Origin of the sequence: Rhizobium sp. BK376 (genome assembly GCF_004341625.1) — a bacterium.
In the GTDB taxonomy this organism is placed as follows: Bacteria; Pseudomonadota; Alphaproteobacteria; order Rhizobiales; family Rhizobiaceae; genus Rhizobium.
On sequence record NZ_SLZG01000013.1, the window covers coordinates 1 to 188,900 of the forward strand.

Below are 188,900 nucleotides of genomic sequence, written 5' to 3' on the forward strand. Positions count from 1 at the left end.
ACGGCAAAGCGCAGATGGTCTTCCATCCGCTTGCCCATGACGACTTCGTCCTTGTTGTAGTGACGGAAGGCCAGCGGATTGGTGCTGTCAGGGCCCTCATACTTGATCTTCTGGATGTCGCCGAAAAATCCGGTGCTCATGTGATTCCTTTTCCTTCGGTCTGGGCGCAAAATTGAGGTACGTACCTCACGATATGTGATCTTGCGGTCCAGCGAAATGTTTTCGTTCGCACGCAGATACCTGCCCCGCGCGAACGACGTGCTTGGAGGGTGGTCAGCCGTTAGGAATTCTCAAGTCGCAGCAGTTACTTGACGGCTGCCGGATCGATCACCGAAACCTTACCATCGACGATATCCTTGCGAAGCTGCTCGACCTTCGCCATGACGTCCTTATCGGTCGCCGCCAAGCACTGGCTCGGCTTGATTGCTTCGGAGGTCGTCGTGAGCGCGACACCGCCCTCTTTCAAGCCCAGAACCGTGTCAGGTTTCAGCTCCCTCTTCTCAGCAGCGCGAACGCTGATTTCAATTGCGACGTCAGCGCGCTTTTCGACATTATCGAGAATTGCGGCGGGAGCGGACGGGCAATGATTGATATCGGGCATGACAACCGTTTTGCCAGGCATCGATTTGGCGGCATCGACCACGCCCTCACCTGAGGCACCGGCGGCAGCGATAATGGTATCCACGCCGTCGAAATAAAGCGACTGCGCGATCTGCGACGCGCGGGCTGGGTCAGAAAATGGATTGGAGCCGCCGACCCACTGAACCGGGCGAACCACGGCATCTGGGCTAGCATGCTTGACGCCCGCCAGGAACGCGTCAGTGTACCGGTGTATCAGGGGAATATCCACGCCGCCGATTGCCGCAAAGCCGCCTCCAGCCTTCATCCATCCCGCCTCTGCACCGGCCAAAAAGCTTACCTCATACTCTCTGAAGGTCACGCAATAGACGTTGTCGCCGCGATCCTTCGGGCAATAGTCGATGGCGATGAAGGTAGTCTTTGGATTGCTCTTGGCGATCGGTCCGAGTAAGTCCGAGAATTCGAAGCCGATGGAGACAACATACTTCGCCCCTTCCCTTGCCGCAGCGTCAAGATCGCGCTTGCGGGTAATCGGATCGACGCTTTCGAAGACCTTCGCGGTTCCGCCGATTTCCTTTGCAATTACCATGGCGCCGGTAGCGCCGCCCTTGAGGTACTCGTTCACGCCGAGCGGGTTCGGCGAAACGTAAACGACTGCGGGTGCTTCAGCGTGCGCCGAGGCCAACGCAATCGAGGACAGCCCAGCCGCCAGCGAAAGCATTTTAGAAGAAAGCATCATCATTCCCTCTTTTGTTATGCGCTTCCAGAATGTCCGGATGTTCAGCGCGTTCCCATTGCGATTATTATTACTTGACTGGATTGTTAGTCAATTTTTCGCTACTGATAGCCATAAAGAAGAATTTTGGCAAGCGAAAATGAGATATTTCCATTTCATCGTTACTGTGCCACAACGTGAAATTGACATTCGCAAGGGAATTCTAATGGGTTATCGCTCTGACGAAGTGGCCAGCATTATCCGCGACGCCATTACCAGCCATCGGCTGCTGCCAGGCGACAAGCTGGTTGAACGCGAGATCGTGGAGTCCCTGGGTGTCAGCCGCGTTGTGGCGCGCCAATCCCTAATACGGCTGTCTGAAGAGGGATTGGTCAAATGGCAGACCAATAAAGGCGCCTCAGTGGCTTTACCCGAGCTCGGCGAAGTGGTCGCACTGTTCGATGCACTCATCATGATAGAGCGCGCGATCATCGAGAAAGCTGCCGACTACGTGCATACCGAAGCGTGGGCGGATCTTCGCAGGCACGCCGACAACGAGCTCTGCCTCAAGCACGATCATCCGGTCAGCGCGGCAGATTTCCACCTGAAGCTCGCGGCCATGGTTCAAAACCAGTTCATCAGCGACTTTTACGACCGTCTCAACAAGAAGGCGGTGCTCCTTGCAGCGGTCTACGGCCAGGCAAAATCCGGGCGCCTGTTGATGCACGACCATGCACGAATTCTTGATCTCATTGAAGCCGGAAGGATCGATGAGGCAAAAAACCTTGCCGAGCGGCATCAGGGTGAGATTCTACGTGGCTATACTTTGAAGGAAGTGCGAGAGCACTCCGGCTTAAGGTCGCTCGGAGATATCCTTCGAGATACGACTCCCACACACCAGGATGCACCTGCCTCAGACAGCTAATGCCACCACCAGATAGAAAGGGCGGGTCGAATTGATTCTGCAAGCTCCCTCAGAGTGGCACGCAAATGTCAGTCTGATCCTAGTCGAGCTCCCGAAGATCGCGGGACGCCCACCATCGCCGAGAAGACCAGCGGTACCAGCTGCCCCGAGGCTCGGAACAGCCAGTTACAAGGAACCCTCCCACACCTTCGCAAAAAGCGCGACCGTCCTGCGTTGCTGGCTATTTGATCTAGCCCCGCGCTAAAACGATGCTGCCGTATGCGATGGTAGACCGATTGCGGTCACGATCGCGTTGTGATCTCAGTTTTTCCCATCAGTGCCCAAGCGTTTCCATCATGGCGGGAGAATATCGGTCGCCGGTCGCTGCACCGATTGGGGCCGCCTCGTCGAGTGCCGCCAATTCGTCCGGTCTTAGGATCAGGTCGGCGGCAGCAATATTTTCCTCCAGATATTTCGATCGTTTTGTTCCTGGGATTGGGACCGTCCCAACGTTCATCGTCCAGGCGATGGCCAACTGAGACGGTGTCACGTTTCTTGCCACGGCGATCTCCTTTATTTTTTCTACCAAACGGAGGTTTGCCTGCAAGTTGCCGCCTTGAAAACGCGGATCAAATCGCCGGAAGTCGTCTGGCGCAAGTTGGTTAAGATCTGTCAGGACGCCGGAAAGGAAGCCGCGGCCGAGCGGCGAGTAGGCGACGAAGCCGATCCCCAATTCGCGGATTGTATTCAGGACTTGATCGCGTTCAACGCCGCGCTCGAACAGCGAGTATTCGGTTTGGACGGCGGTGAGCGGATGGATGCTATGCGCCTTTCGGACGGTTATGGCGGATGCTTCTGAGACGCCAATCGTGCGCACCTTGCCCTCTCCGACAAGGATCGCCAGCGCACCTATCGTCTCCTCGATAGGCGTTTGCGGATCGATGCGGTGTAGATAGACTAGATCGACGAAATCCGTTCTGAGCCGGCGAAGCGACCCTTCAACGGCATTGCGAATATCGGACGGTTTGCCGGTGACAATCGGTTTGCCATTCATCATAGCGAGATCACCGTTGGCGGTGAATTGAAAACCAACTTTAGTTGCTAGGACAACGGCATCTCTCTTCCCCGTGAACGCGGTTGCCAGCAACTCTTCATTGGTAAAAGGGCCATAGACCTCGGCGGTGTCGAATAGCGTTACGCCATGATCAAGCGCTTGCGCCAGCGTCCTCAAGCTTTCGTGTTCATCGCCCGCCCCATAAGCGGCGCTCATTCCCATGCAACCCAACCCCTGGGCACTGACAACTAGTCCCTGACTCCCGAGTGGAATTTGTCTCATGAAATTCTTCTCCCTTGAATTGGATTGGCATCGATTGGGCCATTCGGGCGGATGCGACGTGAAGCGCCGTTACGCGGGCTGTGGTGCGCCATAAAGCCAGCCCGCGAAGGTGACGCGGTAGACCGATACTTGCAAAGTCTTGCACGATCCTGTCATTGATACTGCATGGGCGCATTTGCCTTGCCCAGCCGTTTGATTGCTGCTCGAATGCTGACCATGGATCCTCTCATCGAACTTCGAAAACGCATCATGCACCATTCCGGCTCAACAGATCTGGCAACCATCCAGACTGCTATCACCGGCGTCAAACTCTCTATCTGCAGCATCACGACCGAACCAATCGGCCACATATATGAGCCGGTGGTAGTATTGGTCGTCCAAGGGCGAAAGCGGACGGTGCTTGGCGAGCGCATCTTCGACTATGGGGTCGGTCAATACCTTGTCGTCCCAATCGAGCTGCCCATTATCAGTCGTATCGCGTCGGCGAAAGCGGACGAGCCGTTCCTGGCTATTGCTTTGACATTGCGATCGACATCAATTGTGTCACTTCTCCTCGATGCGGCTATACCGCAACGCAACCCCGCCGAGTTTTCGGGCCTGGGGGTCGGCACTGCATCGCCTGAGCTTGTCGATGCCATGCTGCGAATGATTCGTTTGCTCGATTCGCCAACGGATATTCCAATTTTGATGCCTGGGTTGGAACGAGAAATTCTTTGGCGCTTACTCAGCGCTGAACATGGCGGTCTCGTTCGTCAGATCGGATCGGTCGGCGGCCGATTGGCACAGATCGGCCATGCCCTCCGCTGGCTACGAAGCCGTTATGCTGACATCATCCGTATCGAGGATATGGCCGAACAAGCTGGGATGAGCGTGTCGACGTTTCACCGCCATTTTCGAGCCATTACCGCGATGACGCCGATTCAGTATCAAAAGCAAGTCCGCCTGCAAGAAGCTCGCATGCGCCTTCTGGCGGGGGCTGGCGATGTCGCGTCGGTCGGGTTCGCCGTCGGATACGATAGTCCTTCGCACTTTAGTAGAGAATATACTCGTCTCTTTGGGTTCCCGCCGGGCCGAGACGCGACGCGTCTCAAGGAGCTTCCATCAAAAGCTTGAGTTGTATTGCTGACCTTAGGAGGGACTTCTATGAAAGGTTCGACGCCCGATTTGCGGATGTCGTCAACATGATTGTCTATTCATCAAATAGAGCCATAGAACAACGCCGCACTCCATGCGAATGCAATGCATTCTATCGACTGAAGCAGGACAGGACGGACGTTGAAGCCGGCGACTTCATTTCGCTTCGAGCTTTTTGCTTACGATGAGGGCCTCCCAGGGCATTACCAATATCTCCTCCATAAGAACATGAACCGCCATATGGGGCTACTGCTTAGCGTGGAAAAGGCGCAGAGCTCGGCCCACTAACCTCGATCTGAGATACTCGATCACACTTTATCCAACGCTCCTGCCGTTCGGTTCTTCACCGCGGAACGTTTAGCTGCAATCCACGTCCTCGGAGCCCTTCGACAAACGCGGCACATCTTCGACTAGCATGCGCACGGACGCAATGGCCCTGTGCGGAGCACTAGAGGCACCGACGCTTCGGCATTGGATATCATAGCCACCTGAAAGATCACTGTTTCGAAGACCGGGCCTGTCGCTAACGCAGCCGGTCACTCTCGTAATTGACGGTAAAGTCAGCCGGCGGAGTCGGTCCCCAAATATAGAACGCATCCTCCGGGGCGTGATCCGCCGCAGGCCAATCGTAGTCGGCCGAGACGAAATCGATGTCTGCGGAATATTCCGCGTAACTGCCCCATGGATCGCGGACATAGTGAAAGTAGTTGGATCCCAGCACGTGGCGACCAAGGCCCCAGCCTCTGGCAAACCCTTTGTCGGCCATCTGCATGGCGCCGAGGCCGATATCGTTGATCGATCCGACATCCCAGCTGAGATGGTGCAGGCCCGGTGCGTCGGATTTGGCAAAGGCGACGAGATGATGATCGCTGCCGTGTACACCATGAAGAAAAGCGATCCCGTCCGCCGACCTGTCTGAGAGCCGAAGGCCTAGAACCCTGCAGTAGAATGTTACCGCCTTGTCGACGTCTCGCGTGAAGATCAGGACATGAGCAAGCCTGCGCGGCTGAACAGCAGGCGCACGCGAACGCAAGGGAGCGGCCGCTTGATTGGCCGGCACCGAAACATTTCGGAAGTCGGATTTCTCGCTCGGCGAGCTTTTCCCCGCCACCTGGATTTCGACGATATTGCCGTCATGGTCGCGGAACCAGATTCCGTTGGATTGAAACCCTGCGGGCGGATCGATCAAAGCCACGCCGCTCAATTCAACATGCTTGCGGAACATATCGAAATCGTCTTCGAATACGCCGAAGGATAGGAAGCTGAGCCGCTTGTGCGGCCCTTCCGACAGGCTTCCCCAGCGGTGCGCGTGGCCATGGGTGTAGAGACCAAGCGAATTGCCCTCTTCGCGCACGTCCAGACCGAAAGCGGAATAAAAATCGTTCGCAATCCGAAGGTCGGGAACCTGGATGTTGAAACTGTCCATCGAATGGATACCGAGCACGCCCGGCCTGCGGCTCGCATTAACGAAGCGTTTGATCGCCGTCATTGAAGCTCCTCCTCTTCCCTGCTTTGCCTGGCGTTCAGGCTGCCTCCCTGCCGAGGGTAACTTCATCGCGGATAGAATTGACGAGAAGGCCGATCCGTTCAATCTCCACTTCGCATAAGTCGCCTTCCTTCATGTAGAGCGGCGGCTTGCGGCCGGCACCCACGCCAGCGGGTGTACCAGTGACGATCACGTCACCGGGCTCAAGCGTCATCGTCTGGCTGAGGATCGATACGAGGGAGGCAACACTGAAAACCATATCGTCGATATTGGCGCGCTGTACTGACTGACCATTCAGGCGGGTTTCGAGGACGAGCCCCGCACAGCCCGGCGGAAGTTCGTCGGCCGTCACGAAGACGGGGCCGAAAGCGCCGGTCGAATCGAAGTTCTTGCCGATAGTCCATTGCGGTGTTGCGTGCTGATATTCGCGGATCGAGCCGTCATTGAAAATGGAATAGCCGATGACGTGCCGAAGGGCATCCTCTTCGGAAATCTTGGAACCGCCCTGCCCGATGACGGCAACGAGTTCGCCCTCGAAATCGAGTGTATCGGAAACTTTCGGCCGGACGATCTCGTCTCGGTGCCCGATCAGGCTGGAGCCGAAACGCGCAAAGACGGTCGGATATTTCGGCTGTGCATAACCAGACTCTGCCGAGTGATCCCGATAGTTCAAGCCAACGCAGAGGATCTTCGGCGAACGTGACAGAAGCGGCATGTAGCGGATCTCTTCTCGCGCTATCGTCTTTCCGTTCCGCAGGGCTTCGCCAGCAGCAGTCAGACCCTGCCCGCCGGCTGCTACCAACGCATCCAGCGTCCCCGGAAATTCCGGATCGGTTACGAAAAGCCCGCGCAGCGTGCCATTCTCTTCAATGGCCAATCCTTCATCGCCACCCAGTCCAAATCTTACAAATCTCATGATGTGTCCTCCATCTGATGTGATAGATATCTGTTACAATAAAATATTTGTCAAATAAAAATATATTTTCTTTTCGAAGGACGTATGTTATCGATCGTGACATGTCGACCGCCGGGGGTGCGGCCAAGGAGGAGCAATCATGAAAAACTATGATCTTGCCATTATCGGGCGCGGACCAGTCGGTCTTGCCCTGGCTGCGCTTGCAGCGCAGCTGAAGCTGAAGGCGGTCGTCATAGAAAAACACAGGGACCTCTATGCCTTGCCGCGCGCCGGGCATGTCGATCACGAGATCGTTCGGCTCTTCCAGTCTCTCGGCGTCGCAGATGCCATGCTGGCCGACAGCTATCCCACGACCGAATATGTCTGGGTCAACGCGCAGCGTGAACTATTGCTTGAATTCGACTGGGGTGCCAAGGGTATCTCCGGCTACAATTCCGACTACATGCAGTTCCAGCCGGTTTTCGAGGCTGCTCTCAGCGACAAGCTTTCTTCCGCCGAAACAGTGGATCAGCTGCTCAGCTGGGAAGCGCGGTCCATGACCGAGGATGCAGACGGCGTGGAGTTGCAGCTCGCGCGTACGAAAATGGTGCCGGGCCAGATACGCCCCGTCGCAACGGACGAAATGCAGACGATCCGCGCCCGCTACGTCGTTGCTGCCGATGGCGCCAACAGCAGTGTCCGACGCATGCTGAAGATCGAACGCGACGATTTCGGCTTCAACGAGAAATGGCTCGTCGTAGACGCTCGCAAGAAGCGCGACTTCTCGCTGGATTTCGATTGCGGCCAGATCTGCGATCCGAGGCGTCCGGTCACCGTGCTGCCGCTCGGCAAGCGTCATCGCCGGTGGGAATGGGCAATGATGCCCGGCGAAACCGCCGCAGATCTCGAAAAACCCGAGGCGGCGTGGAGACTGCTGGCCGAACAGAATGTCTTTCCGGACGATGTCGAAATCATTCGCCAGCTCGTCTACACATTCGAGGCGCGCCATGCTCAGCAATGGAGCAAGGGACGAATTTTCCTCGCCGGCGATGCAGCTCACACCACACCTCCCTTCATGGGACAAGGTATGTGCTCCGGCCTGAGAGACGCGAAGAACCTTTCCTGGAAGCTGGATCTGATCGCCCGCGGCATTTCCGAACCTTCTCTGCTCGACACCTATGAGCGGGAGCGCTCCCCCCATACGCGCGACTGGACGATCATATCGCTCGAAGCCGGCAAGGTGCCCTGCACGCTCGATCCGGAAGAAGCGCGCCTTCGCGATGAGAAATTCCGCGAGGGCTGGATGCCGCCGATGCCGGACTTCCCGAAGCTTGTCGACGGTATTCTGGCTTCACCGGAAATCGGCTCGCCAGCCTATCTCAATGGTACGCTCAGTCTGCAGGCTGCGGTGAAAAGGGACGGCAGCGTTACGCTATTCGATGAGTTTTTCCCCAGCACACGTTTCGTCCTCGTCAGCTCCGTTGCCAATCCGGCCTCCGTCCTGTCACAGAGCCAGATCGACAGGCTTGAGGCTATCGGGGTCTGGTTCGTCCATGTCGGCACCGGTCCAGATGCCGACGTAGAGGATATCGACGGTGCTTACGCCGCCTATTTCCGCGACAACCATATCGAGGCCGTCGTCCACCGCCCTGATTTCTACGTCTTTGGCGCCAGCGAGAAACTCGCGAATCTTGGCGCGCTCGTCGACGACCTGCTGAACCAGTTGCATCTTAGTACCAATGTCGACGCCCCGCGGACGGAAACAACACATCAGGATCGCGCCGATGCCCACTGAAACCCGACTCCATGCCGAGGGCCTTGCGTGGCCGGAATCGCCGCGTTGGCGTGACGATGTGCTCTATATCTCCGATGTGCACAATTTCCGTATCGCCAAAGTATCCGCCAACGGCGAGGCGGAAACCTTGTGCAACGTGGAGGGACGTCCCGCCGGCATGGACTTCACCGCGGATGGCAGCCTGTTGCTGGCAACAGGAATCGGCCGCCAGCTTTTCAGCGTCGATCCCGCAACCGGAGCTATGCAACTCAAGGCATCGCTTCCGCCAGCTGACAATTCCTATCTGAATGACCTCGTCGTGCATTCAAATGGATGGGCGTGGTTTGGAGATACCGGATTTCGATTCGGTGTGGACGAGCCGCAGGAAAGTGGCTGCCTTTGGGCCTATCATCCGCAGAAGGGGTTGAGGCAGGTTGCCACGGACATCTTCTTTCCGAACGGCCTCGTCATCAGCCCTGATGGAGCGACCCTTTACGTCGCCGAAACCTTCGGCAAGCGGATTTCCGCCTTCGACATAGGCGCTGATGGCGGCCTGACCAACAGGCGCATTCACGCCGAACTGCGCGGCGAACCCGATGGACTTTCCCTGGATGGTGAAGGCTGCCTCTGGGTGCCGCTCCTGTTTCTGGGCGAGTTCGTGCGTATCACCCCAGAAGGACAGGAAATCGAAGCAATTGGTTTTCCTGGCATGAATGCCATTGCTTGCATTGGCAGCGGTGAGGATCGCAAGACGTTGTTTCTCTGTGTCTGCAACGCAGACCGCAGCAATCCGCAGAAGCCGGTTCTGAGCGGTGCAGTTCATGTCGCCCTGCCTGTCTCGCACGGAGTCGGAAGGCCGCAGTAAAATATCTTCTCAACAATAAAATATATTTTCTTTGACATAATGTTTTTAATGTTATAGAAAATATCAATGAGCGAAGCTTTCGAATCCACGACCCAGGCCGATCAGGTTCATAGCGAATTGCGATCGGCCATATTGAGCGGAGCACTCGCTCCCGGGGAGCGGATTCGAATGAACTTTGTTGCCTCGGATATGTCGGTCAGCCTGGGCGCTGTGAGGGAGGCACTCTCCCGACTCGCGGCAGAGGAGATCGTCATCGCAACGGCGCAACGCGGCTATCGGGTCGCATCGCTCTCGGCGGAAGAACTGAATGACCTGACCGAAACGCGCATCGCTCTGGAGCAGATCTGCCTCCGCGCCTCGATCGCCGAGGGGGGCGTGGAATGGGAAGCCTTATTGGCTGGCGCACTGCATCGTCTGCTGCGGCTACCGGAATTCGAGAACGGTGACTGCCTGCAGTTGAGCATGGCCTGGTCGCGTGCCCACGACAGCTTCCATACGGCCCTGGTTTCCGGGGCTCGGAGCGTGTGGATGAGCAAGTTTCGCAGCTCGCTCTATCGGCAGGCGGAGCGCTACCGGCGTCTCTCGGTGCCTCTGCGAACAGGGGATCGCGACGTGGCGGGCGAGCATCGCCAGCTTTGCGAGGCGGCCCTTGCCCGCGATGCGGAAAGTGCCTGTGCGCTCATGCGTTCGCACCTAGTGCGAACAAGCGAAATCCTGTTGCGATCGCCATTGCTGATGACGACGGACCAGTTGAAGGCAACAGGCAACTGAATGGAATTGCCGGAGGGAGCCGGCCATTGGATCAAGTGGAGGAGAAAACCATGATCGTCAGAACGATAATTTATACTGCGATGCTTGCATCCAGCGTCGTAGCGCTTGCCCATGCTGAGGCAGCGGGCAAGAAACTCACCTTGTTGACCGGTCCGACCGAGGATCGCCTGATCAGCGCCTTTTCGCATGAGTTCGATAATAAGGCGAAAGCGGCGGGAATGACGGTCACCCAGTTGACCAGCCCGTTCGACCCGGCCCTACAAGCCCAGCAGCTTGACGACGCCATCGGCCAGAAGCCCGACATGATCGTCCTGCAGCCGCTAAGCTCCGGTGCCGTTACGCCGGGCTTGCAGCGGGCCAAGGCCGCGGGAATTCCGGTCTTTCTCGTCATTTCTCAGGTCGATAAGGGCGATGGATTGTCCGTCGGCACGATGGCGCTCGATGATTTTAAATCGGGCGAGCTGGCCGCGGAGGCCATGATTGCCGGGTTGAAGGCCGGTGGCCGCCAAACCGCCAAGGTGGCCGCAATCACCGGATCGCTCGCTGAGGGTATTGCCCCGAGGCGTCTCGAGGGCTTCAAGGCACGTCTCGCCAAAGAGCCGTGGATCACGCTTGCTCAGGTCGAAGATGCGCAATGGATCCCGCCGGTGACCGAGCAGATTGCCGGTCAGATGTTCACCAAATATGCAGCCGATGGCGGCCTGGATGCCATTTACGGCATGAATGACGCGATGGCGAATGCCATTATCCAAGCTGCGGACAGTGCCGGCATCGACTTGGGAACAGCTCCCGGTCAGTTGCTTGTCATCGGTGGGGGCTGCCAGGAGTCGGGAATCCGTAACATGCAGGCGGGCAAGCAATATGCAACGCTAAGCGGCCCTCTTCCGTCCTATGACGGCCCGAAGGCGGCCGAGCTGATCGCCGACTATTTCTCCGGCAAGGACATCCCGAAACTCAGCGTCACCACGCCGCTGGAAGTCGTTTCCCGCGGCAATCTGGACAGCTACGCGAAGTCCTGCAGCTTCTGACCAATGTAACCTCATACCGTCGACAGGAGGACACAATGACGAACGAGCACGGTTCGGCCGAATCCGTACGCCTATCGGTACGGGGCCTAGCGAAGCGTTTCGGCAGTATCGCGGCGATCGAGGATGTGTCACTCGATCTGCATCAAGGTGAAGTTCGTGCATTGTGCGGTGGAAACGGTGCAGGAAAGAGCACACTCGTCAAGATATTGACGGGTGTGCTGGCTCCGAGCGAAGGCACACTTGATGTCGACGGCCGGCGATGCAACTTCCGCAATCCTATCGATGCCCAACGCGCCGGCCTGACGCTCGTCGCACAGGAACTGAGCCTTGCGCCAGACCTCTCCGTGCACGACAACCTTTGGCTCGGCCACGCCAGTGCGCCGTTCGTGCGGCGCACCGCTAAAAGTGCCGTCATGGCAAGGGAAGCACTCGATGCCGTCGGGCTGGAATCGACCGGTCTCGATGTCAAGGCACGCGACCTCGCCCTAGCAGAGCGACAATTGCTGGAGATCGCGCGCGGACTGGTGCGCAACGCGTCCGTTCTGATCCTCGACGAGCCGACCGCGACCCTATCCGAGCGGGAAATCGACAAGGTCTTCGATGCGGTCCGCCAACTGAAGGCACGGAAGTGCTCCGTCATCTACATCACCCATCGCATGGGCGAAGTCTACGATCTCTGTGATTCCGTGACGGTGATGCGCAATGGACGCGTCGTTGCGACACAGCCAGTCGCGGAAATGCCGCGGGATCGTCTCCTGGAACTGATGATCGGCAGGGAGCTGACGGATGTCTATCCGCCGGCCACCCGCCAGCCCGGCGAGGTGATGCTGGATGTCTCGGATCTGCACGTGCCGAAAACGATCGAGGGCTTCGATATCCAACTGCGCGCTGGCGAGATTGTCGGCGTCGTCGGGCAGATCGGCTCGGGCGCAACAGAAAGCATCCGCGCTCTCGCCGGCCTCGTTCACAATGCCCGCGGCGACGTGACAGTGGGCGGGCGAAAACTGCGCCTTGGCATGCCGGCGGCCGTGCTGAAATCGGGCGTGCGTTTCGTATCCGAAGATCGCGCGAGCGAAGGCGTGTTCCTCGACATGTCGGCACGCACGAACCTCGTGGCAGCACGTCTTGACGAGGTGTCAAGCAAGGGGCTGCTGCCAGCGGGCCGCCTCGGCCGCATCGCCAGCTTGCTTGCACAGCAGGTCGGTTTCGATCCTTCGCGCCTGCATTTGGCGGCCGGTCGGCTCAGCGGCGGCAATCAGCAAAAGCTTGCCATTGGGCGATGCTCCGATCGTCAGATACCCGGCGTGATTCTGATGAATGAACCCACGCGCGGGGTCGATATGGGCGCGCGCGCCGAAATCTATCAGACGCTCAGGCGGCTATGTGATGATGGCAACGCCGTTCTTCTTGCTTCAACCGACCTCGAAGAGGTTGTCGGCCTCGTCGACCGGGTCGTCACGATGTTCCGAGGCCGGATCGTCGGTGTACATGAACGTGGCGAATTCACAGAAACGGCCATTCTATCTGAAATCACCAACGCGCAGGAGGCGGCATGAGCGTAGTTAGCGAAATCTCACCATCACCGGCGAAGCGGACCAGAAGCAGGCGCATGATGACCCCGTCTCTGGCAAACCTTGCAAAGCTGCTTGCAATTGGACTTCTGGTCGGTCTGGCATTGTCCACGCCCGGGTTCTTCACCCGCCCCAGCCTTATCGCGCTTGCCAACGCCATGTCGCTTGTTGGCTGTGTTGCCCTTGCTATGACGTTCGTGACACTCGGCGGCTATATCATGTCCTTCAGCCTCGGGGCGACGGCGTCGGTCACCGGCATCGTGTTCATGGCCGTGCTCGGCCACGGCTTCGTCCTTGCCGCCTTCACCGCAGTTCTTTTGGGTATTGTCATCACAGCGCTTCAGGGCGGGATCATAGGCGCCCTGCGTGCAAATCCCATCATCGTCTCATTGGCGGCTTATGCACTGCTGATCGGCCTGACACAGATCATTGTCGGTCCGAAAATGGACGCGCCGAACCTCGATTATCAGTTTCTGAAGGGACGTCTTGCCGACATCCCCATCTCCTTTCTCGTTTTAGCGGCATTGGCGATACTGGCTCAGGTGATCATGACGTTCACGCGTTTCGGCCATGAACTCATGCTCGTGGGAAGCAATGCACGTGCGGCTGAGGCGGCGGGGATCCACGTCACGCGCGTGACAATCATTGCCTATGCCCTGGCAGGCGCGCTGGCTGCCATTGGCGGTATTCTGATCGCTTCCCGTTTCGGTACCGCGGACATGCAGACGGCGCGCGGCTTTGAATACACAGCCATCGCCGCCGTCTTGATCGGCGGGACGGCGATCGGCGGCGGCCGTGGGTCCATGCTCCAGACTTTTCTCGGCATGGCAGCGATCGCAGTCATCAACGCGCTGGCCTTGCTTCAGGGATTCAGCATGGAATTTCAGCGGCTGACGATCGGTCTTGCGGTGCTGGCCGTCGTCATTCTCCAAGGCGTTGGACGGAGGAACTAACGATGCGAAATTGGTTTAGCGAAGAAAGGGGCGCAGGCGCGATTTTCGTCCTCGTGGCTTGCGCGCTTGCTGCGGCGCTCGCCGTACAGGGCACCGCGTCAACCCAACTCGTGCTGTTCAGCATCTTGCAGTATTTCGCGACCATAGCGCCGGTGGCGCTCGGGCTCGGGCTGACGATGGTCGCCCGCGAATTCGACCTGTCGGTCGGCGGCGTCATGAGCCTTTCGGGCTGTATCGCAGTCACGATCGGAGCGGGTGATCCGATAGCAGGGGCGGCTGCCGGCATCGTCGCGGGCCTTGCGATCGGACTGCTGCAGGGCCTTACCATCACCGGGCTTGGCCTCAGTTCCATCTCCGTGTCATTAGGAACGCTGATGACGACGGCAGGGCTTGCCTATATCGTGACCGGCAACCTGACCGTATCGCTCGGACGGCCGGATCTGTCTGCCGCGATCAATGAACCGATCCTCGTCATCTTTTCCTGGCGCAGTTTGTTTGCCGTCGGTTGCATTGTCATCGCTGGCTTGGTCTTCCGCTGGACCCGCATCGGCGTGGATCTCGTGGCAACCGGCTCGGAACGAGTCGCGGCCAGAACGGCTGGCGTGAAAACAGGGCCGATGGTCGCAGCAGTATTCACCGTCTCCAGCGGGCTTGCCGCAGCAAGTGGCGTACTGCTCAGCTACGGGCTATCGGTCGCATCGCCCTCGGGTCTCACCGATGTCTTGGTGCCCGCGATTTCGGCTGCCATCATCGGCGGAGTTTCGTTGGCAGGTGGTCGCGGGAGCCCAGTCGGAATAGCTTTCGGCGCGCTCGTTCTATGCCTGCTCAACGCTGGCCTGAATGCACTTGGTGTGTCGCCTACCGCCCAGCAGGTCATTCTGTCGGCAGTGCTTTTTGCAGTGGCGATTTCGTCTGCACCCCGGTTCTATCAGCTTCTCGATCGATAAGATGCGTTTCGTCGCTAAGGTGGTAATCCAGGTCAGAAACCTATATCTGCATTTGAAATAGATTCTGGGATCAAATGCGAGAAGATCATGGCAACGCAGCCGGCACTTACACAGGCCGACAATGTTTATGAGCGACTCAAGGCCGACATATTGAGTTGCCGTTTGCGGCCCGGTGCGAAGATACGCATCAATGAGGTCGCCCGCGACTTTGAAGTCAGCATGGGCGCGGTGCGCGAAGCGCTCTCGCGGCTTGCTGCCGAGGACATGGCGGTGGCGACCGCGCAGAAGGGCTTCAGTGTACCAGATGTCTCAATTGCCGACCTCGTGGACCTGACCGAAACGCGGATCAAGATCGAAGACCTGTGTATCCGGGCGGCGATAAAAACCGGCGATATCGAGTGGGAGACGGCTCTAGTAGCAGCTTTCCACCGGATACAGCGCCTTCCCGAGACTGAGACCGATGGCGACAAACTCATCCTCAGTGAACGCTGGGCGGCAGCACATCAACAGTTTCATCAAGCGATCGTCGCAGCCTGCAAGAGCCCGTCGTTGATGAAAATCCGAGCCGTGCTCTATGCTCAGACGGAGCGCTATCGAAGGCTCTCAGTGCCGATGCGAACGATCGATCGCGACGTTGCGGGAGAACACAAAGCGATCTTCGACGCCGTCATTGCTCGCGATGCAAATCGCGCTGTTGCACTGATGGAAAGCCATTTGCAATTAACAACGGATATTCTCATACAATCTCTGACCGGTGTCGCGGCCATCTAGCCAAAAAAACAGTGGTTGGTCTTCGCTGAACAGCTGATCAATGAAGTTTTGGGCACCGATTATTTCAACTTCGATATTGCCATGTCCCGGCTTTATGGAACTCGTTTCGGGGCGCTATTGCGACCAGCACGCCGGTTGACCGTTTTCTCGGCGATGCTGGGTGGGTGTGGGTTGCCCTCTATGAGGCCGACCACATCCCTTTGGGTAGAAAATTTACATTCCGAGGCAGGTCTCAGCGCGGGAAAAGTGCGGATGTGTATAGGCGGCGCACGCACTAAGGATCGTTACCGCGGAGCGCTTCTCGATGTGCGAGTGGTTAGTTTCGACCATCCTGAACAGTCCATCTGGCGAAAAAGTCTCGGCGCGATGGAGTTTTCGACAGTAGCTTATGGAGACACGGACACAACCGAATTAACGCTCTCGTTCGAGAGCATCCGCTCTTCCTTATGACGCTCGAGCGTGATCAGGCACGCATTTCACCCCCGTTTATGTCTGTCTCACGTAAAATGATGCTCGTACAGGCAGATATTTGAACTCACGGCCTTCGATTTAGTGTGATTGCAGGCGGGGATGAGTGCCGTCTGTTACGATTGCGAACTATCTAAGGTAGCGAGAAAAGAAGACGCCGCACATTCAGAGAGATGCGCGGCGCGAGGAACAGCGGTACTCGCCGCCAGCTTCCATCTCCGTCAAGCAAGAATTACTAGATCAATGCTGATCGCATACGATGCTGGGGGGCCGCACAGCAAAAGATCACCGGATGCCGCAAAAAGAGATGTGGGATCGGTCAGCACTCCCTGCGCATGCTCTCTGAAAGGCCCGATCCAAGAATATGTCCCTGCATCGACAATTGCCCCTGCGGATTGATAGGGGCATTCCCTATGCCCAGTCGTGCCACTCAAAAAGATCCAAGGGCGATCTAGCGGCGATCGATCAGCTGCTAGAGCAAATCCCAATGCCAGCTGTTTGTTGCACGGACCTCTTTTCGTGCGGCCGCGTACGATTGCGATGGACCCCTTAATAGGTGAGGCGTTTTCGGCGAGCTCCAGCAACTCGGTCGCTGCGATCGATGCATCACCCATAGCAGGCAGGTCAGGCGCCAATACAGTCTGGCAGTTTCGATATGCTGCGTCCCGGACTGCGTTTAAGCAAATCAGCTGTACTATTCGAGGGTGAAGAAGCACGCTGTTCGATCCCGTGGGCGGCAATGCTTTGAAGGCCTCTTTGAAAAGCTCCTTGGCCAGCGATCGCATTTCGATAATCAATTGCGCTGAATGGTGATGCGTCATCATTATTGTTCCTCTGGATCTCGGATGGCGCAGTGTTATTTGCTTGCGACTATCGAATAAGGATCGCCCTGAAGTCGTTGACGTTGGTGCCTGTCGGTCCTGGGACGAAGAGAGCGCCTATCGCGTTGAAGGCGGACCAGCTGTCGTTGCTGGCCAGGAGATCGCCGGCATCCATCTGGCGGCTGAGAAGACGGTCGTTGGTTGTCCCATCGGCGAAGGCACCGGCATTGTCCTCGGAGCCATCGATGCCGTCGGTATCGGCGGCGAGTGCGGAAATGCCTCTGAAACCTGCAATGCCGCGGGCGAAGGAGAGCAGAAACTCGCCGTTGCGCCCGCCCCTGCCCTTTCCCGTGATCGTGACCGTCGTCTCACCGCCCGAAAGCAGAACCACGGGCTTGGAAAACGGCTGGTCGCGGCGGGCGACCTCGGTGGCGATCGCCGCATGCATGCGGCCGATCTCGGAAGCCTCTCCTTCGATTGCGTCGGAAAGGATGACCGCATCGACGCTGGCATCGCGGGCAGCTTTTGCCGCCGCCTCCAGAGAGACCAAGGCCGATGCCACCAGTCGGACTTGGTCTCTGGAAAAGCAGGCATTGTCAGGCTGCGGAGCCGGATCCCTCGCTTCGCGGATATGACGGACCACGGCGTCGGGGAGATCGAGCCGGTACCGATCGATCAGCCGTAAGGCATCGGCGGCGGTGCTTGTGTCCGGAATGGTCGGTCCCGAGGCCACGAGGGCGAGATTGTCGCCTGGAATATCGGAAACGACCAGCGAGACGACACGGGCCGGATGGGCGAGCGCCGCCAGTCTGCCGCCCTTGATCCGCGAGATTTGCTTGCGCAGGGCATTCATCGCATCGATCGGAGCGCCTGACGACAACAGCGCCCTGTTGACGGCGATCTCGTCGGCGAGCGTCAGGTCGCCGGCGGGTGCCGGAAGGAGTGCCGAGCCGCCGCCGCAGATCAGGGCGACCACGAGGTCGTCCCCGGTCAAGCCGGTGACTGCAGCCATAAGCCTGGCGGAAGCCGTAAGCCCGTTTTCGTCAGGCACCGGATGGGCGGCTTCGAGGATATCGATGCGGTCACAGGGCACGGCATAGCCGTAGCGGGTAACGACGGTGCCAGACAGCGGACCATGCCACAGCCGTTCGAAGGCGCGGGCCATCTGGGCTGCGCCTTTGCCGGCACCGATGACAACCGTGCGGCCTTTCGGCTTCTCAGGCAGGCAGCCGGCCAGCACCTTCTCCGGATCGGCCGCAGCGACGGCAGCATGGAAAAGGCCTTCCAGAAAAGCGCGCGGGTTTGTTATCGGCGGCATGGGCTGCTCCTGATCTTGGGACGGCTGGCCAAAAGCGACTTCCGGCTAGCCGGGTTTTCACCCGACGGCATGGTTCGCCATCCTCTCCAGCGCCTTGACGAGACCGGAATGGTCAAGCCCGCTGTCACCATTGGCGGCGCATTGGTTGAAGAGTTCCTGCGTCGCGGCCGTGTTCGGCAGCGAGACGCCGAGCGCCTTGGCGCCCTGGAGGGCGAGATTGAGATCCTTCTGGTGCAGCGAGATGCGGAAGCCCGGATCAAAGCTGCGCTTGATCATGCGCTCGCCATGTACTTCGAGGATGCGCGAGGAAGCAAAGCCGCCCATCAGCGCTTCGCGCACCCGCGCCGGATCGGCGCCTGCCTTGGAGGCAAAGACCAGTGCTTCCGAGACCGCCTCGATCGTCAATGCGACGATGATCTGGTTGGCGACCTTGGTGACCTGGCCATCGCCGCAATCACCGACCAGCGTAATGTTCTTGCCCATCAGTTGGAGCAACGGCAGAGCCCGGTCGAAGCTTTCCTGCGAGCCGCCGGCCATGATCGAGAGCGAAGCATTTTTTGCACCGACCTCACCACCGGAGACGGGCGCATCGATATATTCGGAACCGGTTTCGCGCACCCTCCTGGCGAATTCCCTGGTCTCGATCGGCGAGATCGAACTCATGTCGATGACGAGCTTGCCTTTGGAAAGACCGTAGGCGACGCCGTTCTCACCGAAGAGCACATCCTTCACCTCCGGCGTACCCGGCAGCATGAGGATGATGGTATCGACGGCCTCGGCAAGCGCTTTCGGCGTGTCGACGAATGTCAGGCCATTGTCGATGAGTTCCTGGCGCGGCGGGATGAAGAATTTCGAGGTGACGATGGTGTGGCCGGCATCCTGGAGATGGCGCGCCATGGGCGTGCCCATGATGCCGAGGCCGATGAATCCGATGGTTGCCATGATCTAGCTCCTGATCTTGAGAATGTCTGCGCTTCTGGTCTGCCGGCCGGCCGAGGTGAACCAGCCGAGCCCGGCCTCCGTCGTGGTGCGCGGCTTGTATTCGCAGCCGATCCAGCCGTCGTAACCGAGCGCATCGAGGGTATCGAAGACGAAGGGATAGGCGATTTCGCCGGTGCCCGGCTCGCCCCGGCCGGGATTATCGGCCAGCTGGACATGGGCGATTTTCGCCTGATGCTTTTTGAACGTGCCGATCAGTTCGCCCTTGGTGCGCTGCTGGTGGTAGAGGTCGTACTGGATGAAGAGATTGTCGCTGCCGACCTCCGCTATGATCGAGGCGGCTTGATCCGGCGTATTGAGGTAAAAGCCCGGAATATCGAAGCGATTGACGGGCTCGATCAGCAACCGGATGCCAGACTTGCCGAGCTCGTTTGCTGCATGCTTCAGGTTGGTGACGAAGGTGGTGCGCAGCACCTCGTCCGACAGGTCAGCCGGCGCAATGCCCGACAGGCAATTGACCTTTGTGCAGCCGAGCGCCGTCGCATAATCGATGGCCGAGGCGACGCCGCGGCGGAACTCGTCGATACGGTCCGGCAGGATGGCGATGCCGCGCTCCCCACCGGCCCAGTTACCGGCCGGCAGATTGTGCAGCACTTGCGTCAGGCCATTGAGATCAAGGGCGGCGCGCAGCGCCTCCTTGTCGAAATCATAGGGGAAGAGATATTCGACGCCCTCGAAGCCGGCCTTGGCGGCCAGCGCGAAGCGCTCGAGAAACGGCACCTCATTGAAGAGCATGGTCAGATTGGCCGCGAATTTCGGCATGATTGTCTCCCTGAAACGGCCCGTTCTCAGTCCAGCAAGGCCAGCGTGGCGGTCGGGGCGTCCTGTCCGTGTTCGGCAAGCTCTTCGAACTCGACCACGGCGTTGATGTCGGCGCCCATGGCGATGTTGGTGACGCGCTCGAGGATGAATTCGATGACGACGGGAACCTGGTGCTCCTGCATCAGTTGCTTTGCCGTTACAAAAGCCTCCTGGATTTCGTTGGGGCTGCGCACGCGGATCGCCTTGCAGCCGAGGCCTTCGGCCACCGCGACATGATCGACGCCGTAGCCCGGCTCGGCATCGTCGGAAGCATTGATGTTCTCGAAAGCGAGGCTGACCTCGAAATCCATGTTGAAGCCGCGTTGGGCCTGGCGAATGAGGCCGAGATAGGAATTGTTCACGACCACATGCACGTAAGGCAGCTTATGCTGCGCGCCGACCGCAAGCTCCTCGATGAGAAACTGAAAATCATAATCGCCGGAGAGCGCGACGATCGAGCGGTCCGGATCGGCGGCGCGCACCCCGAGCGCGGCCGGCAGCGTCCAGCCGAGCGGGCCGGCTTGGCCGCAATTGATCCAGTTGCGCGGCTTGTAGACATGCAGGAACTGCGCGCCGGCGATCTGGCTGAGGCCGATGGTCGAGACATAACAGGTGTCGCGGTCCAGTGCCTTGTTCATTTCCTCATAGACACGCTGGGGCTTCAAGGGCACTTGGACGAAATGGGTCTTGCGCAGCATCGTGCGCTTGCGATCACGGCACTCGCCGGCCCAGGCGGACCAGTCCCGCAATTTGCCGGCCGTCTTCCACTCCGTAGCAACGTCGAGGAACAGCTTCAGCGCAGCACCGGCATCGGAGACGATGCCGAAATCGGGCGCGAAGACCCGGCCGATCTGGGTCGGTTCGATGTCTATATGGACGAATTTACGGCCTTCCGTATAGGTCGGGACGTTGCCGGTATGGCGGTTGGCCCAGCGATTGCCGATGCCAAAGACGAAATCGGAGGCAAGCAGCGTGGCATTGCCGTAGCGGTGCGAGGTCTGCAGGCCGCACATGCCGGCCATCAGCGGATGATCGTCGGGGATCGCGCCCCAGCCCATCAGTGTCGGAATGACGGGAACGCCGGTGATTTCTGCAAATTCGACGAGCAGGTCCGAAGCATCGGCATTGATGATGCCGCCGCCGGCGACAATCAGCGGGCGCTCGGCCTCGTTCAGCATAGCCAGAGCTTTTTCGGCCTGGGCGCGGGTGGCCGTCGGCTTATAGGCTCCGAGCGATGCGTAGGTCTCGATGTCGAACTCGATCTCGGCAAGCTGGACGTCGATCGGCAGATCGATCAGGACCGGCCCTGGACGACCGGACCGCATGGTGTGGAATGCCTTCTGGAAGACGAAGGGAACCAGCCCCGGCTCCATGACGGTTACCGCCCATTTGGTAACGGGGGCTGCGATCTTGGCAATATCGACTGCCTGGAAATCCTCCTTGTCGAGGCGCGCGCGCAGCGCCTGGCCGGTGATGCACAGGATCGGGATGGAATCGGCGGCAGCCGAGTAGAGGCCGGTGATCATATCCGTGCCGGCCGGGCCTGACGTGCCGATGCAGACGCCGATATTGCCGGCCCGAGCGCGGGTATAGCCCTCAGCCATATGGCTTGCGCCCTCGACATGGCGGGCGAGGATATGGCGAACCGAGCCGCCCGCCTTCAACGCCGAATAGAATGGATTGATCGCAGCGCCGGGAACGCCGAAGGCGCAATTGACGCCTTCTCGCTCCAGAACCAGCACAGCGGCATCGACAGCACGCATTTTTGCCATGGGGGTATCCTCCGTATCTCTGAAAAGAAGGTACCGGATCTAGGGGCACGCGCAATCATAAAATGGAAATCAATACCACTCTGTGGAAATAAACATTTTCAACGAATCTGGAACAATCGAGCTATGCCGTTTATGTCATGAACATAGAGAGCAGGAGTAAGCGGCATGGCGGAGCGTCAGGAGAAGACAAAGGGAAGACCGGGCAGGAAGCCTGCGGAGAATGCCGTGCCGTCATCGGTGCAGGTGCTCGACCGCAGCCTGAAACTGCTGGAACTGGTGGCCGAAGCCGATGGCGCCGTTCTGACCGAACTTGCCGACCAGTCCGGCATGGCGCCCTCGACGGTACACCGGTTGCTGACGTCGCTGGCCCATCACGGCATGGTGACGCATGACGGCGAGACCGGCGCCTGGACGATCGGTGTGAAAGCCTTCGAGATCGGCACGGCCTATCTGCGCTTCCGCAAGCTCGGCACCATCAGCCGGCCGTTCCTGAAACAGCTGATGGAAGGCTGTGGCGAAACGGCCAATATCGCCATCGAGGACGACGGCGACGTGGTGTTCATCTCCCAGGTGGAAAGCCATGCGCCGATGCGCGCCTTCTTCCGCCCCGGCCGGCGCGGGCCGATCCATGCGTCGGGCATCGGCAAGGCAATCCTGTCGACCTGGCCGGACGCGCGCATCGAGGCGGTGCTTTCCGGCCGGTCGCTACAGCATTTTACCGACAGGACCCGCGATACGATCCCAATGCTGCTGAAAGACATCGAAACGATCCGCACCCGCGGCTGGTCGATCGACGACGAAGAGCACACGCTCGGCATGCGCTGCGTGGCAGCCCCGATCTTCGATGAATATGGCGAAGCGGTTGCGGGGATTTCGGTCTCCGGCCCGGCGGTACGACTACCCGACAGCAAGATCGATGCCTTCGGGCCGCTTGTGAAAGCCGCCGCAGAAGGGCTGACAAAAGCGATGGGTGGAAGGCTGCGAAAAGCCTGACCGACGGCGAAAGCCGCCGCACCCCTCGGGATGCGGCGGCGCGAATGGCAGGCGCACGATTAAATCATCAGGCGTTTTCGAGTTGTCGATCGAGGGCCATCTTGCGCCTGGTGCCCTTGCCCTTCATCGGCTTGCCGGCGACATAGACTTCCGTCACGCATCGATCGTCGCCCATGGTCTGGAGGATGAAGAGTTCCTCCAGCAGCGATTTCGCTGTCCGCATGCGATATTCCATTGCCGACTTGGCACTGGAATCCAGCACGACGATATCCGCATCCGCCCCGGCGTGCAGAGAACCGATCTGCTTTTCCAGTCCGAGCGCGCGGGCATTGCCGAGCGTCATCCGGTAGAAGGAGTTGAAAGGTGTCAGCCGCTGGCCCTGCAGGTGCAGAACCTTATAGGCCTCGTCCATCGTCTCCAGCATGGAGAAGCTGGTGCCGGCGCCGACATCGGTCGCCACGGACCAGCGGGCACTGAGCCTGTCGAAACCGGCGGCGTCGAAAAGCCCCGAGCCGAGGAAGAGGTTCGACGTCGGGCAGAAGACGCCGACTGCGCCGGTTTCCGCCAGCACGGAAATTTCCCGCTCGCTCATATGGATGCAATGGCCGAGCAGCGTGCGATCGTTGAGCAAGCCGTAGCGGGCGTAAATATCCGTGTAGTCTTTCGCCTCGGGATAGAGTGAGGTGGCAAAGGCAATCTCGTCGCGGTTTTCCGAGAGATGGGTCTGCACATAACAGGAAGGATGTTCGGCGACGAGCGTCTTGCTCATCTCCATCTGCTCGGGCGTCGAGGTAATGGCGAAGCGCGGGCTGATCGCATAATGGCTGCGGCCGCGGCCATGCCACTTTTCGATAAGCCGCTTGGTCTCGTCATAACCGCGCTCAGGCGTGTCGCGCAACGCTTCCGGCGCATTGCGATCCATCATCACCTTGCCGCCGATCATGCACATACCGCGCGCCTCGGCCGCAGCAAAATAGGCATCGACGCTTTCGGGATGCACCGAGCAATAGGCAACGGCCGTGGTCGTGCCATTGGACAGCAATTCGTCCATGAAACGGTCGGCAACTTCGGCCGCATGGGCCGCGCCGGCAAACTTCTGTTCCTCGACGAAAATATAGGTGTTCAGCCATTCAAGCAGCTGGGCGCCATAGGAGGCGATCGCCTGCGTCTGCGGGAAATGCAGATGCGTGTCGATCAGCCCGGGCAGGATGAGGTTCGGCCGGTGATCCGCGACATCCGCATCGGCGCCCGCGAGTTTGCGCATGTCGCCATAGAACCCGATCTCGACGATCTTGCCGTTGCTCACGAACACGGCGCCATCTTCGATATAGCGATAGGAGGCGGTGTCATCGATGCCCTGCGGCTCGGCAACGAAGGTCAGCACGCGGCCGCGGATCAGTAATTTACTCATTGGGTCTTCTCTCCACTCGTTGCGCTTTCATACCAGGAGACGAGCAGGCGGCGCTCCTCGTCGGAAATCTGGGTGACATTGGCCGGCGGCATGGCATGGGACCGACCGGCCTGCAGGTAAATCTCACGGGCATGGGCCGCGATATCGCCATCCGTTTCGAAGACGACACCCTTGGGCGGCCGGACGATGCCCTCCCATCCCGGCTCCTTGGCATGGCACATGGAACAGCGCCCGAGTATGGTATCGCGCACCTTTGGAAAGGCCTGAGCCGAGATAAAGGGCTGCTGGAGCGCCGAAATCCGCGCATTTTCCGTTTCGCGCGTCAGCACTTTCGGCACGGTCGAAAGCCACATGATGATGATGAACAGCACGACGGTGACGAGCCAGGTCCAGGTCGGGTTCCCTGCATTGGCGTGGCGGGTGTTGAAATAGTGACGGATGGTGACGCCCATCAGGAAAACCAGCGAGGCAATGATCCAGTTGAACTGGGTGCCGAAGGCCAACGGATAGTGGTTCGACAGCATCAGGAACAACACCGGTAGCGTCAGATAGTTGTTATGCGTCGAGCGCTGCTTGGCGATCCGGCCATATTTCGGATCGGGCTTGCGGCCGGCAATCAGGTCGGCAACGACGATCCGCTGGTTTGGCATGATGATGAAGAAGACATTGGCCGACATGATCGTCGCCGTGAACGCGCCGAGATGCAGGAAGGCGGCGCGGCCGGTAAACAGGTGGGTATAGCCCCAGGCGACGGCGACCAGGATGAAATAGAGCGCCACCATCAGCCGCGTGTTGTCATTGCCGAAGGGCGATTTGCACAGAAGATCGTACATGATCCAGCCGAGCGCGATCGAGCCCAGCGAAATGCCGATCGCCACCGGCTTGGAAACATTGAGCACGGCCGGATCGATCAGGTAGAGATCCGCCCCGGCATAATAGACGAGACAGAGCATGGCGAAACCCGACAGCCAGGTGGCGTAGCTTTCCCATTTGAACCAGACGAGATGGTCCGGCATGTTGGCGGGCGCCACGAGGTATTTCTGGATGTGGTAGAAGCCCCCGCCATGAACCTGCCATTCTTCCCCATAGGCGCCGGGCGGAAGATCGGGACGCTTCTTCAGGCCGAGATCGAGCGCGACGAAATAGAAGGACGACCCGATCCAGGCGATCGCCGTGATCACATGCAGCCAGCGGACGGCAAAGGTCAGCCAATCCCAGGCAATGGCAAATTCGTACATAGTGACCTCCCGGTTCTCGGATACGGTTCTGCCATCGCGCGACTTCTCCGGAAATCCCGTGAAATCCTCGAACACTTTCAAAAAAATCTATAAGATCGCACTCGATGCTCATTGCTCAACCATGTGATAGAAAGCGCTATGTCTTATCTCGATAATGTGCGCGTCTTCGTTCGCGTGATGGAACTCGGTACGCTTTCAGCCGCGGGACGCGATCAGCGCGTGACCCCCGCCGTCGCCAGCAATCGTATCAAGGAGCTGGAGCGCCATCTCGGCGTGCGGCTCTTCAACCGCACGACACGCAAGCTGTCGCCGACCGAGCATGGACGCGTCTTCTACGAGGGCGCGGCCAAGATCATCGAAGCGGTGAACGAAGCGGAGGCGGCGGTCGCGGACCTGTCGCACAATCCGAAAGGCGCCCTCAGGATTACCGCGCCGCTCGGCATCGGCCGGCGACTGATCGCCTCGGGCATCCCTGAATTTCACGACAAGTATCCGGATATCGAAGTGCGTGTCCGCCTGTCGGACCATAACGTCGACATTCTCGCCGAAGGCGTCGATGTCGCCTTCAAGCTCGGCGTTCTCGAGGATTCGAACCTGCGCATGCGCGGCATCCTTAATTGCCAGCGCTTGCTCTGTGCCTCGCCGGATTATCTTTCTCACCGCGGCATGCCTGCCAATGCCGATGCGCTGATCGCCGACAAGCACGATTGCCTGCTGCTACGCTACCCCGGCTCCAAGGAATATTTCTGGACGCTGGTGACAGCCGAGGGTCCGCGCAAATTCGAGGTCGCCGGTCCCTATGACAGCGACGACGGCGACGTGCTGACCCAATGGGCGCTGGAGGGGCGCGGCATCATCAACAAGCCGCTCTTCGAGGTGAAGGCCTATCTCAACGAGGGCCGGCTGGTGGAAATCCTGAAGGACAGCCCGCCCGCCTCCGTGCAACTGGCCGCGATCTATCCGCACAAGCGCTTTCAGGACCCGAAGGTGCGGCTGATGATCGATTTCATGGCCGATCGCTGTCAGCGGCTGATCGGTGCGCTGTTGGACGACGAGCCGGCCGGCGCGCTAATAGATAGTTGATTGGCCTTTGCCGACCAGCTCAGGGCCGCAGTCATGATTTCCGCCGCAGCAAGGGTCGCGATCACCGCTGGGCGTTTGTCCTTGACTGCCGTCCCACCGATCGGGCAAACGAGCCGTCCAAAAAGTTCCGGTTGGCCGATTTCACGCGACAGCCAGTTGCGGAAGGTCGCCCGCTTGGTCTTCGAACCGATCATACCGACATAGGCGGGATCCGGGTGACGAAGCGCTTCGGCGGTGATCAGAAAATCAAGAGCGTGGTCGTGAGTCAGCACGACAAAGCTGCTTCCGGCTGGCGCATCGCGCACCACCGCTTCCGGCATTGCCGTCAGACAGGTCTCGATTCGCGGCACCGACGAGGCGGCCAGCTCATCCTCACGGGTATCGACCAGAACGACGCGCAGTGGTGCCAGTGACAGCGCCATCGCGAGCGCGTCGCCGACGTGGCCCGCCCCGAAGACGTAGACATGCGGGCGTGCAGCCATTTCCCGGTCGCTGCGGTCGATCAGCTCACAGGCGAGCTGTGGATCGAGCGCGGTGAGGTCGAGGCTGACATAGCCGCCGCAGCACTGACCAATTTGCGGACCAAGCGGCACATTCATCCGCGTTGGGGGCGTCTGGAGCCTGAGCGCCCGCCGCGCCTGGTCGATCGCCATATGCTCGAGCTGCCCGCCGCCTATGGTCGCATAGATCGCCCGCTCCGACACCAGCATCCAGGCGTCGGTATCTCGTGGGGTCGATCCTTCGGCGCCGACCACCTCGATCAGGATCGAGACCGGTTCGCGGCGCAGATAATCGCGGATGTCTTCGCGCGCCGGCATGACCCTACTCCTTCATCGCCGCCTTCAGACGCTCGATCGCCATCAGCACGCGCTCGGGCGTTGCCGGTGCATCGAGGCGCGGACAGATCCGGTGGTCGGCAACGCTCGCCACCGCATCCGAGAGCGCGTGCAGGACAGAAAGACCAAGCGGCAGTGGCGGCTCACCAACCGCCTTGGAGCGGTGGATCGTCGGCTCATAGGCCTCTGACCAGTTGGTGAGCGAAACGTTGAAGATCTTCGGCCGATCGGAAGCGAGCGGGATCTTGTAGGTCGATGGCGCATGCGTTCTGAGCCGGCCTTTACCATCCCACCAAAGTTCCTCGGTGGTGAGCCAACCCATGCCTTGGATGAAACCACCCTCGATCTGCCCGATGTCGATCACTGGGTTCAGCGAGCGGCCGGTATCGTGCAGGATGTCGGTGCGCTCGACAACATATTCGCCGGTCAGCGTGTCGACCGACACCTCCGAACAGGCCGCACCATAGGCATAGTAATAGAAGGCATGACCGCGGCCCTTGGAACGATCCCAATGGATTTTCGGTGTCTTGTAAAAGCCTGCAGCGGACAGTTGAACACGTGCCAGATACGCTTTCTTGACAAGATCGGAAAAAGAGATCTCCTCGTGACCTATCCGCACCCGGTTGGGCAGGAACACCACCTGATCGGGGGGCACGCCGTGGCTTTCCGCCGCGAAAGCGATCAGCCGGTCCTTGATCTGGCGGGCGGCATTCTGCGCCGCCATGCCGTTTAGATCGGCCCCCGAGGAGGCGGCAGTCGGCGCGGTGTTCGGCACCTTGGCGGTCGTCGTTGCTGTAATCTTCACCCGATCGAGATCAATCTGGAATTCTTCCGCCACCACCTGCGCGACCTTCAGATGCAGCCCCTGCCCCATCTCCGTGCCGCCATGGTTCATGTGCACGGAGCCATCCGTATAGACATGCACCAGTGCACCCGCCTGGTTCGATTCCGTCTTGGTGAAGGAGATGCCGAATTTTACCGGCGTGAGCGCCACCCCACGTTTGACGAAGCGGCTCTCGGCGTTGAATGCCGCGACGGCGCGGCGGCGGCCGGCATAGTCCGCGCTTTCCTCGAGCTCGGCAACGATGCGCTGGATGATGCAGTCCTCGACCTTCTGGTGATAGGGCGTGAGGTTGCGTTCCCCATCGACGCCCATCGCGTCGTAGAAATTCAGTTTGCGGATTTCCAGCGGATCCTTGCCTACGGCGAAGGCCACCTCATCGATGACTCGCTCGGCCCCCACCATGCCCTGCGGGCCGCCAAAGCCGCGGAAAGCGGTGTTGGAAACGGTGTTGGTATAGAGCGGCGCCGACTTGGCATGCACATGCGGGAAGAAATAGGCATTGTCGCAATGGAACAGCGCACGGTCGCCGACCGCGCCGGATAGGTCGGCGGAAAATCCGGCCCGAAGCGCAAAGAGGTAGTCGATCGCAAGAATGCGACCATCGTCGTCGAAGCCGACGTCGTAGTCGATGGCGAAGTCATGCCGCTTGCCGGTGGCGACCATGTCCTCGTCGCGATCGAGCCGGATCTTGACGGCGCGCTTCAGCTTCTTGGCCGCGATCGCCGCGAGCGCAGCACACTGGTTCGCCTGTGTTTCCTTTCCGCCGAAGCCGCCGCCCATGCGGCGAACTTCGATCGTGACGGCGTGACTCGACACGCCGAGCGCATGAGCGACCATATGCTGCGTTTCGCTCGGCGCTTGGGTCGAGCAATAGACGATAACGTCCTCATCCTCTCCCGGAATGGCCAGCGAGACTTGGCCTTCGAGATAGAAATGGTCCTGACCGCCGAGTTGCATGCGGCCCTTGATCCGGCGCGGCGCAGTCGCAAGCGCGCTGGCCGCATCGCCGCGTTTCAATGTCAGCGGTGTAAAGACCTGTCGGTGCTTGGCAACATCAAGATCCCAGATGTCTATGTCGGCCGGCAGTTCCTCGTATTCGATTTTGGCAAGACGCGCGGCACGGCGCGCAAGATCGCGTGTTTCCGCGATCACGCAGAAGATCGGCTGCCCGTGAAACTCGACCTTGTCGACCGCTAGCACGGGGTCATCATGCATGCCTGAGGGCGAAATATCATTGACGCCGGGGACATCCTCATAGGTGAGGACGGAGACCACACCAGGCGCATCACGCACCGCCGACAGATCGACCGATTTCAGGATACCATGCGACACGCTCGACAGGCCAAGACCGGCATGCAGCGTGCCTGCGGGTTCGGTGATGTCGTCGATATAGACGGCCGTTCCGGAGACATGTTTGTGGGCCGAGTCGTGACGCGGGCTGGAATGGACGCCGCCTACGATGCTTGTGGCCTTTAGGTCGGATGTGTGCTTGTTCATAGCTTACGCGGCCTCGTATCTGGACACCTGCGCCGCGACGGCGCTGTCGGTGATTTCCATGTAGAAACGCAGCAGGAGATTGCGCGCCACCAGTGCCCGATAGTCGGCGGTGGCGCGCATGTCGGTCAAGGGCGCATAGTCCTCGGCATATCTCTCCATGGCTGCCTCCACGGTGTTCTCGTTCCAGGGCTGGCCGAGCAGCGCCTTTTCCACGGCAGTGGCGCGCTTCGGCGTCGCCGCCATCCCACCATAGGCGATGCAGATCGATGCCACCGTTCCGTCCGCCGCCAAGGCCAGACAGAAGGCGGCTAGCGTTGCCGTAATATCCTCGTCGCGGCGCTTGGTCACCTTGTAGACGGCGAATTTTTCGCCCGGAGCCGGGACCGGAATATGCAAGGCCTCGACGAATTCTCCGGGCTGACGATCCTGCTTGCCATAGGCAATGAAGAAATTTTCGAGCAGAATGGTGCGCCGCTCTGCGCCCTTGCGCAAGGTCAGCGTCGCGCCGAGCGCGATCAGCGCCGGTGGCGTATCGCCGATCGGCGAGCCGTTGGCGATGTTGCCGCCGATCGTGCCCATATTGCGCACCTGCTGGCCGCCGATGCGGGTGATGAGCGGGCCAATCGCCGGAATATGCTGCGAGAGCAGCGAAATCGCCTCGCTATAAGTCACGCCGGCGCCAATGGAGATCACGCCATCCTTCATCGCGATGGATTTCAGCTCATCGAGCCCGGCGATGAAGACCGCAGGCGCGATGTCGCGCATATGCTTGGTGACCCAGAGGCCGACATCGGTGGAACCGGCAACGATCGTGGCGGTTGGCGATGCCTCCAGCACGGCGGCGAAATCGTCGAGATTGGCCGGCACGACCAGACGGTGCCTGCCTTCACCGATCTCGACGCGAGCGCCATCGCGCAATGCCTTCAGGCGCGCAATCATCGCTTTTCGTTCGGCCAGCAGCGGATCCTTCTCGGTTCCGCCATAACTCGAGATCGCCCGGGCAGCCCGCAGGATCGGCTCATAACCTGTGCAACGACAGAGATTGCCCTGCAGCGCCGTCTCGATCTGCTGGTCCGTCGGGTTCGGCGTCTGCATCCAGAGCGCATAGAGCGACATGACGAAACCCGGCGTGCAGAAGCCGCATTGCGAGCCGTGAAAATCGACCATGGCCTGCTGCACCGGATGCAACCGCTCGCCGTCGCCGGCAACATGTTCGACGGTGACCACATGACAACCGTCCAGCGAGCCGAGGAAGCGGATGCAGGCATTGACGCCCTCATAGACGAGACCGCCCACCGGCGTCAGCCGGCCGACGAGTACCGTGCAGGCGCCGCAATCGCCTTCGCCGCAGCCCTCCTTCGTGCCTTTCAGCGAGCGCGAGAGACGCAACCAGTCGAGCAACGTCTGATCGGGCGCAACATTCGCGAGGACGACGTCCTGACCGTTCAGGATAAAGCGCAGTTCGGAGCGAATTGGCGTAGCGGTCATCGTTCAGCTCCCGCGATAGGTGGAATAGCTGTAGGGCGAGAGGAGCAGCGGCACGTGATAATGCGCATTCCTCTCGCTCATGCCGAAGCGAATCGGGATGAGATCGAGAAACTCGGCTCGCTCGCCCAGGCCGCGGAAATAATCGCCGGCATGGAAGCGGAGTTCGTAGGTCCCGGCCTCCATGGCTTCATCAGACAGGAGCGGCGCGTCGCAGCGGCCATCATCATTGGTCTCGACGGATTTCAGATGATGCAGCGTATCGCCCTCAACCCGGTAAAGATCGATGCGCAAACCGTGGGCCGGCTTGCCGCGGGCCGTATCCAGCACATGGGTCGTTAGCCGGCCGGTTCGTTGCGAATGAGACTGCATATTTTCTCCAGAACGTCGTTCTCCTATCTCCACTATCCGACAGGCAGATTGCTCTGAAAAGCATCGGGATCCTTCGAGACTTTCAAATTTTCCAGGGGGAATGGCGCGCGTAATTTGAGTTTACAACTCCGCCATCGATAAAATCTGGAGGATATTTTTCATGCGCTATTGCCGCGATCTCGAAGGGTATGGCGCATCGCCGCCGGCGGCCCATTGGCCTGAGGGCGCGTATATCGCCGTACAATTCGTGCTGAACTACGAAGAGGGCGGCGAGAACTGCGTGTTGCATGGCGATGCCGCCTCAGAAGCCTTCCTGTCCGAAATCGTCGGCGCCGCCCCATGGCCGGACCAGCGGCACTGGAACATGGAATCGGTCTATGAGTATGGTGCGCGCGCCGGCTTCTGGCGACTGCACCGGCTTTTCACCGAAAAGCGCGTGCCCGTGACGGTCTATGGCATCGCCACCGCCCTGCAGCGCTCACCGAGCCAGGTCGCGGCCATGCAGGACGCCGGCTGGGAGATCGCCTCGCACGGGCTGAAATGGGTCGAGCACAAGGACATGGCGCCGGCAACCGAACGCGCGGCGATCACAGCGGCCATCCGCCTGCATGAGCTTGTAACCGGCGAGCGGCCGCGCGGATGGTATACCGGCCGATGCTCGGCCAACACCGTCGATCTGGTGGCTGAGGAAGGTGGCTTTGCCTATATCTCCGACTCCTATGCCGACGACCTCCCCTATTGGCATCAGCATGACGGCCGCCAACAGCTCGTCATTCCCTATACGCTCGACGCCAACGACATGCGCTTTGCCACGCCACAGGGCTTCAACAGCGGCGACCAGTTCTTCACCTATCTCAAGGATTCGTTCGACGCGCTCTATCTGGAAGGTGCTTCCGGCCGCCCGAAAATGATGAGCATCGGCCTGCATTGCCGCCTGATCGGCCGGCCCGGCCGCGTCATGGCGCTTGCCCGCTTCATCGACTATGTCCAAAGCCACGAGAAAGTCTGGATCGCGCGCCGCATCGATATCGCCGAGCATTGGGCGAAGGTCCATCCGCCGAGACCGGTCAGCGAGCGGCCATCGCAATTGCCGGAAGAGGTCTTCGTCGATCGCTTCGGCGGCGTCTTCGAGCATTCCGAATGGATCGCGCGCCGAGCCTGGGCCGGTGAACTTTCTCCGGCGAACGACACCGCCATCGGGCTGCATGCAGCACTGGCCTTCCAGTTTCGCGCCGCCAGCAAAGAGGAACGGCTGCGCGTGCTCATGGCCCACCCCGATCTTGCCGGCAAGCTTGCACAGGCAAAACAGCTCACCGCCAGCTCCACCGAAGAACAGGCATCAGCGGGCCTCGACGCGCTGACGGACGAAGAACGGACGCGGTTCACCGATCTCAACAGCCGTTATGTCATCAAATTCGGCTTCCCGTTCATCATCGCGGTGAAAGGCTTGAACAAGGACAAGATCCTGGCGGCTTTCGAGACCCGTATCGGCAACGACCGCGACACCGAATTTTCAACCGCCCGCCGCCAGGTGGAGCGGATCGCTCTGCTGCGCCTCTCCGCCATGTTGCCCGCAGGCCTGCAATCGCCATCGGCCCCGTAACAATCAGCGGCGTGAAAAGCATAGGGAGACCAACATGAAGGAAATCGAGATCCAGCCTCTTACCAAAGCCGCCTTCGCTCCTTTCGGCGAGGTGATCGAAATGGGAGGGGCGCGGAATCCCCATCAATGCCGGGACCTGTATCCGCTACCACGACCTCGCCAATATCGAGACCACGGGCGAGAAGGCGCGGCCGATGATCAGCCTGATGCGGGCCGAACCTCGCGCGCTGCCGCTCGAACTGAAGATGGTGGAGCGGCACCCCCTCGGCAGCCAGGCCTTCATTCCGCTGGGAGACCACAGGTTTCTGGTGGTCGTGGCAGAAGAAACGGAGAATGGCCCCGGTGAGCCGCTGGCCTTCCGCACCGGGCCGGGACAGGGCGTCAATATCGCACGCAATGTCTGGCATGGCGTGCTGACGCCTCTCGACCACCTGTCGGATTTCGCGGTCGTCGACCGGGGCGGAGACGGCGTCAATCTGGAAGAGCATTACTATGGGGAAGCCTTCCTCATCCGCTGATCGACCATCGTTAGACCAACATGCAAATAAGCCGGGCCGTCCTTTCGAACGGCCCGGCTTATTCTTGGCTGCGTCCTATTGCGCGAAGAAGGCGAAGCGGACCACGAACAGCCCGGCCACGATCTGCGTTGCCGGATGCAAGATCGACCAGCGGCCGGTACAGATTTTCAGCACCACATAGGTGACGAAGCCGAAGGCAAGGCCGTTGGCGATCGAATAGGTGAAGGGCATGGCAAGCGCGGTGAGCGCAGCCGGTGCCGCCTCCGTCAAGTCGTCCCAGTCGATCTCGGTCAGTTCACGCATCATCAGGCATGCAACATAAAGCAGGGCCGGAGCGGTTGCATAGGTCGGCACCGAAGCAGCAAGCGGCGATATGAACAAAGCGGCGAGGAAGAGTACGGCGATAGCCAGTGCCGTCAGGCCGGTGCGCCCGCCCGCCTGCACGCCCGAAGCGCTTTCGACATAGGCCGTCGTGCTGCTTGTGCCCATCAGCGAGCCGGCCACGATGGCGGCACTGTCGGCAAGCAAAGCCCGGCTCAGGCGGCTTGGCTGCCCATCCTCGATGAGCTTCGCGCGCTTGGCAACGCCAATCAGCGTGCCGGTCGCATCAAAGACTTCGACAAGCACGAACACCAGGATCACGTGGATGAGACCGCCATGAAGCGCGCCGACAATGTCGAGCTGCAAAAAGGTCGGCAGCATCGATGGCGGCATGGAAACGATGCCGTGGAACTGGCTGACCCCTGTAATCCACGAGAGCACGGTCACGGCAAGAATGCCGATCAGGATCGCCCCTTTCACCTTCAAGGCATCGAGCACGGCGATAGTGAAGAAGCCGAAGATCGCCAGAAGCGGACCGGTTTCCCGCAGGCTTCCCAGACCGACGAGCGTCGCCGGATTATCGACGACGATGTTGGCGCTCTTCAGCGCGATGATCGCGAGGAAAAGACCGATACCGGCAGCGATCGCGCTTCTCAGCGAATGCGGAATACCGTCGATCAGCCATCTGCGAACGCCGGTCACCGTCAGGAGCACGAAGATCATGCCCGAGATGAAGACCGCCCCGAGCGCCTGCTGCCAGGTGAAGCCGAGGGCCGCAACGACGGTGAAGGCGAAGAACGCATTGAGCCCCATGCCCGGCGCCATGCCGATCGGCCAGTTGGCGACGAGCGCCATCACGATCGAGCCCAATGCTGCGGCAAGACATGTGGCCACGAATATGGCGTCGCGATCCATGCCCGTGCTCGACAAGATGTCGGGGTTGACGAAGATGATATAGGACATCGTCAGGAACGTCGTTACCCCCGCGATGAGTTCGGTGCGCACGGTGGTGCCGTGCTCACGCAATTTGAAAAGCCCTTCAAACATGGTTCCTCCCGAGGGCAGCGTTTCCGGCGCTCCCTGCTGTCGTGGCCCCCCGCATCTCCTCCAGATACAGGCACAAGCAATGCGACATACGGCGCATTTCCTGCGGTCCATGATTGTGCTTCGTCGGCGCGCGCACCGCTAGAGCGGGATTTCCCCGTAAAAATACGAAAGACTTTCAAATTTTCGCAGCTATTTTCGGGCTGTCTATTCCGCTTTTGAAAGCGACAAATGGCCTAAATAACCATTAGATACGGATGAATCGCCAGCCCATCCAAGGGGTTTCGGCGTGATACTGCCGATTAGGCAACGATATATGCACAATAGTTCGCGGAGTGCAAAGTGACCAAGCCAACCTATTTCGCGCCACGCGGCGGCCTGCCCGCCCAGACGGATCTTCTCACCGGTCGCGCAGTCTTCACGCAAGCCTATGCCGTGATCCCCAGGGGGGTGATGACGGATATCGTCACGAGCTATCTTCCCTTCTGGACCGGCACCCGCGTCTGGGTCATCGCCCGTCCGCTCTCCGGTTTCGCCGAAACTTTTTCGCAATATATCATGGAGGTTGCCCCCGGTGGCGGCAGCGACCAGCCGGAACTGGACCCGCAGGCCGAAGGGGTGCTCTTTGTCACAGAAGGCGAGATCACGGTCGAAATCGGTGGCGAAACACATGTTCTGCGGCCTGGAGGCTACGGATTCCTGCCGCCGTCCAGCGGCTGGCGTCTGTACAATCGCGCACAGGTCGAGGCACGGTTCCATTGGATACGCAAGTCCTATGAGAAGGTTCCGGGGCTAGGCAGCCCGGAACCGATCTTTTTGAACGAACAGGATATCGCTCCGACTGCGATGCCCGACACCGAAGGCAGGTGGGCGACGACCCGCTTCGCCGATCCGCTGGATCTCCGCCACGACATGCATGTCACGATCGTGACCCTGGAGCCGGGCGCCGTCATTCCCTTTGCGGAAACCCATGTGATGGAGCACGGCCTCTATGTCCTCGAAGGCAAGGCAGTCTACCGGCTGAATCAGGACTGGGTGGAAGTCGAAGCGGGCGACTTCATGTGGCTCCGCGCATTTTGCCCGCAAGCTTGCTACGCTGGTGGCCCCGGAAAGTTTCGTTATCTTCTCTATAAAGATGTCAACCGGCACATGAAGCTCTTGCGCTAGCATCGAATTGGCTCTGGCGTTTTCGACCGATCGTGGTGAATCCGCAGCGCGTTTTCAGGATCAATGATCGGCCAAGCCTTCGAGCGCCACCATTTCCGCGGCGGATAGCTCCAAATCACACGCTTCAATATTTTGCTCCAAGTGTGCAATCGAGGAAGTGCCGGGGATTAGGATGATGGAAGGGGACTTTTGTAACAGCCAAGCAAGTGCAACTTGGGCAGGCCGAGCGTCTCTTCGAGCTGCTATCCCAACCACAGCCTCCAATTCCAGTAGGCCACCAGAGTGCAAAGGCCAGAAGGGAATGAACGCAATCTTATTCAGTTCGCAGTAAGTCAACACGTCCTCGTGCACCCGAGTGATAAGATTGTAGACGTTCTGGACTGTCGCAATCTCGACTACGCTCCTTGCTCGCTCAATCGCCTCGACGCCGACTTCCGAAAGCCCGATATGACGAATTTTCCCTTCGTCGCGGAGAGCGCGGAATACTTCCATGGTCTCCTCCACCGGAATTGCGGGATCGATCCGATGAAGCTGGCAAAGATTGAGACATTCCACTCCAAGCTTGCGGAGGCTACCTTCGACCGCATCGCGGATATGCCTCTCGGACCCATTCATTGAAATGCCCGGGTTCTCCCTCGTCGCGGGGCCATCTTTGCGAACCAGGCCTGCTTTCGTGCCGATCACGAGACCAGAGGGATAGGGATAGAGAGCTTCGCGGATGATGCGCTCATTGTGGTCGGGGCCATAAACATCTGCGGTGTCGATGAAATCAACGCCAAGCTCGACCGCCCGACGGAGCAATGCACGCGCATAGCCTTCGTCTTCAGGAGGCCCCCAAACTCCAGGACCGGTCAGCTTCATCGCGCCATAGCCCATTCGGTGTACTGGTAGCTCGCCACCAATGTTAAACACGCCACTTTTCGCCACCATTCCCATTGCAATTTCCTTTTCGACATTAGCAGGTGACAAGTCTTATAAGTGTGGAGTACAGTCCCTAGTCAATAGGGAAAAACGATGCTGATTTCAGAATTTTCAAAGGCAACCGAACTGAGCCGGGATACGGTGCGCTTCTACGTACGCCTAGGCCTTCTCCGACCTCGGGCCACCGATAAGGGCGGGCGCCGCCCTTATCAAATTTTCACTGACGAGGACGTTCAGGCAGCAAAGATAATACGAGTTGCCCAGTCACTAGGGATGCCGCTAAAGGAAATTGCCAATATTGCCAAGGAGCGTCGCGAGGGGCGTATGACCCGGAAGCGAAGCGCCGAAGTTCTGCGCGGGCAACTCGCAGTACTAGAAATCAAAGCTACTGAATTGCAAGCAATTACAGCCTATCTACGTGACGAGATCGCCTGGCTCGAAGGCGACGCAACAGGCTCTCTCGCTGATTTCGGGGACTATCTGAAGAATGCGCCGCGCAGTATTCCCTACGAAAAACTGGACTCCCACTCTCAGCATCCGGTCTAGTATCGCGCGGGATTGTCAGCAATCATTGGCAAAGCACTTGTCCGTGTCCCGTCGACCTTTGCACCAGCAAAGGCCAAATGGGGTGCGAGACTACGATTGTTCTCCGCCGGAAAATTTAGCACGGGCGTAGAAACTGCATCCAGTTCGGCCACGTGACCCGGTGTCAGATTGATGTCGAGCGCTTCAAGATTTGCATGTAGCTGCTCGATCCGCCGTGCTCCAATCAGTGTAGATTCAACACCGGGCCGGCGGTGAACCCATGCCAGGGCCACTGCGGCGGCGGTAGAGTCGTTAGCAGCAGCGACTTTGTTGAGTGCATCTATGATGACGAACTCTCCTTCAGTCGGACCGCTAGAAGACCCAGTCCGGTCGGATTTAAGCTTGCCAGCGTTCTCGCGAGTGTACTTCCCGGAAAGCTTCCCACCGCGGAGCGGTCCCCAAGGCATGACTCCTAAACCCAGCTCCTGTGCCATTGGAACCAGTTCACCCTCGACAGTGCGGGCGAGGAGAGAGTACTCGACCTGCATTGCTATCAGGGGCGCCCAACCACGAAAATCGGTGATCATCTGCGCCTGCGATGCCTTCCACGCGGGCACGTCAGATATCCCTAGATACCGTACCTTGCCCGCAGTGACCAAGTCATCCATGGCCCGCAGCGTCTCTTCAATCGGAGTTCTCCGATCCCAATTATGCAACCAATAGAGATCAATAAAGTCCGTTTGGAGACGACGCAATGACGCCTCACATTGTTCAACAATTGCCTTACGGCCCGCTCCGCCGCCGTTCGGATCGCCGATATGAAGGTTGCCGAAGAACTTGGTCGACAGAACGGCACGGTTGCGGCGACCTGGTCGCGCAGCAAAGTAATCTCCGATAATCTTCTCAGAGTGCCCATTCGTATAGATGTTGGCCGTATCGATAAAGTTGCCACCACGACCAAGATACTCACCAAGAATGGCCTCGGATTCCGCGACGCTCGAACCCCACCCCCAATCTTCGCCGAAAGTCATTGTGCCAAGACAGAAAGGGCTAACTCGGAGGCCTGATCGTCCGAGTGTGACATACGAATCAAGTGACATTTGTTTGTCCTCTTATGGATGGATATCGCTCGCCCGGCGCATGCCATGCGAGGTATTCGTGGTGGATCGCGCCCTAGCGCGATGCTAACAGTGTGGGGGCGGGGCTTAAGGAGAGCTACGAGTTCGCCCTGGTCGGTCGAAGCAGCATTGACAGAGCGGCAGCGATGAGCGAGAGGCCAATGAACCCTTGCAGAACCGTCTGATAGTGGCCGTGGAGATCGACTAGACGACCAGTAGTCCATGTCGCGGCTAGAGAAAGCACTACCATTATGGGTGTCACAAGGCCAGCCACCGTTCCGAACGCGTTTCGTCCAAAGACCTGGCCGACAACATATGCCATCATGACAGCGGAAGCCCCGCCACTAGCACCGGCGATCAAAGCCCCGATACCAAAAGAAAGCGCCGAACCTTCGTTCATAAATAGCAAGCAAGCAATCACGTAGCCGGCAGCCGGAATCGTCGTCAGTACCCTGAGCGGAATTCTATCGGCGAGCCAGCCCACTAGTAGCTTGCTTGCCACCGAAGACACTGCCAAACCCGACAAAAAGAACGAGGCTGCCTGTAAGTCGACATGCGACGCGTTCGCCATGGGGACTAAATACGTCATCAGCTGGCTAACTATCAGAGGAGAAATTGTTACAATTAGCCCAACGACCCAAAAGTGCGGGGAGCGGATCAGAGCCCGAACCTCAAAACTCTCAGACTGCCGGGACGCGGTCGAAGGTACTGCGCTTGCCGGATCCGGCATACCATCCGGAAAGAGACCTTTGTCTTCTGGCCAGTTGACGATCAGGCGAATCGCGAAGGGGATCATGAGCGCAATGATCACACCGTAGGCGACCATTGTTGGCGAAAAGCCGAAGCGGCCGATAGAGTAGGTCATTAGCGGAGCAATGAAAAAGCCTGGCAACGCAAAGCCGCATGAAGCTATTCCGAACGCCAATCCCCGCCTTAACGTGAACCATCGTGCGATCATAGTTTGTGCGACAGGAAGTGCCATTTGGCCGATGCCGAACACTAGGGCGTAGATCACAGCAACTTGCCACACCTCGGTGACCATGCTCAGCGCAAGGTAGCCCACCGACATTGCAGTCAGGATCGCAGCTGAAAACCAAGATAGGGGGACCCGGCCAACGAGGATCCCGAAAAGAGCTGAAGAGATGCCATAAGAGATCATCATGATCCCAGTTGTCGCTAACAATATTTCTTCATTTGAGACCGCAAAGCGATCGCGAAAGCTGACAATAATAATGCCGTTGAGATAGACCTGACCTGGCCCCACGGCCTGCATTAGCGCGGAGAAGAATACGATAACCCATCCGTAATATAGTTTTGGTTTCGGCACTGCTTTATCTATATCCACGATACTTTCCCTCGCCTTCTGGCCGCGGGTATCCGGACCATCCCGGTGTCACCGACTTTCGGTGATTTCAGTTTTGGTCTGGTATTCGGATCCCATTTTGCTGCCGCCACCGAAACCTTCCTTGGAAAGGCTGACAACCATGCCATCGAGGTGGCCAATTCTGGAAAACGGTCTTGCAAGATTCTGCGGCCGCCCCCTTCATTAAAACCACAATTGAATCGCGTCTCAGTAGATCAATGCTGCCGTTCTCTTGCATTTTCCTGTCATTCTCGATGAATTCCTGTATCTGACTATTGCCGTCCATGTGCTCTCCTGCTTTCTTGCCGACATGGAACAACTTGCGGAGCTTCGCGAATTGATTGGTCGTCATATCGCCCCCGGTGATATGACGACGTCCCTTACCCCGGTCCCGATGCTGAGGATCACGCGCAGCCACATAACGACTGAACCGATCGCGCATGTATTCGAACCCGTATTGGCGGTGGTCGCTCAGGGGGAAAAGCGAATAGTTCTTGGCGATCGAATATTCTCCTATGGGATCGGCCAATATCTTATTGTTTCTGTCGATCTCCCTGTACGAAGCCACATCGTTTCCGCAACTAAAGAAAAACCGTTCTTCGCAATTGGCTTGACGCTCAAGCCGGCCGCTATTGCAAGCGTTCTTCTCGAAGTCGCGACAGCGGAGCCTGCTGCGGTCGGACTTGCTGGAATAGGCGTCAGTGACGCTCCCGCCGATCTCCTTGATCCGATCCTCCGCCTGGTGAGGCTCCTCGATTCGCCAAGAGACATTCCGGTCCTGCTACCTGGAATCGAGCGAGAGATTCTTTGGCGCTTGCTCAATGGAGAACAGGGGGCAATAGTCCGTCAGGTTGGTTTCGCAGACAGCCGATTGTCTCAGATTAGCCATTCTATTCGATGGATTCGAACGCATTTCGCTGAAGCACTCAGCGTCGACGATCTCGCCTCGCAAGCCCAGATGAGCTTATCGACATTTCACCGTCATTTTCGCGCGGTGACTACGATGACTCCGATTCAGTATCAAAAGCAAGTTCGCTTACAAGAAGCTCGAGCTCGACTGATCGCAGACGCCGAAGACGTCGCCTCTGTTGGATTTTCAGTCGGCTACGACAGCCCGTCTCAATTCAGCCGTGAGTATAGCCGGTTCTTTGGTTCGCCTCCCGGACGGGATGCGGCGCGCCTGCGCATGATATCGCTACCCGACACAGCGCAGTCTAGCGTTTTGTCCTACTGATCCTGTACTTGCTCGGTCACGCGTGCCAGCCAATAAGTTAAAGGCTGTGGCGTCCAAAGCCGCCGAAGCAAGGAATTGAAGGCAGCATCCAGGCTGCGCTGACATTAGTAAAACAATTCTTGTGGCCGTTCGAAATTAGCGGCGAGTCGGCGTGGACTTTACTCACCGCTCTTGGGTCAAGGCAGCGAACCAGTACGATAGAATTCCATGTTTCTCTACGGCAGCGCGGAGGCGCCAGAGGCCGCATCACCAATTCGCAAGCGACAGTTTCTCGTCCTAACGGAAATACTTCTGTCTTGATCTGAAGTAATTGCCCAAATCCATTCTTCGCTCCGGTGAACGGCAGGGACACATACTAGGTCAGACTCAGCATCAGTGGCACCCGGAAATCGAGCCATTCTCCCTGATACCCCGTAGATGTACATTCGAGGCTATAGCTCCCCCGGCTTTGACCGGCTTGCGCTGAAAACCCACTCAATGCGCGACCGAGTACAATCGAATTGTCAGGGGCATCTCAAACATGATTTCGAAACCTAAGTGTCGCTACTTCTGGTAATCTTTAGCAGAAAATCGACAACCGCGCGCACTTTGGCAGGTGTCCGCCGATTTGCAGGAAAAACAATGGCGATTGGTTCGGCCTCGATCTCGTAGTCCTCGAGGAGCGGCACCAGTTGACCGCGCTTCAGTTCCTCGCGAAACAACCACCAAGTTGCCTGAGATATCCCCAAACCTTTGACGGCCGCTTCACGCAGTATATCACCGCTGTCCGTGATCAAAGCGCCGGACACTCGTACGACGTTTTCGCCGCCGCCCTCGCCGCGGAAGTGCCAATTGGGACCAAATGCCCCGGTTATGCAATTGTGGGCGGCAAGGTCCTCTGGGGTCTCTGGCTTGCCATATCGCTCGATGTAGCTTGGCGCGGCTACGGTCTTTTGGACGCCGCGCACGAGAATACGGTTTATCAGCCGCGAATCCATCAATCGACCAGAATGGACGACGAGATCGAATCCCCCTTCAATGGGATTTGCCGTTTGGCTTTTCAGGCAGAGATCAAGCACCACCTTGGGATATTGCTCATAGAACTCCGCCAAAGCCGGGATCACGGTCATCCGGCCGAATGAAGGAGGCAGCGCGATCCGAACTGGACCACTCGGAGCGATATTGGCTTCTCGGATTGACCCTTCCGCGTCGTCCAGATCTGCGAGGATTTGCCGACAGCGCTCATAATATTCGGCACCGTATTCAGTAAGATGCATTCGTCTGGTGGTCCTGTGAACTAACTGGACCCCAAGTCCTTCTTCGAGCCGTGTCACGCTTTTCGTGACGGCGGACGTGGTAGTGGAAAGCGCCTTCGCAGCAACGGTGAATCCACCAAGCTCCGCGACCCGGACGAACGACAATATATCCTGAAATCTGTTCAATTTTCACCGCTCGCTGCTCAACAAATGCGCACTCTCGCCCAATGCAAGCGCAACAGCTTAAGGATTTGGCTATCAATCACAAGTGGACGATAGCCGAGCAACTTCCGTGCCGTTCCCCGGTGCGCTTCGGACCTGCGATCGAGAAAATGATTTTTTCCAAAAGGACATATTCTCCTTCGGGCCGAGATAGGCACACTGGACCCAAGGACGCGAAAACGCGCCGGGGATCAAAACAGAGACTGGGAAATCCGTGTCCGGATATTTATTCGACAACGCATTGTGTCTAGTGGAACGAGCAGGCCGCTTTGAAGCTGAGCGGTGGTCTGTAGAGATTGCCGGGAGCAAGATCATCTCGCTCCACGTCCCGGGAACCCCGATGCCGTCGGAGCGAGAATTCATCGATGCTTCCCATCTGCTCGCCATACCCGGTTTTGTCAATTGTCACAGCCATTCACCAGACAACATGACCAGGGGAATGACGGGGGATATGCCTCTTGAGCTTTGGTCTTTGACCTCCTCTGCGGCCCGCGAGAAGCGTGATCTTCGGGAGATTTACGTATCGACGATGCTCGGCGCTATCGAGATGATACTATCGGGAACGACCGCGGTTCTCGATCATGTCAGGATATCTCCCGATGTCGATCTAGACAGCCTTGACGCTGTTGCCGCCGCTTGGAAAGATAGTGGCATGCGGGTGGTGATAGCGCCGATCGTGTCTGACAAGAGCGTTGTCGACACCCTACCCTTCGAACCGGGCGACTTCTCAGAGGGCCAAGATTTATCCTCATACGGGAGGCGGCAACCGCTCCCCCCGGCGGAGCAAATGAGGATTGTCGAAGAGTTCTATAATCGCTGGAATGGCCAATCCGAAGGACGTATCAGCGTAGCGATTGGGCCATCCGGCCCCCAACGATGCTCTGATGCGCTTCTGCTTGCCGCGGGGGAGTTCAGCGAGCGTCACAACGCTATCCTTCATACTCACGCCCTGGAAACACGTCTGCAACGTGAAATGGGTTTCAAGCTCTACAGACGTGGCGTCGTCGCCCACCTCAATGAACTGGGTTTGTTAACGCCGCGCACCAATCTTGTTCATTCGATCTGGCTCGAGCCGGGCGATATTGAAATAATAGCCGCAGCGGACGCTTCGGTGGTTCACAACCCTGTCTCGAACGCGCGACTGGGCAGCGGCTATTGTCCGATCCCGGATCTTCTCGAGAGTGGTGTCCGGATAGGACTTGGCACGGACAGCGCCTGCTGCAACGACAGCGCCAATCTTCTGGAGACCGTGAAGTGGACCGCGTTGCTACACAATCTCCGCTCCGACAACGAAGAACGGTGGATCGGACCCGGGAATGCGTTGCGGTTGGGGACCTCCGGTGGTGCGAATGTCATCGGACTCAGCGGCGTTGGCCGCATCGAGCCTGGATATAGCGCGGACATTACGTTCTTTCGTTTGCAAAACCCGGCATTCAAGCCCCTCCACGACCCGACGCGCCAACTGGTTCTTTCCGAGAACGGGCGGGCAATTGACAGGGTGATGATCAATGGACGAATCGCCGTCTCGGACGGGCGGTGCACAAATATCGATGCATCCGCGATCTGGGACGAAGCGCAGGCCATCGCAGACCGTAGACGAATCGACGGAGCATCGGCGCATGTCGCCGCCAATGCTTTGGAGCAGCCAATTCGAAAAATGAGAAGTCGTTACGGAAAGCTTTGGGCGGAGGGATGCTCATGTCATTGAACTCAGCTTTGGAGTGGACCAAGCAGCCATTACGGTTTTTCCAGCATCTGCTGCGCGAGACAGACGCTGCGGATACGAGTGTTGACCAGCTGATCCGCGAGATCAAAAGTGTCCGCGCCAACGCATGCATCGTCATGGGGGGTGGTTTTTCAGCGTGGTATCCCACGGGTCTGTCATCGCAGACGGTCAATCCTCACTTGAGGAATGATTTCCTTGGGAATTTCCTGCAAGCCGCAAGGCAGGAACACATTCGCAGCTTGGTTCGAATGGATATCTCCAAGGGCCGCAACGGCATGCAGGAGTTGCAGCCGGACTGGTTCGTCCGGAAAGCTGATGGTGAGATCAGCTCAGTCTGGGAGATGCCGCAGATCTGCGCGACCGGGCCGTTCTGGCAGGAACAGGTATTCCAGATTCTCGACGAAATCCTCGACCGCTATCCGAATCTGGACGGTTTCTTCTTCAATTACCTGCATGTGCCCAGATGCCACTGCGAGCGTTGTCAGCGCATCGTGGCGGAAAAGACAGGAAGACCGGTTCCCGAGGCCGATCGAAGAGACCCCGTATTCGAAGCCTGGCGGCAAGATTTCCTGGCCGAGTACGTTGGGCGCATCCGTCGCTATATCCAAGAGCGCAACCCAGGGGCAGCCATCGTTCCCTACCACCACGTCCATGATGGCTGGAACATTCGCCGCATGGCCAAGGTCACCGATATCATAGGGTCCCAGGTCTCCAACCCGGTCATACCGAACCCGATCGATCCGCAACCGATATGGAATCTGTGGGCAGCCGAGGAAGCGCTGACCGCCCGCGCGCTTAAACAGCAATGTCCGCCGCTGCTCATTCAGACGACGTCCGAGGTTTTTGCAAGCAGACAGTCCGCCATGCCGGACGCGCGCCTCATCCACAATCTCGTTCAGGCCGCTGCTCATGGTGCGAGCACTGCTCCGGCGGTGAATGGCCCGCTTGACCAAAGCGATGCACGCTTCGTGCCAGCGTTGCAGGAATTCGGCGACTATCTACAGAGAAACGCACACTGGTATCGCGAACTCGGGAGCATTGCCCGGGTAGCCATACTCCGATCGGAAGAAAGCCGTCTTTGGGGGAAAGACGAGGGCCGCATGGGAGGTACGCCTGAAGGGACGGGCCATGTGGCGGAGTTCCGCGGAATCTGTGAGTGCCTTGGCGACCTCCGGTATCCTTACGACATCGTCGTGTCTCCAGGGCTCGAAATTGAAGACCTTGCCCGTTACGATCTGATAATTCTGCCTTGTACGAGCTGCCTTTCCGCCGGCGACGCAACCGTCCTCGACGCCTATGTCCAGTCCGGTGGACGAATCCTAGTAACTGCGGATTTCGGCGGGGCGGATGGTGAGGGTGCACCTCGCGACACCCCCGCTTTGGCAAGCTTGCCCGCGTTACCCGGGAAAGCTCGATCGGCGGTGGGTGCTTACCTGGAGCTCGGGAAAAAAGCCTTGAGCGGCGCGGTTGATAACATTCCTCATATCCCCGTCAGCGGGCAATTCTGGACGCCATTCGGCAACGGGGACAAAGAAGATGATCTGCGTATCATCGGCCCCTTCGCAAATAACGCCCCGGAATTCACGACCGTTGAAGGCCCGGGAAAAGAACCCGGATTGATCGAGCGCCGATTTGGCGAGGGGTATGCAGTCTGGCTTCCTTGGCGTTTAGGAGCGCTCTACCATCGCTCCTCGGTGCCTGAATTCAGATTGATTTTCGGCGCGATGGTAAAAAGCTGGATAGGCAGTCCACCGGTGCGCTCCACTGCTCCCACCGCGGTCGAGACTATCGTTTACCGTCATCCAGAAGGCATCGTATTGCACCTGTTGAACGGTGCCTCTGCGCAGACAAAAGGTTTGACTGAACTCACGCCGCTTGCGGGATTTGAGATCGCGGTCGAATGCGACGCCGAAAGCGCTTTCTTGCTCAACGATGGTTCGGGTCTACCCCTCACAAGGGAGGGTAAAATGGCCGTCATGCATGTCGACCGCCTGGATCATTTCCTCGCGATCGTTCTGACCAAGGTTGCGAAATAAAATCCTCATGCGTCGACCTTGATCCAAGGAGACGTTTCGTAAAGGAAAAGAAAAGGGTGAACAGATGAGAGATATCCTGAGACGACATTTCATGGTGGGCACTCTGGGTGTCGCCGCATCAGCGCTTCTACCCATCGGGGCGTGGGGACAGGGTCCCTCGACACTGGTCGTAGCCCAAGCCGCGGACGCCTACTCGATGGATCCGGCCAAACACTCGGCTTTCCCGACTGCCAACATTCTGTTTCAGATTTACGACGGCCTGGTCACACAGGACGAGCAGGGAAACATCGTTCCCGCGTTGGCGACGGAATGGAGCAATCCGGATTCTCTTACATGGCGCTTCAAGCTGCGCCAGGGTGTCAAATTTCACAATGGAGAAGTGTTCAATGCAGCCGCGGTCAAATACACCTTCGACCGCGCACTCGACCCGAACTTCAAAGCTCCCTATTACTCTCGGATATCCCAAATAAAAGCTGTTAACGTAGTCGATGACTACACGGTCGACTTCAAGACCGACAAGCCATTTCCAACAATGCTGCTCTCACTGTACGAAGGAAGCTTCCCTGCATTGATTGTGCCGCCTGCATACACGGCGAAGAGCAATGGTTCGGATCTCGGTGCGAAACCGATTGGCACGGGTCCCTATAGATTCGTCGAGTGGAAAAAGGACGATCGCGTCGTCCTCGAGGCCAATCCAGATTATTGGGGTGGAAAGCCCGCGATCGACAAGGTCGTGTTCCGCGCGATCAAGGAGACCCGGACGCGGATCGCGGAACTCGAAAGCGGCGGTGCAAGCATCGCGGTCGATATACCGCCGGAAGATATGCCGTCCTTACAAAATGACGAAACCAAGATCGCCTCGGTTCCGAGTGAGTTCCTGTATTTCCTTGCCTTCGATACGACGCGGGACACGCCGCTCAAGGACAAACGGGTCCGTCAGGCAATCAACTATGCGGTTGACGTGGATGCCATCCAGCAGGCGCTGTTAAATGGCATGGGAACACGAATTGCTCTGACCTTGCCTTCAAACGGTTTCGGCTATGACCCCGCATGGAAGCCCTACCCTTATGACCCGGCCAAGGCAAAGGCACTTCTCGCGGAAGCAGGATACCCTGACGGTTTCACGATCCCCCTCATGACCCGAAAAGGCCGGTTTATGAAGGACAGTGAGATTGTCGAAGCCACTGTCGGGTTCCTGGCAAAAGTGGGCATAAAAGCTGAGATTCAATATGTTGAGCCAGGAGTTTGGGGTCAGATATCAGAGAAACATGGTCGGGAAGGTATAACGTTCCCCGGTTGGAGTGGCCGCGATCCGAATCTCGTCTGGATGCCGCTTCTTCATACAGGCGAATATCAAAGCTACTACAGCAACCCGGAACTCGACAAATTGCTCGACGCCGGAGCGGCAACGATTGACGCAAACGAGCGAAAGGCCATTTACGCGAAGGCGGCCGCTATCATCAAAGAGGACGCACCGCATCTTCCTATGCTCCAGCCTCCGCTGATCTACGGCCTCGACGCCCGACTGACCTGGACACCCCGTCCCGATGGCATGATCGATCTCCGCAAAGCACATTTCTAGAGAACTCCCGTTTGCGGGCGGACAATCACTATCCGCGAACGATGACCTCTTGACGAAACGAGGCTGATTTGGCGAATTTTCTCCTATCCCGGCTCCTGTACGCGTTTGCCGTGCTTCTCGGCGTGTCCATTGCCGTATTCTTCTTGATCCGGATCGGCGGCGATCCATCATCGTTGTTCTTGCCTCCCGATGCATCGCTCGAAGACATCCAGCGCTTCCGACATCTGATGGGTTTCGACCGACCGCTGTTGCTCCAATATTGGGATTTTCTAAGCCGCGCGCTCCGCGGAGATTTCGGTATGTCGCTGCGCTACGACCAGCCGGCAATGCAGCTAGTCGTGGACAGGATGCCGGCCACACTCGAACTTGGGGGAAGCGCTTTCGTGCTTTCCATCATCCTGGCCGTACCTCTTGGAATCCTTGCCGCCGCCAATCGGGGGACTTTCATCGATCGGATAAGTCTTCTCATCTCGTTGGTTGGGCAAAGCTTCCCGGCGTTCTGGCTCGCAATCATGCTGATATTACTGTTCTCGGAGACGTGGCACCTATTGCCGCCTTCGGGACGGGGTGGCTGGCAACATCTGGTTATGCCGGCGATCGTCCTTGCCACGTATTCGACAGCGATCATCACCCGACTCCTACGTTCTTCGATGATTGAAGTGCTGCAGTCCGATTATGTTCGCACAGCCAGAGGCAAGGGTGTGCGGGAGAGCCGCGTCATCCTTTCGCACGCACTTCGGAATGCCGCAATTCCAACCATCACCGTCATCGGGCTACAGGTCGGCGCTCTACTCGGAGGGGCCGTGATTACCGAGGAGGTCTTTGCCTATCCGGGTGTCGGCAGGCTGGCAATTCAGGCGATCGCAAACCGCGACTTCACCGTCGTACAGGCCTTTGTCTTGTTTATGGCCGTTGTCATCGTCTCGATAAATCTCTTGGTCGACCTTTCCTACGGTCTATTGGATCCACGTTTGAGGACAAAAAAATGAACCAGTTTCTCAAGCGCTATCTTTCGAGCCGCCTTGCGGCAGTTGGACTGATGATCGTGGTTGTCGTTCTACTTGCCGCTCTCCTTGGGCCATGGATCGTGCCTTACGACCCCAGCGCGCAGGACATCCTGCAGCGCTTAAAGCCGCCGCTCTGGCATGGATCGGAAGGCATTCATCTTCTTGGGACCGACGCACTCGGCCGCGACATTTTCAGCCGCATCATCGCGGGAGCACGAGTATCGACATTGGTGGGCGTGAGCTCGGTCGTCATCTCCGGAGTTGTAGGCGTCACCTTCGGGCTACTTGCGGGCTACGACGAAAAATATTCCGGCCGTGTCCTCATGATGTTGACCGATATCCAGCTAGCCATTCCCTTCCTCGTGCTGGCGTTGGCGGTGGCCGCCGTGGTCGGCCCCAGCCTTTGGAATATCATCGCCATATTAGGATTGACGAATTGGGTTCAGTACGCACGCATAGTGCGTGCCGAATGCCTCGTGCTCCGAGAACGCGAATTCATCCAGGCCGCTCATAGCATGGGGATTTCGTCCCCCCATATTTTGACGAGGCATCTGCTCCCCAACGTCATGTCGTCGGTGATCGTCATATCAAGCTTGCTGGTGGCCAAGATGATCCTCTTTGAATCATCGCTGAGCTACCTCGGCCTGGGCGTTCCCGCCGAGACCCCGACATGGGGGACGATGATCTCAGACGGGCGCAACTACATCGCCACTGCCTGGTGGGTAGCGACCATTCCGGGGATCGCCATCTTCATCACGGTCATTGGGACCAATCTTGTCGGCGATCGGCTGCGCGATCTCCTCGACCCGCGTCTACAGCAAATGGAGGGTTGAGTGGCCAAAGAACCCGCCTGTTATGAAATTTTGATGTCCGGCTTTCCAGGGCGAACGCTACGAGGGTTCCTTGGTTGGAGCACAATCATTCTCCTGAAAAGCGACGGTGGATATTCGCTCTTTGATACAGGAGCGAGTGGTGATCGACCAGGGTTGATGAATGCTCTTGGCGAGCGGGGCATCGGTCCACGCGATATCCGGTCGGTGATATTATCGCACCTGCATTTCGACCACATGGCAAACGCCGAATGCTTCCCGGAAGCGGAAATCGTTCTTCATGAGAGGGAGTTCAATTATGCGCAGGACCATATCAACGACGACCCGGCGCTTTCTCGCTTCCAGGTGGAAGGTCTCTTCAGAAGCCCACGCTTGACCCTGGTTTCGGGAGAGCTTGAGGTTCTGCCCGGCGTTAAAATGATCTGCACACCGGGACATAGCGGCGGGCACGTATCTTTGGTTCTAACCGTTGAGAGTAAATGCATCGTGCTGGCTCAAGATGCTATCAAACACCGGGGAGAAATCGAAACGAGCGAGCCCTCAGGAGCCTTCGAAGCAAAGGCAGCCCGGGCCAGCCTGCGGCGCATCGTCGACATGGCGGATGTCATAGTTCCAGGGCATGACGGGCCACTTTTGATGAGCAAAGGCAATATTGTCGCCGCCTCAACTCCATCAGCCGAGATTAGCCTCACGCTCGATGGTCGCCGCTTCGTGATCGGGGGCTGAAGATGCTGACACTTCTTCACAATGCGTTTCTCTGCACAGGCCTGTCCGACGGCTTTTATCCCGATGGCGCGGTCCTTATTCGAGACGGTAAAATCGTCTGGGCGGGCTCCCGCAGCGAGATGCCTGCACATATGGAGATAGCAACCTCTCGGGACATGGGCGGGCGGGTTATCATCCCCGGCCTTGTCAACACACACGCCCATGGAGGGCTGTCGACCCATCGTGGATGTTGCGATGAAGGCGACCTTTTTGAGTGGGCGGCGGCCCTTGCACCCCACACTTCCCATCTCACCACCGACGATAACCGCCGCGGCTCCTATCTCGCGATCATGGATATGGTGCGGAATGGCATTACGACCGCGTGCGATTGTACGCGATACGGCGCAGGGGTCTTTGCATCGGTCGCGAGTGAAATCGGCATGCGGTCGCTGAGCGGTGCGCTTGCAAATTCTCCCGAGTTAAGGCCGAACGGACGACCAAACTGGCCGCTCGCTCTCGAGGAGACCTCAGCGGCAATCGAACTGCATCGAGGCAATCGTCTCGCCCGATTCTATCTCGGCGGACATTCACCATACAGCTGCACATCCGATCTGTTGCGCGACGTCAAGCGTGAGGCGGACCGGCTGGATTTGCCATTTGTAATCCATCTGGCGGAAAACCGTCGCGAGAATGAGATCGTGATGGCAAAGTATGGTCAGTCTCCCACCGCTTGGCTTGACAGGCTAGGTGTGTTGGACGCCCGCTCGATATTGGCGCACTGTGTCTGGGTCAACGAACCAGACATGGATATCCTTGCAAAGTCCGGTGCCGGGGTCGCTCACAATCCCACCAGCAACGCAAAGCTTGCCAGCGGTATCGCACCGATCCCCGCACTTCGCGAGCGAGGCATTCCCGTTGGTCTGGGCACCGACAGCACACTCAGCAACAACTGCCTCGACCTGTTCCAGGAAATGAAACTATCGGTGTTGTTACAGCGTGCCGTCAGCCTGGATGGCAAGATTATGGGAGCACGTGAAGCTTTCACCATGGCGACATCCGAAGGCGCTCGGGTTCTCAACTGGGACTCGGAGATTGGAACACTTGAAATCGGAAAAGAAGCCGATCTGGTGATCCTCAACCTAGACCATCCATTGGGTCTAACGCCCGAGCGGGTGCTGTCGGACGTCGTCTACCATGCCGGTCCGCAGCACGTGCACGGCGTCATGGTCGCGGGCAGCATGATATTCGAGAACGGCCGTCTAACCAAGGTCGACGAACCAGCTGTCCGTCATTCAATCCAGCAACACTACAAACATCATAAACATTAGGGAGTAACACCATGACGGACGCACCTGTCGGCCTGATCACCAGCGCGGCCTCGGAAAACCTCTTGAAAAACCGACGATCGGAATTTGTCTCCACTCCGTGGGGAGAAGCTGCGGTCCTCGTAGGCGAGATTGGACGACGGCAATCCGCCGTTATCCTGCGCTATGGCGAAAAGCTGACGCTTCCCAGCCACAAGATCAACTATCAGGCCAACATTTGGGCGCTACGTGAGCTCGGCGTTGAGTCCATAATTTCTCAAAATGCCATCGGGTCAGTAAATCCTGCGATCCGACCGGGCGATATCGTGATCTCCGACGACTTCCTCGACAAAACCAAATCCCGCGCGCAATCGCTCTTCGACCAAAGCGATTGCTGGGTGCGTGTGGATTTTACCGACCCGTTCTGCCCCCGTTTGCGCGCCGATCTGATTGCAGCGGCCGTTAAGCACAGCAATCGGGTCATCGAACGCGGCACATTCGTCTGTACTGAAGGGCCCCGGTTTGAAACTCCGGCAGAGATCGCGGCCTTCGCTCGAGAAGGCGGTGATATCGTCGGCACGCCGTTGGTTCCCGAGGTTATTTTTGCACGAGAAGCGGAAATGTGTTTCGCCTCCATCGCTCCCGTCATCAACTTCGGAGCTGGAATGGCTCCCGCAGTGGTCCATTTCGGCCCCGGGAGCATGAATGAAATGTACTACAAAAACGGTTTGCACGATCTCGTCGAAAAAACACTGATCGACGCGATTTCAGGTGTTTCCAACGATCGAACCTGCAATTGCGGTCATGCACTAGACGGAGGTTTCAACGGCACCCCGCCCGAATGGCTCAAACGCCGGGCGTAGAACAGAACAACGGGCCAATACACCGCACCAAGGTTAGATACGTGACCCCTGAATCGATACTCTCTGTACGCAATCTTACCACTTCGTTTCGCATGAATGAGGGTTGGAACCCTGTTGTCAAAAACATTTCCTTCGATATCGCTCCGCGGGAAACCGTGGCGATCGTTGGCGAGTCTGGCTCAGGCAAGAGTGTGACATCACTTTCCATTATGCGTCTTCTTCCGAAAAAGCTGAGCCGCATCGGGGGTCAGGTCCTGTTCCGGAACCGCGATCTGCTGTCGTTGCCGGAGGAGGAAATGCGACAGGTACGGGGCAATGAAATCTCGATGATTTTTCAGGAGCCCATGACATCGCTTAATCCGATCTTCCCGATCGGTAAGCAGATTGCCGAGGCATTGACCGTTCATAGGCATATGTCGAAAGCGGAAGAACACGCGGAAGTCATCCGCCTTCTCGAAAAAGTCCGAATTCCGAATGCGAAAAGCCGCTTTGCCGAGTATCCTCATCAATTCTCGGGCGGTATGCGGCAGCGCGTGATGATCGCGATGGCATTGGCGTCCCGGCCCAAGCTTTTGATCGCCGACGAACCGACAACCGCACTCGATGTAACCATCCAAGGCCAAATCCTCGATCTGATAAAAGCACTCCAGGAAGAAGAAGGCATGGCGGTTCTCTTCATAACCCATGACATGGGCGTCGTCGCGGAGATCGCGGACCGAACCATCGTTATGTTTCGCGGTGATGTTGTTGAGACGGATAGTACAAACCGCATCTTTGAACAGGGAAAACATCCATACACCCGAGCGCTAATTTCCGCGGTACCACGACTGGGTTCGATGGGTGATAGAGAGGTGCCTATGCGGTTCCCTCTTGTCGACGTCGCCAGCGGACAACGGCAAGACGTGGCTGACATAACCAACACCGTCGATAAAGCCAGGCAACCTGTTTTGAATGTCCGAGACTTGACAGTTCGCTTTGATATTCGTTCCGGTATATTTCAACGAAAAGTTGGCGCCGTACACGCCGTTGAGAAGATTTCCTTCAACCTGTTCCAAGGCGAAACCTTGGCGTTGGTCGGAGAATCCGGCTGCGGCAAGTCGACAACAGGCCGTTCGGTAACACGTCTGGTGACCCCGACTGATGGGGACATCACCCTCGATGGCCATGACATGATGAAGGCCGACGGGTTTGAGCTCCGCAATTTGCGGCGGTCTATACAAATGGTTTTCCAAGACCCCTTCGCTTCTCTGAATCCGCGTATGCGCGTCGGAAATGCGATTGCGGAGCCCTATGTCGAGCACGGCTTGGGGACAGCGGATCAAGCCCGAGAGAAGGCGGCCGACTTGATGGAGAAAGTCGGCCTGAGCGCCAACGAAATGACCAGATTTCCGCATGAGTTCTCTGGCGGCCAACGACAACGCGTTGCGATCGCCCGAGCTCTCATGCTCGATCCGAAAATAATCGTTGCGGATGAAGCGGTCTCTGCCTTGGATGTGTCGATCAAGGCCCAGGTCTGCAACCTGCTGCTTGACCTACAACAGAGTTTGAATCTCGCCTTCCTGTTCATCAGCCACGATATGGCGGTTGTCGAAAGGGTGAGTCACCGGGTTGCGGTGATGTTCCTGGGGGAGATCGTGGAAATGGGTCCCCGAGCCGCCGTCTTCGGAAACCCACAACATTCATATACCCGCAAGCTGATGTCCGCGGTTCCTGACCCAGATCCAGCCCGGCGATCCATAAAGCGAAATTTGCAAAGCGATGAAATTAAGAGCCCAATCCGTTCAACCGACTACGTCGCTCCCATCCGAAAATATCGGGAGGTCAGCGAGGGTCATATCGTCCAGATTGAAAACATAGCACTGCGTTGACTATCTTCCAGCGAGCCATCTCTCATCTGTCAGGCTTGTATGAGCCGACCATCATTGGCTTTCCATGTCAGCCCCAGATCATTCCCAAATTGTTGTCAAGTCGCTAGGGTTGCAAGGTCAGGTGGCTCGTGCCACTAGCTGACGTTTCTGTCTTGACTGAGCAGTCGGCTTCACGGCCATCTCGATCTCGATCCGGAAAAACTGATCTCCATTGATGAAACCGGCTTGTCAGCCCGCTCCCTAGCAGAGCCTTCGGCTGAAGCCATCCGCCAGATGTTCCGGCCGTCGGCCTTGGCGTGGTAGAGCGCTCGATCTGCCTCTTGAACGAGCGCCTCGCCGTCCACCCCATCCGCCTGCGCAGTCGCGATCCCGATACTGATCCCGATGGTGATCGACAGCCCTTTGATCAGGAAAGGCCTGCTGATCGCGCTAATGGACCGCTCTACCAAACCAACTGCTTTATTCTTGCTCCCGACCAACAGAATCGCGAATTCGTCGCCACCCAAACGGGCAACCATGTAGCCCTGCGCCTCCGCCTGCAGGCGCTGGGCGACGATCTTGAGCACGTCATCGCCGGCAGCATGCCCAAAGGTATCGTTGACCGGCTTGAAGCCATCGAGATCGAGGCAGCAGACCGTGATATCGCCGCCACTGCGTGATGACAGAGCCCGGTCCAGAGCTTTGTAGAACTGCATGCGGTTTGGTAATCCGGTCAGGACGTCGTGGTGAGCCAGACGGCTGGCCTCCGCCTCCGCGAGAATCCGCTCGCTGACGTCTGCAATGGTCAGTAGAAGCCGGCGCTCGGGACCGTCATGGAGCAGGCGGACGTAGATCATGACATGCCGCTCCCTGCCGATGGCTGTATGCTGCAACCAGACGGTTTTCGCGTCGCAATCGCAATCAAGGTCGAGGAGAGCGTTTGCAAACCGCTTGGCCTCGACATCGACATGCATGTCGCAGGCCCGCTTGGACAGCAGGACTGATTCATTGAAACCGTAAAATTCGACAGCTGCCCGGTTCGCCTCCAGAATTCGCAAGCTGTTGCCATCGCATAGAAGCATCGGCATCGGATTGGCGTCGAACAACTGATGGAGCCACTCCTCGCGCTGCTTCAGTTGGGTGATGTCGATGCGCATGCCGATTGCACCGCCGTCCGGAGTACGCCGATCGTCATGGCGAAGCCACCGGCCGTCTCGCAGTTGCTGCAATTCTTGGGAAACGGGCTGACGGAATTTCTGCATGCGTTCGCGCAGCCACTCATTCTTGTCGACTACGACCTCCCCCATGTTCCCGCCTGCGAGGCTCCTCTTTAGTAAGTCCTCGAAAGAAATACCTGGCGCCAGATATTCGGCAATGTCGGCATAGAGCTCGGCATATTTTTCGTTCCACAAGACGTATCGATCACTCGCATCGAAGACGCATACCGCTTCAGGGAGCATTTCAATCACATATCGAAGACGAAGATTCGCTTCACTGGCTCCCAGGCCCGGTTGGTCCTCATCCGTGGGTTCGATGAGGACAATCGTGTTCTCTCCGACCGATGATGGCCAAGTCAGTACCTTCACGCGATGGGGGATCATATGGCCGCTGGAATCCCTGATTTCGCAAAACGACCTTGGAGCCAACGGCCAGGCCGGCATCAGGTCAGGTATGGCGATCCCCAGCAGTTCACCACCGTAGCCAAGCAAGTTGCGGGCTTTCAGATTTGCGAAAACAATCGCGCCGTCTGTGTCGACTAGGAGCGCCGACATCGGACATGTCTCCAGAAGCACCTCAATATCCTCGACAAGCATCGGTATCTCTGGTCACCTGATCGTTTCGGAATGTCTTTTGCCCCGTCACCCTATGGACCGATAGTAAAGGAATAGAATAAGATTCCGCAAAAGGTTTCTCGAATGGCTTATGCTCGAGTTGAGAGCGTTCAAGCATCTGTGAACGTGCGTGTTTTGCCACGCCGAGAGTGCAGCCCATATGCTTAATCCAGATTCGATTAGCTCCTTGAAGGACACCTACATGAATATCGGCGTTTTTGGCGCCGGCTATATTGGCGGTACCTTGACCCGTCGCTTAGCGGCAGTTGGCCACAAGGTCTTCGTCGCCAATTCACGCCGCCCCGAATCACTTGCCGAGCTAGCTGCGGAAACAGTAGCGACAGCGGTAACCGCACATGAAGCTGCTCGTAGCGGAGATGTGATAATCGTAACGATCCAAGAGTCGAGCGTCCCGAATTTAACGAAGGATCTTTTCGACGGCGTCAGCCCGGAAGTCGTCGTGGTCGACACTGGCAACTATTACCCGCAACAACGCGACGGCAGGATCGCACCGATCGAGGATCGGCATGCCTGAGGGCGCCGCCCATGTCTATTTCCCGGCATCATCAGTTTCTTGCCTCATAGGTGCCGCGTCAAGCCGACAGTGCTGTGAAACACCTGCGTCAGATGGCTTTAATCGACAAATCCACAGAAGTGCATTTGATGGAAGCAAGCCTGAGACTATGAAGTTGGGAACAAGGGCCTTTCTGTCGTTTTTTGCTCTTGAAGCAATTTGAACCGACGACCTGCTCACAGCGCTAATCTTCAATGAAAATTCCGCGTCTTCACCTTCAGCGTGTCGATATGCAAATCGGGTATTTATCCCGAGCCCGAGACTATGCCGAGCCAGTTTCCTAAAGCCCGCGATTTCCGATAGGCCCAGATTCTAAGCTCGGCATAGTCTCTTGATGTGTACTCGGCTGGAATGCCAACAGCGGAAGTGACCAGCTCGTCTCAATGAAGCTCTCGGAACTCCTTTCGAGCTAGTGCGCTGTGATGTGGATAAGGTCGACCGAGTGCAAGTCTGCGACCGCGATCTGACTTCCGTTCGGCGAAATCGCCAGTCCCCCAGCAAAGTAGCTGATATGAATAATGGCGTCGGCCGTGTCTCCGCTAAAGGGCCGCCAAATGCGGATTGTATCCCAGCCGTCGGGAAAAACGAGGCCGCGCTGATCGTTGCTCCAAAGTATGGGCAAACTCACCCCGCATTCAGCAATATGGTCGGCGCAATCGTCGCCGACCCAGGCGGGAGAATGACTGGCGAGCAATGCGCCGTCCTCGATTCGACGTATATGGATCGCATCTCTATCTGCCGAAATGGCCTCCAAAACAGCGACAAGCTTTCCGTCTGGACTTAAAGAGTAGCCGTAATTCAAGGAGCTCGAAAATATCTTGAACTTGTCACTTAGGCGAGGATTGGCGACGATGGCGTTATCAGCGAGCGGAACGACGAGAACCGATCCATCATCGGAGAACTGCATCAGCCCGATGCCAGGGCGGCTCTCGTCAGGCAATTCAAAACTAGCGAGTACGTGCCAGTCTGCGGTGTCATAGACAATGACCGACTCCTTAGGAGCCAGCGCGCTATAGCCGACGGCCAACATCGAGCCGTCCGGTGACGGTGAAAAGACCACCGTCGCTTTCGAAAGGCTTTCCGAAATATCGCCACGCCGTGGCCCCTTGAAGAGAGTTCGACCATCTGCGAGATCAGTCACCGTAAATGCGGTGTCGTTGTCGTCGCCGCCGGGTGTCACGACGCGCTTCGCGTCAAGCATCTCGTGAAAGGTGAAAGGTGAAGGAAGTTCGCCTTGAAAATTCAATGAACCGTCTGAGCGATAGGAACGAACGCCATCGTAGCTATAAGCTACTAAATTCGGCATCGCAGAATTCCATCGTAATTGCGATGGCGAAACTTTCGATGGAATCACCGCTTGAAGGACTAATCGCGGCGCATTTGCCCCACCAGATTGTGTGATGGTCGGCTCCTTACTATACGTCACCAACTGATAAAACGACCAAAATGACCATATTTCCCGCCCAGCAGCGACGCATAGGACAATTGCCGCAGCTACTACTGTTAATCTCACTATCTTGAAGCGCATACAGCGGTGTTCCCCGACAATCCAACTCACGAAACTGGAAATCAAAACGCTGGGCGATACTGTGCGTTCTCTGGGTAGAAGCTAAATTGCCACCATGGCGTGAAGCTTAACGCCAAACGGTAGGCTTGTGGTCCGCTTCGGGCGACATGCGCCCAATGCATCGATGCTTGAACCTACGAATTAGGATTTGATGCCGCGGTTCGCGCCGCGGCATCACCAAATTGAAATCCGATTAGAGTTTGTCGAGAAACGACAACAACTTATCGTCCGCCTTGAAGCGCCGATGAGTTTGGTCGCCGAAGGGGACAACTTTCGCGAGTTCCGCCTCCTTGATCGCCAGATGGGCATGCAAGTATGGCTGGGTTGAGCGTGTAGATATGCCGAGCTTAGAATCTGGGTCTATCGAAAATCGCGGGCTTTAGGAAACTCGCTCGGCATAGTCTCGGGCGCGGGATAAATTCCTTTATGCCGAATTCGGCATAACGGTATGAAGATATCCCGAGGCTTGGGCGTCCTTGTGTCGGCACCGCCTGGCGTGCCGTGCGCAAATTCGTCACCTCTTCCCGTTGGCAGCCTGAACTCGACATCCCGGTCAGCCAATCCAGTTAGGTCACCCGAGAGGTCGAATATCTGCTGGGCAACCAGATGCACGATCTCCCCCTCACGCTGAATCTTGCCATTGATCGCCATCATCGACGCGCCAAGGGCCACACGACGCCGACGTTCGAAGAGCTTCGGCCAGATCACGCAATTTGCCGGCCCACTTTCGTCCTCGATCGTCAAGAAAATCACCCCCTTCGCCGAGCCTGGCCGCTGGCGGACGAGAACAAGACCGGCCGTCATCAACCAGCGACCGTCACGCGCATTCATGGCTTCGGCGCAAGTGACGATGTTCCGGTCGGTCAGATCGCGCCGCAGGAACGCGAGCGGATGCTGTCGAAGGGTCAGCCCCGCGTGAGCGTAGTCTTCGATGACGTTATGGCCTTCCGTCATCTGCCTGAGGGCGACCTCGGGCTCTTGCTGCTCGGCGATCGCCCGCTCCTCGCGCTCTGCAGCAGCTGCAAACAACGGTAACGGGTCGTCGCGCAATGCTTTGATGGCCCACAATGCATCCCGCCGCTCGAGTTGAAGTGATGGCAGGAATGCGTCGGCCTCGGCGAGCTTTACGAGTGAGTCTGCCGGAACACTCGACCGTCGCCACATATCGTCGACGGATTCGAAGACGTCATCCATGCGGGCCGCGACGATCCGCGAAGCGTCGGCCACGGCCAGTCCTCTCACCATGCGCATGCCAAGCCGGACCGCATGCCGTCCTGAATCTCCGATGGGTTCCAGCGTGCAGTCCCATCGGGAGCGGTTCACGCAGACCGGGCGCACGTCGACACCATGTGCTCTGGCGTCGCCAACGATCTGGGCAGGCGCGTAAAATCCCATTGGTTGCGAATTCAGGAGCGCGGCGCAGAAAGCATCCGGATAGTGCCGCTTCACAAAGCTGCTGGCGTAGGCAATCAGCGCGAAGCTTGCCGCATGGCTTTCGGGAAAACCGTAGGAGCCGAAGCCTTCGAGCTGGCTGAATGTCTTCTCGGCGAATTCAGGCGTGTAGCCGTTTTTCACCATGCCGGAGACAAGCTTGTCCTTGAAGCGCGAGACACCGCCGGTGAACTTGAAGGTCGCCATCGACTTGCGCAGCTGATCTGCCTCGCCGCCCGAGAAGCCGGCGCAAACCATCGCCACCCGCATGGCGCTTTCCTGAAACAGCGGCACGCCAAGCGTCTTGCCGAGCACCGCCTCTAGCTCCGGTGTCGGATATTCGACTTTCTCCTTGCCTTCGCGCCGGCGCAGATAGGGATGCACCATGTCGCCCTGGATCGGTCCGGGGCGGACGATGGCGACCTGCACGACCAGATCGTAAAAGGTCCGCGGTTTCAGGCGCGGCAGCATCGACATCTGAGCGCGGCTCTCGATCTGGAAGGTGCCAAGCGTATCGGCCTTGCGGATCATCGCGTAGGTCGCGGGATCCTCCTGCTCGATCCTCGACAGGTCGAGGTCACGGTTCTTGTGTTGCCGGATCAGATCGAAGGCCTTGGCCATGCAGGTCAGCATCCCGAGCGCCAGGATGTCCACCTTCATGAACTTCAACGCCTCGACGTCGTCCTTGTCCCATTCGATGATCTGCCGGTCCTTCATCGTGGCGGGTTCGATCGGTACGAGATCGTCGAGCCGGTCATGGGTCAGCACGAAACCACCAGGGTGCTGGCCGAGGTGACGCGGCGCACCCATCAACTGCTGGGCAAGTTTCAGGGTCAGGACGAGACGGCGATCGTCGGGATTGAGATTGAGCTCGCGGACATTGCGGTCGCAGACCTCTTCCGACCAGGACCACATGCCGGAGGACAAAGCCTTGATGACGTCTTCGGGCAGGCCAAGCGCCTTGCCGACGTCGCGGATCGCGCCGCGCGCCCGGTAGCGGGTGACGGTGGCGCAGAGCGCCGCCTTTTCCCGGCTATAGGTTCGGTAGATCCACTGGATCACCTCTTCGCGCCGTTCGTGTTCGAAATCGACATCGATATCCGGCGGCTCGTCGCGCTCAGCGGAAACGAAACGCTCGAACAAGAGATCGTTGGTCGAGGGATCGATCGAGGTGACACCGAGAATATAGCAGACGGCGCTGTTGGCGGCCGAACCCCTGCCCTGGCAGAGGATGCCTTGCGAGCGCGCATAGCGCACGATCGAGAAGACGGTCAGGAAATACGGCGCGTATTTCATCGTGCGGATGAGATCGAGCTCGTGACGCACGGTTTTCAGGACATCAGGAGGCAGTCCCTCGGGGTAGCGGTCGGGAACGCATTGCCAGACATAATGCTCGAGAGAGGCCTGGGCATCCTTGCCCGGAACGATCGCCTCCTCGGGATATTGATAGGTCAGCTCTTCGAACGAAAACCTGCACCTGCGGACGATCTCCATGGTGCGTGCGAGCGCCTCCCGGTATCGCGGAAACAGACGCGCCATCTCTTCGGGCGGCTTCAGGTATCGATCGGCATGACGCTCGCGCTCGAAGCCGACATCGTCAATGGTCGTATGGGTGCGGATACAGGTGACGATATCCTGCAACTGTCGGCGCCCCGGCTCATGGAACAGCACATCATTGGTAACGACCGTGTTCACCTTGAACCGGTGGGCAAGATTGGACATCTCATGCAGCCGCAGCTGATCGTTTTGACGACGTCGCAGGCAAAGCGACACATTGGCCCGATCGGAAAACACCTCGGCCATCTTGCGCAGCTGGACGGCACAGGTGTCGTCGGCGAGGTCCGGCAGCAGAATGCCGATCATCCCCTCGGAATAGGCGACGACATCGTCCCAGTGCAGAATGCAGTTGTTCTTGCCGCCGCGAGACTTGCCCAGTGTGATGAGACGGGTCAGCCTGGAATAGGCAGCGCGATCGGTCGGATAGACGAGCAGCGACATGCCATCGGCGAGATCCAGCCGACAGCCAACGACGAGACGCAAGCCCGTGGCACGCGACGCCTCCAGCGCCCGGACGATCCCCGCCAGTGAATTGCGATCGACGACGCCAAGGGCCTCGATGCCAAGAGCCTTGGCGGTTTCGAACAGCTCCTGCGCCGAACTGGCGCCACGCAGAAAGGAAAAATGGGTGGTGACCTGCAGCTCGGCGTAGCTCATGCGAAAATTCCATGCATGAACCAGCGGTGGCTGCCGGTCGCGGGGTCGATGCCATCACCGGAGCGAAAGATCCAAAGACGCTCGCCCCGCTCGTCCTCGACAATGAAGTAGTCGCGCACCGCTTCCATCTCGGCGTCGCGCTGCCACCATTCGCCAAAAATCCGCTCCGGACCATCGGCCCGCATCACCTTGCGGCGCGTGCCACGCCAGACGATCGAGACCGGCGGCCGGTCCGGCAGCAGCGCGATGGCCTCGATCAGTTCGGGACGTGCCAGCAACCGCACCGGCCGGCGCCAATGGCTGACCCAGGCGACTCCGATCGGGTCGGCCACGGCGCTGATCCGCTGGACGGAGCGCTCCGGCACATCGGAGGCAACGGGTGCGACGCGATAGACGCGCTGGCCGCGATTGCCGTAGATATCGATCAGCGGCGTGACATCGGCGACCTCGTCTTCGGCCAGCATTGAGGACGCCTGGTGCTCCTCCAGCGGCTCGGCCATGACGGCGGCGAGCGTCAGCTTTTCGATCCCGAAACCGGGTTCGATCTTTTCTGTCCGGTCGCGAAACAGTTTCGTCAGCCAGGCGACGTCACGCACCGGCTTGACCGTGCCGGCACGGATCGCCTGTCGCGTGCCATCGACTTTTTCCACGATCAGGTCGGCGCGGCGAACACCGAGGCCGCGACGCTGCAGTTCCTCGATCAGTTGCACGACCAGCCGGCCGACATATTTGTCGATGGTCTCCGCTGCCGCGATGGGCTCGGCAAAAGCGCGGGAAACCTCGATCAAGTCTGCGGTGCGGATCGGGTCGATCGGCTCCGAAACCCGGCCGAACATCTGGTCGAGCCGGCGACCGATTTCCGGGCCGAAGCGGAGCGTCAGGGGGGCGCGCGGCGTGTTGGCCAACTCGCCGATCGTCTGGAAGCCGAGCATGCGCAGATCGCTGACGACTTTTGTCGGAAGGCGGAGCAGCGATACTGGCAGCTTTTCGACGGCGCGTACCGTTTCCCCGCTCGGAACAATCACCGTCTCCCGGCTGATCGCACGGGCGCAGGCATGCGCCGCACCCCAGCTATCGGCAACAGCGACACGCGCGGTCAGTTTCCTTGCAAGGAACTGATTGGCGATCTTCGTCACCATGGCAAGCTCCCCCCCCTGCAGGTGATCGGCGCCCTCGGTATCGATGACGATCCCGTCGACGCCATCGACGGCGACAACAGGAGAATAGATCGTCAGCGCCCAAAGCGTGATGCGCTCCAGGGATGCCGCGTCAGCTACCACATCCGCATCGACCAGCATCAATCCACGCAACAGCGCCTGCGCCTTGGCCGCCGGCATGCCGATATGGACGCCGGCCTTGCGAGCGGCCGCGTCGGCTGCCGCTACCCAGCGCTTCGACCCGCTCTTGGCGATCACGGCGATGGCCTGGTCAGGCGGAATGGCGGGATCGGCGCGACGAATCCGATCCGTCGGCAGATCCGGAAGATAGATCGAGACGACCCTTGTCATCGCACGCCCTCACGAGAAACTCAGCACATTCACCCGCTTTCACGCGCATCAATTCCAGGAACCATTGCGGTCTGCCGACACCTGGCACCGGCAAGTCCTCCGACGGCATGACGCTGACCCGCCACCGTGTCGTCGAGGCCGTCGGCTGCCCGAAATCATTTGCCTCCGTCTGTCGGCGCCAGCGCCGGACGGCCAGCGCCATCGTTCCTGTTTTCTCGGCCGCCAGCTGCAGCCGGCGGGAGCCGACCATCGGCAGGCGCACGAGCTCGCCGACGACGGCGCCGAGGCCCCCGAAGGAGAGACCCTCCTCCATATTGGCAAGCACATCCTCCTCCTTGTCGGACTCGACGAAGATAACGCGGTCGGCCTTCAACCCGACCTGGGCGAGCGCCGGAAAAAACAGGTCCGGCCGCGTCAGGCACCAGATGACAGGACCCTTGGTGCGCGCCGCGATCCCCGCCACGCAAAGGGCAGTCGCCGCACCATCCACCGTACCCGGCCCACCGCCCGCGAACTCATGCAGGGCGCCATAGGCTAGACCACCGCCGGGCAGGACCGCGTCGATGTCAGGCACGCCAAAGGAGAGACAGCCGGCCTTCCTGGCCGACACGCTGTCCAGCGCGGCAATGCGCTCGCGCAAATCGGACATGACCCGTTCACGGGCAACAGTCATCGTTCACGGCTCCCTTCGAGGTCGTGCGGGTGGCCGACATCATGTCGTGCAAATGCGAATGTTCTGTTTTTGTTCCTGCGCAATTCCAGAGTCAAGCGGTCGAGAGAATGGGAAAATTATCCTGAACATTAGAAATCCAAGGAATGCCCATGAGAATCAAACCGGTAGCGCCGCTGAGATTTTTTTCCGGCCGCCCGCGACCGTGTTCGCTGTCCGATGTGAATTGCGGGGACAAACCCTATATCGTCACACAAGCCCTAAATCCCTTTGCTGAACTGTCGCGATGACAAAGCCGCCGAGATCAAAACCGCTCCTCAGTGATACCGAGGCTCCGATCCGTTCGCGGCCGCGGCAGAAGCGCAATCCCGCCCAGCCGCAACTGCTGTTCGATCCCATGCCCGAGCGCGTCGAACCCGCGCTGGCGCTGTTGAAGGCTCATCCGCCTGAGGGAGACGATTGGAGCTGGGAAGTGAAATGGGATGGCTATCGCCTCGCCGTTCACATCGAGCCGCAGGGTGTCCGGATCCTCACCCGCGGCGGCCATGACTGGACGCATCGCTTTCCCACGATCGCGGAAGCCGCCCGGGCGCTGGGGCCGGCGACGATGATCATCGACGGCGAGGCCGTGGTGCTCGACGAGGAAGGACGACCTGATTTCGGGCTGCTGCAGAGATCGCTCGGTGCATCCGGCAAAACGGCCGGCAACCGCGCCTCCGACGCCGTGCTTTACGCCTTCGATCTCCTCTATCTCGATGGGCACGATCTGCGCGCTGTCGAATATCGATCACGCCGTCATTTTCTGGAGGATAGCTTGAACAGCCATGAGGGCAGCCAATCCGGCGCCATCCGCCTGTCGGAGGCCATCGACGCCGAACCCACCATCCTGCTGGAGCATGTTCGGGATCTCGGTCTGGAAGGCATCGTCGGAAAGCATCGCGATCAACCCTATCGCTCCGGTCGGACCGGGGACTGGGTCAAAGTCAAATGCGTCGCGAGCGAGGCCTTCTTCATCGTCGGCTATGAGATGTCGGCGGCGTCACCCGGCGGGTTCGGCTCGCTGGTGCTTGCTGCCTATCGCGGTGCCGATCTCGTTGACGTCGGAAGCGTTGGCACTGGCTTCAAAGAAGCTGAGGCCACCAAGTTGCGGAAGATGCTGGACAGGCTGCGCTGGACGCGAAAGCAGCCGCCCGTACCCTCTTCCGGCAATGCCGATATCGTCTGGGTCGAGCCGACACTGATCGCCGAGATCGAGTTTCGCGCCTGGACGGCGGACGGCAAGCTTCGCCACGCATCCTACAAAGGGCTGCGCGAGCACCAGGACAATGCCGACGTCTTTCGGCTCGACTAGCGCAATCAGCGACTTCCGCTAGACTGTCTTCCGATCGAGATCACGCGGAGTGGATGGGCGGCGATGTGCAATCTTTATCGCATGGAAGACAAGGACTGGGTCGCGAAATGGGCCCAGGACGCCGAAAGCTTCATCAACCTGATGCCGGCCTATCAGATGAACCCCGACCAGATGGGGCCGATCGTCCGCAATACCGCCGACGGCAAGAAACAACTGGTCCATGCGCGCTGGGGCCTTCCCTCGCCGATCTTCGTCCAGAAGACAGCAGCCGAGGCGCGGGCTGACAAGCTGAGAGCCAAAGGCCAGGCCGTCGACATGGACGAGCTCATTCGCATGGAACCCGATCGTGGTGTCACCAATGTCAGAAAGCTCACCCTACCTCATTGGAAGCGCTGGTTCGGTGTCGAGAACAGGTGCCTCGTGCCAGTCACCAGCTTCGCGGAACCGGATCCGACGAGCAAGACAGAGGGCGGCAATGTCCCGAATGCCTGGTTTGCCCGTGACGCGGAGAAATCCCAGATGTTCTTTGCCGGCATTCATGTGCCGCAATGGCAGAGTGTGCGGAAGGTCAGGGATGGCCTGACCGCCGATGACCTCTATGGGTTCTTGACCACGGATCCCAATGACATCGTCAGGCCGATCCACGAGAAGGCGATGCCCGTGCTGCTGCTCACCAGGGAAGAGGTCGACACCTGGATGCGGGCGCCCTGGGAAGAGGCGAGAGATCTCGCCCGACCGTTGCCGAATGACGCGCTGATGGTTTCCTCACGCGAACCCTATGGGTCCTCGATCGTGTCGAAATCCGGCGATCCGATCGACCAGGGTAGCTTGCTGTAACGCGCCCCAACGAAGCCGACCGTCGGCAGAACGGTGGTTGCGATTTGCGGCCACAATGATATGTTCTCTATTTGTTTCTTTTGGCAATCGCTCGGGTCTCCGGCTGCAATCATGAATGACATTGTTCAGGTCCGGAAAATCATCCATATCGACATGGATGCATTTTATGCCTCCGTCGAACAACGCGATAACCCAGACCTGCGCGGCAAGCCGATCGCTGTGGGCGGCGCTGCCGCAAGAGGCGTTGTCGCTGCGGCCAGTTACGAAGCCCGGACATTCGGCGTCCACTCCGCCATGCCGTCGGTCACGGCCGCCCGCAAATGCCCGGAGCTCATCTTCGTGAAGCCGCGTTTCGAGGTCTATCGCGCCGTCTCCCAGGAAATCCGGGAGATCTTTGCGGAATATACGCCATTGATCGAGCCGCTGTCGCTCGACGAGGCCTATCTCGATGTCACCGAGAACCTGAAAGGCATGCCGATCGCCACCGAGATCGCGCTGGAGATCCGCGCGAAGATCAAGGCGGTCACAGGACTGAACGCATCGGCGGGCATCTCCTACAACAAGTTCCTCGCCAAGATGGCCTCCGACCTCAACAAGCCGAACGGCCAGGCGGTGATCACGCCGAAGAACGGTCCGGCGTTTGTCGAGGCGCTCGCGGTCAAGAAGTTCCACGGCGTCGGGCCGGCGACCGCGGACAAGATGCAGCGGCTTGGGATCGAGACGGGTGCCGATCTGAAAGAGAAGTCACTGCCGTTCCTGGTCGAACATTTCGGGAAATCCGGGCCCTATTTCTATGGGATTGCCCGCGGGATCGACGACCGGCAGGTGCGACCGGACAGGGTTCGCAAATCGGTCGGCGCCGAAGACACTTTTACGGAGGACATCGACGACCTCGATCTTGCGACCAATGAGCTGAGGCCACTGACCGAGAAAGTCTGGGGTTATTGCGAGGCGAAAGGTTTCAGCGGCAAGACGGTCACGGTGAAGATCAAGTATTCCGACTTCACCCAGGCGACGCGCAGCAAGACCACGACCCTACCCTTTGCCAACTGCAACGAGATCCTTGAAGCAGCAACAGGACTGCTTGCGACCGTCTATCCGTTTAGGCGGCCGGTACGCCTGCTCGGCGTGACGCTATCATCGTTCACCAGCAATCAGGGCGACGATGGCCATGAGGAACAGTCGCAATTGGATTTCGGGATGTAGCGAGAAGGGCCAAGTCATCACGCCGGCCGGATTCGCCCTCTGCACCGTGGCCATAGACGTGCGGCCTATAGGTTGCGGGCCGCGCTGATATTGGCTTAATTTCAGGTTGTTTCTAAAAGAGTTGATTTCTACATATGTCCAAGCATCCTACTGTTATCGGCATCGAAATTTCGACCATCCGCAGTCTCTTCCTCAAGCACGAAAACAGACGTGGAAGGTTCCTCCTGGCCACCGCTATCGATGATCTGAAACTTCCAGCCCAAGACGCTGACGCGTTTCTACGGAAAGTCGCCACCGCCGGATATATTGAATGGAGCGACGGCGCCGGGGAAAATTCGGATTGGAATCTGACCCAGCATGGTCTTCGTTTGATGGCTGACAGCCTCGGTGCGCGAATATCTCGTCAACGGGCGCAGTTGATTATCGACGAGGTCGTCAGACGCGCGCGCGCGATCAACGCTGATCCCGATCGACTCGCCCGTGTCAAAGAACTCAGGCTTTTCGGGAGCGCGCTCGACGCAGGACGCGACGATTACGGTGACGTCGATATTGAAGCTGAAATCGAAATCCGACGGTTTCCGGAGGACGAAGTGGCGCGGGCCCATGCAAAGGTCGCCGCCCAGGTTCCACGGTCGTGGCGAGATCATTTTATCCGCAGATTTAGGGCCGAAGAGGGCTATGACAGCCGCAGGGTATTTGCCGCCCTAAAGGCCAGCATAAAAGACCTTTCTCTTTCAAAGGACGCGACGAAGACGCTCGGCTGTGAGTTTCGATGCATCTATCGTTTCGATCTCGACAGCGGCAAGGAACTTGCTCCGGATGATGCGATAACACCGCGGACGACGGCACCTCCCAAATCGGCAGAAGAAATACTGCCTTCGTCTCTCCCCGAACGATCCATCATCGCTCCCATTGGGCTAATCGGCGCCGATGAAAAACTCCGCTCCAGCACACTGAAGATATCGATGGAAAGCCTCGCCTTGACGGAAGCCAAGGTCTGGCTTGGGAAAGAGAAGCCGGACGGAAGCAGGGCGGCGACGGACACCCGCAAAAATCCGGATCAGCGTTTTGCCGGCGCTCAGTTTTTCTTTGATGATTGGCGCGACCCGAGCCTCACGGGCCTGGAACTTTTCCAGAGGACACTCGACTGGGCCGCGCACTACGACCTTCCCATCTCAAAGATCGGCCGGAAATTCTCGCTTCGGACCTATCAAGGAGGTCGGACCGCGAATTTTCATGCGCTGATAGTCCAACGGGTGGCGGATCGGGTGGATGCACATCTCGTCCTGGATAAGCCGCAGGGTGGCAGAAGCACATGGCACCTGGGCGGCTCGACATTCACCACGCCAAGAATGATCGCCGCACATCACGCCCTGGCAGTCGCGCTTGCCCGGATGCTAGACGAGACCGGCCTAACCGGACAAACCACGTTCACGGCTGAGTTCGATCTGACTGGCGAGAAGCGCAACTCGTATCCGGTGCTGCCCAATCTCTCTAGTCATTCCGCACGTTTGAGGAAGGCCCTTTCCAAGATCTCATTCCCACAGGCAATTATAGATGAAGCTCGTGACCATATGGATGACTATGAGTCCAACCTGCCGCTCAACCGGCAAGTCGAGGTGATGGCAGCTTCTATGGGCAAGAAGGACAAGGAACCAGTCGCGCTTGCCAGCGCGATGCTGGGCGAGACATGGAAGGAAGACGAGATCGAGGATCCGGAAGATCCGGGCCAGTTCTACCCTGGAGAAGAGGATCTTTGGGATGCGACAGATCCGGTTATGGCTTTCCTGCAGGAGAGCTTGAAGGAGCTGCCAGGTTGTTTGCGACTATCCATCAGTCACACGCTCCCAGTGCCAGCTTGATTTCGCGGGGATCCCTTCCTCCAATGCTTTTCCCGGACCAAGCTCGGATTCAATATAATCCGGAGAAGGCATTGGTACCCGCAGGAGTAGACTTCCCCTGATCGCTTTGCAATTCTGATAGAGCGATTCGTGGGGGAAGCTATGTACTTGCAACGCGTTAAGATCGAGAATTTCCGTATTTTCGAGAACTTTGAAGTCGATTTAAACAAGACGTTGAACATCATCGTCGGTGAGAACAATTCCGGCAAGACCGCGCTAATCGATGCGATCCGGTACACACTGTCCTCAAGGACTGGCGAATGGTTGCGAATTCTCGAAACGGATTTCCGGAGAGGCGCCACCAGATTTTCAATCAGGCTGAAATTCGCCGACCTCTCCACGCAGCAAGCAGCCGCCTTCCTCGAACATCTGACATTCGAAGAGACAGGGGAGCAACACAGACCTTTTCTGTACGTGACACTCGCCGCAGAGCTCACAGAGCAGATCGTCAGGGGAACGAGGCAAATCCGCTCTGACATCCGATCAGGGGCATCCGGTGAAGGACCGTCAATAGAACGCGAAGCGCGCGAGTATTTGTCGGGAACCTACCTTAAGCCCCTGCGTGACGCCGAGGCCGAACTCAGCGGCGGTCGCGGCTCGCGCCTCGCACAGGTCTTGAACGCCGCAGAGAGCTTTCGCAATGCAGCGCATGTTAACAGCCTCCTCGACGCGGTTATTCAGGCCAACGTCACGATCCTGGGCAACCCGGGCATCGCAGACAGCCTCGCGCGTATCAAGACACAGCTCAAAGGCTTGGATTTCGCCAATACTCCGCTGAGCCCCATCATCGAGATTGTTGGAGGCACCGATCTCGAGGCATTGGGCCCAGTTGAGCGTAAGCAGATGCTGAAGGCTGTTCTCGAGCGGCTACAGTTGCTTATCGACGAGAGCGAACGGATGCAGGGTCTGGGATATAGCAATCTGCTGTTCATGGCCACGGAACTCTTGCTGCTAGAGGAGGAGCAGGATGACTTTCCAATGCTACTAATCGAGGAGCCCGAAGCGCACCTCCATCCGCAGTTACAAATGAAATTCCTGAAAGCTATCCGCGAGGGCTTTGGAGGAATTGGAAAACCTGCATTGCAGAGCATCCTTACGACACACAGCCCGAACCTTGCATCAAAGTCCGATCTTGGGAGCCTGATCATTATGTCGGGTGGAAAGGCGTTTCCGCTTCGGAAAGGACACACCGAGCTGGGCGACGACGATTATGTCTTCCTTGAGAAATTTCTAGACGTCACGAAAGCCAACCTGTTCTTCGCCAAGGGCGTCATCATCGTGGAGGGTGACGGCGAAAATATTCTGTTGCCAACTATAGCTAAGCTCCTGGGCAGGCCGCTCGATGACTACGGCGTCTCGATCGTTAATGTCGGAAGCACCGCCTTTGCCCGCTACGCAAACATTTTCAAACGCCGAAACCTGGGCGATGCGCAACATGTCGGCAGCTGGCTTCCGATCCCGGTTGTTTGCGTTAGGGACATGGATCTGCGGCCGGAAGGCGCCAAGATCGCTGAGGATAATCCATTTGGGTTCATCCCATACAAACCGAGGGGCGCGGTCTATTGGGAATCGCACTACGATGGAAATGCAGAAGCGAGGACAGCTTGGGTCACCAATCGCAAGCAGCCCCAAGGTCAAAACGTGCGTGTCGAGATCTCTGACCATTGGACTTTTGAGTATTCGCTACTGATGGCCGGTCTGTCTGCCGAGGTCCACGAGGCCGCGCCGGGAGCGGATGTCCCATTCGCCCAACTGCCGGCTGATCCTACAGAGCGGGCCCTGACGATCTACGGCCGAATTTCGGTAGACAAGTCCAAGACTGAGACGGCCTATAAACTTGGCCCGATCCTCGAGCGGCGTTTCACAGCGCAACTTGCACCGGCACCAGCGGGTGAGACCGAGCAGCAGGCAGAAGAGCGGCACCATCAGAACACGCAACTCGTCGAGCAAACGCGACAAGATCTACGCGCGGCGCTACCATCATATCTGGTTCGCGCCATCGACTATGTCACTGGGCTCATCGCTGATGGAGCATGAGCCCAGATGATCACGATAGTCGAAAACGATATCGATGAACTGCTTGCGGTCCTGAACCCTAACCGAGCAACCCCGTTGGTCCTCGATGCGTCGCGTCGGCAGGCGATGTGCGGCGATGGAGATGTCCAGGCATGCCCAGGCAGCGGAAAGACGACGTTGGTTGGCCTCAAGTTGCTGTGCCTGATCCGCAAATGGACCGCTCCGCAGCAGGGCATTTGCGTACTTACGCACACCAACGTTGCACGAGATGAAATCTTGAAATGCCTGTCGGGTCACCCTTCGGGTTTCTCCCTGCGAAGCTATCCTCACTTTATTGGGACGATCCAGGAGTTCATCAACACGTATATCGCCATGCCATCGCTTCGATCAAAGGGCCTCACTGTCGCGCAAATCGACGATGACCATTGCGTGACCCGCTTGGAGCGTATGATTTCTGTCGGAGCTCGCGCATACTTGGCGAACCGGCATGCCTCGCTATCCGATCTTAGGTACAGATGGGAAGACGGCAACCTCATGCTCAAGACCCCAGCATTCGCGGGACCGTCACCGTCACCCTCATATGCAAATCTTTTGTCGATCAAGAGCCGCCTTCAGGCCGAAGGCGCATTCTTCTATTCCGAGATGTACGCTTATGCACATGAAGCCCTATCGTCGAACGCCGGCCTGACCGCCTCGCTGCGACACCGGTTCCCGGTTGTACTGATTGACGAAATGCAAGACGTGCAAAAGTTTCAAGACGATCTCATCAATTCGATTTTCGACCACCAATCGGTCCACTATCAACGATTTGGCGATCCGGACCAATCCATCTTTGACGGCGTCGGCGGGGAACTGCCGAATACAACGTACAATACTGCCGAGATGCAACCGATATCGGAAAGTCATCGATACTGCCCGGCAATCGCTGGCCAACTGAGGGGTTTGAGCAGCAGAAAGCTTCCACTCGACACAAGTTGCCAAGCATCGGAAGGAGATCCTGGTAGCGCAATTATCCTCTTCAGCGGCGCGACTCTTGACCAGGTGCTCGGCCGCTTTGCCGAAATTGTTGAAGAGCTTCCTGAGGAGCGTCGGCGGATCGTGAAGGCTGTGGGCGGCGTTGCGGAAAACAACGGCGAGGCGGCAGCTCCGTTGAATATTGGAAGCTACTGGCCTGGGTTCCAGCGAAATCTGCAGCCCCAAAGCCCGAAACCAAATTCGATGTGCCAGGCAGTAAGGCAGTCGATAGCCAACGGCACAAGCGGCCCGGGACTGTCCCTCATCCTCGACGCGGTTGTAACCGCGTTTCGCCTTGCGAACGTCCGTTTCCGCAACCGGGCGGGACTAGAAACGTCCCCATCCAGAGCCGGACTGTTCGACCACCTTCGCTCACTTAACATCTATTCGCCTCTTCGTCGCGAGATTGCACAATGGATGCTGGGAGCCGAACCCGTAGAAGACGAGTGGGACCTGAGAATGGAAGCGCTGCGCGACCTCCTACACCTCCCTGATAACAATGCCGACTTAAATAGCTTTCTTGCGTTCGATGGTACGGCCGCAGAAGGCGTCGAAGAGGTCGTATTCCAGGCAAATACCTTTGTCTCGCTAGGCGGGTTGCACGTAGAGCTGGCGACCATTCACAGCGTGAAAGGGGAAACACATGACGCCACACTTGTTTTGGAAACCAAATATCGCAGGCTATTCGACCTGAAAGAGATGCTTCCTCACATCATCGACCAAGCGCGTCCTGCTCCAGTTTTCGATCCTGCCCATCCACTGACGAACGTATCGATAAAGGCTTCGTTCATGAAAAAAGCGTTTGTCGCCTCGAGCCGGCCGAGACACCTACTATGCCTCGCCATGGGAAGAGACCGGATGACCGACGCTCAACGTCAAAGCCTGACGGCCGCAGGTTGGACCATCATCGATCTCGGATAATCTGCCTGACCGGCGGCACATTCGACGCACCGCAGGAAACGCTCCCGGATCGATCAAAGATGGCTTTTCGCCCAGATTAGCGCGCCGAGGGCGGCCGCCTTCGCGTCGTGCTCAGACGAATACCATTTACGCCCCGCTTGCCGCTTTGTTGTACCACGGCGTGACACGGATACTCGATACCCATCAGTGCCGTGATGGGGCAACGCCTATCTCAACAGCCTGCAATCCCGCCTCCGCTGTCGCGAGTGCGGAAACCGTGACGGGAACAAATGGATACATGGCATGTTGCCGCGTTAAATCCACGGTGGTACGAAACGCCAACAATAGGGCGACTGGCCGCCCTAGAGCGGCCATGAGGCGTAGATGTCAACAAAGGTTGTGAGGTGGCTGTTTTTCACGGTTTTGCTGTCGGTGGTCCCTATTGTCGGGAGCTACGTATCGGGCACCGCGAACAACAAGCCTGATCTCTCGCTCTGGTCGGTCTTAGATCAGGGCGACCTTTATCTCCTTTGCACCGCTTTTTGCTGTGCAGGCCTCGGGGAACTGATAGGGCTTGGTGTCAAAAAAGGCGAGTTGGCCAAGATAATCGTAGGTAGAACGGCGACATTCCATATCCTCGCCTGCATTTTCCTTTACGTTCTGATCAGGAACCCGTCTCCGACGACGGACACACATTATCTCGTGTCGCTATGGGGTTCTTTGTAACTGGGGTTATCGTTTCGACAACGTGTATCGCGCTCTCGGAGATGCAAGATGCTGCATGAATGGCTCTCATATGCGGCGATTGGCGTTGCGGTGCTAGGCGCTATCGCTAGCGTTATTTCGACAGTGGTTGTTCGAATTGAGAAGCGAAGGCTGATGATTTCCGTTTCTGTAGACCGCCACTCACTCAGAATGAAGAAGGGAGAGGTCCAGCCGACGTTCAGCGAAGAGGATGAACGCGAGCCGGCACGCTACTCTAGCCACGGCGGGCCTATCAGCGATGAGTGAGTTTCATTTCGTGGCGATCATACTCACGAGCGCATCTGAAACCCGCGATCTGTCGAGGTTTGAGGAGCAGTTGGATCGCGCTCGCGATTGGGTGGAATTTCGCGATCAATCTTGGCTCGTGTGGACCGAACAAACTAGTCGAACATGGTATCGCCGCATGAAGCCCCTTCTTCGAGAAGGGGACAACATCTTGGTTTTCGCCGCCGATATGAGCGATAGAGGAGGGTTGATGCCAGAAGCGTTCTGGGAGTTTGTTCGAGCTAAAACGTCCTGATCTTTGGGACAATGGAGCATATCGGAGAAACCAGTATAGCGCCGCCTCGGCGGGGTTTCGGGAATTCGCGCCACGGCGAAAGGGCGTCCTGAGGCAGCCATAGGAGCGGTCGAAGAGCGCGGGACTGACTGCGTAGCCCTGTGCCGTTCCGTCCTCTTTCGCACATGGTTCGCCATGGAAACGGCTGTAACCGCTGTTCCAGCCCCACGTTGTCCTTACCGTCCTAATCTGTGATCGGCTTTCCATGGACGAGCAACGGGAGTTTCTCCATGGAGAGTACATTGGAGTTTCTCACAACCAGGAAGTCTGGACGTGAGGTTCACCGGCACTGGCCTGATGAGGTCAAGGCGCAGATCGTTTCGGAAAGCTTGAGACCCGGTGCGATGGTGAATGAGGTCGCCGAACGCTTTGGATTGCGGGCGAACCGCCTTTCGACTTGGCGGACGATGGCGCGGCAGGGCAAGCTTGTTCTGCCTGCACCTGAGGATGCGATTGAGTTCGCAGCGGTAGTCGTCGATCCACCCGTTGTGGAGCCGCCAGTCAAAAAGGCCAGTCGCCCTGAGATCATCATCGGTTCCGTTACTATCCGCCTGGAAGAAGGCGCGTCTGCCGCCCGCATCGCCGCTGTCGCGCGTGCCTGCGCGGTTCCGGAATGATCTTTCCATCAAACCGCGTTCGGATCATGGTGGCGACCAAGCCGGTCGACTTCCGTAAGGGCCACGATGGCTTGGCGGCGCTAGTCAAGAACGAGCTGCACAAGGACCCGTTCACGGGAACGGTCTTCGTATTCCGGTCGCGCAAAGCAGACCGATTGAAGCTGATCTACTGGGATGGCAGCGGTCTGGTGATGGCCTACAAGCGGCTGGAGGAACACACGTTCTCCTGGCCAGGCATCAAGGATGGCCTGATGACCTTGGGCCATGCTCAGTTCGAGGCGCTGTTTGCAGGCCTCGACTGGCGTCGGGTTCATGCTGTGGAAGCGAAAGCGCCGGACGCCATCGAATAGCTGCGGCACGATGACTCGGGCGGCAAATTCCGACGGCGAAGCGACACTGGCTTTGATAGAGTTCAACCATGTTGGACGCCACCGATCTTCCCGACGATATTGCTGCCCTGAAGGCGATGCTGATCGCGGCGCAAGCCCGTGAGGTTCGTAAGGACGAGCGGATCGAAAGGCTGGAGAAGCTTGTTGCCGCTTTCAAGCAGGCTGCCTTCGGCCGCAAATCCGAGAAGACCGACCCTGAACAGTTCAACCTCGCACTGGAGGACCTGGAAACGGCCATCGCGGCCGTCCATGCCGAAGACGAAGCGGATAGCCTTCCGGGGAAGCCGCACCCCAAACCACGCGCCGCCAATCGCGGCTCTCTTCCGGCCCATCTTCCTCGTATCGAGGAGATCATCGAGCCGGAAAGCTTGATCTGCGCCTGTGGCGGTTGCCTGCATTGCATCGGCGAGGACGTGTCCGAGCGGTTGGATGTGGTTCCAGCGCAGTTCCGCGTCATCGTCACTCGCCGCCCCAAGTATACCTGCCGTGCCTGTACTGATGGCGTTGCTCAGGCTCCAGCGCCTGCACGATTGATCCACGCCGGATTGCCGACAGAGGCGACTATCGCTCATGTGCTGGTGTCCAAATACGCCGATCATCTGCCGCTTTACCGGCAGGCCCAGATCATGAGCCGCCAGGGCATCGATCTCGACCGCTCGACACTCGCCGATTGGGTCGGTCGGGCTGCTTTCGAATTGCGCCCGGTGTTCAACGCTCTTATCGCCGATCTGAAGCGGTCGATGAAGCTGTTCATGGACGAGACCCGTGCGCCGGTGCTCGATCCCGGCTCCCGTAAAACCAAAACCGGATACTTCTGGGCTCTGGCCCGTGATGACCGACCGTGGGGCGGAGGTGCGCCGCCAGGTGTCGCCTTCACTTATGCGCCCGGTCGCGCTGGGCTACATGCCGAGCGGATATTGCAAGGCTTCACGGGCATCCTTCAAGTGGATGGTTACGCCGGATATAACCGGCTGATCGCACCCGACCGTGTCGGTCCCAATATCCAGCTTGCCTATTGCTGGGCACACGCTCGGCGCAAGCTGGTCGAGATCACTCGCACTGGCTCCGCGCCGATTGCCGAGGAAGGCGTCAAGCGGATCGGTGAACTCTATCGCATCGAAGCGGAGTTGCGCGGTCTCTTCCCCGAAGTTCGCCTGGCTGGAAGGCAGGAAAGATCAGCACCGCTAATCACTGACATGCGGACGTGGCTCACGCATCATCGCGCCCACGTCGCTGGCAAGTCGCCGCTCGGTGAAGCGCTCGCCTATATCGCCAAATTCTGGGACGGCCTCTGCGTGTTCTTGACCGACGGTCGTATCGAGATCGACAACAATAGTGTCGAGAGAACTATCCGGCCGATAGCGCTCAACCGCAAGAACGCACTCTTTGCCGGACATGACGCGGGAGCGGAGAACTGGGCGACCATCGCCTCGCTCATCGAGACGTGCAAACTCAATGCTGTTGATCCGCTTGCCTATCTAACCGCCACGCTCACCGCCATCGTCAACGGTCACAAACAAAGTCAGATCAATGAACTGCTGCCTTGGAATTACAAGAGGAAGTAATATGGCCCTGAAGACTGCAGTCCGCCAATGCGACATGTAGCCAGGCCGCAGGCAATCTATAAAAGATGACATGAGTTATCGCCGACGCTAGGATCGGTACATGCCACTCCATCCAGACATCCTCAGATTCGCCAGCGCACTTCGCGAACTTGAGACGCATCTGTGCGCGAATGATGCGCCTCACTGGGCTCATCACATAGCAAGATGCGCAGCCTCGATTGAACAGTCTGATTATTACGGAGTTGAACGCTTCCTTGGGCTTTTCGGTGGGATGGGTTCGTTGAACGATCTTATTCTCCATCGCAATGGCCAAATGCTTACTACCGAGAATGACGAGTTGCGCACATTGCTGACGCGAAGCTATGAGATGGCCGATGCGCTCCGCCGCGAGCGACTATGAGCAGGCTCGGCAAATTCTACGGTAAGGTCGTAAGCGCTCTACTTTTGCCACGCAATGCCGACGAATGGCGCAAATTTTTCGTCAAGTAGGCTGAAATCTATGAAGCCCACCCATACAGAGGGTCAAGGTGCGATTAGAACACCGCTTACAAACGGCTGTTTGCACATGAAATGCCACTGACGACGGAATGGGGCCGCTACGAGACGTTGACGACTGTTTCTGGGCTTGCTCGATCGCTGATGCATGGCTGGCCCATGGACGGCCGCGGCGATGCCTACATTACCGCCCTGATGGTCTGCGAGGCCGTTCTATCGGGTGGCGAGGACGATACGGCGGACCATGCCCGCGAGACGTTCATAGACGCCGCCTATGCCGCTGGTCTGTCAGTCTTCGATCCTAACGACGGTCCCGATTTCTGAATCGAAAGGCTACGCTGTGGAGGCATCCTAGAGGTCGTTCCTAAGCCTCAACCGAAAATGCCGATCTCCTGGCCCCACGCGTCATCGAATTGCGTTTCGAAATTTGGAGGAGACATGATCCCGTTGAACTTTTCGTAGATGTACTTGTAGCAGTCGTCTTTAGCCATCGCAGCGTCTGACTTCGCGATCTTGCGGATTTCCATCCATATGCGGATCAGGTTGCTGATCTCCTGCCTGTAATTGATCCGCGATGATCTAAATTCCCGCGCCGAGGATACCGATAAACTAGCAATCATGCTCAAGGAGTGCTCGATAGTGTCGAGCCGTTTCGTCAAATACTCGGCCTGCGGGAGTTCGTGGTTCTCCACCTGCTTGGGCGTGAAGGTTCCGAAATGTTTGAGGAACGGTGAGAAGCTGGGATCCTTTTCCTTTTTCGCCACGGTCATGGTTATCGCTCTTGTGAGCCTTTCCTTGAACGCTTCCACATCGTCAAAGCGTTGGTCATGGCGATAGGGGATATGCTCGATCACGCCAGCGTCGAAGGTGTACGCTGTCAGCTCGTCCTTGACGACGATCGTTGGCTTATCGAATGCGAGCCGTAGACCTAACTCGAACATGCAATTGGGATTCTTGTTGCTGACATCGCAGACCACAATTTCGTCGTCATAAAGATTCTGCACGATACGAGCATGGATCACGCCGATTTCGTCGCTGTCGCTGACCAGGCGCGGGGTGTAGCCTGCCGATATGATCGCCGAATCGAGAACGTCTTTAACCCGCTTCCAGTGGCTCGCATCGTACTCGGCCGACATACTGGCGATCGGCATGACGATCCCGCAATAGCGCACGCTGGTTTCGGCTTCGCGGTCGTTCTGGTTCTGGGCGTTTTCGATATGCTTACGCAGCGTCATGGGTGTTCGCAATCAATGTAAAGGTTGCTTAAAAGAGGACGAGACCGTGAAGCGAGGAAATATCGGCCCCGCCCTTACCTTGTTCATCAGCCCCCAATACATCTCACGAGCAAGGGGCTGACTGATCGTCGGGGGAACATCGAATCGATAAAGCATGTCGTGGGGGTCACCATAAGGGTTATAAGATCGAGCGTATTCCGGCATAAGATATTGATAAATCCCCCACCGAATATCGTTCAGCATCTCTGCTATCCAACTCGAATAGTAGATGAATGCATGGTTGTGGAACCACTCGTAGAAATCGGGAAGCATCGAATAGGCCTGCGCTTCGGAGATCGGCCAGCCGTTGAACGCCATTATTTTCAGAAGCTTTCGGACGTTCACGTCGAGCCGTGCAAAATTATGCTTTGCTATGTCTCCACATGTTTTCAGCGCTTGCATCCGCTCGATAGTCAGCGGCCCGTTGTAATTTACAGAAGAAAACCAAGCCTTGGGAATGACTATTTCGCCGTCTAGCCAGTCCGCGAATTTCTCCATGGGAGCAGCTATCAGCTCGGGGTCGCCAAGTGTGGGATCGTTACAGATCTGGCGAAGGTAGAACAAGTATGTACGGTCGCTCGACCGTGCGATTTGCGGGGGCGTCGGCAAATCGAAGGGCTTCGGAATTGCTTGCGCTTGCGACAGGAAATCAACCAACAAGATGTTGAACAACCGTGCGTCCGCCGATCTTTCGAAAAGCAGGCTGGTATCGGTCGTTTTGTTGATTTTGCAAAACCGACCAAAGTTCACAAGGTTGTCTATCATATCCCAAACAGCGTTTAGGATTATCGACTCCTGCTCGTCCTTAGAATATGCCATACGCCTGCTACCTAGTTTTTTGACGACGGCTCCGATTTTCAGGCCCCCTTTTCGTCCTTGTAGGCGTCCAGCAGGTCGGGTCGAACATCGAGGAGCAAGCTAATGTTCACCTCCATCGCCATTGCCCTCGCCTTGTCATTGTCACGCGCGTAATTGGCCTGACGGTTGTTCATGACCTGAAACGAATTGCGGAGGTAGACGGTTGACCCTTGGCGAGGCGGCAACGCGGCCTGAAAGACCGCTGGGAGGACCAACGCTGCGACAACGGCTCCAAGCCCCTGTTGCCAGCCATGGAAGTACCAAATCCAAATGGCCGCGGCGGCATCCACAAGCCAGAAAACTATGGTGGCGTTCGTCAGCCACGGCGGCGAGATGGTATTTTGGTATTGGATCGGCTTTATGCCGAGACCGTGCTTCTCAGCCATCTGTGTTGCGGCCTGAAGCAGAGTAGCCGAATAGGATAGGCATTTCCCTGCACCGACTGTCGCTATTATCAAAATCACCCACTGCAACATTTGCCCTGCCCTCTATCAAGTCCCCGCGATAGCAACCTTTTAGCGAAAAGAAAGACAAACGCTATCGTCGTCTTGCGGCGGCGTCGAAAATCCGGACAAATGCGGCCGAGAGTGTTGATTTGCGCTGAGAGTTGACCCGGGTCAACTCTCAGCGCAAATCAACAGCGTTGCCACCCAATCTGTTCCTTTTGCTATATTACAAAAATGCAAAGCACTCAAAGGTAGAAATTGATGTGCCGTACACGTGGCTGATCGACAAATCAGAAAAATCCTCATCAACGTAAAAAATTCCGCTTGAAGATTTGCGTTCGATTCATAAATTGACGTTGTTCGCTTCAGGCGGACGGGCGCTTGGGGTTCTCCGTCCCTCTCGTGTCCACCCGATGTCTTTTCAGTTTCTCTTTGCTATCTGGCGCGCAAGAGTGCGCTTTAGATGGAGAATAGCGAGGGAACTTCGTTTTCGATCTTATTCCAACAGATCGAGAGAGGTTCCCTGCGCAAGCGATGGTGTTTCTCTCTCGATGACAAACCGAAAGAGCCGCCATGACTTTCATGACCTCCGCCACGATCTTTACCGCAGCCTGTGGCATCGCAGCTGTAGCTGTTGCGGTACTTCCCCTCGCCTTCCCGGCTGCCAGCGACAATCCGATGCTCGCTGAACTCTTTAGAACCTTTCTCTATCTGTTCGCCGGCGGTGTGGGCGCACTGACGATAAAGGCCTTTGCATAGCGATTGCAGGTGGCGTTGCGAAACGGGTAGCGCCACCTCATCCTGCTATTCGACGATGGTTCAAAACGGATTGATCCCACCCGCCGCAAAGGCGATCACAAGGTGAGCCTGGTGTGCAGGCCAATTCGAATTGGCTTTTGATTGGCAACCGCAGTTGCTTGCTGAACGAACGCATCCAACAAATCCGCGACGGCCCCGTCGTCCATCAGGGTATATTCAACCAGCTGCTGGAAGTGCTGAAAATGGTGGATCTTGAGCGTGTTCCCGTTGATCCGGCGTGTGACCTCTCTCACACGCGAACGATCGCCGATCGTAACCGTGAACCCTTTCGAACGCATCCTGTTCCATAAATGGGCGGGATTGAAGACCGTCGTCACGTGAACGTGGTGAAACAGCAGATCGCGCAGTTCTGCATTTTCGACCGGCCACCAGACGAGGGGAATAGCACCGTGTAGCATGGTCGGAAATCCATTTTCGGTATTGCCCAGACTGCCCACGAAAAGGCAATTGTCCTCGAAATCCGAGCTCATGATATTTTCGACTTGAGTTCTCAGGGGATCCATTGGTTTGGTCAAACTGGCCGCATTTCGCATCATACGTTTGCCGAGGCTTTTCTGTGGTCGCGGTCGCCAAGCTGCCAACAGGAGACCGTTTCCCGCTTTTCCAAAAACCATGGCGCGGGGCGTACTGGAGCGAATAACCTTGTCCAGCGCGTCGTAGTGAAAGTTGCCAGGCGCGTTTAGCGTTGAGCGTCCAGGCTGGGTGTCCCGTTTCTGCAAGGCAGCCGTCATCTGATGGACCTGTCGGTCGAGCTTGTGCTGGGTGACACTGTCGAGCCCGAGTGCTGGTTGCGATGTCGTTGGTTCGGGTGTCCGTCTCAATCTCTCTGCGAGAGGACTATCGCGGCCAAAGGAGAACGCCAGCGTGAATTCATAGTGATCGTCGGCAATATGGCGCGTCTTCAGCTCAGCGATCGTTTCGATCCTGCCGGAGTCCGGATCGAAAAAGCTGAAGTCGCCCAGACGCAGGAATGAGGTGATCGCGTGATAGAGTATAAACGTACCAGCAAATCCCTGCATCCTGTCGATAAAAGTGCGTTCGCCAAGACCGCCGACATTTGGTGGAAGCAGCAACTGACGCTGGTGGCGCGTATGCTCCTCCAATAGCGCTGTTTCGTCGCGATAGAACAGCCAAGCAAATCCATCCCCGAGCTCGCGGCCATTGCCGATGGCAAAGGTCACCGCCTTGGCATATTGATCGAGCTGCGCCATGCGGGCGCGAAACCAGGCTTCCTTGTAGCGAACCTTTCTCGAAATCAGCAGGTTGCGTTCGGCCCTTATCGCGCGGTAGGCCTGATTGAGCTTAAAAAGGGCATGCGTCAGCTTTGACTGGAAAGCATACAGGTTCGGTCGATCATGCGCGATCCCATCTGCATCCCGTAGGAAGGCGAAGCACCAGGAGAACGTTTCCTCGGCAGCATCGATTGCCGCGATGACGTCGGACCGCGAAATCACCAGCTGTCCTCTTCGGCTTTATATGGCCCAGCCCATGGCAGTATCCCAAGATCGCATGATTTCGAAACCGTCGCGCATGCGTATTAAGTCAATCCTGCGGAAGGATGTCACGAACGTGAGAATTGTTGAAATGCGGCTCGCCCATTTTGTGCATTTCGCACAATATTTTTCCACGGACGTTTCCTTCCGTGAATGCGCGGAAGACCAAGCACCTAGTGTTTTACGCGATGTCGCCTTGCAATCTTCGCCCCCTGTTTGAGGCGTGCGACGCTTTTTATCTCACCCGACACCTAATAAGTCGTATTGATGCTCATATCGAACAAAACCAGCAACAGGACCCCGTGAAAGAGTACCAGCATCGCCGCTGCACATCCGATGATCGATGGAAAGCGGCCACACATTTTCATGCCGGAAAACAACTCCCGCCCACAGAAGTAGAGCACGGCGATGAGGATGAGGTTGGTCGGCGGCAGAACAAGCGACACCAACACATAGGCCAGCAACTCAAGCGGCCCCCTGTAGTCTGACATCTCAAGTAACCTGATGATGTCGAGAAGCGTGACAAAGCTGCAGATGCCCAAACTGCTCGATAGCAAAAACAGTCTGACCCGTTGACCATTGAACGGAAAGATTGTGACCACGCCGACCACCAGTGACAGCAGTACCAGGGCCGAGTGAAAAACGGGATATTGATGCAGATCGCGTAATAATTCGTGCACAAGTCAATCCGGTAGATTTTATCGAAATAGACGAAAAATTTCAGTCGCATCGAGCAAGAAGCGTCGGCCGTCGCCCGCGAGTTCGAAAGCCTTGGCCATCCTCTGCCGCATCAATGTGCGCGGCTTTCTTCGGCCGCTTCAGAAACTGCCGCGACGACTTAGTCGGTCTTCAGACCAACGACAAGCGGCAACCAGCATGAATCCGACCGCGGAACCACATCCAGTTGCCGGCCGACAGCGTAACCCTTGGCATAACGGTCGATTGTGATTTCCGCATCGCAATTGTAGGCCACACCGTCCTGAATGCGGACGAAGGTCAGCATGGCGACCTGGTAGACCGTTGAAGATCCGTAGCGATCGGCAGAATTCCGGGTCTCTATTTGCTTGATCGTGGCAGTGGCATGAGCGGAATAGGCTATACGCCAGACGGTTGTCAGGTGCCATATGATCGAGAAGACGGCCAGGAAGCCGAACGCGATGCCGGCCCTGACGAGAAAGTAGGTGTCTTGTTTTTTGGGGTTCCAAGGATCCAGATACATCTGCTCAACGTTCAAGATTACCGGTCGCGCGGCGGTGGCCGGCGCCGGCCACCCACTTTGTACGGCTCTGGGCCGTCTTGACGCCAGGTATCTATCAAAGACCCCATTTCCGCCAGTATCAGCTTTAGATCGACAATTTTGAAAAGCAGTAACGCACTGAAATCATGGTAAATAGATCATTAAATGGAAGCGATATCGCCACTCTGTTCCGCTGGAGGATTAGACCGTGAATGGTCACTATAACCATCGATAAGTATCGGTTATCGATGGTCATTTGTGCGGAAACAAATTACTATCAAAAAATGGGACGATATTCTAAATATTGCCTATATTCTTCGCAAGTTCCGAAATTCTTTTATTGCAAGCTTGGTCAATATTCTCGATCACCTTCTCAGCATGTTCGATCAACCAAACCAAGGCTTCCTCCGTGATGCTGTAGTGATGGGAATAGCGGGCTTTGACATACGCCTCGTTCAGCGTGTTGAACCATGAAATGTATCGATGTCGATCGTGGGGCCAAAGGTCTGAAAGGCCCTCCGCGTTTTGCTCGGCGAGACCCCGCAATTGCTTTAGATTATGAGAAGCGGGGCTGTAATTAGTGAGCACCAATAGCAATCCCGAATAAGCTTGTTCCAAAGCCTGATGAAGGGAAAAAGCCGCCTGACGGTACTCTTTCTCCGTAAGGTAAAATCGGGCGCCTTTAAGAAACGCGCGCGCATCAGACAGCCTATTCTCACGGTAGAGCTTCGCGCTTTCAAGCGCCGCCTCTGGACTAGGGTCTTTCGGAACTGGCAATTCCGCATCATCTAGCTCATAGAGAATGATGCCCTGTTTGCGAATGTCGGAAAAGAAGTAATTTCCCTTATGAAGCGCATCGCCAACCTCGCGCCGTGAATGAACGATGGGATTGACCGGCGTCTTGATGGCATGCATCAGCCGGTCCTTGGCGGTATACCAGTACTTTGGATCGATGAGCTTCCGGGTGTTGACGATGATCAGGATGTCATAGTCGGAGTGATAGGCTTTCGTCGTATGCGGCTCCTCGACCCAAGTACCGCGTGCATAGGAACCGAACAGGATGATCTTCCAGATCCGCCCCTTCTTCTTGAACTCCGCCTCGCCGCCCTTCAGTGCGTCCTCGAACTCCTCGTGGATGATCTCGACGACGCGCGCGAGTTCCCGCTGCTTCTGTTCCGGCAGATGCTCGAGGCTCGATTTCATCAAGGGTAAAACTCCGTATGAACCACCTTCCTAGCCTATCGCATCGGGGTGACGCCACCGTAATTTCTGACGGGAAACCACACTTTATTTTCAACTCTTCCGATTGCCGCCGCATGCATGCTGCCACCAAAAAGAGCTGACCAGACAGAACCATTTCGTCAGCTACGCTTTACTTTATCCAGCCACCAGCCTTGGTCTCATCGGGCCAAGATCAATGCGCCTTTTCATGTGAGCCATTGCCCTTCGAAATGCTCACGAATGCAATCACAGCACTTGCAGCCGATGCCAGCGCTGCGCACCACATCACGCTGGTATAGGCGCTGGTCAGCACCTCGATCGACATGGCTGCCATCCGTTCACTACCAAAGGCAATACCGAGGGCAGCCGTTGCCAAAAGGCTTCCCGTTCTCGCCGCAGCATTGTTAATCCCCGACGCCGCGCCACTATCGCTGTCAGCGACGGAATCGAACACCGCGGTAGTGAGAGCCGGCACAGCCAGTGTCATTCCCAGGCCCACAATGAGCAGTCCCGGAAGAAACGTCGTCGCGTAGTTTTCACCGTTTGCCGAAAGCGCCAGGGTCGCAAATCCGGCGCCAGCAATCAGCGGACCGATCGTCAGCGGCAGCCGGTTGCCGACCGCGTCGGCCAGGCTCCCGGACAGCCGTGACCCGAGGCCGAGGATCAGCGATAGGGGCAGGAAGGCCAGGCCCGCAGCGATCGAGCTATAGTGATGCGCCCTGATCATTGAGAAGGGCAGCATGAAGATCGCAGCACCCAGGCCACCATAGAGGATCACGGTGAGCGCGTTTGCGCCGGCAAAGGTACGACTGCCGAACAGCTTTAGCGGCATCATCGGCATCGCGCTTCGATGCTCGATCAATAGGAAAACAACGGCAAGCGGCACCGCGGCGGCAATCGCGATCGCGCCAGCTCTCGCCATCCCCTCTCCAAGCACGATTAGCCCGTAAGTCAGCGCCGCAAGCGTGGCGATCGCTAGCAGCGCTCCCGGCACATCCAGGCTTCGATCGTCTAACCGGCCCCCGGCGGTGCGGATCATTCCTGAAAGATAGATCGCCAGAGCGGCGAGCGGTATATTGATGAAGAAGATCGAGCGCCAGCCGGCGACGTTGATCAGGAAACCGCCGAAGGGCGGTCCGAGCGCCATCAGCAGGCCTCCCGCAGCCGCCCAGGTGCCGATCGCCCGCCCCCTCGCCTCTCCCTTATAGGCCTGGCTGATGAGGGCAAGGCTGGTCGGAATGAGGAAGGCGGCACCAGCGCCCTGGACGATCCGCGCACCGACAAGCACGGCAGCCGAGGGGGCGATCCCACATCCAATCGAGGCAAGAGCGAAGACTATGAGGCCGATGACGAAGACGCGAAGCGATCCGTATCGGTCACCGGTGGCACCGCCAAGCAGGACCAGGCTTGCCAGCGTCAGCAGGTAGCCGTTGGTTACCCACTGGATCGTGGCAAGCGATGCGTTCAGATGGTCCTGGATGGTCGGAACCCCAATATTGACGACCGAACTGTCGATAAAGCCAAGGCTGCTCCCAAGGATAGAGATGGGCAAAACCCATCGAGAAACATTCGTCTCCTCAGTGTGAACCTTATCCATCCTCGGACTTCACTCCATGTATCGAACGCAAATCGTCAACGGCTTGTCCAGTTCCGATAGGCGGTGATGATGGTCGCGCATGTCGGCAACTCCGTAGCAGCTCAGTGTTCAAAGCCGGCCTCAACCGCCCTTCCCGCCCGCCGGCTGATTTTTGGCAGCAGGACTTTGCCACCTCGGCTTTGCAAACGAACTGACCCGAGCCGTCGCAGTCTTGGAGCGGAGGCCTCAGTATCAGGTGCTGGCCGGAGATGATTGCTCCGTCGCCAGGAACGATTCGATGACACCGAGCAGAAGCTTCGTCTTCTCCAGGGGCAGCTGCTCGACATGCCGCATCAGGCGGTAGCGGGTTTCGGCCTCTTCCTGTGCCTCTCCCCATAGATGGGGGGCGGCGGCAAAGATCAGTTCCAAAGGCGAGAAACCGAGAATTTCGCAGAGATGCACGAGGCGGGTGACGTGGAGCTTGGCTTCTCCCCGCTCGTAACGCCCGTAAACCTGCGTCGTCAGACCAAGAAGCGGCGAAAGGTCCGGCCGCGTCAGGCCTTGCCGTTCGCGCGCGACCCTGAGCGCCTCGCCGATGCGATTGTCCATCTCACCGAGCGCAGGCGTTCCCTCGTATCCTTCTGCGCGGAAGATCGGATTGTCGATTTCCGCATCATTGGTCTCAACGAGACCTCTGCGTTTGATGTAATCGTTTGTTTTTGCGGTCATTCTGTTGCTCGTCGCGCCACTCACAGTCGATTTATCACTGGAACGGCAGCCGACCGCAACCCCTGCCTCTCCCTCCCGAAATTTAAAATACCGGTCAATCGCTACCGCGCGTTCCATTATCGATCCAGACTAAAATATTGCCGTGCCGAACCAGAGCCATCCTGTTCCTCGATATCGAAGAAATACGGCTTGTCGCGCAGTGGCCGCGCCATGGTCTCGACGACATGGCAGGAATCGTACTGCGAATACGCCCTGGTGATCCCGGCATCGTCGACTATGCGACCGTCGGCGCCATCCCGACCGGCGCGCGCCGCACCGCGTGCACACTGATCGACCACACGACGGCAGCGGGACAGGTCCGAGCTTCCATGGTCGCTGTCGACGTCTGCAACGCTCGGCGTCCAGCCTGCGGGACAGTCGGCATAGCGATCATAACCCGGTTTGCCGGCGCCGCCCTCGGGACAGGTCGGCCAGGAAAATCCGGGCTGCTTCATCGCATCGATCAATCGCTCCATCGGCGGCCGGCAGGTCGCGACTGCCTGCCAGGCGGGATTATCCGAGGCGGCGCAGAGCAGGACTTCGCATCCCCATTCGCTGGCGCGCGTCGGGGATTGCACGGTGCAGGCCATCGCCATCAGAAGAACAGCCAGGGGCAAACGCATGATGCTTTCCTCCTATCGATCGGTTCTGAGCGCTCGCCGGCGCCAGTCGGCAAATGGCGGCGTGATCTCAGCCTGGAGCGATGCCAGAAGGTTTCGGTCGGCGGCGGGCCCCCGCGAGACTGTCCGATCGACCGCCCTTTGCTGCCACTCGTCCATGTCGAGCACATAGGTTCCCCAGAAGCCGTAGCGGGCAGACCGGGCATAGCGCTCAGCGGCTGAATATTGCAGATCGCCTCGGCCGGCGGCCGTTGTTCTCGCCCAGCCGACCCGCAACATTTCCAGACCGAGGTCGTGACCGCGGGCCGCGCATCGCGCTGTCTTTCGGTTTCCAGACGTGTCGAGGGTCAGACGACAGGTGACGGCGGCGTTGCCGACGATGCGTTTCAGCCATGCCTTTGCCAGCGGTCCACACGGAACCGGCGGGGACGAAACGGATGCAGGCGCGCCATCCGGCTCAAACGCCCATTGCGGCAAGGCGCAAGCGTCGACACCGGCGAGCCTGACGGCGACGGCATATTGCGGAAACCAGAGTGCCCCGCCATCGACCACCGATACCCTTCCCCTAATCTCACCACCGCTGATCTCATTGCTGCTGAGATCACCGGTGTCTCTGCCAAGTGCGAAAAGATCGGCAGCGAAACAGGCATGGGCCGAAAGCCCGATTGTCATCGACAACAGCACCGCGCACCGCTTCATCATGGTCGCTCCCCGGGATCTGTCGCCACATGGCCGATCAGGACGGACGGATGCTGCACGTCGGCGAATTGCCAGAGCCCCGCCCGACGCGACCGCGCCTCCTGCTCGGCAACGGCATAGGCGGGATTGACCGGCAGGCCTTTGTTATCGAGTGCGGCAAAATCGAACCCCTCGGAAATCAGTATCGTACCGAGATCGAGCGAATGGCCGCCGACCGTTGAAAAGCAGAGGACGTAGGATAGGGACGTGTTCTGCGCGACCGGCGCGCAGGCGGGCCTGGTGTCCCGGATGAAGGCCGCAAGCACCGCCAGCGACGCCTCGCCGCAATCGCGTGTATCGCCCGGTGAGACGGTAAACGAAGTGCCCCTCAGACAGGACTGGACGCCATAGAGGCGAAAGCGATGACCGTCGAACGACCAGGTATCGCCGGTTTCGAGCGTGATGCCGTCTCCGAGTGGGGTGTAGCCTGACTGCGCCGGCGCCGTCGAAGCGACCAGGCACAGCATGAGGGAAAGGTTGCGGGCGCGGATCCCGGTCATCTCTGCGTCCTCGCGTCGGCCCACATGCCGTAGCCTGTCCGGCCGATCCTCTCCGCGCTTATAAGGTCTGGCCGCAGCGGCGTTCCGTCGGCTTTCCTGGATAGGCGAAGAGCGCCGATCGACAGCAGCTGCTCCTCCATATTATCGACACTGTCGAGACTACCCGGATAGTAATGATAGCCCCAACAGGTCACGTCCTGGACGCTCGCCTTTTCCTCCGTCAGGAACGCCCGGCAGTAGAGCACCTTGGCGGCTTTCAGCTCGATGGCCAGATGCGTCCTTGCAAAATCCTCGCAGCTCCCGCTGTAGCCTTCGCGCTTGTTGACGAAGTCTCCCTGGCAGGGCTCGACCCCGAAGAGGTGCAGGCTGACGCGGTCGTCGACCCTGAAATCCGTGGGCGAGATCGGCGCGAAGCCCTTCGCCGACGCATAGCCCTGACGGGCGACGACGGTTTTCTGACCATCGTAGTACTCGATCACCAGCACCGTCTTTCCCGGAGCCGCCAGCGACCGGACGTAATCGGCATCGACCGAACCGCCGGCACAGGCTCGCCCAGGGACGCCAAGCTGCACGACAACCACGGACATCGCCACAAGGCCCACACGTATCATATCTATTTTTGATATCTTCAGAATTCGCTCCATCCCGAATTTTTCTCTTTTCAACCGCAATTTCCTGATGTACGAGTTATCGTATTTAGTAAACTTCCGCAATGTCAAATTCAGTGTGATTGATGCCGCCAAGCGCCGTGTTGATCCTGTTTGAGAGTGGTTGACTAGATGATTATTTGTCTCAAATCCGCGATATCGCTCAGATGCGCCATAGCATCGACATTGCTGCTTGCCTCGGCAGCATCGTCAAAATCCTTTGAAATCAAACAATTTATGTCTACGACTGTCCCGACATCGGGACAACAGCCGATCCGTTGGTCTGAAAACAATACCGCACCAATCGCTCTCCTTCCCGACCGAGAAGCGATCGCTTCGTTGGATGAGTCAGCAGCAGCCGAGAACAAATTTGGATATCATCCTGCGGTAACCTCGCCTTCGAGTGGTGACAGCAGAGACGCGAGGAACGGATTACCGGAACAGAACAAATATAGGTATCTTATCGACAATCAGGCTTGCGGATCGTCACATTACACCACCACCGACATCACCCGGCTCGTCCGGGCTGCTGCGGACCGCTATGCCGTCGATCCCGACTTTGCCGTTGCGATCGCCTGGACGGAAAGCCGTCTTGATGAGAGCCGCAACAGTCCGCGCGGCGCTCGCGGCCCGATGCAGCTGATGCCGCAAACGGCAGCACGGTTCGGCGTTGCCGACATCTGCGATTCCATCGCCAATATCGATGGCGGCGTCCGCTACCTGCGCGCGCTTCTCGACGAATTCAAAAATCCGCTGCTGGCGGCCGCGGCCTACAATGCCGGAGAGCAAGCGATCTACGACAGCAACGGCATGCCGGCCTATGCCGAGACCGTTCGCTACGTCGCCTCCGTCATCAATCGTGAACTCGGCATCGCACTGCCCGCAAAGCCGCTCGCAACCAGCCAACAAGCTCCCTTGCCCAAGACCGGCGGCGCGTCGTCCGCGAGCGATGTCATCGGCGCCCGCCCCGTCACCTTCGTTGCCGGCGTCCTGCAGATCTCAAAGGAAAGGATAAAGCCATGAAACCCGCATTCCCGCCGCGCCCAGGCTTTTGCCTGCGTGCAACACTCGTCGTTTCCGTGATCGTGCTGTCGCAAATTCCGACCGCCGATCTTGCTCTGGCCCAGGCGACCAACCAGGCTTTTGCGCCGCTGCAGACGGTGGTCCAGGCGGTCGTCGATTTCATCACCGGGCCGTTCGGCCGCCTAGTTGCGATCATTGCGGTGATCGGTCTCGGATTCCTGGCCTTCGCCGGTCGGCTGAGCTGGTTTACCGCAGGCGCGGTCGTGCTCGGCATCGGCCTCGTCTTCGGCGCGCCCGCCATTGTCGATCAGCTGATCTCCACCGTCGGGAACTGAGCGATGATCCGGACCGAGGACGATAAGCCTGCTCTGACGCCGCTGGTGATCGGGTTGACCCGCGCACCGACCTTGTGGGGTGTTCCCTATATGGCGATCGTGCTGGTGATCAGTCTGACCATCGTCGCCTGGCTTGTCACCAACACCTTCTGGTCGCTGCTGACCGCCCCCTTTGCCTATTTCGCCCTCTTTGCCCTCTGTCGCTGGGACGCACGTGCCCTCGACGTCATCCAGGTCGCCACCCGCCGAACGCCACGCATCCCGAACAGGACGTTCTGGGGCGCCAATTCCTACGGACCATGACCATGCTGAAACTCATTCGCGACGAGCTTGGCTTCGGCAACACGCTTCATCGGGAGCGGTCGATGGGCCGGCACATCCCCTATCTGCGGCACGTGGCCGACACGGTGATCAAGCTTGAGGACGGCGCACTGATGAGCGTCGTCAAGCTCGATGGTCTCTATTTCCAGACGGAAGACCAAGCCGAGCTCAACATGCGCGCGGCGGTGCAAAACACTTTGATCCGCGCGCTCGGCTCCAGCCGTTTCTCGCTCTGGTCGACGGTCATCCGCCGACAGGTCGACACGGCGCTCGACGGCGCCTTCGACGATCCGTTCTGTGCGGCGCTCGACCGTCGTTACGCGGCATCGCTCAAAGACAAGCGCCTGTTCAGCAACGAACTCTATCTGACGATCCTGCGATCAAGCATGCGCGGCCCCTTGGCGGCAGGACAGGCCATCGCCGGGATTATCGATCGATCGAAGGCACGCGGCGCCGAAGACGAACAGATGCGTGAGGCGATCGGCGCGCTCGAAGAGACCGTCGGCAATATCGTCGGCGACCTTGGCAAATACGGCGCTCGCCCACTCGGAATCATCCATCGCAACGGCGAGCCCTATTCGGAGCCTTGCGAATTCTTAAACGCGATCCTGACCTGCGGCATCGAACGACGGATGCGCCTGCCGCGCATGGGGCTTGCCGGCTATCTCGGGACATCGCGGCTGCATTTTTCAAGGCGGAGCCTGCAGGCACAAGGGCCGGTTAAGCATGAAGACCGGTTCGGCGCTATGCTGTCGATCAAGGAATATCCGCCCTTCACGGGGCCGGGCATGCTCGACGGGCTGCTTGAGGTCAATCACGAATTCATTCTGACGCAATCCTTCACGATCGCCGACAAGCCGATCGCGCAGGAGCGGATCACCCGCCTGCAACGCCAGATCGGCGCCTCCGACGAGGCGGGAAGCGATGTCGAGACAGATATCGATTATGCCCTGAACAGCCTGCTCAATCAGGAGGCGGTGTTCGGGTTTCATCATCTGTCGCTGCTTGCCCTGTCGCGCGACCTTGCGAGCCTCAACAAGGCGGTCTCAGAGCTCGGCGCCTGCCTCACCGACATGAACATCAACTGGCTGCGCGAGGACCTGAACATGGAGGCCGCCTTCTGGGCGCAGCTTCCGGGCAACCACGCCTATATTGCCAGGCGCGCCATGCTGTCGAGCGCAAATTTCTCCGGCCTGTCGTCGATGCATAATTTCGCGTCCGGACAGCGCGAGGGCCAGCATTGGGGTTCACCGATCACCGTGCTGGAAACGACAAGCCAGACGCCCTACTGGTTCAATTTCCACCGGCGCGACATCGGCCATTTTCTGGTGACCGGGCCGACCGGATCGGGCAAGACGGTCGTGCTTACTTTCCTGCTTGCCCAGGCTTTCCGGGTGCGGCCAGCACCGCGCGCCGTCTTTTTCGACAAGGACCGGGGTGCCGAGATCTTCATCCGGGCAATGAACGGCGCTTACGAGGTGCTGTCGCCGGACAGGCCGACCGGCTTCAACCCGCTCCAGATCGCCGACACCGGCGAAAACCGCGATTTCCTGCTGCGCCTTTTGAAATCCATGCTCAGAAGGGGCACGGGCGTGCCCTTCGAGCAGGAGGAAGAGGACACGCTCGAGCGCGCCGTGCTCCGCCTGATGTCGGAGCCGGTATCGCAGCGGACGCTTGCCAATCTCTCCGGGCTTCTGACCGGCCGCTCGCGCGCCGATCCGAATGATCTGCGCGCCCGTCTCCGCCCCTGGATCGACGGCGAGAAGGCGTGGCTGTTCAACGCCGGCCAAGACGTTCTTTCCTTTTCCGAGCGCCGTCTGTTCGGTTTCGACATGACGAGCATCCTCGACAATGACGAGGTTCGCACGCCGGCGCTAATGTATATCCATCATCGGCTGGAGGAGCTGTTCGACGGCTCGCCCGTCCTGATCTTCATGGACGAAGGCTGGCGGCTGCTGCGCGACCCGGCCTTCTCGGATTTCATCGTCGACAAGATGAAGACGATCCGCAAGTTGAACGGTATCGTCGGTTTCGGCACGCAATCGGCAGCTGACATCGTCCGGTCGCCGGCAGCGCACACGTTGATCGAACAATCTGCGACGACCATCCATTTTCCCAACCCGCGCGCCGACGAGGAGAGCTATATCCACCGTTTCGGCCTGACGGTGAAGGAATTCGACTTCCTGCGCAACACGCCACCGGAGCGACGCGCCTTCCTGGTCAAGCATGGCAATGACAGCGTCATTGCACGGCTCGATCTCGGCGCCATGCCCGACATCGTCAAGGTGCTCTCGGGACGAACGCAAACGGTTGCCAAATGCGAGGCATTGCGTGCGGTCCATGGCGACCATCCGTCCGGCTGGCTGAATGCCTTTTGCGGCTGGGAGCCGGAGGAATGAGAGCCCTTCCCTCATCGATCGCCGTCCTGGCTTCGATCCTGCTTGCCGAGACGGAGGCAGGCATCGCCCATGCCGACGTGCCGGTCGTAGACGACACAGCTTTCGACGCCCGCAACAGACGGGACGACGCCACGAGCAAAATCGAGGATGCCGATCATGACCGCTATGCCATCCACACATCGGTGACCTGTGCGATGTATCGCCCTGGTCCGGCAAACGACCCGGTTGGGGCTGCCCAGGCCAATCCGGAGATCTCAGGACTGGTGCGACGGGTGGCGCGCGAGGAAGGCGTCGACGAAAACCAGTTCCTGGCGCTCGTCTACCAGGAGAGCCGGTTCAACCCTTGTGCAAAGTCGCCGGCTGGCGCGACCGGTCTTGCGCAGCTGATGCCGGGGACGGCAGCCGAGCTCGGTGTCGACGCCAACAATATCGAGGACAACCTGCGCGGCGGCGCGCGCTACTACAAGGATCAGATGGACAAGTTCGGCGGCAATGTTTCGCTGGCGCTCGCCGCCTACAATGCCGGTCCCGGCAGCGTCAGCAAATATGGCGGCGTGCCGCCTTTCAAGGAAACACAAGGCTATGTCGCCTCGATCACCCAAGAATGGTTGCCGGCCTTCGGCGGATCGGACAAGTCCGCCATTCCGCTGAACTATGGCGGCGGCGACATGGCCTTTGCGACGATGCGGTCCTCGACGCTGAATGCCATGGGCACGAGCGCGGCAATGTCGGACAGCCTCGGCAACGTTGGGAGCTGGTATCAGCAGCTCGGAGCCGTCCAAACGGGGTCGATCCAGGACAGCTGGGATCAGAATTCCACCGTCCGAAACGCCAATCTCGGGATGATGAACAACGTCATCACGCTCGGCGCTGCGATGGCCGACCTGATCAATTCCAGAAACACGGTCTCCGTGTCGAACCTCTCCGGCAGTGCGAGCAGCAGCCGGCAGACATCCGATGAGAAACCACAAGCGACCACCCACCTCTGCGACCCGCGTCAGAACCTGGTCTGGAACGACAAGGAGCAGGTCTGTGTCCAGAAGCGGGAGGCCGAGGACCGGATAGAGCTTCAACTGCAACCTCAATGATGGGAGACGTCAGATGAATTCGAATGCCCTCGCAATCCCAGCGTTGCTGATCCCTGTCCTGCTGATCCCTCCAACGTCCGCAGCTGCCGACGTGCCGGTCATCGACAAGACCAATTACGAAGTCGCCAAGAAGACGGCCGACACAACCGACCAGATCCTCGAGACGAACAAGAACATCCTGACCACCGTTCAGGACACGTTGAAGGCCGTGACCGGGGATCGCGGCAATACCGCCGGCCCCTTGAAGAACCTTGCGATTGGCAACGGCTTCAGCGTGTCGTCGGTCCCCTCGCTCGACAGCATCATCCAGGAGGGTGTGCCGAATTTCGGATCGATGAGTGGCGATATCGCCAGGACCGCCGCCACCTTCATCAACGGACTGCAACTGGTCAAATCGCTCTCCGGCAAGGACGACAGCACCTTTTCGGGAGACAAGTCCTATGAGCAGCTGGTCAATACCGTGCTCGGCGTCTCGGCCCTGATCACCGGATCGCAACAGGCGATCGAGACGCGCAAAAACGCCTTCGAACAGGCGGGAGCCCAGATCGGCACCGCCCAGGATATCAAGGGATCGATCGACCAGAACACGCAATTGGAGGTGCAATCGGGCCTGACGCTCAACGAAATGATCGGTGTCATGAATGGCGCGGTCACCTCCCTCCAGGCGGAAAACCAGCGTCGGCTCACCGACATTTCCAATTCGAAGAAGGCACTCGCCTATGGCAACTGAAGCAAGGGCGATTGAAGGAAGGACGATCACGGCGGTCGCAGCATTGCTGATCGGTTGCGGGCTGATCAGCGGCTGCGGCACCGTCAAGGATAGGACCGCCCCCTGCAAGCGGCCGGCGGGGCTTGCCTCCTTTGCCGAGGATCCAAGGCTTTCCTGTGGGCCCATGCGCCCCGTCAACGATCCAAAGGCCGCGTTCACGGCGATCGGTCTTACCGATCCCGATGCGTCTCCCGATCAGTTCCCAGCAAAGTACTAGAGGGCGTTGAGATGGAGGATTTTCTCGGCGACCTGCTGCGGCGGATAGACGATTCCGGCACGAATTTTTCGCAGCAAGCCTATACGGCCGTCGGCAACGAGATCATGCCGCTGCTGAAGATCATGCTCGCGGCCTATGTCGCGTGGTATGGGCTGCAGCTTACCATGGGCACCGCCCGGCTTGGTGTCGGCGAGGTCATCGGCCGCATCGCGCGGATGATGATCATCTATGCGCTTGTCGGCTCCTGGGCGAATTTCAACACGCTCTTTTATCACTGGATCAACGATGCGCCCGAGAATGTCGGTCGCGCGATCCTTGCAGCGTCAGGGACCGGCGTCACCGAGCCGACCAACGGCATGTCGCAGATCTGGCAGACGGCCAATGCGGCGGCTTCCGCCTTTGCCGAGCAATCCGGCTATTTCTCCATCCTGCCCAGCATGATCGGCATCGTCATCCTCGTCGGCGCCGGCATCTTCATCGCCGTGGCCCTTGCCGTTCTCATCCTTGCCAAGGTGATGCTCTGGGTCCTGATCGGAACCGCACCGATCTTCATCGCCTGCATGCTGTTCGAGCGGACCCGCGGCTATGGCGTCGGCTGGTTCAACCAGGTCCTGACCTATGCGCTCATTCCCCTCTTCATCTATGTCATCGCCGCCTTTCTCATTGCGGCGATGAACCCGGAATTGGCGAAGATCAACGCGGCGAGCGGCGCGCGCACCCTGACGCTCGCCGATGTCGCCGGCTTCCTGCTGCTCTCGATCGCCGGCGGCTTCGTCATGCTATACATCCAGTCGATCGGCCAGGGCATCGCCGGCGGCATCGCGGTGGGAATCGGAAACGCTGCCCGCGGGATATCGCACTCTTTCGGAGTGCAGCTGCCCGTCGCGACCGTAAGCAATAGCTTACGCGCCGGCAGATCGGCGTACAGCGCAGGGCAGGCAATCTCCAACCGGACGCGCGATATCGGCCGCGATGCGCGCTCCGGGACCCGGGCTGCGATGGAAGCCCAAATTTCGCGCCAAAGCACCCCACCCGATCTGAAGCAATAAGAGATAATCGATCATGGCAGAGACAAGCGACGCCGATCTGAGGAGCTATTACCAGAGCGGCGACATCTGGGAACAGGAAGTCGTCAAACGGGCCAAGCGCTCGCGCGCGCTTGCCTGGTTCGTGACCGCGCTGTTCGGCGGTGTCACCCTGCTCAGCCTGGCTGCCCTCGTGCTTTTGATACCGCTCAAGAGCTTCGAACCCTATATCGTCGAGGTCGACAGGAACACCGGCTACATCGAGGTAAAGACCGGCCTGACACGACCCTCGAACCTGACCGAGCAGCGGGCGATCACCCAGGCCTACATCGTCCGCTTCATTCGCGCCCGAGAAGGCTACGATCCCTATGCGATCTCCGACAATTTCGGCATTGCGGCGCTGCTTTCGACGGGCAATGCCGCACGCGCACTCGAAGAACTCTACAGCGCCGCAAACCCGAAGAACCCCGCCAAGCTCTATGGCAAGGTGAAGCGCGTGACGACGGAGATCGCCTCCGTCACCTTTCCGAACGCATCGACCGGCATTGTGCGATTTGCGACGAACGAGCAGTCCGACACGGACACGGTCGTCAATCACTGGATCGCGGTGGTGCGATATCGCTATACCGACACGCCGCAGACCAACGAATGGCGATTCGAAAACCCGCTCGGGTTTCAGGTGTATGATTATCGCCGCGATCAGGAAACGGTCACGGAGGACAATCCGTGACGAGAATTCCAGCAGCACCCGTTCTCGCCCCGATCATGCTTGCGCTCTCGCTGACCGGCACGGTCCGGGCAGCGCAAACGCCCTCTGCCGGCCGGTCCGACCCGAGGGTCACCAGCGTCGTCTACCAGCCGGACAATGTCGTCAAGGTCGCGGCCACCTACGGCATCTCGACGATGATCATCTTCGACGGGGACGAAAAATTCGAGACGATCGCCGTTGGCGATACCGACAGCTGGGACGTGGTGCCGACCGACAAGGGAAATATCCTGTTCGTCAAGCCGAAGGCGAAGAATGTCGGCACCAACATGAATGTCGTGACGAACAGGCGGATCTACTATCTCGAACTCAACGACTTTGCGCCTGAGGCCAACCGTCAGGTTTTCGGGATCCGCTTCGTCTATCCGGACAAGGATCTCAACGCGTCGCTGCGAAGGCAGGCGGAGGCCCGCGCCGGCTACCCCAACCTGTCCGGCATCGACAAGGAAAACGTCAACATCGACTACTCCTTTTCCGGCGATCCGGACCTGAAGCCGCTGATGGTCTTCGACGACGGCGCGAAGACTTTTTTCAAATTCGGCGCCAGGGTGCCGGGGATCTTCGCGGTCAATTCCGACTACACCGAGACCTTGCGCAATTTCCGGCGCGAGGGCGACTACATCGTGGTCGACGGCACCGCCCCGCAATACACGTTGCGCGACGGCAAGGAATGGACCTGCATCTTCAATTTGGGCAAGCCGGATTTCGGGGCGCCGGATCCTGGCATCATGGGACCAGCCTTTGACAGCAAGGCCAGGCGGCGGCGTGGGGGTGGCAATCCATGAAGCGCTCGCCCGAACTTCAAGCCATGCTTGCCGCCGACGACAGCGAGGTGCGCGACGGGAGCGCCCGGCGCAGGCAATGGCTCACGGGCGCGGCACTGATCCTCGGCGGCGCAGCGCTCGCCTATATCGTCATCCTTGCACCGCAGAAGAAGAGCGGCGACGCTCTCAACAGTGACGAGGAATTTTCCACCTCGACGTTCCGGCCGCCGTCCTTCCTGCGCGATGACGAGAAACCGAAGGAAAAGCGGGCGGACAATATCATCCACCTGCCGGACCCCCAACCGGCGAAGAAGCCGGATGAGACCGACACCACCGCGTTCAATGTTCCCCCGCCTCCCCCGGCCGTAGAACTGCCTCCGGCGCCCGAAAAGCCGGCCGAACAATTCCCGAAGCGATACCTGTCGAAGCAGATCATCGTCGATAATGACAAAGCGGCCGGCCAGGGCAACGCCCTGGCAGGCGAAGGAGGCGCCGGCGGCCCGACGGTTGCCGGCGACGATCGCAACAGCAAGTTCCTGGCGACGGCTTCGACGATCGGCGACCGCTCCGCCAAGGCCCGGCAGCTCGGCCGGCTCGACGCCCTGATCCCGGAGGGAACCCTCATTCCAGGCATACTCGAAACAGCCATCAACAGTGATCTCCCGGGCGAGATCCGCGCTATCACGTCTGCCGACGTCTATTCCTTCGACGGCAGGCGGATCCTCATTCCAACCGGAACGCGCCTGATCGGCGAGTATCAATCCGATGTGACGCGCGGGCAAAAACGCATCTTCGTGATCTGGACGCGGCTTTTGCGCGATGACGGCGTCTCCGTTCGCCTGAACAGCATCGGCACGGACAGCCTCGGCCGCTCGGGGCTGACCGGCATCGTCGACAACAAATGGCGCGAGCGCTTCGGGTCGGCAATCCTGCTTTCGATTGTCGGTGCGGGTTCGTCCTACCTGACGGGCTATGGCAGCGGGTCCTATTCGACGGGAAGCGGCAGCGGCGAGACCGACGCCGATCGCGCCGCTGATCTTGCCAGAGAAACGATCGCCCAGACCTTTTCGAACATGGCCAATCAGGCGCTTGGCGAAAACCTGCATATTCCCCCGACGATCAGCGTCGCGCAGGGCGAGCGCATCTTCGTCTATGTCCGCCAGGATCTCGACTTCTCGGCGCTTTATCCGGACCCGGTCGAGGAGGCCCTTAAGGAGATCAAGCATGAGCGAGGCATCGCTGCGGATCGTTCCCGGCAATGATCCCCATTACTTTCTGCGGCGGTCGCTCGCACCGCTTGTGAAATTTCTCGACGATCCGCAGGTGGTCGAGATCTCGGTCAACCGTCCCGGCGAGGTGTTTGTCGAACGCCTCGGTGCTGAGCATATGGAGTATCATGCCGTGCCCGAGCTGACGGCGGCGGAAATCGAACATATCGGCGAGCGGGTTGCAGCCGCCAGTGACCAGTTCATCAGCCATCTCAACCCGCTGCTGAGCGCTGCCCTGCCGACGGGGGAGCGCATCCAGGTCATTCTTCCACCCGCTGCACCCGCGGGCGGGGCAATCTCGATCCGTAAACAGGTGATCAGCGACTTTTCGCTTGCGGACTATCGCAACGCAGGCGGGCTCGACAAAGTCTCTGTTGCCTCCTGCGGCCTGACCGAGATCGAGCGCCAGCTCACCGGGCTCCTACGAACACACCGCATCCACGACTTTATCGAGACCGCGGTGCGCGGCCGCGTGTCGATCCTGATCAGCGGCGGCACATCGACCGGAAAGACCACCCTGCTCAATGCCTGTCTCAAAAGCATCGATCGGCACGAGCGGATCCTGACGCTTGAAGACACGCGTGAACTGACGCCGCCGCATCACAACGCACTCCATCTCCTTGCCTCCCGGGGCGATCAGGGAACGGCACGGGTAACGATCCAGTCGCTGCTGGAGGCATCGCTGCGCATGCGCCCCGACCGGCTCTTTGTCGGCGAGATCCGCGGCGCCGAGGCCTTCGCCTTCCTGCGGGCAATCAACACCGGCCATCCCGGCAGCATGTCGACGGTGCATGCGGACACGCCGACGGGGGCCTATGAGCAGCTCGCCATGATGATCCAGGCGAGCCTGTCCTCGGGTTATACCAAGCAGGACCTGATGGCCTATATCCGCACCGTCGTTCCGATCGTCATCCAGTTGCGGCGTGACGGCGGGCGGCGCGGCGTCTCCGAAATCTACTATGCCCGGAATACGCCATGAAGCGGTCCGCCCTCGCCCTTCATCTGCTCTTCTCCCTGCTGACGGCGACGGCAACATGGATGCTGATCTACAGTCTCATCCTGCAATTCGTCTGGAAGGATGGCCGCGTCCTCCACCTGATGACAAGCTCCGACCCCTTCGTGCCGTTCCGGCAGCTTGTTCGATATTCCGCCGCCAGACCCTTGCAGCTCGCAGCCCTGACCGCTCTTGCCCCGGCCTTGGCCGTTGGGGCGGCAGTGGTGGCCTTCGGGATGCACCGTCCGTCAAACCCGCTTGGAGACGCCGCCTTCCAGGATCCGGCATCGCTGCGTCGTGGCGGCTGGTTTCGCAAGAGCGGCCACGTCTTCGGTCGATCCGGGCGGCATCTGCTTTGCCGCAACGACGACCGTCACCACCTCGTCATCGGCCCGACACGATCCGGCAAGGGGGTCGGCTACGTCATTCCGAATGCTCTGGTGTTTCCAGGGTCGATGATCGTCACCGACCTGAAGGGCGAGATCTTCAAGCTGACGGCGGGCTACCGCAAAGCCAATGGTCATGAAGTCTTCCTGTTTTCGCCCGGCAGCCCGAAGACGCATCGATGGAACGCGCTCGACTTCGTGCGCGCCGACCGCGGCAGCCGCACGATCGACATTCAGAATATCGCCGCAATCCTTATCCCGGAAAGCGCCGGTTCGGATAACGCCATCTGGCAGGGCATCGCCCAACAGGTGATCGCCGGCGTGATCAGCTATGTTTTAGAGAGTGTCCACTACGATGATCGCCGCACGCTCGGCGACGTGAACGCGTTTTTCAACAGCGGTGTCGATCTGCAGGATCTGATGCGGCGCATAGAGGAACGGGAACCCGATCTGTCGCGCTTCACCAGGGACAGCTTCAACGCCTACATTGCATTGAACGAGAGAGCGGCGCGTTCGGCGCTGCTGGACATCCAGAAAGCCCTGTCGCCGTTTCGAAACGAGCGTGTGGTTGCGGCAACCAGCACGACCGATATGGATCTGACATCGCTGCAGCACCGGCCAATCACGATCTATCTTGCTCCGACGATCACCGACATGACGATGCTGCGGCCGTTGCTGACGCTGTTCGTTCAGCAGGTCATGGATCTCCTTACCCGCAAGCACGATCCGAGCGCCCTGCCCGTCTATTTCCTGCTCGACGAATTCCGGCAGTTGAAGAAAATGGACGAGGTTCTGAACAAGCTGCCCTATGTGGCCGGCTACAACATCAAGATCGCCTTCATCATTCAGAACCTGAAGAACCTCGACGAGATCTACGGCGAGACTGCGCGACACTCGCTGCTCGGCAATTGCGGCCTGCAGATCATCCTCGGCGCCAATGACCAGGCGACAGCCGATTATGCGTCGAAAGCGCTCGGCAAGAAAACGATCCGATACCAGTCGGATACAAAAACGGTCGAGCTGTTCGGGCGGTCACGCCGCACGAAGGTCGAGCAGATCCGCGAGCGCGATCTGCTCATGCCGCAGGAGATCCGCCAGATGCCCTTGGACCGGCTGATCATCCTGGTCGAGGGCGAGCGCCCGATCTATGGCAGCAAGCTCAGATACTATGCCGACAAGCCCTTCCGGTCGACGGCCGACAAGGCCCGTCGGCTGAGGGTCGCGGTGCCGAACGTCGACCTTCCGATTGCCTCGCTCACATCGGCCATCGCCGATCGTGATCATTCCGACGGCGGAGCTCGGCCCGGCAACGTCAGGGATGAGCTGGCCGACCCACCTGGCGCGCACGGCCGGACACCGCCGCGGGTGGCGTCTGCCATCCAGACGGGATCGCGAAATGCGCATTCCGGTTTTGACGATCCGACGCGACCTGCAGTCTCCGATCCGTTGGCCGATCGGTTAAAGGCAACCGAGGCGGTGCTGAGATCGGCCATATCGGAAACGCTGGCGGAGATGGCTCCTGTGCCGTCCGAAGCCAGAAAGACCATCGGGAATATCCTCGTTCATACGGTCCCCGATTGATCCGCCCCCCGTTCCTGACCGGCAGGAACGCAATACTCGACCATGGCCGCCTTTTGGAATGGTTCAGTCATCGCCCACCACGATAAAGTACCGGCTTTTGTCTCAGACTTTCGGCATTTCCGAGCCAGGGGACCCGCATTCCAACAAAGACGGCGATTTTCGCAAGCGTGATCGAACGGACCCCATCGCAGATCGCCGGACTGAAACGCGCCCAGAAGGGGACCTTATATGCGCAGTCGCCAAGGAAATGGCCGACGAGAATGCGACGATGACCTTCGCAAACCTTCTCCCCCAAACGCGCACAGCTGATCCTGCAGGTCTCGCCTCCCAAGACGAAACGGATGGTCAGCTGTTTGCCGGCTAAACGAACCTCTCCAGCATCTTGCGCAGCCGATGATTCTGCTCGCGCAAATGCTCGGCCAGCAATCGCTTCAGCCGTTGATTTTCATTCTGCAGAAGAGCCAGCTCATCGAGCGTTGTTAATTCTACGAGCGTTGGAGGATCGATCGCAGTCTTGCCCGTTTGGTTGACACGGTTTTTATCCGTGGCGCGCCGCGGTGCACCATCTTTGCTCTGGTCGGCTACGTCTTGGCGCGACGGGCGTTTGACGGTCGCATCTTGCCGAACCTCATCAGCAACGCTCTGATTGGAAGTCGTCTCCTTTGACGATCCCGGATCGCTTTCACCCTCTCCATCGAAAGCCGCCGCTGCGACGACGACTTTATCGTCGGGGCCATCTGTTGGATGCTGACGTTCAGTTCCGCTCGACGATGCGCGCAGCATGTCGACAGCCTTGTCCAGCTCGAACAGATGCGGCGCATCCGCGATTGCCTCGCGCACCAGTTCCTTGAAATCGGTGTTGCCCCAAATTGCGTTGGAGTGCTGAACCGGCCGCCGGCGCGCCGACTTGATCTCAACCACGAACTTGCGGTGTGATGTCTTCATGGGTCAATGTCTCGATTGGTGATCGGATGTTTTACGGATGGTCAAACCGCTCAAGCATTTTCTTGAGCTGGCTGTTTTGCAGTCGGAGCTTCCGGGCCAGTTGCTCTCTGAGGTCGCTGATTTCCTGGTCGAGACGGGTTGCCTCGCCAAAAAACGAATTCTCGCGCGGCGACGCCTGCGTGGCATCGTTGTCACCCTTTGCCTTTTGGCCGCCGGCCGCGGTGCGGGTCCGGCCTTTTTCTTTCGCCGTTACACGTTTTGTCCCCGATACTGTCGGCGCGCTGTCATTTGCCGGTATCGACTGGACGGGTTGCGCCTCGCCTTGCGGCTGGCTTGGACGATCGACTGTTTCAGGTAAGACCTCTTGCGCCGCAACGGGCTCGGCGGGTGGCACCGCTCCGTCGTCGACCGGCGCCAGACTGCCTGAGGCCGGCACGGCGTGATCCGGCGATACCGCCTCTTCCTCGTGAAATTCCGATCCCGCCTCCGGGGAACCAGGCGCGATCAAAAGCTGGGGCTGGTCCTTGACCGCCTCCGTCTGGCCGTCGCCCCCGGCGACGTCAGACGTCGCCTCGTGTTCCGGCCTCCGGCGCCGCGACGCCAATTCGGCAAGGAATTTCCATGGTGATTTCATCGCTTGAACCTTCAGCAACACGAATGCTGATGTTGCCGTCATCTTCGACCCGGGCCGGAAATGTCGGCCCGGGAAAAGAACCTATCGCAGGACACGAAACCGGATCGACCGGATTTCCGATGTTGCCCTGCCTGTCCGTCTACAAATCAATCGACACCCAGCCGCTTGCGCAGATGCGCGTTTTCGGCGCGAAGCTTTTCGGCGAGCGCCATGCGGAGCCTTTTATTTTCTTCTTCGAGCTGAATGAGGTCCGCCATCTCATCGAGAACAGGCGCTTCCGCTGTCGGCGCCGAAACGAGTTGCTTGACCGTCTGCGGCTTCGCAGGTCTCCCGCCGCGCTTTTTGACGGAACCAGCATCGGTGGCGGCCGCGGCCGCTTCTGCTGCTTTCTCTCCACGCTTGCGACGGGTGGTTGTTGCGGGTGTTGTGGCAGCGGTCGAGGTTTCTGACACGGAGGCACCGGCAGCATTCTTCGCGCGTCGCGGGGCGCGCTGTTTTTTTGGTTCCGCTGCTGTTGCGGATGCAGACGCATCTGCAGCTTCGGTGTTTACCGTCATCTCGTTCTCGTCAGCCATGAATTGTCTCCTTGTGTGGTAACAATTCTTTCCACTGCGCAAAGATCGATGTCAACTAGGGCCTGTCGTTTCACGATATTGCACGTGCCAACAGAATCGACGGCGCGGCAACGACTAACCCGTCTCAAGTGGAGGCGGCCAGACCGGTTTCATCACCGCCGCCTGCGCGCCGGTTGCGCTTCGCTGTCGCATTACATCGAGGGTGCAATCTCGAGCTTCACTGTCAGTGACCATCGTGCCCGAAGACAACCCTATCAAGAGATCATCCTCAATAGTTCCAGCTTCGGTGTTGGTTTCGAAATGAAGCAGACACCGCTCTCAAGATCCGCATGGGATAGCTTGATCACGCCCGACGTCACGACAATCTTGATCGCGGGCCAGTGGGACCTCACCGTCCTGACCAGCCCCAAACCATCCATCGTCCCTGGCATGTCGATGTCCGTAACCAGCGCGTCGATGTCGTTTCTTTCCAGGAGCACAAGGGCCTCGTCCGCGTTGGCCGCCTCCATCACCCGGTGCCCGGCCTGTTCGAGAAAGTCGACGGTGTGGAATCGCAGCCGGTCTTCGTCTTCGACAATGAGGACGCGTGCTGTTGCGCCGCGCCTCTCACGGACGCTGTGGACATAATTCATCACGTCCCGGCCATCCGCCGACGCGCGGGTTTGTTCGAGCAGATCACGCTCCAGAACCGCCTGTTCCCAATGGGTCCTGTCTTCGAAGAAGGGGCGCCCCGCCTGCTCCCACAGGGCGTATGCCCGTGCAGCGATCCATTCGTTCCTGTCGTCATCCATTGAAGAGCCAATCTGTTATCGAGGAAATCTGAGGCTTCGAAAATATTCCTCCCTTCCCGTCCAAAATCGCCCGGCTGATGCGGTATGAGCCAGGGTTGCGACAGACGGTGGGAAATACGGGCGAAGACGCCCAACTGTGCTTTACACAAGATTTCATGGCAGCATTGAAACTGACGTCTGAGCTGCAAGTTCCCACGCCAGCGTAAATTTGAATCAGATCGTCCCTGGGCAAGGCACGGAGGAAACGCGCCAGTCCGCCATATTTTTCAAGACCGCCGGTCATGTCCGGATCGCATGCCGGACAGGCATCCTCACGCGCAAGTGCCGATGAAACCGATCCATCACGCCGCTTTGCCGAGGTAATCATCCAGCCTGTCCACTGGGAACGCGGCCTTAGCAGGCTCAGGCGCCGACCCTGGCGCCTGGACCTATCCGAGCGATCGGGACGCGATCGAAGCAGCGACGGCTACGCCGCCGATCCTGCGCCCGGAATGTGATGGCGAGCGGACGCAGGGCAGTGAATGCTAGCGGTCGTGATCGTCACCGTCCCGGCGAATATGTTCATCCGCGTTTCGGCGAGGACTTGGTTGCCGGGGGACGTCTTCTCGGTTCGGCGAGGAGTGCTGCATATCGCCTGCGTTTTTTCCCTTGGCGTGGTCCTCTGGCCTGTCGGCAAGACGCTCGCTCTCAGTCTCGTGCATGAGCGTCGAGCTCCGCGTCGCCTGGTCACGACGCCCGCCATGACCCGATCGATCCCGCAGGTGATCTGCCGCGGCAATGGCGCTTTTCAGTTCCACATCGACTTCGGCGATTTCGCGGATGAGGCTGTTTCCGGCCGCACCGAGTTTCGCCGCGCGCGTGAGCTCGACATTCAAGCTTGCCCGCAAGGCGTTTGCGTCGTCGGCGATCTCGCGCCTGTCGGCAAGCGCGATCCTCTGTCGGTAGTACTCGACCACAAGCATGGCCTCGTTGGCCACTTCAACTGTCTTCAAGCCATGGCGGGCAACCGCCTCTTCCCAGCGTCGGTCGTCGGCGGTCAGGGCCGTCCGATCTCTAGCAGCAGGCGCGCCGTCGCGTTCGGCTTCTTCCATCATCTCGCGCCGAACCTCGACATGCGCACGCGCTGCAGTCGCAATCTCCCTGAACCTGTCGCGGGCGGTCTCCGCCACCAGACGCTCCGCCTGAAACAGCGCCGTCTCGACCCGCTTCTCGTAGATCTCGAATTCCGGTCGTGTCATCGCGTTCATGTCATCAATCTCCAAAAGCCTGGACAGGTTTGCCAATTCAATTTTCAACTGCGGCCGTGATTGATCGGCAGCGCGCCGAGAAGGAACGCCCTGTCCTTCGGCTCTGTCGGCCGTTTCGAACCGGGAGAGCTGGTCTCGCGCAAAACCCCGGACCCGCGCGGCCTCGCTCTCCCGGGTGAGCCGATGCCACTCGCCCCGTGCCGTGTCTGCATAGGCCCTGCTTGCCTCCGACCGGGCCCGATGCGGCACGTCCGTGCGTTTCTCGTCATATCGCCGCTGGGCCGCCAGGCTCGTTCCCACATGCTGCGTGCGCCCGACATGGCTCGTCGGGCGAACCTGGTTTCGGCCATATGCAGGTGCATTTGCCCGCTCCCGCCGGTCGGTCATTTCCATGTCGATGCCCTGCGCGCGAGCCTGCGTTGCAAGACCCTCGCGCCAGCGCCGAAACGAGGCAATGGTCGTCTCGATCCGCTCTCCGTCCTCCGAGCGCATGGCGACGACCGCGTGGACATGGACATGCGGTCGCCGGCCGCCCTGCCTCTCGCCTTTCGGATCGTCGAAGGGATCGTGGAGCGCAAAGACGTAGCGGTGGGATGCGAATTCGCTCGCAAGGAAGTCCCGGGCCGCTGCGCGGAACGCTTGCCGGTCCGTCCCGGCCCTCGCCGACAAAACGAGATGCAGGACATCTCTTGGCCTGCGGCTGTGAAATTGATGTCGCCATTGCTGCTGGACGAGGTCGCCTGCCTGCCTGCTATCCGACACGCGTTGACCGTCCCCGGTCTCGACCGCGCCTGCGTGTCTGTCGACCAGGCTGCGGAGACGCGCCGTCCCGTAGTCGACGCCATTCCCGTAACCAGTGAAGCGAAAATCATCGATGGTTCGACCGGCCACGCTGGCAGCACTCATTCTTGCGCGGACAATGTCAATCGCCTTTGCATCGGCGGTCAGCCGTTCGCCCTGGCCATCCCGAAGCACGACGACCCCTTCGATCCGGTAACCGCCGTCTTCGCCACGAGAGACGTTGAACGCAAAGGAACGATTGCCAAGGCCGGACTTGAGAATTGCGCGCGCCTCGTCGAAATCGCCATTCTCACTGCGTACCGGTTGGCTGACCCGCATCCGGAATACGCCAATGTCCCGGCTCTCGGCTCTTGCGCTCATCAGGTCTTCCCAGGCCTGGCCAATGGAAGCGATCTCGCTCTTGCCTCTCAATAGCTCGCCAAGATGGCTTTCGATCGCGATCTCACCATTGCGCGCTACATAGGAGATCATGGCGCCAAGCCGCGCCCTTCCCCCGTATGACGCAACCTTGACCACGGCCGGTTGACTTCCCCGCGCAAGCGCCCCGAACCGCTGTGACATCGGACGCGCCGCGACCTGGCGCTGATCGCTCTGCGAAAAGCCCGAGCCCCTTCTCTTCGTTCGCCGTCCATCGAAATTGCGCTCACTCCCCCCGACCCGGCGGCGTCGCAACTCTTCCTCCCAACTTGGCCCAGCACCAAGACTGCGCTCATGCAGCAGCACCGCCCGCCGCTGTTCCCACTCAAACAGGAAGGCACCCAGGAAGATCTCCATCAGAGCATTCTCCGGCGGTTGCCGCGCCCGTTGCCGGCAAGTCGCTTCACTTCGATGCCGATGGCCGCCACAACCGGACGCAATTCTGTCAGGAGCCTTAAGGCCTCACTCTCCTTCGCCTCGTCGCGATGCGCCATCCGCGTCACCGCGTTCAAATCCAGTCGCACATTTCGCAACTCCTGGAACAGGAGATCGAAGATCAGGCGATCGTCGTCGTTCAGGAACGGTTCCACGCCCGCGCCTTCGAGCGCCAGCGAGCGAAGGAAGGCCGATACCGTCATCCCCGCCTGTTTGGCCGCCAGGTCGACGGCGAGAGCCTCCGAAGCCGAAAAGCGTGTATGAATGATCGCCGTCTTTCGTTGACGGGTCCCTGTCGACGCTCTCTCGGCCGCTATTGTCTCGGAATGCCGCATGCCTGCCATCCGATCGCCTTGCACCAGGCTCGCCGCAGGCGTTATCGACGGCCCGTCCGTCGATCGTCAGCAAATTTGTATCACAAATTTGCGTATCCTGCCAAAACCAGTCAAAGCCAGACTTTACTATATTTGATCTGAATTTCAACCCACATCGTCGGCTGATGCCCGCCCCCAGGACACCGCACATCGTCCGCATCGCAATGGCCCGTGTACGCGAGCTGCGCGATTTTCTCGAAAAAATCGCTGTTATCGGATGATTATCAACGAGTTCAAGTTGGCATTCTGCGTTGACCCACGACCGTCTGTAACAGCCGACGACAGAACAAAAGGCGCCGATCCAGATCTTGACGAAAGCAGAAGAACAGAACAATATTTGTTCCATTCGCAAGCCAAGTGGACTGGGACGCCAGCCATTCTCAGAACGGCGGTTCCGGATCGATGCGGCCATCGAGTTCGGCCAGGATGACTTCCAGTTCGGCGCGTGCGAGGTCGAGTTCGGCCGCGATGCGGCTCCGCTCCTCGGCCGTCATGGCGTTGCGTGCTTCGGCGCGCAGTTCCTCGATATGGTTTTCGATGGTCATCGTCGTCTCCTTGACGTGGTGTGAAAGATGACGACCGTCCGGTGGGCAGGCGAAGGCAGGTCAGGGCTCGTGAACACGACCGGCAAAGCCGGCGTGCGGAGGTGCCGATTTTGTTGGAGCGCAATGCAATGGAGCGGAGAGAAAATTGGAGGGGCCGCGCGGCCTTGAGCTGTCTTTGCCTGTCCGCCAGAATCGAAGGATCTGAACAGATAGGTTTCCCTCTCGCGGGGCACCGTTTCGCGGCGGCTTCGGACAGTGGACGGGAGCCGAGGGCATGAGACGATTTCGGCTGGGGGACGTCGAATGCGACGAGGAGGACGAGGCTTTCCAGGGTCTGGTGCTGCAGGCTCATGGCAGCAAAGTCAGGCTGCTCTGCCTCTGCAGGCCGTCGGGCATACCGATGTATATTGCCGACATCGGCAGCCAGCTTGTGGTCAAGCGCATGCCGCTGACGGGCGGTGACCACGACCCGACCTGCCCGTCCCATGAGCCGCCCTACGAACTGACCGGGCTCGGACCTCTCGTGAACACGGCGATCAAACTCGATGCTTCGGCAGGAATCGCCTCCCTCAAGCTCGACTTTCCCCTTTCCAAACAAACCGGTTCGCGCAACGGGATCGCGACTACGCATGCCGCAGACAGCGTCAAGAGCGAAGCGAGGAAGCTGTCGCTGCGCTCGCTCCTGCATCTCCTATGGCATGAGGGTGGCTTGACCGAGTGGACAAGCCGCTGGACGGGACGACGGCATTGGTGGCAGGTCTACCATCATCTGTCGCAGGCGGCGCGGATGATGGAGATTCGGGGTGAAAGTCTCGGGGAGCGGCTGTATATCCCGGAACCGTTTCGAGCCGACGACAAGGCCGCGATCGAGCAGCGTCGGGCGGGGAAGCTGTCCGGGCTCTATCAGCCGTCCGAGGGCCGGAAAAAGCTGATGCTTTTGATCGGAGAGATCAAAGAATTCGGGTCCGCGCGGAGCGGAAAGCAGCTTGTCGTCAAACACATGCCGGGCTTTCGCCTCCATCTGGAGGAGGCAGGCTGGCGTGCCTTGCAGAGGCGGTTCGAAACCGAACTGAGGCTCTGGGAGAGCGGTCAGGACGGGCATCTCATCGCCATTTCGACAGTCGCCGGATCGGCAGGCGGCCTGGCAACCGTCAACGAGATCGCGCTGATGGCCGTGACCGGGCAATGGCTGCCGATGGAAAGCGTCTCCGAGCAGAGGCTGCTCGACCACCTGGCACGATCGACGTCGAAGTCGGTGAAGGGTCTGCGTTTCAACCTGCCTCGGGACCAGCCCATCGCCAATGCGATCCTGCCCGACCTGAAACCAAAACCCATGGCGCTCTATATCGTGCCTGCGGGCGCCGACGCGACGTTCGAGACAACGCTGCGCGATATGATTGCGGCACGACCCGACCTGTCGGCATGGGTTTGGCGTGTCGCGGAGGGCGACCTGCCGTCGCTTCCCGGTCTGGACGAGGAGAACTATCGTTCCACAGGACCCTCGAGGAGCCCGTCATAGACCTCCATCAAGGCATTGGTGATCGCCTGGCCAAGGGCGTTGCCGGCGACACGGATGTCATCCTCGGCACCGTCTTTTGCAGCCCTTGCAAGCTCAAAACCCTGCTCGCTGACGATCTGCTTGGCGACCTCGATCGCCCAAAGCCCGAAGTCTCCACGGCTGGCTATATTTATGGTGTCTGTCATTGTCGCTCCGCCATCTCTGCGGCCGATATAGAGGGGAAGACAAGGTTTCGCCAGCGCGGCGACCGGCAGGATCGGCCGCACTTTCATCAATCGTGTGAATCGATGGGCGGCGACCGATTCAAAACTGTCGTTGGACAGGCCAGATGGGCCTGGGCGATTTTGTCTGCATGTCCGACCATCCTGATCGCCTCTACTGGCAGCGTATCGACAGAGCCAAGAACATGGCGCGCTACTATGCGCTGGCCATTCAGCCGACGCTGTTCGGCGAGGTCGCCGTTGTTCGTTGTTGGGGCAGGATTGGAAAAGGCGGCGGAGAAAAGAGCGACATCTTCGATACGGAGCGGGAGGCGGCTGCCCACTTCCGCGCTCTGGCGCTCAAAAAGAGCAAAAAGGGCTATAAACCGGTCGGAACCTGTGGAAAGACGGCAATCGGCAGCGATCCGGAGACGACAAACCCGTGACAGGACAAGATTCCGGTGCAAAGGATTCCTGGCATTCCACGGGGAGACATCATGACCACCACCAATGAAATCGCAGACAAGATCGCCGCCGACCACGGGCTGACCAAGGTCCAGGGCAAGGCGATCGTCGAAGCTGTCTTTGCAGCCGTCACGGCAGCCGCCACCGCCGGCGCCGAGACATCGATCCCGGGCTTCGGGAAGTTCAAGGTCAAGGAAACGCCGGAGCGGGAAGCCCGCAATCCGGGGACTGGCGCCATGATCAAGGTCGCAGCCGCCAGGAAGCTCACTTTTACGCCGGCAAAGGCGCTGAAGGATACAATGAACAAGTAAGCCGAGGTCGCCGCAGGCAGGCTTCCCAGACACCACAGAGCAAAATGTGCGGGTCAAGACCTGCAGGACAAGACTTGCAGGACAGGACTTGCATACTGGATGGCCGGCCCTGATCGGGCCGGCCATCGGTTTTCAGGCAGGGTTGTTCCAGAGGATCACCTTGCGGTTGGGTTCGCCGCCGGGTGCCGGCGCCAGGTTCCCGAAAATGACGCCGATCTCCGGCGCTTCGAGTTTGACCGAGAGATATTCCTCGCCGGTCTGCCTGGCGATACGGTTCCAGCCGGCACCGATCTCGAAGCCGGTCTTCTTGTGGATGATGCGGTAGTCGGGAGCCTCTTCGCTTGCCTTGTTGGTATTCGGGATGATGGCGATCGGGGCGTTGACCCGGATCGTGGCAAAGATGCCTTCGAGACTGCCGTCGTTCTTCTGCGTCAGGGTTGCGATCGTGGTGGCCATGTGACGTCTCCTTCGGTTGATCGGGACCATTCCCGATGGCGCCCGAAGAAGGCGCCGCGCCGCAGGCGTCACCGGCGCATAAGCGCCGGGAAACCCCTTGCGGGTTGACGCAGATGACGGCCGGTGCCTTAGACAGGCGACAGAAACAAAGGGAATGGTCTCCAAGCAGGACCGCATCGAGACCTCGCGTTGCCCACACATGTGACCTGGCCGCAAATCAGCCTCGGCCCGGAGGCCGTGCCTGTCCGGGTTCACAATGGGCTGCTTGGCAGACCGCAGAGCGCCAACGGGCGGGGCCGTTAGGTGTCGACCGCGTGGCGTCGGGGCGGCCGTCCATGCCCCCGAGCCACAATGAAAGGCCGAACCAGACTGCCTGACGACAACTCGGGCGTTCGAAACTCCCGATTCAAGCCTTCCACGCAGGGATCCGGGTGCTAGTTTTCCAGGGATGCTTCAACAATTCCGGCTGGAGGAACCATGTCAAAGGACATCAGGGCGGCACTCGTCAAAATCACGGGCCGGGTCCAGGGCGTCGGCTACCGGGCCTGGGTGCAAGCGGAGGCGCTGGATCTCGGCCTGACCGGATGGGTTCGAAATGAAAACGACGGCAGCGTGCAGGCCCTCGTCGTCGGCACGGACCGGTCTGTTGCCGACATCCTGGAACGGTTTCGAAAAGGCCCCCCTGGCGCGATTGTCCGTTCCGTCGAGCAGCACGACACGTCGCTTGCCGAACCGCCGACGGATTTCCGCATAACGAAATGAACCGAAACGCCGATCGAGCGACGATCCAGGAACCTGCGATGGCAAAAATTGCACCCATGTTCGAATGTACCAACATAAAAGGAAAGGTGGCTGCCATGACGATCACGACCTTCACCAGTCGCGAGTTTCAGCAAAACGCCAATCGGGCACAAAAGGCAGCGCAAGCCGGCCCCGTCTTCATCACGAACAGAGGTGAAACGGGGCATGTGCTGCTCAGCTACGAGCACTATCAGCGCATCACGGGAAAACGCCGCAATATTGTAGAGGCTTTGTCGATGCCAGGATTGGCCGATATCGATCTTGAGGTTTCCCGTTCGCATGAACTGCCGCGCCCGGCTGATCTGTCCTGATGTTCTTGCTCGAGACAGACGTTTTGTCCGAACTGCGCAAGGCCGGCTCGGGAAAAGCCGACCCCAATGTCGTTTCATGGCTGTCGGATCAGGAGAGTGCGGCATTCTTCGTTTCGGCCGTGACAATCATGGAGCTGGATCTCGGCATTCTTCTGGTCGAAAGGCGCGATCCTGGACAAGGCGAACGGTTGCGCATCTGGATGAACGACTATGTTTTGCCCGAATTTTCCAAGGGAACCTTGCCGGTCGACCGTGCTGTCGCGCTGCGCTGTGCTCGCCTTCACGTTCCGGATCCTCGGCCGAAATGTGATGCCTTCATCGCCGCAACCGCGCTCGTGCACGCAATGACGATTGTGACGCTCAACGTGACTGATTTTGCGCCGATGACTGAACACATCATCAACCCGTGGGATCACGCTTGAGGCCTGGAGAACGGGCGCAAGAAACGCCGCTTCGTCACCGACATTTTCACCTGCGGTCGTGCCGGGAAAGACGACGCGTCGAATGCACCGTCTATCGTGACGCGGCCCCAGCCTTTCGAACCAGCGTCAAATATTGCTGCGGCTCCTGGCTGGCGTCAAACAGGCGCAAGGCGGATAGTGGACGCTGTCTATCCGCTCAAGAACTCGTGCCCCCTGCACGGAATGCGCCCGACCGTGAGAGCCCGACCGTGAGAGCCCGACCGTGAGAGATTGTCGCGACGGCTTGAGAATGCGGCGCTCACGCGCCGCCTTCCCTCACCTGCAGGGCCGGAATGCCGAGTTGGCGCGCCTTGTCGGCCAGATTGCCGGTGATGCCGTTGCCGGGAAAGACGATCAAGCCGACCGGCATGACCGACAGCATCGCATCATTGCGACGGAAGGGAGCGGCCTTGGCGTGTTTGGCCCAGTCCGGCTTGAAGATGACCTGCGTCACCTTGCGGGTGTCGGCCCAGCAGGCGGCGATACGCTCGGCGCCTTTCGGCGCGCCACCGTGGAGAAGGACCATGTCGGGGTGCTTGGCATGAACCTGGTCAAGCGTCTTCCAGATGCGCAGGTGATCGTTGTAGTCCATGCCGCCGGCAAAGGCGATCTTGGTGCCGGGTGGAATCAGAACCTCGGTCTCGGCCCGCCGGCGGGCCGAAAGAAAGTCTCTGGAATCGATCACCGCCGCAGTCATCTGCGCGTGATTGACCCTGGAGCCCGCATGCGGGCGCCAGGCCGAGCCGGATTGTGCCTCGAAGAGGTCGGCGGCGAAGTCCCGCATGAATTCGAAGGCATTGCGCCGTTCGAGCAGCGATATCCCTTGGGCGATCCGACGTTCGAGCTCGACGCTTTTGATCTCCGAGCCGTCCTGTTCGCGCTGGCCGGACCTTTGTGCGTCCTCGTTGCGATCGAGCTCGCGCTGGACACGCTCGCCGGCGCGATGGAAAAGGTTGACGACGGACCAGAGCAGCCCCTCGAGATCCGGCTCCATCCGCGTGTCGCCAAAAATCTCAAACAGCGCGTCGAAGATCGCCGTGAGCGCGGCGGAGACGACGGGCTCCTCCGGAAGCGGTCGCTGATCGGGCTCATCCTCGAAAGGACGATGACCAAAGAGCTGCATCTCATAGATGACCTCGCCGGTCGGCGAGGACGCGTGGCCGGGTTCGATGTCGTCTTTGAAGGGAAGGGAAAGGTCCATGCTGATCTCCATCCGGTTGCGGCCGCGCCTCTCGCGGCCTGACAGCGGACCGATGCATGCGCAGGCGGGTTGGAACCGCGGCGCTGGCGCCGCGGCCCAGCGCAGCGCCGGGCGGCGGAAGGAGGGTTTCTTGGCTTGGGCGAGGAGTGCCGGCGAAAGCCGGCACGGGGAAGAAACCCGGATGACCCGCTGAAAGCCCGGCCTTCGCATGCCAAGGGTCGCGTATGAGCAGGCCCGCGGGCGCGCCCGCTCCGAGCGGAATCCGCAGGACCTGGCCTTCTGCGAAAGGCGGTCCGACGCTACCCACGCCTCCCCGTCATTGTGCCGGCCGCAAGGCGGCTGCGTCTTCCGGTGCGATTTGATCGCGCAGGTGTGCCAGCAATCGATCGGCACCGAGATGGAGCAGATCCTCGTTGAAATCGCCAAGCTCAGGATTGAGAACCTGCGTTCTGATGCCGAGCGCCTCTGCGCGCCGGCGCAGCGTTGAAACCGCGCGGCGGCCGGCTGCGTCCGCATCCTCGGCGATATAGAGCCGCAGACACCCGGCAGGCGGCACGAAGGCAGCAAGATGGGCGGCGGAAAGTGCGGCCGCCATCGGCATGCCGGGAACCACCCGCGACAGCGAAAGTACGGTCTCGAGCCCTTCGCCCGCGACCGCAGCGGCGACATCGCCGTCCGGAGGAAACCGGAAGCGCACGGCGTTGCCGAGCAGATGGCCGAGCGCGCGGCGCGGATCTTCGATCCTGGCCTTTCCGTCGCCTTGCGGATCAAGAAAGGTCCGATGGATTGCGGTGACCTCGCCGATGGAATTGGTCACCGCCGCCACGAGTGCGGGAAAACGGAGCGAACGACCTGTTTTAAGGTCGCGGCAATGACAGGCCGGATGAAACCGAAGTGCGGCATGGTCTGCTGCCCCGTCGATGCCACGACCAGACAGATAGCGCTCGGCAAGGGTGCCGTTGATTGGCTGTGTCATCGAAAGCAGACGGCGGGCGCGCTCCGGCGAGGCCCCGCCGTCCCGCCAAACGGGCCGCCCGCTGTCATCGAAGGGCCGTGCGGCCGTGGGAAGCTTGAGAAAGCGGCGGGCCTCGGCTGCAACGTCGCGAAAGGCGTTCAACCCGCCGCTCTCGCGGATGAGATCAAGAAGGTCGCCATATTGGCCGGTCGCCGCATCGGTCCATCGGCCCGCCCGCGGGCCGGTCAGACGAACATAGAGCGATCGGCCGCTATTGTTGGCGACGTCACCGACGATCCAGTAGTTGCCGGCCCGGCGACCGGCAGACAGATAATGGCGACAGACCGCCTCGGCGACCAGCGCCAGGCGATCTGCCAGCTCCTCAGCCGATAGGCCGAAGCCGGGATCATCAACAGGATCCGACATTATCCGCTCGCACCTTCGAGAAGCTTTCCGGCTTTTCCCTCCAGTTCAAGCCGCGTGTCCTGGTTGGATTTGTCACGCGCAAGCGCGGTGATGCCCTGGACGAAGTCGAAGACGCTTTCGGGCGGCCGGCCCTCCTCCCTGAGAACCGTTTCGATGATCCCGGCTGTCTCCCCCCTCGAAAATCCTCGCCTGCGGAGAAAGGCGTGGCGATCCTCCTCGCTGCGGGCGACGATCCGTTCCCGTGCGGCCTTGATGCCCGCGACGAACGCGGCCGGAGAGGAGTTCGCAAAGCGAGCGAGCGCCGGCGCCGCCTCGTGGGCGAAGCGGTCGGCGGCAAACTTCGAATGCCGGATACTGATCTCCTCGAAACGCTCCGCGCCCCAGATGTTGCGGTTGGCGCAGACGGCCCGAAGATAGAAGGAGGCAATCCCGAGCGTCTTCGATCCGACCTCGCTATTCCAGGCGTAGAAACCACGGAAGAACAGATCCGGTTCGCCGTTCGGCAGGCGTCCGGCCTCGATCGGATGGGTGTCGTCGACGAGGAAGAGGAAGACGTCGCGATCCGAGGCATAGAGCGTCGTCGTATCCTTGGTGATGTCGACAAACGGGTTGTGCGTCATGCTCGCCCAATCCAAGAGCCCCGGCACCTTCCAGATCGTGTCGCCGGTTCCGTTGCCGGCGAACTTCATCACCGCAAGGACGAGTTCGTGATCCCAGATCCGCCCATAGTCCGGTCCGGTGACGGCGCGCAGCTCGGTGCGGCCGTCCTCCATCTCCAGCGTCTTGACCAGTTCCGCGCGGTGCTGAAGCAGTCCGTGCTGCAGATTGATTGCGGAAAGCGGTGCCGGCAGCCGGCGGAGATAGGCGGCGGGAGCGCCGATCAGGCTGCAGAGCTGGCCGTAGCTCCAGTGCGTCGGCGCGATCGGCTGGTCCTTTCCCGGAACGATCAGTTCCAGGCGTTCGGCATTGTCGCGTGTCGCCTCGACACGAATCGCGGCGCTCTCGACGGTGCGCACCTGTGCATGATCGGCGCGGCGTTTGACTGCGCGATAGAGTTCGCCAAGCGAAAGATAGCGTTCGTCGTCGGGACGCAGGAACCATTCCGACGACACCCGACCGATGCGCTGCCCTCTCGAAATATCGACCTTGAAGCCGGCTAATTTCTGCGTTGAACCAAAATCCATGTTGCTCACCGGATTATCTCCTCAAACAGGAACGCCCGGCTGATCTGCCAATGCAGGGCCGGGCGCGATGCGTTTGTGGGAAAGAGCCCGGCCGGATGCCGGGCGCCGTTGCGACGAAAGTGGAATGCTATTCGGCGGCCTCGTTGGGAGGATGGTCGCCGTCATCGGACCATTCGCCGGTCTCGTTGCGGGAGCTGTCATCCGGATCGGCGCATGCCCCGGTTTCGAGCCTCCCGGTTTCAAGCATCCCGGTTCCGAGCGACCCGGTTTCGATTGGCTCGATATCGGGACCCTCGGTTTCATCGGCCGTGGTCGAGGCATCGGGGTTGAGGATTGCGAGGGGGGCGACCGCGTTGGCGGCACGCAGAAGCTCAGGAAGCCATTCGATGTCCTGAAGCAGACGTTCGCCTTCCGCTGCCATGTCGGTCTTCTTCAGGTGGCTGATGCGCCGGGCGGCCTCTTCGCCTCTGGCTTCGCGAACCGATTGCAGGATCTGGGCCTTTGTGACGCGTCCGAGATAGTTGTCCACCGTCGGCTTCCATCCGGCCTTGATCATGTCGAACTCGATCGAGCGGGCGAGTTCTTCGGCATGGGCGATCGCGCGCGGTCGCCTGTTCCATGGCTCGACGGCAGCGTTCAGGCAAAGCGAGGCGCAATGGGCAAGAAGCGCCTGTTGGCTGGCCTCGTCAAGAGCGATGAGATGGCCAAAGACCCCGCCCGGATCTTTGGGAAGATCCCGTCCCCAGGCTGCATGCCGCGCTTCGATGTCCCTTGCCCAGGGCGTGTCGGCAAGGCCTTGCGTCTGCGCGAAGTTGGTGATCTGGAGGTTGAACTCGAGGCAGGTTTCCGAGGCGTAGGGATAGAAGGTCTTCAAGACGAAGGCATGCAACACGGCGGTGAAGGCCATTGGCGGCTTCTGCGCCAAGGCGTTGCGCAGGGCGACCGTGCGGGTGGCCGTCAGGTCGAGGATCAGGCGATCGGAGAGCGGCCGGATCGCTTCTTCCTCGTCCTCGTCGCTCAGCGCTCCCGTCGATGGGCGAACCACGGCGTCGCCGGCGATGCCAGGGTCCTGATCGGGGTCTTCATCAATAGAGGCACTGTCGCCCGGCTCGACGGTCACCTGGTCTTGCGGCAGAAGAAAGCCGCGCTCGACCTTCAATTCGCCGTTGGCTGAAAGCGAAACGAAGGCGCCCCCACGGGCGACGTCGGCCTCGAGGAAGACGATCGGCCGTTCGTTCAGTCGGTCGAGCTCTGCGCCGAGCTGCTCGAGCCGTCGCTCGGTTTCCTCGCTATAGGCTTCGGCTTTGGCATACTCGGCATCGAGCGCGTCATAGTCGCCTTTCAATCGGTCGAAGGTCGCAAGCTCCTCTTCGGACCATTCGGTCGGCTCGCCATAGAAGCGGCCCAGTGCCAGGGCGTGGCCATGGGGAAAGTCGAACGCAGCCTCGACCCATTTCCATCCCTCCTCCGTCTTTATGCGCTCAGCATCGGCATTGAGCCTTGCGATGGCAAGTTGCTCGAGTAGCGGCGGATCCTGAAGCCAGCCGCCCTGATCCTGTTCGAACAGGTCGCGCAGCACGACACCGCCGGCGGCCTCATAGTCCGCGACGCCGACATAGACCGCACGACGGTCGCTGGCGCGGATCGCGGTTTCCGTCAAAAGCCTGCGGATGTGATAGGGATCGCGAAACGACTGGCGCGACAGCGCCTCCCAGACCTCTTCCTGGCGGTCATGGTTCTCGGTGATCGAAAAGGCCATGATCTGTTCAAGCCTGATCTCGTTATCGGCATAGAGCGCGAGCAGGCGCGGCGAGACCGAGGCCAGCCGGAGGCGCTGGCGCACCACCGCCGGCGAAACGAAGAACCGTGCAGCAATCTCATCGTCGCCGAGCCCCTGTTCCCGCATGGTCTGAAAGGCGCGATACTGGTCGAGCGGATGCAGGTCGGCCCGCTGCAGATTTTCGGCCAGCGAATCCTCGACTTCGAGCGTCTCGCTCGTGCTTACGATGCAGGGGACAGCGGCGTTCTTGGACAGCCGCTTCTGCAGGACGAGCCGTTCGAGCGCGCGATAGCGTCGTCCGCCGGCAGGGATGCGGAACATGCCGGTTTCCCTGCCGTCGGCATCGACCTCTGCCCGGACGGTGAGGCTGGTGAGCAAGCCGCGACGGGCAATGTCCTCGGCCAGATCCTCGACGGAGATGCCGGCCTTGATCCGCCGGACATTTTGCTGGCTAAGGATGAGCTTGTTGAACGGGATGTCGCGTGCGCTGCTGAGTGTGATGTTCGGCATATTCTGCGCCATGATGGTTTCTCCACGACGGGCCGGCCGGATCTCTCTCCAAGCCTCCCAACCCGTCACCCGACCCCTGCCCCCCTCTCCCTCTGGACAGGACGCCCAGCCGCCGCGACGGGCTCCGCCTGGTCCTGCCACGCCCGTCGGCCGGTGATGTTTCGGCGCGCCAAGTGGATTCCCCATTGTTTTCACGAACTTGTTTCGCCGCTTCGAAAACCCGGCAAGGCGACCATGTCTGGCGCCATTGACAAGCGTCAAAGGCGCTCAACATAGACTTCATCGACGCTGGAGGGCACAGGGATGACCTATTTCGAAGAAACGCGCCGCATAGGCTGTCAGAATGCCAGTGGACGACCACTGGTGATCATCGAGCAGCGCAAATGGGCGGTCGGCAAGACGACGGGAAACGCGAAGGCGCCGGTTTATGATTACATGACCGAGGACGGCGAGATCGCCAGCAGGCTCGATGACGAGACCTTCCTCCTGTTGATGACGGACGAGGTTTTTCACAGGGCCTGAACCTGTGGCGGCACGCTGGCAAGATGATTGCCCACGCGGCTGGAACAGGGCTGCGATGACGGTGATCCCGTTGATGTCGATGGATGACTCTGTTCGATTGATCACGATCAGGGCCGGAAAAGCTTGCTCTCTGTCACCTTTGCTTCATATTTCGCGCCTACGGGGAGATCGCAGGAGGCTCGAAGCATGACCAAGGCGTGGACGGTCAGTCGCGGACCTATTGCGGCGAACGAGATTGGCATCGAAAAAGCCAATGCGATCAACTTATTGCTTGTTCGCCCGATCGGCATTTTGCCGACCGTGCCCGGCGATCAGATCAGACCTTTTGCGGTCGGGCTGTTTGACGAGATCCGCCTTCTCCTCAAGCCTGACATTGCGGTCACGACGTTGCGTCGCGCCGTCGCTGCTTTTGTGCATTCCAAGCGCTATTATTTTGCAAGCGCCCAGCCCGATGCCATGCGTCACGATATCGATGGAAACAGCGTCGAGGCGATCGTTGAAGCGGATCGCCTCATCGCGCAGCAGCGGTTCCTGACATTGCAGCGCACCCGCGCGCAACCGGATGACGCCCAGTCTGGCTCCAGGGTCGGAGCGGGACAGAAAAGGGCCCGCGCCGACAACGTCCCCTCCGATGGCTGAGATCGCCGTGGCCGGAACGCAGTCTTGCCCGTGGGGCAATTATGGTTAAAAAACCGTAAATAGCTGTTTTTCCTGGCATAATTCGGCATTTGTACGGCTGACAACGGATCGTGCCGGATCGGCATCCTCGCACGAAAGGCTATGGCCGCGCCGAGAGAAGTGCATAGCCCTGGCCATAGATCGTCCTGATCCGGACGTTGTCGGAGCGGGCGAGAACCCGGCGAAGGCGTCCGACATAAACGTCTATGGTTCGTTGCTCGACGGCCTCAGGATGAGGCCACACGGCAGCCAGGATCTCGTTGCGGGAACACGGCTTGCCGCCATTCTTCATCAAGGTCAGGAGGATTCGCGCCTCGGTCGGCGACAGGGATTCGCTGCGTCCATCGACCACCACGTGGGTGAGATCGGGCGAGACCGAAAGACCGGAACCGAAGCCGTTGTCTTTGACGCCTGTGGCGCCATTGTTGCGCTCGGCCGATCGAAGAAACGCAAGCAGCCGTTCGGGCGCCAAGGGACGCATGATGCCGTCGTCGAGCCCGGCATTCATCATCCGCAAATAGGTGCCGGTCGTGCCGGGCCCGATCAACGCGCCGGTTTGCACGCCGGACGACCTTGCCAGCGTACACAGGGCAACGACGTCTCCGAGCCAGGCAGCCGCGTCGACGATGGCTGCGAGGATGCCCCCTGCCTGCAGCGCATGTTCAGCGTCTGCCGTGCTCGTTGCCAACACGGCGACAAAGCACTCTGTTGCCAGAATGTAGCGAAGCAGCAGATAGAGCTCCGGATCTTCGCTGCAGATCAGAACGGTCTTCGCCATCGGGTTCCTCATCTTTCGGATTCCTCGTCTTTCAGCTTGGCGTGAATTCCCCGCCATTGACATCGAGGATCGCGCCGTTGATGAACCCGGCCTCATCGGAGGCGAGAAAGGTGACGGCTGCAGCAACGTCGTCGACGGTGCCGAGACGGCCGCTAGGAATGCGGGCGAGTGCCTCGCGATTGCTCGCGCCGTCGGCAGGCCCCGTCATCGCCGTCAGGATACGACCAGGTGCAATGACGTTCGACGTGATCCCGTCGCCGCCATATTGCGTAACGATGATCCGCGAGAGGCCGGCAAGCGCCGCTTTCGAGGCAGCGTAGGCGGCACCGGCGATCCGTGGCCGCGTGCGTCCCGCCAGAGAACCGACCAGCACGATCCGGCCAAAATGGCAGGCCTGCATTTGGGGCAGGACGGCCCGGCAGCATAGCATGGCACCTGTGAGATTGACGGAGAGCACATCGTCCCACTCATTCTTGACCGTCGACCCAAGCCGGGACGGACGGCCGTCGGATCCCTTGGGTGAGATGCCAGCACAGCAGACCAGGATCGAAACGGGGCCGAGCTGCCCGGTCACTTTCGCAAAGAAAGCCTCGACTTCGCCCTCGTTTCGGAGGTCGGTTCGCGCCACCAGGATCGAATCCGCATCGGTGAAGGCAGCGAGGGTTTCCTGCGCTGCCTTCACCGCATCCGGGCTATGCCCGCAGACGGCAACTTTATGGCCGCTTTTCAGAAAGCGCTGTGCCGTCGCCAGTCCAATGCCGGTCGTGCCGCCGCTGACGACCACGACCCTGTGCCCGTTCGTCTCGTTCATGTCGCCCTACCAATGACAAGCGATTTAACGTCTGCCCTTCCGGCTTGGCCTTTGATGCCTCGTCCATGCCGGCGAACAACGATATTGGGGGATGGGCCTCTGGATCGATCATCACCTCCAGAAGAAGCGGCGATCGGCCGGCCAGACCGGAGCGGATGTGATGCGCCAGTTCGTTCGGATCACCAACCCGCACGCCCCTGCAGCCGCAGGCCTCGGCCATCAGGCTATGGTCGACGTCGACAAAATGGCAGGCGCTGGTGTAGCGGCCGAATTTCACCGTTTCGGCATCCCGCTGGAAACCGAGTATCCCATTGTTCAGAAGTATGATCAGCAGCGGGATATCGCTTCGCACCATCGTCTCGATCTCGGCCCAGCTATGGGCAAAACCACCGTCACCGACGAGAGCGACGACTGGTTTGTCCGGTTCGGCAAGTTTGGCGCCCATCGCCAGCGGCAATCCCCATCCGAGACCGGCGAGACCGCGCGGACTGAGGAACCGCATGCCGGGTGAAAGCGCGCGCAGCTGGCCCGCGATCCACATGGAGGAATAGCTGGCGTCAGCAACGACGGTGGTGTCAGTGGAAAGCTGCAGCTGCAGTTCCCGCATGACCCGTTCGGGCCGAATCGGGCTGCTATCCGAGCGGCTGACCTCGGCACGGTCGACGTCGAATTTCGACCAGCAGTCGGCGATCCGTGTTTCAAGAGCGCGCCGCGCGTTTCGCCGAAGCGTCAGGTCTTGTGCGGACAGCGCGACGCGCAACGCATCGATCGTCTCTGCGGCGTCTCCGGCCAGCCTGACCGCCTCATAGGTCCGACCGATCTCCTCGGGGTCAACGTCGATGTGGATGACGGTCGCCGACGGATCGATCTGCCGCCAGCTGTCGGTACCGTTTTGGTTGGTCCTGGTGCCGACGAGAAGCACAACGTCCGCCTCCTGCACGAGCGGCAGCGTGTGGCGACCAAGCGAGCGCGGACCGACCAGGGCACCGAGGACGCCGGCCGACAAGGGATGGTGCTCGTCAACCGCCCCCTTTCCCATGTTGGTGGTCAGCACGGGAAGTGACGCCTCGTCCTGCAGCCGTGCGAGCGCATTGGCCGCGCCGCTCGAATGAACCCCGCCACCGGCGAGGATGACAGGGGCACGTGCGGCGGCGAGTGCGCCGGCCGCCCGGACGATCTCGCTTTGCGCGGGGCGGACTCGATCAAGCGGCCAGGACCCGAGGTTGACCGATCGCCGCCGCGGCGCGTAGTCGACGGTCTCTCTCAGGAGGTCGGCCGGAAGCAGGAGCACGGCCGGGCCGGGGCGGCCGGTAACCGCCGCGGTGAAGGCGGCATCGACATAGTCGTCGATGCGCGCGGCGACGACGACCTTGCGGACCCATTTGGCGCAGGCCTGGAACAGCGTGAGGTGGTCGAGCTCCTGAAAGGCATTGCGGTCGGCCTGATCGCGTTCGACCTCCTGGACCAACGCGACGATCGGAATGGAGGCTTTCAGGGCCTCGGCCAGCGGCGGGACCAGCAGCGTCGCAGCCGGGCCGTTCTGGGCGGCGACGACGCCGACCTTGCCGGATCGACGCGCATACCCGTCGGCCATGACGCCACCCATGTTCTCCTGCCGATAGGCGATCTGACGGATTCCGATGGCTTCTGCGGCCAGGATCACCGCAGAGGGGAGGCTTTGACCGAAGATCATTGAGACGCCGTGGCGTCTCAGCGCCAGAGCGATCCGTTCCGCAACGGTCTGGGGTTCGAGAGCGGTTGTCATTGGGCAGCCTCCAGGCCGTGTACGAAGGGAGAGGAGAGAAATGTCGCGAAGGTGTTGACGATCGTATCGGCGTCGGATGCGGTCATTGCCGTCGACAGGCAGGCAGCCGCGCCGTTCGGCAACAGTATGCCATTCTGCAGAAAATGATCGCAGAGCGCCTTGCTAACCGCGCTCTCGGCGCCGTTGGGATAGCCGCTGCGGAAATCGACGGGTTCGGTCTTCTTGGGATGAATGCGAAAGAGCGAGGCAGCGCCCGTGACGCTGAAGGATGCGCCGGTGCGATCGATCTCTTCCCGGAGGCTTGCGCGGATCGCCTCGCCGAAGGCGTCCAGTGCCTCGAACGCCTCCTCGGTCATGGCCTCCATGGCGATCCGCCCGGCTACCATGGAAACCGGGTTGGCCGAAAATGTGCCGCCCTGCGGCAGCAGCGGCCGGCCCTTGTCGTTGGCAAAGACCGTCATGACATCCCTGCTGCCGCCAATGGCGCCGACCGGAAAACCACCGCCGATGATCTTTCCGCAGGCGATCAGATCCGGATGGAGGCCGTAGCGCGCCGATGCGCCCCGATAGGATTGGCGCAGATTGAGGACCTCGTCGGCAACCACCAGGAGCCCATGTTGTCGGGCGAGTGACTGAACGGCTGCCATGAAATCGGGCCGCGGCGCGAGCAACCCGGCGCGACTTGGCATCGGATCGATCAGAATGCACGCCGTGCGATGTCCGACCTCGTCCAGGAGCCGGGTGAGCCCGGCAATGTCGTTGAAGCGCGTGACGGCCACGTCGCTGATCACGGAAGATGGCATGCCGTGATAGGCGGCGACCGTCACGGGTTTTGATTCGGGACCCCAGCTGACGGGAGAACCGGACTGGCCTGCCTCGGCCCAGTCGTAGGCGCCGTGATAGGCCCCTTCGATGCGCACGACGCCGGGCCGGCCGGTATAGGCTCTGGCAGCCTTGATGGCGAACATGACAGCCTCGGTGCCGCTGTTGACAAAGCGCACGTGTTCGAGTGCCGGAATACGCTCGATCAGCAGTTCCGCAAGCGCGATCTCATGTTCGGTCGGATTGGAAAAGCAGGTGCCGCGGTGCAGAAGATCACCGACGGCATCCGCGACCGGCAGGAAGCCGTGGCCGTGGATGAGGGTGGTGAAGTTATTGTTGAGATCGAGAAAGCGGTTGCCGTCGACGTCGATGACATGGGCGCCCTCCCCGCGTGCGATGTAGAGCGGTGTCGGTTCACGGTCGACGGTGACCCGGGTCACGCCGGCTGGAAACACCCTGCGACCGCGATTGTAGAAATGGCTAGACCGGAAATGCGAAGGGGGCCGCGCCATCGGCGTGTTCTGTCTCTGTTGCATCGTCTCCTCCAGGATGCACCATGCATCCGAACGTTGATATTTGTTACAACAAAAATCACAATGATGACGACGTTGCAACAAAAAATTTCAACTTCCGGGAATGGCGCCGCCGGGATAGCGCAAAAGCGCGGCCTTCTTCAGGCGGCGAAAGCCGTCGCGAATGTCGTTTTCGACGGCAGCCCTCAGCGAATCCGCATCGCGTTCGACCAGTGCTTCGATGGCCATCATGTGATTGTGGACGCCGTAGCGCTGTTCGGCGAACTCGGGATAGAGATCGTGAAACGAGGATCCGACCCGGAGCCAGAGGTTTTCAATGACCGCCAGGAGATGCGGCATGGCGCAGAGCCGATAGATGGTGAAATGGAACTCCTTGTTGTCATAAAGCGCATCGGCGTAGCGCTTCTCGTCGAGGGAAAGCGATATTTTATCCTGCAGAAATAAAAGCTTGGAGATCGTCACGTCCGTGACTGTCCGGCACCCGCGCGCAGAAGCCAGCCCCTCCAGCGCCAGACGCATCTGGGTGATCTCGTAAAGGGCCTCCAGGGTCAGAAAGGGCACGATGACGGTTTTCGGACCCGCCATGACAAGTGCTCCCTCCACCACCAGGCGATTGATCGCCTCGCGCGCCGGCGTCGATCCCACCGAGTGGACCTCAGCCACGGTGCGGATGGGAAGCTTCGTACCCGGCTTGAAGGCACCGCGGGCCAGCTGATCGCGCAGCGCCTCATAAGCAAAATCACTTAGCCGCCCCGCGAATTCTTCGCGTTTCGCCTCACTCTTGGTTGTATCTTCATTCATATTTCAGCCCCCGGCATTGACAGATGTCATTTTTTGTTGCAACAAAACGAACATTGTGAACATTATCCGTTTCAATGTGACAGCATAACGCGATTGAGAGCAATCGCAACGACACCCCATCCGGCGTCCCCGGATTGCGGCAGCACGCCTGCGCACGGGTTCGAGAAAACATGGCGATCAAGGGAGGAAAGAAATTTGATCGGTGCCCCTGTAAGAATAGACGGTGCATATAAGCACTTCGGCGCCTATTGCGCCGTCCGCGACGTCTCGATCGACATTTTAGCAGGAGAGTTCCTGTCCATTCTCGGTCCGTCAGGCTCGGGCAAGACGACGCTTCTGACGCTGATTGCCGGTTTCGATATGCCGAGTGCAGGCCGTATCGTCATCGGTGAGCGCGACGTCACCGCGCTTGCCCCGAACGAACGGGATATCGGCATGGTGTTCCAGCGCTATGCGCTGTTTCCGCATATGACGATCGCCGACAATATCGCCTTTCCGCTAAAGATGAGGGATGTGGGCACGGCCGAGCGCAAGGAGCGGGTTGCCGCCGCCCTTGACCTGGTGCAACTCGGTGCGTTCTCGGCCCGCTATCCGCACCAGCTCTCCGGCGGCCAGCAACAACGGGTCGCCGTCGCCCGGGCGATCGTCTTCGAACCGCCGGTCCTCCTGATGGACGAGCCGCTCGGCGCGCTCGACAAGAAGCTGCGCGAGAGCATGCAGTTCGAGATCAAGCAATTGCAGCAGCGGCTGGGTGCGACGGTCATTTACGTCACCCATGATCAGGAGGAAGCCTTGACGATGTCGGATCGCGTCGCCGTCATGGCCGGCGGCCAACTCGTGCAGCTTGGAAGCCCCGCGGATCTCTACAGTCGGCCGCAGACAGCCTTCGTCGCCGATTTCGTCGGACGCATGAGCTTTGCCAAGGCGGTCTATCTCGGCCGGGCTCAGGGGATGCACGCGCTTCGGCTCTCGGAAACCGTCGTCGTCGAGGCGACCGGGCTCGATCCGGCAATCAGGCCGGGGGCTGCCGTCACGCTCGCCATGCGACCAGAGCACCTATCACTGGCGCCGCGCGCCGCTGGCGGCAACAACACGATACCCGGCACGCTGGAGGCGACCGTATTTGCCGGAGCCTTCGATCTTCATCTGGTGCGGGCGGATGCTGCGGATCGGCCGCTCATCCAGGTCCAGACACCCGTCGGATCGACGGCGGGCACGCTGCGCCCGGGCGCGGCGGTCGACATCGTCACCATCCGTGATGCGCTGCATGTGTTTGCAGACGAGGTGGTGTGATCATGGTTGCGGTCACCCCACCATCCTTTCGCCGCGCCACGCGCACCGCAGCCACACCTGCCGGCCGCTACGGACCGCGCGCCTGCCTCATGCTGCTCGCCCCGCTGGCGGTGCTGTTGTCGATCGGCTTTGTCTATCCGATCATCCGGTTGGTGCTGATCAGTCTCGGCGACGGCCCTGCCGGCCTTGGCCAGTATCGCCGGATCTTCGCAGCCGGCCTCTACCTCGAGGTGCTGTGGCGGACGATCACCATGGCCGGTCTGGTGACGCTTATGTGCCTGATGCTCGGATATCCGGTGGCCTGGGCCGCCGCCAGGGCGCGGGGCCGGCTTTCGAGCCTGATTATGGCGGCAATTTTCATTCCGCTCTGGACCTCGGTTCTTATTCGCTCCTACGCGTGGATCGTGCTTCTGCAGCGCAGCGGACTGGTCAACACCGTCCTTTTCGAATTCGGCCTGATCACGCAGCCATTGAAGCTGCTTTACACCGATGGCGCGGTCGCTGCCGCGATGACGCATATCCTTTTGCCGTTCATGATCCTGCCGATCGCAAACAACCTGCGCACCATCCCGGACGATTACGGCCGTGCTGCCTCGAGCCTGGGGGCCGGCCGGACGACCACCTTCATACGCGTGATCCTGCCACTATCGCTGCCTGGGGTCTTTGCCGGCTCCGTCATGTGCTTCATCCTGGCGATCGGCTTCTACATCACACCCGCGCTCGTCGGCGGCCCCGAGGCGATGACGATGTCAACGCTGATCGGACAACAGACCACGGTCGCACTCGACTGGCCGTTTGCCGCGGCGCTGTCCACCGTCCTCCTCGTCGTCACGCTGCTCTTCGTCATCGTGTTCCGACGCGCACTTTCCCTCAGCAAAGGAACAAGCAGTGTCGTCTGATGTTTTTTTGGCACGTACCGTGCTGGTTCACCGGGGCCGCCCAATGCGGCGCGCCGTCTTTCGACTTGCAGCAGGCCTTGCGGTCGGCGCGGTGCTGTTCTTTCTTCTGCTGCCGACTTTGCTTGTCATACCGATGTCGCTGAGCAGCACCGACTATATCCGGCTGCCGCCCGCCGGACTGACGCTGCGCTGGTATGCGGCATACATTGCCGATCCGGACTGGCGGGCCGCAACGCTCTTCAGCCTGGAGATCGCCAGCGCGACGACGATCGCAGCCACGCTGATCGGAACACTGGCCTCGCTTGCGGTCGTCCGTGGCACTTTGCCAGGACGCGGCACGCTCCAGGCCCTGGCAATGGCGCCGATGATCGTTCCACATATCGTGTTCGGCGTTGCGCTTTATCTCGTATTCGCGCCGATCGGGCTCACGGGCAATTTTGCCGGTTTCGTGGTCGCACATTCGGTGCTCTCCATTCCCTATGTGGTGATCACCGTTACAGCCGCACTCGAACGTTTCGATCCGTCGCTCGAGCTTGCCGCGCTCAGTTGCGGCGCCACCCGCACAAGGGCGCTCTTTGCCGTGGTCGTGCCGAATATCATGCCGTCGCTCGCCGCGGCGGCGATCTTTGCGTTTCTTGCCTCGTTCGACGAGGCGACCGTTGCCTTTTTCATCTCTGACGCCGGCGGCAAGACGATCAGCCGTAAGGTGTTCGAGGACATCGACTTCAACCTCACTCCCATCATCGCCGCGGTCTCGACTCTCATGGTCGCCGTCTCGCTGCTGTTGATGGGATCGGTCGAACTCCTGAAGCGCCGCCGGGAGGATTAGGCGGCCATTCTGACTAATGGAGAAACAACATGAACAGGTCCATGATCTATATCCTGGCCGCGATGACGGCTGCGGTCGCGCTGACCGGCATTTCCCCCTCCCCGGCCCGCGCCGAGGAGCAGGTCGTCATCGCCACCACCGGCGGTGCCTATGACGAGGCGTTGCGCAAATACTGGTTCGATCCGTTCACCGCGAGCACCGGTATCAAGGTGGTCTCCGTCGCTGCGACCAATGCCGAGATGCGGGCGAAGGCCACCGCCATGGTGAAGACCGGCCACGTCACCTGGGATCTTTATCCGGATGGCGAGATCCAGGCGATATCGGAGGCCCACAAATCCACCTCGGAAGATCTTAGCGTGTTCTGCAGGCAGTTCGTCGGTCGTCCCGACCTGGTGGACGACGCCTGTGTCGGCGGCGGCGCCCGGTTGTTCTCGACGGCGACCCTGATGGTCTACAACACCGATGCATTGAAGGACGAGCAGCCGGTCAGCTTCGCCGACATGTGGGACACCAAGCGCTTCCCCGGTGGTCGCTCGTTTCCCAATTTTGATGATCCGTGGCGCGTGATGGCGTCTGCGCTGCTTGCCGACGGGGTCACCCGGGACAAGCTCTTTCCTCTCGACATCGACCGCGCGCTCAGGAAGCTCGACGCGATCCGCGGCGACATTTCCGTCTGGTGGAAGAGCGGCGACCAGAGTGTTCAGGGTTTCCGCAACGCAGACTACACGATCGGCGAGATCTGGCTGACGCGTGCCAACGCGTTGAAGGCGGAGGGCCGGCCGATCGCCTGGTCCAACAAGGCCGCCTTCCTCGTGGGCGACCGACTGACAGTGATCAAGGGGGCGCCGGACAAAGAAAACGCGTTGAAGCTGATCGCATTCTGGCTGAATAGCCCCGAGGCGCAGGCCCGCGTCTGCGAGGTGCTTTTATGCACGCCGCCGAGCGGCAAGGCGATCGCTCTCATGTCGCCTGCCGCCCGCGCCGCACTTCCGAGCGAGGAGGATCTCCGCGACCATATCGTCATACCGGACGCGGCCTGGATCAACGCCAATGCCGACATGATGCTGGAACGCTGGAATGCCTGGATTCGCTGAGACGATCGGGGCTAGCGCTCAAGAGCACCATTGATCGCGGCAGCAAGGGCGCGGATCTGATCGAACGTATGGTCGGCGGTCGGACAGATGCGCAGGCCGGCTCTTCCCGATGCCACGGTCGGGAAGAAGATCGCTGAAACATAGCTGCCGGCGTCCAGAACAAGTCTGGCGGCCCCGATGGCCGCCAGCTCATCACCGATGACGACAGTCCGGATCGGCAATGGCGAACCCGCTTGCGCAGTCGGGACGAGTTCGTCAAAGAGCGCGACATTCTGCGCCAGGCGGGCCTGCCGCGCGCCAAGTTCGTCGGTGCGATGCAGGGCCTGCGACGCCAATGCCGCGCCGATCGCGGCGACATTGATCGACGCCGAGAACGCATGTGCCAGGCCGAACCGGCGGAAGAGCTCCTCCTGGGTCGGCGACCCGAGCATCAACATTCCGCCCGAGGCCCCGAAGCCCTTGCCGAGCGAAGCGGCAATGATCGTGCGATCGCCCAGCGAACCCCTGATCTGAGACCGCGTGAACCCCTCGCCGCGGTCGCCGACGATCGAGATTCCATGAGCGTCGTCGATGTAGAGAAACAGCCCGAAGCGCCGCTGCAGCTCCAGCAATTTTTGGACCGGCGCACTGCCGCCCATCGAGTAGACGCCGTCACAGATATAGGCGACGCAAGGATGCGTTTCGCAGATTTCCTCGAGTGCGGCGAGATCATTGTGAGCAATCGTACGCACGTCGGTTTCTTCGGCGACAACGGGCTTGTTGAAGGCCAGCGTGGCATGCGCGAGGCGGTCGAAGACCATGACCGGCTTGACGCCCTCGGTGAGCGCGCCGGAAGCAATGAGCGGCAGGGCGCTCATGTTGGCGGCAAGGACCGTCGAAAAGGTCGTGACCCGCGCGTCAAACAGTTCGGACAAGGCATCCTCGAGCTCGCCGAGCGCCATGAAGTTCAATCGCGTCCTGGCGCAAGACCAGTGCAGGCATCCGTAGCGCAGCATCAGGGCCATGCCGCCGGTGACGATGGCCGGGTGATTGTCGAGCCCGAGATAGCTGCAACGAACGAAATCGGCGATGGGCTGTGATGCACCGTCAGGCGACGGCAGTTCGACCAGACGTCCTCCGATCGGTTCCACATAGAGCGACATCAATCCGTTGAGATGCGCCGCGGCGAAATGCCCGGCCGAGGTCTGAATAAGGCTTGCTGTATTGCGGTGATGCCGCGGGGCCGTCTGGCCCGGATCGGTTTGGCTGCGCATGCGATCCTCCCGTCGTTGATCGATGCGCAAAGCCTAAAGGGGTATTCCCCGTTCATACAACCAGGCCAACTGGAAGAGTTCCCAAAGATTGTGTGACGATGTGAAGCTTCGCGTGACGAGCCTAAAGATCGATGACATAGCCCTCCCCGCGAACGGTCCTGATCAGATCGCGCCCGACGAGATCGCGCAAGGTCTTGCGAAGGCGGGCGACATGAACGTCGACGGTCCGCAGATCGACGAAATTGCGCGCCGGCCAACCGGCGGCGACAATGTCGGCTCGGCTGAACACGCGGCCCGGAATGCCTGCAAGCAGCTTCACGATCCTATATTCGATCGGACTGATGTTCGCCGTCCGGCCGTCCAGGCCGACCTGCCGGGTCCCATCGTCAAATTGAAGCCGAATGGCCGGAAGTTCTGTTGCCCCCGGCGGGTGACCCTGCCGCGCGTGCAGATAGGCAAGCAGCTGTTCCGGTTTCATCGGGCGAATGAAGGTCTCGTCGACGGCGGACTTCAGCACCTCCACGTAGGGAACACCCTCGGCTACAAGGGCGACGACCGGCGCATGCGCCGCCGGCCCCTGGTCACGCAGTTGCCGTGACAGGTCCGACAGGATCGAGGATCCCGGCCGGCAGTCGATCAGCAGCGCAATGACATCGCCCTCATGGGCAAGTGCCATAGCTTGTTCGACAGTATCGGCGAAGACAGGGCCGAAGCCGGCGATTGACAACACGTGGGAAAGCAGGAGCACATAGTCCGCGTCGGCGGAAAGGATCGCAGCACGCGCTTTCATTTCATACCTCGCTGAGGTTACCAAAAAACAGTACATTTTGATATTACAAAATAAGGCTGCAGATAGCAGGACGGCGTCGCATTCTGGCATGTTTCACTAAAAAAACACGCTTACCGCGATTCATACCCTCTTGTCATTCATTTTTTGTTGTAACATAGTTGCTACCTGCACTGCCGATTGCGATTTGGACCGCCAAAGGACGGCACGTGACCGTGACCCGCATGGGGGAAACGTCCGGCATGTCCAACCCGCAATAACCCGCGCCGGACGGTGACGGGATCAACGCAATGTTTGCAGATGAAACAAACCTCCCGCCGCCTGATGGCGGCGCGCTGAATGACGTGTTTTCGATCGAGACTGCGGCGCTTGCCGCGATGATCGCTTATGGCCCGCAGGCAAGAACGGCGGTCGCATGGTGTGGCATCCAGGCCAGATGTGCGGGCCGTCTTAGCGACTTTCGCTTCTGGGCACAGGTCTTTCGCTACCTGGGTCGCTCCGACGAACAGAATGCCATGAACTCGCCGGTTGACGGGAATCCGTCCGGCAGGGGTGATGATCGCGAAGCGTGGCCATCCGTCGAGCCGGGAGAGTCGCGGCATTGATCGCCTTTTCCTTTTGAAACCCGCGTGGCAATACGAGGCACGACTGAGGTTTCCATGCCGGCGATCGGCCAGCGACGTCTCAAGGCCGCCGGCCAAATTGATCTGGATGGGACCTTGGACGCCCCTATTGATTGTCGACCGAATATTTCAGAGCGGTCAGGTCGCGGTTCAGATTTGCCCGCGCAACCTCGATCGTCGCCCTGCTGCATCCGGGCATCCCTCGACGTTGCTTGCGGACCGCCGCGTCCATGGTCTTCGCTATCGCCTCGTCATCGAGATTCGCGTCCATCCGAATGACATCCAGGATTGACTGCTTCAAACCTTCCGGTACGAGCGGCGTGTCGCAAGCGCGCGAACTTGCGACCAACCTGGCATAATCATGGACGGTGAGACGAAGATTGAAATGGAGCTGGTCCGCCTGGGCATTGGCTGCCATGAACGCGACCCCGAACCCCACGACGGGAAGCATCATGGGCTTGAGTTTCAGCCGGCTGACGCCGAGGGCAATCGTCACCATGGTTTTCATTTCCTGCTCCTGCATATCAACAAGGTGTCGTGCTCCGATTTAGCAAGTGCGAAACGCGAACGAAAATTAAAGCTTGGAAAGCTTTCGCTGATACAGCGACCGCAAATCATTGGATCGGTTGGCGGGACCACTGCGAACACGCGTGGTTACTGCCGGTAAATCGATGCTTTTTCGAAAGAAAAGGGGCATTTGTACGGCTGACAATTTCGATATCGAGCCAAGCCGAAACCGTCGCTCGATCAGACAGCGATTGGAGCGGCTGCTTCTTATCGGAGGGTGCCGTGTCCTCTCCATTTTCTTGCCCTCCGCGATTGATCCTGCTTCCTCGTCTTCTTTCGCGCAGCGATATACCCGCAGTCGGGGTGCCCAATGAGGAGACAGCGACTCCATCTGCCCTCATTCTGATATCCAGCATAGGCGGTCCTGATGGATCCCGAGGCCCTGGGCGAAAATCAGCGGTATGTCATCATCAGCCACACTGCAGATCCCAGCTGAGAACCGGCAGGATCCCGACCTCTGGCGGCACCGCTTCGATTGAAGAAGGACGGCCCGATAGATCTATCGGAACCAGCGCCGGAGTTCGGCACAGCCAGCGCCGACGCCAACTGCTCTATCTCAATTGCCGATCCGGCGTAACTGGAGCAAATCTGGTGGCAGGAGGGATTCCTGTTTTCTGCAAATCATGAGATTCTTCTTTCATGACGAAGCGCCGCCTGCCCATGGCCGAGCATGCCGACACGCTGTCGCTGAAGGCGCTGCGCGAGCTTGTGACGGGTTTGGTGGATCGGGCTGATCGGGCGGACGCCCGGATTGAGAAGCTCGAGGCTGAGAACCAGAGGCTTCGGGATGAGAACGACCAGCTCAGGCTCGAAAACACCCGGCTGAAGGTCGACAACCAGCTTCTGCGCGACGAGATTGCGCGGCTGAAAAACCTGCCGCCGCGCCCACCCTTCAGACCGTCGGGAATGGAAAAGGCAACGGGTGACAAGACGCTCACCGGCAAGGATCCGGCACCCAGACCGCGAGGGCCGAAGAACGATACGAAGCGGGTAACGCGTGAAGAGGTGCTGCCTGTCAGTGTACCGCCGGGATCGCGCTTCAAGGGCTACAAGGACTGCTTCGTGCGGGATCTGGTGTTGCGGGTCGAGGTGGTTCGTTACCGTCGGGAATGCTGGGTGACGCCCGAGGGAGACACCATCATCGCGCCGCTGCCTGCGGGGATACGAGGTGGCTTTGGGGCCAATCTGCGGCGGTTTTGTCTGATGCTGCATGCGCATGGCCAGGTCACGACGCAGCGAATGACGACGTTGCTCAACGACGTCGGTGTGGAGATCTCCAAACGCCAGGTGGTGCGGTTCCTGACAGAACGGCTGGACGGCTTTCATGCGGAGGATGCCGCCGTGCTGCATGCCGGCCTCGTCTCGGCGCCCTATGTGACGGTCGACGACACCGGTGCCCGTCACGCCAGCCGCAATTTTCATACGACGCATATCGGCGGTGAGCATTTCACCGCATTTCGCACGACGTCCTCGAAGTCGCGACTGAACTTCCTGGCGCTGCTGCGCGGCAACTATCAGGACTACGTCCTCAACGATGCCGCCTTCGCTTTTCTCGAAGACCGGCAGGTGGACCCTGTTCTTCTGGCGCCGCTGCAGAGGCAGGAACCGCAGCGGTTTGCCAATCAGGTTCCGTTTCTCCAGCACCTCGCCGAACATGGTATCGACATCTTCGACACGGAGACGCTCCGGCCCTTCGCCGAGGCCGGCATATGGGGTGCCATCCGCCACCATGGCCTGGTCGGCAATGCAGTGATCGTCTCCGACGATGCCGGGCAGTTTCGCGTCGGTACCCACGCACTGTGCTGGGTCCACGCCGAACGGCTTTTGCACAAGCTGATGCCGGCGACGCCGCGCCAGGTAAAACACGTCGAAACCCTGCGCGAGCTGATCTGGCTCTTTTACAAGCAGCTGAAAAACTACCAGCGAAGTCCAGGCCCGCGTGCAGCTCAAGGTCTTCAGGTCCGGTTCGATCGGATTTTCTCCATCCGCACCGGCTATGGCGATCTCGACAAATTGCTGTTTCGGCTGAGGCGCCGCAAGCCGGAACTGCTGCGCGTTCTGGAGCGGCCCGAGATCCCGCTCCACACCAATGCGTCGGAACGCGATCTGCGTGGCTTTGTCATCAAGCGGAAGATTTCCGGAGGGACGGTCAGTCGCAACGGGCGGCTGGCACGCGACAGCATGCTGGGCCTTTCGAAGACCTGCCAGAAGCTCGGCCTGTCGTTCTGGCGCTATCTCGGCGATCGGTTGGGGATCGGCACATCGCACCCAACCATTCCCCCATTGGCCACGATGATCGTTGCCAGATCCTGAGCGCATCACCGACGGTCTGGCCTTGGGAAGGACACGACCTTACCGTCCTCGGACTGTATAGGACCGGTAGTATCGAGCACGTGGGCGCCGGTGGGTTTCAGCAATGTCGGCGATACATTCCATTGACGGTTATCATCGGCATGCACCGTCACCGTCTTCTTGTTGCGGCGAATGACGACACCCCGGACCAGGACGCCGCCAGGGCCTTCAAACTCCACGCCGCTGCCCACCCTGATGCCTTGAAGGGCGGCCGTGGTTCGCTGGTGATGCAAAACCTGCAGACGCTCAACGATGCGCGCGTTGAGTTCGATGAGGGTTGCCTCGTCAAGGCTGTCGATATCGATCTGCCGCATTTGCTCCGCCCTACTCTCCTGTTGATCGTCAAAGCCACCATGCCAATCTCCACTTCAGGAGACAAGCTGATGCCTGCGATCGACTTGTTTTCGAGCACTGCCACCAAATCAGCCCCGCTTACGATCCGGCCGTCTGCGCGACAAAAAGCGCTCAGTCAGCAACATACTCTTAAGGTTAACAAAAATTCGGAAACGGAAGCTAAGTGCCGGTTCATTTCCGTCATCCATACACATAGAAAGGGAGAGTTTGAGACATCGTGTCCGGCGCATCCAGGAGAATATCGTGACGAATCTTCAGGGCGATTCGGATTGGCGCTGTCGAAGAATCGCCCTGTTCGCTACCGGATGTCAAGGATTCGCTTTTAGAGTGAGACACGAGGATCCTTCGCCTTCACGTGATCGGCCGGAATGATCTCTGCCCACCGTGGGGAATTCAGCGGATGGCTCGGAAAGACCGAAAGCACTGCCAAGGTCGACGCACCCGACCGATCAATGTCGGTTCCAGCCGATCGCGCACCCTGGGGTACGGGCCGCAACCGGCGTCCTCTTCTCCTCTGCGTCACGACATTTTCTTGTCGCGTATCCCGCGTGCGGTCTCGGGCGCCGACGACCTCGACCCGGCTACCACAGGGATCGCGGAAGTCGAGAAATGGCACAGGAAGAGGGAGGCGGCCTCGCAAGCTTCCTGCCCGCCATCCCATTCAAACCCGTTCGCGCTGCCCATGAGGGAAAAACGATCGGTCAGGCACAACGGCTGAAATCGTGGTCTTCCCGATTGCCGAGCCCCCTCGCCTCTTCCGAAGAGATCCTCAGCGCCAACCCTTTGTCCACGAGGCTGAGGACTGCCGTCGACGATGCTCGGGTCCCTGCCGGGGAGATGATACGCCTGGGCAGAATGGAGCCCCGACTGCCCGCAGGGTCGATACGACCGTCGCTGCTAGAATGCGTTACGCTTAACGAAATCCCCTGTACAGAAGCAAAAGAGGCGCTCCGTTCCGCAAGTGATTTCCGCCTATGGTTCCTTGCCGTCTCTTATTCAGCCCGTCCTTGCTGTTACTGGACGGGAGTGCATCAGCGCCATCAGCATCGGGCCAAGCGAGAATTCGCCCCGCTCTGCCCGCCGTGTGAGGTCGCGGAGGTAGCCGCCGGCCGACTGGATGTGGCCTGCTCGTTCAAGGATGCAGGCAACGACCGCCGCGGCATTTTCCGGACCCATGACATCGCAGGCATCCCGGTAGGCCGACGGACTGATGGTCAGCATGCTTCGGACGACGACGGCCGCCGCCATCAGGTCGCGCCAGCTGCTGATCGTCCCACTTGGGCCGTAATCGACAATATCAGGGCAGGCGGTCAGCACCATGGACAAGGGGAAAGCTTTCAGCGGCTCATGCCGACGCTGCGGCTTTGTCTCAGTTTGCGCTGCCTGCTTCGTTTCGAAGCCTGGTTCAAGTTCAGATTTAGATTCGGGATGTGAATTCTGTAGGTGCCGCTCAATTTGGGCATCATTGGCGCTTGGATTTTCAACAATTAGCTGATTTTCCAAAAGGTTGATGATGTCCTCACGCAAGATCGACATTTCCTCGGCAATATCTGTGACCGTTGCGAGGAGAGGATGGCGTGGCAGCCGCGCAACAAGTGCCAGGAACTGCGCTTCGATAACCGCCCAATGTCCAGCGGCACCTTCCTCGATCGCCGCACTGATCAGCTTGCGGACATCGCGGCGCAGGAGCGTCAGCCGCTCGCGGGCAAGCCTCAGTACTTTGCGCTTAGCGGAGACGTCCTCGGCGATTGCCGCGAACTCGGCATGGCGCGAGACGAGGGGGCTCAGATCAAAGCCGAAAGCCGTCTCAAGCGCGCCGGCCTTGTCGCGCCTGGCGTAGCGCTTTCCGTTCGGGCTGTCGTTGCGGATGATCAGACCGGTTTCGACGAGGATCGCAAGATGGCGCCGCAGGGTCGCACCGGACATGCCGTTAGCGCGCAGCGACAGCTGGACGTTGGAGGGAAAGACCACCAGCGGATGCCCACCCGTCAGCTCCTGTTCGGGATGAAAGGACAAAAGCGCGTTGAGGATTGCGAGTGAGCGGTCGGTCACCCCCAGTCGTTCACGGCATTCGCAGATGTCGCGATAGACACGCCACTTGTCGATCGACACGTCCGCCGGCGCATCTCTGTTTTGCAATTGCCCTTTTACCAGGGCAAGCGTCATCGGCCGCCGCCCGAAGGGCGTCGATACACTTCCGCTCTGCATGTTCCGTCACCTTTTCAAAAGGCAAAAGACATCAGCTCGCCGAAACGGCGCAAAGATCCTTGACAGCGATTCTCGGAAGTGCGATTCTCAGAGTTGCCTAGACTATGAGGAAAGCTTCCGTTGCGGTTTCGTGCGGGGGCTTTTTTCTTTTGCGGGTTAGCTCCTAGTTGTTTTCGGTGTCCCGTCTGAACTCTTCGTAGAGACGATCAATGTTGTCTGCGAGATAGCGGCCGAATTTTCCGGCATTCTTGGCCTTTAGTGCCACCGTATAGGTCTTGCCGGACGGCTTGAACTGAGCGGCAAGCGCCTTGTCGCCGGCTTCCCAGGCGGACCCCGCCGTTGCCGTCCGCTTTGGCGCCGCCTTCAATTGCTTCACCAGCGCGTCGAACCGGACATCGGCTCCGGCCGAGCGAAACGCTGCTTCGCCGATGAAGGCCATCGCCTTTTCGCTGTTGGAAGGCCGTTCCAGGAGTTGCGCGAGATCGATCCAGCGATCGCGTCCGACGGATTTGGCCGGACCGATGGCGGCAATGACCTCCGCCGGCACCCGCGAGGTGACCGACAGCATGCGCGTCAGCATCGGTGCGTCGATGGCAAGCGCGACCTGGACGATCGCCCGATCGTAACCAAGGCCCACGAGGCGGTCGGCAAAGGCGGCGCGCTCGATGAAGGACAGGTTTTCGCGGGCAGAGTTTTCCTGGCCCTGCGCGATCACATGGCCGATATCGTCGATCTGCTTGACGATTGCCCTGACCGGCTTTGCCAAAAGCTTCGCCGCCCGCACGCGCCGATGGCCGAAGACCAGCTGATAGCGGCCCACGAGGCTTGGGTGAGGGCGCACTAGAACCGGAGTGTCCTGTCCGCGCTCGCGGATGGCTGCGACCAGTTCCTCGAAGGCCTGGTCGTCACCCTCCATGCGGTCGGAGACGAAGGAGGCATCGACCAGGTCTGGATCGAGCTCGACGACCGTCTCGCCCTGCAGCTGGTCGACAAGGGCTGCCTTTTCCGCAAGCTCACTCAGCGAGCTGATCATCGAGCGCGACGCGCCACGGCTGGCATAGCCGTTGGCCACCGGACGGCCGGATTTCGCATCGGCCTGGGTGATTCCAAGCAGAACGTCACGCCGTGCCATGCGATCCCTCCCCGATTCGCTCTAAAACGCTGATTTTCTTTGAAAAAATGTCCATTTGTACGGCTGACAACCTCTCATTCATCGGGACGCCCCCAGACACGATTGATCAGCGTGACGATTTCGTTGTTGACGTTGTCCATGGTCTCGCGGGCGCGGTCATAGGTCGTGGCCGTGAATTGGGCGCGTTCGACCTCGTAGAGCGACTGTTTGGTCAGGCCGGCATCGGAGATCGCGGTCGACTTGACCATCTGGTGCTTGAGCATCTGCTCGGCGAACATGCTCTGCATGAAGCCGACCATCGATTGCTGCGGGATATCGCCGGGCTCGTAGCGGGTGATCAGATAGCGGAACCAGTCGAGCGAGACGTTGACGCCGACACCCTCGACGCTTTTCAGGATGCCGCCGAGCATCAGCAGGAACTGCGACATCGACATGATGTCGAGCATCTGCGGATGGACGGTGATCAGAACAGAGCTCGATGCCGTCAGCGCCGTCAGCGTCAGGTAGCCGAGCTGGGGAGGGCAGTCGATGACAACGAGATCATACTGATCGTCGACCTCGGCGAGCGCCTGACCGATGCGGGTATAGAAAAGCTTGCCGGCATTGCTGTCGCGCCGCTGCATGGCGATCGGCGTGTCATATTCGTATTCCTGCAGCTCGAGATTGGCCGGCACGATATTCAGGTTCGGAAAATTCGTCTGCTGGATGATCTCGGTCACCGAGCGGCGTTCGTCGTCATAGCGCAGCGCTTCATAAAAGGACGGATTGGAATCAAGCTCCGGCTGGATGCCGAAGAGCGCCGACATCGAGGCCTGCGGATCGAGATCGATGGCCAATACCCTGAACCCGCGCAACGACAGATATTGCGACAGGTGGACCGCCGTTGTCGTCTTGCCCGAGCCGCCCTTGAAGTTGACGACCGAGATCACCTGCAGCTTTTCGCCTGGCCGCCGCCGCGGGGAGCGATCGATGGTTTCGCGCAGGGCGTCGATCTGATCGGCGGTGTAGTAGCGGCGTCCGGTCGCGGTGGTCGCCGGCTGCGGCCCCTTGCCCTGCAGATGCAGCTTCTTCAAATAGCTCGGCGAGACGTCGATGAAGCCGGCGACCTCGGCAAGCGAGAAGGTACGCAGCGTCTTCTGGGCGTTCGGAGGAAACCTCTCCATGCGCAGCATGTCGAGCTTCGTGGAGATCTCGTTGCCCTGATCCAGGATGGCATCCGAGAAGCGCGGCGCTGGCGCGATAGGCTTTGGTGACGCGTTCATCCAATTAAATACCTTGGTGTCGATTTTTAACGAAAATCGTCGAATTATCGGCACTATCTGCCGATTCTCGATTGAGGACAAGGAATTTACGGTTAACTGGCCGAAAACGGCCGCTTCTCTACATATTTGCTGCCGAAAACGGATGTCCAAGCGCGCGGGCACCGGCCTCTCATCATCCAGACGGGCGTGTCCCGGCCTCCCAAAAAGCCGAATCGGCAATCATCAACTGGAATGCACTGCAGATTTTAATCGACTTGAATAAGGCAGTTAAAGATCGATTTCAAGCAGAAATTCCTCGAATAAACGTCACCGATCGGAAGGGGAGGGGAGGAGAGCGGAGGAGACGGTAAAGACCCGTGCCTTCCCGCGACCCATCGTATTGGTGCTGAGGCGCTCGATCACCAATCCCTTCTGAACCAAAGGCAAGATGACCTCGTTGACGCCGGTACGGGTGAGCCCGGTCTCGGCGACGATGGTGGCCACCGTCAGCTCGCGACCGGCGTTGACCATGTAATGGAGCACATTCATCATACCGATCTGTTTCAGTCGGGCCTGCGCGGTTTCCTCCGGCAGCTTGTTTTCCAGGATGCGGCGGGACGCAAGCGCCGAGAACGAAAGACCGTCGGCAGTAATCGAACCGGAAGGAACCATGGGCGGCTTTCGAAGGCAAATCAATCAATGTCCCTGAAAGATAGCCGCCCAAGGAAAAACTGCAACCGCGCTATCAACCTTGCTCACCGTAGACGACGCCGACGGGAGAGATGCGAAAGCCCGGTACTGCCGCACAAGTCTTCAAACCGATCGGCCCGATGGGCCTGAAAACCTGATTCAGAGATTGCCGATGCAGAGGTATTTCATCTCGAGATAATCCTCGGCGCCGTGACGCGAACCCTCCCGACCGAGACCCGATTGCTTGATACCACCGAACGGGGCCGTCTCGGTCGACATGAGGCCGGTATTGATGCCGACCATTCCATATTCGAGGGCTTCGGCCACTTTCCACACCTTCCTCAGATCGCCAGCGAAGAAGTAGGCGGCGAGACCGAACTCGGTGTCATTGGCCTGCCCCACCACGTCCTCGACGGTATCGAAGCGGAAGAGGGGCGCGACAGGCCCGAAGGTCTCTTCACGGGCGATCTTCATATTGCGGTCGACATTCGTCAGAATGGTTGGCGAAAAGAAGGTACCGGCGCCATCGATGCGGTTTCCGCCGAGCGCCACGGTCGCGCCTCCGGCCACCGCATCGCGGATGTGGTCTTCCGCTTTTACGATCGCCGGGCCGTCGATCAGCGGCCCGATCTGTACCCCGGGCGCAAAACCGTCGCCGACGGAGAGCTCGTTCACCTTGGCTGCGAGCTTTTCAGCAAAACGCTCGTAGACATTCGACTGGACATAGATGCGGTTGGCGCAGACGCAGGTCTGGCCGGCATTCCGGTATTTCGACGCAATGGCGCCCTCGACGGCGGCATCGAGATCGGCATCATCAAAGACAATGAATGGCGCATTGCCGCCGAGTTCGAGGCTCACCTTCTTGATCTGGTCGGCGCACTGGCGCATCAGGATCCGGCCAACCTCGGTCGAGCCCGTGAAGCTGATCTTTCTGACCTTGGCGTTACCGCAGAGTTCGCGTCCGATTGCCGGTCCGTTGAGGCCAACGATCAGGTTGATGACGCCGGCCGGAACACCGGCCTGTTCGGCGAGCGCGACAACAGCGATCGCGCTCAGGGGCGTCTGCTCTGCCGGCTTAGATACCACGGCGCAGCCGACGGCAAGCGCCGGCGCGACCTTGCGGGTGATCATCGCTGCCGGAAAGTTCCAGGGCGTGATCGTGCCGACGACGCCGACCGGCTGCTTGATGACGAGCATCCGCTTGTCGGCCGACGGCGCGGGTATCGTCTCGCCATAGATGCGCTTTGCCTCTTCCGCATACCATTCGATGTAGGCGGCGGCATAGAGGATTTCGCCGCGCGCTTCCGAAAGCGGTTTGCCCATTTCGGCCGTAAGGATCGCGGCGAGTTCGTCGGCGTTGGCGACGATCAGCTCGTACCATTTGCGCAGGATGGCGCTGCGCTCCCTGGCAGGGCGTGCTGCCCATTTCGGCTGTGCCAGATAGGCAGCGTCGATCGCTGCGCCGGTCTCCGAGGGCCCCATGTCGGGCAGTGATGCGAGCACCTCCCCGGTTGCCGGATTGATCACCTCGAAAGTGTCTCTGGCGCTGCCTGCGGTCCAGACGCCGTCGATGAAGCCGGCATCGCGAAGAAGCGGCGATGCGGGAGCGATATGCTTGGTCAGGGCGGGGGTGAAAGCCATGTTATGTTCTCCATGGGAACAGCTGAAATGGAATGGAAGGGCAGGGCTGGGGCCTAGTTCACGCGGCTCGCCTCGACGAGTGCGGCTTCAAGGATATCGAGCGCCTCGTTGAAGATCGTATCCTGGATGGTGATCGGTGACAGGAAGCGAATGACGTTGCCATGGACACCGCAGGTCAGAAGGATCAGGCCCTTTTCGAGCGCGATCCGGCGAACCCTGTTGGCGAAGTCCGCCCTCGGCCGGCCGCTATCGCTGTTAAATTCGACCGCGTTCATGAAGCCGGGACCGCGGATGTCGGCAATCTCGGGCACCCGGTTGCGCAAGGAGGCGAGACGCTGTTTCAAAAGCGCACCGAGCCTGTTGGCGCGTTCACACAGACTTTCTTCCAGGATGACATCCAAAACGGCGTGGGCGGCTGCAATGCCAATCGGATTGCCGCCATAAGTGCCGCCGAGGCCGCCCGGTCCTGGCGCGTCCATGATATCGGCGCGACCGGTGACGGCCGCAAGCGGGAAACCGCCGGCAAGGCTTTTGGCCATGGTCGTCAGGTCAGCGGCGACGTCGTGATGGTCCATGGCAAACATCTTGCCGGTGCGGGCAAAGCCTGTCTGCACCTCATCTGCGATCAATAGTATGCCATGCTGGTCGCAGAGCGCACGCAGCGCTCTTACGAAGCCGGTCGGGGCCGGATAGAATCCGCCTTCTCCCTGGACGGGCTCCAGAATGATCGCTGCGACACGCTGTGGATCGACATCGGCGGCAAAGAGCTTGTTCAGTGCTGCCAGCGACTGCTCAGGCGTCACGCCGTGCAGTTCGACAGGGAAGGGGACATGAAAGACGTCGCCCGGCATGGCGCCGAAGCCGAGCTTGTAGGGCGCGACCTTGCCGGTCAGCGCCATGCCCATGAAGGTCCGGCCATGAAAGCCGCCGCTGAAGGCGATAACGGCCGAGCGACCGGTGGCAGCGCGGGCGATCTTGACGGCATTTTCGACGGCTTCGGCGCCGGTCGTCACGAAAATCGTTTTCCTTTCGAAATTGCCGGGGACGATCCGGTTCAGGCGTTCGGCGAGATGGACATAGGTCTCGTAAGGCACGACCTGGTGGCAGGTATGGGTGAAGCGGTCGAGTTGATCCTTGACGGCGGCAATGACCCGCGGGTGGCGATGACCTGTATTGAGGACCGCGATGCCGGCCGCAAAGTCGATATAGCGGCGACCTTCCTTGTCCCAGATTTCCGCATTCTCGGCCCGCGCGGCAAAGATCTGGGTCACCATGCCGACGCCGCGGGCAATGGCGGCGTCTTTCCGATCTGAAAGGCTCATCATGTTCATCGCTGTTCTCCCATGCACGCGACCGAAGATATCTTGCAGAAATTCTGCAAGATATAAAATTCCTATATTTTTCCTGCAGGAAATCAAGTTTGAATTTCCGCTTCAAACAACATGTCTTTTGATGGATGGTCGCAGCGATGAATCGAGGAATGATCAGGCAATGACGGACGACGCGCCCAGGCGTTACAAGGTTGCCGAAGCGGCACGGCTTTCGGGCGTATCAGCCTCGACACTCAGGCTGTGGGAAATCCAGGGTCTTGTCATCCCGGGTCGATCACAGACGGGCCACCGCCAATATTCCGCCGAGGACGTGGCGCGGCTGCAGCGCATTGCCTGGCTTCGCGCCGAGCGCGGCCTCAATCCGGCGGCTATTCGTGAGGCGTTGGAGGCCGAGGAAGCCGATCTGCAAATGTCCGAGGACAGCGCCGAAACCGGGATCGGCCGGAAGCTGCGCAGCCTTCGGCACGCAGCCGGCAAGACGCTGGACCAGGTTGCCGGTGACGTTGGCGTTGCCGCCTCAAGCCTGTCGACGCTCGAGCGGACCTCGAAGGGGGTTGGTTTCAAGACGCTGCATGAGCTCGCCCACTATTACGGCACGACCGTCTCCCGTCTGTCGGGGCAGGACGAGGATAATGTCCCAGCCATGGTTCGCTCCGGCGAATGGAACACATGGCCGGAAACGACGCCGGGTGTGACGGTGCAGCTCCTGGCAGAAGGCCGGCGGGCAATGGACTGTCACCGCTTCGTGCTTGCGCCGGGGGCCGCCAGCGAGGGCGACTACCGCCATGAGGGCGAGGAATTCATGCACGTGCTGTCCGGCAGGCTGGAGATCGTGCTGGACGGCGACCAGTTTTTCGAACTGGGGCCGGGGGATTCGCTTTATTTCGAGAGCCGGCGCTATCATTCCTGGCGCAATCGCCACGACGGCGAGACCGTGCTTTTATGGATCAACACCCCGCCAACGTTTTGATTTCGCCGCTGGCGCCCCGGATCAGAGGCATGTCACGTTTCGCTGATCTTCGCTGCGCGTCCTGAATAGGAGGAGATCATCTGTCGAGGCGTTTGGTCTTCGGTCTTCGGTCTTAAGCGCGCGCCGTGTGACACCGAGAAGCCGGGATTGAAGAAATCGAGCCGCTGGATGCCTGAAATATGCTATGGGCAACAGCTCTTATGGTGTGCGTCTAGTAACGCGACGCGGCTGCGGCAAGACCGAGATCCGGCAGAAATAGCTGCGGCTTAGATCGTATGAAGCTTTGTCTGCCCTTCTTCCAGCCTGCGGCACCGATGACTGCGCGGAGAGTGCACGCGCCCGCCGCTCCGTCTCTTGGTCTATAATGCGCAAGGCCATCACGGTATCTTTCTACTTGAATAGATATTTTCTCACCCGATCGCAAACCTGTCAGGTTTCTTTCAGGCGGGTTGCCAACTGCTCTCTTGCCTGTTGGCTCAGGCCCAGCGTCGCAAGATAAGGCGAGAGGCCGCCGTGCTTTTCACGAAGATGATCGAACGCCTTTTGCATATTGTGCGGTTCTGATCGGAGAACGATGTCGATCAGTCTCGGGTTGGTCCCGCGGGCGAGCGCCCGTTCCCTGAGCCGGGCGAGAAGCAGGCCGGAGAGTCGTTCCGTGAGTGCATAGTCTTCGACGATCGCCGCTTCATCTACGCCTGCGATTGCAAGCAGAAATGCCGCAATCAAGCCGGTCCTGTCCTTTCCGGCGGTACAATGGAAGAGTAGGAGCCCTTTCGGCGCTTCGGCAATTGCGCCTAGGACTCCGGCGATTGCCTCCTGGCAACCGTCGATCGCACGGCAGTAACGCTCCCCATGTCGAAATCCGTCGAGGCGTCTGCCATCATCTCGACCGGCGCCAGCGCCGAAAACAGAGAGATGTTGACATAGTGCACGCCTGGCCACGCGCTAAAGGGATTGGCCTCGGCGGCAATTTCCGCAGCATTGCGCAAATCGATGACCGTCGTCAAACCGTGGCCCATCAGGATATCGATATCGGCCTTGCTCAAGCCATGAAGCGCACCGCTAGGCAATATGGATCGCCAGCGCGTCATGCCGCCATCGACGGTCGTGTAACCGCCGAGATCGCGGAGATTATAGGTGCCCCCAAGGGCGATCAGGCGATGGTGGGTCTGCATGTCAACGGATTCCCGACTTCACGAAGGATTCGATGATGTGGCGCTGCAGGAACAGATAGATTGCCAGGATCGGCAGGCTGATGATCGCGGCAGCCGCCATTGTCGCGCACGCCCGAAAATTCCGTCGTGCAGATAGGGCTGCAGATGTTCATGACGCAGGAAGGCAATCTCTGGGGAACGTTGATGAAGGCAAAGCTCCATTGCGCGCCGAAGAGGATGGTCATCATCGACAGGAGCAGGATGGTCGGCGACAGCAACGGCAGGGGGATATCGCGTATGATCTGCCAGTTGCTGCGCCATCGATGCGTGCCGCCTGGATGTAGGAAGGATTGATGCCGCCATTGGCTGCGGAAAACAGCAGGGTCGAGAAGCCGATCAGCTTCCAGCCGGTGATCCATGTCAAGGTCGCCAGGGCGTAATTGGGATCGGTCAGAAAGCCGATGCGGCCGAGGCCGAGCCGAGGCGAGGGGGGCTCCCATGTTCGGCACGACGATCTGCCAGAGAACCCGCCAGCTTCCGGCGCCGTCCATGCGGGCCGCATCCAGGATCTCGGCGGGGAACGATCGCATGGCATTGGGCTTCGGCGGTGCCGGCGGGCTTATCAACATGAGCTACCAGCTCGATGCCTCCATCCACAATACGCAATGGATCACCGGCCATTTCCATCTGATCTTCGGCGGCGCCATCGTCATCATGTATTTCGTCATCGTCTACGACCTCTGGCCGCATTTGACCGGACGGGCGATAGCCAGCATGTCGTTCATCCGGCTTCAGCTTTGGCTCTGGTTCATCGGCATGATCGTCACGACCTTTCCCTGGCATTACGTCGGAATTCTGGGAATGCCGAGACGGATGGCATTTTATGACTACACCAATCCGGGGCTTGCCGACGAGGCGGTGCCGGTCGTGATGTCCGTGATCGGCGGCGTCATACTCCTGGTCTCCGGATTGCTGTTCCTGTTCATTCTCCTGCGCTCCCATTTCGAAGGCCGCCTTGAGCTCAAGCCCTACTCGTTCAGCCAGGCGGTACATGCCATCACCCGCGTGCCCGCGGCTTTGAATGGTCATGCCCTCTGGATCGCGTTGATGATCGGCTTGACGCTGACCAATTATGGATTCCCGATCATGCAGCTTGCGGTCCGAAGCGACACATCCGTGCCCGCATTCTATGTCGGAGACAGACGATGAGCGACGGGAAGGGCGAAGTGACCGCGCGCGGCTGGACCTCGGTTAGCGTCGGGATAACGGCAGTTATCTTCCTGGCGGCGGGCCTTTTCGGTTTTGTCGTGTTCCCGAACATCGAGGGGCCTGATCGCTTCGCGTCGCTATGGGATTCCATCTGCAGCGCAGCCGGTCTTCCCAGACGTTCCTCCAGCGCCGATCCTGTCGAGCCGACCTTCAAGATCTCGCAGGTCGCCCTGAGCCGGATGGGAAAATCTCAGGCGGATGCGATCGGCCGTGGCGCGACGCTTGCCCTTCAATGCGCGATTTGCCATGGCCCGACCGGCGTAAGCCGCGCGGATTCGCCGAACCTTGCCGGCCAATATGCCGCAGTCATCTACAAGCAGCTTCATGACTTCAAGAGCGGGGCGCGTTCCAACGCGATCATGAGCCCGTTTTCGGCAAATCTCTCCGACCAGGACATCAACGATCTCGCCGCCTACTACGCCTATCTCCCAACGGTACCGCTAGACCGGGCAACAGCGTCGACCATCCCGGCCATTGTCGGCTTCGGAGCGCCGATGCGCGGCATTGCGCCCTGCGGATCGTGCCATGGTTCCATCGAGAACAAGCCCGGAAGCCCATGGCTGGGCGGACAACCCGAGGCCTATATCATATCGCAGCTCAATGCGTTCTCGGAAGGTGCTCGGACCAACGATACGAGCCAGCAGATGCGCAACATTGCCCGCCGCATGTCAAAGGACGAAATCGCAGAAGCGGCGAAGTATTATGCTTCGCAAAAGCCTGAAGGTTTGTGAGCCGAAGAGGCTAAGATCGCCGACAGCCACTTCGCTGTCTTCCCGACGGGTCTCCCCATAAACAGGACGTCAAAGATTGAGGGAAAACGTCTGTCCAACCAGGTCCTTCCCGAACGAATGATGCGGGGCTTCGTCGACAAGCTTAAACCCCGCACGCTCATAGATCCTGCGGGCTGCCGTCAGAACCGAGTTCGTCCAGAGATCGAGGCGCGTGTATCCCGCGTCCCGCGCCCGCTGGATGCACGCCTCGACAAGCTTGCTTGCCACGCCCGAACCACGCGCGTCCGGTTCGACGTAGAGAAGTCGCAGTTTGGCGACGCCCGTCGTGTCTCCCTTTACGAGGAAGATTGAGCCGACGATCTGTCCATCCAGCTCCGCCACCCATGCCGCTTCCATCGTGGGATCGAACGTCTGGTGGAACTGTGCCAGGATCTTCGTGACCAGGACTTCGTACTCGCCGTTCCAGCCGTACTCCTGCGCATAAAGTGCCGACTGCCGGTAGAGGATATAGCCAAGGTCGCCCGGTTCCGGGTCTCGCAAAATCAGTGCCGGCTCGTCGTCGGCCTCCACGATTTTGCTGATCGTACGCGCTGCTTCAAGGAGGCGGGCGCGACGGATTGGGGGGAAACCGTCGAGCAACGCACCAACGGCTGCCCGCGTGTTGCCCTCAAGTGCGGCGAAAGCTTCTTGCCCGTCGGAGGTCAGCGAGATGATCAGGTTTCGCGCATCGGACGGATGGTCCCGCGTCTCCACAAGGCCACGCTCCGCGAAGCGTTTGAGCGTTCTGCTGATCTGCGCACGATCAAGGCCGAGAGCACGCCCGATTTCTGCAGCCGTAGGATCGGTTCGATGCGCGATTTCATAAAGAACGCGGGCTTCGCTCAAGCTGAACGGGCTTTGATCGAGATGGGTATTCAGCAAGCCGGTCCTGGCTGTGTAGGCGCGGTTGAAGGCACGAAGGGCCGCTATCTCATTGTCTCTGTTCTGATCCATGACTCGATCATCCGTTGATTCAGTCAACCATACAGATCGTTGACTGAATCAACAAGATATTTTCCGCGATCCGAAAACGCAGGTTGTTCCTGCTTCGGCGTCTCCATCATGGTCTGCGCAGCCGGATGAAACATCGCCTTCATCGCAACGCACGTTTCATGCCGGCAGCGGCCTATGCACGAAGGTTTTGACGACGAAATTCGACTGGATCTTGGATACCCCTTCGACCGAGGTCAGGCTGTCGAGGAGCTTCTGATAGTGGGGAAGGTCACGGACCATTGCATGGATCAGATAGTCGGATGAGCCGGTAATCTGGTAGCCGCCGACGATTTCGGCAATTCCTTCGACGCTGCGCTCAAACAGTGCCAGCGCTTCCCGGACCTGGTGCTCCAGCGCGACATGGATGAAGACCCCGATCGCGCCCTGCAGCCGGCTTTGGTCGACCGCTGCGTAATATCCCCGGATGATGCCGCTCTGCTCCAGCCGTCTGACCCGCCGGATCGTCGGGGACAGTGACAGGCCTATTTTCTCGGCCAGATCCCTCCAGCTCAGCCTGCCATTGGCGGTCAATTCGCTGATGATTTTCTGATCAAATACGTCGAGGTCGGTCGTGTGCAACATTCGTAGCGATTTCCCCCCGATTTAGAACATTTTGTCGGCGAAAAGACCGTATTGTCGGTGCAATTCACTCCATTTCGGCCCCTCTCCAGTTGTTACTCTAACACGTCGTTTCGGGAGGAAACAGACGGACAAATACGGCCGCTGGCGGGCGGCCGATTGCGGAGGAGGCAATAGTGATGAACGCCCAGGTCCCATCCGATTGGCGCGACCAGAGGATCACCTACGTTGAACACGGACGCTTCGGGCGGATCGGAGCGATCGTCATCGATTCGTTGACGCTCGGTCCAGCACTTGGCGGTTGCCGCATGTGGCGCTACGAGCGGTTCGACGACGCGTTGCTCGATGCGCGCAGGCTGTCGCGCGGGATGAGTTACAAGAACGCGATGGCGGGATTGCCGCTTGGCGGCGGAAAGTCGGTGCTCTTGCGACCCGAACAGGAAGCCGACAGGGCCGGATATTTCGATGCCTTTGCCGAGGCAGTGGACGCACTGGGCGGCCGTTACCTGGCCGCCGAGGATGTCGGCACCGCGGTTACCGACATGCAGCGTGTGCGCCGGAAAACGCCTTACGTCTTCGGGGTGCCGTCGGCACAGGGATTGGCCGGAGGCGATCCGTCGCCCTGGACCGCCACGGGCGTGTTTTCGTCGATCACAGCGGTCGCAGCCAGGATCGGCAAGCCGCTTGGCACGCTGTCGGTCGCCGTTCAGGGGCTTGGGCATGTCGGCATGAGCCTTTGTCAATTGCTGTTCGACGAGGGCGTCGAACTCATGGTCGCTGACATCGATCCGGCAGCATTGACGCATGCCGAGCGGAATTTTCGCGCCAAGGCCATGCCCGCAGTTTCGATCCATGCGGCGGACGTCGACATCTTTGCGCCTTGCGCCCTGGGCGCGGTTTTGAACGAGAACACCATCCCGCAGATCCGGGCGCGGGCCGTGGTCGGCGCGGCCAACAACCAGCTTGCCACGGACAGGGATGGGAGGCTCCTGATGGAGCGCGGCATCCTTTACGCCCCTGATTACATCGTCAATGCCGGCGGTGTCATCAACGTTGCTGGCGAATATTTGAACGAGACGCCGGCCGTGGTCGGGCGTAAGGTCGAGGAGATCGGCGAGCGCCTGCTCCACGTCCTCGATCGCGCGGAGGAAATGTGCATTCCCGCCAATGTCGCAGCCGACCTGATGGCACGGGAGATTTTGCTTTCCGCGGCGCCAAACGCCCAGATCGCAGCGGACTGACGGGGGAGGGGTCATGCAGATTGAAGGCAAGCGTGTGATCGTTACCGGCGGAGGATCCGGATTGGGTGCGGCCACGGCGCGTCGGCTGGCTGCCTCCGGCGCAAGACTTGTGCTTGTCGACCTCGACGCGGACCGCGGCGCTGCGATTGCCGATGCGATCGGTCCGCAGGCTCGCTTCCAGCGCTGTGACGTGACGCGCGAGGAGGATTGCGCCAAGGCGGTCGCGCTGGCGACGGAAACTTTTGGCGGGTTGGAAGCACTCATCAACTGCGCCGGGATCGCTCCGGGCGAAAAGGTCCTCGGCCGCAGCGGCCCGCACGGGCTGGAGAGCTTTACCCGCACGATTTCCATCAATCTGGTCGGCACCTTCAATATGTTGCGATTGGCGGCCGAGGTGATCGCGAAAGCCGAGCCGGACGAAGACGGATGTCGCGGCGCGATCGTCAACACCGCCTCGATCGCCGCCTTTGAAGGACAGATTGGCCAGGCCGCCTATGCGGCATCGAAGGGCGGTGTCGCGGCCATGACCCTGCCGATCGCGCGGGAATTCGCGGCGGTCGGCATCCGGGTCGTGGCGATCGCGCCGGGCCTGTTCGAGACGCCGCTGATTGCCGGGATGCCGCCGGAGCTGCAGGCCAAGCTTGGCCAGAGCGTGCCGTTTCCGCAGCGCCTCGGACGACCGGAGGAATTTGCCGCACTGGTCGAGCACGTGATCGAGAACAATATGATCAACGGCGAGGTGATCCGTCTCGACGGTGCTCTTCGCATGAGCCCGCGTTGAAGAAATATCCGATGTCCGCAATCGATCCCGCCGTCATCGTTGGCATGGCCCTCGCGCCGATTGGCGGCGAAGCCACTACCGGCGCGATCGAGCGCCAATAGAGAAAAGAGGAGCAGATGATCCTTTCCGAACTCCAGCAGCAGATCCGCGATGTCGCCCGCGACTTTGCCCGGGAGAGGCTGGCACCGGGGGCAGCCCAGCGCGATCGGGAGCATCTCTTTCCGCGTGAAGAATTGAAGGAAATGGGAGAACTGGGGCTTCTCGGTATGCTCGTGCCCGAGGCCTATGGCGGATCGGATACCGGCGTTGTCGCCTATGCCGCAGCACTCGAGGAAATCGCCGCCGGCGATGGACCTTGCTCCACCATCATGAGCGTCCACAGTTCTGTCGGCTGCGTGCCGATCCTGAAATTTGGGGACGAGGAACAGCGGCAACGATTCCTGCCCAAGCTTGCCAGCGGCGAGTGGATCGGCGGCTTTGCCCTGACGGAGCCGCAGGCCGGTTCGGATGCCTCGAACTTGAAGACGCGGGCGCGGCGCGATGGCGATCACTACGTGCTCGACGGCGCCAAGCAGTTCATCACCTCGGGCAAGAACGGTCATGTCATTGTCGTCTTTGCCGTCACGGATCCCGATGCCGGCAAGAAGGGGATCACCGCCTTCATCGTGCCGACGGATACGCCCGGCTACGAGGTGATCCGCGTCGAGGAAAAGCTCGGACTGCATTCGTCCGATACCTGCCAGATCGCCTTTGATGGCATGCGCATTTCCGCGGACCTGAGGCTTGGCGAGGAGGGAGAGGGATATCGCATCGCACTTGCCAATCTCGAAGGCGGCCGCATCGGGATCGCAGCGCAGGCCGTCGGCATGGCGAGATCCGCTTTCGAGGCGGCGCGGGACTATGCCCGGGATCGACGTGCATTCGGCAAGCCGATCATCGAGCATCAGGCCGTCGCCTTCCGGCTCTCCGATATGGCAACCCGCATAGAAGCCGCGCGGCAGTTGGTGCTGCATGCGGCATCGCTCCGGGAAGCGGGGCTGCCCTGCCTTTCCGAGGCGTCGATGGCAAAGCTCTTTGCCTCTGAAATAGCCGAGAGGGTCTGTTCCGACGCGATCCAGATCCATGGGGGTTACGGCTACATGGCCGATTATCCCGTAGAGCGCATCTATCGCGATGTGCGCATCTGCCAGATCTATGAGGGCACAAGTGACGTGCAGCGCATGGTGATTGCCCGCAACCTGTAAAACGAGGCCTGTTCCTGGAGGAGAGGAGCTGCGCCGACCAAGGGAGGAAGAAGACCAGATGGTGGAACCAGTTCGCCTGAGCCTGCATGTCCCCGAACCCGCCGTCCGCCCCGGCGGCCAGCCCGATTTTTCCAACGTCAGGATCGCAAAGGCAGGTTCCGTGCCGCGGCCGGAGGTCGATGTCGCGTCTGAAGACATTCGCGAGCTCGCCTATTCGATCATTCGCGTGCTGAACCGCGACGGCGAAGCCGTCGGCCCCTGGGCAGGCTCGCTGACCGACGAGGAATTGCTGACGGGGCTTCGCAATATGATGAAGCTGCGCGCTTTCGATGCCCGCATGCTGATGGCGCAGCGGCAGGGAAAGACCTCATTCTACATGCAGCATCTCGGCGAAGAGGCGGTCAGCTGCGCCTTCCGCAAGGCGCTTGCCAAGGGCGACATGAATTTCCCGACCTATCGGCAGGCCGGCCTTCTGATCGCCGACGATTATCCGATGGTCGAGATGATGAACCAGATCTATTCGAACGAGAGCGATCCTCTCCATGGCCGGCAATTGCCGATCATGTATTCCTCCAAGGAGCATGGCTTCTTCACGATTTCCGGCAACCTCGCCACGCAATATGTCCAGGCCGTCGGCTGGGCCATGGCCTCGGCAATCAAGAGCGACAGCCGGATTGCGGCCGCCTGGATCGGCGACGGCTCGACGGCGGAGTCGGATTTCCATTCAGCGCTTGTCTTCGCCTCGACCTACAGGGCGCCGGTCATCCTCAACATTGTCAACAACCAGTGGGCAATCTCGACCTTCCAGGGGATCGCCCGCGGCGGTTCCGGGACCTTTGCCGCCCGTGGCCTTGGTTTTGGCATTCCGGCCTTGCGCGTCGACGGCAACGATTATCTCGCCGTCCATGCGGTCGCCCGCTGGGCGGCGGAACGGGCCCGCCGCAATCTCGGGCCGACGCTGATTGAATATGTCACCTACCGGGTCGGCGCTCATTCCACGTCAGACGATCCGAGTGCCTACAGGCCAAAGACGGAATCGGAGGCCTGGCCGCTCGGTGATCCCGTGCTGCGGCTGAAGAAGCATCTGATTGTCAGGGGCGCCTGGTCGGAGGAGCGCCACACGCAGGCCGAGGCCGAGATCATGGACGAGGTGATCGAGGCGCAACGGCAGGCCGAGGCGCATGGCACGCTGCATGATGGCGGCAAGCCGTCGGTGCGCGACATCTTCGAAGGCGTTTATGCGGAAATGCCGCCGCACATTCGTCGTCAACGCCAGAAGGCGGGGTATTGATATGGCCCGGATGACGATGATCGAGGCCGTGCGCAGCGCCATGGACGTCTCGATGGAGCGTGATGACGGTGTGGTGGTCTTCGGCGAGGATGTCGGTTATTTCGGCGGCGTCTTTCGCTGCACGCAGGGTTTGCAGGCGAAGTATGGCAAGATGCGCTGCTTCGATACGCCGATCAGCGAATCCGGCATCCTCGGTACGGCAATCGGCATGGCCGCCTACGGGTTGAAGCCCTGCGTGGAAATTCAGTTCGCCGACTACATGTACCCGGCCTATGACCAGATCACGCAGGAGGCGGCGCGTATACGCTATCGCTCCAATGGTGATTTCACCTGTCCGATCGTGGTGCGTATGCCAACCGGCGGCGGCATCTTCGGCGGGCAGACGCACAGCCAGAGCCCGGAGGCGCTTTTCACCCATGTCTGTGGGCTGAAGGTGATCGTGCCCTCCAACCCCTTTGACGCAAAGGGCCTGTTGATTGCGGCGATCGAGGATCCGGATCCCGTCATGTTCCTCGAGCCGAAGCGGCTCTATAACGGCCCCTTCGACGGCCATCACGATCGGCCGGTCACGCCCTGGTCGAAGCATGATCTCGGCGAAGTGCCGGAAGGGCATTACAAGATCCCGATCGGAAAGGCGGAGGTTCGGCGGACGGGCTCGGCAGTGACCGTGATTGCCTACGGCACCATGGTGCATGTGACGCTGGCGGCGGCCGAAGATGCCGGCATCGATGCCGAGGTGATCGACCTCAGAAGCCTGCTGCCGCTCGATCTGGAAACCATCGTGACGTCAGTTGCCAAAACCGGCCGGTGCGTCATCGTGCACGAGGCGACGCTGACCTCGGGTTTCGGCGCGGAAATCGCCGCCCTCGTGCAGGAACATTGCTTTTACAGCCTGGAAGCGCCGATCGTCCGCGTCGCCGGGTGGGACACGCCATATCCGCATGCGCAGGAATGGGATTATTTCCCTGGCCCGGACAGGGTCGGCCGCGCCCTTCACGAAGTGCTGGAGGCCTGAGATGGAATTTGTCGTGAAGATGCCGGATGTAGGAGAGGGCGTCGCCGAAGCCGAACTGGTGGAATGGTCCGTCAAGCTCGGCGACATCGTGCGCGAGGATGCGATCGTCGCCGCCGTCATGACCGATAAGGCGACCGTCGAGATACCGTCGCCTGTCACCGGAAGCGTCACTTGGCTCGCGGGCGATATCGGCGACAAGATTGCCGTCAAGGCGCCGTTGCTCAAGATCGAAGTCGCCGGCACCGCGGCGGCGGGATCTACTGCCGAAACGAAAGACAGCGATACGCGCGCTGAACCGTTGGCGAACGGCCCGGTCGTATCAGCAGACGCCGATATCGGTCGGGCACCCGAAATGGCGGCGCGCCCGCAGGTCCGCGAGGCTGAGCCGGTCGAACGCCGGCCTTCTGCTGGGAGCGCCACACGTCCATTGGCGTCGCCGGCGGTGCGGCGTCGCGCACTGGAGGCGGGCGTCGACCTTCGTCAGATCAGGGGCACAGGGCCGGCGGGGCGAATTTCCCATGAGGATCTCGATCGCCATTTGCAGGCCGATCACGCGCCGGCCTCCGGGCAGATGCAGCCGGCGAGAAAATCCGGCGTGACGGAGGTCAAGATCACGGGCTTGCGCCGACGCATTTCGGAGAAGATGGCAGTGTCGGCAAGCCGCATCCCGCACATCACCTATGTCGAGGAAGTCGACATGACGGCGCTTGAGGAACTGCGCTCAACGCTCAACCGGGAGAACAAGACTGCCGCTGCAAAACTGACCGTCCTGCCGTTTCTCATGAAGGCGATCGCACGCGCGGTCGAGGACCATCCCGTCGTCAATGCGCTCTTCGACGATGAACGCGGCGTGGTCATACGGCACGAAGCCGTCCATATCGGAATAGCGACGCAAACCGCGGCCGGTTTGACGGTGCCGGTCGTGCGGCATGTCGAGGCGCGCGGATTGCGCGATTGCGCCGACGAGCTCGCCAGCGTGGCACAGGCGGCGCGTGACGGCTCTGCGACCAGGGACATGCTGACAGGCTCCACCATCACGATCAGTTCACTCGGCGCTCTCGGTGGCCTGGTGTCGACGCCGATCATCAATCATCCCGAGGTCGCCATCATCGGCGTGAACAAGCTGCTTGTGAAACCGGTCTGGGATGGCAGCCAGTTCGTGCCCCGCAAATGCATGAACCTCTCGTCGAGCTTTGATCACCGCGTCGTCGACGGCTGGGACGCAGCGATCTTTATCCAACGCGTCAAGGCGCTGCTGGAGACCCCCGCCATGATCTTCCTGGAAGGCTGACCTTGATGAATGAAATCCATTGCAAGCTGCTTGTCGTCGGCGCCGGGCCGGGGGGCTATGTCTGCGCCATCCGTGCGGGCCAGCTCGGCGTCGACACGGTCATCGTCGAGGAGGCGAAGGCCGGCGGCACCTGCCTCAATGTCGGCTGCATCCCGTCGAAAGCGCTGATCCACGTCGCCGAAGAGTTCGACAAGATCTCTGCCTATTCCAACGGGACGCCCCTCGGCATCCGGGTTGAGAAACCTCAGATTGATCTTGCCGCCACCATCGCCTGGAAGAATGGGATCATTGGCCGCCTGAACAGTGGCGTTCAGGGCCTCCTGAGAAAAGCGAAAGTGAAGATCGTCAACGGCCATGCACGCTTCCGGGACGGCAAGACCGTCGAGGTCGAAACGGAAACCGGCTTGCAGATCATCCACGCGGCAACAGTGGTGATCGCCACCGGCTCCGTGCCGCTCGAGCTTCCCGGGCTGCCGTTCGGCGGCAACGTCATCTCCTCCACCGAGGCCCTGTCGCTTTCGGAGGTGCCGAGGCACCTGGCTGTCGTGGGCGGCGGCTATATCGGCCTTGAACTTGGCACTGCCTTTGCCAAGCTCGGGAGCCGTGTGACGATCGTCGAGGCGACCCAAAAAATTCTGCCACAATATGACGCGGAACTCACCAAGCCTCTTGCCGAACGATTGGAAAAGATCGGCGTTCGGATTGTCGTCGATGCGAAGGCAAAGAGCATGGCGAAGGATCGCAACGCCCTTGTCATCGAACGGGAGGGCGCGGAAGAGATCATTGACGTCGACAAGGTCCTTGTGACCGTCGGTCGGCGGGCGCGTCTCGAAGGCTGGGGACTTGAGGAACTCGATCTTGAGATGAACGGCCGCGCCATTCGAATTGACGAGCAATGCCGGACCTCGATGCGGGGCATCTACGCGGTCGGAGACGTCACCGGCGAACCCATGCTCGCGCATCGGGCGATGGCGCAGGGCGCCATGGTCGCCGAGATCACTGCAGGTCTCCGCCGGCGCTGGGAGGTCCGCTGCATACCAGCCATCTGCTTTACCGATCCGGAAATTGTGTCAGCTGGCTTGTCTCCACAGGAGGCCCGGGCCCAGGGCCTGGAGATCAATCAGGGACAATTCCCTTTCCACGCCAACGGCCGCGCCATGACCATGCAGGCGGAGGACGGCTTCGTCAGGGTGGTCTGCCGCGCCGACAATCACCTGATCCTCGGCATTCAGGCGGTCGGGACGGGCGTCTCAGAACTGTCCGCATCATTCGCCGAGGCCATCGAGATGGGTGCGCGGCTGGAGGACATTGCCGGCACCATTCACGCCCATCCGACACGGAGCGAAGCCTTCCAGGAGGCGGCGATGAAGGCGCTTGGACACGCGCTTCATTCCTGAGCGCAATGGCTACTCTGCCGCCGATGCCTTCTCCTCCCGGTCGAGCGTCAGCTCTGCTGTTTCATCCGCCGTCTCGGATCCGCCACGCCAGGAGCAAAGCGCCGCTATGATGTAGAGAAGCGCCGAAAAGGAGAAGGCGTAGAACAGGCCCTGCTTGAACGGCGCCGACATCAGGGCCGGGAAGAGGGATTTTCCCGTCAGCACGGCGACGCTGTCGGCGGGCAGCGACTGCAAAACAGAGGCAGGGATGAGTTCGCCCATCGGGTTATAGCCGAGGAAGGCGGCAAACAGGCTGGCGACTGGCGGCGTCGCCGCCACCTGGCGGGCGATGTCTGCCGGCACATGCCGCGCAAGCAGGCCCGCTTCCATCGATTGCGGCAGTTCCTGTGCCAATCCGGCGAGCATCAGGCTGAAAAAGAGACCGATCGACAGGACCTGGCCGGCATTGGTCGTTGTCGCCCGCATGCCGGAGGCCTGACCGCGTTCGCGTTTCGGCACGGAATTCATGATCTGTGTCGCATTCGGCGCGACAAACAGGCCTGATCCGAGACCGTTGGCAAACAACAGCGCGGCAAACAGAAGATAGGAAAAATCGGAAGGCAGGACCATCAGCGCGACGAAGCTTGCCGCGCCAAGCAGCATGCCGCCGATCGCAAACGGCAGGCCGCCGATGCGATCCGAGAAATAGCCGGCTATGGGACCGCCAAGCAGGAAGCCGGCGGTCAGCGGCAACATGAAAATTGCCGACCATAGGGGCGTCTCTTCGAAGGAATAGCCGTGCAGCGGCAGCCAGATGCCCTGCAGCCAGATGATCAGCATGAATTGCAGTCCACCACGCGCGATCGCCGATGTCAGATTGGCAATATTGCCATAAGCGAAGGCGGGAATCTGAAAGAGACGGAAATCCAGCATCGGCTTTTCGATACGTCGTTCCGCTACGATGAAGATCAGCAGCGACACAAGACCAAGGCCAAAGAGGGAGAGGACCTTCGGGCTAAGCCACGCCATGACCTGATCGCCGTAGGGCTGGATGCCGTATGTGATGGCCGTCAGAATGAGGATCAGACCGAGACCGAACGTGATGTTACCGGTCCAGTCGATCCTGTGCGAGACGCGATTGGGTATTTCGCGCAGCTTCCAATAGGCCCAGACGGTGCCGACAAGTCCGAAGGGAACGTTGATCCAGAAGACCAGCCGCCAGTTGCTGTCGGCAAGCAGGCCGCCGATCAACAGGCCGACGAATTGACCGCCAATGGCCGCAACCACGTTGATACCGAGCGCCAGGCCACGCTGATGCGCCGGAAATACATCCGTCAGGATAGCCGTCGAATTGGCCATGATGAGTGCGCCGCCGACACCTTGAAGGATGCGCACGCCGATCAGGTACATGGCTGCGAAATCGCCTTGCCCCGGCAGCAGGCTGAGCGCGATCGAGGCCGCCGTGAACACGGCAAAGCCGAGGTTATACATCTTCACGCGACCGAACTGGTCGCCGAGCCGGCCGAACGCGACGACGAGCACGGCGACCGAGATCATGTAGCCGATGATCGCCCAAAGCAGATAGTTGATGTTGCCCGGATCCAGCGCCTTGAGGCCGATGCCGCGGAAAACGGCCGGCAGGCTGATCAGCAGAATGGAGCTGTTGATGGCGGCGGCGAGCATGCCAAGGGTCGTGTTGCTGAGCGCAACCCATTTGTAACTGTCATCAGCGGGAGATTTCGATTGTGAAGCGAGCAAGGCCACGGTGCGAAACCCTATCGAATGAAGATATATGAGGATATATTCGTAAATATCTCTATACGGAGAGACTGCCGGCAAAGGCAAGCCTGCAATGGACCGATAAGGGCGCCGCTATGCCAATCGTGAAGCAAGGGATGCGGTGATGGAGCCTATGAACAGGTCAGCCGCTGCAGAAAGTCTGCGGGATACCGGGACAAGACATCCCAATGTGCTGAAGCGCCCGAGCGACTCTCGGATGGGCACGTAGGCGAGTTCGGGGTTTCGGTACCTCAGTTCACCCTCGAAGGCGGCCTGAATCGAGATCGCGGATCCTGAAGCGACAACCTCTCGCATAAACGCGTAGGAATTTGTCGTGACGACGACCCTCGGTTTGAAGCCGGCAGTCGCTTCCATGCGCGTCAGTATTCCTTCTTTGACAGCCGGATCATTGATGAGCGCCAACGGAAACTGTGCGCATTCCGCGAGCGATGTGAAGTCCTTGGCGCTGATCGGATGGCCTGCAGGCACGACGGCGTAACTCTGCATCTCGAATTCCGCCAGGACCTTCAGACCGATCAGCTGCGGTGTGTTGAAGGACAAAAGCAGATCGAACTGCAACCGTTCGTGATTGGCGAGAAGTTCAGCCTTGTCGGCGATCCGCACGTCCACTTCAATCCTCGGATTGTCTTCCAGAAACTGCCGCAGAAAGGGAGCAATGGCATCGATCGCCAGCATGTCCGGCGATCCAACGCGCACCTTGCCTCGCCGGACCTTGCGAAGATCGTCGATTTCAGCAATGCCGATGGAAACCTCGCGCATTGCGCGAGATATCCGGTAGACCAGCAACTCACCTGCCGCCGTCAGGCGCACGCCTTCACGTCCTCGCCCGCGCTGGAGGAGCGCGGTGCCCAACTGGGCCTCCAGCAGGCCGACCTGACGGTGCACTGCGGAGGATGCGATCCCAAGTTTTTCCGCCGCCTGGCGAAACGATCCCGCTTGGGACACTTCGAAGAAATATCGAATTGGCGCGGCGCTCAACGAGTTGGCGATGGATGATGGTGCGATCTTGCTCGTCTTCATATGTCAACGGGGTCTTTGCAAAAGAAGCTCGGAATGTTCTGATAATTAGAACATATCAGTATCTATTTTCTCGATTTACATCCATCCCGCAGGGCTTAGTTTCACGAAAATCGAAGATGCGAATTTCGACTGACAGGAGATCGTCCATGCAGCTTACGCGACGCAATGCTCTCAAGACCTTCGGAACCGTGGCGGCGGCATCCGTGTTGGGAGCGCCGACCGTGCTCAGGGCTGCAGACAGCGCCGTGCTTACCGTGTCGACCTGGGGCGGCATTACAGAGGACAGCATCCGCAAATATGTCCAGCCGGGTTTTGAGAAGCTCACCGGTGCCACGCTTGCGTTCGACATTGGCGGGCAGGGCGCCCGCTACAACAAGCTGCTGGCACAGCGCGCGAACCCGCCGGCGGACGTGTTCTTCTCCACCGACGAGGCAGTCGTGACGGGAACGCGTGCCGGGGTCCTGACGCCTGCTACGAAAAAGAACCTGCCGAATTTCGCGGATCTTCAGCCGTGGGCAAACACCTTAAAGTCGGACGACGACGTACACGTGGGTGGCGTCCCCTATTCACTGATCGCCTGCGCGCTGGCCTACAATCCGGAGCTCGTGAAGACGGCGCCGACGAGCTGGGAGGATCTCTGGAAGCCCGAATTCGCAGGCAGGATCGATTTCGCGTCGCCGGTCAACAGCCTGATGCCGGCCTTCGTCATCATGGCCGCGGAACTCGCCGGCGGATCAGCCACAAACGTCGATCCCGGCTTCGCCAAGCTCGCAACATTGAAGCCGGCGAAACTCTCGGTTTTTTGGACGGACTGGGCTCCGCTCAACAAGACGGGCGACGTGCTCGTGGCGACCGAATTCGACTATTATCTCGAGGCCATGAAAGACCAGAAATACGCGATCGATTACGTGTATCCGAAAGAAAAAGCGATCGCGTCGCTGGAATATGCAAGCGTCGTCAAGGGCACCAAGAAGCAGGATCTCGCCGAGGCTTTCCTCAATCTTCTGATCGATCCCAAGGTTCAGGAAGGGGTTGCGGAGCAAACATACCAGGGGCCGACGAACGCGAAGGCCAATCTTTCGGAAAAAATCGCAGCCCGTTGCGCCTACGGCCCGCGCGTGCAGCAACTGCGTTTCTTTGATCCGGTGGTGTTTGCCGACAATCGTCCTGCGTGGACCGAGCGTCTGAACCTTGAGGTCGTGCCGTCATGGGGAGCGCGTTGAGCCGTCTTGGGTCACGTTGGCTGCAGCAATGAGCATGATTGAAGCATTGACAGGCACCGGACGCGCCGCGCAACGGCCGCGTCGCATGCATTGGGTCTGGGCAATGCCGAAAGCGCCGTTGCTGCTTCTCGTACCGAGCCTTGCCGTACTGATCATCTTCCTGGTGCTCCCGTTGACAGTCATTGTCGCGGATAGCCTTGCGCCAAATCCGATCGTGCAGTTTCAGGGGCTGTCGCTTGGCAATTACACGTATCTTCTTTCGCATCGGTTTTATCTGGACGTCGTCTTTCGCTCGATCGCATGGGCGTTGATCACCACCGTTCTGGCTCTTCCGCTTGGCTATGTGGCCGCGATGATCCTCACCACGTTGACTGGTCGAATGGCGAATTTCGCGATGATGGCGTTGACATTCCCGATCCTTGCCGGGCCGCTCGTCGTCATTCTGGGCTGGATGGCGATCCTTGCGGATGGTGGCCCTCTGTTCGGGCCTCTCGTGAGGTGGGGGTTGATCGCCAAGCCCCATATGATGGGAACCGACACCGCAGTCATAACCAGCATGCTTCATTTCGTGCTGCCGTTTGTCATCCTGACACTCTATACCGCGCTAAAGCAGATTCCGGTGGCGCTCAACGAGGCCGCGCGCAATCTCGGCGCAAATGGGCTGCAGCGATTCATACATGTGACCCTTCCCCTCAGCGCTCCGGGCATCGTCTCGGCTTCGGTGATCTCGTTTTCTGTCAGTGCCAGTTCCTATGTCTCGCCATACTACATCGGCGGCGCTTCGAAACTCACACTGACGACCTTGATCTCCCAGTTCATTCTGGCGACCTACAACAGCCAACTCGCGGCGGCTGCAGCCATCCTATTGTTGCTGACGATGATCGTGACCATCGTGGTCGTGGCCATGCTTCTTCGAAGGATCGGTCGCACATGAGATTTGCCAACAAGACGCTCGCCGCGATCTATCTCGCTGCCATGTATGCATTTTTGATGGCACCCTTGCTTGTGGTCGTTGGCACGTCTTTCAACAGCGCGACAAGCTTTCCATCGCCGTTCGAGCATTTTACCCTCTCCTGGTATTCCGCCATTGCGGACCAGCCCGATTTTCTTGCCGCTGCGAAAACCAGCGCACTCGTCGCCGCGATATCCGCCGCGCTTGCAGTGGCGACGTCGTTTCTCGCGGGATATTGGCTGAGCCGGTTTGAGAGCAAACGGAAGAGCGTCGTCTCAGCCGCGCTGCTGACGCCGATGCTTGTGCCGCAGATCGTGCTGAGCCTGGCTGTCCTGCAGTTCGCAGAATGGACCGGGATTGGGACAAACCTCTTGGCGCTGATCGCTGTCCACACGGTCTACGTCATGCCATTTGCGCTTCGGCTCATACTCACAGGGCTCGCACGTTTTGATTTTGGCCTTGAGGAGGCCAGCCGGAATCTCGGCGCGGGTTGGCTCGCGACATGGCGGGAGGTGACGCTTCCTTTGTTGCGTCCCAGCATCGTGGCGGCGTTCACCTTCTCATTTATCCTTTCGTTCGTGAACCTTCCGATCTCGATGTTTCTCACCAGTCCCGAGACCGCGACGCTTCCGACCGTCATGTTCGCCTACATCGAGTCTCGCATCGACCCGATGATCGCAGCGGTCTCCACTGCAATAATCGCTATCGCGGCCGTGACCACGGTCATTCTGGAAAGATGGCTTGGAATAAGGTTGCTCGACTGATGCCGGAATTGGTTCTCTCGGGGATATCGAAACGCTTCGGCGCCTTTCAGGCCGTTGCCGATCTGGACCTTACGGTCGGGAACGGCGAGTTCGTCTGTCTGCTTGGCCCCAGCGGTTGCGGCAAGACAACGACCTTGCGGATGATTGCGGGCTTCGAGACGGCGGATCGTGGAAGCCTTCTTCTTGATGGCGTCGACATCAGCAATCGCCCTCCGAACAAGCGGGACATCGGGATGGTGTTCCAGCATTATGCGCTCTTCCCGCACAAGACGGTCGCGCAGAATGTCGCTTTCGGCCTGCTGATGCGCGGCAAATCTCGCGCCGAGCAAGACGAAGCCGTCGCCCGCACCCTCCAGCTGGTCAAGCTCGCGCATCTGGCCGATCGCTTTCCCAGACAGTTGAGCGGTGGCCAGCAGCAGCGCGTTGCGCTGGCTCGTGCACTGGCCTTCCAGCCAAGTCTGCTGCTGATGGATGAGCCGCTCAGCAATCTCGACGCCCAGCTTCGAGATGAAATGCGCGACGAAATCAAGCGCGTGCAGCAGGAAGTCGGGACGACGACGATATTCGTCACGCACGACCAGTCCGAAGCATTGGCACTGGCTGATCGGGTCGCAGTCTTTTCGGAAGGCCGCCTGCTTCAATATAGCGATCCGGCACACCTGTACGAACAACCCTCCGACAGAACGGTCGGTCGTTTCATCGGGAAGATGAATGAGCTTGAGGGCAGGGTCGTCAACACGTCGCCGGATGGGACGCTGGTGGCTTTGGCGGGTGGGGGAACCGTTCTGTGCGGACCGTCCGAATTGCCCTCGGGAACATCCGTTTCGGTGATGATCCGTTACGAAGCCCTGTCGGTCGCACCTCTCAGTGGCGGACATCGCGATGCCGGCCTGGAATGCCGGGTCTCGAGGCGAACCTATCTCGGCAGCGTGATCGAATACGAGCTCATCCTCGCCGGCAAGCCGCTGCGCGTCTGGATGCCCAACAATTCGACCGCTTCCCGGCTCAGCATCGGCGATAGCACCACCATCTTCTTCAACCCGTCAGACGCGCTGCTCTTTGCCGTTTGAAGCCGATCCAGTGTGAGGAACATATGACGGAAGCAGTCAGACAAGGCCAGTTGAAGCTTGGCGCGCTCTTTCATCCGACGGGAAACCATGTTGCGTCCTGGCTCCATCCGGAAGCGCAAATTGATGCCGGATCCAACTTCCGTCACTACGCCGAACTGGCGCAAACGGCCGAGCGCGGCAAGTTCGACACCCTCTTCCTGGCAGACGCCCTGGCAATCCGCGATGGCGACCCGGATGTGATGAAGCGTTGGCCGCAGTATATGTCGTATTTCGAGCCCGTCACTCTTCTGTCCGCGCTGGCGGTGGTTACCGAGCACATTGGCCTGATTGCCACCTCGACCACCAGCTACAACGAACCCTTCCATGTCGCGCGCCGCTATGCCTCGCTTGATCATATCAGCGGCGGTCGCGCGGGCTGGAATGTCGTAACCTCCACAAATCCCAGGGAACCGGTGAATTTCGGGCGGGACGCTCATTTCGGCCACGCGGAGCGGTATAAGCGGGCAAAGGAATTCGTCGAGGTCGTCTGCGGGCTATGGGACAGTTGGGACGACGATGCCTTTGTCCGCGACAGAGGAACCGCCACCTATTTCAATCCGTCGGGCCTCCATCCGCTCCATCATCACGGCGATTTTTTCAACGTCGAAGGCCCGCTGAACATTGCCCGGCCGCCGCAGGGCTACCCTGTTATTGCGCAGGCGGGCTCGTCGGAAGACGGCAAGGAACTGGCTGCGGAGACGGCGGAAATCGTCTTCTCCGCCCAGACCCGGCTTGAGGCTGCGGTCGCCTTCTACCAGGACCTCAAGGGGCGGATGGCGAAGTTCGGGCGAAAGCCGGAGGAACTCAAAATCCTTCCGGGCCTCAATCCGATTATAGGCCGCACCGAAGCGGAAGCCCGGGAGAAACATGAATACCTGCAGTCCCTGATCCATCCGAGCGTCGGGGCTATGTTGCTTTCGGCGGAGTTGGGCATCGACCTGACCGGCTTGCCCGTCGACGAGCCGGTGCCGGATGAGCTCATACCCTCGGACACGAATGCAAGCAAAAGCGGCCTGAAGATCATGGTGGACATGATCCGCCATGAAAGACTGACCATCCGCCAGATGTATCTGCGATACGCCGGGGCGAGAGGTCAAAGGACGATTGTGGGAACGCCGGAGCAAATTGCCAATGACATGGCATCTTGGTACCGGGCCCATGCCGTCGATGGTTTTCTTATCCAGCCTGCGACTCTCCCCGGCGGGCTCAACGATTTTGTCGACGGGGTCGTGCCTATTCTGCAGGAGATGGGTGTGTTTCGCCGTGAATATGAAGGCGACACTTTGCGCGAAAATCTGGGTCTCAAACGACCCGCCGGCAGATATGCGCAATCGGTATGACAGCGATCACCGCAGATCACGCAAGTGCCTGATACCGGAAGCAGCACCAATGCAGTCGCAGCCCGTCGAGCATCAAAAATCGGAGGAAGCCCTGAGAGCCGGCTTTCGCAACGCAATGGCGCGGCTTGGCGCAGCGGTAAACATCGTCACGACCGACGGACCGGGCGGGCGAACCGGCTTTGCCGCGACCGCTGTCTGCAGCGTCAGCGACGCGCCGCCGAGCCTGCTGGTCTGCGTCAACAGGGCGTCATCGGCCTATGCTCCCGTCATCCGAAATGGACTTCTTTGCGTCAACGTTGCCAGTGGTCATCACCAGCCGCTGTGTCAGCTCTTTGGTGGCAAAACAGCGGCGGAGGATCGCTTCAGGCTCGGTTCCTGGTCAACACTGGCGACCGGATGCCCGGGCCTTGATGACGCATTGGAAGCCTTTGACTGCAGGGTAGGTTCCTGCATACCGAGCGGCAGCCATAACATTCTCATCTGTGACGTTCTTGCCATGAAATCCCGAACCGAGGGTCGCGGACTTATCTATTTCGACCGCGCATATCATAACATCGCCGGTTCAAGCGTAACGTGACGACGGCGCGTCGTGATCCTGTCCAGCGAGCGCAGATCTCCGGCGTTGATGGTGACCTTGCGCTGTCCCGACTGACCTAAAGCTGTGTCGCGGACCTGAGTGCGAGCCTCTACCGCATTCTGTGGGTGATAAGGCGCTGTGAGCGGCTGAGCGATTGCGCGGTCTCGATGACAAGCGGGGCGAACCGCTCGCGGAATGCCTCGACGCCCCAGTCGCCGGTCGAGGCGGCAATGTGAACGGCGGCGATGGGCCTGCCATTGGCGTCGATGACGGCGGCGCCGATGGTGATTTCGCCGAGGACCATTTCCTCGACGGCCAGGCCATAGCCTTGCTCCCCCGCCTCCTCGACCTTTCGCATGATTGTCTCAGGGTCGGTGATGGTCTTGGCGGTCTTGGCCCTAAGGTCCGACCTCGACAGGATGGAGGACACTTCATGGGCGGGAAGCTGCGCGAGAATTGCCCGGCCGCCGGAGGTGCAGAAAACCGGGATGCGGCGGCCGATGAGCGAGCCGTCGAAATATTCCCGCTTGGTCTGCTGGCGAATGACGTAGATCGTCGTCGTATCGTCGTAGAGCGAGAGATTGGCCCGTTCGCCGCAGGAATTGCGGAGATCGACAAGCGCCGGTGTTGCGAGTTCGATCAGCGCGTTCGATCGCAGATAATAAAAGGAGAGATCGAGAACCGGCTTGCCGAGGCGGAAACGCCGGGTTCGTTCGTCCTTTTCCAGATAGCCGAGCTGCCAAAGCGTATGCGTAAAGCGCTGGGTGGCGCTTTTGTCGAGACCCGTGAGATCAGCGATTTCCATCAGGCTCAGATCGGTGATCGTCTGCCCGAAAGCCTCCAGAACGCGAAAGGCCTTCGCAACCGATGCGACATGCAATGGGTCACCGCGCTCCGACACGTCAGTGTTTGACATCGTCTCCCTCCCAAATTATAATTTTAAGTATTGCAATACAATACCAAAAACTAAGATGCAAGAGTGAGTGGGAACAGAGATGAGCAGCAGCATGAACACGACATCCAATCATTTCGCCGAGGCCGACAGTCCATCCCATATGGAAAGCTGGCGGGCCGTCAGTGCCGCGATCGCCGGCAATATTCTCGAATGGTATGATTTCGCGATCTACGGTTACGTCGCGACGATCATTGCCCGAAACTTCTTCCCAAGCGGCGACGAAGTCGGTGCCCTCCTGGCGACGTTCGCCACTTTCGGCATCGGCTTCGTCGCCAGACCGTTGGGCGGGATCATCATCGGCCGCATGGGCGACACGAAGGGACGAAAGGCAGCGCTGCTGCTGACGATCTTCCTGATGGCGATCGGCACGATCGGCATCGGCCTTATTCCCACCTATAGCTCGATCGGACTGTTTGCGCCGCTGCTGCTGTTGATCTGCCGCCTGATGCAGGGCTTTGCGGCCGGCGGCGAATGGGGCGGTGCGACAGCCTTCATCGTCGAATGGGCGCCACAGAACCGGCGCGGCTTCTTCGGCAGCTTCCAGCAGGCAAGTGTTGCCGGCGGATTGCTGATCGGCTCGGCCGTTGCGGCCATCTGCAGCACGGTTCTGTCAGGCGACCAGATGGAATCCTGGGGATGGCGCATTCCCTTCCTTCTCGGCATCCTGCTCGTGCCCGTCGGCATGTATATGCGCAGCGATATCGAGGAAACGCCGATCTATCGTGCCGCCAAGGACGTTGTGACCGCGTCTGAAACGCCCGGCTGGATCCTGGCCGCGAAGGCGTTCGGCTTCACAATCCTCTGGACCGTGTCCTACTATGTCATCCTCTACTACATGCCGACCTTCACCGAAAAATATGCCGGCCTCTCCCGCACGTCTTCGCTCTGGTCGAACACGATCGGCCTGGTCATGCTTGTCGTCGCCATTCCGCTCCTTGGCCTGCTCTCCGACAAGATCGGCCGCAAGCCGCTCCTGATCGGCTGCTGCGTCGCCTTTGCCGTCCTGACCTACCCGTTGTTTTCCGTCATGCTGTCGGGTGCATCCCTGCCGACCGTCATCACTGTCCAGCTGATCTTCGGCTTGATGATCGCGATGTTCTCCGGACCGGGGCCTGCGGCAATCGCCGAGATCTTCCCGACGAGCACGCGCTCGACCTGGATGTCGACCGGCTATAGTCTCGCGACCAGCATTTTCGGCGGCTTCGCACCCTTCATCGCGACCTGGCTGATCAGCCGAACAGGCTCCCCGATCTCGCCGACCTATTACCTCATCGCCGCTGCGATCGCCTCGGTGATTGTGATTGCCACGCTGAAGGAAACCGCCCACAGCGAGCTGCGCTAGCAATTTTGACCGGCGCCTTTCCTCAGAGGTGCCGGTCGATCGAATTTGCATAGTGTCAAATGAGAAAGACGATGAGCATGCTCGATTTTCAGGGAAAGACGGTCGCGATCAGCGGTGCGGCGCTTGGTTTGGGTCGGGCGATCGCGATCCGCTTTGCAGCTGCCGGCGCGAGAGTATTCGGCTGTGACATCAGCGATCCCGAGCCTCCGTTTGAAGGTAATATCGTCCTCGACAAGGTCGATCTCCTCGATCGCAAGGCGGGTGCGAAATGGATCGCGGATATCGAAGCGCGGACCGGCCGTGGCATCGACATCCTCGTCTGCAACGCTGGCGGCGTGGCCGGTCAGTTGAAAAAGCCCTTCGAGGATGTTGGCGACGAGGAGTGGGATCGGGTTGTCGACATCAATCTCGGCGCTGCCTTCGCGCTCTGCCGCGCGGTCGTCCCGGCCATGAAGCAACAGAAATCGGGGGCCATCGTGACGATCACCTCGGGCGCCGCCCTGCAGGCGTCCCTGACCGGTGTGCAGGCCTATTGTGCTTCCAAGCATGCGATGCTCGGCCTGACCCGGCAGCTTGCCCATGAGCTCGGTCCCTTCGGTATCCGCGTCAACAGCGTTGCGCCCGGCTTCGTTCATACGACATCGACCGATCGGCAATGGGCCTCCTATAGTGCCGATCGTCAGGCTGAGATCGTTCAGGCGGTGGCGCTGAAGCGCCTCGGCACGCCCGACGAAATCGCCAGGGCCGTGATGTTCTTCGCCTCCGATCTGGCGAGCTTCGTCAATGGCCAGGTTCTGTCGGTCGACGGCGGCAAATAGAGATCATCAAGGAAAGGATTGTCCCTCATGAGCAACGACGGCGATAAGCTTGGCGAACCCTGGCAGTGGGAAGAGGCGCATTGGCGCAAGCTCGTCAATCAGGCCCGGGCGGGCCGGCGGCTGGCGCCGGCCAAATGGAAGAACGACGCGCGCTGCGCGGTCGCTCTTTCCTTCGATTCCGACCACGAAACCAATGAGTTGCGGGATGGCGGCAAGTCGATCAGCCGCATGTCCTGGGGCCAGTATGGCAACCGCGTCGGTGTTCCACGCGTTCTCGATCTCCTGAAGCGCCATGACATCAAGGCAAGCTTCTATGTGCCGGCCGTCGCAGCGCTCCTGCATCCCGACGAGCAGCGGCGTGTGATTGCCGAAGGCCACGAGATCGGCATTCACGGCTGGATCCACGAGCTGAATTCGGTGCTGCCCTATGATGTCGAGCGCGATCTGATGTTCCGCTCGACGGACACGCTGGAAAAGATCACCGGCGTTCGGCCGGTCGGTCTCAGAACGCCGTCCTGGGACTTCAGCCCGCATACGCTGCGCATCGAAACCGAGCTCGGCCTTCTCTACGATTCCTCGCTGATGGCCGATGAGGATTGCTACGAACTCGTCATGGACGGCACGCCGACTGGCATCGTCGAGGTTCCGGTCGAGTGGGTCCGCGACGACGCCGTCTATTTCATGATGCATCGCTTCCAGTCGCTGCGTCCCTATACGCCGCCGAAAGACGTGCTCGACATCTTCCTGCGCGAATTCGATGCCGCCTACGAGGCGGGCGGCCTCTTCCAGCTCACCATGCATCCGCACATCATCACGGCGCGCTCCAGGATCTGGATTCTTGAGGAGGTGATCCGGCACGCCAAGGCAAAGGGCGATGTCTGGTTCGCGACCCACGCCGAAGTCGCGCAATACGTCAAGGAATCCTGATTGCGAAGGAGCGCCACCGCGCTCCGACCGCCCGCAGGCAAATCCTCGCCGATGCAAACATAACCGGTGGCCGTGTGGCCGCCGCGCATCTGCCCGAAATCTTCTTTACGGGAGGCACGCCATTGAGCGTCGAACGACCGACCTATCAAACCCAGAACTGGCTCGTCAGCAAACCGCATGCTGAGGGCAAGCATGGTATCGTGGTTTCGCAAAGCCGTGATGCCGCCATGGCCGGTGCGGCCATTCTGGAAGCCGGCGGCAATGCGGCCGACGCCGCCGTGGCGGCCTGCTTTGCGCTTGCCGCCGTCGAGCCCTGGAACAGCGGTCTTGGAGGCGTCGGCTTTGCGCTGGTTCTGCCGGCGGGAGAAAAGCAGGCCAAGGTCGTCGATTTCGGACCGATCGCACCGCGTCGCGCCGACCCGTCCGACTATCCGTTGACCGGCGCGGTCAAACAGGACCTTTTCACCTGGCCGGAGGTCGAGGGCGACCGCAATATTCACGGACCTCTATCCTTCTGCATACCGTCGGCCGTCGCAGGCTATGCCAAGCTCAAGGAGACATTCGGTACCGACATGCCGGTCAGCGACCTGCTGCAGCCCGCCATCGGCCTTGCCAAGCGCGGCCTTCCGCAGGATTGGTACACGACCTTGAAGGTGGCCTCCTCGGCCTCCGTCCTGCGCCTCTATTCCGAAAGCGCGCGCATCTATCTGCCGAACGGTCTTCCGCCCGTGCCGCCTTACCAGGGGGTGCCGGGCTTCTTCAGACTTGGCGGCCTTCAGCAAACCCTGGAGCGGCTGGCCGCATCCGGTCTCGACGATTTCTATTCCGGCTCGATCGCTGCCGATCTTGCCGGTGACATCGCCGAACTCGGCGGTGTCGTCGATGCGCAGGACCTTTCCGGCTACCGCGCCGCGGTGCGCGATGCGCCTGGTATCGATTGGCGTGGAACGCATACTGTTCATACCGCCGGCGGCCTGACGGCCGCGCCAACGCTCGCGCAGGTCATTGCCGGCATGACGCATGCCGATCTTGCCGGCGAACAACCGGGACCCGAGTGGTTTGCGCGCCTTTCAAGGGTAATGCAGGACGCCTATGCAAACCGACTGGAGGGTCTCGGAGCCTCCGAGATGGCGACGGAGCCCGGCGATACCTGCACCACGCACCTCACCGTCGTTGACGGCGAAGGCAATCTGGTCGCCGTCACCACGACGCTGCTGTCGTCGATGGGCAGCCGCGTCGTGCTGCCGTCGACGGGCGTCCTGATGAACAACGGCATGATGTGGTTCGATCCGCGGCCGGGTAGCGCCAATGCGATCAAGCCGGGCGCACGTCCCCTCTGCAACATGTGCCCGGTTATCGTCACGCCCAAGGACGGAAGCTGGCCGCGCATGGCCGCCGGCGCCTCCGGAGGGCGGCGGATTCTCGCCAGCATCTACCAGATGCTGGCTTTCACGCTCGACTTCGGGCTTGATCTCGCCGATGTCACCCATCTGCCGCGGATCGACGTGTCAGGCCCTGATGGCGTCAACGCCGATCGGCGATTGCCGGATGCGGTCCTGTCCGCACTTAATGAAACGGGCCCGCTGTCGATCGTCGAACACAGCGTCCTGCCGATCAATTTCGCCTGTCCCAACATGATCATCGTCGATCAAAGCGGTGCGGTCGGCTGCAGCGATGTGATATCCCCGTGGTCGGCGGCAATTGCAGCCGATATTGCAAACTGACATCGAAGCCCAAGCCGCGCTGCTGGGCAGGGCTTGGCAATCGCCGCACGGGATTGGATAGAGACATGATGATCCGCTTAGACACGATCGAAACCCCTGCCATTCTCCTGGATCGCACCGTACTGGAGCGAAACATGGCATTGGTGCACCGATCGTTAGCGGTTACGCTTTATGGAGCGGCGATCGAAACAACGCCCAGTCACCGCTATGCCTTTCAAACACAATGCTGCCCGCCGTCATCGTATCGGCAAGATGAAGTTCAAGGTGACGAACTGGGCAGAATACGAAGCCGGCCTTCGCCGTCGCGGCAGTCTGACGTTTTGGATAACACCGGAAGCGTTGTCGTCCTGGCAGGCGCCGAAGCGGACGACACGCGGCGGCCAGCCTCGCTATTCTGAACTGGCGATTGAGACCGCCTTGATGCTGGGCCTGGTGTTCGGCCTGCGTCTGCGACAGACGGAGGGCTTGCTGGTGTCGGCGCTCAAATTGATGGGGTTGGATCTCGCCGTGTCCGATCACACCACGCTGAGCCGGCGGGCACGGACATGGCGATCGATGAACAGGCCAAATGGTCGTAGCATTGCGAAAACGGGACCAGTCCACATCATCATCGACAGCACAGGGCTCGAAGTCTATGGTGCCGGCCAGTGGCTAGGGGAGAAGCACGGTGCTAAATCCCGTCGGCGCTGGCGCAAATTGCACCTTGCGCTGGACGCCGCCACCGGCGAAATCATCGCTCAAAACATGACCGATCAGAATGCGGGCGACGCCTCACAGGTCGAACCGCTGCTCAATGAGATCGATCGACCGATTAGCCAGTTCACGACCGACGGCGCCTATGATGGTGAACCGACCTATGATGCCGTCGGTCGGCATAGCGGCCGATGCTGTCGTCGTCATTCCACCTCGATCAAACGCGATCGACGGCTCGCAAACGGGGATCGCCAGTCAGCGAGACCGACACATCGAAGCGATCAAGGCCCACGGTCGGATGAAATGGCAAGCAACGACCGGCTATGGCAAGCGCTCGCTGGTCGAGACCGCCATCGGCCGATACAAATCGATCATCGGACACCGACTACGGGCACGCTCATTCAGCGCGCAACAGACCGAGGTCGCCATCGGCTGCGCCGCCCTCAATCGCATGCTCGCATGCGCTCGCCCGAATTCCGTCCGCTGCCAAGCAGCAAAGGCATAGCGTCTGCTTCAAAGACAGAAAGTCGTTCCCGTTGTGACCCATGCACCAACGCCGTTCGGCAGTCGTACCTTTGCCGGCGCAAACGCGCTCACCGTGATCCTCTATGGTGGCCTGGGTGCTGCGATCTTCATGCTGCCCTTCTCGATGATCAGGGCGCATCACTATAGTTCAATCGCCGGGGGCTTGGCCTTTCTGCCCCTGTCGCTCATCCTCGGCCTTGGATCACGGCTGTCCGGAAGCCTGGCCGACAGGGTCGGCAAGCGGCTGCCGCTGACGATCGGCCCCCTCATTGCCGGCGTCGGGTTTGCGACCCTGGCGCTATTGGCAGACGGGGAAACGTACGTGACGACGTTTCTGCCGGGACTGGTCATCGTCGGGGTAGGAATGACGCTTGCGGTGCCAGCCCTGACCACCGCAGTGTTTGATTCCACCTCCGACAGCGACAGTGGCGCGACGTCGGGTATCAACAATGCTGCGGCGAGAACGGGAGGCCTGCTCGCCACCGCCGCACTCGGTATTGCCTTTGGCGATGACCGGATGGCAGCGATGTCGGTCGAGGTGTTGACCAGTGCCTATACCAGCGTGATGTGGTGTGCGGCGGTGGCATCTGCTGCAAGCGCAGTGATCGCGTTCGGTACAAAATCAAAGGACGATTCCTCGCATGGAAAAGCGCGTTGATCTTGCTTTGACGACTGTGGTCAGGGAGGTCATTGGGTAAGTCAACGCGAACAAATATTGTGGCCTCTTACGAAGCGATTATGGGATCCGCCGCGATGTCAGCGAAGCGTGGAGAGCAAATCCTTAAGTGATGGTGACGCGCGCGTGGCTCTAAACGAAAAGTTGAAAATAAAGTGCCATTTCCCGTCAGAAATTACGGTGGCGTCACCCCGTTGCTATAAGCTAGGAAGATGATTCAGACGGAGTTTTGCCTTTGATGAAATCGAGCCTCGAGCATCTGCCGGAACAGAAGCAGCGGGAACTCGCGCGCGTCGTCGAGATCATTCACGAGGAGTTCGAGGATGCGCTGAAGGGTGGCGAGGCGGAATTCAAGAAGAGGGGGCGGATCTGGAAGATCATCCTGTTTGGTTCCTATGCCCGCGGAACCTGGGTCGAGGAGCCGCACACGACGAAAGGCTACCGATCCGATTACGATATCCTGATCATCGTCAACACCAAGAAGCTGACGGATCCGGAGTATTGGGACGCGACCAGGAGTCGACTGATGCACAGTGGACTCAAGACGCCGGTAGGCATCATTGTCCACTCGCGGCGCGAGGTTGGCGATCGTCTTCACCTAGGTCAGCCCTTTTTCTCAGACATCCGCCGCGACGGGATTGTTCTCTACGAACTTGATGACGTGCCTCTTCCACAGCCGAAGCCAATGTCACCTGCCGAAGAGTATCAAGTTGCGAGGGGGCATTTCGATGCACGATACCCCGAAGCTGTCATGATGCTTAAGACATCGCAGTGGCAAAAACTTCAGCCAGAGGAGAACAGTTTCAAGTCTGCATCGTTTAGTCTTCATCAGGCGATTGAACAGGCTTATTCGACCGTCCTTCTTACTCTTACAAATTATTCGCCAGCGTCTCACAACATCAGCTTTCTACGCGCCCTCAGTGAGGACCGAGATCGGCGCTTGGCGGACGCGTGGCCTCGGGACCGGCAGCGCTTTATCGCTTGGTTCAATCTGATCAATGAGGCCTACGTTAAAGCACGGTATTCGCCCCACTACGAGATTAGCCAAGAGGCTTTAATCTGGCTCGGAGAGCGGACAACTGAGCTGCACCAACTCGTGGCGACAATTTGTGAAGAACATCTGGCAAGCTTGAAGTCACAGCTTTAATTGTGAAGCGATTCCAGTGATAGTTTCTGAATTATTGAGTATAGATTCAGCGCGTATGGTTATCAATTCGGGATGGCCGTAATACATTTTGTGTTCTGTAAGTAGTTTTTCCATATTAATGGCTACGAATATTACTGACCATCGATAACCAGTACTTATCGATGGTTAGCGAACTAACTCCCAATCATACCATGTGACGAACCTGAATATTGAGATAGAGTTCGTTTAGCAAATCATTTACTATAATTTCAATGGCTTACGATCTCGCGAAAATCAGCATGACAGCCCTGATGGAGCCGGCTTTTCGCGCCGGCATCGAACTGGCGCGTTTGGACGAGCGTATCGCCCGTTCGCCGGTTGGTCCGGGCTGGATCGAGCGCGCACAGTTTACCGATGCGTGCGCCTCGCTGTGGATCGACGGCGAGCTGGTGCATCTCGAAGACCTCGTCCTCCACGACGATATCAGAGATATTCGCACACCCACCCATGAGCTGACAATCGCCCGCGACGTGCTGCGCACCCGCCGGCGGATCGCCGCCCAACTTCCCGGCTGGGCATTGTCGGCTGACGGCGTCCGCACTCTCAGAAAAACCGCAGAGATTACTTCGGCCGACACGGAAGAGGTGCAGGCGTACGGTGCCATCCGGCGCGCCGTCGCGGACGATCGGGAAGGGGAGGGGGACGATGTCGACGACATCGAAAACCTTCCTGGCGTCGACTATGCCGCCATCGACGCGGTTCTGGCCCGATCGGAGGCGGCAATCGAGAATGCAACACGACCCAGGCGCGACGGCGGCCGAGAAAGAGACCCAATAATCTACGACCTCGACTGGGACGAGGATGCGCGGCTCGACGAATGGCGCAGCGTGGTGCACCAGGCCGAAAGCCTACCGGCAGTGTTGCAGGCGATCGTCGCCCTCGATGCCTGGAATGAGCTGGCCGTGCTGCAGCATGCGCCTTGGCTCGGCCGGCTGCTGGCGGCATCGATCCTGCGCCAGGCCGGCGTCACGTCAGGTGCCCATCTCGCCGCCATCAATCTCGGCCTCAAAACCATTCCGGTCGATCGACGCCGGCATCGCGACCGCGAAACCCGGCTGCGGGCCATCGCCCAAGGGTTTTTGGCGGCCGCGGAGATCGGCATAAAAGAGCATGACCGACTGACACTGGCGAAAACGATGATGGACCGAAAACTGGAAGGACGGCGAACCTCTTCAAAATTGCCGGAGCTGGCCGAGCTGGTGATGGCGAAACCGCTGGTGTCGGCCGGGATGGTGGCCAACACGCTCGACGTCACGCCGCAGGCGGCGCGGCGGATTGTTTTGGAGCTCGGCCTCAGGGAGATGACGGGGAGGGGGAGGTTTCGGGCATGGGGGGTGCTGTAGCCAGATGCTTTGGGTTTCTTCGCGATCATCGGCGATCAGATATCAGCGATGATCGGATGGACTTATTGAGGTGAGACCTGAGCGGCAGGCAACATGTCAACGAAAATATGTTTTAAACGGATCGTGTGAGTTCCATTTTGCATCAGAGCGCCCTCAAGAACAGCCAAGGACAGCGTATGTGGAGCTTCAGGGGTAAGGCCAGCTGCTTCCCCGTAATCCCCGCGGACACGGGCGTCGATCGCGCTGACAATATCCGTTTCTGGGAGGGCCAGAACATAGCCCAGCATGAAACCCCACTCATGGCCGGCGGCATATTTGCTTTTGAAGAAGCGATCGACGCCCTCTGTCACATAACGGGTACTCAAGCCCGGCTCGCCTGCTCGCACGCGCTTACATTCGATCGCGACATAGGCATCCTCGTCCCCGAACTGATGCAGGAACTGTAGAGTGATGTCGATCCGACCGAGCAGGCTCGGATCGTTAGCGGACATGTCTTCAAGTTCGACTTCGCCACGAAGCTGAAGGTTAGTCAGCCCGAGCGTTTTCTTGACGCGTCGCATTGCCTTACGAACGATGACTGTGATCGGGACTTCGAGCATGCCGGCAGTGAGGTCCGAGCGCGCAGCGTTGCAACCCCTGCACACCAGGTCAACAACGGTCGCGATCTGATCATCTGATAGAGAAAACGCTGGAAGGCCAACCGGCGCGTCAACCGCGAGAAGAGACATCCGGCCTCCGTACCCAGTGGTCTCCGAGAATGATGTCGGCGTCGTTCAGTCCAATCGTACGCGTCCAGTAGCGGACTTCGGCCGGCTTGAGCATGAACAGATCATCGGTGCCGTAAAGCCGCATCTGACGGCGTTCATTCAGATATGGCGGAATGTCCGCTTCGAGTTGGCCTCGAAGCAGATTGGCAAGCGAATAAAGCTCGGCCGGGTCCCCCTCACGCACGACTGGTTTTTCTCCTGGACCTCCTGATGCCATTACGAACCTCACGGCCGTGACGCCAGGAATGCCTGCGGAGAGATCGCCACCAGTGAGTTTGATAGGGTAGACAATAGCCTCGAGATGACGCTCGTTGCGGGCACGCAGATAGGCGTTGACAGATCCTGCGACCTGTCCGGCATAGGCGTGAAGGCAATCAACGTCAGGAGGCGTGACCAGACCGATGCGTTCGCCACGGTTCTCGAAAATCTGGTATCGGGCGCGCGACACACTTTCCCGCGCTAGGATGCATTCGTCCGGCTCGAGACCGTAAAGCTCGAAAACCGCATCGTCCAAGCGATCGAGCCGGTCCGAATCCCCGGGGTTTGCCGCCGCTGATTTTTCGGCATCTATTACTGCGCCGATGGCCGCGGGATCACATTGACCGAAGAGCGGAACTCGGATCGATAAAAGGTCATGCGGTTCGACAGTTGGACGCTCTAGGCCCCATGTTGGTCCGCCCATAGCGAACTGAAAGGCTGTGAGGCTGGAGTTCAATATCCCTGACAGCAAAAATGCGAAGCGACTGTCAACGCCGGCAAAGGAAATCCCGAAAAAGCCCTGCGTATATAGTACGTCTTCTTCACTCACCGCCGCACTGTACCTGCCGCGTTCTGCCGCCGCATCCGAACCAACCTTTGAACACAGGAGAAGCGGCCCCCGGAATATCGAACGGCTACGGACGCGATGCAGAGTCTCGTGTGTGAACTCGTCGAGCTGATCGCTCTCAATTCGGAAGGCAGTGAAATTGTCTGGCGTTACAACACGGAGTTCCGCGTAGTCATCCGGGCTCTTCGTCTGCTCGCGACCCTTAACCTTGAACCCTTGGCCTCGATTCACTCGTTGCGTTATTTCGATACCATCCAGTGTGCGATCAAGCGTGAAAAACTCCCGTTCGAGCCTCTCAATCAACCAGCCGTCGCGCACGGTTCCGAATGTCGCCGCCTTCAAAAATGGCGGTGTCGTTAACACCTTTTTCAAAGGTACCGAGCGTATTTCGTTAGGTCCCAGATGAAAAACGCCTGTTCGCCGATAATCTGGCGTCCAAGGTATAGACCCTACGAGCAAACGGTCTTTATCGGGGCCAAGCGCGCACCGAGCAAAGAAAATCAGGGCCGGGCCGACCGCGTCGGGGAAAAGGTCTTCGCGACGAAGGAAGGAAAGATTGATGAGAGCTGCGGGTGCCAGGCGTTCAAGCAAGTGGTTGCGCGCTGCAACAGCATGAATGTCCTTTGAGAAAAACGGCGTGGCCTTCATCACCATGCCAATCCGACCGGCGTCGCCGGCCAGATCCGCCCCCAAGGCCAAGAATGCCTGGTCTGGGCTTCGCCTCGGACGGAACGTAGACGTGTCGGATGCAAGCCGTTTTTGTGCGTTGGCTTTGGTGACAAAAGTCCATGGCGGATTGCCAACGACTGCGTCGAAACTATTCTTGGTGATCTTTTGCGGAAGCTTATCGCCGAGGGAATCAGCTTCAAACAGGGTCGTGTCGATCAGGCGATCGAACTTGAGGTCAGATATGTCGTTGACGGGCTCCTCGTCCAGTTCGAGCGCGGCCAGGTAGAGGCTGAATGCCGCTATGCCCAGAGCCGCCCGATTAATGTCTATCCCGAAAAGCTGATTGTATAAGATATGGCGCACAAGCTGCCGGCCGGCCGGCTTGCCTTCGGATGCACGCCACACCAATCGCCGGAAGGCCTCGACCAGGAACGCGCCCGACCCACAGGCCGGGTCGATGATCCGAGCGTCCAGCGACAGGCCCTCGAACACAGGGTCGAGGGTCAGATGTACAAGTTCGACTGGCGTATAGTGCAATCCCAGCGATCTCGCCTCATCGGCAGCGCTGGTACGGGCGAACTGTTGGTAGATTGAACTGACCAAGTCTATCGGTATCGCATTAAACCGGAAACGGAACAGCCTCCCCTGGCCATATCGTTCCGGGATCAGGCTGCGTCCGTCGATAAAGTCACGAATGAGCTCGAGATGCTGGGCGGTTAGCTGATCGCGCTCGGCCCCTGGATCGTCCATCGGAAACAAGTCCCCGTTGAACGTCTTGCGCAACCAGTCGAAGAGCGCGAAGGCACTTGCTGGTGTCCCGAACATGGCGCTGAGATCCGTTGGCAAGGTTGATGGCAAAAACGGCTGTGCTATCCCTCGGTCCAAGAGGTACCAAGTGAAGATGCAGCGCCCTATGAAGCGCTGGGCGATATCGCGGGCGTGGACCAATTCGCGGCCGGTTCGACGTTCTTCCCCTAACGCGGTTAGGCGATCCTCAAGGGCACTGATTTCCGCCAAAAGCTCGCGATCCACCCGATGCCTTCGGTCAATCTTGGAGCCAATCGCGCTGGACCAAAACGCACCCGTCTCCGTCGCGACGCGTCCGCATTGCGCATCAAGATCACGCAATCGCTCGGAAGAATTCAATACGAAAGATTCTAGGGCTTGAGGGGCCTCGTCCATTGCCGTATTGCTCTGCTCTGGCAAGGCGTAGCAATCATATAGCCGCACGTCGGTCGGCGTGATGATCCAAAGGAGCGGCGCAACCCCGACATTCCAAGCGGCTTCCTGCCATTGGCGAAGATCCGCCTCGCTTGGCTTGGAGAAACCTGCATCCTTGAAGATGCAGGTGGGGGCATTCTGTGCTGAAAAAACGGCGTCCGCATTCAATCCGACGCGATCGTCGGAAAAAACGGCGCGCATTCTTGCAGCTCGTGGATCGTCAGCAGACACGAAACCGGGAGCCAGGCGACCACTCCCGCTCATATAGCCAGTGGCCTCGAGCGCTTGCCTAAATGCCGAGCTCGTCAAGCTGACCTCCACCGTTTCGCGGTGACCGGCTCGGCATTGCCTTTGCGGGCACTGGCGACCGCTACGAGGTTCTCACCCGAATCGATGGCGCGTGCGGGGAAAAGCTCGAGCTGGCCTGCCGGATTTGTCGGTGAAGGCAGCGAAAACCCGACTGCCAACGCTTCAAGATGGGGCTGCAAGGTGATCAATACTGCATCGCCAGGTGGCGGTGTTGAGCCATCCTCTACCAGAGACCAGCGGTCGCCACCATGCAGCGCGAGGGTTTTGCCTCGGAGTGCAATGAAAGACGTTCGTCGCAAACCGGCTTTGAGGCTCATGAAGAGCGATTGATGAAACTGCAGCTCAAGGTGAAATCTGTCTCGTAGGCTGGCGGCAATTCTGAGAAGCAGGATCGTTTGCCACGTAAAGCCTGCCGGCGACCCCTTGCCTTTGGGAGGAACATCGGCAGGGATAAGGGCACGCCTGCTCGTCCACTCTCGTAGCGTAGCCGTTGAGAGACCGGTGAGCAGTGTCGCGTCGGGCGTCGTGACGAACTTCATGACAATCCTGAGAGATCGGGTACTATACCCGAGCTCATAGGAAGAACGGGTAGCATACCCGATCTTGATCGTAAAGAACAACGACGCTTGAACTGCCACCCAATGTCGTCTTGGCCGCAACCGACAACCCATCGAACTGTGAATCGTCGGTTAGACGAGCGGGACGCCACAGAGTCGGTGCTAGAGAATTTTCGAAGCGGTCATAGCGCAAAATGTGAAGGTCGCCTGATGATAATGGATCACCGCCTACCCAGCGAGCTGAACAATCAAGAGATCGCCGATAGGATCCGTAAGCAGGTAACGGCAATTCGCGAACTGCTCGAAGCATATGAGCCGAGGTCGACGATATTCGCATGGCTCGATACCCTGCGCGCTGTGGAGGAATGTATCAATCTTGTGATGGTCGACTGGTCAACTGCAGAAGAATCATTTTTCTCCGACTTGCTTTCGACGCCCGTCGATCGCTTTCTCATCGCTCCCACCTACCTTGTTGCAGTCCGGGAGCGAATGACAGCTAAGTTCAGTGCGAACTTTGCGGCCCGCTTCGGCAACTTGATGGTCCAGTGTTTCGCCATTAGACGTTCGTTCGCACTGCATGGAATCGATGGTGCGACGGAAGGCTTAGCTGACGTCGGTTCGATGATAGGGTACTTCCAGTCCCGTCGGCGCCATCTTGTCGCCATGCTGCATCTGATGCCGCACGTATGTAAGGGACGTAGTCCTTTTGCTCCTCTCGACACCCTAAACGTGGTTCTACCGCTTGTCGAACTTTACGGTTTGCCGATGTCTGGCTGTCAGACCGTCCTGAACGTCAGGGCGGCGCGCGAAAAGTTGGGATTGCCTGCGGACCTTAATGCGGAGCTGGCGATGTTGAGTCCGCTGTTTTTAGAACCCGAACGCGCGCCGATCGTCGATATGCCGATAACCGCAGACGGTGTAGAAATTCTGAAATCGCGCGAACAGCTTCGGGACGACAGACTGTTTTCAGCCGCCGAGCTGCGAAATGACATAGCTTTGATTGAAGCTGCCTACGCCGAATTTGACCTTTCGGCGTCGGACTTTCCGCCTTGCTCCAAGCTGGTGCGGAAACTGTCCAACGACTATATCGACCGCGATTTCTGGATCGCGATCACGCCGCCGGATTTGAAACGGCTATTTCGTAGATACGGGGCATCGCAGGCGCTACAGGATGCTTTCGTCAATGCGTCTGCCGACTACAACGACTGCCTCTCGACCTATGCCCCAATGGTATTGGTCGGAGGGGTCTATCGGTCTACTGTGACTCTACTCAGTCGATTCCTATACAATTGGCGGGCTCGATGCTTAGACCGTAAGAAGCGGTATCAAATCAGATCCGGTTTTATATTTGAGGATGCGGTTGCCGCCGAATTAGGTAGTCAAGGTTTTGAACTTCAAGCGCTCACGCGTGTCGGCCGAGCTGAGTTCGATGTCGTCACCGTCAAAAACGGTGTGATCTGGAACGTTCAATGCAAGAACAACTTCGTACACCTGGAGAAGGTTGATTCTGACGCGGAGCGGTTTGCTCGATACAACAGCTACTTAGTGAAAGCTTACGAGAAAGCATTGCGAAAGGAGGTTGGCCGTGAACACCTCCTGAAAAAGCAACTTGGGACAGAGTGCATTCAGCATATGGTCGTTTCGCGCTTCCCTGTAGTGACCGACAACGCAAGGATTCTTCCATTTAGCAGGATCCATGATTTCGCAGCTCGCGCGGAGATTATTTTGCGCGAGCTGACGCCTTAAAAAGCTCGTGTCGGAAGTCATACACGAAACATTCCGCGTTTTCACCGCAAACCTGCATGCGAGATTCGAGGCACTCATCGCTCAAGAGCCTGTCACAAACGCGGTCCTGCGCCCGGACTTCAAGTGATCAGCCATCTACATGTTTTCGGAAGCAGGCAAGAGCCTCTATGTCGGGCGCATGTTATCTTCTGCGATCATAGCCGCCCCGGCTCGGGATAATTTTACGCTATAGTTGCACACTGCAAATCGTTTGCTGCCAAGTATGAATGATGAGATTGCAGCAAAAAGTTGTGAACAGAGCAGAGGGTCGAAAGCGTGACACTATTGCGAGGTCCGACCTTAAATTGGGTGCCATTTTTGCCGAGATAGTCTGAGTTACGATGATAAGCATAACGGGCTCCCCTTTCAGAATATCAATGTTGCCACCGAAACGTCTTCCGATTCGAGATGGTTTCCGGCCATCGCCGGCAATACCAATGTCCGGAAAGTCCGCGTACGCGGTACGCGGCACAAGCGACGTTGGCTGAGCGAGAAGGAGCGCCAATCGCCTTCAATCTCCGGTGCCCGCAACTGGCCCAACGGTAGCGCGTCGCAAGGCCGATCTACTCAGTTAACCCCAGCAGCTAGCCGAGCTGCATTCGATTATCCCGACCTGATCCTTGAGGCCAGCGCCACTGCCTCGCGCAATAAAATTGTTGAGCATCTCATCTAGGAATTGATTGCGGGCGACGATCAACTCTACCTTTGATCTCATGACCATTGTGCCACTCGATCGACGGGTTAACATTCGCCTTGAGAGCGAAACCATTGAGTTTTATCTCAGCGAATTACGAGACAGGCCATATGTAGTCTTGCTTGGGGAGCCGGGGCTCGGAAAATCGACAGCACTTCAGCATGAAGCAATGCAGGAAGGTGGCGAGATCGTAACATGCCGAGAGGTCATGAACGGCGTCGCTCTTAGCAGTTCGCAGACGGCGTATCTCGATGCCCTCGATGAATATCGAGCCGGGGATGGCGGTAAGGACAAGTTACTTCAGCTCGCCACGGCGATTTCCAACAGTTCGGTCGGGCGTTGGCGGCTTACCTGCCGAGCCGAGGACTGGAGAGCCGCAGGGGATCTCCAGCAAATGCGACGTGCGGCAAACAATCAGCCAATCATTGTTGCTCATCTCCTTCCTCTGGACGACGAAGAGGCGAAAGCTGTCCTCGCCGGATTGGGAGAACCGGACCCCGAAAAGTTCATATCCGATGCGCGCGCCAGAGGGGCAATAGCGTTCCTCGAAAATCCTCTTAGCCTCAGCCTTCTTCATTCTGTTGTGCGCAGGGATGGCGTCTGGCCAGCGACGAGGTTTGAACTGTTCGATAGGGCGATCGACGCCCTCGCGCACGAACACGATCCTCAGCGCGTCCTGGATCCCCGCCCGGGCGTGGCGGAGATTATCGCTGACGCAGAGCGAATGTGCTTTTACCTGTTGGCGACTGGTGCGCGCAGGATCTGGCGTTCAAACGCGCTTGCCACTGGAATACAAGCCGAAGGATATGTCACGGTCGACTCCATCGGTCTAGGTCGGGACCGCGCAGGGTTTGCGCTAGATACCGCCATCTTTCGTGGTGAAGGACAAAGCTTCGAGCCCTCCCATAGAACGGTCGCCGAATTTCTTGCTGGCCGTTTTCTTGCTGGGGTGGTTTTTGGTTCCTCAAGTAGGCTTCCATTCCCTCTTAGTCGTGCTACCGCGCTCATCACGGGCAACGACCAAAAGGCGCCGAGTGAGCTAAGGGGATTGTACGCTTGGTTTGCCGCAAGCCTGTCACAAAAGGGCGATGAAGCCGGAGCGATCCGGTTGATCGAGAAAGATGCAGCAACCGTTTTAGCCTACGGCGATTCGGCTGCCTTCAAAGCGGCAGGTCGGAAGGCGATTCTAAACAATCTAGATCGCGACGATCCGTATTTTCTGTCATCGCGGGATGGTGTCACCGTGCTTGGCGGTCTGGCGTCTGACGATCTCGTCGACGAATTCATAGCCATTCTCGATAGTGACGCACAGAGCCACCTTAAGCTCACAGTACTCGAGGCATTAGGGGATGGTCTGCCTCTTGTCGGCATGCAGGTAAAGCTGCACGAAATCTCAATCGCGCCGACCCGGCCACATTGGCAGAGATTGCGCACGTCCGAGGCGTGGATCAAGGGCCAGACCGATCCAACTGCGGCCAGACGTCAGCTATTCCGCGAGATCGCCGCTACCCCGGTCAACTATGATCAGGTTTCGCTTCGAGCCAATCTGCTTTCCGGCATCAAGCCCGAGCAGCTCCAACTGGAGGAGATTCGGGGGCTGCTTTCCGACCTAGATCGTCTTCCCCCGGTTCCCCCTGGGGAAAGCGAAGACTCAGGCGCCTTGCTCTCCTTGATGATGGCTCTGATGAAATCGCCTCGGAGCGATTTGTTTGATCAACCTGTGATCGGAGAATCGGACGACCACCGCGGTCATAAGGTCGAAGTGCGGCATTTCTTGCAGCAAACGTTATCAGCGGCAATCGCGTCAAATCTCCAGATCGATGCGCGAACGCTTTGGTCCTGGATTCGGAATACGCGCGAATATGAGTGGGAGCGAATTGACGACGATCTGTCGAAGTCAATCAACGCGTGGATTGATCGGGACACGGATCAAAGAGAACTCGAGCTTTTTACCGTCTTGATGGAGAGCGGCGAAGAGGGTGAAGGTGCGTGGATGGCTACAAACCATTTCATCACCATCGCGCGCAGGGTTCCGTCGGACACGCTGATCGAAAACCTCATCAATCTTGCGGAGAGCACCCCTCGAGGACCATATCGCCGGCGGCTATTGGAGGTTATTTCATATGCCGTGCGGACTGAATCGCATTGGCCCATATGGGAAAAACGCGTTGTTGAAACCCTTGAGAGAGAGGGCGGCTTTGACGATTTCATAACGTCACTGCGCACGGACCCAAACAGAGATTGGAAGGAAAAGGAGGCAAAGCGTCAAGCGAAGAAGCTTGCGGATAACGAGGAAGCCCGAGCTCACAACATTGCAAATATGGCACCCAAGGTGAATGCAATTGCGGCGGGACGCGAAAGCGAGTTGGGGATCCTGCGATGGGCTTCTCAGCACTATCGAAACGCAGTCATCCGGAAGAAAGAAGATCCGCTCGCGAAGATTGAGAAATATACCAACGATCTGATCAAGTCTGCGATCGCGGAAGGGTTCGTTCAGTTTGCGATTCACGGTGATATCAAACTCACGGCGGACCAACTAGGAAAAGCCGAGGCGGAAAATAAGACCTTCCATAACGAGTATGTAGTCGCCGCCGGCATTCACCAAGCGATTTTGGCTGGAAGGGACGAAGAAATCTCGGAGTGCCCTCCCGTGACCGCAATTGTAGCTCTGAGACAGAACTATTTCAGCGGAGACGAGAAACCGTCGCTTGCGAATTGGGCGATGGGGCATCTCGCGCGCGATGCCGCTGTAGGGAAACACGAAATTCTGAACTACTGGAACGCGGCTCTCGATGCTGGCGATTCCGAACTCGATTCCATCCACCACCTGGCCCAATCAAACGAGCCCGAATTAGTCTCAGAGGTCTTGAAAGCACTCTTAACAAGGTGCGGAAATAGCGCTAATTTTCAGCCGATCCTCGCTAGATGGCTCGAAGACGAGCCTTGACGATGCTTTTTCAGCGGCCCTTTCGGCGTGCTTGATAGTAATCCGCCGTCTTTGGGCGGATTACGGGCGCGATCATGCCGTCGCCAGCAGCTTTGGTAGCCTCACCAAATTATAAGCGGTGGCCGTCAGGGTGAACATCCAGCCGACGCGATCCTTTCCGCGGTGGCGGGTCTTGCGCATTCCGCCGCTGGTCTTGGCCCAGCCGAACACTTCTTCGATACGCTTGCGAATGCGCTGACTAACGGCATAGCCGGAGTGATGGGTGGTGCGACCGTCTATGGCCGAGCGGCGGTTCGTCGTGTTCTGGGCGACGTGTGGTGTCACCTTGATGTCCCGCAAGGCGGCGACAAAGTCGGCCGTATCGTAAGCTTTGTCTGCAGCCAATGTGATGCGATGACGACCATCCATGCGGCCCACCATATCCAATGCTGCCTCGCGCTCGGCGGT

Annotated in this window: 169 protein-coding genes and 5 pseudogenes; 96 read left to right on the forward strand and 78 right to left on the reverse strand. The window is 59.4% G+C overall.

Annotated elements, in window-relative coordinates:
* Together EV561_RS24390 and EV561_RS24395 are read right to left on the reverse strand one after the other, a co-directional pair.
* Nucleotides 1-140, reverse strand: a pseudogene (locus tag EV561_RS24390) (xylose isomerase); the annotation flags it as partial.
* A gap of 164 nt (nt 141-304) precedes the next feature.
* On the reverse strand, nt 305-1,318 hold the full coding sequence (locus EV561_RS24395) for a BMP family ABC transporter substrate-binding protein (RefSeq protein WP_207910583.1): 1,014 nt from the start codon (nt 1,316-1,318) through the stop codon (nt 305-307).
* Between the two features lie 37 nt (nt 1,319-1,355).
* Between EV561_RS24395 and EV561_RS24400 the strand changes: the two genes are divergently transcribed.
* Entirely contained in the window at nt 1,356-2,219 is an 864-nt protein-coding gene (locus EV561_RS24400; RefSeq protein WP_165927898.1) for a GntR family transcriptional regulator, read from the forward strand.
* Between the two features lie 313 nt (nt 2,220-2,532).
* On the opposite strand, the gene EV561_RS24405 is transcribed toward EV561_RS24400, so the two are convergent.
* On the reverse strand, nt 2,533-3,474 hold the full coding sequence (locus EV561_RS24405) for an aldo/keto reductase (protein WP_245512886.1): 942 nt from the start codon (nt 3,472-3,474) through the stop codon (nt 2,533-2,535).
* A 225-nt stretch (nt 3,475-3,699) separates the two neighbouring features.
* Between EV561_RS24405 and EV561_RS24410 the strand changes: the two genes are divergently transcribed.
* Both EV561_RS24410 and EV561_RS37935 read left to right on the forward strand, forming a co-directional pair.
* Nucleotides 3,700-4,647, forward strand: coding sequence for an AraC family transcriptional regulator (locus EV561_RS24410; protein ID WP_207910584.1), 948 nt, complete (start codon nt 3,700-3,702; stop codon nt 4,645-4,647).
* A gap of 128 nt (nt 4,648-4,775) precedes the next feature.
* Nucleotides 4,776-4,956 (forward strand): annotated as a pseudogene (locus EV561_RS37935) (hypothetical protein); the annotation flags it as partial.
* 235 nt (nt 4,957-5,191) lie between these two features.
* On the opposite strand, the gene EV561_RS24415 reads toward EV561_RS37935, so the two are convergent.
* Together EV561_RS24415 and EV561_RS24420 are read right to left on the reverse strand one after the other, a co-directional pair.
* Nucleotides 5,192-6,157: a VOC family protein gene (locus EV561_RS24415; RefSeq protein WP_132525346.1), complete on the reverse strand. Its 966-nt coding sequence runs from the start codon at nt 6,155-6,157 to the stop codon at nt 5,192-5,194.
* 34 nt (nt 6,158-6,191) lie between these two features.
* Nucleotides 6,192-7,070 carry a fumarylacetoacetate hydrolase family protein gene (locus EV561_RS24420; protein WP_132525348.1) on the reverse strand — a complete coding sequence of 293 codons (879 nt, stop codon included), beginning with the start codon at nt 7,068-7,070 and terminating at the stop codon, nt 6,192-6,194.
* A 139-nt stretch (nt 7,071-7,209) separates the two neighbouring features.
* On the opposite strand from EV561_RS24420, the gene EV561_RS24425 reads away from it, so the two are divergent.
* The 8 genes from EV561_RS24425 (at nt 7,210) to EV561_RS24460 (ending at nt 15,729) form a co-directional block, all read left to right on the forward strand.
* Nucleotides 7,210-8,844: a bifunctional 3-(3-hydroxy-phenyl)propionate/3-hydroxycinnamic acid hydroxylase gene (locus tag EV561_RS24425; RefSeq protein WP_132525350.1), complete on the forward strand. Its 1,635-nt coding sequence runs from the start codon at nt 7,210-7,212 to the stop codon at nt 8,842-8,844.
* On the forward strand, nt 8,834-9,688 hold the full coding sequence (locus EV561_RS24430) for an SMP-30/gluconolactonase/LRE family protein (RefSeq protein WP_165927899.1): 855 nt from the start codon (nt 8,834-8,836) through the stop codon (nt 9,686-9,688). Before EV561_RS24425 ends, EV561_RS24430 begins: the two co-directional genes overlap by 11 nt.
* 66 nt (nt 9,689-9,754) lie before the next feature.
* Entirely contained in the window at nt 9,755-10,459 is a 705-nt protein-coding gene (locus tag EV561_RS24435) for an FCD domain-containing protein (protein WP_132525354.1), read from the forward strand.
* 50 nt (nt 10,460-10,509) lie between these two features.
* Nucleotides 10,510-11,487, forward strand: a complete 978-nt coding sequence (locus EV561_RS24440) for a sugar ABC transporter substrate-binding protein (protein WP_132525356.1) — start codon at nt 10,510-10,512, stop codon at nt 11,485-11,487.
* 35 nt (nt 11,488-11,522) lie between these two features.
* Nucleotides 11,523-13,043 carry a sugar ABC transporter ATP-binding protein gene (locus tag EV561_RS24445; RefSeq protein ID WP_132525358.1) on the forward strand — a complete coding sequence of 507 codons (1,521 nt, stop codon included), beginning with the start codon at nt 11,523-11,525 and terminating at the stop codon, nt 13,041-13,043.
* Between the two features lie 53 nt (nt 13,044-13,096).
* Nucleotides 13,097-14,011, forward strand: coding sequence for a hypothetical protein (locus EV561_RS24450; RefSeq protein ID WP_165927900.1), 915 nt, complete (start codon nt 13,097-13,099; stop codon nt 14,009-14,011).
* Nucleotides 14,012-14,013: 2 nt separating this feature from the next.
* Nucleotides 14,014-14,958, forward strand: coding sequence for an ABC transporter permease (locus tag EV561_RS24455; RefSeq protein ID WP_132525362.1), 945 nt, complete (start codon nt 14,014-14,016; stop codon nt 14,956-14,958).
* An 87-nt stretch (nt 14,959-15,045) separates the two neighbouring features.
* Nucleotides 15,046-15,729: an FCD domain-containing protein gene (locus EV561_RS24460; protein WP_132525364.1), complete on the forward strand. Its 684-nt coding sequence runs from the start codon at nt 15,046-15,048 to the stop codon at nt 15,727-15,729.
* Nucleotides 15,730-16,418: 689 nt separating this feature from the next.
* Here the strand turns inward: EV561_RS24460 and EV561_RS24465 are convergent.
* The 5 genes from EV561_RS24465 to gcl are packed head-to-tail and all read right to left on the reverse strand — an operon-like array spanning nt 16,419 to nt 21,908.
* Complete coding sequence (locus tag EV561_RS24465) at nt 16,419-17,021, reverse strand: hypothetical protein (protein WP_132525366.1); 603 nt, start codon at nt 17,019-17,021, stop codon at nt 16,419-16,421.
* A gap of 46 nt (nt 17,022-17,067) precedes the next feature.
* Entirely contained in the window at nt 17,068-18,336 is a 1,269-nt protein-coding gene (locus EV561_RS24470; RefSeq protein WP_132525368.1) for a glycerate kinase, read from the reverse strand.
* A gap of 57 nt (nt 18,337-18,393) precedes the next feature.
* A complete protein-coding gene (locus tag EV561_RS24475; RefSeq protein ID WP_132525370.1) occupies nt 18,394-19,278 on the reverse strand; it encodes a 2-hydroxy-3-oxopropionate reductase in 885 nt (294 codons plus the stop codon).
* Between the two features lie 3 nt (nt 19,279-19,281).
* Entirely contained in the window at nt 19,282-20,097 is an 816-nt protein-coding gene (hyi, locus tag EV561_RS24480; protein WP_132525372.1) for a hydroxypyruvate isomerase, read from the reverse strand.
* A gap of 26 nt (nt 20,098-20,123) precedes the next feature.
* Complete coding sequence (gene gcl / locus EV561_RS24485) at nt 20,124-21,908, reverse strand: glyoxylate carboligase (protein ID WP_132525374.1); 1,785 nt, start codon at nt 21,906-21,908, stop codon at nt 20,124-20,126.
* Between the two features lie 165 nt (nt 21,909-22,073).
* On the opposite strand from gcl, the gene bhcR reads away from it, so the two are divergent.
* The gene (gene bhcR / locus EV561_RS24490) at nt 22,074-22,901 is read left to right on the forward strand and encodes an HTH-type transcriptional regulator BhcR (RefSeq protein WP_132525376.1); all 828 of its coding nucleotides are present in this window, start codon (nt 22,074-22,076) and stop codon (nt 22,899-22,901) included.
* A gap of 67 nt (nt 22,902-22,968) precedes the next feature.
* Here bhcR and guaD read toward each other — a convergent pair whose 3' ends face one another.
* Together guaD and EV561_RS24500 are read right to left on the reverse strand one after the other, a co-directional pair.
* A complete protein-coding gene (gene guaD / locus EV561_RS24495; RefSeq protein ID WP_132525378.1) occupies nt 22,969-24,312 on the reverse strand; it encodes a guanine deaminase in 1,344 nt (447 codons plus the stop codon).
* Nucleotides 24,309-25,550: a urate hydroxylase PuuD gene (locus EV561_RS24500; RefSeq protein ID WP_132525380.1), complete on the reverse strand. Its 1,242-nt coding sequence runs from the start codon at nt 25,548-25,550 to the stop codon at nt 24,309-24,311. Before EV561_RS24500 ends, guaD begins: the two co-directional genes overlap by 4 nt.
* A gap of 138 nt (nt 25,551-25,688) precedes the next feature.
* On the opposite strand from EV561_RS24500, the gene EV561_RS24505 reads away from it, so the two are divergent.
* A complete protein-coding gene (locus EV561_RS24505) occupies nt 25,689-26,633 on the forward strand; it encodes a LysR family transcriptional regulator (RefSeq protein ID WP_132525382.1) in 945 nt (314 codons plus the stop codon).
* Here EV561_RS24505 and xdhC read toward each other — a convergent pair.
* Genes xdhC through uraH form a run of 4 tightly spaced genes read right to left on the reverse strand, consistent with a single transcriptional unit; the run spans nt 26,573 to nt 31,667 of the window.
* Entirely contained in the window at nt 26,573-27,451 is an 879-nt protein-coding gene (xdhC, locus tag EV561_RS24510; protein WP_132525384.1) for a xanthine dehydrogenase accessory protein XdhC, read from the reverse strand. The two genes, EV561_RS24505 and xdhC, sit on opposite strands and share 61 nt — an antisense overlap.
* Nucleotides 27,452-27,455: 4 nt before the next feature.
* Nucleotides 27,456-29,810 (reverse strand): xanthine dehydrogenase molybdopterin binding subunit, encoded by a 2,355-nt coding sequence (xdhB, locus tag EV561_RS24515; protein WP_132525386.1) that lies wholly within the window; start codon nt 29,808-29,810, stop codon nt 27,456-27,458.
* A 3-nt stretch (nt 29,811-29,813) separates the two neighbouring features.
* Nucleotides 29,814-31,298, reverse strand: coding sequence for a xanthine dehydrogenase small subunit (gene xdhA, locus EV561_RS24520; protein WP_132525388.1), 1,485 nt, complete (start codon nt 31,296-31,298; stop codon nt 29,814-29,816).
* A gap of 3 nt (nt 31,299-31,301) precedes the next feature.
* Complete coding sequence (gene uraH / locus EV561_RS24525; RefSeq protein ID WP_132525390.1) at nt 31,302-31,667, reverse strand: hydroxyisourate hydrolase; 366 nt, start codon at nt 31,665-31,667, stop codon at nt 31,302-31,304.
* A 160-nt stretch (nt 31,668-31,827) separates the two neighbouring features.
* On the opposite strand from uraH, the gene puuE reads away from it, so the two are divergent.
* Together puuE and EV561_RS24535 are read left to right on the forward strand one after the other, a co-directional pair.
* A complete protein-coding gene (gene puuE / locus EV561_RS24530; RefSeq protein ID WP_132525392.1) occupies nt 31,828-33,270 on the forward strand; it encodes an allantoinase PuuE in 1,443 nt (480 codons plus the stop codon).
* A 34-nt stretch (nt 33,271-33,304) separates the two neighbouring features.
* Nucleotides 33,305-33,788: pseudogene (locus EV561_RS24535) on the forward strand (ureidoglycolate lyase).
* A gap of 75 nt (nt 33,789-33,863) precedes the next feature.
* On the opposite strand, the gene EV561_RS24540 reads toward EV561_RS24535, so the two are convergent.
* Entirely contained in the window at nt 33,864-35,156 is a 1,293-nt protein-coding gene (locus EV561_RS24540; RefSeq protein ID WP_132525394.1) for an NCS2 family permease, read from the reverse strand.
* 339 nt (nt 35,157-35,495) lie between these two features.
* Between EV561_RS24540 and EV561_RS24545 the strand changes: the two genes are divergently transcribed.
* Nucleotides 35,496-36,320 carry a bifunctional allantoicase/(S)-ureidoglycine aminohydrolase gene (locus tag EV561_RS24545; RefSeq protein ID WP_132525396.1) on the forward strand — a complete coding sequence of 275 codons (825 nt, stop codon included), beginning with the start codon at nt 35,496-35,498 and terminating at the stop codon, nt 36,318-36,320.
* A gap of 60 nt (nt 36,321-36,380) precedes the next feature.
* Here the strand turns inward: EV561_RS24545 and EV561_RS24550 are convergent, their stop codons facing one another.
* The gene (locus tag EV561_RS24550; protein ID WP_207910585.1) at nt 36,381-37,256 is read right to left on the reverse strand and encodes an aldo/keto reductase; all 876 of its coding nucleotides are present in this window, start codon (nt 37,254-37,256) and stop codon (nt 36,381-36,383) included.
* 78 nt (nt 37,257-37,334) lie between these two features.
* Between EV561_RS24550 and EV561_RS24555 the strand changes: the two genes are divergently transcribed.
* Nucleotides 37,335-37,787, forward strand: a complete 453-nt coding sequence (locus tag EV561_RS24555) for a MerR family transcriptional regulator (RefSeq protein WP_132525398.1) — start codon at nt 37,335-37,337, stop codon at nt 37,785-37,787.
* Here EV561_RS24555 and EV561_RS24560 read toward each other — a convergent pair.
* Nucleotides 37,784-38,866 carry an aldo/keto reductase gene (locus EV561_RS24560; protein ID WP_132525399.1) on the reverse strand — a complete coding sequence of 361 codons (1,083 nt, stop codon included), beginning with the start codon at nt 38,864-38,866 and terminating at the stop codon, nt 37,784-37,786. The genes EV561_RS24555 and EV561_RS24560 overlap by 4 nt on opposite strands.
* Nucleotides 38,867-38,981: 115 nt before the next feature.
* The gene (locus tag EV561_RS24565; RefSeq protein WP_132525401.1) at nt 38,982-40,229 is read right to left on the reverse strand and encodes an MFS transporter; all 1,248 of its coding nucleotides are present in this window, start codon (nt 40,227-40,229) and stop codon (nt 38,982-38,984) included.
* A gap of 250 nt (nt 40,230-40,479) precedes the next feature.
* Here EV561_RS24565 and EV561_RS24570 point away from each other — a divergent pair, with 250 nt between their 5' ends.
* Nucleotides 40,480-41,481 (forward strand): AraC family transcriptional regulator, encoded by a 1,002-nt coding sequence (locus EV561_RS24570; protein WP_207910586.1) that lies wholly within the window; start codon nt 40,480-40,482, stop codon nt 41,479-41,481.
* A gap of 533 nt (nt 41,482-42,014) precedes the next feature.
* On the opposite strand, the gene EV561_RS24575 is transcribed toward EV561_RS24570, so the two are convergent.
* The gene (locus tag EV561_RS24575; RefSeq protein WP_132525403.1) at nt 42,015-42,902 is read right to left on the reverse strand and encodes a LysR family transcriptional regulator; all 888 of its coding nucleotides are present in this window, start codon (nt 42,900-42,902) and stop codon (nt 42,015-42,017) included.
* Nucleotides 42,903-43,152: 250 nt separating this feature from the next.
* Between EV561_RS24575 and EV561_RS24580 the strand changes: the two genes are divergently transcribed.
* From EV561_RS24580 to EV561_RS24620, 9 genes are all read left to right on the forward strand, one after another.
* Nucleotides 43,153-44,646 carry an amidohydrolase family protein gene (locus tag EV561_RS24580; RefSeq protein ID WP_132525405.1) on the forward strand — a complete coding sequence of 498 codons (1,494 nt, stop codon included), beginning with the start codon at nt 43,153-43,155 and terminating at the stop codon, nt 44,644-44,646.
* The gene (locus tag EV561_RS24585) at nt 44,637-46,700 is read left to right on the forward strand and encodes an alpha-amylase family protein (protein WP_165927901.1); all 2,064 of its coding nucleotides are present in this window, start codon (nt 44,637-44,639) and stop codon (nt 46,698-46,700) included. Before EV561_RS24580 ends, EV561_RS24585 begins: the two co-directional genes overlap by 10 nt.
* A 64-nt stretch (nt 46,701-46,764) precedes the next feature.
* Complete coding sequence (locus tag EV561_RS24590) at nt 46,765-48,282, forward strand: ABC transporter substrate-binding protein (RefSeq protein ID WP_132525409.1); 1,518 nt, start codon at nt 46,765-46,767, stop codon at nt 48,280-48,282.
* 68 nt (nt 48,283-48,350) lie between these two features.
* The gene (locus tag EV561_RS24595) at nt 48,351-49,271 is read left to right on the forward strand and encodes an ABC transporter permease (RefSeq protein WP_132525411.1); all 921 of its coding nucleotides are present in this window, start codon (nt 48,351-48,353) and stop codon (nt 49,269-49,271) included.
* Nucleotides 49,268-50,122, forward strand: coding sequence for an ABC transporter permease (locus EV561_RS24600; RefSeq protein WP_132525413.1), 855 nt, complete (start codon nt 49,268-49,270; stop codon nt 50,120-50,122). The genes EV561_RS24595 and EV561_RS24600 overlap by 4 nt, the downstream gene beginning before the upstream one ends.
* Complete coding sequence (locus tag EV561_RS24605; protein WP_132525415.1) at nt 50,123-50,845, forward strand: MBL fold metallo-hydrolase; 723 nt, start codon at nt 50,123-50,125, stop codon at nt 50,843-50,845. It begins immediately after the preceding gene.
* Nucleotides 50,846-50,847: 2 nt separating this feature from the next.
* Nucleotides 50,848-52,152, forward strand: a complete 1,305-nt coding sequence (locus EV561_RS24610) for an amidohydrolase (protein WP_132525417.1) — start codon at nt 50,848-50,850, stop codon at nt 52,150-52,152.
* 11 nt (nt 52,153-52,163) lie between these two features.
* Entirely contained in the window at nt 52,164-52,991 is an 828-nt protein-coding gene (locus EV561_RS24615; protein ID WP_132525419.1) for an MTAP family purine nucleoside phosphorylase, read from the forward strand.
* A 41-nt stretch (nt 52,992-53,032) separates the two neighbouring features.
* A complete protein-coding gene (locus EV561_RS24620) occupies nt 53,033-54,859 on the forward strand; it encodes an ABC transporter ATP-binding protein (protein WP_245512888.1) in 1,827 nt (608 codons plus the stop codon).
* Nucleotides 54,860-55,029: 170 nt separating this feature from the next.
* Here the strand turns inward: EV561_RS24620 and EV561_RS24625 are convergent, their stop codons facing one another.
* Nucleotides 55,030-56,652, reverse strand: coding sequence for a diguanylate cyclase (locus tag EV561_RS24625; protein WP_132525423.1), 1,623 nt, complete (start codon nt 56,650-56,652; stop codon nt 55,030-55,032).
* A gap of 178 nt (nt 56,653-56,830) precedes the next feature.
* Here EV561_RS24625 and EV561_RS24630 point away from each other — a divergent pair, with 178 nt between their 5' ends.
* Nucleotides 56,831-57,205: an NAD(P)-binding domain-containing protein gene (locus EV561_RS24630; protein WP_132525425.1), complete on the forward strand. Its 375-nt coding sequence runs from the start codon at nt 56,831-56,833 to the stop codon at nt 57,203-57,205.
* A 448-nt stretch (nt 57,206-57,653) separates the two neighbouring features.
* Here EV561_RS24630 and EV561_RS24635 read toward each other — a convergent pair whose 3' ends face one another.
* From EV561_RS24635 to EV561_RS24655, 4 genes are all read right to left on the reverse strand, one after another.
* Complete coding sequence (locus EV561_RS24635; protein WP_132525427.1) at nt 57,654-58,550, reverse strand: hypothetical protein; 897 nt, start codon at nt 58,548-58,550, stop codon at nt 57,654-57,656.
* Nucleotides 58,551-59,171: 621 nt separating this feature from the next.
* On the reverse strand, nt 59,172-62,456 hold the full coding sequence (locus EV561_RS24645) for an error-prone DNA polymerase (protein WP_132525429.1): 3,285 nt from the start codon (nt 62,454-62,456) through the stop codon (nt 59,172-59,174).
* Nucleotides 62,453-63,964 (reverse strand): DNA polymerase Y family protein, encoded by a 1,512-nt coding sequence (locus tag EV561_RS24650; protein ID WP_165927902.1) that lies wholly within the window; start codon nt 63,962-63,964, stop codon nt 62,453-62,455. The genes EV561_RS24645 and EV561_RS24650 overlap by 4 nt, the downstream gene beginning before the upstream one ends.
* The gene (locus EV561_RS24655) at nt 63,885-64,637 is read right to left on the reverse strand and encodes an ImuA family protein (protein ID WP_132525431.1); all 753 of its coding nucleotides are present in this window, start codon (nt 64,635-64,637) and stop codon (nt 63,885-63,887) included. The genes EV561_RS24650 and EV561_RS24655 overlap by 80 nt, the downstream gene beginning before the upstream one ends.
* 283 nt (nt 64,638-64,920) lie before the next feature.
* On the opposite strand from EV561_RS24655, the gene ligD reads away from it, so the two are divergent.
* From ligD to EV561_RS24715, 12 genes are all read left to right on the forward strand, one after another.
* On the forward strand, nt 64,921-65,985 hold the full coding sequence (gene ligD / locus EV561_RS24660; protein WP_132525433.1) for a non-homologous end-joining DNA ligase: 1,065 nt from the start codon (nt 64,921-64,923) through the stop codon (nt 65,983-65,985).
* A gap of 63 nt (nt 65,986-66,048) precedes the next feature.
* A complete protein-coding gene (locus tag EV561_RS24665) occupies nt 66,049-66,822 on the forward strand; it encodes an SOS response-associated peptidase (RefSeq protein ID WP_132525435.1) in 774 nt (257 codons plus the stop codon).
* 111 nt (nt 66,823-66,933) lie between these two features.
* Nucleotides 66,934-68,028, forward strand: coding sequence for a DNA polymerase IV (gene dinB, locus EV561_RS24670; protein WP_132525437.1), 1,095 nt, complete (start codon nt 66,934-66,936; stop codon nt 68,026-68,028).
* 134 nt (nt 68,029-68,162) lie between these two features.
* Nucleotides 68,163-69,890 carry a hypothetical protein gene (locus EV561_RS24675; RefSeq protein WP_132525439.1) on the forward strand — a complete coding sequence of 576 codons (1,728 nt, stop codon included), beginning with the start codon at nt 68,163-68,165 and terminating at the stop codon, nt 69,888-69,890.
* A gap of 141 nt (nt 69,891-70,031) precedes the next feature.
* A complete protein-coding gene (locus tag EV561_RS24680) occupies nt 70,032-71,966 on the forward strand; it encodes an AAA family ATPase (RefSeq protein ID WP_132525441.1) in 1,935 nt (644 codons plus the stop codon).
* 6 nt (nt 71,967-71,972) lie between these two features.
* Nucleotides 71,973-73,880, forward strand: coding sequence for a UvrD-helicase domain-containing protein (locus EV561_RS24685; protein ID WP_132525443.1), 1,908 nt, complete (start codon nt 71,973-71,975; stop codon nt 73,878-73,880).
* Between the two features lie 753 nt (nt 73,881-74,633).
* On the forward strand, nt 74,634-74,870 hold the full coding sequence (locus EV561_RS24690; protein ID WP_132525445.1) for a hypothetical protein: 237 nt from the start codon (nt 74,634-74,636) through the stop codon (nt 74,868-74,870).
* Entirely contained in the window at nt 74,863-75,144 is a 282-nt protein-coding gene (locus EV561_RS24695; protein WP_132525447.1) for a hypothetical protein, read from the forward strand. The genes EV561_RS24690 and EV561_RS24695 overlap by 8 nt, the downstream gene beginning before the upstream one ends.
* Nucleotides 75,145-75,413: 269 nt before the next feature.
* Complete coding sequence (locus EV561_RS24700) at nt 75,414-75,800, forward strand: transposase (protein WP_132525449.1); 387 nt, start codon at nt 75,414-75,416, stop codon at nt 75,798-75,800.
* Nucleotides 75,797-76,150, forward strand: a complete 354-nt coding sequence (gene tnpB / locus EV561_RS24705) for an IS66 family insertion sequence element accessory protein TnpB (RefSeq protein WP_132525451.1) — start codon at nt 75,797-75,799, stop codon at nt 76,148-76,150. Before EV561_RS24700 ends, tnpB begins: the two co-directional genes overlap by 4 nt.
* A gap of 68 nt (nt 76,151-76,218) precedes the next feature.
* A complete protein-coding gene (locus tag EV561_RS24710) occupies nt 76,219-77,754 on the forward strand; it encodes an IS66 family transposase (protein ID WP_132525453.1) in 1,536 nt (511 codons plus the stop codon).
* A 570-nt stretch (nt 77,755-78,324) separates the two neighbouring features.
* Nucleotides 78,325-78,573 carry a DUF982 domain-containing protein gene (locus tag EV561_RS24715; protein WP_132525455.1) on the forward strand — a complete coding sequence of 83 codons (249 nt, stop codon included), beginning with the start codon at nt 78,325-78,327 and terminating at the stop codon, nt 78,571-78,573.
* Between the two features lie 47 nt (nt 78,574-78,620).
* On the opposite strand, the gene EV561_RS24720 is transcribed toward EV561_RS24715, so the two are convergent.
* The 3 genes from EV561_RS24720 to EV561_RS24730 are packed head-to-tail and all read right to left on the reverse strand — an operon-like array spanning nt 78,621 to nt 80,767.
* Complete coding sequence (locus tag EV561_RS24720; protein WP_132525457.1) at nt 78,621-79,484, reverse strand: hypothetical protein; 864 nt, start codon at nt 79,482-79,484, stop codon at nt 78,621-78,623.
* A gap of 12 nt (nt 79,485-79,496) precedes the next feature.
* Nucleotides 79,497-80,342 carry a hypothetical protein gene (locus tag EV561_RS24725; RefSeq protein WP_132525459.1) on the reverse strand — a complete coding sequence of 282 codons (846 nt, stop codon included), beginning with the start codon at nt 80,340-80,342 and terminating at the stop codon, nt 79,497-79,499.
* Nucleotides 80,343-80,380: 38 nt separating this feature from the next.
* Complete coding sequence (locus tag EV561_RS24730; protein WP_132525461.1) at nt 80,381-80,767, reverse strand: hypothetical protein; 387 nt, start codon at nt 80,765-80,767, stop codon at nt 80,381-80,383.
* A gap of 633 nt (nt 80,768-81,400) precedes the next feature.
* Here EV561_RS24730 and EV561_RS24735 point away from each other — a divergent pair.
* Entirely contained in the window at nt 81,401-81,586 is a 186-nt protein-coding gene (locus tag EV561_RS24735; protein ID WP_132525463.1) for a hypothetical protein, read from the forward strand.
* A gap of 95 nt (nt 81,587-81,681) precedes the next feature.
* Here EV561_RS24735 and EV561_RS24740 read toward each other — a convergent pair whose 3' ends face one another.
* From EV561_RS24740 to EV561_RS24785, 10 genes are all read right to left on the reverse strand, one after another.
* On the reverse strand, nt 81,682-83,100 hold the full coding sequence (locus tag EV561_RS24740; protein ID WP_132525465.1) for a hypothetical protein: 1,419 nt from the start codon (nt 83,098-83,100) through the stop codon (nt 81,682-81,684).
* Between the two features lie 290 nt (nt 83,101-83,390).
* The gene (locus tag EV561_RS24745; RefSeq protein ID WP_132525467.1) at nt 83,391-83,819 is read right to left on the reverse strand and encodes a hypothetical protein; all 429 of its coding nucleotides are present in this window, start codon (nt 83,817-83,819) and stop codon (nt 83,391-83,393) included.
* Between the two features lie 158 nt (nt 83,820-83,977).
* On the reverse strand, nt 83,978-84,358 hold the full coding sequence (locus EV561_RS24750; protein ID WP_132525469.1) for a hypothetical protein: 381 nt from the start codon (nt 84,356-84,358) through the stop codon (nt 83,978-83,980).
* A gap of 315 nt (nt 84,359-84,673) precedes the next feature.
* Entirely contained in the window at nt 84,674-85,579 is a 906-nt protein-coding gene (locus tag EV561_RS24755) for a nucleotidyltransferase and HEPN domain-containing protein (protein WP_132525471.1), read from the reverse strand.
* Nucleotides 85,580-85,790: 211 nt separating this feature from the next.
* Nucleotides 85,791-87,194: an MFS transporter gene (locus EV561_RS24760; protein WP_132525473.1), complete on the reverse strand. Its 1,404-nt coding sequence runs from the start codon at nt 87,192-87,194 to the stop codon at nt 85,791-85,793.
* Between the two features lie 231 nt (nt 87,195-87,425).
* The gene (locus tag EV561_RS24765) at nt 87,426-87,902 is read right to left on the reverse strand and encodes a helix-turn-helix transcriptional regulator (protein ID WP_132525475.1); all 477 of its coding nucleotides are present in this window, start codon (nt 87,900-87,902) and stop codon (nt 87,426-87,428) included.
* Nucleotides 87,903-88,018: 116 nt separating this feature from the next.
* Nucleotides 88,019-88,564 carry a hypothetical protein gene (locus EV561_RS24770; RefSeq protein WP_132525477.1) on the reverse strand — a complete coding sequence of 182 codons (546 nt, stop codon included), beginning with the start codon at nt 88,562-88,564 and terminating at the stop codon, nt 88,019-88,021.
* Nucleotides 88,565-88,576: 12 nt separating this feature from the next.
* Nucleotides 88,577-89,263: a thermonuclease family protein gene (locus tag EV561_RS24775; RefSeq protein ID WP_245512901.1), complete on the reverse strand. Its 687-nt coding sequence runs from the start codon at nt 89,261-89,263 to the stop codon at nt 88,577-88,579.
* Nucleotides 89,260-89,799, reverse strand: coding sequence for a thermonuclease family protein (locus tag EV561_RS24780; RefSeq protein WP_132525479.1), 540 nt, complete (start codon nt 89,797-89,799; stop codon nt 89,260-89,262). The genes EV561_RS24775 and EV561_RS24780 overlap by 4 nt, the downstream gene beginning before the upstream one ends.
* Nucleotides 89,796-90,386, reverse strand: a complete 591-nt coding sequence (locus tag EV561_RS24785) for a hypothetical protein (protein ID WP_132525647.1) — start codon at nt 90,384-90,386, stop codon at nt 89,796-89,798. Before EV561_RS24785 ends, EV561_RS24780 begins: the two co-directional genes overlap by 4 nt.
* 399 nt (nt 90,387-90,785) lie before the next feature.
* Between EV561_RS24785 and EV561_RS38555 the strand changes: the two genes are divergently transcribed.
* The 13 genes from EV561_RS38555 to EV561_RS24850 are packed head-to-tail and all read left to right on the forward strand — an operon-like array spanning nt 90,786 to nt 103,382.
* Nucleotides 90,786-91,469, forward strand: coding sequence for a lytic transglycosylase domain-containing protein (locus EV561_RS38555; protein WP_348633753.1), 684 nt, complete (start codon nt 90,786-90,788; stop codon nt 91,467-91,469).
* On the forward strand, nt 91,466-91,804 hold the full coding sequence (locus EV561_RS24795) for a TrbC/VirB2 family protein (RefSeq protein WP_132525483.1): 339 nt from the start codon (nt 91,466-91,468) through the stop codon (nt 91,802-91,804). Before EV561_RS38555 ends, EV561_RS24795 begins: the two co-directional genes overlap by 4 nt.
* A 3-nt stretch (nt 91,805-91,807) precedes the next feature.
* The gene (locus EV561_RS24800; protein WP_132525485.1) at nt 91,808-92,107 is read left to right on the forward strand and encodes a VirB3 family type IV secretion system protein; all 300 of its coding nucleotides are present in this window, start codon (nt 91,808-91,810) and stop codon (nt 92,105-92,107) included.
* Between the two features lie 2 nt (nt 92,108-92,109).
* Nucleotides 92,110-94,524, forward strand: coding sequence for a VirB4 family type IV secretion/conjugal transfer ATPase (locus EV561_RS24805; protein ID WP_132525487.1), 2,415 nt, complete (start codon nt 92,110-92,112; stop codon nt 94,522-94,524).
* Entirely contained in the window at nt 94,521-95,612 is a 1,092-nt protein-coding gene (locus tag EV561_RS24810) for a lytic transglycosylase domain-containing protein (protein WP_132525489.1), read from the forward strand. Before EV561_RS24805 ends, EV561_RS24810 begins: the two co-directional genes overlap by 4 nt.
* A gap of 13 nt (nt 95,613-95,625) precedes the next feature.
* Nucleotides 95,626-96,342, forward strand: a complete 717-nt coding sequence (locus tag EV561_RS24815; RefSeq protein ID WP_132525491.1) for a type IV secretion system protein — start codon at nt 95,626-95,628, stop codon at nt 96,340-96,342.
* Nucleotides 96,332-96,598 carry a hypothetical protein gene (locus EV561_RS24820; protein WP_132525493.1) on the forward strand — a complete coding sequence of 89 codons (267 nt, stop codon included), beginning with the start codon at nt 96,332-96,334 and terminating at the stop codon, nt 96,596-96,598. Before EV561_RS24815 ends, EV561_RS24820 begins: the two co-directional genes overlap by 11 nt.
* Nucleotides 96,599-96,609: 11 nt before the next feature.
* The gene (locus EV561_RS24825; RefSeq protein ID WP_132525495.1) at nt 96,610-97,647 is read left to right on the forward strand and encodes a type IV secretion system protein; all 1,038 of its coding nucleotides are present in this window, start codon (nt 96,610-96,612) and stop codon (nt 97,645-97,647) included.
* Nucleotides 97,648-97,660: 13 nt separating this feature from the next.
* A complete protein-coding gene (locus EV561_RS24830) occupies nt 97,661-98,353 on the forward strand; it encodes a type IV secretion system protein (protein ID WP_132525497.1) in 693 nt (230 codons plus the stop codon).
* Nucleotides 98,354-98,388: 35 nt separating this feature from the next.
* Nucleotides 98,389-99,174: a TrbG/VirB9 family P-type conjugative transfer protein gene (locus EV561_RS24835; protein WP_132525648.1), complete on the forward strand. Its 786-nt coding sequence runs from the start codon at nt 98,389-98,391 to the stop codon at nt 99,172-99,174.
* Nucleotides 99,171-100,415, forward strand: coding sequence for a type IV secretion system protein VirB10 (gene virB10 / locus EV561_RS24840; protein WP_132525499.1), 1,245 nt, complete (start codon nt 99,171-99,173; stop codon nt 100,413-100,415). Before EV561_RS24835 ends, virB10 begins: the two co-directional genes overlap by 4 nt.
* Nucleotides 100,378-101,400, forward strand: coding sequence for a P-type DNA transfer ATPase VirB11 (gene virB11, locus EV561_RS24845; RefSeq protein WP_132525501.1), 1,023 nt, complete (start codon nt 100,378-100,380; stop codon nt 101,398-101,400). The genes virB10 and virB11 overlap by 38 nt, the downstream gene beginning before the upstream one ends.
* Nucleotides 101,397-103,382, forward strand: a complete 1,986-nt coding sequence (locus tag EV561_RS24850) for a type IV secretory system conjugative DNA transfer family protein (protein WP_132525503.1) — start codon at nt 101,397-101,399, stop codon at nt 103,380-103,382. Before virB11 ends, EV561_RS24850 begins: the two co-directional genes overlap by 4 nt.
* A 360-nt stretch (nt 103,383-103,742) precedes the next feature.
* On the opposite strand, the gene EV561_RS24855 is transcribed toward EV561_RS24850, so the two are convergent.
* The 7 genes from EV561_RS24855 to EV561_RS37290 form a co-directional block, all read right to left on the reverse strand.
* Nucleotides 103,743-104,327, reverse strand: a complete 585-nt coding sequence (locus EV561_RS24855) for a hypothetical protein (protein WP_132525505.1) — start codon at nt 104,325-104,327, stop codon at nt 103,743-103,745.
* Nucleotides 104,328-104,358: 31 nt separating this feature from the next.
* Nucleotides 104,359-104,961: a hypothetical protein gene (locus EV561_RS24860; protein ID WP_132525507.1), complete on the reverse strand. Its 603-nt coding sequence runs from the start codon at nt 104,959-104,961 to the stop codon at nt 104,359-104,361.
* 146 nt (nt 104,962-105,107) lie between these two features.
* Complete coding sequence (locus tag EV561_RS24865) at nt 105,108-105,536, reverse strand: SyrB-like regulator (protein ID WP_132525509.1); 429 nt, start codon at nt 105,534-105,536, stop codon at nt 105,108-105,110.
* 254 nt (nt 105,537-105,790) lie between these two features.
* Nucleotides 105,791-106,327: a response regulator gene (locus EV561_RS24870; RefSeq protein ID WP_132525511.1), complete on the reverse strand. Its 537-nt coding sequence runs from the start codon at nt 106,325-106,327 to the stop codon at nt 105,791-105,793.
* Nucleotides 106,328-106,851: 524 nt separating this feature from the next.
* Nucleotides 106,852-109,149, reverse strand: coding sequence for a conjugal transfer protein TraA (locus tag EV561_RS24875; protein ID WP_132525513.1), 2,298 nt, complete (start codon nt 109,147-109,149; stop codon nt 106,852-106,854).
* Complete coding sequence (locus EV561_RS24880) at nt 109,149-109,562, reverse strand: mobilization protein (protein ID WP_132525515.1); 414 nt, start codon at nt 109,560-109,562, stop codon at nt 109,149-109,151. The genes EV561_RS24875 and EV561_RS24880 overlap by 1 nt, the downstream gene beginning before the upstream one ends.
* Nucleotides 109,563-109,981: 419 nt before the next feature.
* The gene (locus EV561_RS37290; protein WP_165927904.1) at nt 109,982-110,146 is read right to left on the reverse strand and encodes a hypothetical protein; all 165 of its coding nucleotides are present in this window, start codon (nt 110,144-110,146) and stop codon (nt 109,982-109,984) included.
* Between the two features lie 274 nt (nt 110,147-110,420).
* On the opposite strand from EV561_RS37290, the gene EV561_RS24885 reads away from it, so the two are divergent.
* Nucleotides 110,421-111,665 carry a DUF1173 domain-containing protein gene (locus tag EV561_RS24885; RefSeq protein WP_132525517.1) on the forward strand — a complete coding sequence of 415 codons (1,245 nt, stop codon included), beginning with the start codon at nt 110,421-110,423 and terminating at the stop codon, nt 111,663-111,665.
* Here EV561_RS24885 and EV561_RS24890 read toward each other — a convergent pair.
* Nucleotides 111,629-111,850 carry a hypothetical protein gene (locus EV561_RS24890; protein WP_132525519.1) on the reverse strand — a complete coding sequence of 74 codons (222 nt, stop codon included), beginning with the start codon at nt 111,848-111,850 and terminating at the stop codon, nt 111,629-111,631. The genes EV561_RS24885 and EV561_RS24890 overlap by 37 nt on opposite strands.
* A 143-nt stretch (nt 111,851-111,993) precedes the next feature.
* Between EV561_RS24890 and EV561_RS24895 the strand changes: the two genes are divergently transcribed.
* Together EV561_RS24895 and EV561_RS24900 are read left to right on the forward strand one after the other, a co-directional pair.
* Nucleotides 111,994-112,311, forward strand: coding sequence for a WGR domain-containing protein (locus EV561_RS24895; RefSeq protein ID WP_245512903.1), 318 nt, complete (start codon nt 111,994-111,996; stop codon nt 112,309-112,311).
* A 51-nt stretch (nt 112,312-112,362) separates the two neighbouring features.
* Nucleotides 112,363-112,641, forward strand: a complete 279-nt coding sequence (locus EV561_RS24900) for an HU family DNA-binding protein (RefSeq protein WP_132525521.1) — start codon at nt 112,363-112,365, stop codon at nt 112,639-112,641.
* Nucleotides 112,642-112,773: 132 nt separating this feature from the next.
* Here the strand turns inward: EV561_RS24900 and EV561_RS24905 are convergent, their stop codons facing one another.
* Nucleotides 112,774-113,097, reverse strand: coding sequence for a DUF736 family protein (locus EV561_RS24905; RefSeq protein ID WP_132525523.1), 324 nt, complete (start codon nt 113,095-113,097; stop codon nt 112,774-112,776).
* 477 nt (nt 113,098-113,574) lie between these two features.
* Here EV561_RS24905 and EV561_RS24910 point away from each other — a divergent pair, with 477 nt between their 5' ends.
* The 3 genes from EV561_RS24910 to EV561_RS24920 all read left to right on the forward strand — a co-directional run bounded on the left by EV561_RS24910 (nt 113,575) and on the right by EV561_RS24920 (nt 114,631).
* Nucleotides 113,575-113,859 carry an acylphosphatase gene (locus EV561_RS24910; RefSeq protein WP_132525525.1) on the forward strand — a complete coding sequence of 95 codons (285 nt, stop codon included), beginning with the start codon at nt 113,575-113,577 and terminating at the stop codon, nt 113,857-113,859.
* Nucleotides 113,860-113,954: 95 nt separating this feature from the next.
* Nucleotides 113,955-114,209, forward strand: coding sequence for a type II toxin-antitoxin system Phd/YefM family antitoxin (locus tag EV561_RS24915; RefSeq protein WP_132525651.1), 255 nt, complete (start codon nt 113,955-113,957; stop codon nt 114,207-114,209).
* On the forward strand, nt 114,206-114,631 hold the full coding sequence (locus tag EV561_RS24920) for a type II toxin-antitoxin system VapC family toxin (protein ID WP_207910591.1): 426 nt from the start codon (nt 114,206-114,208) through the stop codon (nt 114,629-114,631). Before EV561_RS24915 ends, EV561_RS24920 begins: the two co-directional genes overlap by 4 nt.
* A 298-nt stretch (nt 114,632-114,929) precedes the next feature.
* On the opposite strand, the gene EV561_RS24925 is transcribed toward EV561_RS24920, so the two are convergent.
* From EV561_RS24925 to EV561_RS24940, 4 genes are all read right to left on the reverse strand, one after another.
* Nucleotides 114,930-115,871 (reverse strand): DUF2493 domain-containing protein, encoded by a 942-nt coding sequence (locus EV561_RS24925; protein ID WP_132525529.1) that lies wholly within the window; start codon nt 115,869-115,871, stop codon nt 114,930-114,932.
* A 316-nt stretch (nt 115,872-116,187) separates the two neighbouring features.
* A complete protein-coding gene (locus EV561_RS24930; RefSeq protein ID WP_132525531.1) occupies nt 116,188-117,252 on the reverse strand; it encodes a toprim domain-containing protein in 1,065 nt (354 codons plus the stop codon).
* The gene (locus EV561_RS24935; protein WP_132525533.1) at nt 117,252-118,436 is read right to left on the reverse strand and encodes a DUF932 domain-containing protein; all 1,185 of its coding nucleotides are present in this window, start codon (nt 118,434-118,436) and stop codon (nt 117,252-117,254) included. The genes EV561_RS24930 and EV561_RS24935 overlap by 1 nt, the downstream gene beginning before the upstream one ends.
* A 127-nt stretch (nt 118,437-118,563) precedes the next feature.
* Nucleotides 118,564-120,738, reverse strand: coding sequence for a ParB/RepB/Spo0J family partition protein (locus EV561_RS24940; protein WP_132525535.1), 2,175 nt, complete (start codon nt 120,736-120,738; stop codon nt 118,564-118,566).
* Between the two features lie 291 nt (nt 120,739-121,029).
* Between EV561_RS24940 and EV561_RS24945 the strand changes: the two genes are divergently transcribed.
* Together EV561_RS24945 and EV561_RS24950 are read left to right on the forward strand one after the other, a co-directional pair.
* The gene (locus EV561_RS24945) at nt 121,030-121,248 is read left to right on the forward strand and encodes a hypothetical protein (protein WP_132525537.1); all 219 of its coding nucleotides are present in this window, start codon (nt 121,030-121,032) and stop codon (nt 121,246-121,248) included.
* A gap of 186 nt (nt 121,249-121,434) precedes the next feature.
* Nucleotides 121,435-121,887, forward strand: coding sequence for a ProQ/FINO family protein (locus EV561_RS24950; protein WP_132525539.1), 453 nt, complete (start codon nt 121,435-121,437; stop codon nt 121,885-121,887).
* A 139-nt stretch (nt 121,888-122,026) separates the two neighbouring features.
* Here EV561_RS24950 and EV561_RS24955 read toward each other — a convergent pair whose 3' ends face one another.
* The 5 genes from EV561_RS24955 to EV561_RS24975 all read right to left on the reverse strand — a co-directional run bounded on the left by EV561_RS24955 (nt 122,027) and on the right by EV561_RS24975 (nt 127,436).
* On the reverse strand, nt 122,027-122,704 hold the full coding sequence (locus tag EV561_RS24955; RefSeq protein WP_165927905.1) for a response regulator transcription factor: 678 nt from the start codon (nt 122,702-122,704) through the stop codon (nt 122,027-122,029).
* A gap of 31 nt (nt 122,705-122,735) precedes the next feature.
* The gene (gene fabG / locus EV561_RS24960) at nt 122,736-123,515 is read right to left on the reverse strand and encodes a 3-oxoacyl-ACP reductase FabG (protein WP_132525543.1); all 780 of its coding nucleotides are present in this window, start codon (nt 123,513-123,515) and stop codon (nt 122,736-122,738) included.
* Complete coding sequence (locus EV561_RS24965; RefSeq protein WP_132525545.1) at nt 123,418-125,280, reverse strand: acetolactate synthase catalytic subunit; 1,863 nt, start codon at nt 125,278-125,280, stop codon at nt 123,418-123,420. Before EV561_RS24965 ends, fabG begins: the two co-directional genes overlap by 98 nt.
* Nucleotides 125,277-126,638, reverse strand: a complete 1,362-nt coding sequence (locus tag EV561_RS24970; protein WP_132525547.1) for an aspartate aminotransferase family protein — start codon at nt 126,636-126,638, stop codon at nt 125,277-125,279. Before EV561_RS24970 ends, EV561_RS24965 begins: the two co-directional genes overlap by 4 nt.
* Nucleotides 126,639-126,725: 87 nt before the next feature.
* Entirely contained in the window at nt 126,726-127,436 is a 711-nt protein-coding gene (locus tag EV561_RS24975; protein ID WP_132525549.1) for a GntR family transcriptional regulator, read from the reverse strand.
* 195 nt (nt 127,437-127,631) lie between these two features.
* Between EV561_RS24975 and EV561_RS24980 the strand changes: the two genes are divergently transcribed.
* The 4 genes from EV561_RS24980 (at nt 127,632) to EV561_RS24995 (ending at nt 131,551) form a co-directional block, all read left to right on the forward strand.
* Nucleotides 127,632-128,729: an ABC transporter ATP-binding protein gene (locus tag EV561_RS24980; RefSeq protein ID WP_132525550.1), complete on the forward strand. Its 1,098-nt coding sequence runs from the start codon at nt 127,632-127,634 to the stop codon at nt 128,727-128,729.
* Between the two features lie 89 nt (nt 128,730-128,818).
* Nucleotides 128,819-129,628, forward strand: coding sequence for an ABC transporter permease (locus tag EV561_RS24985; protein WP_245512910.1), 810 nt, complete (start codon nt 128,819-128,821; stop codon nt 129,626-129,628).
* A gap of 43 nt (nt 129,629-129,671) precedes the next feature.
* The gene (locus EV561_RS24990) at nt 129,672-130,457 is read left to right on the forward strand and encodes an ABC transporter permease (protein WP_132525554.1); all 786 of its coding nucleotides are present in this window, start codon (nt 129,672-129,674) and stop codon (nt 130,455-130,457) included.
* A gap of 62 nt (nt 130,458-130,519) precedes the next feature.
* A complete protein-coding gene (locus EV561_RS24995; protein ID WP_245512912.1) occupies nt 130,520-131,551 on the forward strand; it encodes an extracellular solute-binding protein in 1,032 nt (343 codons plus the stop codon).
* An 11-nt stretch (nt 131,552-131,562) separates the two neighbouring features.
* Here EV561_RS24995 and EV561_RS25000 read toward each other — a convergent pair whose 3' ends face one another.
* The gene (locus tag EV561_RS25000) at nt 131,563-132,804 is read right to left on the reverse strand and encodes an aminotransferase class I/II-fold pyridoxal phosphate-dependent enzyme (protein WP_132525556.1); all 1,242 of its coding nucleotides are present in this window, start codon (nt 132,802-132,804) and stop codon (nt 131,563-131,565) included.
* Between the two features lie 121 nt (nt 132,805-132,925).
* A complete protein-coding gene (locus tag EV561_RS25005; RefSeq protein WP_165927906.1) occupies nt 132,926-133,594 on the reverse strand; it encodes a response regulator transcription factor in 669 nt (222 codons plus the stop codon).
* A 287-nt stretch (nt 133,595-133,881) separates the two neighbouring features.
* Between EV561_RS25005 and EV561_RS25010 the strand changes: the two genes are divergently transcribed.
* The gene (locus EV561_RS25010) at nt 133,882-134,196 is read left to right on the forward strand and encodes a hypothetical protein (protein ID WP_132525560.1); all 315 of its coding nucleotides are present in this window, start codon (nt 133,882-133,884) and stop codon (nt 134,194-134,196) included.
* Between the two features lie 124 nt (nt 134,197-134,320).
* Here EV561_RS25010 and EV561_RS25015 read toward each other — a convergent pair whose 3' ends face one another.
* Entirely contained in the window at nt 134,321-134,722 is a 402-nt protein-coding gene (locus tag EV561_RS25015; protein ID WP_132525562.1) for a hypothetical protein, read from the reverse strand.
* A 698-nt stretch (nt 134,723-135,420) separates the two neighbouring features.
* On the opposite strand from EV561_RS25015, the gene EV561_RS25020 reads away from it, so the two are divergent.
* Nucleotides 135,421-137,094: a transposase gene (locus EV561_RS25020; protein WP_132525563.1), complete on the forward strand. Its 1,674-nt coding sequence runs from the start codon at nt 135,421-135,423 to the stop codon at nt 137,092-137,094.
* 122 nt (nt 137,095-137,216) lie between these two features.
* Nucleotides 137,217-137,813: a hypothetical protein gene (locus EV561_RS37625; protein ID WP_207910587.1), complete on the forward strand. Its 597-nt coding sequence runs from the start codon at nt 137,217-137,219 to the stop codon at nt 137,811-137,813.
* A 670-nt stretch (nt 137,814-138,483) separates the two neighbouring features.
* On the opposite strand, the gene repC is transcribed toward EV561_RS37625, so the two are convergent.
* The 6 genes from repC to EV561_RS25055 all read right to left on the reverse strand — a co-directional run bounded on the left by repC (nt 138,484) and on the right by EV561_RS25055 (nt 145,730).
* Nucleotides 138,484-139,695 (reverse strand): plasmid replication protein RepC, encoded by a 1,212-nt coding sequence (gene repC / locus EV561_RS25030; RefSeq protein ID WP_132525567.1) that lies wholly within the window; start codon nt 139,693-139,695, stop codon nt 138,484-138,486.
* A gap of 163 nt (nt 139,696-139,858) precedes the next feature.
* On the reverse strand, nt 139,859-140,827 hold the full coding sequence (gene repB, locus EV561_RS25035; protein ID WP_132525569.1) for a plasmid partitioning protein RepB: 969 nt from the start codon (nt 140,825-140,827) through the stop codon (nt 139,859-139,861).
* 74 nt (nt 140,828-140,901) lie between these two features.
* Nucleotides 140,902-142,089, reverse strand: coding sequence for a plasmid partitioning protein RepA (gene repA, locus EV561_RS25040; protein ID WP_132525571.1), 1,188 nt, complete (start codon nt 142,087-142,089; stop codon nt 140,902-140,904).
* 306 nt (nt 142,090-142,395) lie between these two features.
* On the reverse strand, nt 142,396-142,740 hold the full coding sequence (locus EV561_RS25045) for a MarR family transcriptional regulator (protein WP_132525573.1): 345 nt from the start codon (nt 142,738-142,740) through the stop codon (nt 142,396-142,398).
* A gap of 177 nt (nt 142,741-142,917) precedes the next feature.
* Nucleotides 142,918-144,399, reverse strand: a complete 1,482-nt coding sequence (locus tag EV561_RS25050) for an NAD-dependent succinate-semialdehyde dehydrogenase (protein ID WP_132525575.1) — start codon at nt 144,397-144,399, stop codon at nt 142,918-142,920.
* A 53-nt stretch (nt 144,400-144,452) separates the two neighbouring features.
* Nucleotides 144,453-145,730, reverse strand: coding sequence for a 4-aminobutyrate--2-oxoglutarate transaminase (locus EV561_RS25055; protein ID WP_132525577.1), 1,278 nt, complete (start codon nt 145,728-145,730; stop codon nt 144,453-144,455).
* 160 nt (nt 145,731-145,890) lie between these two features.
* On the opposite strand from EV561_RS25055, the gene EV561_RS25060 reads away from it, so the two are divergent.
* Complete coding sequence (locus EV561_RS25060; protein WP_132525579.1) at nt 145,891-146,700, forward strand: MerR family transcriptional regulator; 810 nt, start codon at nt 145,891-145,893, stop codon at nt 146,698-146,700.
* A gap of 429 nt (nt 146,701-147,129) precedes the next feature.
* Here EV561_RS25060 and EV561_RS38425 read toward each other — a convergent pair whose 3' ends face one another.
* The 3 genes from EV561_RS38425 to EV561_RS37945 are packed head-to-tail and all read right to left on the reverse strand — an operon-like array spanning nt 147,130 to nt 148,444.
* A complete protein-coding gene (locus tag EV561_RS38425; protein WP_281026130.1) occupies nt 147,130-147,531 on the reverse strand; it encodes a tyrosine-protein phosphatase in 402 nt (133 codons plus the stop codon).
* Nucleotides 147,495-147,875, reverse strand: coding sequence for a tyrosine-protein phosphatase (locus EV561_RS38430; protein WP_281026129.1), 381 nt, complete (start codon nt 147,873-147,875; stop codon nt 147,495-147,497). Before EV561_RS38430 ends, EV561_RS38425 begins: the two co-directional genes overlap by 37 nt.
* Nucleotides 147,854-148,444, reverse strand: coding sequence for a hypothetical protein (locus EV561_RS37945; RefSeq protein WP_245512905.1), 591 nt, complete (start codon nt 148,442-148,444; stop codon nt 147,854-147,856). The genes EV561_RS38430 and EV561_RS37945 overlap by 22 nt, the downstream gene beginning before the upstream one ends.
* Nucleotides 148,445-148,448: 4 nt before the next feature.
* Here EV561_RS37945 and EV561_RS25085 point away from each other — a divergent pair.
* Both EV561_RS25085 and EV561_RS25090 read left to right on the forward strand, forming a co-directional pair.
* A pseudogene (locus tag EV561_RS25085) lies at nt 148,449-149,063 on the forward strand (cbb3-type cytochrome c oxidase subunit I); the annotation flags it as partial.
* Nucleotides 149,060-149,854, forward strand: coding sequence for a c-type cytochrome (locus EV561_RS25090; RefSeq protein ID WP_132525583.1), 795 nt, complete (start codon nt 149,060-149,062; stop codon nt 149,852-149,854). The pseudogene EV561_RS25085 and the gene EV561_RS25090, both read left to right, overlap by 4 nt.
* Before the next feature lie 69 nt (nt 149,855-149,923).
* Here EV561_RS25090 and EV561_RS25095 read toward each other — a convergent pair whose 3' ends face one another.
* The gene (locus tag EV561_RS25095; protein ID WP_132525585.1) at nt 149,924-150,847 is read right to left on the reverse strand and encodes a helix-turn-helix domain-containing GNAT family N-acetyltransferase; all 924 of its coding nucleotides are present in this window, start codon (nt 150,845-150,847) and stop codon (nt 149,924-149,926) included.
* Nucleotides 150,848-151,003: 156 nt separating this feature from the next.
* Nucleotides 151,004-151,468, reverse strand: a complete 465-nt coding sequence (locus EV561_RS25100) for an Lrp/AsnC family transcriptional regulator (protein WP_132525587.1) — start codon at nt 151,466-151,468, stop codon at nt 151,004-151,006.
* Nucleotides 151,469-151,644: 176 nt separating this feature from the next.
* On the opposite strand from EV561_RS25100, the gene EV561_RS25105 reads away from it, so the two are divergent.
* The 7 genes from EV561_RS25105 (at nt 151,645) to lpdA (ending at nt 159,725) form a co-directional block, all read left to right on the forward strand.
* Complete coding sequence (locus EV561_RS25105) at nt 151,645-152,706, forward strand: Glu/Leu/Phe/Val dehydrogenase dimerization domain-containing protein (protein ID WP_132525589.1); 1,062 nt, start codon at nt 151,645-151,647, stop codon at nt 152,704-152,706.
* A 13-nt stretch (nt 152,707-152,719) separates the two neighbouring features.
* Nucleotides 152,720-153,487 (forward strand): SDR family NAD(P)-dependent oxidoreductase, encoded by a 768-nt coding sequence (locus tag EV561_RS25110; protein ID WP_132525591.1) that lies wholly within the window; start codon nt 152,720-152,722, stop codon nt 153,485-153,487.
* Nucleotides 153,488-153,603: 116 nt separating this feature from the next.
* On the forward strand, nt 153,604-154,731 hold the full coding sequence (locus EV561_RS25115; protein ID WP_132525593.1) for an acyl-CoA dehydrogenase family protein: 1,128 nt from the start codon (nt 153,604-153,606) through the stop codon (nt 154,729-154,731).
* A gap of 58 nt (nt 154,732-154,789) precedes the next feature.
* Nucleotides 154,790-156,022, forward strand: a complete 1,233-nt coding sequence (locus EV561_RS25120; RefSeq protein WP_132525595.1) for a 3-methyl-2-oxobutanoate dehydrogenase (2-methylpropanoyl-transferring) subunit alpha — start codon at nt 154,790-154,792, stop codon at nt 156,020-156,022.
* A gap of 1 nt (nt 156,023) precedes the next feature.
* Nucleotides 156,024-157,037, forward strand: a complete 1,014-nt coding sequence (locus EV561_RS25125) for an alpha-ketoacid dehydrogenase subunit beta (RefSeq protein ID WP_132525597.1) — start codon at nt 156,024-156,026, stop codon at nt 157,035-157,037.
* Nucleotide 157,038: 1 nt separating this feature from the next.
* Nucleotides 157,039-158,328 (forward strand): dihydrolipoamide acetyltransferase family protein, encoded by a 1,290-nt coding sequence (locus EV561_RS25130; RefSeq protein ID WP_132525599.1) that lies wholly within the window; start codon nt 157,039-157,041, stop codon nt 158,326-158,328.
* Nucleotides 158,329-158,333: 5 nt separating this feature from the next.
* Nucleotides 158,334-159,725 carry a dihydrolipoyl dehydrogenase gene (lpdA, locus tag EV561_RS25135; protein ID WP_132525601.1) on the forward strand — a complete coding sequence of 464 codons (1,392 nt, stop codon included), beginning with the start codon at nt 158,334-158,336 and terminating at the stop codon, nt 159,723-159,725.
* Nucleotides 159,726-159,734: 9 nt separating this feature from the next.
* Here lpdA and EV561_RS25140 read toward each other — a convergent pair whose 3' ends face one another.
* A complete protein-coding gene (locus tag EV561_RS25140) occupies nt 159,735-161,468 on the reverse strand; it encodes an MFS transporter (protein ID WP_207910588.1) in 1,734 nt (577 codons plus the stop codon).
* 108 nt (nt 161,469-161,576) lie between these two features.
* Nucleotides 161,577-162,524 carry a LysR family transcriptional regulator gene (locus tag EV561_RS25145; protein ID WP_132525603.1) on the reverse strand — a complete coding sequence of 316 codons (948 nt, stop codon included), beginning with the start codon at nt 162,522-162,524 and terminating at the stop codon, nt 161,577-161,579.
* A gap of 146 nt (nt 162,525-162,670) precedes the next feature.
* Between EV561_RS25145 and EV561_RS25150 the strand changes: the two genes are divergently transcribed.
* Genes EV561_RS25150 through EV561_RS25175 form a run of 6 tightly spaced genes read left to right on the forward strand, consistent with a single transcriptional unit; the run spans nt 162,671 to nt 168,489 of the window.
* Complete coding sequence (locus tag EV561_RS25150; protein WP_165927908.1) at nt 162,671-163,747, forward strand: ABC transporter substrate-binding protein; 1,077 nt, start codon at nt 162,671-162,673, stop codon at nt 163,745-163,747.
* A gap of 28 nt (nt 163,748-163,775) precedes the next feature.
* Nucleotides 163,776-164,681: an ABC transporter permease gene (locus EV561_RS25155; RefSeq protein WP_132525614.1), complete on the forward strand. Its 906-nt coding sequence runs from the start codon at nt 163,776-163,778 to the stop codon at nt 164,679-164,681.
* Nucleotides 164,678-165,463 (forward strand): ABC transporter permease, encoded by a 786-nt coding sequence (locus tag EV561_RS25160; RefSeq protein ID WP_132525616.1) that lies wholly within the window; start codon nt 164,678-164,680, stop codon nt 165,461-165,463. Before EV561_RS25155 ends, EV561_RS25160 begins: the two co-directional genes overlap by 4 nt.
* The gene (locus EV561_RS25165; RefSeq protein ID WP_132525618.1) at nt 165,463-166,533 is read left to right on the forward strand and encodes an ABC transporter ATP-binding protein; all 1,071 of its coding nucleotides are present in this window, start codon (nt 165,463-165,465) and stop codon (nt 166,531-166,533) included. The genes EV561_RS25160 and EV561_RS25165 overlap by 1 nt, the downstream gene beginning before the upstream one ends.
* Nucleotides 166,534-166,556: 23 nt before the next feature.
* Nucleotides 166,557-167,912: an LLM class flavin-dependent oxidoreductase gene (locus EV561_RS25170; RefSeq protein WP_132525620.1), complete on the forward strand. Its 1,356-nt coding sequence runs from the start codon at nt 166,557-166,559 to the stop codon at nt 167,910-167,912.
* Between the two features lie 49 nt (nt 167,913-167,961).
* Nucleotides 167,962-168,489, forward strand: coding sequence for a flavin reductase (locus EV561_RS25175; protein ID WP_132525622.1), 528 nt, complete (start codon nt 167,962-167,964; stop codon nt 168,487-168,489).
* Between the two features lie 109 nt (nt 168,490-168,598).
* Here EV561_RS25175 and EV561_RS25180 read toward each other — a convergent pair whose 3' ends face one another.
* Nucleotides 168,599-169,405 (reverse strand): IclR family transcriptional regulator, encoded by an 807-nt coding sequence (locus EV561_RS25180; RefSeq protein WP_132525624.1) that lies wholly within the window; start codon nt 169,403-169,405, stop codon nt 168,599-168,601.
* A 91-nt stretch (nt 169,406-169,496) separates the two neighbouring features.
* Between EV561_RS25180 and EV561_RS25185 the strand changes: the two genes are divergently transcribed.
* From EV561_RS25185 to EV561_RS25220, 9 genes and pseudogenes are all read left to right on the forward strand, one after another.
* Nucleotides 169,497-170,786: an MFS transporter gene (locus EV561_RS25185; RefSeq protein WP_207910589.1), complete on the forward strand. Its 1,290-nt coding sequence runs from the start codon at nt 169,497-169,499 to the stop codon at nt 170,784-170,786.
* 71 nt (nt 170,787-170,857) lie between these two features.
* Nucleotides 170,858-171,604 (forward strand): SDR family NAD(P)-dependent oxidoreductase, encoded by a 747-nt coding sequence (locus tag EV561_RS25190; protein ID WP_245512908.1) that lies wholly within the window; start codon nt 170,858-170,860, stop codon nt 171,602-171,604.
* A gap of 27 nt (nt 171,605-171,631) precedes the next feature.
* Nucleotides 171,632-172,531, forward strand: coding sequence for a polysaccharide deacetylase (locus tag EV561_RS25195; protein WP_132525628.1), 900 nt, complete (start codon nt 171,632-171,634; stop codon nt 172,529-172,531).
* 122 nt (nt 172,532-172,653) lie between these two features.
* On the forward strand, nt 172,654-174,255 hold the full coding sequence (locus EV561_RS25200) for a gamma-glutamyltransferase (protein WP_207910590.1): 1,602 nt from the start codon (nt 172,654-172,656) through the stop codon (nt 174,253-174,255).
* A gap of 65 nt (nt 174,256-174,320) precedes the next feature.
* A complete protein-coding gene (locus EV561_RS37950; RefSeq protein WP_245512914.1) occupies nt 174,321-174,653 on the forward strand; it encodes a hypothetical protein in 333 nt (110 codons plus the stop codon).
* Nucleotides 174,568-175,453, forward strand: a pseudogene (locus EV561_RS25205) (IS5 family transposase). The gene EV561_RS37950 and the pseudogene EV561_RS25205 overlap by 86 nt, the downstream one beginning before the upstream one ends.
* A gap of 33 nt (nt 175,454-175,486) precedes the next feature.
* The gene (locus EV561_RS25210) at nt 175,487-176,131 is read left to right on the forward strand and encodes an MFS transporter (protein WP_165927909.1); all 645 of its coding nucleotides are present in this window, start codon (nt 175,487-175,489) and stop codon (nt 176,129-176,131) included.
* 256 nt (nt 176,132-176,387) lie between these two features.
* A complete protein-coding gene (locus tag EV561_RS25215) occupies nt 176,388-177,296 on the forward strand; it encodes a nucleotidyltransferase and HEPN domain-containing protein (protein ID WP_132525632.1) in 909 nt (302 codons plus the stop codon).
* Nucleotides 177,297-177,547: 251 nt separating this feature from the next.
* Nucleotides 177,548-178,678 (forward strand): RHE_PE00001 family protein, encoded by a 1,131-nt coding sequence (locus EV561_RS25220; protein WP_165927910.1) that lies wholly within the window; start codon nt 177,548-177,550, stop codon nt 178,676-178,678.
* 62 nt (nt 178,679-178,740) lie between these two features.
* Here the strand turns inward: EV561_RS25220 and EV561_RS25225 are convergent, their stop codons facing one another.
* From EV561_RS25225 to EV561_RS25235, 3 genes are read right to left on the reverse strand one after another with little or no spacing between them, the layout of a single operon-like run.
* The gene (locus EV561_RS25225) at nt 178,741-179,406 is read right to left on the reverse strand and encodes a hypothetical protein (protein ID WP_132525636.1); all 666 of its coding nucleotides are present in this window, start codon (nt 179,404-179,406) and stop codon (nt 178,741-178,743) included.
* Nucleotides 179,387-182,470: an N-6 DNA methylase gene (locus EV561_RS25230; RefSeq protein WP_132525638.1), complete on the reverse strand. Its 3,084-nt coding sequence runs from the start codon at nt 182,468-182,470 to the stop codon at nt 179,387-179,389. Before EV561_RS25230 ends, EV561_RS25225 begins: the two co-directional genes overlap by 20 nt.
* On the reverse strand, nt 182,467-183,009 hold the full coding sequence (locus EV561_RS25235; RefSeq protein ID WP_132525639.1) for a hypothetical protein: 543 nt from the start codon (nt 183,007-183,009) through the stop codon (nt 182,467-182,469). Before EV561_RS25235 ends, EV561_RS25230 begins: the two co-directional genes overlap by 4 nt.
* 228 nt (nt 183,010-183,237) lie before the next feature.
* Here EV561_RS25235 and EV561_RS25240 point away from each other — a divergent pair, with 228 nt between their 5' ends.
* Complete coding sequence (locus tag EV561_RS25240) at nt 183,238-184,773, forward strand: hypothetical protein (RefSeq protein WP_132525640.1); 1,536 nt, start codon at nt 183,238-183,240, stop codon at nt 184,771-184,773.
* Nucleotides 184,774-185,492: 719 nt separating this feature from the next.
* Nucleotides 185,493-188,453: a hypothetical protein gene (locus tag EV561_RS25245; protein ID WP_132525641.1), complete on the forward strand. Its 2,961-nt coding sequence runs from the start codon at nt 185,493-185,495 to the stop codon at nt 188,451-188,453.
* A 72-nt stretch (nt 188,454-188,525) separates the two neighbouring features.
* On the opposite strand, the gene EV561_RS25250 is transcribed toward EV561_RS25245, so the two are convergent.
* Nucleotides 188,526-188,900, reverse strand: a 375-nt coding sequence (locus EV561_RS25250) for a transposase (RefSeq protein WP_165927911.1), incomplete at its 5' end; no start/stop codon positions are given.

Bases quoted from the DNA above. Each gene is read 5' to 3' on its own strand.
- EV561_RS24825 (WP_132525495.1), top strand. From the start codon at position 96,610: ATGGAGGATTTTCTCGGCGACCTGCTGCGGCGGATAGACGATTCCGGC.
- EV561_RS24830 (WP_132525497.1), top strand. From the start codon at position 97,661: ATGGCAGAGACAAGCGACGCCGATCTGAGGAGCTATTACCAGAGCGGC.
- EV561_RS25155 (WP_132525614.1), top strand. From the start codon at position 163,776: ATGAGCATGATTGAAGCATTGACAGGCACCGGACGCGCCGCGCAACGG.
- EV561_RS25015 (WP_132525562.1), bottom strand. From the start codon at position 134,722: ATGAAAACCATGGTGACGATTGCCCTCGGCGTCAGCCGGCTGAAACTC.
- EV561_RS24420 (WP_132525348.1), bottom strand. From the start codon at position 7,070: ATGAGATTTGTAAGATTTGGACTGGGTGGCGATGAAGGATTGGCCATT.
- EV561_RS25000 (WP_132525556.1), bottom strand. From the start codon at position 132,804: ATGCGCAGCCAAACCGATCCGGGCCAGACGGCCCCGCGGCATCACCGC.
- EV561_RS25240 (WP_132525640.1), top strand. From the start codon at position 183,238: ATGATAATGGATCACCGCCTACCCAGCGAGCTGAACAATCAAGAGATC.
- EV561_RS24505 (WP_132525382.1), top strand. From the start codon at position 25,689: ATGTCTTATCTCGATAATGTGCGCGTCTTCGTTCGCGTGATGGAACTC.
- EV561_RS24690 (WP_132525445.1), top strand. From the start codon at position 74,634: ATGCTGCATGAATGGCTCTCATATGCGGCGATTGGCGTTGCGGTGCTA.
- EV561_RS24985 (WP_245512910.1), top strand. From the start codon at position 128,819: ATGCTGCTCGCCCCGCTGGCGGTGCTGTTGTCGATCGGCTTTGTCTAT.
- EV561_RS24435 (WP_132525354.1), top strand. From the start codon at position 9,755: ATGAGCGAAGCTTTCGAATCCACGACCCAGGCCGATCAGGTTCATAGC.
- EV561_RS24720 (WP_132525457.1), bottom strand. From the start codon at position 79,484: ATGACGCTGCGTAAGCATATCGAAAACGCCCAGAACCAGAACGACCGC.
- virB11 (WP_132525501.1), top strand. From the start codon at position 100,378: ATGAGCGAGGCATCGCTGCGGATCGTTCCCGGCAATGATCCCCATTAC.
- EV561_RS25090 (WP_132525583.1), top strand. From the start codon at position 149,060: ATGAGCGACGGGAAGGGCGAAGTGACCGCGCGCGGCTGGACCTCGGTT.
- EV561_RS25170 (WP_132525620.1), top strand. From the start codon at position 166,557: ATGACGGAAGCAGTCAGACAAGGCCAGTTGAAGCTTGGCGCGCTCTTT.
- EV561_RS24875 (WP_132525513.1), bottom strand. From the start codon at position 109,149: ATGGAGATCTTCCTGGGTGCCTTCCTGTTTGAGTGGGAACAGCGGCGG.
- ligD (WP_132525433.1), top strand. From the start codon at position 64,921: ATGACAAAGCCGCCGAGATCAAAACCGCTCCTCAGTGATACCGAGGCT.
- EV561_RS25225 (WP_132525636.1), bottom strand. From the start codon at position 179,406: ATGTCTCTTCTCGCGGTTGACGCGCCGGTTGGCCTTCCAGCGTTTTCT.
- EV561_RS24395 (WP_207910583.1), bottom strand. From the start codon at position 1,318: ATGATGCTTTCTTCTAAAATGCTTTCGCTGGCGGCTGGGCTGTCCTCG.
- EV561_RS25130 (WP_132525599.1), top strand. From the start codon at position 157,039: ATGGAATTTGTCGTGAAGATGCCGGATGTAGGAGAGGGCGTCGCCGAA.
- EV561_RS24400 (WP_165927898.1), top strand. From the start codon at position 1,356: ATGTTCAGCGCGTTCCCATTGCGATTATTATTACTTGACTGGATTGTT.
- EV561_RS24460 (WP_132525364.1), top strand. From the start codon at position 15,046: ATGGCAACGCAGCCGGCACTTACACAGGCCGACAATGTTTATGAGCGA.
- EV561_RS24410 (WP_207910584.1), top strand. From the start codon at position 3,700: ATGGGCGCATTTGCCTTGCCCAGCCGTTTGATTGCTGCTCGAATGCTG.
- EV561_RS24755 (WP_132525471.1), bottom strand. From the start codon at position 85,579: ATGAAATCGAGCCTCGAGCATCTGCCGGAACAGAAGCAGCGGGAACTC.
- EV561_RS24950 (WP_132525539.1), top strand. From the start codon at position 121,435: ATGACCAAGGCGTGGACGGTCAGTCGCGGACCTATTGCGGCGAACGAG.
- EV561_RS24715 (WP_132525455.1), top strand. From the start codon at position 78,325: ATGCCACTGACGACGGAATGGGGCCGCTACGAGACGTTGACGACTGTT.
- fabG (WP_132525543.1), bottom strand. From the start codon at position 123,515: ATGAACGAGACGAACGGGCACAGGGTCGTGGTCGTCAGCGGCGGCACG.
- repB (WP_132525569.1), bottom strand. From the start codon at position 140,827: ATGGCACGGCGTGACGTTCTGCTTGGAATCACCCAGGCCGATGCGAAA.
- EV561_RS24795 (WP_132525483.1), top strand. From the start codon at position 91,466: ATGAAACCCGCATTCCCGCCGCGCCCAGGCTTTTGCCTGCGTGCAACA.
- EV561_RS25105 (WP_132525589.1), top strand. From the start codon at position 151,645: ATGAACGCCCAGGTCCCATCCGATTGGCGCGACCAGAGGATCACCTAC.
- EV561_RS24685 (WP_132525443.1), top strand. From the start codon at position 71,973: ATGATCACGATAGTCGAAAACGATATCGATGAACTGCTTGCGGTCCTG.
- EV561_RS24805 (WP_132525487.1), top strand. From the start codon at position 92,110: ATGCTGAAACTCATTCGCGACGAGCTTGGCTTCGGCAACACGCTTCAT.
- EV561_RS37945 (WP_245512905.1), bottom strand. From the start codon at position 148,444: ATGCGATCGTTCCCCGCCGAGATCCTGGATGCGGCCCGCATGGACGGC.
- xdhA (WP_132525388.1), bottom strand. From the start codon at position 31,298: ATGACCGCTACGCCAATTCGCTCCGAACTGCGCTTTATCCTGAACGGT.
- EV561_RS24965 (WP_132525545.1), bottom strand. From the start codon at position 125,280: ATGACAACCGCTCTCGAACCCCAGACCGTTGCGGAACGGATCGCTCTG.
- virB10 (WP_132525499.1), top strand. From the start codon at position 99,171: ATGAAGCGCTCGCCCGAACTTCAAGCCATGCTTGCCGCCGACGACAGC.
- guaD (WP_132525378.1), bottom strand. From the start codon at position 24,312: ATGAGTAAATTACTGATCCGCGGCCGCGTGCTGACCTTCGTTGCCGAG.
- EV561_RS24765 (WP_132525475.1), bottom strand. From the start codon at position 87,902: ATGACCGCAAAAACAAACGATTACATCAAACGCAGAGGTCTCGTTGAG.
- EV561_RS24860 (WP_132525507.1), bottom strand. From the start codon at position 104,961: ATGAAATCACCATGGAAATTCCTTGCCGAATTGGCGTCGCGGCGCCGG.
- EV561_RS24855 (WP_132525505.1), bottom strand. From the start codon at position 104,327: ATGAAGACATCACACCGCAAGTTCGTGGTTGAGATCAAGTCGGCGCGC.
- hyi (WP_132525372.1), bottom strand. From the start codon at position 20,097: ATGCCGAAATTCGCGGCCAATCTGACCATGCTCTTCAATGAGGTGCCG.
- EV561_RS24465 (WP_132525366.1), bottom strand. From the start codon at position 17,021: ATGATGACGCATCACCATTCAGCGCAATTGATTATCGAAATGCGATCG.
- EV561_RS37950 (WP_245512914.1), top strand. From the start codon at position 174,321: ATGATGATCCGCTTAGACACGATCGAAACCCCTGCCATTCTCCTGGAT.
- EV561_RS24970 (WP_132525547.1), bottom strand. From the start codon at position 126,638: ATGCAACAGAGACAGAACACGCCGATGGCGCGGCCCCCTTCGCATTTC.
- EV561_RS24430 (WP_165927899.1), top strand. From the start codon at position 8,834: ATGCCCACTGAAACCCGACTCCATGCCGAGGGCCTTGCGTGGCCGGAA.
- EV561_RS24815 (WP_132525491.1), top strand. From the start codon at position 95,626: ATGAATTCGAATGCCCTCGCAATCCCAGCGTTGCTGATCCCTGTCCTG.
- EV561_RS24475 (WP_132525370.1), bottom strand. From the start codon at position 19,278: ATGGCAACCATCGGATTCATCGGCCTCGGCATCATGGGCACGCCCATG.
- EV561_RS24820 (WP_132525493.1), top strand. From the start codon at position 96,332: ATGGCAACTGAAGCAAGGGCGATTGAAGGAAGGACGATCACGGCGGTC.
- EV561_RS25095 (WP_132525585.1), bottom strand. From the start codon at position 150,847: ATGGATCAGAACAGAGACAATGAGATAGCGGCCCTTCGTGCCTTCAAC.
- EV561_RS25055 (WP_132525577.1), bottom strand. From the start codon at position 145,730: ATGAACATGATGAGCCTTTCAGATCGGAAAGACGCCGCCATTGCCCGC.
- EV561_RS24910 (WP_132525525.1), top strand. From the start codon at position 113,575: ATGTCAAAGGACATCAGGGCGGCACTCGTCAAAATCACGGGCCGGGTC.
- EV561_RS25215 (WP_132525632.1), top strand. From the start codon at position 176,388: ATGAAATCGAGCCTCGAGCATCTGCCGGAACAGAAGCAGCGGGAACTC.
- EV561_RS24995 (WP_245512912.1), top strand. From the start codon at position 130,520: ATGACGGCTGCGGTCGCGCTGACCGGCATTTCCCCCTCCCCGGCCCGC.
- EV561_RS24700 (WP_132525449.1), top strand. From the start codon at position 75,414: ATGGAGAGTACATTGGAGTTTCTCACAACCAGGAAGTCTGGACGTGAG.
- EV561_RS25180 (WP_132525624.1), bottom strand. From the start codon at position 169,405: ATGTCAAACACTGACGTGTCGGAGCGCGGTGACCCATTGCATGTCGCA.
- EV561_RS25195 (WP_132525628.1), top strand. From the start codon at position 171,632: ATGAGCAACGACGGCGATAAGCTTGGCGAACCCTGGCAGTGGGAAGAG.
- EV561_RS24695 (WP_132525447.1), top strand. From the start codon at position 74,863: ATGAGTGAGTTTCATTTCGTGGCGATCATACTCACGAGCGCATCTGAA.
- EV561_RS25005 (WP_165927906.1), bottom strand. From the start codon at position 133,594: ATGAAAGCGCGTGCTGCGATCCTTTCCGCCGACGCGGACTATGTGCTC.
- puuE (WP_132525392.1), top strand. From the start codon at position 31,828: ATGCGCTATTGCCGCGATCTCGAAGGGTATGGCGCATCGCCGCCGGCG.
- EV561_RS24555 (WP_132525398.1), top strand. From the start codon at position 37,335: ATGCTGATTTCAGAATTTTCAAAGGCAACCGAACTGAGCCGGGATACG.
- EV561_RS24760 (WP_132525473.1), bottom strand. From the start codon at position 87,194: ATGGATAAGGTTCACACTGAGGAGACGAATGTTTCTCGATGGGTTTTG.
- EV561_RS24445 (WP_132525358.1), top strand. From the start codon at position 11,523: ATGACGAACGAGCACGGTTCGGCCGAATCCGTACGCCTATCGGTACGG.
- bhcR (WP_132525376.1), top strand. From the start codon at position 22,074: ATGGCGGAGCGTCAGGAGAAGACAAAGGGAAGACCGGGCAGGAAGCCT.
- EV561_RS25020 (WP_132525563.1), top strand. From the start codon at position 135,421: ATGACGAAGCGCCGCCTGCCCATGGCCGAGCATGCCGACACGCTGTCG.
- gcl (WP_132525374.1), bottom strand. From the start codon at position 21,908: ATGGCAAAAATGCGTGCTGTCGATGCCGCTGTGCTGGTTCTGGAGCGA.
- EV561_RS25175 (WP_132525622.1), top strand. From the start codon at position 167,962: ATGCAGTCGCAGCCCGTCGAGCATCAAAAATCGGAGGAAGCCCTGAGA.
- EV561_RS24650 (WP_165927902.1), bottom strand. From the start codon at position 63,964: ATGACAAGGGTCGTCTCGATCTATCTTCCGGATCTGCCGACGGATCGG.
- EV561_RS24405 (WP_245512886.1), bottom strand. From the start codon at position 3,474: ATGGGAATGAGCGCCGCTTATGGGGCGGGCGATGAACACGAAAGCTTG.
- EV561_RS25125 (WP_132525597.1), top strand. From the start codon at position 156,024: ATGGCCCGGATGACGATGATCGAGGCCGTGCGCAGCGCCATGGACGTC.
- EV561_RS24940 (WP_132525535.1), bottom strand. From the start codon at position 120,738: ATGGCGCAGAATATGCCGAACATCACACTCAGCAGCGCACGCGACATC.
- EV561_RS24945 (WP_132525537.1), top strand. From the start codon at position 121,030: ATGACCTATTTCGAAGAAACGCGCCGCATAGGCTGTCAGAATGCCAGT.
- EV561_RS24975 (WP_132525549.1), bottom strand. From the start codon at position 127,436: ATGAATGAAGATACAACCAAGAGTGAGGCGAAACGCGAAGAATTCGCG.
- EV561_RS25165 (WP_132525618.1), top strand. From the start codon at position 165,463: ATGCCGGAATTGGTTCTCTCGGGGATATCGAAACGCTTCGGCGCCTTT.
- EV561_RS37290 (WP_165927904.1), bottom strand. From the start codon at position 110,146: ATGACCATCGAAAACCATATCGAGGAACTGCGCGCCGAAGCACGCAAC.
- EV561_RS24850 (WP_132525503.1), top strand. From the start codon at position 101,397: ATGAAGCGGTCCGCCCTCGCCCTTCATCTGCTCTTCTCCCTGCTGACG.
- EV561_RS24725 (WP_132525459.1), bottom strand. From the start codon at position 80,342: ATGGCATATTCTAAGGACGAGCAGGAGTCGATAATCCTAAACGCTGTT.
- EV561_RS25145 (WP_132525603.1), bottom strand. From the start codon at position 162,524: ATGAAGACGAGCAAGATCGCACCATCATCCATCGCCAACTCGTTGAGC.
- EV561_RS24870 (WP_132525511.1), bottom strand. From the start codon at position 106,327: ATGGATGACGACAGGAACGAATGGATCGCTGCACGGGCATACGCCCTG.
- EV561_RS25235 (WP_132525639.1), bottom strand. From the start codon at position 183,009: ATGAAGTTCGTCACGACGCCCGACGCGACACTGCTCACCGGTCTCTCA.
- xdhC (WP_132525384.1), bottom strand. From the start codon at position 27,451: ATGCCGGCGCGCGAAGACATCCGCGATTATCTGCGCCGCGAACCGGTC.
- EV561_RS24930 (WP_132525531.1), bottom strand. From the start codon at position 117,252: ATGTCGGATCCTGTTGATGATCCCGGCTTCGGCCTATCGGCTGAGGAG.
- EV561_RS25190 (WP_245512908.1), top strand. From the start codon at position 170,858: ATGAGCATGCTCGATTTTCAGGGAAAGACGGTCGCGATCAGCGGTGCG.
- EV561_RS24800 (WP_132525485.1), top strand. From the start codon at position 91,808: ATGATCCGGACCGAGGACGATAAGCCTGCTCTGACGCCGCTGGTGATC.
- EV561_RS25160 (WP_132525616.1), top strand. From the start codon at position 164,678: ATGAGATTTGCCAACAAGACGCTCGCCGCGATCTATCTCGCTGCCATG.
- EV561_RS24775 (WP_245512901.1), bottom strand. From the start codon at position 89,263: ATGATGAAGCGGTGCGCGGTGCTGTTGTCGATGACAATCGGGCTTTCG.
- EV561_RS24895 (WP_245512903.1), top strand. From the start codon at position 111,994: ATGGGCCTGGGCGATTTTGTCTGCATGTCCGACCATCCTGATCGCCTC.
- EV561_RS24440 (WP_132525356.1), top strand. From the start codon at position 10,510: ATGATCGTCAGAACGATAATTTATACTGCGATGCTTGCATCCAGCGTC.
- EV561_RS24450 (WP_165927900.1), top strand. From the start codon at position 13,097: ATGATGACCCCGTCTCTGGCAAACCTTGCAAAGCTGCTTGCAATTGGA.
- EV561_RS38430 (WP_281026129.1), bottom strand. From the start codon at position 147,875: ATGCAGACCCACCATCGCCTGATCGCCCTTGGGGGCACCTATAATCTC.
- EV561_RS24600 (WP_132525413.1), top strand. From the start codon at position 49,268: ATGAACCAGTTTCTCAAGCGCTATCTTTCGAGCCGCCTTGCGGCAGTT.
- EV561_RS24785 (WP_132525647.1), bottom strand. From the start codon at position 90,386: ATGTCCGTGGTTGTCGTGCAGCTTGGCGTCCCTGGGCGAGCCTGTGCC.
- EV561_RS24990 (WP_132525554.1), top strand. From the start codon at position 129,672: ATGCGGCGCGCCGTCTTTCGACTTGCAGCAGGCCTTGCGGTCGGCGCG.
- EV561_RS24415 (WP_132525346.1), bottom strand. From the start codon at position 6,157: ATGACGGCGATCAAACGCTTCGTTAATGCGAGCCGCAGGCCGGGCGTG.
- EV561_RS24915 (WP_132525651.1), top strand. From the start codon at position 113,955: ATGACGATCACGACCTTCACCAGTCGCGAGTTTCAGCAAAACGCCAAT.
- EV561_RS24645 (WP_132525429.1), bottom strand. From the start codon at position 62,456: ATGAGCTACGCCGAGCTGCAGGTCACCACCCATTTTTCCTTTCTGCGT.
- tnpB (WP_132525451.1), top strand. From the start codon at position 75,797: ATGATCTTTCCATCAAACCGCGTTCGGATCATGGTGGCGACCAAGCCG.
- EV561_RS24625 (WP_132525423.1), bottom strand. From the start codon at position 56,652: ATGCTTGTCGAGGATATTGAGGTGCTTCTGGAGACATGTCCGATGTCG.
- lpdA (WP_132525601.1), top strand. From the start codon at position 158,334: ATGAATGAAATCCATTGCAAGCTGCTTGTCGTCGGCGCCGGGCCGGGG.
- EV561_RS25110 (WP_132525591.1), top strand. From the start codon at position 152,720: ATGCAGATTGAAGGCAAGCGTGTGATCGTTACCGGCGGAGGATCCGGA.
- EV561_RS25100 (WP_132525587.1), bottom strand. From the start codon at position 151,468: ATGTTGCACACGACCGACCTCGACGTATTTGATCAGAAAATCATCAGC.
- uraH (WP_132525390.1), bottom strand. From the start codon at position 31,667: ATGCAGTCTCATTCGCAACGAACCGGCCGGCTAACGACCCATGTGCTG.
- EV561_RS24890 (WP_132525519.1), bottom strand. From the start codon at position 111,850: ATGACAGACACCATAAATATAGCCAGCCGTGGAGACTTCGGGCTTTGG.
- EV561_RS24900 (WP_132525521.1), top strand. From the start codon at position 112,363: ATGACCACCACCAATGAAATCGCAGACAAGATCGCCGCCGACCACGGG.
- EV561_RS24925 (WP_132525529.1), bottom strand. From the start codon at position 115,871: ATGGACCTTTCCCTTCCCTTCAAAGACGACATCGAACCCGGCCACGCG.
- EV561_RS24665 (WP_132525435.1), top strand. From the start codon at position 66,049: ATGTGCAATCTTTATCGCATGGAAGACAAGGACTGGGTCGCGAAATGG.
- EV561_RS24880 (WP_132525515.1), bottom strand. From the start codon at position 109,562: ATGCGGCATTCCGAGACAATAGCGGCCGAGAGAGCGTCGACAGGGACC.
- EV561_RS25045 (WP_132525573.1), bottom strand. From the start codon at position 142,740: ATGGTTCCTTCCGGTTCGATTACTGCCGACGGTCTTTCGTTCTCGGCG.
- EV561_RS24540 (WP_132525394.1), bottom strand. From the start codon at position 35,156: ATGTTTGAAGGGCTTTTCAAATTGCGTGAGCACGGCACCACCGTGCGC.
- EV561_RS25010 (WP_132525560.1), top strand. From the start codon at position 133,882: ATGTTTGCAGATGAAACAAACCTCCCGCCGCCTGATGGCGGCGCGCTG.
- EV561_RS24810 (WP_132525489.1), top strand. From the start codon at position 94,521: ATGAGAGCCCTTCCCTCATCGATCGCCGTCCTGGCTTCGATCCTGCTT.
- EV561_RS24730 (WP_132525461.1), bottom strand. From the start codon at position 80,767: ATGGCTGAGAAGCACGGTCTCGGCATAAAGCCGATCCAATACCAAAAT.
- EV561_RS25060 (WP_132525579.1), top strand. From the start codon at position 145,891: ATGACGGACGACGCGCCCAGGCGTTACAAGGTTGCCGAAGCGGCACGG.
- EV561_RS25150 (WP_165927908.1), top strand. From the start codon at position 162,671: ATGCAGCTTACGCGACGCAATGCTCTCAAGACCTTCGGAACCGTGGCG.
- EV561_RS24935 (WP_132525533.1), bottom strand. From the start codon at position 118,436: ATGGATTTTGGTTCAACGCAGAAATTAGCCGGCTTCAAGGTCGATATT.
- EV561_RS24470 (WP_132525368.1), bottom strand. From the start codon at position 18,336: ATGCCGCCGATAACAAACCCGCGCGCTTTTCTGGAAGGCCTTTTCCAT.
- EV561_RS24630 (WP_132525425.1), top strand. From the start codon at position 56,831: ATGCTTAATCCAGATTCGATTAGCTCCTTGAAGGACACCTACATGAAT.
- EV561_RS25050 (WP_132525575.1), bottom strand. From the start codon at position 144,399: ATGGCTTTCACCCCCGCCCTGACCAAGCATATCGCTCCCGCATCGCCG.
- EV561_RS24675 (WP_132525439.1), top strand. From the start codon at position 68,163: ATGTCCAAGCATCCTACTGTTATCGGCATCGAAATTTCGACCATCCGC.
- repC (WP_132525567.1), bottom strand. From the start codon at position 139,695: ATGCAGAGCGGAAGTGTATCGACGCCCTTCGGGCGGCGGCCGATGACG.
- EV561_RS24865 (WP_132525509.1), bottom strand. From the start codon at position 105,536: ATGGCTGACGAGAACGAGATGACGGTAAACACCGAAGCTGCAGATGCG.
- repA (WP_132525571.1), bottom strand. From the start codon at position 142,089: ATGAACGCGTCACCAAAGCCTATCGCGCCAGCGCCGCGCTTCTCGGAT.
- EV561_RS24905 (WP_132525523.1), bottom strand. From the start codon at position 113,097: ATGGCCACCACGATCGCAACCCTGACGCAGAAGAACGACGGCAGTCTC.
- EV561_RS24500 (WP_132525380.1), bottom strand. From the start codon at position 25,550: ATGTACGAATTTGCCATTGCCTGGGATTGGCTGACCTTTGCCGTCCGC.
- dinB (WP_132525437.1), top strand. From the start codon at position 66,934: ATGAATGACATTGTTCAGGTCCGGAAAATCATCCATATCGACATGGAT.
- xdhB (WP_132525386.1), bottom strand. From the start codon at position 29,810: ATGAACAAGCACACATCCGACCTAAAGGCCACAAGCATCGTAGGCGGC.
- EV561_RS24770 (WP_132525477.1), bottom strand. From the start codon at position 88,564: ATGCGTTTGCCCCTGGCTGTTCTTCTGATGGCGATGGCCTGCACCGTG.
- EV561_RS24655 (WP_132525431.1), bottom strand. From the start codon at position 64,637: ATGACTGTTGCCCGTGAACGGGTCATGTCCGATTTGCGCGAGCGCATT.
- EV561_RS24955 (WP_165927905.1), bottom strand. From the start codon at position 122,704: ATGGCGAAGACCGTTCTGATCTGCAGCGAAGATCCGGAGCTCTATCTG.
- EV561_RS24455 (WP_132525362.1), top strand. From the start codon at position 14,014: ATGCGAAATTGGTTTAGCGAAGAAAGGGGCGCAGGCGCGATTTTCGTC.
- EV561_RS24885 (WP_132525517.1), top strand. From the start codon at position 110,421: ATGAGACGATTTCGGCTGGGGGACGTCGAATGCGACGAGGAGGACGAG.
- EV561_RS25220 (WP_165927910.1), top strand. From the start codon at position 177,548: ATGGCTTACGATCTCGCGAAAATCAGCATGACAGCCCTGATGGAGCCG.
- EV561_RS24780 (WP_132525479.1), bottom strand. From the start codon at position 89,799: ATGACCGGGATCCGCGCCCGCAACCTTTCCCTCATGCTGTGCCTGGTC.
- EV561_RS24635 (WP_132525427.1), bottom strand. From the start codon at position 58,550: ATGCCGAATTTAGTAGCTTATAGCTACGATGGCGTTCGTTCCTATCGC.
- EV561_RS24425 (WP_132525350.1), top strand. From the start codon at position 7,210: ATGAAAAACTATGATCTTGCCATTATCGGGCGCGGACCAGTCGGTCTT.
- EV561_RS25115 (WP_132525593.1), top strand. From the start codon at position 153,604: ATGATCCTTTCCGAACTCCAGCAGCAGATCCGCGATGTCGCCCGCGAC.
- EV561_RS24585 (WP_165927901.1), top strand. From the start codon at position 44,637: ATGTCATTGAACTCAGCTTTGGAGTGGACCAAGCAGCCATTACGGTTT.
- EV561_RS24750 (WP_132525469.1), bottom strand. From the start codon at position 84,358: ATGTATCTGGATCCTTGGAACCCCAAAAAACAAGACACCTACTTTCTC.
- EV561_RS24710 (WP_132525453.1), top strand. From the start codon at position 76,219: ATGTTGGACGCCACCGATCTTCCCGACGATATTGCTGCCCTGAAGGCG.
- EV561_RS24735 (WP_132525463.1), top strand. From the start codon at position 81,401: ATGACTTTCATGACCTCCGCCACGATCTTTACCGCAGCCTGTGGCATC.
- EV561_RS24610 (WP_132525417.1), top strand. From the start codon at position 50,848: ATGCTGACACTTCTTCACAATGCGTTTCTCTGCACAGGCCTGTCCGAC.
- EV561_RS24590 (WP_132525409.1), top strand. From the start codon at position 46,765: ATGAGAGATATCCTGAGACGACATTTCATGGTGGGCACTCTGGGTGTC.
- EV561_RS25120 (WP_132525595.1), top strand. From the start codon at position 154,790: ATGGTGGAACCAGTTCGCCTGAGCCTGCATGTCCCCGAACCCGCCGTC.
- EV561_RS24550 (WP_207910585.1), bottom strand. From the start codon at position 37,256: ATGGGAATGGTGGCGAAAAGTGGCGTGTTTAACATTGGTGGCGAGCTA.
- EV561_RS24615 (WP_132525419.1), top strand. From the start codon at position 52,164: ATGACGGACGCACCTGTCGGCCTGATCACCAGCGCGGCCTCGGAAAAC.
- EV561_RS24560 (WP_132525399.1), bottom strand. From the start codon at position 38,866: ATGTCACTTGATTCGTATGTCACACTCGGACGATCAGGCCTCCGAGTT.
- EV561_RS25185 (WP_207910589.1), top strand. From the start codon at position 169,497: ATGAACACGACATCCAATCATTTCGCCGAGGCCGACAGTCCATCCCAT.
- EV561_RS24835 (WP_132525648.1), top strand. From the start codon at position 98,389: ATGCTTGCGCTCTCGCTGACCGGCACGGTCCGGGCAGCGCAAACGCCC.
- EV561_RS24680 (WP_132525441.1), top strand. From the start codon at position 70,032: ATGTACTTGCAACGCGTTAAGATCGAGAATTTCCGTATTTTCGAGAAC.